Source organism: Brevibacillus nitrificans (genome assembly GCF_003710965.1).
GTDB classification, from domain to species: Bacteria; Bacillota; Bacilli; order Brevibacillales; family Brevibacillaceae; genus Brevibacillus; species Brevibacillus centrosporus.
In genome coordinates this window covers 1-227,544 of sequence record NZ_RHHU01000005.1, presented here as the reverse complement: position 1 = coordinate 227,544, position 227,544 = coordinate 1, and the positions used below count along the sequence as shown (strand labels likewise).

At 51.5% G+C, this 227,544-nt stretch carries 227 protein-coding genes and 4 riboswitches (1 of these 231 only partly in view); of the genes, 156 read left to right on the top strand and 71 right to left on the bottom strand.

Annotated elements, in window-relative coordinates:
- A protein-coding gene (locus tag EDM59_RS11115; protein ID WP_183192888.1) for a sigma 54-interacting transcriptional regulator crosses the window boundary here: on the bottom strand, nt 1-1,743 show its 5' portion. Its footprint begins 204 nt before the window's first position; only the first 1,743 of its 1,947 coding nucleotides appear in the window; it begins with the start codon at nt 1,741-1,743; its stop codon lies beyond the left edge, outside the window.
- A 297-nt stretch (nt 1,744-2,040) separates the two neighbouring features.
- On the opposite strand from EDM59_RS11115, the gene EDM59_RS11110 reads away from it, so the two are divergent.
- The 8 genes from EDM59_RS11110 to EDM59_RS11075 are packed head-to-tail and all read left to right on the top strand — an operon-like array spanning nt 2,041 to nt 9,704.
- On the top strand, nt 2,041-2,676 hold the full coding sequence (locus EDM59_RS11110; RefSeq protein ID WP_122923662.1) for an RraA family protein: 636 nt from the start codon (nt 2,041-2,043) through the stop codon (nt 2,674-2,676).
- A gap of 33 nt (nt 2,677-2,709) precedes the next feature.
- Entirely contained in the window at nt 2,710-4,257 is a 1,548-nt protein-coding gene (locus EDM59_RS11105; RefSeq protein ID WP_122923661.1) for a glutathione ABC transporter substrate-binding protein, read from the top strand.
- Nucleotides 4,258-4,274: 17 nt separating this feature from the next.
- A complete protein-coding gene (locus EDM59_RS11100; RefSeq protein WP_122923660.1) occupies nt 4,275-5,084 on the top strand; it encodes a carbon-nitrogen hydrolase family protein in 810 nt (269 codons plus the stop codon).
- Nucleotides 5,085-5,134: 50 nt separating this feature from the next.
- A complete protein-coding gene (gene nikB / locus EDM59_RS11095) occupies nt 5,135-6,055 on the top strand; it encodes a nickel ABC transporter permease (RefSeq protein WP_122923659.1) in 921 nt (306 codons plus the stop codon).
- Nucleotides 6,056-6,070: 15 nt separating this feature from the next.
- Nucleotides 6,071-6,973 (top strand): nickel transporter permease, encoded by a 903-nt coding sequence (gene nikC, locus EDM59_RS11090; RefSeq protein WP_122923658.1) that lies wholly within the window; start codon nt 6,071-6,073, stop codon nt 6,971-6,973.
- Between the two features lie 16 nt (nt 6,974-6,989).
- Nucleotides 6,990-7,988 carry an ABC transporter ATP-binding protein gene (locus EDM59_RS11085; protein ID WP_122923657.1) on the top strand — a complete coding sequence of 333 codons (999 nt, stop codon included), beginning with the start codon at nt 6,990-6,992 and terminating at the stop codon, nt 7,986-7,988.
- Nucleotides 7,969-8,934 carry an ABC transporter ATP-binding protein gene (locus EDM59_RS11080; protein ID WP_122923656.1) on the top strand — a complete coding sequence of 322 codons (966 nt, stop codon included), beginning with the start codon at nt 7,969-7,971 and terminating at the stop codon, nt 8,932-8,934. Before EDM59_RS11085 ends, EDM59_RS11080 begins: the two co-directional genes overlap by 20 nt.
- Before the next feature lie 20 nt (nt 8,935-8,954).
- The gene (locus EDM59_RS11075) at nt 8,955-9,704 is read left to right on the top strand and encodes a creatininase family protein (RefSeq protein ID WP_122923655.1); all 750 of its coding nucleotides are present in this window, start codon (nt 8,955-8,957) and stop codon (nt 9,702-9,704) included.
- A 56-nt stretch (nt 9,705-9,760) separates the two neighbouring features.
- Here EDM59_RS11075 and EDM59_RS11070 read toward each other — a convergent pair whose 3' ends face one another.
- Nucleotides 9,761-10,375 carry a TetR/AcrR family transcriptional regulator gene (locus EDM59_RS11070; protein WP_122923654.1) on the bottom strand — a complete coding sequence of 205 codons (615 nt, stop codon included), beginning with the start codon at nt 10,373-10,375 and terminating at the stop codon, nt 9,761-9,763.
- Nucleotides 10,376-10,596: 221 nt separating this feature from the next.
- Between EDM59_RS11070 and EDM59_RS11065 the strand changes: the two genes are divergently transcribed.
- Complete coding sequence (locus EDM59_RS11065) at nt 10,597-11,349, top strand: glucose 1-dehydrogenase (protein ID WP_122923653.1); 753 nt, start codon at nt 10,597-10,599, stop codon at nt 11,347-11,349.
- 84 nt (nt 11,350-11,433) lie between these two features.
- On the opposite strand, the gene EDM59_RS11060 is transcribed toward EDM59_RS11065, so the two are convergent.
- Nucleotides 11,434-11,970, bottom strand: coding sequence for a cysteine hydrolase family protein (locus EDM59_RS11060; RefSeq protein ID WP_122923652.1), 537 nt, complete (start codon nt 11,968-11,970; stop codon nt 11,434-11,436).
- 686 nt (nt 11,971-12,656) lie between these two features.
- Nucleotides 12,657-14,075 (bottom strand): type I glutamate--ammonia ligase, encoded by a 1,419-nt coding sequence (glnA, locus tag EDM59_RS11055; RefSeq protein ID WP_122923651.1) that lies wholly within the window; start codon nt 14,073-14,075, stop codon nt 12,657-12,659.
- Between the two features lie 225 nt (nt 14,076-14,300).
- Here glnA and EDM59_RS11050 point away from each other — a divergent pair, with 225 nt between their 5' ends.
- Genes EDM59_RS11050 through EDM59_RS11040 form a run of 3 tightly spaced genes read left to right on the top strand, consistent with a single transcriptional unit; the run spans nt 14,301 to nt 17,445 of the window.
- Nucleotides 14,301-15,230, top strand: a complete 930-nt coding sequence (locus tag EDM59_RS11050; RefSeq protein WP_122923650.1) for a ketopantoate reductase family protein — start codon at nt 14,301-14,303, stop codon at nt 15,228-15,230.
- A 49-nt stretch (nt 15,231-15,279) separates the two neighbouring features.
- A complete protein-coding gene (locus EDM59_RS11045; RefSeq protein WP_122923649.1) occupies nt 15,280-16,215 on the top strand; it encodes a 4-hydroxy-3-methylbut-2-enyl diphosphate reductase in 936 nt (311 codons plus the stop codon).
- Between the two features lie 9 nt (nt 16,216-16,224).
- Entirely contained in the window at nt 16,225-17,445 is a 1,221-nt protein-coding gene (locus tag EDM59_RS11040; protein WP_122923648.1) for an MFS transporter, read from the top strand.
- On the opposite strand, the gene EDM59_RS11035 is transcribed toward EDM59_RS11040, so the two are convergent.
- Nucleotides 17,435-17,824 (bottom strand): cupredoxin domain-containing protein, encoded by a 390-nt coding sequence (locus EDM59_RS11035; RefSeq protein ID WP_122923647.1) that lies wholly within the window; start codon nt 17,822-17,824, stop codon nt 17,435-17,437. The genes EDM59_RS11040 and EDM59_RS11035 overlap by 11 nt on opposite strands.
- Nucleotides 17,825-18,073: 249 nt before the next feature.
- Here EDM59_RS11035 and EDM59_RS11030 point away from each other — a divergent pair, with 249 nt between their 5' ends.
- The 8 genes from EDM59_RS11030 to EDM59_RS11000 all read left to right on the top strand — a co-directional run bounded on the left by EDM59_RS11030 (nt 18,074) and on the right by EDM59_RS11000 (nt 24,629).
- Complete coding sequence (locus tag EDM59_RS11030) at nt 18,074-19,132, top strand: LLM class flavin-dependent oxidoreductase (protein ID WP_122923646.1); 1,059 nt, start codon at nt 18,074-18,076, stop codon at nt 19,130-19,132.
- Nucleotides 19,133-19,180: 48 nt separating this feature from the next.
- Nucleotides 19,181-20,140 (top strand): ATP-grasp domain-containing protein, encoded by a 960-nt coding sequence (locus EDM59_RS11025; protein ID WP_122923645.1) that lies wholly within the window; start codon nt 19,181-19,183, stop codon nt 20,138-20,140.
- A 47-nt stretch (nt 20,141-20,187) separates the two neighbouring features.
- Nucleotides 20,188-20,349 (top strand): hypothetical protein, encoded by a 162-nt coding sequence (locus tag EDM59_RS31045; protein WP_183192887.1) that lies wholly within the window; start codon nt 20,188-20,190, stop codon nt 20,347-20,349.
- Nucleotides 20,350-20,580: 231 nt separating this feature from the next.
- Nucleotides 20,581-20,922: a PadR family transcriptional regulator gene (locus EDM59_RS11020; RefSeq protein ID WP_092273165.1), complete on the top strand. Its 342-nt coding sequence runs from the start codon at nt 20,581-20,583 to the stop codon at nt 20,920-20,922.
- A gap of 6 nt (nt 20,923-20,928) precedes the next feature.
- Nucleotides 20,929-21,612: a permease prefix domain 1-containing protein gene (locus EDM59_RS11015; protein ID WP_122923644.1), complete on the top strand. Its 684-nt coding sequence runs from the start codon at nt 20,929-20,931 to the stop codon at nt 21,610-21,612.
- Nucleotides 21,596-22,144 carry a DUF4825 domain-containing protein gene (locus EDM59_RS11010; RefSeq protein WP_122923643.1) on the top strand — a complete coding sequence of 183 codons (549 nt, stop codon included), beginning with the start codon at nt 21,596-21,598 and terminating at the stop codon, nt 22,142-22,144. The genes EDM59_RS11015 and EDM59_RS11010 overlap by 17 nt, the downstream gene beginning before the upstream one ends.
- Nucleotides 22,145-22,307: 163 nt before the next feature.
- Nucleotides 22,308-23,366 (top strand): M42 family metallopeptidase, encoded by a 1,059-nt coding sequence (locus EDM59_RS11005; RefSeq protein ID WP_122923802.1) that lies wholly within the window; start codon nt 22,308-22,310, stop codon nt 23,364-23,366.
- A gap of 6 nt (nt 23,367-23,372) precedes the next feature.
- Complete coding sequence (locus tag EDM59_RS11000) at nt 23,373-24,629, top strand: GNAT family N-acetyltransferase (RefSeq protein ID WP_122923642.1); 1,257 nt, start codon at nt 23,373-23,375, stop codon at nt 24,627-24,629.
- A 68-nt stretch (nt 24,630-24,697) separates the two neighbouring features.
- Here the strand turns inward: EDM59_RS11000 and EDM59_RS10995 are convergent, their stop codons facing one another.
- The 3 genes from EDM59_RS10995 to EDM59_RS10985 form a co-directional block, all read right to left on the bottom strand.
- Nucleotides 24,698-25,705, bottom strand: a complete 1,008-nt coding sequence (locus EDM59_RS10995) for an inorganic phosphate transporter (protein WP_122923641.1) — start codon at nt 25,703-25,705, stop codon at nt 24,698-24,700.
- A 19-nt stretch (nt 25,706-25,724) separates the two neighbouring features.
- Nucleotides 25,725-26,342, bottom strand: coding sequence for a DUF47 domain-containing protein (locus tag EDM59_RS10990; RefSeq protein ID WP_122923640.1), 618 nt, complete (start codon nt 26,340-26,342; stop codon nt 25,725-25,727).
- A 75-nt stretch (nt 26,343-26,417) separates the two neighbouring features.
- A complete protein-coding gene (locus tag EDM59_RS10985; protein ID WP_122923639.1) occupies nt 26,418-27,032 on the bottom strand; it encodes a LysE/ArgO family amino acid transporter in 615 nt (204 codons plus the stop codon).
- A gap of 129 nt (nt 27,033-27,161) precedes the next feature.
- Here EDM59_RS10985 and pdxR (EDM59_RS10980) point away from each other — a divergent pair, with 129 nt between their 5' ends.
- Complete coding sequence (gene pdxR, locus EDM59_RS10980; RefSeq protein WP_122923638.1) at nt 27,162-28,604, top strand: MocR-like pyridoxine biosynthesis transcription factor PdxR; 1,443 nt, start codon at nt 27,162-27,164, stop codon at nt 28,602-28,604.
- Nucleotides 28,605-28,655: 51 nt separating this feature from the next.
- Here pdxR (EDM59_RS10980) and EDM59_RS10975 read toward each other — a convergent pair whose 3' ends face one another.
- The 7 genes from EDM59_RS10975 to EDM59_RS10945 form a co-directional block, all read right to left on the bottom strand.
- Nucleotides 28,656-28,988 carry a spore coat protein gene (locus EDM59_RS10975; RefSeq protein ID WP_122923637.1) on the bottom strand — a complete coding sequence of 111 codons (333 nt, stop codon included), beginning with the start codon at nt 28,986-28,988 and terminating at the stop codon, nt 28,656-28,658.
- A gap of 13 nt (nt 28,989-29,001) precedes the next feature.
- Nucleotides 29,002-29,310, bottom strand: a complete 309-nt coding sequence (locus EDM59_RS10970) for a ferritin-like domain-containing protein (RefSeq protein WP_122923636.1) — start codon at nt 29,308-29,310, stop codon at nt 29,002-29,004.
- A gap of 122 nt (nt 29,311-29,432) precedes the next feature.
- The gene (locus EDM59_RS10965; protein WP_092273199.1) at nt 29,433-30,245 is read right to left on the bottom strand and encodes a hypothetical protein; all 813 of its coding nucleotides are present in this window, start codon (nt 30,243-30,245) and stop codon (nt 29,433-29,435) included.
- Nucleotides 30,246-30,311: 66 nt separating this feature from the next.
- A complete protein-coding gene (gene proC / locus EDM59_RS10960; RefSeq protein ID WP_122923635.1) occupies nt 30,312-31,154 on the bottom strand; it encodes a pyrroline-5-carboxylate reductase in 843 nt (280 codons plus the stop codon).
- Between the two features lie 21 nt (nt 31,155-31,175).
- On the bottom strand, nt 31,176-32,444 hold the full coding sequence (locus tag EDM59_RS10955) for a glutamate-5-semialdehyde dehydrogenase (protein ID WP_122923634.1): 1,269 nt from the start codon (nt 32,442-32,444) through the stop codon (nt 31,176-31,178).
- A gap of 72 nt (nt 32,445-32,516) precedes the next feature.
- Nucleotides 32,517-33,617, bottom strand: coding sequence for a glutamate 5-kinase (gene proB / locus EDM59_RS10950; RefSeq protein WP_122923633.1), 1,101 nt, complete (start codon nt 33,615-33,617; stop codon nt 32,517-32,519).
- 366 nt (nt 33,618-33,983) lie between these two features.
- Nucleotides 33,984-34,586 (bottom strand): IseA DL-endopeptidase inhibitor family protein, encoded by a 603-nt coding sequence (locus EDM59_RS10945; RefSeq protein ID WP_246011003.1) that lies wholly within the window; start codon nt 34,584-34,586, stop codon nt 33,984-33,986.
- A 209-nt stretch (nt 34,587-34,795) separates the two neighbouring features.
- Between EDM59_RS10945 and EDM59_RS10940 the strand changes: the two genes are divergently transcribed.
- From EDM59_RS10940 to EDM59_RS10910, 7 genes are all read left to right on the top strand, one after another.
- Nucleotides 34,796-35,212, top strand: a complete 417-nt coding sequence (locus tag EDM59_RS10940; RefSeq protein ID WP_122923631.1) for a hypothetical protein — start codon at nt 34,796-34,798, stop codon at nt 35,210-35,212.
- Between the two features lie 193 nt (nt 35,213-35,405).
- Nucleotides 35,406-36,131: an ABC transporter ATP-binding protein gene (locus EDM59_RS10935; protein ID WP_122923630.1), complete on the top strand. Its 726-nt coding sequence runs from the start codon at nt 35,406-35,408 to the stop codon at nt 36,129-36,131.
- Nucleotides 36,124-37,791, top strand: coding sequence for a putative ABC transporter permease subunit (locus EDM59_RS10930; protein WP_122923629.1), 1,668 nt, complete (start codon nt 36,124-36,126; stop codon nt 37,789-37,791). Before EDM59_RS10935 ends, EDM59_RS10930 begins: the two co-directional genes overlap by 8 nt.
- Before the next feature lie 317 nt (nt 37,792-38,108).
- Nucleotides 38,109-39,224, top strand: a complete 1,116-nt coding sequence (locus tag EDM59_RS10925; RefSeq protein ID WP_122923628.1) for an S-layer homology domain-containing protein — start codon at nt 38,109-38,111, stop codon at nt 39,222-39,224.
- Between the two features lie 316 nt (nt 39,225-39,540).
- Entirely contained in the window at nt 39,541-41,949 is a 2,409-nt protein-coding gene (locus tag EDM59_RS10920) for a 3-hydroxyacyl-CoA dehydrogenase/enoyl-CoA hydratase family protein (RefSeq protein ID WP_122923627.1), read from the top strand.
- Between the two features lie 48 nt (nt 41,950-41,997).
- On the top strand, nt 41,998-43,176 hold the full coding sequence (locus EDM59_RS10915; RefSeq protein WP_122923626.1) for an acetyl-CoA C-acetyltransferase: 1,179 nt from the start codon (nt 41,998-42,000) through the stop codon (nt 43,174-43,176).
- A gap of 43 nt (nt 43,177-43,219) precedes the next feature.
- Complete coding sequence (locus tag EDM59_RS10910) at nt 43,220-44,998, top strand: acyl-CoA dehydrogenase family protein (RefSeq protein ID WP_122923625.1); 1,779 nt, start codon at nt 43,220-43,222, stop codon at nt 44,996-44,998.
- A gap of 57 nt (nt 44,999-45,055) precedes the next feature.
- Here the strand turns inward: EDM59_RS10910 and EDM59_RS10905 are convergent, their stop codons facing one another.
- From EDM59_RS10905 to EDM59_RS10895, 3 genes are read right to left on the bottom strand one after another with little or no spacing between them, the layout of a single operon-like run.
- A complete protein-coding gene (locus EDM59_RS10905; RefSeq protein ID WP_122923624.1) occupies nt 45,056-46,216 on the bottom strand; it encodes a Ger(x)C family spore germination protein in 1,161 nt (386 codons plus the stop codon).
- A 2-nt stretch (nt 46,217-46,218) separates the two neighbouring features.
- The gene (locus EDM59_RS10900; protein WP_122923623.1) at nt 46,219-47,742 is read right to left on the bottom strand and encodes a spore germination protein; all 1,524 of its coding nucleotides are present in this window, start codon (nt 47,740-47,742) and stop codon (nt 46,219-46,221) included.
- Nucleotides 47,729-48,817, bottom strand: a complete 1,089-nt coding sequence (locus tag EDM59_RS10895; RefSeq protein WP_122923622.1) for a GerAB/ArcD/ProY family transporter — start codon at nt 48,815-48,817, stop codon at nt 47,729-47,731. The genes EDM59_RS10900 and EDM59_RS10895 overlap by 14 nt, the downstream gene beginning before the upstream one ends.
- 201 nt (nt 48,818-49,018) lie before the next feature.
- On the opposite strand from EDM59_RS10895, the gene EDM59_RS10890 reads away from it, so the two are divergent.
- Genes EDM59_RS10890 through EDM59_RS10880 form a run of 3 tightly spaced genes read left to right on the top strand, consistent with a single transcriptional unit; the run spans nt 49,019 to nt 52,727 of the window.
- The gene (locus EDM59_RS10890) at nt 49,019-50,518 is read left to right on the top strand and encodes a spore germination protein (RefSeq protein WP_425455955.1); all 1,500 of its coding nucleotides are present in this window, start codon (nt 49,019-49,021) and stop codon (nt 50,516-50,518) included.
- Nucleotides 50,515-51,615, top strand: a complete 1,101-nt coding sequence (locus EDM59_RS10885) for a GerAB/ArcD/ProY family transporter (RefSeq protein WP_122923621.1) — start codon at nt 50,515-50,517, stop codon at nt 51,613-51,615. The genes EDM59_RS10890 and EDM59_RS10885 overlap by 4 nt, the downstream gene beginning before the upstream one ends.
- Entirely contained in the window at nt 51,612-52,727 is a 1,116-nt protein-coding gene (locus EDM59_RS10880) for a Ger(x)C family spore germination protein (RefSeq protein WP_122923620.1), read from the top strand. The genes EDM59_RS10885 and EDM59_RS10880 overlap by 4 nt, the downstream gene beginning before the upstream one ends.
- Before the next feature lie 58 nt (nt 52,728-52,785).
- On the opposite strand, the gene EDM59_RS10875 is transcribed toward EDM59_RS10880, so the two are convergent.
- Genes EDM59_RS10875 through EDM59_RS10860 form a run of 4 tightly spaced genes read right to left on the bottom strand, consistent with a single transcriptional unit; the run spans nt 52,786 to nt 55,857 of the window.
- Nucleotides 52,786-53,298, bottom strand: a complete 513-nt coding sequence (locus EDM59_RS10875; RefSeq protein WP_122923619.1) for a 1,2-dihydroxy-3-keto-5-methylthiopentene dioxygenase — start codon at nt 53,296-53,298, stop codon at nt 52,786-52,788.
- A 13-nt stretch (nt 53,299-53,311) separates the two neighbouring features.
- Entirely contained in the window at nt 53,312-53,968 is a 657-nt protein-coding gene (locus EDM59_RS10870; protein ID WP_122923618.1) for a methylthioribulose 1-phosphate dehydratase, read from the bottom strand.
- A gap of 3 nt (nt 53,969-53,971) precedes the next feature.
- Complete coding sequence (locus EDM59_RS10865) at nt 53,972-54,646, bottom strand: 2-hydroxy-3-keto-5-methylthiopentenyl-1-phosphate phosphatase (RefSeq protein WP_122923617.1); 675 nt, start codon at nt 54,644-54,646, stop codon at nt 53,972-53,974.
- Complete coding sequence (locus EDM59_RS10860) at nt 54,643-55,857, bottom strand: 2,3-diketo-5-methylthiopentyl-1-phosphate enolase (protein ID WP_122923616.1); 1,215 nt, start codon at nt 55,855-55,857, stop codon at nt 54,643-54,645. Before EDM59_RS10860 ends, EDM59_RS10865 begins: the two co-directional genes overlap by 4 nt.
- Before the next feature lie 158 nt (nt 55,858-56,015).
- Nucleotides 56,016-56,120: riboswitch (SAM riboswitch) on the bottom strand.
- Nucleotides 56,121-56,327: 207 nt separating this feature from the next.
- Nucleotides 56,328-56,472, top strand: a riboswitch (SAM riboswitch).
- A gap of 216 nt (nt 56,473-56,688) precedes the next feature.
- Here EDM59_RS10860 and mtnK point away from each other — a divergent pair.
- The 10 genes from mtnK (at nt 56,689) to EDM59_RS10815 (ending at nt 69,361) form a co-directional block, all read left to right on the top strand.
- Nucleotides 56,689-57,918: an S-methyl-5-thioribose kinase gene (mtnK, locus tag EDM59_RS10855; RefSeq protein WP_122923615.1), complete on the top strand. Its 1,230-nt coding sequence runs from the start codon at nt 56,689-56,691 to the stop codon at nt 57,916-57,918.
- Nucleotides 57,915-58,955, top strand: coding sequence for an S-methyl-5-thioribose-1-phosphate isomerase (gene mtnA / locus EDM59_RS10850; protein ID WP_122923614.1), 1,041 nt, complete (start codon nt 57,915-57,917; stop codon nt 58,953-58,955). The genes mtnK and mtnA overlap by 4 nt, the downstream gene beginning before the upstream one ends.
- A gap of 213 nt (nt 58,956-59,168) precedes the next feature.
- Nucleotides 59,169-60,809: an ABC transporter substrate-binding protein gene (locus EDM59_RS10845; protein ID WP_122923613.1), complete on the top strand. Its 1,641-nt coding sequence runs from the start codon at nt 59,169-59,171 to the stop codon at nt 60,807-60,809.
- Nucleotides 60,810-60,832: 23 nt separating this feature from the next.
- Nucleotides 60,833-61,312, top strand: a complete 480-nt coding sequence (locus tag EDM59_RS10840; protein ID WP_246011002.1) for an OsmC family protein — start codon at nt 60,833-60,835, stop codon at nt 61,310-61,312.
- A 241-nt stretch (nt 61,313-61,553) separates the two neighbouring features.
- Nucleotides 61,554-62,117 carry a GNAT family N-acetyltransferase gene (locus EDM59_RS10835; protein WP_122923612.1) on the top strand — a complete coding sequence of 188 codons (564 nt, stop codon included), beginning with the start codon at nt 61,554-61,556 and terminating at the stop codon, nt 62,115-62,117.
- A 240-nt stretch (nt 62,118-62,357) separates the two neighbouring features.
- Nucleotides 62,358-64,100, top strand: a complete 1,743-nt coding sequence (locus EDM59_RS10830) for an ABC transporter ATP-binding protein (protein ID WP_122923799.1) — start codon at nt 62,358-62,360, stop codon at nt 64,098-64,100.
- A gap of 21 nt (nt 64,101-64,121) precedes the next feature.
- Nucleotides 64,122-66,218 (top strand): ABC transporter ATP-binding protein, encoded by a 2,097-nt coding sequence (locus EDM59_RS10825; protein WP_122923611.1) that lies wholly within the window; start codon nt 64,122-64,124, stop codon nt 66,216-66,218.
- Nucleotides 66,219-66,259: 41 nt separating this feature from the next.
- Nucleotides 66,260-67,438 carry an MFS transporter gene (locus EDM59_RS10820; protein ID WP_122923610.1) on the top strand — a complete coding sequence of 393 codons (1,179 nt, stop codon included), beginning with the start codon at nt 66,260-66,262 and terminating at the stop codon, nt 67,436-67,438.
- Between the two features lie 175 nt (nt 67,439-67,613).
- A complete protein-coding gene (locus tag EDM59_RS31040; protein WP_175530573.1) occupies nt 67,614-67,751 on the top strand; it encodes a hypothetical protein in 138 nt (45 codons plus the stop codon).
- A 122-nt stretch (nt 67,752-67,873) separates the two neighbouring features.
- On the top strand, nt 67,874-69,361 hold the full coding sequence (locus tag EDM59_RS10815; protein WP_122923609.1) for a class I adenylate-forming enzyme family protein: 1,488 nt from the start codon (nt 67,874-67,876) through the stop codon (nt 69,359-69,361).
- A 74-nt stretch (nt 69,362-69,435) separates the two neighbouring features.
- Here the strand turns inward: EDM59_RS10815 and EDM59_RS10810 are convergent, their stop codons facing one another.
- The 3 genes from EDM59_RS10810 to sppA all read right to left on the bottom strand — a co-directional run bounded on the left by EDM59_RS10810 (nt 69,436) and on the right by sppA (nt 72,078).
- Nucleotides 69,436-70,449 (bottom strand): CAP domain-containing protein, encoded by a 1,014-nt coding sequence (locus tag EDM59_RS10810; RefSeq protein WP_122923608.1) that lies wholly within the window; start codon nt 70,447-70,449, stop codon nt 69,436-69,438.
- Between the two features lie 118 nt (nt 70,450-70,567).
- Entirely contained in the window at nt 70,568-71,059 is a 492-nt protein-coding gene (locus EDM59_RS10805; RefSeq protein ID WP_122923607.1) for an RDD family protein, read from the bottom strand.
- Between the two features lie 53 nt (nt 71,060-71,112).
- On the bottom strand, nt 71,113-72,078 hold the full coding sequence (gene sppA / locus EDM59_RS10800) for a signal peptide peptidase SppA (protein WP_122923606.1): 966 nt from the start codon (nt 72,076-72,078) through the stop codon (nt 71,113-71,115).
- 294 nt (nt 72,079-72,372) lie between these two features.
- Here sppA and EDM59_RS10795 point away from each other — a divergent pair, with 294 nt between their 5' ends.
- Together EDM59_RS10795 and EDM59_RS10790 are read left to right on the top strand one after the other, a co-directional pair.
- Nucleotides 72,373-74,292, top strand: a complete 1,920-nt coding sequence (locus EDM59_RS10795) for a heavy metal translocating P-type ATPase (protein WP_122923605.1) — start codon at nt 72,373-72,375, stop codon at nt 74,290-74,292.
- A gap of 162 nt (nt 74,293-74,454) precedes the next feature.
- Nucleotides 74,455-75,186, top strand: coding sequence for an amino acid ABC transporter ATP-binding protein (locus EDM59_RS10790; RefSeq protein WP_122923604.1), 732 nt, complete (start codon nt 74,455-74,457; stop codon nt 75,184-75,186).
- Between the two features lie 85 nt (nt 75,187-75,271).
- On the opposite strand, the gene EDM59_RS10785 is transcribed toward EDM59_RS10790, so the two are convergent.
- On the bottom strand, nt 75,272-75,973 hold the full coding sequence (locus tag EDM59_RS10785) for a polysaccharide deacetylase family protein (RefSeq protein WP_122923603.1): 702 nt from the start codon (nt 75,971-75,973) through the stop codon (nt 75,272-75,274).
- A 140-nt stretch (nt 75,974-76,113) separates the two neighbouring features.
- On the opposite strand from EDM59_RS10785, the gene EDM59_RS10780 reads away from it, so the two are divergent.
- From EDM59_RS10780 to gcvH, 5 genes are all read left to right on the top strand, one after another.
- Nucleotides 76,114-76,926 (top strand): DUF2797 domain-containing protein, encoded by an 813-nt coding sequence (locus tag EDM59_RS10780; protein ID WP_122923602.1) that lies wholly within the window; start codon nt 76,114-76,116, stop codon nt 76,924-76,926.
- A 52-nt stretch (nt 76,927-76,978) separates the two neighbouring features.
- On the top strand, nt 76,979-77,140 hold the full coding sequence (locus tag EDM59_RS31035) for a hypothetical protein (RefSeq protein WP_183192886.1): 162 nt from the start codon (nt 76,979-76,981) through the stop codon (nt 77,138-77,140).
- Between the two features lie 204 nt (nt 77,141-77,344).
- Nucleotides 77,345-77,707, top strand: a complete 363-nt coding sequence (locus EDM59_RS10775; protein WP_122923601.1) for an arsenate reductase family protein — start codon at nt 77,345-77,347, stop codon at nt 77,705-77,707.
- Between the two features lie 2 nt (nt 77,708-77,709).
- Nucleotides 77,710-78,915 carry an aminotransferase class I/II-fold pyridoxal phosphate-dependent enzyme gene (locus tag EDM59_RS10770; protein ID WP_122923600.1) on the top strand — a complete coding sequence of 402 codons (1,206 nt, stop codon included), beginning with the start codon at nt 77,710-77,712 and terminating at the stop codon, nt 78,913-78,915.
- A 181-nt stretch (nt 78,916-79,096) separates the two neighbouring features.
- A complete protein-coding gene (gene gcvH, locus EDM59_RS10765; RefSeq protein ID WP_122923599.1) occupies nt 79,097-79,477 on the top strand; it encodes a glycine cleavage system protein GcvH in 381 nt (126 codons plus the stop codon).
- A gap of 55 nt (nt 79,478-79,532) precedes the next feature.
- On the opposite strand, the gene EDM59_RS30825 is transcribed toward gcvH, so the two are convergent.
- Nucleotides 79,533-79,895: a methyl-accepting chemotaxis protein gene (locus EDM59_RS30825; RefSeq protein WP_148040834.1), complete on the bottom strand. Its 363-nt coding sequence runs from the start codon at nt 79,893-79,895 to the stop codon at nt 79,533-79,535.
- A 185-nt stretch (nt 79,896-80,080) separates the two neighbouring features.
- On the opposite strand from EDM59_RS30825, the gene EDM59_RS10755 reads away from it, so the two are divergent.
- The 6 genes from EDM59_RS10755 to pckA all read left to right on the top strand — a co-directional run bounded on the left by EDM59_RS10755 (nt 80,081) and on the right by pckA (nt 86,052).
- On the top strand, nt 80,081-80,515 hold the full coding sequence (locus EDM59_RS10755; protein WP_092273310.1) for a hypothetical protein: 435 nt from the start codon (nt 80,081-80,083) through the stop codon (nt 80,513-80,515).
- A gap of 28 nt (nt 80,516-80,543) precedes the next feature.
- Nucleotides 80,544-80,936: a VOC family protein gene (locus tag EDM59_RS10750; protein WP_092273313.1), complete on the top strand. Its 393-nt coding sequence runs from the start codon at nt 80,544-80,546 to the stop codon at nt 80,934-80,936.
- Between the two features lie 172 nt (nt 80,937-81,108).
- Nucleotides 81,109-81,450: an SCP-2 sterol transfer family protein gene (locus tag EDM59_RS10745; RefSeq protein ID WP_122923597.1), complete on the top strand. Its 342-nt coding sequence runs from the start codon at nt 81,109-81,111 to the stop codon at nt 81,448-81,450.
- Between the two features lie 57 nt (nt 81,451-81,507).
- Nucleotides 81,508-82,653, top strand: coding sequence for a M20 peptidase aminoacylase family protein (locus tag EDM59_RS10740; RefSeq protein WP_122923596.1), 1,146 nt, complete (start codon nt 81,508-81,510; stop codon nt 82,651-82,653).
- Between the two features lie 240 nt (nt 82,654-82,893).
- Entirely contained in the window at nt 82,894-84,099 is a 1,206-nt protein-coding gene (locus EDM59_RS10735; protein WP_122923595.1) for an aminotransferase-like domain-containing protein, read from the top strand.
- A 375-nt stretch (nt 84,100-84,474) separates the two neighbouring features.
- Entirely contained in the window at nt 84,475-86,052 is a 1,578-nt protein-coding gene (pckA, locus tag EDM59_RS10730; protein ID WP_122923594.1) for a phosphoenolpyruvate carboxykinase (ATP), read from the top strand.
- Between the two features lie 69 nt (nt 86,053-86,121).
- Here the strand turns inward: pckA and EDM59_RS10725 are convergent, their stop codons facing one another.
- Both EDM59_RS10725 and EDM59_RS10720 read right to left on the bottom strand, forming a co-directional pair.
- Complete coding sequence (locus tag EDM59_RS10725; protein WP_122923593.1) at nt 86,122-86,880, bottom strand: exodeoxyribonuclease III; 759 nt, start codon at nt 86,878-86,880, stop codon at nt 86,122-86,124.
- A gap of 123 nt (nt 86,881-87,003) precedes the next feature.
- On the bottom strand, nt 87,004-87,465 hold the full coding sequence (locus EDM59_RS10720; RefSeq protein WP_122923592.1) for an SRPBCC family protein: 462 nt from the start codon (nt 87,463-87,465) through the stop codon (nt 87,004-87,006).
- Nucleotides 87,466-87,851: 386 nt separating this feature from the next.
- Between EDM59_RS10720 and sufC the strand changes: the two genes are divergently transcribed.
- From sufC to EDM59_RS10675, 9 genes are all read left to right on the top strand, one after another.
- On the top strand, nt 87,852-88,640 hold the full coding sequence (sufC, locus tag EDM59_RS10715; RefSeq protein ID WP_092273336.1) for a Fe-S cluster assembly ATPase SufC: 789 nt from the start codon (nt 87,852-87,854) through the stop codon (nt 88,638-88,640).
- A 21-nt stretch (nt 88,641-88,661) separates the two neighbouring features.
- A complete protein-coding gene (gene sufD / locus EDM59_RS10710) occupies nt 88,662-89,960 on the top strand; it encodes a Fe-S cluster assembly protein SufD (RefSeq protein ID WP_122923591.1) in 1,299 nt (432 codons plus the stop codon).
- Entirely contained in the window at nt 89,960-91,186 is a 1,227-nt protein-coding gene (locus EDM59_RS10705) for a cysteine desulfurase (RefSeq protein WP_122923590.1), read from the top strand. Before sufD ends, EDM59_RS10705 begins: the two co-directional genes overlap by 1 nt.
- On the top strand, nt 91,173-91,610 hold the full coding sequence (gene sufU, locus EDM59_RS10700; RefSeq protein ID WP_092273345.1) for a Fe-S cluster assembly sulfur transfer protein SufU: 438 nt from the start codon (nt 91,173-91,175) through the stop codon (nt 91,608-91,610). Before EDM59_RS10705 ends, sufU begins: the two co-directional genes overlap by 14 nt.
- Nucleotides 91,611-91,645: 35 nt before the next feature.
- Entirely contained in the window at nt 91,646-93,043 is a 1,398-nt protein-coding gene (gene sufB / locus EDM59_RS10695; protein ID WP_092273348.1) for a Fe-S cluster assembly protein SufB, read from the top strand.
- A 405-nt stretch (nt 93,044-93,448) separates the two neighbouring features.
- A complete protein-coding gene (locus EDM59_RS10690; protein WP_148040833.1) occupies nt 93,449-93,832 on the top strand; it encodes a hypothetical protein in 384 nt (127 codons plus the stop codon).
- A gap of 28 nt (nt 93,833-93,860) precedes the next feature.
- Nucleotides 93,861-94,364: a hypothetical protein gene (locus tag EDM59_RS10685; RefSeq protein ID WP_122923588.1), complete on the top strand. Its 504-nt coding sequence runs from the start codon at nt 93,861-93,863 to the stop codon at nt 94,362-94,364.
- A gap of 460 nt (nt 94,365-94,824) precedes the next feature.
- Complete coding sequence (locus tag EDM59_RS10680) at nt 94,825-95,370, top strand: sigma-70 family RNA polymerase sigma factor (RefSeq protein WP_246011001.1); 546 nt, start codon at nt 94,825-94,827, stop codon at nt 95,368-95,370.
- On the top strand, nt 95,363-96,232 hold the full coding sequence (locus tag EDM59_RS10675) for a hypothetical protein (RefSeq protein ID WP_122923587.1): 870 nt from the start codon (nt 95,363-95,365) through the stop codon (nt 96,230-96,232). The genes EDM59_RS10680 and EDM59_RS10675 overlap by 8 nt, the downstream gene beginning before the upstream one ends.
- Here the strand turns inward: EDM59_RS10675 and EDM59_RS10670 are convergent.
- Nucleotides 96,210-97,340: a hypothetical protein gene (locus tag EDM59_RS10670; RefSeq protein ID WP_148040832.1), complete on the bottom strand. Its 1,131-nt coding sequence runs from the start codon at nt 97,338-97,340 to the stop codon at nt 96,210-96,212. The genes EDM59_RS10675 and EDM59_RS10670 overlap by 23 nt on opposite strands.
- Nucleotides 97,341-97,346: 6 nt before the next feature.
- Nucleotides 97,347-98,357 (bottom strand): L-erythro-3,5-diaminohexanoate dehydrogenase, encoded by a 1,011-nt coding sequence (gene kdd, locus EDM59_RS10665; protein ID WP_122923585.1) that lies wholly within the window; start codon nt 98,355-98,357, stop codon nt 97,347-97,349.
- Between the two features lie 101 nt (nt 98,358-98,458).
- Between kdd and EDM59_RS10660 the strand changes: the two genes are divergently transcribed.
- From EDM59_RS10660 to EDM59_RS10620, 9 genes are all read left to right on the top strand, one after another.
- Nucleotides 98,459-99,829: a sigma-54 interaction domain-containing protein gene (locus EDM59_RS10660; protein WP_122923584.1), complete on the top strand. Its 1,371-nt coding sequence runs from the start codon at nt 98,459-98,461 to the stop codon at nt 99,827-99,829.
- Nucleotides 99,830-100,037: 208 nt separating this feature from the next.
- Entirely contained in the window at nt 100,038-100,445 is a 408-nt protein-coding gene (kal, locus tag EDM59_RS10655; RefSeq protein ID WP_246011000.1) for a 3-aminobutyryl-CoA ammonia lyase, read from the top strand.
- A gap of 1 nt (nt 100,446) precedes the next feature.
- A complete protein-coding gene (kce, locus tag EDM59_RS10650; protein ID WP_122923583.1) occupies nt 100,447-101,265 on the top strand; it encodes a 3-keto-5-aminohexanoate cleavage enzyme in 819 nt (272 codons plus the stop codon).
- Nucleotides 101,266-101,321: 56 nt separating this feature from the next.
- Complete coding sequence (locus EDM59_RS10645; protein WP_122923582.1) at nt 101,322-102,095, top strand: transporter substrate-binding domain-containing protein; 774 nt, start codon at nt 101,322-101,324, stop codon at nt 102,093-102,095.
- 44 nt (nt 102,096-102,139) lie between these two features.
- On the top strand, nt 102,140-102,790 hold the full coding sequence (gene ehuC, locus EDM59_RS10640; protein ID WP_221176048.1) for an ectoine/hydroxyectoine ABC transporter permease subunit EhuC: 651 nt from the start codon (nt 102,140-102,142) through the stop codon (nt 102,788-102,790).
- A gap of 31 nt (nt 102,791-102,821) precedes the next feature.
- Nucleotides 102,822-103,559, top strand: coding sequence for an amino acid ABC transporter ATP-binding protein (locus tag EDM59_RS10635; protein WP_148040831.1), 738 nt, complete (start codon nt 102,822-102,824; stop codon nt 103,557-103,559).
- Between the two features lie 241 nt (nt 103,560-103,800).
- The gene (locus tag EDM59_RS10630) at nt 103,801-104,337 is read left to right on the top strand and encodes a suppressor of fused domain protein (protein WP_122923581.1); all 537 of its coding nucleotides are present in this window, start codon (nt 103,801-103,803) and stop codon (nt 104,335-104,337) included.
- Between the two features lie 16 nt (nt 104,338-104,353).
- Complete coding sequence (locus EDM59_RS10625) at nt 104,354-104,821, top strand: NUDIX domain-containing protein (RefSeq protein WP_122923580.1); 468 nt, start codon at nt 104,354-104,356, stop codon at nt 104,819-104,821.
- A 13-nt stretch (nt 104,822-104,834) separates the two neighbouring features.
- Entirely contained in the window at nt 104,835-105,548 is a 714-nt protein-coding gene (locus EDM59_RS10620; RefSeq protein WP_122923579.1) for a nucleotidyltransferase domain-containing protein, read from the top strand.
- A 41-nt stretch (nt 105,549-105,589) separates the two neighbouring features.
- Here the strand turns inward: EDM59_RS10620 and EDM59_RS10615 are convergent, their stop codons facing one another.
- Nucleotides 105,590-106,528, bottom strand: a complete 939-nt coding sequence (locus tag EDM59_RS10615) for a DMT family transporter (protein ID WP_122923578.1) — start codon at nt 106,526-106,528, stop codon at nt 105,590-105,592.
- A gap of 153 nt (nt 106,529-106,681) precedes the next feature.
- Between EDM59_RS10615 and EDM59_RS10610 the strand changes: the two genes are divergently transcribed.
- A complete protein-coding gene (locus EDM59_RS10610; protein WP_122923577.1) occupies nt 106,682-108,115 on the top strand; it encodes an aminotransferase-like domain-containing protein in 1,434 nt (477 codons plus the stop codon).
- Nucleotides 108,116-108,194: 79 nt separating this feature from the next.
- Entirely contained in the window at nt 108,195-108,410 is a 216-nt protein-coding gene (locus tag EDM59_RS10605; RefSeq protein ID WP_122923576.1) for a CLC_0170 family protein, read from the top strand.
- On the opposite strand, the gene EDM59_RS10600 is transcribed toward EDM59_RS10605, so the two are convergent.
- The 3 genes from EDM59_RS10600 to EDM59_RS10590 are packed head-to-tail and all read right to left on the bottom strand — an operon-like array spanning nt 108,403 to nt 112,036.
- Nucleotides 108,403-109,545, bottom strand: a complete 1,143-nt coding sequence (locus EDM59_RS10600; RefSeq protein WP_183192884.1) for a Ger(x)C family spore germination protein — start codon at nt 109,543-109,545, stop codon at nt 108,403-108,405. The two genes, EDM59_RS10605 and EDM59_RS10600, sit on opposite strands and share 8 nt — an antisense overlap.
- The gene (locus tag EDM59_RS10595) at nt 109,542-110,630 is read right to left on the bottom strand and encodes a GerAB/ArcD/ProY family transporter (protein WP_122923574.1); all 1,089 of its coding nucleotides are present in this window, start codon (nt 110,628-110,630) and stop codon (nt 109,542-109,544) included. The genes EDM59_RS10600 and EDM59_RS10595 overlap by 4 nt, the downstream gene beginning before the upstream one ends.
- Nucleotides 110,631-110,632: 2 nt before the next feature.
- Nucleotides 110,633-112,036, bottom strand: a complete 1,404-nt coding sequence (locus tag EDM59_RS10590) for a spore germination protein (RefSeq protein ID WP_122923573.1) — start codon at nt 112,034-112,036, stop codon at nt 110,633-110,635.
- Nucleotides 112,037-112,285: 249 nt separating this feature from the next.
- Between EDM59_RS10590 and EDM59_RS10585 the strand changes: the two genes are divergently transcribed.
- The 4 genes from EDM59_RS10585 (at nt 112,286) to EDM59_RS10570 (ending at nt 116,802) form a co-directional block, all read left to right on the top strand.
- Nucleotides 112,286-113,638, top strand: coding sequence for an Nramp family divalent metal transporter (locus EDM59_RS10585; protein ID WP_092273382.1), 1,353 nt, complete (start codon nt 112,286-112,288; stop codon nt 113,636-113,638).
- Between the two features lie 158 nt (nt 113,639-113,796).
- Nucleotides 113,797-114,504, top strand: coding sequence for a Rossmann-fold NAD(P)-binding domain-containing protein (locus EDM59_RS10580; protein WP_122923572.1), 708 nt, complete (start codon nt 113,797-113,799; stop codon nt 114,502-114,504).
- A 168-nt stretch (nt 114,505-114,672) separates the two neighbouring features.
- Nucleotides 114,673-115,218, top strand: coding sequence for an NfeD family membrane protein (locus EDM59_RS10575; protein ID WP_122923794.1), 546 nt, complete (start codon nt 114,673-114,675; stop codon nt 115,216-115,218).
- 3 nt (nt 115,219-115,221) lie between these two features.
- Nucleotides 115,222-116,802 carry a flotillin lipid rafts scaffold protein FloT gene (locus EDM59_RS10570; protein ID WP_122923571.1) on the top strand — a complete coding sequence of 527 codons (1,581 nt, stop codon included), beginning with the start codon at nt 115,222-115,224 and terminating at the stop codon, nt 116,800-116,802.
- Between the two features lie 51 nt (nt 116,803-116,853).
- Here EDM59_RS10570 and EDM59_RS10565 read toward each other — a convergent pair whose 3' ends face one another.
- Entirely contained in the window at nt 116,854-117,618 is a 765-nt protein-coding gene (locus EDM59_RS10565) for a polysaccharide deacetylase family protein (RefSeq protein WP_122923570.1), read from the bottom strand.
- Nucleotides 117,619-117,796: 178 nt separating this feature from the next.
- Here EDM59_RS10565 and EDM59_RS10560 point away from each other — a divergent pair, with 178 nt between their 5' ends.
- Nucleotides 117,797-119,203: an aspartate kinase gene (locus EDM59_RS10560; RefSeq protein WP_122923569.1), complete on the top strand. Its 1,407-nt coding sequence runs from the start codon at nt 117,797-117,799 to the stop codon at nt 119,201-119,203.
- Here EDM59_RS10560 and EDM59_RS10555 read toward each other — a convergent pair.
- A complete protein-coding gene (locus EDM59_RS10555) occupies nt 119,179-119,574 on the bottom strand; it encodes a M67 family metallopeptidase (protein ID WP_246010999.1) in 396 nt (131 codons plus the stop codon). The genes EDM59_RS10560 and EDM59_RS10555 overlap by 25 nt on opposite strands.
- Nucleotides 119,575-119,684: 110 nt before the next feature.
- On the opposite strand from EDM59_RS10555, the gene EDM59_RS10550 reads away from it, so the two are divergent.
- From EDM59_RS10550 to EDM59_RS10525, 6 genes are all read left to right on the top strand, one after another.
- Nucleotides 119,685-120,536 carry a DUF72 domain-containing protein gene (locus EDM59_RS10550; protein WP_122923567.1) on the top strand — a complete coding sequence of 284 codons (852 nt, stop codon included), beginning with the start codon at nt 119,685-119,687 and terminating at the stop codon, nt 120,534-120,536.
- 20 nt (nt 120,537-120,556) lie between these two features.
- Nucleotides 120,557-121,381, top strand: coding sequence for a sulfite exporter TauE/SafE family protein (locus EDM59_RS10545; RefSeq protein WP_122923566.1), 825 nt, complete (start codon nt 120,557-120,559; stop codon nt 121,379-121,381).
- 25 nt (nt 121,382-121,406) lie between these two features.
- Nucleotides 121,407-122,846 (top strand): bifunctional metallophosphatase/5'-nucleotidase, encoded by a 1,440-nt coding sequence (locus tag EDM59_RS10540; RefSeq protein WP_122923793.1) that lies wholly within the window; start codon nt 121,407-121,409, stop codon nt 122,844-122,846.
- A 62-nt stretch (nt 122,847-122,908) separates the two neighbouring features.
- Complete coding sequence (locus tag EDM59_RS10535) at nt 122,909-123,148, top strand: DUF6154 family protein (protein ID WP_122923565.1); 240 nt, start codon at nt 122,909-122,911, stop codon at nt 123,146-123,148.
- A 79-nt stretch (nt 123,149-123,227) separates the two neighbouring features.
- Nucleotides 123,228-123,530: a YunC family protein gene (locus EDM59_RS10530; protein WP_092273412.1), complete on the top strand. Its 303-nt coding sequence runs from the start codon at nt 123,228-123,230 to the stop codon at nt 123,528-123,530.
- Between the two features lie 150 nt (nt 123,531-123,680).
- Nucleotides 123,681-124,775: an HD-GYP domain-containing protein gene (locus EDM59_RS10525; RefSeq protein ID WP_122923792.1), complete on the top strand. Its 1,095-nt coding sequence runs from the start codon at nt 123,681-123,683 to the stop codon at nt 124,773-124,775.
- Between the two features lie 17 nt (nt 124,776-124,792).
- Here the strand turns inward: EDM59_RS10525 and corA are convergent, their stop codons facing one another.
- Together corA and EDM59_RS10515 are read right to left on the bottom strand one after the other, a co-directional pair.
- Nucleotides 124,793-125,728, bottom strand: coding sequence for a magnesium/cobalt transporter CorA (corA, locus tag EDM59_RS10520; protein ID WP_092273508.1), 936 nt, complete (start codon nt 125,726-125,728; stop codon nt 124,793-124,795).
- Between the two features lie 196 nt (nt 125,729-125,924).
- Nucleotides 125,925-126,599, bottom strand: coding sequence for a Rossmann-fold NAD(P)-binding domain-containing protein (locus EDM59_RS10515; RefSeq protein ID WP_122923564.1), 675 nt, complete (start codon nt 126,597-126,599; stop codon nt 125,925-125,927).
- 189 nt (nt 126,600-126,788) lie between these two features.
- On the opposite strand from EDM59_RS10515, the gene EDM59_RS10510 reads away from it, so the two are divergent.
- The 6 genes from EDM59_RS10510 (at nt 126,789) to EDM59_RS10485 (ending at nt 135,131) form a co-directional block, all read left to right on the top strand.
- Entirely contained in the window at nt 126,789-128,735 is a 1,947-nt protein-coding gene (locus EDM59_RS10510) for an AMP-binding protein (RefSeq protein WP_183192883.1), read from the top strand.
- A gap of 374 nt (nt 128,736-129,109) precedes the next feature.
- A complete protein-coding gene (locus EDM59_RS10505) occupies nt 129,110-131,155 on the top strand; it encodes a molybdopterin-containing oxidoreductase family protein (RefSeq protein ID WP_122923562.1) in 2,046 nt (681 codons plus the stop codon).
- A 160-nt stretch (nt 131,156-131,315) separates the two neighbouring features.
- Complete coding sequence (locus EDM59_RS10500) at nt 131,316-132,104, top strand: hypothetical protein (RefSeq protein ID WP_122923561.1); 789 nt, start codon at nt 131,316-131,318, stop codon at nt 132,102-132,104.
- A gap of 200 nt (nt 132,105-132,304) precedes the next feature.
- Nucleotides 132,305-133,621 (top strand): globin-coupled sensor protein, encoded by a 1,317-nt coding sequence (locus EDM59_RS10495; RefSeq protein ID WP_122923560.1) that lies wholly within the window; start codon nt 132,305-132,307, stop codon nt 133,619-133,621.
- A gap of 211 nt (nt 133,622-133,832) precedes the next feature.
- Complete coding sequence (locus tag EDM59_RS10490; RefSeq protein ID WP_122923791.1) at nt 133,833-134,894, top strand: YeeE/YedE family protein; 1,062 nt, start codon at nt 133,833-133,835, stop codon at nt 134,892-134,894.
- Nucleotides 134,895-134,906: 12 nt separating this feature from the next.
- Nucleotides 134,907-135,131, top strand: a complete 225-nt coding sequence (locus EDM59_RS10485; RefSeq protein WP_092273430.1) for a sulfurtransferase TusA family protein — start codon at nt 134,907-134,909, stop codon at nt 135,129-135,131.
- Between the two features lie 139 nt (nt 135,132-135,270).
- Here EDM59_RS10485 and EDM59_RS10480 read toward each other — a convergent pair whose 3' ends face one another.
- Entirely contained in the window at nt 135,271-135,732 is a 462-nt protein-coding gene (locus EDM59_RS10480) for a cysteine dioxygenase (RefSeq protein ID WP_122923559.1), read from the bottom strand.
- 199 nt (nt 135,733-135,931) lie between these two features.
- Between EDM59_RS10480 and EDM59_RS10475 the strand changes: the two genes are divergently transcribed.
- From EDM59_RS10475 to yunB, 4 genes are all read left to right on the top strand, one after another.
- On the top strand, nt 135,932-136,954 hold the full coding sequence (locus tag EDM59_RS10475) for a S1C family serine protease (RefSeq protein WP_183192882.1): 1,023 nt from the start codon (nt 135,932-135,934) through the stop codon (nt 136,952-136,954).
- 26 nt (nt 136,955-136,980) lie between these two features.
- Complete coding sequence (locus tag EDM59_RS10470; RefSeq protein ID WP_122923789.1) at nt 136,981-138,897, top strand: copper amine oxidase N-terminal domain-containing protein; 1,917 nt, start codon at nt 136,981-136,983, stop codon at nt 138,895-138,897.
- Nucleotides 138,898-139,178: 281 nt separating this feature from the next.
- Nucleotides 139,179-140,366, top strand: coding sequence for an MFS transporter (locus EDM59_RS10465; RefSeq protein ID WP_246010998.1), 1,188 nt, complete (start codon nt 139,179-139,181; stop codon nt 140,364-140,366).
- Between the two features lie 57 nt (nt 140,367-140,423).
- Nucleotides 140,424-141,134 (top strand): sporulation protein YunB, encoded by a 711-nt coding sequence (gene yunB / locus EDM59_RS10460; protein ID WP_122923558.1) that lies wholly within the window; start codon nt 140,424-140,426, stop codon nt 141,132-141,134.
- Nucleotides 141,135-141,198: 64 nt separating this feature from the next.
- Here the strand turns inward: yunB and catA are convergent, their stop codons facing one another.
- Nucleotides 141,199-141,858 (bottom strand): type A chloramphenicol O-acetyltransferase, encoded by a 660-nt coding sequence (gene catA / locus EDM59_RS10455; RefSeq protein WP_122923557.1) that lies wholly within the window; start codon nt 141,856-141,858, stop codon nt 141,199-141,201.
- A gap of 151 nt (nt 141,859-142,009) precedes the next feature.
- Here catA and EDM59_RS10450 point away from each other — a divergent pair, with 151 nt between their 5' ends.
- The 8 genes from EDM59_RS10450 to EDM59_RS10415 all read left to right on the top strand — a co-directional run bounded on the left by EDM59_RS10450 (nt 142,010) and on the right by EDM59_RS10415 (nt 150,736).
- On the top strand, nt 142,010-142,666 hold the full coding sequence (locus tag EDM59_RS10450; RefSeq protein WP_246010996.1) for an HAD family hydrolase: 657 nt from the start codon (nt 142,010-142,012) through the stop codon (nt 142,664-142,666).
- A gap of 82 nt (nt 142,667-142,748) precedes the next feature.
- Nucleotides 142,749-142,897, top strand: a riboswitch (FMN riboswitch).
- A 145-nt stretch (nt 142,898-143,042) separates the two neighbouring features.
- A riboswitch (FMN riboswitch) is annotated at nt 143,043-143,170 on the top strand.
- 132 nt (nt 143,171-143,302) lie between these two features.
- Nucleotides 143,303-144,409 (top strand): bifunctional diaminohydroxyphosphoribosylaminopyrimidine deaminase/5-amino-6-(5-phosphoribosylamino)uracil reductase RibD, encoded by a 1,107-nt coding sequence (gene ribD, locus EDM59_RS10445; RefSeq protein WP_122923556.1) that lies wholly within the window; start codon nt 143,303-143,305, stop codon nt 144,407-144,409.
- A gap of 19 nt (nt 144,410-144,428) precedes the next feature.
- Nucleotides 144,429-145,085, top strand: coding sequence for a riboflavin synthase (locus EDM59_RS10440; RefSeq protein WP_122923555.1), 657 nt, complete (start codon nt 144,429-144,431; stop codon nt 145,083-145,085).
- Between the two features lie 16 nt (nt 145,086-145,101).
- Entirely contained in the window at nt 145,102-146,301 is a 1,200-nt protein-coding gene (locus EDM59_RS10435) for a bifunctional 3,4-dihydroxy-2-butanone-4-phosphate synthase/GTP cyclohydrolase II (protein ID WP_122923554.1), read from the top strand.
- Between the two features lie 14 nt (nt 146,302-146,315).
- On the top strand, nt 146,316-146,780 hold the full coding sequence (gene ribH, locus EDM59_RS10430; protein WP_122923553.1) for a 6,7-dimethyl-8-ribityllumazine synthase: 465 nt from the start codon (nt 146,316-146,318) through the stop codon (nt 146,778-146,780).
- Nucleotides 146,781-146,979: 199 nt separating this feature from the next.
- Nucleotides 146,980-148,485 carry a spore germination protein gene (locus EDM59_RS10425; protein ID WP_425455953.1) on the top strand — a complete coding sequence of 502 codons (1,506 nt, stop codon included), beginning with the start codon at nt 146,980-146,982 and terminating at the stop codon, nt 148,483-148,485.
- A 5-nt stretch (nt 148,486-148,490) separates the two neighbouring features.
- Nucleotides 148,491-149,579, top strand: a complete 1,089-nt coding sequence (locus EDM59_RS10420; protein ID WP_122923551.1) for a GerAB/ArcD/ProY family transporter — start codon at nt 148,491-148,493, stop codon at nt 149,577-149,579.
- Nucleotides 149,576-150,736, top strand: a complete 1,161-nt coding sequence (locus tag EDM59_RS10415) for a Ger(x)C family spore germination protein (RefSeq protein ID WP_122923550.1) — start codon at nt 149,576-149,578, stop codon at nt 150,734-150,736. The genes EDM59_RS10420 and EDM59_RS10415 overlap by 4 nt, the downstream gene beginning before the upstream one ends.
- A gap of 120 nt (nt 150,737-150,856) precedes the next feature.
- On the opposite strand, the gene EDM59_RS10410 is transcribed toward EDM59_RS10415, so the two are convergent.
- Nucleotides 150,857-151,867, bottom strand: coding sequence for a M23 family metallopeptidase (locus EDM59_RS10410; RefSeq protein WP_122923786.1), 1,011 nt, complete (start codon nt 151,865-151,867; stop codon nt 150,857-150,859).
- 136 nt (nt 151,868-152,003) lie between these two features.
- On the opposite strand from EDM59_RS10410, the gene larC2 reads away from it, so the two are divergent.
- The gene (larC2, locus tag EDM59_RS31380) at nt 152,004-152,990 is read left to right on the top strand and encodes a nickel pincer cofactor biosynthesis protein LarC2 (RefSeq protein ID WP_246010995.1); all 987 of its coding nucleotides are present in this window, start codon (nt 152,004-152,006) and stop codon (nt 152,988-152,990) included.
- 95 nt (nt 152,991-153,085) lie between these two features.
- Nucleotides 153,086-153,637, top strand: a complete 552-nt coding sequence (locus tag EDM59_RS10400; RefSeq protein WP_092273468.1) for a DJ-1/PfpI family protein — start codon at nt 153,086-153,088, stop codon at nt 153,635-153,637.
- Between the two features lie 57 nt (nt 153,638-153,694).
- Here EDM59_RS10400 and larC read toward each other — a convergent pair whose 3' ends face one another.
- On the bottom strand, nt 153,695-154,462 hold the full coding sequence (gene larC, locus EDM59_RS10395) for a nickel pincer cofactor biosynthesis protein LarC (protein WP_122923549.1): 768 nt from the start codon (nt 154,460-154,462) through the stop codon (nt 153,695-153,697).
- A gap of 137 nt (nt 154,463-154,599) precedes the next feature.
- Between larC and EDM59_RS10390 the strand changes: the two genes are divergently transcribed.
- Genes EDM59_RS10390 through lipA form a run of 3 tightly spaced genes read left to right on the top strand, consistent with a single transcriptional unit; the run spans nt 154,600 to nt 158,884 of the window.
- Entirely contained in the window at nt 154,600-155,724 is a 1,125-nt protein-coding gene (locus EDM59_RS10390; protein WP_122923548.1) for a metallophosphoesterase family protein, read from the top strand.
- Nucleotides 155,721-157,925, top strand: coding sequence for an ATP-binding protein (locus EDM59_RS10385; protein WP_122923547.1), 2,205 nt, complete (start codon nt 155,721-155,723; stop codon nt 157,923-157,925). The genes EDM59_RS10390 and EDM59_RS10385 overlap by 4 nt, the downstream gene beginning before the upstream one ends.
- 44 nt (nt 157,926-157,969) lie before the next feature.
- Nucleotides 157,970-158,884, top strand: coding sequence for a lipoyl synthase (lipA, locus tag EDM59_RS10380; protein WP_281274560.1), 915 nt, complete (start codon nt 157,970-157,972; stop codon nt 158,882-158,884).
- An 80-nt stretch (nt 158,885-158,964) separates the two neighbouring features.
- On the opposite strand, the gene EDM59_RS10375 is transcribed toward lipA, so the two are convergent.
- Nucleotides 158,965-159,945: a YhcN/YlaJ family sporulation lipoprotein gene (locus EDM59_RS10375; RefSeq protein ID WP_183192881.1), complete on the bottom strand. Its 981-nt coding sequence runs from the start codon at nt 159,943-159,945 to the stop codon at nt 158,965-158,967.
- 116 nt (nt 159,946-160,061) lie between these two features.
- Here EDM59_RS10375 and EDM59_RS10370 point away from each other — a divergent pair, with 116 nt between their 5' ends.
- Complete coding sequence (locus EDM59_RS10370) at nt 160,062-160,694, top strand: YutD family protein (RefSeq protein ID WP_246010994.1); 633 nt, start codon at nt 160,062-160,064, stop codon at nt 160,692-160,694.
- A gap of 75 nt (nt 160,695-160,769) precedes the next feature.
- Here the strand turns inward: EDM59_RS10370 and EDM59_RS31030 are convergent, their stop codons facing one another.
- The 3 genes from EDM59_RS31030 to glpX form a co-directional block, all read right to left on the bottom strand.
- A complete protein-coding gene (locus EDM59_RS31030; protein ID WP_183192880.1) occupies nt 160,770-161,084 on the bottom strand; it encodes a hypothetical protein in 315 nt (104 codons plus the stop codon).
- 241 nt (nt 161,085-161,325) lie between these two features.
- Nucleotides 161,326-161,592 carry a DUF3055 domain-containing protein gene (locus EDM59_RS10360; protein WP_122923543.1) on the bottom strand — a complete coding sequence of 89 codons (267 nt, stop codon included), beginning with the start codon at nt 161,590-161,592 and terminating at the stop codon, nt 161,326-161,328.
- Between the two features lie 10 nt (nt 161,593-161,602).
- Nucleotides 161,603-162,577 (bottom strand): class II fructose-bisphosphatase, encoded by a 975-nt coding sequence (gene glpX / locus EDM59_RS10355; protein WP_122923542.1) that lies wholly within the window; start codon nt 162,575-162,577, stop codon nt 161,603-161,605.
- A 121-nt stretch (nt 162,578-162,698) separates the two neighbouring features.
- Here glpX and EDM59_RS10350 point away from each other — a divergent pair, with 121 nt between their 5' ends.
- From EDM59_RS10350 to EDM59_RS10335, 4 genes are all read left to right on the top strand, one after another.
- Nucleotides 162,699-162,806: a hypothetical protein gene (locus EDM59_RS10350; RefSeq protein WP_049741614.1), complete on the top strand. Its 108-nt coding sequence runs from the start codon at nt 162,699-162,701 to the stop codon at nt 162,804-162,806.
- Nucleotides 162,807-162,818: 12 nt separating this feature from the next.
- The gene (locus EDM59_RS10345) at nt 162,819-163,253 is read left to right on the top strand and encodes a DUF86 domain-containing protein (RefSeq protein ID WP_122923541.1); all 435 of its coding nucleotides are present in this window, start codon (nt 162,819-162,821) and stop codon (nt 163,251-163,253) included.
- A 97-nt stretch (nt 163,254-163,350) separates the two neighbouring features.
- Nucleotides 163,351-163,980 carry a helix-turn-helix transcriptional regulator gene (locus EDM59_RS10340; protein ID WP_122923540.1) on the top strand — a complete coding sequence of 210 codons (630 nt, stop codon included), beginning with the start codon at nt 163,351-163,353 and terminating at the stop codon, nt 163,978-163,980.
- Nucleotides 163,981-164,067: 87 nt separating this feature from the next.
- Nucleotides 164,068-164,847: a TIGR01457 family HAD-type hydrolase gene (locus EDM59_RS10335; protein WP_122923539.1), complete on the top strand. Its 780-nt coding sequence runs from the start codon at nt 164,068-164,070 to the stop codon at nt 164,845-164,847.
- Here the strand turns inward: EDM59_RS10335 and EDM59_RS10330 are convergent.
- A complete protein-coding gene (locus EDM59_RS10330; protein ID WP_122923538.1) occupies nt 164,844-165,359 on the bottom strand; it encodes a phosphatidylglycerophosphatase A family protein in 516 nt (171 codons plus the stop codon). The genes EDM59_RS10335 and EDM59_RS10330 overlap by 4 nt on opposite strands.
- Before the next feature lie 127 nt (nt 165,360-165,486).
- Here EDM59_RS10330 and EDM59_RS10325 point away from each other — a divergent pair, with 127 nt between their 5' ends.
- Genes EDM59_RS10325 through EDM59_RS10315 form a run of 3 tightly spaced genes read left to right on the top strand, consistent with a single transcriptional unit; the run spans nt 165,487 to nt 168,402 of the window.
- Entirely contained in the window at nt 165,487-166,575 is a 1,089-nt protein-coding gene (locus EDM59_RS10325; protein ID WP_122923537.1) for a protein kinase family protein, read from the top strand.
- Nucleotides 166,532-167,491, top strand: a complete 960-nt coding sequence (locus EDM59_RS10320) for a 2-hydroxyacid dehydrogenase (protein WP_122923536.1) — start codon at nt 166,532-166,534, stop codon at nt 167,489-167,491. The genes EDM59_RS10325 and EDM59_RS10320 overlap by 44 nt, the downstream gene beginning before the upstream one ends.
- Complete coding sequence (locus tag EDM59_RS10315) at nt 167,488-168,402, top strand: alpha/beta hydrolase (protein WP_122923535.1); 915 nt, start codon at nt 167,488-167,490, stop codon at nt 168,400-168,402. The genes EDM59_RS10320 and EDM59_RS10315 overlap by 4 nt, the downstream gene beginning before the upstream one ends.
- Nucleotides 168,403-168,472: 70 nt before the next feature.
- Here the strand turns inward: EDM59_RS10315 and EDM59_RS10310 are convergent, their stop codons facing one another.
- Complete coding sequence (locus EDM59_RS10310) at nt 168,473-168,700, bottom strand: NifU family protein (RefSeq protein WP_092272992.1); 228 nt, start codon at nt 168,698-168,700, stop codon at nt 168,473-168,475.
- A gap of 188 nt (nt 168,701-168,888) precedes the next feature.
- Between EDM59_RS10310 and cysK the strand changes: the two genes are divergently transcribed.
- The 5 genes from cysK (at nt 168,889) to EDM59_RS10285 (ending at nt 172,915) form a co-directional block, all read left to right on the top strand.
- A complete protein-coding gene (gene cysK / locus EDM59_RS10305; protein WP_092272989.1) occupies nt 168,889-169,812 on the top strand; it encodes a cysteine synthase A in 924 nt (307 codons plus the stop codon).
- A 1-nt stretch (nt 169,813) separates the two neighbouring features.
- Nucleotides 169,814-170,947 (top strand): bifunctional cystathionine gamma-lyase/homocysteine desulfhydrase, encoded by a 1,134-nt coding sequence (locus EDM59_RS10300; protein ID WP_092272986.1) that lies wholly within the window; start codon nt 169,814-169,816, stop codon nt 170,945-170,947.
- 35 nt (nt 170,948-170,982) lie between these two features.
- The gene (locus EDM59_RS10295; RefSeq protein WP_122923534.1) at nt 170,983-171,321 is read left to right on the top strand and encodes a YuzD family protein; all 339 of its coding nucleotides are present in this window, start codon (nt 170,983-170,985) and stop codon (nt 171,319-171,321) included.
- Nucleotides 171,322-171,543: 222 nt separating this feature from the next.
- Nucleotides 171,544-172,440 (top strand): hypothetical protein, encoded by an 897-nt coding sequence (locus tag EDM59_RS10290; RefSeq protein ID WP_122923533.1) that lies wholly within the window; start codon nt 171,544-171,546, stop codon nt 172,438-172,440.
- A 133-nt stretch (nt 172,441-172,573) separates the two neighbouring features.
- Nucleotides 172,574-172,915 carry a hypothetical protein gene (locus EDM59_RS10285; protein WP_122923532.1) on the top strand — a complete coding sequence of 114 codons (342 nt, stop codon included), beginning with the start codon at nt 172,574-172,576 and terminating at the stop codon, nt 172,913-172,915.
- A gap of 135 nt (nt 172,916-173,050) precedes the next feature.
- Here the strand turns inward: EDM59_RS10285 and EDM59_RS10280 are convergent, their stop codons facing one another.
- Entirely contained in the window at nt 173,051-174,118 is a 1,068-nt protein-coding gene (locus tag EDM59_RS10280) for an NAD(P)/FAD-dependent oxidoreductase (RefSeq protein WP_092272967.1), read from the bottom strand.
- Nucleotides 174,119-174,293: 175 nt separating this feature from the next.
- On the opposite strand from EDM59_RS10280, the gene EDM59_RS10275 reads away from it, so the two are divergent.
- Nucleotides 174,294-174,548, top strand: coding sequence for a DUF1450 domain-containing protein (locus tag EDM59_RS10275; protein ID WP_183192879.1), 255 nt, complete (start codon nt 174,294-174,296; stop codon nt 174,546-174,548).
- 64 nt (nt 174,549-174,612) lie between these two features.
- Here EDM59_RS10275 and mqnE read toward each other — a convergent pair whose 3' ends face one another.
- The gene (mqnE, locus tag EDM59_RS10270; protein WP_092272961.1) at nt 174,613-175,716 is read right to left on the bottom strand and encodes an aminofutalosine synthase MqnE; all 1,104 of its coding nucleotides are present in this window, start codon (nt 175,714-175,716) and stop codon (nt 174,613-174,615) included.
- A gap of 369 nt (nt 175,717-176,085) precedes the next feature.
- On the opposite strand from mqnE, the gene EDM59_RS10265 reads away from it, so the two are divergent.
- The 4 genes from EDM59_RS10265 to EDM59_RS10250 all read left to right on the top strand — a co-directional run bounded on the left by EDM59_RS10265 (nt 176,086) and on the right by EDM59_RS10250 (nt 179,424).
- The gene (locus EDM59_RS10265) at nt 176,086-176,307 is read left to right on the top strand and encodes an aspartyl-phosphate phosphatase Spo0E family protein (protein WP_092272958.1); all 222 of its coding nucleotides are present in this window, start codon (nt 176,086-176,088) and stop codon (nt 176,305-176,307) included.
- Nucleotides 176,308-176,458: 151 nt separating this feature from the next.
- The gene (erpA, locus tag EDM59_RS10260) at nt 176,459-176,818 is read left to right on the top strand and encodes an iron-sulfur cluster insertion protein ErpA (RefSeq protein ID WP_092272955.1); all 360 of its coding nucleotides are present in this window, start codon (nt 176,459-176,461) and stop codon (nt 176,816-176,818) included.
- A 174-nt stretch (nt 176,819-176,992) separates the two neighbouring features.
- Nucleotides 176,993-178,489, top strand: a complete 1,497-nt coding sequence (locus EDM59_RS10255) for a DUF4153 domain-containing protein (protein WP_246010992.1) — start codon at nt 176,993-176,995, stop codon at nt 178,487-178,489.
- 113 nt (nt 178,490-178,602) lie between these two features.
- Nucleotides 178,603-179,424 (top strand): metallophosphoesterase, encoded by an 822-nt coding sequence (locus EDM59_RS10250; RefSeq protein ID WP_246010990.1) that lies wholly within the window; start codon nt 178,603-178,605, stop codon nt 179,422-179,424.
- Nucleotides 179,425-179,482: 58 nt separating this feature from the next.
- Here the strand turns inward: EDM59_RS10250 and pdxR (EDM59_RS10245) are convergent, their stop codons facing one another.
- Nucleotides 179,483-180,982 (bottom strand): MocR-like pyridoxine biosynthesis transcription factor PdxR, encoded by a 1,500-nt coding sequence (gene pdxR, locus EDM59_RS10245; protein ID WP_122923531.1) that lies wholly within the window; start codon nt 180,980-180,982, stop codon nt 179,483-179,485.
- Nucleotides 180,983-181,171: 189 nt separating this feature from the next.
- Here pdxR (EDM59_RS10245) and EDM59_RS10240 point away from each other — a divergent pair, with 189 nt between their 5' ends.
- Both EDM59_RS10240 and EDM59_RS10235 read left to right on the top strand, forming a co-directional pair.
- Nucleotides 181,172-182,368: an aminotransferase-like domain-containing protein gene (locus tag EDM59_RS10240; protein WP_122923530.1), complete on the top strand. Its 1,197-nt coding sequence runs from the start codon at nt 181,172-181,174 to the stop codon at nt 182,366-182,368.
- Complete coding sequence (locus tag EDM59_RS10235) at nt 182,368-182,925, top strand: NADPH-dependent F420 reductase (RefSeq protein WP_122923529.1); 558 nt, start codon at nt 182,368-182,370, stop codon at nt 182,923-182,925. Before EDM59_RS10240 ends, EDM59_RS10235 begins: the two co-directional genes overlap by 1 nt.
- A gap of 30 nt (nt 182,926-182,955) precedes the next feature.
- Here EDM59_RS10235 and EDM59_RS10230 read toward each other — a convergent pair whose 3' ends face one another.
- Complete coding sequence (locus EDM59_RS10230; RefSeq protein WP_122923528.1) at nt 182,956-184,398, bottom strand: M20 family metallopeptidase; 1,443 nt, start codon at nt 184,396-184,398, stop codon at nt 182,956-182,958.
- A 53-nt stretch (nt 184,399-184,451) separates the two neighbouring features.
- The gene (locus EDM59_RS10225; RefSeq protein WP_122923527.1) at nt 184,452-185,693 is read right to left on the bottom strand and encodes an MFS transporter; all 1,242 of its coding nucleotides are present in this window, start codon (nt 185,691-185,693) and stop codon (nt 184,452-184,454) included.
- 242 nt (nt 185,694-185,935) lie between these two features.
- On the opposite strand from EDM59_RS10225, the gene EDM59_RS10220 reads away from it, so the two are divergent.
- Entirely contained in the window at nt 185,936-187,252 is a 1,317-nt protein-coding gene (locus EDM59_RS10220) for a helix-turn-helix domain-containing protein (RefSeq protein ID WP_122923526.1), read from the top strand.
- A 135-nt stretch (nt 187,253-187,387) separates the two neighbouring features.
- Nucleotides 187,388-187,783, top strand: a complete 396-nt coding sequence (locus tag EDM59_RS10215; RefSeq protein ID WP_246010988.1) for a cupredoxin domain-containing protein — start codon at nt 187,388-187,390, stop codon at nt 187,781-187,783.
- A 289-nt stretch (nt 187,784-188,072) separates the two neighbouring features.
- Here EDM59_RS10215 and EDM59_RS10210 read toward each other — a convergent pair whose 3' ends face one another.
- The 3 genes from EDM59_RS10210 to EDM59_RS10200 form a co-directional block, all read right to left on the bottom strand.
- Nucleotides 188,073-188,498 (bottom strand): DUF6157 family protein, encoded by a 426-nt coding sequence (locus tag EDM59_RS10210; RefSeq protein WP_122923524.1) that lies wholly within the window; start codon nt 188,496-188,498, stop codon nt 188,073-188,075.
- Nucleotides 188,499-188,567: 69 nt separating this feature from the next.
- A complete protein-coding gene (locus EDM59_RS10205; protein WP_122923523.1) occupies nt 188,568-189,626 on the bottom strand; it encodes a TolC family protein in 1,059 nt (352 codons plus the stop codon).
- Nucleotides 189,627-189,832: 206 nt separating this feature from the next.
- Complete coding sequence (locus EDM59_RS10200; protein WP_122923522.1) at nt 189,833-190,900, bottom strand: TolC family protein; 1,068 nt, start codon at nt 190,898-190,900, stop codon at nt 189,833-189,835.
- Nucleotides 190,901-191,150: 250 nt separating this feature from the next.
- On the opposite strand from EDM59_RS10200, the gene EDM59_RS10195 reads away from it, so the two are divergent.
- Nucleotides 191,151-191,513, top strand: a complete 363-nt coding sequence (locus EDM59_RS10195; protein ID WP_246010986.1) for a hypothetical protein — start codon at nt 191,151-191,153, stop codon at nt 191,511-191,513.
- 156 nt (nt 191,514-191,669) lie between these two features.
- Nucleotides 191,670-192,275, top strand: coding sequence for a hypothetical protein (locus EDM59_RS10190; protein WP_183192878.1), 606 nt, complete (start codon nt 191,670-191,672; stop codon nt 192,273-192,275).
- A 21-nt stretch (nt 192,276-192,296) separates the two neighbouring features.
- Here the strand turns inward: EDM59_RS10190 and EDM59_RS10185 are convergent, their stop codons facing one another.
- The 4 genes from EDM59_RS10185 to EDM59_RS10170 all read right to left on the bottom strand — a co-directional run bounded on the left by EDM59_RS10185 (nt 192,297) and on the right by EDM59_RS10170 (nt 195,813).
- Nucleotides 192,297-192,581 (bottom strand): hypothetical protein, encoded by a 285-nt coding sequence (locus EDM59_RS10185; RefSeq protein WP_122923521.1) that lies wholly within the window; start codon nt 192,579-192,581, stop codon nt 192,297-192,299.
- A gap of 131 nt (nt 192,582-192,712) precedes the next feature.
- Nucleotides 192,713-193,723, bottom strand: coding sequence for an NAD(P)/FAD-dependent oxidoreductase (locus EDM59_RS10180; RefSeq protein ID WP_122923520.1), 1,011 nt, complete (start codon nt 193,721-193,723; stop codon nt 192,713-192,715).
- Between the two features lie 181 nt (nt 193,724-193,904).
- Complete coding sequence (locus tag EDM59_RS10175; RefSeq protein ID WP_122923519.1) at nt 193,905-194,609, bottom strand: TetR/AcrR family transcriptional regulator; 705 nt, start codon at nt 194,607-194,609, stop codon at nt 193,905-193,907.
- Between the two features lie 43 nt (nt 194,610-194,652).
- The gene (locus EDM59_RS10170; RefSeq protein ID WP_122923518.1) at nt 194,653-195,813 is read right to left on the bottom strand and encodes an FAD-dependent oxidoreductase; all 1,161 of its coding nucleotides are present in this window, start codon (nt 195,811-195,813) and stop codon (nt 194,653-194,655) included.
- A gap of 554 nt (nt 195,814-196,367) precedes the next feature.
- Here EDM59_RS10170 and EDM59_RS10165 point away from each other — a divergent pair.
- The 6 genes from EDM59_RS10165 to EDM59_RS10145 all read left to right on the top strand — a co-directional run bounded on the left by EDM59_RS10165 (nt 196,368) and on the right by EDM59_RS10145 (nt 199,918).
- Nucleotides 196,368-197,558, top strand: a complete 1,191-nt coding sequence (locus EDM59_RS10165; RefSeq protein ID WP_122923517.1) for an NAD(P)/FAD-dependent oxidoreductase — start codon at nt 196,368-196,370, stop codon at nt 197,556-197,558.
- A gap of 1 nt (nt 197,559) precedes the next feature.
- Complete coding sequence (locus EDM59_RS10160) at nt 197,560-197,814, top strand: hypothetical protein (RefSeq protein WP_122923516.1); 255 nt, start codon at nt 197,560-197,562, stop codon at nt 197,812-197,814.
- A 95-nt stretch (nt 197,815-197,909) separates the two neighbouring features.
- On the top strand, nt 197,910-198,386 hold the full coding sequence (locus EDM59_RS10155; protein WP_122923515.1) for an NUDIX domain-containing protein: 477 nt from the start codon (nt 197,910-197,912) through the stop codon (nt 198,384-198,386).
- A gap of 182 nt (nt 198,387-198,568) precedes the next feature.
- A complete protein-coding gene (locus EDM59_RS31025) occupies nt 198,569-198,712 on the top strand; it encodes a YuiA family protein (RefSeq protein ID WP_170184441.1) in 144 nt (47 codons plus the stop codon).
- Nucleotides 198,713-198,883: 171 nt separating this feature from the next.
- Nucleotides 198,884-199,144 carry a YuiB family protein gene (locus tag EDM59_RS10150; protein ID WP_092272915.1) on the top strand — a complete coding sequence of 87 codons (261 nt, stop codon included), beginning with the start codon at nt 198,884-198,886 and terminating at the stop codon, nt 199,142-199,144.
- Between the two features lie 156 nt (nt 199,145-199,300).
- Nucleotides 199,301-199,918 (top strand): 3D domain-containing protein, encoded by a 618-nt coding sequence (locus EDM59_RS10145; RefSeq protein ID WP_122923514.1) that lies wholly within the window; start codon nt 199,301-199,303, stop codon nt 199,916-199,918.
- A gap of 105 nt (nt 199,919-200,023) precedes the next feature.
- Here EDM59_RS10145 and EDM59_RS10140 read toward each other — a convergent pair whose 3' ends face one another.
- Both EDM59_RS10140 and EDM59_RS10135 read right to left on the bottom strand, forming a co-directional pair.
- Nucleotides 200,024-200,791, bottom strand: a complete 768-nt coding sequence (locus tag EDM59_RS10140; RefSeq protein WP_122923513.1) for a cobalamin-binding protein — start codon at nt 200,789-200,791, stop codon at nt 200,024-200,026.
- Nucleotides 200,792-200,816: 25 nt separating this feature from the next.
- On the bottom strand, nt 200,817-201,293 hold the full coding sequence (locus tag EDM59_RS10135) for a divergent PAP2 family protein (protein WP_092273048.1): 477 nt from the start codon (nt 201,291-201,293) through the stop codon (nt 200,817-200,819).
- A gap of 226 nt (nt 201,294-201,519) precedes the next feature.
- Between EDM59_RS10135 and EDM59_RS10130 the strand changes: the two genes are divergently transcribed.
- The 6 genes from EDM59_RS10130 to EDM59_RS10105 all read left to right on the top strand — a co-directional run bounded on the left by EDM59_RS10130 (nt 201,520) and on the right by EDM59_RS10105 (nt 207,091).
- On the top strand, nt 201,520-201,891 hold the full coding sequence (locus EDM59_RS10130) for a DUF309 domain-containing protein (RefSeq protein ID WP_122923512.1): 372 nt from the start codon (nt 201,520-201,522) through the stop codon (nt 201,889-201,891).
- A gap of 82 nt (nt 201,892-201,973) precedes the next feature.
- On the top strand, nt 201,974-203,473 hold the full coding sequence (locus tag EDM59_RS10125) for a leucyl aminopeptidase (RefSeq protein ID WP_122923511.1): 1,500 nt from the start codon (nt 201,974-201,976) through the stop codon (nt 203,471-203,473).
- 21 nt (nt 203,474-203,494) lie between these two features.
- Nucleotides 203,495-203,926: a CoA-binding protein gene (locus tag EDM59_RS10120; protein WP_122923510.1), complete on the top strand. Its 432-nt coding sequence runs from the start codon at nt 203,495-203,497 to the stop codon at nt 203,924-203,926.
- 170 nt (nt 203,927-204,096) lie between these two features.
- Nucleotides 204,097-204,693 carry a sulfite oxidase-like oxidoreductase gene (locus tag EDM59_RS10115; RefSeq protein ID WP_122923509.1) on the top strand — a complete coding sequence of 199 codons (597 nt, stop codon included), beginning with the start codon at nt 204,097-204,099 and terminating at the stop codon, nt 204,691-204,693.
- Between the two features lie 626 nt (nt 204,694-205,319).
- Nucleotides 205,320-205,931 (top strand): DUF1533 domain-containing protein, encoded by a 612-nt coding sequence (locus EDM59_RS10110; RefSeq protein WP_122923508.1) that lies wholly within the window; start codon nt 205,320-205,322, stop codon nt 205,929-205,931.
- 554 nt (nt 205,932-206,485) lie between these two features.
- The gene (locus tag EDM59_RS10105) at nt 206,486-207,091 is read left to right on the top strand and encodes an acyltransferase (RefSeq protein WP_425455950.1); all 606 of its coding nucleotides are present in this window, start codon (nt 206,486-206,488) and stop codon (nt 207,089-207,091) included.
- Between the two features lie 106 nt (nt 207,092-207,197).
- On the opposite strand, the gene EDM59_RS10100 is transcribed toward EDM59_RS10105, so the two are convergent.
- A complete protein-coding gene (locus EDM59_RS10100) occupies nt 207,198-207,923 on the bottom strand; it encodes a response regulator transcription factor (protein ID WP_183192876.1) in 726 nt (241 codons plus the stop codon).
- Nucleotides 207,898-209,718 carry a cache domain-containing sensor histidine kinase gene (locus EDM59_RS10095; RefSeq protein WP_122923505.1) on the bottom strand — a complete coding sequence of 607 codons (1,821 nt, stop codon included), beginning with the start codon at nt 209,716-209,718 and terminating at the stop codon, nt 207,898-207,900. Before EDM59_RS10095 ends, EDM59_RS10100 begins: the two co-directional genes overlap by 26 nt.
- Nucleotides 209,719-209,835: 117 nt before the next feature.
- Between EDM59_RS10095 and EDM59_RS10090 the strand changes: the two genes are divergently transcribed.
- From EDM59_RS10090 to EDM59_RS10045, 10 genes are all read left to right on the top strand, one after another.
- Entirely contained in the window at nt 209,836-211,191 is a 1,356-nt protein-coding gene (locus tag EDM59_RS10090; protein ID WP_122923504.1) for an ABC transporter substrate-binding protein, read from the top strand.
- A 63-nt stretch (nt 211,192-211,254) separates the two neighbouring features.
- Complete coding sequence (locus EDM59_RS10085; protein ID WP_122923503.1) at nt 211,255-212,199, top strand: carbohydrate ABC transporter permease; 945 nt, start codon at nt 211,255-211,257, stop codon at nt 212,197-212,199.
- A 3-nt stretch (nt 212,200-212,202) separates the two neighbouring features.
- The gene (locus EDM59_RS10080) at nt 212,203-213,039 is read left to right on the top strand and encodes a carbohydrate ABC transporter permease (protein ID WP_122923502.1); all 837 of its coding nucleotides are present in this window, start codon (nt 212,203-212,205) and stop codon (nt 213,037-213,039) included.
- Between the two features lie 33 nt (nt 213,040-213,072).
- Nucleotides 213,073-213,429: a cupin domain-containing protein gene (locus EDM59_RS10075; protein ID WP_092272863.1), complete on the top strand. Its 357-nt coding sequence runs from the start codon at nt 213,073-213,075 to the stop codon at nt 213,427-213,429.
- A gap of 50 nt (nt 213,430-213,479) precedes the next feature.
- Nucleotides 213,480-214,562, top strand: coding sequence for a Gfo/Idh/MocA family oxidoreductase (locus EDM59_RS10070; protein ID WP_122923501.1), 1,083 nt, complete (start codon nt 213,480-213,482; stop codon nt 214,560-214,562).
- A 31-nt stretch (nt 214,563-214,593) separates the two neighbouring features.
- On the top strand, nt 214,594-215,508 hold the full coding sequence (locus EDM59_RS10065; protein WP_122923500.1) for a sugar phosphate isomerase/epimerase family protein: 915 nt from the start codon (nt 214,594-214,596) through the stop codon (nt 215,506-215,508).
- Nucleotides 215,501-216,721: a Tm-1-like ATP-binding domain-containing protein gene (locus EDM59_RS10060; protein ID WP_122923499.1), complete on the top strand. Its 1,221-nt coding sequence runs from the start codon at nt 215,501-215,503 to the stop codon at nt 216,719-216,721. Before EDM59_RS10065 ends, EDM59_RS10060 begins: the two co-directional genes overlap by 8 nt.
- Before the next feature lie 13 nt (nt 216,722-216,734).
- A complete protein-coding gene (locus EDM59_RS10055; RefSeq protein WP_122923498.1) occupies nt 216,735-217,586 on the top strand; it encodes a phosphoenolpyruvate hydrolase family protein in 852 nt (283 codons plus the stop codon).
- A 15-nt stretch (nt 217,587-217,601) separates the two neighbouring features.
- Nucleotides 217,602-217,766, top strand: coding sequence for a XapX domain-containing protein (locus EDM59_RS10050; protein ID WP_122923497.1), 165 nt, complete (start codon nt 217,602-217,604; stop codon nt 217,764-217,766).
- A 115-nt stretch (nt 217,767-217,881) separates the two neighbouring features.
- Entirely contained in the window at nt 217,882-219,417 is a 1,536-nt protein-coding gene (locus tag EDM59_RS10045) for a hypothetical protein (protein ID WP_122923496.1), read from the top strand.
- A gap of 120 nt (nt 219,418-219,537) precedes the next feature.
- Here EDM59_RS10045 and EDM59_RS10040 read toward each other — a convergent pair whose 3' ends face one another.
- From EDM59_RS10040 to EDM59_RS10015, 6 genes are all read right to left on the bottom strand, one after another.
- On the bottom strand, nt 219,538-219,978 hold the full coding sequence (locus EDM59_RS10040; protein WP_246010984.1) for a hypothetical protein: 441 nt from the start codon (nt 219,976-219,978) through the stop codon (nt 219,538-219,540).
- A 322-nt stretch (nt 219,979-220,300) separates the two neighbouring features.
- Nucleotides 220,301-221,599 carry an MFS transporter gene (locus EDM59_RS10035; RefSeq protein WP_122923494.1) on the bottom strand — a complete coding sequence of 433 codons (1,299 nt, stop codon included), beginning with the start codon at nt 221,597-221,599 and terminating at the stop codon, nt 220,301-220,303.
- Nucleotides 221,600-221,645: 46 nt separating this feature from the next.
- Nucleotides 221,646-222,830 (bottom strand): acetyl-CoA C-acetyltransferase, encoded by a 1,185-nt coding sequence (locus tag EDM59_RS10030; RefSeq protein WP_122923493.1) that lies wholly within the window; start codon nt 222,828-222,830, stop codon nt 221,646-221,648.
- 22 nt (nt 222,831-222,852) lie between these two features.
- Nucleotides 222,853-223,608 (bottom strand): 3-hydroxybutyrate dehydrogenase, encoded by a 756-nt coding sequence (locus EDM59_RS10025; RefSeq protein WP_122923492.1) that lies wholly within the window; start codon nt 223,606-223,608, stop codon nt 222,853-222,855.
- 19 nt (nt 223,609-223,627) lie between these two features.
- Nucleotides 223,628-224,287: a 3-oxoacid CoA-transferase subunit B gene (locus EDM59_RS10020; RefSeq protein ID WP_122923491.1), complete on the bottom strand. Its 660-nt coding sequence runs from the start codon at nt 224,285-224,287 to the stop codon at nt 223,628-223,630.
- On the bottom strand, nt 224,274-224,960 hold the full coding sequence (locus EDM59_RS10015) for a CoA transferase subunit A (protein ID WP_122923490.1): 687 nt from the start codon (nt 224,958-224,960) through the stop codon (nt 224,274-224,276). The genes EDM59_RS10020 and EDM59_RS10015 overlap by 14 nt, the downstream gene beginning before the upstream one ends.
- 193 nt (nt 224,961-225,153) lie before the next feature.
- Between EDM59_RS10015 and EDM59_RS10010 the strand changes: the two genes are divergently transcribed.
- Both EDM59_RS10010 and EDM59_RS10005 read left to right on the top strand, forming a co-directional pair.
- Nucleotides 225,154-225,762 (top strand): TetR/AcrR family transcriptional regulator, encoded by a 609-nt coding sequence (locus EDM59_RS10010; RefSeq protein ID WP_122923489.1) that lies wholly within the window; start codon nt 225,154-225,156, stop codon nt 225,760-225,762.
- Between the two features lie 209 nt (nt 225,763-225,971).
- A complete protein-coding gene (locus tag EDM59_RS10005; RefSeq protein WP_221176049.1) occupies nt 225,972-227,282 on the top strand; it encodes a glycosyltransferase family 2 protein in 1,311 nt (436 codons plus the stop codon).
- The last annotated feature ends 262 nt before the right edge of the window (nt 227,283-227,544 follow it).

The window sequence follows — 227,544 nt, the reverse complement described above, 5'->3', positions numbered from 1 at the left end:
GCGGTCCTCCATGCACTCCCAGATGATCTCTCGACAGGTCTCATAATCCTGTACCTTCTGTGGCTCGCAAAGGATCGAGAAGCGCTCCAAAATATTGTAAAGCTCGCGAATGTTCCCCGGATAGGTATACTTCTGCAGCTCTGCACACAATTTCTCGATGCAGGGCTCGATGTGATGGTACAGCTCGATGTTTTGATAGCGCAAAAACTGCTTGGTCAAAAGCGGGATATCCTCCAATCGATCGCGCAGCGGAGGAATTTGGAGCTTTAAAACGTTCAGCCGATAGTAGAGATCCGCCCGGAATTTCCCTGCTTTTACGAGAGGGAGCAGGTCCTCATTGGTAGCAGCGACGACCCGGATGTTAATCGGGATGACCTTGTACCCACCGACACGGACCACTTCCTTTTCCTGCAGAACGCGCAGCAGCCGGGCTTGAAAATGCAGGGAAATCGAGTTGATTTCATCGAGGAATACGGTCCCGTTATGGGCGATCTCAAAAAGTCCCTTTTTCCCGTTTTTAGAAGCGCCCGTAAATGCTCCGTCCTCGTAGCCAAACAGCTGACTTTCCAAGAGGGTCTCCGGCAGGGCCGCACAATTGATGGCGACAAAGGGCTGAGGTTTTCGGTCGCTGTGGTTGTGGATGCTCTGGGCAAGCAGCTCCTTTCCCGTTCCGGTTTCTCCGATGATCAGGATCGTTGAGTCGGTCAACGAGAACCTTTTTGCGCGCTCCAGGGTTTGTCTCATGATAGGTGTGGCACTGATGATATCGGCAAAATGCGCTCTGGCTACCTGGCCCTTGGCTTCAGTCTCGAGCCGGTACTTTTGCTCGATATTTTGGATGTGTGTCATGTCTTGAAAGGTGAGGACGTTGCCGATTTTGACATCCTTTTGATAGATACCGCTTTTCGTCGTATTCAGCCGGGTTTGCTTGAACTTGATGATTTTGTCCTGAAATTCGTCCTCAGAGGCAAGCTCCTGCAGGGAAAGGGGAGAGACAGCGTCGGTCAAATCCTTGCCTGCTAGATTTTCAGCAGGGAGCTGGAGGAGCTGGCGGGCGGAGTCATTGACGATCGTGATCTCGTCGCGACTATCCGTTGCGATGATCCCGTCACGTACGGAATTGATGATGGCCAGGAAGGCTTGATTGCGTTTTTCTTCTTCCCGTTTGAAATGGATGATTTCCAAAGCGCGCTCGATGGACTCGACGATGCTGTTCTCGGTGTAGATCAGCGTTCCGTGCATGCCGTATTGCTTGGCGTACCGGACAGCAAGTCCTGTACCAATCACGGAGCCCTCTTTTTCGGAAAATTCCCTTATTTTGAGCTGCAGCTCTGGCGGGGTGTTGTAGTTGATGTATTCCAGTTTGATATTCAAAAGGTCCTGCAGGGTAGAGAAGTCATAGCGCAAGTCCGCAAGCTCTGCCATCGCGATCGCGATCCGGTGCGAATAAGGAATGGCTTGGTTGACGGCAGCCAGGATATCGGAGGGCGTCAAATGCAGGTGAATGATCGGGATGCTGGTTTTGCCTACGAGCAGGGCTTCGATAAAGCGGCCGGTGATGATGATGTCGGTGTCGATCTTCTCGATCAAGGACAGGATGGAAGGCACTAAGCCAGGAGTATCGGCCTGATTGATTTCCAACAACTGCAAATGAACATTTAGTTTGTGGGCGAGCTTCGCAGTGACACGCTTGGCGAGGTTAATAAAATCTCCTTGTCCCACTATGGCGATCTTGGTTGTCATGCTGTTCCCTCCTGGTAGGAGATATGGCATTTGCAAATGTCTAATTGTACCTATTTTAGTACGTTTGTATCAAATATGGAACGGATCTGTCGCACTTATAAGAGAGTAAATAATATTTTCCGAACGTATAGGAATTTATAAGCGATGCGCTTATGAATTTCGGAGCGCATGAAAACTTACCATTAAAACGCGGTCGCCACTCCTAGAATAGACCTCGATACATGTTTTCTTAATATTTAAACCGCTGGCATGTTAGTTGCATTCCTCGATTCTAGCAAACGAAAGGGGGAGCTTATCTTGTTTACGGTAAAACCAAGAGTACAAGGGGTAACGAAAGAGGTTCTCGATCTTTATGAAACGGTCAGCCCGTCGACGATCGGACATTTCACCGATTTTGGATTTCTGAATGGACTTACTCCATTGTTTCGCCCTATCCATCTGGTGGGCAATGCCGTGACGGTGCGAATTCCGCATATGGATGCGACTGCCATTCGACATGCGCTGGATCTGGTAGAGCCGGGAGATGTTCTCGTGATCGATATGTCCGGTGACGAGAAGCGCGCATGCTGGGGGGAGTTTATGACGTATGCCGCGATGACCAAAAAAGTAGCGGGAGCCATCATCGCAGGGTGCGTAACAGATGTCCGCCCGATTATGGAATTAGGCTTCCCAGTCTTTTCGCTCGGGGTGAGTGCGCTCACGACCCGTTCATTGGGAATCGAGGGAGAGGTCAATACGACGGTGAGTATTTGCGGGGTGGCCGTTCATCCGGGTGATTTGATCGTTGCCGATGATGATGGGGTATTTGTCGTCGGCCCCGAGAAGGCAAAAGAGTACGGCGAGCGGGCATTGGAAAAGCAGCAAAAGGAAGTGCAGATGCGAACAGAGCGAGGGTACGACAGCCTTTTTGCGTCACGAACAGCACGGACGTAAGCGCCATTCAAGATAAAAGGGGGAGATCTGGAGATGAAACAAAAGTGGTTTGGAAAATGGGCGGCACCTCTCGTATTGGCTGTCTCGCTATTGGTATCCGCCTGCGGCACGAGCGAAACATCCTCAGTTGGAGCGGAAGTAGAAGCGAAGGATTTGGTAGTAGGGCTGACGGGAGATCCGGTAAGTCTGGACCCGCATAATGCGACCGACACGATTTCCAGTCTGATTAACTATCAAATCCTGGATACGTTAGTGGCCTTCAACGACAAGATGGAGATCGTTCCCCGCCTGGCTGAGAGCTGGACGGTGTCCGAGGACGGGAAAACCTGGACGTTCAAGCTCAGACAGGGTGTTACCTTCCAAGATGGGACTCCTTTCAACGCCGAAGCGGTAAAAACGAACTTCGAACGCCTGGCGGATAAAAGCAAGAAGCTGAGCCGGCGGGTTCTCATCGGTCAATTCATCGACAAGATCACAACCAACGGCGATTACGAAGTCGTCTTTCAGCTGAATACCCCGCAAGGACCCTTCTTAAATAACCTGGCAGTGACAGCAAGCGGGATCCTCAGCCCCAAATCCATCAAAGAAAACGAGCAGGGAATCGCGAAAAACCCGGTAGGAACCGGCCCGTTCACTTTCAAGGAATGGACGCCAGGAAACCAGGTAGTGCTGGAAGCCAACCAGCAGTATTGGGGTGGAAAGCCAGGAGTGAAATCCGTCACCTTTAAGCCGGTTCCGGAAAATGCGGCACGCGTCATCATGCTGGAAACAGGCGAAGCTGACGTGATCGAGAAAGTGCCCGCTTCGGAATTCGAGCGGCTGAAATCCAATGACGAGGTACAGGTCATCTCCAGACCGACAAACCGGGTGCTGTACATCGGGATCAATACCACCGTGGCTCCTTTTGACCAGGTAAAGGTACGCCAGGCTCTGAACTACGCGATTGACCGCGAGACATTGGTCAACAAGCTCTACGAAGGCCGTGTGAAGCTGGCAACAGCGTCTGTGGCTGCCCAAACGTTTGGCTACAGTGATGTCGGTGCCTATCCGTATGACGTGGAGAAGGCCAAACAGCTGCTGCAGGAAGCGGGCGTCAAGGAAGGGACCAAGCTCCGATTAATTCTGGCTGCAAACGTGATTCAGGACCGCCCAGCTGCCGAGTTCGTTCAAAACAGCTTGCAAAAAGTAGGCTTTGACGCAGAGCTGAAGATTCTCGAGCTGGGGTCTTATCTGGAAACACTGAAGGACCCATCGACTTATGAACTGTTTGTCCGTGGTGCGGCTGCTTCGACTGGGGATGCAGATTCGGTGCTGAGCGATGGTCTGTTGTCTACGAGTGCCACCAACTACTCGCATTATGCCAATCCAAAGGTCGATGAATGGATCAAAGCGGGTTCTGCACAGACAAAGCCACAGGAACGCCAAAAATCGTACGCCGAAGCGCTCAAGCTGATCAAGGAAGAAGCGCCGTGGATTTCGCTTCACGAGGATGTGGGGTATGTCGGTATACGGAAAAACGTAGAGGGTGTCGAGGTTCAGCCTACGTACATCTGGGACTTGCGCAAAGTGGTGAAAAAATAAGAGGAGAGTGAGCTTTCATGTCCTTTCAAATCGTGATGGCCCAGTTGGGTTCAACGGATGACAAGCAGGTCAATCTGGAGAAGGCAGAAAAGGCGCTGAAAGAAGCGAAAGAGGTATACGGGGCAGATCTGGTGGTCTTCCCCGAGGCGTATATGAGCTACTTCATCGTGGGTACGCCACGCGAGGTGAAGCTAAACGACGCCGAGGCGATTGACGGACCGTTTGTAAACGCGATGTGCGAGCTGGCGCACAAGTACAGCGTGTGGATCGTCTTTGGCATGAGAGAGCGCTCAGAAGACCCGGAGGATGACAGGGTGTATAACTCTGTCGTCCTGGCTGATTCGACGGGGAAGGTGGTCAGTACGTATCGGAAAACGCATTTGTACGATGCCTTCGGAGCCAAGGAGTCGTCCTCGATCAAGCCGGGGGACGCCTTGTTCCAGCCGGTGGAGACACCTTTTGGCAAACTCGGCCTCTTGGTCTGCTACGAGCTGCGCTTTCCGGAAATTTCCCGCTATCAAGCCTTGCAGGGGGCAGATATCCTGATCGTTCCTTCGGGTTGGGTGAAGGGACCCGTCAAGGAAAGGCATTGGGAGAGTCTGGTCACTGTGCGGGCATTGGAAAATACGGCGTATGTCGTCGCGTGCAATCAGGTAAACGAGCATTATATCGGGCAAAGCCTCGTCGTGGATCCGATGGGCGTGGTGCTGGCTCGCGGAGTGGAAACGGAAGGGCTGATCCCTTGCCGCGTCGATCTGGAAAGGGTGCAGGAAGTGCGTGCGAAGCTGCCTTCCCATTTGCACCGTCAGCCGGAATTGTACGTCTGACGAACGGCTTGCTGTAAGAAGACCGAATCGAGAGAAAAGGAGGCGTCGAGTTGCTGGGATATATCGCAAAACGTCTGCTGCAAATGATTCCAACCTTGATCGGTGTATCGATCCTCTGTTTTATCATCATTCATTCGGTGCCTGGTGATCCAGCCAACTTGATTGCAGGGGTGGATGCGACAGCGGAAGAGATCCAGATCGTAAAGGAACGTCTGGGGCTCGACCGCCCTTTGTATGAACAGTACGGAAGCTATGTGATGGGGCTGCTTCAGGGGGATATGGGCAAATCGCTGCGCTCGGATCGACCTGTAGCAGAAGAACTCCTGTCTCGTTTTCCCAGCACGATCATGCTGACGATGCTTTCGGTCGTCGTCATGGTCCTCGTCGGCCTTTTCGCAGGAATCATGTCTGCGATCAGGCCGAACAGCATGCGGGATAATGCGACGATGATGGTTTCCTTGTTCGGGATATCGATGCCGGTATTCTGGTCGGGGATCATGCTGATTCTGGTGTTTTCCTATTACCTGCAATGGCTGCCCTCGGGCGGCAGCACGCAGCTCAAGCATTACATCCTTCCGGCGATCGCGCTGGGCTTGTCTTCCTCCGCCGTTTTAGCGCGCTTGACTCGCTCCAGTATTCTGGAGGTCATTCATCAGGACTTTATTCGAACGGCACGTGCCAAAGGCGTCAGGGAAAAGCTGATCATCTACAAGCACACCTTGAAAAATGCGCTGATTCCCATCATCACGATTGTGGGTCTGGAGTTCGGACACCTGTTGGGTGGAGCCGTTCTGACAGAGACGGTATTTTCGATGAACGGAATCGGCCGCTACATCATCCAATCGATTCAATTTCGGGATTATCCAGCCATTCAAGGGAGCATTTTGTTCGTCGCTGCGATCTTTGTCTTCGTGAACCTCGTAGTCGACTTATGCTATGGCGCGGTAGATCCACGGATTCGATACGATTAGAAGGGGGCAAAAGCGATGAGCGATACGGATATCAGTGTACAGGTAGCTACCCAAGCAGCAGAAGTGTCCTATCAGCGGCGTTCGCCATGGGCTTCCATGCTGCGTCGATTTCGAAAAAACAAGCGGGCGCTGGTAGGTTTTTGGATGGTCGTGGTCTTTGTCGGGATTGCCGTTTTTGCACAAGCGATTGCCCCTTACGACCCGATCGAGCAAAACATGGACGTGATCCTGCAGCCCCCTTCTGCCGACCATCTTTTCGGGACGGATGAATACGGGCGTGACATTTTGTCGCGGATTATTTATGGCTCGCAAATCTCGTTGATGATCGGGATTGTCGGCGTGCTGATTTCCGTCGTCATTGGCGTAGGGCTGGGAACGGTCTCCGGCTATTTTGGCGGTCGGACAGATATGTTCATCATGCGGATCATGGATATTTTCATGGCGTTCCCCAGCTTTCTTCTGGCGCTGGCTATCGTAAGCGTACTCGGACCGGGCATGGTGAATGTCATGATCGCCATCGGGATATTCTCGGTACCGACCTTCGCGCGGATTTCCCGCAGTGCGGTTATCTCGGTAAAGAACAAGGAGTTCATCGAAGCGGCCAAATCCATGGGAGCGAGCCATGCGAGAGTGATCTTTAAGCACGTGCTGCCAAATAGCGTGGCACCAATCATCGTCTTGTCGACTATGCGGATTGCAACCGCGATTCTTACAGCCTCGGGTCTCAGCTTTCTCGGAATGGGGGCACAGCCGCCGACACCCGAATGGGGAGCCATGCTCAGCACAGGTCGAGAGTATTTGCGAACAGCACCTCACGTGAGCACGATACCCGGCTTGGCGATCATGTTCATGGTGCTCGCTTTCAATATGCTGGGAGACGGTCTGCGCGATGCGCTGGATCCGAAGATGAAGCTGTGAGGAGGGGGGATCAGCATTGGAGCGCAAACTGCTAGAGATCAAAGGTCTGAAGACGTACTTTTATACGGATGAAGGGGTAGTGGCTGCAGTCGATGGCGTGGACATCAGCATTCGCGCGGGAGAGACGGTAGGGATCGTGGGCGAGTCTGGCTCCGGTAAAAGCGTAACCTCCTTAACAGCGATGCGATTGACGCCAGGCAAGGTTGTTGAGGGTTCGATTGCGTTTGACAGGAAAGACATCCTGGGATTGTCGGAAGAAGAGATGAGAGAGATTCGGGGAAACGAGATGGCGATGATTTTTCAAGAGCCGATGACTTCCCTAAACCCCGTATTTACGATAGGAGATCAGATCGGGGAAGCGGTCCGTATCCACCGGAACTACAGCAAAGCACAGGCGCGAGCGCGGGCTGTGGAAATGCTCAAGCTGGTAGGGATACCGAGGGCAGAGCAAATCGTCGACGAATACCCGCATCGCTTGTCAGGCGGGATGAGGCAGCGGGTGATGATTGCCATGGCGATGGCATGCGATCCCAAGCTGTTGATCGCGGATGAGCCTACAACGGCTTTGGATGTAACCATTCAGGCGCAAATCCTCGACCTGATGAGTGAGCTGAAATCCTCGAAGGGAACCGCGATTCTGCTCATTACACACGATCTGGGTGTCGTCGCGGAGATGTGCGACCGGGTGGTGGTCATGTACGACGGAAGAGTGGTGGAGGAGAGCGATGTCGTCACGCTGTTCACCCATCCGCGTCACCCGTACACGCAAGGGCTGATGAAGTCCATGCCTACGCTCGACTCAGAGGAGAAGCGGCTGTACTCCATCAAAGGCAGTGTCCCTGCCCAAGGAAGCCTGCGAATCGGGTGCAGCTTTGCTCCCCGTTGCGAGCACGCGATGGCCATATGTCGGGAGCAGTCTCCTCCTCTGCAAGAGATCGAGCTGGGCCATTTTAGCCGTTGCTTCCTGCATACATCAGCGGAGGGGAGGACAGGACATGAACCAGCCGTTCATTGAAGTGAAGAATCTGAAAAAGTACTTCCCGATTAAAAAGGGCATTTTCAGCCGTACCGCCGGGCATGTAAAGGCGGTAGACGGTGTGGATTTTTCCATTTACAAAGGGGAAACCCTCGGGTTGGTCGGAGAAAGCGGCTGCGGCAAATCGACGACGGGCAGATTGCTTCTGCAGCTTCTAGCGCCGACAGAAGGCGAGGTCAGATACGAGGGGAAAAACCTGGTAGGGATGAATGCTTCCGAGCTGCGGAAAATGCGCAGGGATATGCAGATGGTTTTTCAGGACCCGTACGCTTCCCTCGATCCTCGGCTGACCGTAGGCGATATTATTGCCGAGCCGTTGGAGATTCATCAGATGGCGAGGGGAAAGGAAAAGGATCGGCGTATCGACGAGCTGCTAAATGTCGTAGGCTTGAGCAGCTACCATGCGAAACGGTACAGCCACGAATTCAGCGGCGGCCAACGCCAAAGGATCGGGATCGCCCGTGCGCTGGCACTCAACCCCAAGCTGATCGTGGCAGATGAACCGGTCTCTGCATTGGACGTATCCATCCAGTCGCAGGTCATCAATCTGATGCAGGATCTCCAGGAGCAGTTTGACTTGACCTATTTGTTCATCGCCCACGATCTCAGCGTCGTGAAGCACATCAGCAACCGGATCGGTGTGATGTATCTGGGGAGGATTGTGGAGCTGGCAGACAAACGCGAGCTGTTTGAGTCCCCGCTGCATCCCTATACCCAGGCATTGCTATCAGCTGTGCCCACTCCCAATCCGTTAGTCAAGAAAGAGCGGATCGTTCTACGCGGAGACGTGCCAAGCCCAGCCAATCCACCTGCGGGGTGCACGTTTCATCCACGCTGTCCGGCAGTCATGGATAGATGCAAAACTGTGAAGCCAGTGTTTCAAAATCGGGACGGCCGCTTTGTCGCCTGTCACTTGTATGAATAGCAATAGGGGGGAGATCTATCATGGCAGTGGCAACGAATCGAATGAAAGAAATGAGCTGGACGACGTTTCAGGAGCGGAAAAAGCAAACGGACTTGGTCATCATCCCAACAGGAGCTTGTGAGGTGTACGGCCCGCATTTGCCGATGGGCTCGGATATGCTTGTCGCCTCGAAGCTTGCCGAGCTCGTCGCAGATCGCGTGCACGCAATCATCGGACCCGCACTGGAGGTAGGAGATTCCTCTGCGCTCGATGACTTTCCGGGGACGATTACGATTACGCCAGATAGCTTCAAAGGATATTTGAAGGATGTGGTAGACAGCCTGGTCAAATGGGGTTTTACTAACTTCCTGTTTATCAACGGCCATGCAGGGAATGTGGCGATGGTGAATCACGTCTCCCAAACGCTGAGGGAACGTCCTGAGCTGCGATGCGCGCAGATTGACTGCTGGCGATTTATCAAGGCACAGGATCAAGGGATCGTAGAGTCGGGAGAAGTCGCGCACGGCCATGCCGGGGAAGCGGGAACGTCCGTCCTGCTTTACCTGTATCCGGAGCTAGTCGATCTGGTGCAGGCGGTAGATGAAGTGCCGAAGCAGAAGGATTCGTTCCCCGATGTGATCAAATACGCCCGGTACGGTACCAAGTCAGAATGGGGGACGATTGGCTATCCCAGTCTGGCGAGTCGTGAAAAGGGGGAGGCGCTGATTCAGAGGTCAGTGGATCGCATTTCTCTTTTCTTGCATGAAACGTGGAATGTCTCTTACAAATGAAGCGCAGAAAGCAGAGAGCAGCCGTTTCTCGGGAACGAAACCGAGAGACGGCTGTTCTATTTAATAAACGGATTATCCGCATATGGTCCCAGGATGGCGACACGCAAGAGCTGCGTAGCCATGTATTTGGACGTGTACGGCATTTCTTTTTCCAGCCACCAGACGATGACGCCCAGGAAAGCGGCAGCAAAGTATCTTTCTGCGATCTCCCGCGGAATCGTAAGCCGTTGATCATCCGGCTGCATGTTGTACATGCCTTTGGAAATGAAATCGAGGAGGACCTCCTGCATACGGGAAGTGAAGTGTGGCATGTTCTTTTCAGACAGAAAGACCTTGTACAGCTTGGCGTTCTGCGAAATATGCTCAAACAGGTAGACAAAATTATCGTGCGGCTGTTCGCTGTGAATGTCAAACGTCTCTTCCCTGGAATAGGAGAGGTTCATACTCTCCACGAGATCCAGCAGGATTTCCTGCGAGCTTTGCTCCAGCAGATCGAGTTTGTCGCGATAGTGCAGATAAAAGGTGGCGCGATTCAGCGTCGCTCTTTTCGCAATGTCCTGAACGGTAATCTTTTCATAGCCTTGCTCATGAATCAATTCTACCAGCGCATCCCGGAGCATTTGCCGAGTACGCATCACGCGGGGATCCAATTTGGGTGGTTTCTTCGACATTTTTGCTCTCCTTGTCTGACTTCTCTCATTTCGTCGACACAAACCTGCGATGTGACGATAAAACGACGGAATGCAGAGACGTGTTGGTTGCCCAAAAGTAGCCGATTGCTATACTTATATTAACAACACCATGTCGATAAAACAACGTGTTGTCAATTTACAAGAAGCCTGCTTGCTTAAAAATATGTCTATTTCATACGAATAGAAAGGGATGGTTGAGAATGGGCCGTTTAAGCGGAAAAGTAGCGATCATTACCGGGGCTGCGATGGGAATGGGTGCTTCCGAAGCAAAGCTGTTTGCGAAAGAAGGAGCCAAAGTCATTGCGACAGATGTTCAGGTGGAAGCATTGAATCAAGTGGTGCAGGAGATCAAAGAACAAGGCGGCGATGCCGTCGCACTGAAACATAACGTGGTATCCGAGGACGAATGGAAATCCGTGATTGCGGAAGCGGTCAAGCGGTACGGCAAAGTAGATGTCCTCGTGAACAATGCAGGTATTTCTAGTCCGAAAACCATTGCCAACATGGAGATGGCCGAGTGGAATAAAGTCATGGATATCAATCTCAACGGCTGCGTGATCGGGATGAAGTACGTGATTCCGGAAATGCAAAAAGCGGGCGGCGGCTCTATCATCAACATTTCTTCTATTGGCGGCATTGTAGGGATGGCTGGGACCAGTCCGTATACGGCAGCCAAAGGTGCCCTGCGCGTCCTGTCCAAATCGGCTGCCGTCGAGTACGGAAAAGACCGCATTCGGGTAAATTCCTTGCACCCGGGTATTGTCGTGACACCGATGACCTTGCCGTCGATGGAGGAAGGAGGCGCGATTCCGTACTATCAAACGCACACCCAGCTCCCATATTTCGGTGAGCCGGATGATATTGCGTATGGTGCCCTCTATTTGGCGTCCGACGAATCTCGCTTTATGACGGGTGCCGAGCTGGTGATCGATGGCGGCTGGACTGCCCTGTAAAGAAAACGGATAGAATCGTTCCCGTTGAAAAAAAAGCCAATCCTTCCGATGGGGAAAGGATTGGCTTTCTGTATACGTAGAGCGTCACGCTTCACGAAAAATCTGTTCGGAGCTGACTACACGAATTTGGTTGCTTGGAGTCCCGAAGCCGCCAAGAGTCTGATTGTGGTGAGCGATGATTTGTTTGGCTTTGAGTACGGAGCTGTCAAATGTGGAGTGGCAATCGCTAGCCAAAGTGACGTCATAGCCGAGAGAAACGGCTCGTCTGCTGGTCGTGTCGATGCAATACTCCGACTGAAATCCGACAACAATGAGCTGCTCGATTCCTTTCGACTGGAGTTCCTCCTGTAAAGGCGTACCCAGGAACGAATCACAGGCAGATTTGTTAAAGACAGGATCGTTCTTTAAGGGAGCGATAGCCGGATGGATTTGCCAGGTAGGGGTGTCGATTTTAAATTCGCCTTCATCTTCCGTGTGCCGTATGTAGACGACAGGAATTTGTAATTCACGAGCTTGACCGATTAGCTTTTCGATTCGTGTAAGAAACGCATTTCCTTGATAGGCATGCTCGATCATGAAATTTTGGACATCGACGACGAGTAAAGCAGTGTTTTTCTTCATGAGAAATCACCCTTCCCTATATCTTCCAATAGGGACAGTATAGGAAGAAGGGGAATCGAAGAGCAACTAAAAATTTACAAAAGGTAGAATAAGATGCTGAGTGTTTGCGTATTTCCTAATGCTACAGGGAGAAGTTTTTGTGGATGAATTTCTTTTCATTTCTGCTTAAAGAGGCTTCCCAGAAAAGAAACCGGTACGTTTTTCTCGAGTACGTGGATGCTCCGCATATTTGATCCCATTGTTTCGTGCCGCAATTCGCACAGCGATATCTTCGGCGGTGTACCTGAACCATCAAGGCGTTGTTGTCTATGTAGTCTTGATAGGTATACACTCTCCTCTCATCCTTATGAAACTTTTGACACCCGCATGAATAGCATTGCGAGGGAGGGATAATACGTGGAACGGAATGCTCCATGAAAAGTCATCTCCTCAAAATGGTACATATGATTTGTGAAATAAGTGCAAGTGTTATATTAATATCGTTAGTATAGCGCGGTAAAGTGTTAAATGTTTGAAATGGTTGGGCACTTTTGAAATATCCCCATTTGATACAAAAAAAGAAGCCAACTCTTCCATGGGAGGAGAGATTGGCTTTTTCCAATTGGAAAATTCTATATAGATGGAGGATGGAAACTTACTTCAGAACTGCCGCCGGCTAGAAGAAACCGGATGATACTGCTTGCTTCTTACAGATCGTAGTACAGCTCGTATTCTTTCGGATTCACGGTGCGCTCTACTTGTTGGATTTCTCCGCGTTTCAGGGAGATCCAGCCTTCGATCAGTTCTTTCGTGAATACGCCGCCTTCCAAGAGGAACTCGTGGTCAGCTTCCAGAGCGAGCAATGCTTCTTCCAGAGAGCCTGGAGCGCTCTTGATTTCGTGCTTCTCAGCATCGGACAGGTCGTAGATGTTTTTATCCATAGGACCAAAGCCCATTTCGCGTGGGTCGAGCTTGCGCTTGATTCCGTCCAGACCAGCCATCAGCATGGCAGCGAATGCCAGGTAAGGGTTAGCGGTAGAGTCAGGCGTACGGAACTCGATACGGGATGCTTTTGGTGTAACAGCAGCTACCGGGATGCGGACTGCAGCAGAACGGTTACCTTTGGAGAAGACCAGATTTACTGGAGCTTCATAGCCAGGAACCAGACGTTTGAAAGAGTTGGTGCTTGGGTTGGTCAAAGCGATCAGGGCAGGTGCGTGGTGCAGAATGCCTCCGATGTAGTGCAGAGCAGTTTCGCTCAGGTTTGCGTATCCACCTTGCTCGTAGAAGAGAGGGGTGTCGCCGTTAAACAAGCTTTGGTGAACGTGCATGCCGGAACCGTTGTCGCCAACGATTGGCTTTGGCATGAAGGTAGCCGTTTTGCCATGTTTGGCAGCTACGTTGCGCACGATGTATTTGAACAGCAAGAGATTGTCAGCAGTACGAGTCAAAGTGTCGAAGCGGAAGTTGATCTCGCCTTGACCAGCAGTAGCTACTTCATGGTGATGACGCTCTACATACATACCTGCTTGGGTCATCAGGGTGCACATTTCGTTGCGGATGTCTGCTTGCGTATCTGTAGGTTGTACAGGGAAGTAACCGCCTTTGTTGCGCACTTTGTAGCCGAGGTTTTGTCCTTCTTTCCCTGTGTTCCAGAAAGCTTCCTCCGAATCGATATGGAAGAAGGAGCCGGATGGACCGGAATCATAGCGTACGGAGTCAAACAGGAAGAACTCGGACTCAGGACCAAAGTAAGCCGCTGTAGCTACACCCAGTTGTTGCAGATAAGCTTCTGCTTTCAGCGCGATGCCGCGTGGGTCGCGATCGTATGGAGTATAGTCAGGGTTTACGATGTTACATACGATGTTCAGCGTTTTCGCTTCTACGAAAGGATCGATGAAGGCAGTTGCCGGATCAGGCATTGCCACCATGTCGCTCTCTTCGATGGATTTGTAGCCAGTCAAGCTGGAACCGTCGAAAGCGACACCGTTGCGGAAAGTTCCTTCGTCAACTGCGTAGGCAGGGACGGTGACGTGGTGCTGGCGGCCGAGCATGTCGACGATGCGGAAGTCAACGTATTCGACTTTTTCAGTGTCAATGGTGGACAAGACAGTTTTCATATCCAAGAGAAAACACTCCATTCACGAATTATTTTTATTTGAAGAAAAGTAAAGTTCGTTTTTTAATGTTATTTTATATTTGGAATTATACCGACTACCGACATCGTTCGTCAAGAGGTTTTCTGACGTTTTGTGTTAGAATTTCTAACATTATATTGCGGGGTTCAGAAAAGAGTTCCGTTTTTGTAGAATATAGACGAACTGTTTGATTAATAGCGGAGGGGATAGCGAATGAAGGTACTGGTCTTGGGCGCAGGTGGAATCGGGGGCTATTTCGGAGGAAGACTGGCAGAAAAAGGAGTAGATGTAACCTTTCTCGTTCGCGAGCGTAGATACAAGCAACTTACGGAAAGAGGACTTCGCCTCCAGAGCATCCATGGGGACTACCATCTGGAGCGGCCGCAGTTGATGAAGTCTGGTGAGGAAGGTGGACCGTTTGATGTAGTCTTGTTGTCCAACAAGGCCTATCACCTCGAAGAAAGCATCAACGACATCGCTCCTTACATCGGAGAGAAAACCGTAGTGATCCCGCTCCTGAACGGAATAGCTCACATGGAACTGCTGTGGGAGCGCTTTGGCCGCGAGCGTGTACTGGGCGGCTTGTGCTTTATTGAAACGACTTTGAATGCGGATGGCGATGTCGTGCAGACGAGCGCAACCCACGAAACCGTCTTTGGGGAGTGGGAGGGTGGACTGAGCGAGCGTGTGGAGCAAATCGCGGAGGCGTTCAGTGGCATCAACGGTTCCATGCGGGCCAGTACCAACATCCAGCGCGACGCCTGGCAGAAATATTTGTTCATTACGACGATGTCCGGCATCACGACCTTGATGAATTCCGCTGTCGGTCCGATCCGCGATTCCTTATATGGAATGGAATTGACGCGCCAGCTGGCAGAGGAATGTGCCTCGGTCATTCGTGCGCTGGAAGCTCCGATCCGTCCAGACATCGTCGACAAGCAGATGGAGACGTTCCAAAAGCAGGGAGCTGCCATGAAGTCATCTATGCTCCGGGATATGGAGAAAGGCTTGGCGGTCGAAGGGGATCATTTGCAAGGCTATCTTTTGGAGCATGCAGAAAAACGGGGCTTGTCCACGCCTCTGCTGAAGGTTGTTTACAATAATTTGAAGGTATATGAACAGAAGCGGAGTGCAGGCAAATAAGGTATAATAAGTGGGCATGACGTCATTTGAAAAATTAGGAGGGGTATAGATGGAAGTCATCAAGATTTCCCCCCGCGGATATTGCTACGGTGTCGTAGATGCCATGGTCTTGGCACTTCGGACAGCGCAAAACTTTGACCTTCCACGCCCGATTCACATTTTGGGTATGATCGTACACAATGCTCATGTTGTGGAGGCGTTTGAAAAGCAAGGAATCAAGACCTTGGATGGAGAGGACCGTCTCGCCCTGCTCGATCAGGTGAACGAGGGCACGATCATTTTTACGGCACACGGAGTTTCTCCGGAGGTACGCAAAAAAGCGCGCGACAAGGGACTGACTGTCGTGGACGCGACTTGCCCGGACGTGACGAAAACACATGATCTGATCCGTGAGAAAGTGGCGGACGGCTATCATGTCCTATACATTGGGAAAAAAGGACATCCGGAGCCAGAGGGAGCGATCGGCATCGCACCGGAAAAGGTTCACTTGGTGCAAAAGCTGGAGGATCTGGACGCTTTGGAGGTACCCACTGACAAGGTGATCGTGACCAACCAGACGACGATGAGTCAATGGGACGTGAAGCATCTCATGGATGCGATCGTCAAACGTTTTCCTCGCGTAGAGGTACACAACGAGATTTGCCTGGCCACGCAGGTGCGCCAAGAGGCTGTCGCGGAGCAGGTAGGAGAAGCGGAGCTGTGCATCGTGGTCGGGGATCCACGAAGCAACAACTCGAACCGACTCGCGCAAGTGTCCGAGGAAATTGCCAGCGTGCCTTCCTATCGCATTGCGGATCTTTCGGAGCTGGATGTCGAGTGGTTGAAAGGCAAGCAGCGCGTAGCTGTTACCTCGGGAGCTTCCACGCCTACGCCATTGACCAAGGAAGTCATTGCGTATTTGGAGCAGTTTGATGAAAGCAATCCGGAAACATGGGAGAAGAAACGTACCGTTAACATGGCGAAAATATTGCCGGCGGTGAAATAGGGGAGCGAAATGTCAGAATCTCTTTCTGGAAGATTTCTGGGTGGCGCTGGAGGCAGATACGTCAGCTTCTGCGCCCTCTACCTCTTTATTTACTACGGGTTCGGGGCGTTTTCTCCGCTCATTACCCAGTATTACAAATCCATTCATCTAACGGGTACCCAGATCGGCATGATCAGTGCGGTTGCACCTGTCGTTTCTATTGTTGCCCAGCCGATGTGGGGGATGATTTGTGACCGCTTCCAAATACGGAAGGCGGTTCTTTTGGGTACGCTCCTCGCTTCTGGCTTGGTGGGGCTTTTATTCACGGCTGTGTCCACCTATGCCTTTGTCTTTCTTTTGTACATTCTGCTATCCTTTTTTCAAAGTGCCATTATTCCGGTTTCGGACAGCTTGACCTTAAACTATACGAAAAAGCATCAGCTTCAATTTGGTGACATTCGGATGTGGGGAGCGGTTGGCTTCGCTCTTGCCGCTTTTGTTACCGGCCTATTCGTGGAACGGTGGGGGCCCTCTGTTCTGTTTATCTCGTATTGCCTGGCGCTGATCACGGCGTTTTTGTTTTTGATGCGTTTGCCGGGAGAAGTGACCGAATCTTCCCGCTTTACAGTCAGCATTTTTAAAGGCATGAAACAGCTGCTGCGCATACCGCGGTTTTTGCTCTTCTTGCTGGCGTCTTTTTGCATGTTTGGTGCGGTCAACGCGAATAACATCTGGTTTTCTCTGTACTACCAGGAGATCGGCGGGACGGTGGCAGGTGTAGGTCTGGCTTTCCTGCTGTTTGCGGGGAGTGAAGCTCCGTTCATGAAGCTGGCGGGCTACTTTGTCCGAAGGTGGGGGATTGAAACGACCCTGCTGGGGGCTGCGACCTTTTCCGCCATTCGCTGGTTCTGGTACAGCTCGGCTCCCAGTACGACAGCTGTTCTGTTGATCTTTTTTATTCAAGGTGTTTCGGTGGGCTTCTACCTGGCGACAGCGGCGCAATTCGTCAGAGAAAACACGCCCGCTTCCCTACAGGTAACAGCACTCGCCGTTTTTTTCTCTGTGGGAAGCGGTTTGGGAACGATGCTCTGTAATCTCTTGGCGGGGTGGATCAAGGACGAGTTTTCCACGCTGGCCATCTACCTGTTTTTTGGAGTGGTGACCACGATTGGCATCCTTCCGCTCCTCGTGATTCGCTTTGGTCCATGGAAACGGGTAGAGCAAGACGAAGGCATGAGTGCTACTCAATGATCAGCTTGCCTTGATAGCCGGTCTCTGGATAGCCGGGGGAGTCGGACACAAAGGAGAACTCCCCTTTTTTCTCCGCAGAAAATTGAAGCATGGTAGACTGAGTGGGCTTAAGCTCGGTCGAAGTGACATTGAGATCGCGGATTGCGAGGTTATGCGGGCGTGTGTCGGTGTTGACGATCATCAAAGAGACATGCTCTCCCTCTCGCACGGCGATCTGATTGGGTAAGAAGCCGGCACTGGAGATCGTAACGGTTTGTGTACGCTGTGCCGCTGCGTAAGAAGTATGTAGTCGATATTCATGGTGTGTCCCGAGTAGCAAGAGCGTCACCGCCAAAGCGATGAGGGGGTAACGCAACTGCCGGAACCGCAGACGAGACATAGTACGTCAGCTCCTTTTGCGGGCTATATTCCTGGGTGATTTATCTATTATCCTGTCCTCGTAAGGTTTTGGATAAACAGGAAAAAAGCGCCGGCGCACTTTTGCCTTGTCAGAGGGAACGGGAAATAAAGAATAGAAAGTATAAAGAGAGTATATTGAAGTAATCCGCTTTTTATAGTAGGATTACTTTACTTTCTTAATTACACAATATTCTCTGTTTTTACCCCGACGACAAAGGAGAAGAGGGCTATGAAGTACGGCTTTTGGTTACCGATTTTTGGTGGATGGCTCCGAAATGTAGAAGATGAAAAAATGCCGCCGACGTTTGAATACGCCAAGACGGTCATCCAAGCGGCAGAGCGATGGGGATACGATACGACTCTGATTGCGGAACTATACTTGAACGATATAAAAGGACCCGAGGCGGACTCGCTGGAAGCCTGGTCGACTGCCGCGGCATTGGCTGCGGTTACGGAAAAAATCGAAATCATGACAGCGGTACGCCCTGGATTTCACAATCCGGCAGTCGCTGCAAAAATGGCAGCAAACATCGATCGCATCAGCAATGGACGCTTCACTCTGAACGTTGTATCTGCATGGTGGGAAGAGGAAGCCCGTCAATACGGTGGCATTTTTACCGAGCACGATGAGCGCTATGAACGCACCCTGGAATTCCTCGATGTGCTAAAAGGGCTGTGGACAGAGGAAACCTTCAGCTACCGCGGCAAGTTCTACGATATTCAGGATGCCAAGCTGGCGCCGAAGCCGGTTCAGCGCCCAAATCCGATCCTGTACGCAGGGGGAGAAAGCGAGCGAGGCAAGCAGGTTATTTCCGCGACATGCGACGCGTATGTGATGCATGGCGGGACCACGGAAGAAGTCGAACGCAAGATTCAAGACATGAAAGCGCGCCGCGAGCAGACGGACAAAGCGCCGTTCTCTTCTTTTGGCATGGCCGCCTACGTCATTTGCCGTCCGACCGAGGAAGAAGCGATGGAAGAGCTGGCACGCATCACGGATGTTAAAGAAAACAGCGGTTATGCAGGCTACCAGGACTTCATCAACAAGTCGCAGCTTGAGCAGCAGATTCAATTGCGTGATTATTCGGTATCGAACCGCGGCTTGCGTCCAAACCTGGTTGGTACACCACAGCAAATCGCTGAACGCATTTTGGCGTATGAAAAAGCGGGTGTAGACCTGCTGCTGCTCCAGTTCTCTCCACAGCTGGAAGAGATGGAGCGCTTCTCCAAAGAAGTCATGCCAGTAGTTGAAAGCTTGCGTGCTGAGGCAGCAGCTACTTTATCCTAGTCCATCCCGCCAGACGGGCAGTGAAACAGAAAAGAGGAGAAACGAACGATGAAAAAGATCTACGTCATCCATGAAAACAGCGAATGGACCGTTCATTTGACCAAGCGTCTGCAAGAGCTGGGATTGCCTTATGAGGAATGGCATCTGGACGAAGGCTCCGTTGATTTGACGGCAGAACCGCCAACCGGTGTGTTTTACAGCCGGATGAGCGCTTCGTCGCATACACGCGACCACCGCTATGCACCTGAGTTGACCTCTGCTGTTTTGAACTGGCTGGAAAGCCATGGCCGCAAAGTGTTCAATGGGACGAGCGCTCTTCGTCTGGAAGTGAGCAAAGTTGCCCAGTACCTCGCTTTGACAGGTCATGGAATCCGCACCCCGCGCACGATCGCGACGGTAGGCAAAGAGCAGCTGTTGAAAGCGGCAAAAGCATTTGAAGGACAATCCTTCATTACCAAGCACAACCGCGCCGGAAAAGGACTTGGCGTGCAGTTGTTCCACTCCCTGCAAGGGCTGGAGTCTTACGTGAACGGGCCAACCTTTGATGAGCCGGTGGATGGCATCACCCTCATTCAGGAGTACATTTCTGCACCGCAGCCATTTATTACTCGCTGTGAGTTTGTAGGCGGGAAGTTCGTATACGCTGTGCAAGTCGATACCTCCGAAGGCTTCGAGCTTTGCCCGGCGGACGCTTGCCAGATCGGCGACCTGTTCTGCCCGGTAGGAGAAGAAGTGCCGACCAAGCCGAAATTCCAGATCGTGAGTGATTTCCAGGATCCAATCATCGAGAAATACGAAAGCTTCCTGGCTGCAAATGGCATTCAGGTAGCAGGGATCGAGTTCATCCGCAACCAAGCGGGCGAGATCTTTACGTATGACATCAACACCAACACCAACTACAATTCGGACGCAGAGGCTGCCGCTGGAATCTACGGCATGCTGGAGGTAGCCAAATTCCTGGGCCGCGAGCTGGCGAGTGTAGAGGAAGCGGAAAAGGTCGAGGCGTAAAAACATAGAGAAACAACCAAAGTCCCCTAAAAACAGGGGGCTTTTTTGTGAATAAGGAAGTGGTCGGATGCTCTGCTGGTATCGCGATTCAGATCGTCATCCTCATTTCCTATACACTCGTCTTTGGCTTTGAGGGTTCGGTATTACCATTATCTCCAGCAGAAGAACCCCCCGTTTCGTCCGGAAACACCACCTCTACCTCCTATTGAGACGCAAGCAATTGGAATTTTTATAGTTATCTTGTATCTCTGTTTACTCATTTTTGGGAACAGGTTGTTAATCTCTGACTCCCCGTATCAATTCGAATATCGTTTTGTTGCTATGATAGGCTTCGCGACGCGGATGATTTTCCGCGTTATTTATATGCCAGTTAAATTGTCACAAACAGTACATTGTCACGCATAGTAATATGTGATAAATTTAACCCAGAGGTGAACATGATGGGGGAAAGCAGTATCAGCAGTGACATGATACGCGGACATCTCGATGCGATCATTTTGCGCGTGTTGTCCGAAGGGGATAATTACGGCTACGAAATCATCAAGGCGATTGCCAAAAACAGCGATGGTCAGTACGAGCTGAAGGAACCGTCGCTCTATACCAGCTTGAAGCGGCTGGAAGCCCAAAAGCTGATCTCCTCCTACTGGGGGGACGAGACGCAGGGGGGCAGGCGCAAATACTACAGGCTCACTGGGGAGGGCGCTGAGGCTTATGAAAAAGCACTCGCTGCCTGGAAAGTAGCCAGAGCGTTGATCGATCAACTCATGGAAAGGCAGGAGTGAGTACATATGGACAAAATACAGCAGCATGTGGACCGCCTGTTTCGTACTTATAAAGGAAGCAAGCAAGCTCAAGAGCTCAAGCAGGAGATTTTGAGCAATCTCCAGGCGCGGGTCGCTGATATGACGATGAGCGGAGTAAGCAGGGATGCTGCGATAAGCAGCGCTATTGCCAATATCCCTTCTATTGCTCATCTGCTGGATGAAAAGCCGCGTGTCTTTCTGTATCGATTTTGGCTGGAGTGGGTTCAGCGAGTGCTCCTGTTTACTCTGATTGCATGGATCGTGACCATGCCGTTTCGGTTTGTAGGCAATGGGACGGGCAGCAACACGCTGCTTATGTTCATCGCCCTTGGAATCGGGATCGTATATGGGGGACTTCTGCTGCTCAAACGATACGATAGGAAAACAGGATGGATGAACGTACAGGCGGCTTTGCGACTAAGAAAAATCGGTTGGCTGCTCTGGGTGCTTTTGATGGGGGTATCGCTGTTCTACACGACTGCTCTGCACTTTGGCAGCAATCTGTGGTTTTCTCGACCCATCCACATTTCGGGACCGTATCAATTTGCCAATGTCGCAATCGATTACTTGAAGCCTTTCGTCACCCTCCTGATTCCGCTTGCTCTTCACATGGTGCCAAAGCTGCTGATGAAATACGAAGTGGGGGAAGAGGATGGCTGCACGGAATAAAGTCATTGCGGCACTCGCGATGGTAGGCGTTCTGCTGCTTGTCTACATCCAAGGCGTGCTCCTACCAAACAAGCTGGAAAGAGAGCGACGCTACGAGCAAGAACAGCAAAGCCCGCAGACCCATGATGTCAACACCATACTGCCCTACAAGAGTCAGTACATGGGGGACGCGTCCAATCTGACGAACCTCTATGCACACCTTCCGCTCAACGGGGTAAAAAGAACGTTTCAGCTGTATCCCGATGATTTGACGCTGGAGATCAACTATTTGGAGAAGGCCGCAGATGTCGGAGAGGAGCAGGTGAACTCGGCGTTGCTCTACAACTCGATCGCTGCCTTTGCGTTGATCGACAATCTGCAGACGATTCGCTATCGTTTTCCTGATGCGATCTATCAGCTAAGCCGCGGGGATGTGCAGCAGCTCCTTCACGTAGACCTTGCAGCGGAGCTTTTGGAGCAGCAAACGTGGAAAAACGAAGTGCAGGGACGAATCGAAGAATGGACGAAGGAGAGCTCTCGCTTTTGGCAGTGAGGGCTCTTTTTGCTTGCATTCACGAGTGAGGATTATAATTTTTATCGATAAAAATATTTTGAAAAAGAATGGTCAGGCAGTGTATAATGAATTTAGAAAATTCTAACCAATCTATAGGCAGGCAAGAAAGAAAGGGAGGATTTCATTGGATCAGCAGACCGCAATGATGAAGAAGCTATCGGAGGCAGATGGGGTTGCAGGCGATGAATACGCCGTGCGCGAGGTCATGAATCAATATTTGGAGGGCATCTCGGAGGAAATCGTGACTGATCATTTGGGCAGCGTGCTCGGGGTCAAAAAAGGGGTGGAAAACGGCCCGAAAATTCTCCTTGCCGGTCACATGGACGAAGTAGGCTTTATGGTATCCAGGATTACCAAGCAAGGCTTCCTCAAATTTCAACAGCTGGGGGGCTGGTGGCCGCATACGCTGCTATCCCAACGCGTGAAGATTCGGACGAAAAATGGCGATGTCGTGGGCATTATCGGTTCAAAGCCACCTCATATTCTCACACCGGAGGAACGGGAAAAAGTAGTGCCGCTCAAGGACCTGTATATCGATATTGGCGCGAAAGACAAGGAAGAAGCGGAGGAAATGGGCGTTCTGCCGGGCGATAGCATCGTGCCTTGCTCGGAATTTTTCACCATGGGAAAAGGAGATTTGTGGGTAGGAAAAGCCATCGACAACCGCATTGGGTGCGCGCTGGCCATTGAAGTGCTAGCCGATTTGCAGGACAAAGCGCATCCGAATGTGATCTATGCCGGGGCAACCGTCCAGGAGGAAGTCGGCTTGCGGGGAGCAGCGACGATGGCGAATCTGGTGGAGCCCGACATTGCCTTTGCCTTGGATGTGGGAGTCGCTTACGATACACCGGGGCTGGAGAGCTATGAAGGCCCGAGGGTGGGAGAAGGTCCGACCGTGGTGCTGCTCGACTCTTCCATGGTATCCCATGTCGGCTTGAGACGCTTAGTCGTAGAAACTGCCAAAGAAATCGGTGTTCCGCTGCAATTTGAAATATCGATGGGCGGAGGTACGGACGCAGGAAAATTTCATGTAAACGGGAAAGGGTGCCCATCCCTAGCGATTGGGTTTGCTACCCGTTACATTCATTCGCATCAGGCTGTCGCTTCCCGTTCCGATTTTATGGCGGCGAAAAAACTGCTGCTGGCGGTTATTGAAAAGCTGGACTGGGAAACCGTACGGAAGCTGCAAACGAAGGGGTAATGTCTGATGAATCGCAAGGTTATTCCCGTACCCGAAGCCGACTTTGACTCTCTTGTCACCCTGATTGGAAATGCCTACCCTGGTCTGAAGCTAAATACGGCGGACAGCATCCGGAGCTTTAAAGAAAGAATGCTAAAAACGTTGGCAGACGACTCTGGCTCGCGCATTTACGGTGTGTATGAAGAAGAGCAATTGTTGGGCGCCATGCGTCTTTATGATTTTCAAATGAACCTGTTCGGGGTGTCGCTGCTCGCCGGAGGAGTCGGCATGGTGGCAGTAGACATGCTGCATAAAAAAGAAAAGGTAGCAAAGGACCTCGTCGATTCCTATCTCCGCCATTATGTGGACAAGGGGGCAGCGATGGCGCTCCTGTATCCGTTTCGCACCGATTTTTACAAGAAGATGGGCTTTGGCATGGGGACAAAAATGAGCAAGTATCGCATTCCCCCGGGTAATTTTCCGAAAGGCGCGGGGAAGGCCCATTTGTTCTTTGCCAAACCGGACGATAGTGGGGAGATCGCGGCTTGCTATCAGCGCTTTATGCGCACGGTAAACGGTCTGATAGAAAGGTCGCGGGAGGAGCTCTCCCGGATGGTGGAGCATCCAGACCACAGGACCGTCTGCTTTCGGAAGGACGGCAAGGTACTGGGTTACATGGTGTACACATTCAAGAACGTCAACGAAGAAAACATGATGCAAAACGATTTGATCATCAAGGAATGGGTATACGAGACACCAGAAGCGCTTCAGGAAATGTGCAGCTTTCTGCACTCGCAATCCGATCAAATCAATCGGGTCGTCTTTCACACGCAGGACGAATACTTTCACTTTTTGTTTGATGATCCCCGCAATGAGACGTATCGAGTCCTGCCTCATGTTTATTTGGAGAGCAATACGCAAGGGGTCGGGGTCATGTATCGGATCTTATCCGTCAAGCGATTCTTTCAACAGGTTGCCCATCATTCCTTTGGGGGCCAGTCGCTGACGCTTACGCTTACGGTGAGGGATACGTTTTTGCGGGAGAATCACGGCAGTCTGACGATTCGTTTTGAGGAGGGCTATCCGGTTATCGCGGATGACGCTGCAGGCGATGTCGTGATGGAGGTGGATATCGCCGAACTGTCGTCCCTGGTTATGGGAGCTGTTACGTTGAAAGGACTGCTCAAGCATGGTCTGGTGACGCTCTCGGACATGGCTTATGCGGATCAGCTGCATCAGCTGTTCCTCACCCCGGAAAAACCGATGTGCATGACGGCGTTTTAGAAGCGGGCAGGAAAAGAAATTAGCACCGGATTCTTCATGAATCTGGTGCTTTTTGATGACGCTGCGTGTTAAAGGAACAGCTGCAAAATACTGTAGATGATCGCTGAGATCACAGCAGAGATCGGGAGGGTGATGAACCAGGTAATGACAATCCGTTTGGCGATTCCCCAGTTGACTCCCTTTAACCGTTTGGCTGCACCGACTCCCATGATCGCGGATGATATGACATGGGTGGAGCTTACCGGCAGACCCAGCTGCGTAAACGTAAAGATGATGGAAGAGGAGGTCAGATCGGCTGTTGCTCCGTTAATTGGCTCGATTTTGGTGATTTTGCCGCCTACCGTCTTGATAATCCTCCAGCCGCCTACGGAGGTGCCCAGCCCCATGGAGATGGCACAGATAAGCTGAACCCAAAAGGGGATGGTATTGGCATCCGATTGAATATCGGCGGCTACCAGTGCAAAGACGATGATGCCCATCGCCTTTTGTGCGTCGTTTGTTCCGTGTGTGAAAGATTGGAGGGCAGCGGTGAGGATCTGAAAGTAACGAAATCGTCGGTTGACCTTCGATGGAGGCGTCGGGATTTTACGGAACAGGAAGTAAAAGATATTCATGAGCAAGTAGCCACCAAGTAAAGCGATGACCGGGGAAAGAATGAGTGCCTCGAAGATTTCTCGAAAACCGCTCCAATTGATCGTGCTTCCACCCGCCGATATGAAAACGGCTCCGACAACAGAACCGATGAGCGCATGAGAGGAGCTGCTGGGAATTCCGTACCACCAGGTGACGAGATTCCAAAAGATCGAGGCCAGCAAAGCGGCGATTACGATCAGCACGCCGTATTCCAGCTTGGCAGGATCGGCGATTTTTCCCCCGATCGTCTTAGCGACACCTGTGAAGGCTAGCGCACCGATGAAGTTCATGACCGCTGCCATGACGATAGCGATGCGGGGAGGCAACGCCTTGGTAGAGACAGTCGTCGCAATCGCATTCGCCGTGTCATGAAAGCCGTTGATAAAGTCAAAGGAAACGGCTAACACAACGACGGCGACGATGAAGGGAAAGCTCGTGTGCATAGGCAGTGTCTCCTTGGATTTATGTATTGCTCATGATGACTGTCTCCATCGCGTCAGCGACGTCTTCACAGTGGTCCATGACTCCTTCCAGCACCTCGTAGATCTCTTTGAGCTGGATGATGTGAATGGGATCTGTAGAGGAATGGAAAAGCTCGCGAATGCTCCGGCGTACCAGCTCGTCTCCCGTACTTTCCAGATCGTTGATGCGGATGATGTACTCCCGCATCTCCGACAGCTTCTGGTGACGCAGCAGATCCATGGCAAGCAAAATTTGCTGGGAAGAGTCTTCAATGATTTGTCCGAATCTCACCATCGTTTCGTCCGGCTCCATGATGTCGTACATGTACAGGCGGGACGAGCAGGTTTCCAATCCATCGAGTACATCATCCAGACGAACGGCCAGCTCCATGACATCTTCGCGTTCAATTGCGGTAATAAACGTTTTGTTGATTCGGATGATGATCTCGTGAATCAGCTTGTCTCCTTTGGATTCGTACTCCTTCATGGTCTCGGAAAAGGTCTTCAGCGTCTCCATGGACGAGATCTTATATTCATTGAAATAAACGGCTGATTCATGTACATTCTTGGCGATTTCATATAGGTCTTCCAGCAAGGCATCTGTCTTGGTAAAAAGCATGGCAAACCTCCGCTTATAAATCCAACTAGGAGTATTTTGTTTGGAGGAGGTGCGGATTATTCACCAGACAGACGTTTAGAAGAAAAAGATCGACCATGCCATGTAGAGGGCAACTCCCCACATGATGATGGCAGACACCTTGTTCAGGATACCCAGCAGTCTTCCGGAAGGATCCAATCGACCTGCCATACGCCCGGCAAGACACAGGCTGAAGAACCAGAGGCACGAAACCATTATGCACGCGAGGGTAAATCCCCATTTATCCGCTCCGCTGTAAGAAAGAGAGCTGGTGCCAATGACGCCGATCGTATCGAGAATCGCATGAGGATTGAGCAGGGATACGGATGCGGCGAACATCACCTGGCGTTTGGAAGAAAAGCGCTCAGCCTCCCTGGAATCCACAGCGGGGCGACTGCGCCATGTCAAATAGCCCATGTACAGCAAAAAGCATACCCCGACGACATAAAGAACCATTTTCAGCCATGCCACGCTCAGCACGACGAGCGAGACGCCAAATACGGCGAGCAAAATCAAAAGGGAATCACAGACAGCGGCAGTAACCACGACAGGCAAGGCGCGCCACAACGAGGGCTGCATCGCTCCTTGATTGAACACAAATACATTTTGAGCGCCAAGCGGCAAAATAAGTCCGAGCGAAAGGACCAGTCCATGCAAAATCGCTTCCAACACGTGATGTTCCTCCTTGATTCAATTCGCTTCGTTCATTATGACGGGGCCAAAGGAAAATGTCTTCAGCCAATTGGTTCGCTCTTGGGCCAACCAATTTTGTACAATGAGAAAAGGAAGGGGAGGAATAGCGTGCTTACAATGGATTGGAAGCCGGACAAAGCCGTAGACATCCCGGTCTATTTGCAGATTGTGGCTTTTATGAAAGGGAAAATCGCTTCAGGCGACTGGCCTGTTCACAGTAAATTGCCGACGCAAAGAGCGCTCGCTTTGGCATTTGAAGTCAATCGCAGTACCGTTGTGACCGCGCTGGAGGAGCTGAAGGCAGAGGGGTTGATTGAGTCGACAGTGGGCAGCGGGACGCGGGTGAGCAACAATACATGGTCGCTTCTAAAGCCTACGCCACCTCCTGACTGGCTAGGCTACGTCAAGGCCAGCAGCCACCCGTCCAATACTCCGACGATTCAGGACATCAATCGATACGAGCCAGATCCAAGCTACATCCGCCTGGGCACAGGGGAGCTTTCCCCTCAGCTGCTGCCAACGTCGCAAATGGAACAGATCCTGGCGAGTATGCGAGGCGAAATGGCACAGCTCGGTTATGCAGAGCCAAAAGGGCTTTTGCCGCTTCGTCAGGAAATCAGCAAGTATTTGCGAACGAGGGGGATAGAGGCATCACCGGGGTCGATCCTCGTGGTCTCTGGTGCGTTGCAGGCCCTGCAATTACTCTCACAAGGAATCCTGCAGCAAGGCTCCACGATTCTGGTGGAACAGCCATCGTATTTGTACTCGCTTCCGCTGTTCCAGTCTTCCGGCATGCGACTGGTGGGGGTGCAGATGGACCAAGAGGGGCTTCGAGGGGACGCATTGGCCAAGCAAAAGCACAACCACCAAGCGGCGCTGCTTTACACGATTCCGACTTATCACAATCCTACGGGGATACTCATGACACAGCGCAGGAGAGAAGAAGTTCTGGCTGCCTGTATTCGGGAGCGCTTGCCGATTTTGGAGGACGATGTATACGGGGAGCTGTGGTTCGATGAGCCCGGTCCGCTCCCGCTGAAATCGATGGATGCCAACGGTCAGGTGCTTTATTTGGGCAGCTTGTCCAAAACGCTCAGTCCAGGGCTTCGGATCGGCTGGATCGTCGGGCCAGAGCCCGTCATTGAGCGCTTGGCAGATGTAAAGATGCAAACGGATTACGGGGCGAGCAGCTTGTCCGCTTGGGTCGCAGCCAAATGGCTATCCTCAGGGAAATACGCAGCGCACATGACGGCTATACGTCAAGCCCTGCGAGGCAGGAGAGATCATGTTGTCGAACTTTTGAATCGGTGGTTCTCCGAGCTGGCTGACTGGCAGGTACCGACAGGGGGATTTTATATTTGGCTGCGCCTGCGCCGTCCCGGGTCGATGCGCGCGCTGTTCAACAAAGCACTCGCAGCAGGGATATTGCTCAACCCAGGCTATGTATACGATCAGTCCGACAGCCACCATTTACGCCTGTCTTACGCGTATGCAGATGAGGATCAACTGGAACAGGCTCTGTTTATACTGGCGCGTTTGCTGCAAGAGTAAAGAGGGGCATCCAGCTTCGGATGCCCCTGCTTACCATGCGTCTGCTTTTGATCAATGATACGGAAACTGCGTGGAGTAACCGCTAAACTGCTGATAAGCCTGCTGCAGCTTTTGCTGCTCGGCTGCTTCCAGCTTGTACCAGCCTTTGCGGAACATCAGCTCGTAGGTTTCCCGGGCACTCTGATGCGTTTCATTCAAGATCTGCAGGAAATCCTGATGCAGCTGCTGATGGCTCGCTTCCCACGCGGCAATATTTAGGCCGTCCGCCAAATATTTGCACGTAGCAAGACAATCGTTGAGATAGTCTCGGTCATTCATCTGCGGACCTTTTACCTGTGGCAGCTGCCCTGACTGCGGATTGGCGATCTGGTTTTGATTTGGCATCCGGATTCCTCCCTTATTGCATTTGGGGTTGCTGCTGCTGGGATTGGGTCTGTGGGATGGTCGACATGATCGTAGCGTTGTTGTTTTGCAAATGGGTCAGCAATTTTTGGTAGTGCATCTGGTGCATGCGTCCCACTTTGTCCAGGCATTGCTTGGCTTCTGGGTCCGTTGCCATCTGGGCAAAGGCATGCAGCTTTTTAAAGGCATCCAGCTCCCATGACAAGGCGTCCTTTATATAGCTCATGTCCTTTGTCGTAATGACTCGTGGCGGCTCGGGAATCGGAACTTGCTTCAAAGGCGCGGAAGACATGATGGTTTGCATCAGACTTCTCCTTTCATGTGGGGGATACACGTTTAGGATGATCAAGAGTCGCGGAAGTAATCGCTGTGGATTACAGGCAAAAAAAGACCCGGCTTTTTCAGGCCGGATCGAGAGGATTTCTTTTATACACTGGCAAATTCCAGACCCGCAATCTTCAGGTCAATGCTTGCTGGTGCGATGTTGAGGCAGTAGCTGGCTTCATTGTACAAGGCTTGCTGGATGTCTTTGGCTAAAGCGGGGATGTCTGTTCCGTAAGAGAGCTTTAGCGAAAGAGTCACTTGCAGGCGAGGCAAATCCTCAAAGGTGTACTCTGTCTTTTGAATGTGGTGGACTTCCTTAAAATACGTGCAGGTGCCTTCGACAATTTTGCGCAGAACCTGTGGGTGAATGACGATGCGACCACCTGTAAAAGGGGGATGCACCACGGTCGTTTCCCCGATGACTTCTTTTTTGGAAGAAAAAATTTGCTGGGCAGAAGCGACAAGACGCTGCAAGAAATCTTTTTCCACCTCAACGCGAGGGATGGGGATCACGTGCTTGCCCATCGTTTCCCGCACGTAACGGGCGGCCTCGATCTCTTGTGGCGGCTTGATGGACTCAATCGGAATATATTCGATGGGCGAAGTCAATTCCAGGGCTTCCACAATCCGTTCAATCATTCGGCGCGAGGTACCGAGGATGAGGATGCGATTGGGAAGGAGCTGCTGCAGCATGCGGCGAACGTCAGTAGCATGCTCCTCGTAATGGAAAATAGCCCGTTTCACTGCCTGGATTTTGGTCTTTTCGTATTTGGCGGAGGTCCCGGCCACCTTGCGACCTTGGTAAATAAGGATTCCGTCGTCAATGATGGCATCGATGTTCATTCGGTGAGCCAGCTCCAGTGCACTGGAGCTTTTCCCTGTTCCGCTAGTTCCGTACAAGGCGTAGATTTCCATGGGATACCTCCTTCGTAGATGCAGTCCTGTCCTCCTAGTATACATGACAGGCTGTTCTGCAAAAAGCTATCGGTATTCGGCCCCCATTTCCCGGGAACGTTCAGAAGCGCGGAGGATGGCGGACGTAACAGCTTCCTGGAAGCGATACGTTTCCAATACTTCCATTCCAGCTTGGGTCGTTCCGCCAGGACTGGTTACTTTTTTGCGCAGGATAGCGGGATCTTCACGGGTGTCCATCAGCATGTGAGCTGCACCAAGCACCGTTTGCAGCGTCAGCTGACGAGCCATTTCACGATCCAGACCCGCTGTCGCGCCAGCGCCCATCATCGCCTCTACGAGGTAGTAGACATAAGCAGGGCCGCTGCCGGATAGTCCTGTAACGATATCCAGCTCTTCTTCTGCGACGGAATAGACAGTACCGATCGCCTCAAAGAGACGGGTGGCGAGCTGAAGCTGCTCTTCTGTGACGGAATGGTTGGCCGCGATCCCCGTAGCAGACAAGCCGACTGCCGAGGAAGTATTGGGCATGGTTCGAATGATTGGGCAGTTGACGCCGAGCCATTCTCCGATCAGGGTGGTGGAGACGCCAGCGATGACGGAGATCACCAATTGACCTTCGTGGACGGCACCGCGCAATTCTTTGAGTGCTTCACCCGAATCTTTCGGTTTCATCGCCAGAATCAAGATGTCCGATGCGGCGATGACTTCAAATTTATCATGTGTCGTGTTCACGCCATATGTCTGTGCGAGGTGCTCCAGCCGCTCGGAGTTGCTCCGATTGGTCACATAGATGCGGTCAGAGGAGAGGAGCCCTTTTTTCAAGATACCGGAAAGCATGGCCTCCACAATAGAGCCCGCGCCGAGAAAGCCAATCCGTCCTTCAATGGAACATGCTGCTTGTGCATTCATGGTTGATTCCCTCCTGTTGGACTAGCGGATCTGTCCGGTTCCACGTACGACGTATTTATACGAGGTCAAAGCAGGTAGGCCCATAGGACCACGAGCATGCAGCTTCTGGGTGCTGATGCCGATCTCTGCCCCAAACCCAAATTCACCACCATCAGTAAAGCGAGTCGAAGCATTGTGATAGACAGTAGTCGCGTCGACAGCCGCCAAAAAGCGCGCCGCCGATTCACTGTCCTCGGTGATGATGGCCTCGGAATGTCCGGTGCTGTGGCGGGCGATGTGCTCCAGAGCGTCCGTCAAGCTGTCGACCGTACGCACGGCCATGATGAGAGAAGAGTATTCCGTATCCCAATCCTGTTCGACGGCTTCTTTCAGCTCAGAAGCCAGCTTCGCATGTGCGGCTCTCGTCTGGTCGCAGGCACGCAATTCTACGCCAGCTGCGAGCAGCTTTTGGAGCAGCGCCTTTTGCTCGGCAAGGGGCCAGCTCCGATGCAGAAGCAGGGTCTCAGCGGCATTGCATACAGCTGGACGAGTCGTTTTGGCGTTGATCACGATCGCTTCTGCCATGTCGTACACAGCGTTGTAATCGACGAAGATGTGGCAGTTGCCGATGCCCGTTTCGAGTACAGGAACGCTGGATTTCTGCAGGACACGCTGGATGAGTCCAGCTCCTCCGCGAGGGATGATGACATCAATCAGACCGGTTGCTGTACACAAGATATCGACGGAAGCATGTTCTTCGTAAGGGAGGTATTGAACCGCCTCGAGGGGCAGATCACTTGCGGCCAAGGCTGTGCGAATGCTGGCGGTCAGGGCCAGGTTGCTCTGAACAGCGCTGTAGCTGCCGCGAAGTACAATACTGTTTCCTGTTTTCAAAGCAATGGCAGCTGCATCGATCGTGACATTGGGACGAGCTTCGTAGACCATTCCGATGACGCCGAGAGGAACGCGGATTTGCTCCATGACGAGACCGTTTGGCCGAGTCCAGCGATCCATGAGCTGACCGACCGGATCGTCGAGCTTTATCAGCTGATGCAGCCCGCTGGCCAAGTCCCCAATCCGGGCAGGCGTAAGGCGTAGGCGATCGAGGTAAGACTCAGGCTGACCATCGGCCACAGCTTTGGCGATGTCTTTTTCGTTAGCGGTGAGGATAGCGGACTGATCCGCCAGAAGCTGCTCTGCGATCAGAAAGAGCGCTTTGTCTTTTTCTGCGCGGCTCAGCATGGCCATTTGTCGAGAGGCCTGCTTTGCCAGTGATATTTGTTCCAGCACTTTTGTTTTCAAGCTTTCCATGATTTCCCCAGCTCCTTTATTTTTTCTTTCTGTATTACGCCTGGATCCAGCCAGGTCGCTTGTGTGTTTTCTTCAGATTATCTCCGTCCATTGATCGCGGTGGATTACAGTACCGCTGCGTCGCGGTGAGCCAGCAGGCGATAAGGAATCGAGCAGCTCTTCTGCAGCAAAACGGCTGACCCCGCGACCGATTAAGGAACCGTCGCAGTACACCTCGATGACCTCGTTTTGTTCAAAGTCTCCAGCGACATCCCGCACACCGGCTAGAAGCAGGCTGCTTCTTTTTTTCAAAACGGCTTCCGCTGCGCCGCTGTCGATGGTGATCGAACCGCGGATCGGGGAGTGTAGAGCAATCCATTGCTTGCGCGTTGGCAAACCGCTGGCTGCCGGTGCTTCCGGGGAGTAACTGACATAGGTTCCGTTGCCCCCGCCATGGAGTACCTCGAGCAGATCGGAGGGTTGATTCAATTTTCCGATAAAGCTTGGAATCCCCAAGCCTTGTGCAGTCCTTGCGGCAATCAGCTTGGAGCGCATGCCGCCTGTTCCGAGCTGGGAGGCTCCGCCCGCGAGTGCTTCGACCTCCTCCGTCACTTCCGACAGCCAGGAGATGCGTTTGGCATCGGGATTGCACCGTGGATCCCTGTCGTACAACCCGTCCGTGTCTGTGAGAATCAGATAGAGGTCGGCGTGAACGAGTCCAGCCACCAATGCGCCTAGCATATCGTTGTCCCCAAAGGTCAGCTCGGCTACGGAAACCGTGTCATTCTCATTGATGATCGGCAGGATGTTTTTATCCAGCAGAAGCGACAGTGTTTGAAAAGCATGCTGATAACGCTCGCGATGAGAAAAGTCGCTCCGGGTCAGGAGGATTTGAGCCACGCTGAATCGGTGAGCAGCAAACATTTGGGTATAGGTTTGCATCAACAGACTTTGCCCGATGGCTGCAGCCGCTTGCTTGGCAGCGAGGGTACGGGGTCGTTGCTGATAGCCGAGACTTTGATAGCCACTGGCGACAGCGCCCGAAGAGACCAGCACCACTTGATGTCCCGCTTCCCGAAGCGCACTCACAGCCGAAACGAGCAGTGTCATCTTGTTTCGATCGACACCGCCTTCTGTAGCTGCCAGAGAGCTGCTTCCCACTTTTACGACCAACCGCATTTTGCCCTTTTTCATTTCTCGTTCCTCCTGATTCGCAGACATTCATCGATACAAAATAAAAAAGCCCTCTCGTCTCTTTGATAAGGACGAAAGGGCATAGACCTCCGCGGTACCACCTTACTTGACGTTACAGGCGTGGATACAAGCTCCAGCCATTGAACGTCCGGCTTTCTTTCTTTGATAACAGGTGAAAGAAACCTGTCCAGGTCGTCCCTGGATGCTCTGGGGTGGGTTCAAACCGATTCATGCGCGAAACCTCTCAGCCGGTGGATTTCACTCTCTGGACCTGAAGGGCGGTTTTACTGTTCCCCGTCATTGCCGATCACTATGTGCTTATTAATTTACTATTATTCGCTTGTTGCCACGGAAATGTCAAGGGGATTATTGAAATTGTTCACTGCCGTATGCACCTACTCTGGATTTGATCTCGTAACGCTTTGTTTTCTCGTCGCGAACCAGCTGGTAGCGCAGAATGCGATCGGTCGCAAAGGCTGCAGGAGCCACATCCTCGATCGTGACTCGCAGCACGCCGTTCGTTTTTTCGACCGTCGTATTGCGGACAGAGATCAGGACGGGATAATCCGTTCTCGGGATCGCTACGTAGACTTTGTCTTTGGCGAGCTTGGTGGACATGTTATCATACATCGCTTCCGCAAGCGGCTTGCTCCAGAACTTGGAGAAATAGCCGACGATCTTGTCTTTGCTGTCAAAGCGTTTCGGCAGCTCCCGGTACGTGATGCCGTCTTCGTGGACAGCTTTTCCCTTGGCGTTGTCTGCGGCTGCGTAATAGACTTCCTCGAGTGCATGCTCGGCGCGATTCAAAAAGAGAACGACATCCATTTTGTTGTCACCCAGCTTTTGAATGGCGGATGGCTTGGGGGGCTTGCTCTGTGTTTTTGCCTTTTCCTCTTTGGATGGCGAGGAGCATCCGACGAGAAGGCAAAGACACGAAAGAAGGTATATCCATTTTTTCCAGCTGTTCATAAGGTGCATCCCCTTTTGTAACTGGCTTTTCCTTTAGCGTGCGTGCGATTGCCCAGGGATAGACGTGTAAACATTTTCCGCATCTGATAAGGGAAGGTGCTGCCTGATCGGGACGGGAAAAAAGGAAACAGGATAGGGGTTGTCTCTGCGTGCGATTATGTCTATCATGAAGAGAGTTGTGCAGACCGAAATAATTGAGGTGGAAATATATGTTTGGTTTTGGAAAAAAGGCAAAAAAGCCGGATGGAATTGATATCTTGATCATCAAGGCGGATGAAGCTAAAAACCGCAATATTTACCAGGTTGCATTTCCCAGCATTGTAGCGAATGACGTGCTCTCTATGCTGCAAAAATTGGAAAAATCGAAAGTGAACAAACCGGAGCTGTTGGGAGAGATCGGCGGTTTCCGCATCATTACGCATCTGGAAGCACTGACAAGCTTTGACGTTTTAGACGATGCCGATATTGAAGCACATCCTGTGCAAATTCAAGATTTTGCCAACACGCTGCTTCGTCGGTTGGAAGCCTTGGATGAAAATGGGAGCGTCGGCGACTCCGACGATCTCGCCTTTATTATGGGGGAGCTGACGATGCTGCGTGATGGCAGCTTTGTCCCGCAAACGTAGGAGAAGAACAGATTCAAGCTGAGCCAAATGAGCTGTCGGGAGATACCGGCGGCTCTTTTTCATAACGCCCAATAGTCCTGCTGCAATCGATCCGCGCGCAACCTTTCCTAGCTTTTGACCGTATAGGTAGAGGAATGCATGGAAGCATAAGGAAAAAGTCGATAAGCAGCTAAAGCTACAAAGGAGGGACAGGATGATTCAACTGCGAGGTGTGACGAAAAGCTACAACGGAACGATCAAAGCGGTCGATCAATTGAATTTGGACGTCCCGAAAGGAGAGATTTTTGGCTTTCTGGGGCCAAATGGAGCTGGAAAAACGACGACAATCAAAATGGTGACGGGGATCATTCGGCCGGATGCCGGTGAGATCACGATCAATGGCAAAAATATCGCGACAGATACCTTGGAGGCCAAACGGCAATTTGGCTATGTGCCCGACAGTCCAGATTTGTTTTTACGGTTAAAAGGGCTGGAGTACCTCAGCTTCATGGCGGATATTTACGAAGTGCCGCAGCAGCTCCGAAAAGAACGGATTCAACAGCTGGCCAACCGCTTTGACATGTCGGATGCGCTAGGTGATACGATCCAAAGCTACTCGCATGGCATGCGGCAAAAAATCATGATCATGGGTGTGCTGGTTCATCATCCGGAGGTCTGGATTTTGGATGAACCGTTGACAGGGCTGGATCCCAAGTCGTCCTTTACGTTAAAAGAAATGATGCGTGAACATGCGGATAGTGGGAGAACGGTCTTCTTTTCTACGCACGTTTTGGAGGTAGCGGAGAAGCTGTGCGACCGGGTCGCCATTATCAACAAAGGGAAGATTTTGTTCTGTGGAACGTTTCCAGAAATGCAGCAACATTTTCAGTCCAATCATTCTTTGGAAAGCTTGTTCCTGGAGTTGACCAAACATGAATAAAGTCCTGCTTCTCACCAAAATCATGCTGAAAAACGCGGGTTCCTCTTTGGGGTCCAAAAAAGGAAGCGGGTGGAAGACCCTCCTGATCCTTCTGGCGATCGGGGTCGGCCTGATTCCGTTAATGGCGGCTTTGGTCGTCTTTGTAGCAGGTCTGTATGATGGATTGGCGCAGATCGGCCAGGAGGGGGCATTGCTCGGACTCGGCATAGCGGGCACCTCGCTTGCCATATTTCTGCTGGGCATTGTTTATGTCTTGAGCGTCTTTTACTTTTCACAGGATGTGGAGCATTTTTTACCGATGCCGATAGCTCCTGGAGAAATTCTCGGCGCGAAGTTTTTGGTCGCCCTCCTTTACGAGTATTTGACAGCGCTCACGATGATCGCACCTATCTTCATCACCTATGGAGTAAAAAGCGGCGGGGGCTTTCTCTACTATCTTTTCGCGCTGCTCGTATTCGTGGCGTTGCCAGTCATTCCGCTCACGCTTGCCATTTTGCTCGTCATGGTATTCATGCGCTATACGAATATCGGCAAATACAAGGATCGCTTTCGTTTGCTGGGCGGGCTCATCGCCATAGCGGGAGGACTCGGGTTTCAGGCTTTCGTTCAGCGTCAGACCAGTGGAACTGGCAGCAGCGTCGAGCAGTTCCAGCAAATGATCGCAGCGGGAGAGCAAGGTCTATTGGGGATCGTGACAAAGCTTTTTCCGGCTAGCAAGCTGGGGGCACTCGCCATTCTGGAGAGCAGTGCCTGGAGTGGCTTCGCTAATCTTCTCGGCTTTTTCGCCATAGCCGTCGCTGGATTGCTCTTGTTTTTATGGGTGGGAAATCGCCTGTATTTCTCGGGTGTGATGGGTATCAGCGAGTCTAGGGCAAAACGGAAGAAAATCGATGAAGCGGCGTTTCAAAAAGGGATCAGATCTAGACCGATGTGGCTGGCGTATGCGGATAAGGAATGGAAAGTACTCTGGCGGACACCCGCATTTTTCATGAACTGTGCGCTGTCCAGCATTTTCTTTCCGCTATTCGGTTTAGTCCCTTTGCTCAGCCGGCAAGACAGTGCGGAACTTCTGGCATCACTTAGTGGCTGGCTGCAAGGCGGGCATTTGGGTGGAATCAGCTTGGCCGTCGCTTTTTCGGCCTTTGTCGTAATGGCCAGCACGAATAGCACTTCGATCACGGCTATCACGCGGGAAGGGCAAGGCATCTTTTTGAGCAAAACCTTGCCGATTCCAGCCGGACAGCTGCTCGTAGCCAAACTGATTCCGGGAACGCTGCTCAGTGTGATTAGCATGGCGCTCCTGGTGGCAGAGGCGGCGTGGTTTATCCAGCTGCCTTCGCTTTTTATCATTCTGGCCGTGGTCGTAGGTATTCCCGGTATCCTGTTTGTCAACCTGCTGGGGCTGATCCTCGATATGCAAATGCCCAAGCTGGAGTGGGGCTCTGAGCAGGAAGCGGTCAAGCAAAACCTAAATCCGCTATTCTCCATGCTGATTGGGATGGTGACTGCAGCCCTGTGCATTGTCATTGCCTTTTCGCTAGAAGCGTCCTTACTTCAAATGGGCGTGGGACTTTTCGTCCTTTTCGGGCTGGCGGATCTCTTTCTGTTCCGGCTTTTGCTGAGAAAGGGTCCATCCTGGCTGGAAAAAATGGAGGGGTAAAAAAGACAGGTAGCTAGTAAGAAACCGCTCTTCGCAAAGAAGAGCGGTTTTTTGTACAGTAAGAATTTATAAGATTCTTAGCCAGTATAAGTGCAGCTATGGCTCCACCGCAAAGCTTGGAGCCAAGTTTTCTAATTTGCGAAAGGCTAAAATACCGGCTCTTTCCTCCCGATACAAAATAGGGGCGCCAGGTGAAAAAGGATCTGTGAAGAAAGAAATTAAGGATGGATTTGGAAGTTCATATTTGGCAGAATGAAGTGAATAGACTAAAAGGGAGCCAAATAAGAGGTCACTAGGGGAAGGAGTTAACCGCGGATATGAGAAAACAGATCGTCATTGGAATTCTCATGGTTGTGCTACTGGCACAGAGTATGTTTGTAGGCAATGCGTCAGCGGCAACGGTGTTCACCGACATCAACGGCCACTGGGCGAAATCGTCTATCCAGGAGTTAGCGAGCATAGGCATCGTAAAAGGGAACGCAAAGCAGCTGTTTTCCCCCAATAGCCCCATCTCGCGCGGCGAGGCTATCGCGATGATGAATCGGGTTTACGAGTATGTCTACGGCCCGATCGCAAAGCCGGTTCGCAAACCCAACATCGACTATCGGTATCAGCCGCGTTGGGAAATCGAACAGCTTTTGACCAACATGAGTGCACAGCTGCAGATTGAGAGGGGAATAACCGGCGATTACGATCCAGGAGACAGAATGCTGTACTATCTGTACCTCTCGTCTCAGGGACAGCTGATCAAAAAGCCGGAGAAGCAAAACCAGGATTGGTGGCTCTCTGCTTCCGCTCTCCAGCAGCCAATGTCTCGGGAAGAAGCGAGCGTCATTCTCTTCCACATGCTTACACCGCAAATTTACCGGTCTGCCAATATCCGTCCTCAGGATGCAGCTTCGTTCTTCACCAGCTACTATGAATGGAAGCAGGACAGCTACTACCGGGATACATACTCACCTTATGCCACAGCGATTCGAGGCTTCAACCTGTTCGCGTCACCGTCGGCGTTCCAGCCTGAGAAAGCCCTGACACGTGCAGAGTATGCGGTCGTCATGAAGCGCCTGCTCGACTATTACAAAACGCAGGCACTGCTTCAATTTGAGGCAAAAGGCAACCCGCAGCAGAAAGTGGCGACAACCTTCCTGCGGGCAGCCAATCTCGCCTTTGAAACCAAAAATCAAGCCAAACTGCTCAAGTTCTACACGCCTGCCGCACTCACTAGCATGGGTAAGCTGCAGCGAGTACCTGCGATCGAGGAGCTCGTCAATGTGTCCGTCAGATCCGATGACACGGACGCAAGAAAGCTTTGGATAACAGCAGAGTACAAATACGGCTTGAACGGAAGCTATCAGGTCGAGTATCGACTGGATCCGGATCCGACGAGTACGTACGGTAGAAAAATAGCAGCAGTTGGAGCTGTTCAAAAGTAACGAGAGAGGGCATCCGCCAAGCGGGTGTCCTTTTTTCCGCGTCCACATAATTGCAAATGACAGAATTTTCGATTACAATAAAAATGAACAGTGGTTCAGTCGTGGGTGAGCAAGCCTCTACAGGCAGTAAGGGTATGTCTAGAGAGGAATGTTCTTTTTTACTCTCCCTTACTGAATGAGCATTCATTCAACTGAATACATGAGACTCTGCTGACAGGAATATCTATGGAAAGGGAGAAGTTATAAGAATACTCTGCCTGTCTGAAAATTGGGTATATGCAGAAACGCTATTTTTTGTATGGAGGAGGATATGGAGATGGAACGCAAAATTCGCAAGGCGGCCGTTTTGGGTTCTGGCGTGATGGGAGCAGGCATTGCAGCGCACCTGGCCAACGTCGGGATTCCTACTTATTTGCTGGACATTGTACCGCGTGAATTGACGGCTGATGAGAGTAAAAAGGGGCTGGCGCTGACAGACCCGGTCGTGAAAAACCGCATCGCCCAATCTGGCAAGGATCGGCTTTTAAAGGATAAACCGACCCCGTTCTACGATAAAAAGAGTCTCGATCTGATTACAGTAGGCAACTTCGAAGACCATCTGCCGCTCTTGGCCGAGGTGGATTGGATCATTGAAGTCGTGGTAGAGAATCTGGAAGTGAAGAAAAGTGTATTTGCCCAGGTGGAAGCCCACCGCAAGCCAGGCACGATCATCACCTCCAATACGTCTGGAGTCTCCATCAATGAGATGGCAGCAGGCAGATCGGACGACTTCCGCAAGCACTTTTGCGGTACCCATTTCTTCAATCCGCCGCGCTATCTGAAGCTATTGGAAATCATCCCGGGCGATGAGACCGACCCAGCCGTTGTGGATTTCCTGATGAGCTTTGGTGAGCGCGTTCTCGGAAAAGGGACCGTACTGTGTAAAGATACCCCCAATTTCATCGCCAATCGCATCGGTACATACGGGCTGCAAGTCTCGATTCACGAGCTCGTTCGCCTGGGCTTGGGCGTTGATGAGGTGGATGCTCTCACCGGCCCTGTGATTGGACGTCCGAAGAGCGCGACCTTCCGTACCTTGGATGTCGTTGGACTCGACACATACGTGCATGTGGCAAACAATGTGAAGAACAAAAGCCATGACGAGCAAGAGAAAGCAGTATTTGAAGTGCCGCCGTTCGTCTTGCAGATGGTGGAGAAGCGCTGGATCGGTCAAAAAGCGGGCCAAGGCTTTTTCAAGCAAGTCAAGTCTGCGCAGGGCAAAGAAATTCAGGCGCTGGACATCCAAACGCTGGAGTACCGGCCCAGTGTCAAGCCGAAGTTCCCATCCCTCGATGCGGCGAAAACAGCCAAATCGCTGCCGGATAAGCTGAAGACGCTGGCGTACGGCAAGGACAAAGGCAGTGAATTCGTCTGGAACGTATTCAAAAAGGTCTTGCTGTACTCCGCAGAAAAAGCACATGAAATCGCAGATGACATCGTGGCAGTCGACCAAGCGATGAAATGGGGTTTTGGCTGGGAGTTGGGACCGTTTGAAACGTGGGATGCGATCGGGGTAGAGAAATCGGTCGCCCGCATGAGAGAGGAAGGCGAGCAGATTCCGGCACTCGTAGAAGAGCTGCTCGCGAGCGGCAAAACGTCCTTCTATCAAAAGAACGAGGGACGACTGGTAGCGTTCTCTGTTGGAGGCGTTTACAAAGATATCCCGCAGAAGAAGGAAGTCATTGACCTCGCGGCGCTGAAGGAGCAGGGCAAGCTCATTCGGAAAAATGCAGGGGCTGCGCTGGTGGATTTGGGAGATGGCGTGGCTTGCCTGGAATTCACCTCTCCGAACAATGCGCTTGGCATGGATGTTTTGCAGATGGCCCATATCGCAGCAGAAGAAGTGCAGAAAAACTTCCTCGGCCTCGTCATCGCGAACCAGGGGAAAAACTTCTGCGTCGGGATGAATCTGGCGATGGCTCTGATGGAAGCGCAGGACGAAAACTGGCTGGAGCTTGATATGCTGGTAACCAATTTCCACAAGGCAGCTCGCTCCCTGCGCTACATGCACCGTCCTGTAGTAGCGGCTCCTTATGCGATGACCTTGGGCGGCGGTGTAGAAGTGGCCTATCTGGCAGACCGAGTGCAGGCAGCTGCGGAGACCTACCTCGGTTTGGTAGAGGTAGGAGTAGGGCTCTTGCCAGGAGGCGGTGGAACAAAAGAGATGCTGTTCCGCGCCATGGAAAACGTACCAGAGGGTGGCAGCATAGCAGTCGATTCGTTCCCGTTTGTCGCTAAAGCATTTGAAACCATTGCGATGGCAAAAGTATCGACCAGCGGCCAGGATGCGATCAACCTGGGCTATTTGAGAGCAACAGATCGAATCAGCATCAATCCGGATCATCTGCTGTACGACGCCAAGCAGCTCGTGCTCGAGATGGATCGTGAAGGCTATACACCACCATCCCCACGCAAGATTCGCGTCATCGGGGAAACAGGCTATGCGACCCTGCGCCAGAACATTTACACCATGAAAAAGAGTGGATATCTGTCCGACCACGATGAGTTGATCCTGAGCAAGATCGCGTATGTCATGTCTGGAGGCAGCTTGCCTGCGGGTACAGAAGTGACGGAGGACTATATTTTGGGGCTGGAAAAGCAGGCGTTCCTGGAATTGATCAAAACGCAAAAATCCCAGCAGCGGATGCAGCACATGCTGACCAAAAACAAACCTTTGCGCAACTAATCCCGAATAGGGCAGGTAGTTTGATAAGGCTGAAGGAGGCAAAATACGATGCGAGAAGCAGTGATCGTTGCAGGTGCCCGCACTGCCATTGGCAGAGCAAAGCGGGGCAGCTTAAAGGACGTACATCCGGTAGATATGGGGGGAGCAGTCGTCAGCGACTTGCTGCGCCGCGTTCCCCAGGTGAAAGCAGAGGATATCGAGGACGTCATCATGGGAACGGCTACACCGGAAGCAGAGCTAGGCATGAACATGGCGCGTCTCGTCAGTCTGCGTGCAGGTCTGCCGACAAGTGTACCGGGTATTACCATCAACCGGTTTTGCTCATCCGGGCTGCAAAGTATTGCCTATGCCGCCCAGCAGATCATTTCCGGCGGTGCAGATATCCTGGTGGCTGGCGGGATCGAGAGCATGAGTCTGATCCCGATGGTCGGGCACAAGGTCGCCCTCAATCCTACGCTGGTGGAGACGATGCCGGAAGCGTACATGGGCATGGGCCACACGGCTGAGGAAGTAGCCAAACGGTACAACGTAACCAGAGAAGACCAGGATGCCTTTTCGGTGGTCAGCCATCAGAGAGCAGCGGCGGCGATTGCTTCTGGCAAGTTCCAGGAGGAGATCGTCCCGCTTACCGTCAAGCAGCATTCCTTTGATGCAGCAGGCAACCTGCAAGTAAAAGAAAGCGTCTTTCAAATCGACGAAGGTCCTCGCCCGGATACGTCCGTGGAAGCGCTGGCGAAGCTGAAGCCAGTGTTTCACGTCCAAGGCTCTGTGACGGCAGGAAACTCTTCGCAAACGAGTGACGGAGCTGCCGCGGTGCTGGTCATGTCTGCCGAGAAGGCTGAAGAGCTGGGAGTTCAGCCGATCGCCAAGTTCCGCTCCTTTACAGTAGGCGGAGTGGATCCTGACGTGATGGGGATCGGCCCGATCGTGGCGATCCCGAAAGCCCTGAAAATGGCTGGCCTTCGTCTCGAGGATATCGATCTCTTTGAATTGAACGAAGCGTTTGCTTCCCAGGCCGTAGCGGTCATTCGCGAACTGGGACTGGATCCGGAGAAGGTCAATGTCAATGGAGGCGCAATCGCTCTGGGTCATCCGATGGGATGCACGGGAACGAAGCTGACGATCTCCATCTTGAACGAACTGAAGCGTCGCGGTGGCAAATACGGTGTCGTCACTATGTGCGTCGGCGGCGGTATGGGTGCAGCAGGCGTTTTTGAAATGCTGTAAACGATTCAAACATTCAACATTTCATAAAGGAGCGGGGTAGCATATGGCAGATACAAAAGAATTGATCCGTGGTGGAAGCTTTCTGATTGATGCAGGTTCGGCAGATGATGTGTTTGTTCCGGAAGAGTATACCGAAGAGCAAAAGATGATCGCCAAGACGACTGAGGATTTCATCCACAACGAAGTGCGCCCGCATCTGGAAGAGCTGGAGAACCACCATTTTGATATCTCTGTACGTCTGTTGAAGGAAGCAGGAGAGCTGGGACTTTTAGCAGGCGATGTGCCTGAGAAATACGAGGGGCTCGGACTGGATAAGGTGAGCACCGCACTGGTGACGGAGAAGTTCGCGCTGGCTCGCGGATTTGCACTCAGCTATGGGGCGCACGTAGGAATTGGTTCTTTGCCGATCGTTTACTTCGGGAATGACGATCAAAAGCGGCGCTATCTGCCAGACCTCGCTTCTGGTGCCCGCATCGCTGCGTATTGCCTGACTGAGCCAGGCTCCGGCTCGGACGCTCTGGGGGCAAAAACGACGGCGACTCTGTCGGCTGACGGCACGCATTACCTTCTCAATGGTGAGAAGCAGTGGATTACGAATGCCGGGTTCGCGGACGTGTTCATCGTGTATGCGAAAGTCGATGGGGAGAAATTTACTGCCTTTATCGTAGAGCGTACATTCCCGGGTGTTTCCTTTGGTGCCGAAGAGAAGAAAATGGGAATCAAGAGCTCCTCGACCCGCACGGTTATTTTGCAGGACGTAGCTGTTCCGGTGGAAAACGTGCTGGGTGAAGTAGGCAGAGGTCATGTCATCGCCTTTAACATCTTGAACGTGGGACGTTACAAGCTGGCGGTCGGTGCAGTTGGTTCGGCGAAGCACGCTTTGAGCATCGCGACGAGCTACGCGAAAGATCGCAAGCAGTTCAAGACTCCGATCGCCAACTTTACCTTGATCAAAAACAAGCTGGCGAACATGGCGCTGAAAACCTATGCGGCGGAAAGCTCCGTATACCGCACTGTAGGGATGTTCGACACTGCTTTGAACCGGTTGGGGGAAAAGGTAGACGAAGGCCAGGAAGTAGCGAAGGCGATCGCTGATTATGCGATTGAGTGCTCTATCAACAAAGTGTTCGCTACGGAGGTACTGGACTACTGCGTGGATGAGGGCGTCCAAATCCACGGTGGATACGGCTTCATGTCCGAGTATGAAATCGAAAACATGTACCGTGATTCCCGGATCAACCGCATTTTCGAAGGAACCAATGAAATCAACCGCCTGCTGATCCCGGATACGCTGGTGAAAAAGGCGATGAAGGGCGAGCTGCCACTGCTGCAAGCGGCGGCGACGCTGCAGCAGGAGCTGATGAGCTATTATCCGCAGGAAATCGAGGATGCGCCATTGGCTGCCGAGAAGCACCTGCTCGATATGACGCGCAAGATCATCCTGATGGTGGCAGGCTCTGCGCTGATGAAGTACCAGCAGGCGATCTCCAAAGAGCAGGAGCTGCTGGCATTCGCGGCAGACATGCTGATCGAGCTGTACGCGATGGACAGCGTCGTGAAACGGACGGAAAAGGCTATTGCAGCGGGCGGGCTGGAAAACGAACAGCAAAAGCTGGATCTGACTGTCGGGTATGTACAGGAGGCGTTTGATCGGGTAGAGGCTTGGGCAAAAGAAGCACTTGCCGCTATGGAAGAAGGAGACGACCTGCGTCTGCGACTGTCCATTTTGAAAAAGCTGACACGACGCACGCCAGTCAATACCGTACAGCTGAAACGAGCGATTGCGGACCGCGTTATTGAAGCGGGCGGTTACGTTCTGTAGTCAGATGTAGGAGTTGCGCAAAAGGAGCGGGGGACTAGTCCCTCGCTCCTTCCTTGTTTATTTTTGTTTGCGCTTTTGTTTGACCTTAGCCAGACCGCCATTTTCGATCGAGACGTTGACGATTACTGATTCTAGGGACGCGGGCGTGAGTGGCAGGCGGTCTTGAACAGCGTACCGCTTCCATACCTGTGGATTCTTCCGGTAAAGGGTATGACCGAGCTGCAGCGTGTCGATGTTTTGCTTCAGCCCTTTCTCGAAAAGGCTTTTGATATCGGCAGCGATCGTTTTTTCCACTTCTCTCTCGATTTCTTCCACAGGTCCGGTTTGGCCGAGCTGGGAAATGAAGCCAGTGTAGGCGACTTGAACGGTGAACGTCGGCACACCGCCATGGAAGATCGGGGCGATGGTCACCTTAGGCTTGGTTAGGACCGTATTGGCGAGGAGCTTGTTATTCTTTTTGACGTTGATAAGGGTACGATTGGTATCCGGATTGACCCAGCGTACGGCGAGAAGCTCCTTGCGGGACCAGCAAGCGGACAGCTTTTGATTCTGTATGATACAAGCGCCATTGCCTACGAGCTTGATCGTCGAATTATTTCCCTGCGTCCAGCGCGATCTGTCCAGCGCAAGCGTAGGGAGATAGAGAGTCCGATTTTTTTCTTTGTAATAAGAAATAAAGCGATACAGCTTAATGGGCTGATTCACGGAGTTTTGCTCAAAAATGTCCCCTGGATCGGTTAATTGCGAGTAGAGGACGGAAATGTGAAAAAGCGGTTTGGCATGGAAGAGCTCATCCATCGCTTCGTGGGTAGAGTAGGCCCACAGGGTGTAGCGAAACTCGTAGTAGCGGTCCATTTCATCCAAGACTTGATCCACCAGACCATGGCGGATCGCCTCCTCCGTAAACACGAGCGCTCTCATATGACTCCAGGTCAAGCGTTGCTGGGAGGAGGGGTAAAGCTGAAAAATAGCTGTTAAAAAATTCTCTCCCTCTCCCTTTACGGTAGCCACTGTTTCCGGTGTTTGCTGCCCGCCTGCCTCCATTTTGGCGATATTGGTAAAGCTGAGGATTTGGGCGTGGACGACGACTTTATTGTTTACATAGTCCACGCCAAGCGCATTGATGTAATTCATGGTTTCGATTTCCCGCGCATTCCAGCAGCCGCCCATAAGAAACGATGATAGCAATAGGACAATGACCAGGCGCAGGGGAAGCATGCCTATTCCTGCACCTCGTTTCGAGCAGGATCATCCAGCATTTGGGGGCGGCTTTCTACCTTGCGCCAGGGAGTACGAAATAGCATTCGCAGCAGGTCGGACCAGTAGGTTGGGGTGATCGGGCTCAAATAATACAAGCCAAAGGAACGCTTGTTGACGAAGTACAGAACGGTCCCCAGAAGAGCCATCATGTAGCCAAACATGCCGAGCAGCGAACAAATAAGCAGAATGATGATCCTCAGGATGCTGATTGTACCAACGACATGCTGATTCGTCAGGGTAAAGGTAGCCATGACGGAGAGAGCGACGATCACTAGGCTTCCCGATGAAGTCAGTCCTGCAGAAATCGCTGCCTGACCGACAATGAGCCCGCCGACAACAGAGAGTGTTTGCCCGATCGCAAGCGGCAGGCGCAGCCCTGCTTCTTTAAACAGATCAAACAAGAGCACCATCAGCAGTACTTCCAGAGCAGCTGGCAGAGGAACGCCTTGGCGCGACATGATGATCGTCGCGATGAGCGTATAGGGGAGCTGGTCGTGGTGGTAGGTGACGAGCGCTACCCAGAAGCCAGGCAAGAACAAGGCCATGACTACGCTCACCATGCGAATGATGCGAACAAATACGACCGTAAATACGGAGGTATTCGTATCCTCTGCGGCGTTTAGCAGCATGGAGAAGTTGACGGGCCCGACCAGCGCACTGGGAGAGCCGTCGATTAACAAGGCAAACCGGCCCTTGAGCAAGGCCGCGCATACGTAATCCGGTCTGCCTGTGTACTGGTATTCCGGCAAAAGCGTAAAAGGGGTGCTTGACAGCTGTTCCTCCGCTTGAAGCCCGCTGATAATTCCTTTGCTGTGCAGCGAGTCGATCTTGTCTTTGATTTCCTCTAAGAGCAGTGGGTCGATTTGATCCTTGAGATATAAAAGTCCGACACAGGTATGCGTATGGGTACCGATGATATACGGAACATACTTCAGCTGATACGTCTTCAAACGCTTGCGGATCAAGGCGAGATTGGTGCTGACTTCTTCCGTAAAGCCGTCGCGCGGACCGCGTATGGATACGTCGGAATTCGGTTCCTCAGGCTCGCGTTTGGGGGCATTGCCGGTCTCAATATAGTAGACAGCTTGGAGATTCTCAAAGAACAAAAGCAAATTTCCCGAGAAGACCTGTCTGACGATCAAGTCAATATTGGTAGGAGAAGTGAGCTTGGTCATGAAAAACAGATGGTGCTCCTCGAGATCCTCGGCTGTCTGGATAGGTATCGTTGAAAATAGCTCTGTCAGTTGTGGCATGAGGTATTCGCTGATGTTATCCAGATCGCATAGACAGCTGGCATAAAGGAGGTGCAGGCGAATATCGGGTGCCGAGGGCAGAAGGACATCTTCTTCGATGACAACATCGTAGCAGTCATCAAACAAATCTTTGAATGCAAAAAGGGAGAGCTCGTCTATATCTGTGGGATCCTTTTGTCCCGAAACAGCTGGAGAGAGACCTTTCACCTTTTGAAACCTAGGATTCTTCATGATGTTTCCTCCTGTGAGCAAGGGCTGTCAGAAAAGCGAGCACGATGGAAAGAAACAAGGCGATCATGAATAGAGAGGGCAGAAAATAAGAAGAAAGCAGACGATAAAACAGGATGTCACTCAACGGAAGCACAGAAATAACGGTAGAGAGGCTGAATAGGCCGAAGAGCCACCATTTGCGTCGTGAACCTTGAGGGATCATAAGCAATTCGACAATCAGGTAGTGAAAGAGCGACACTCGGATAAACGCACCGCTGAACCACTGAAAGATGCTGAGGAAATCCAAATGCTCGATATACAGTCCGATATTGGCCAGTCTCCACTCTTCGTATGCGGGATAGCGCAGTTTCGCAGCTTCCATGGGCCCAAACTCCACAACGGCGCCAATGGTAGGACCCAGTGTTAGTCCGATCATCGTAACTCCGAGCAGAATGATCTGCAGATAAGAAATTTTGCTCTTCAAATGGTGCTGCAGAAGAAGAAATAAAATCATTTCAGCAAAGCCGCTTCCCGCGTAGAGCATGCCTTGTGACACCGGAGAGAAGCCATTTTCCATGATCGGCAAAAGGAAGCTGTAATCCTTGTGCTGGAAATTGGTGGTCATGACGAAAAAGCCCAAAAGGACCACTACCGGCAGAAGGATGCTGGACATCATGGCAATGGACCGAATGCCCAGTAAGGCGTTCACTAGACAGAGGCTCCCAAAAATAATGGAGTGGACAAAAATGGGTGTCTCCGGAGCAAATGACAGGCTAATCCACGTTACCGTATCCTCCATCGTCACGGTGGCATTCAAAAAGCAATAGAGCGAGAGCAAGAGAGCAATCGGCACGTACACGACCGATCCAAATCGGTCCTTTATCCAACGTAGAAGGTGATCCTTCTGCGTTTTTTGATAGACAAAATAGAGGATTCCGATCCAGAGCAGATAAAGCGCTCCTGACAGAAGGACAGAAATCCAAGCGTCTCTTTTGGCCGCATCTAGCATCATAGGGATGACAATGACATGATTCATAAGACCGTTAGAGAGCATGAGGATGACGACCACTTGTGCGAAAGAAAAACCGTTTTTCATAAGTCTCCTCGGTACCTGTTCATTTCCCTGACAGTATTTGCTTTGTCAAGAAAACTATGCAAGATCACCGTGAAGGAAGCACATGCGGAATGCATATTATTGGGAAAAAACACCCACGATAACGAGAGCAAATCCAAATATCGCGAGGATCGTGGATACATGAGTCTGAAAGGATGGCTGGGCAGAAAACGGGCATTGGCTATGTTGGGAAAACGTCCAATCACGGGCCCGATCCAACCGATCTCTGACCAATTGGACGAGAATATTGCCATGCTCCAAACGATTTTTACATTGACCCCCGACTTAGTCATTCGTACGTTTGATACGGATTTCGTAGAGGGACGAGTAGCGCTTGTTTACTTGTCGGGTCTCGTTGACAAGAACTCGATTAACAACAACATGCTGCGCCCCCTGCTGAGTACGCCGTCAAAAGCGGATACAAGCGTGCTGGATCTTATATCTGTAGGTGCTATATCAAATGCCTATGATTTGGAGACAGTGGAAGCTGAGATTCTACATGGGAGTAGCGTTCTGCTGATCGAAGGGCGAGCAGAGGCCTGTGTAGTTGAGTCGCATGGCTGGCCACAGCGGGCAGTGGAAGACCCGCAGTTGGAAGCGTCATTAAAAGGGGCACACCAAGGCTTTGTCGAGACGGACATACAGAATATCGCGCTGATTAGGCGCTATCTCCCCAATCGAGAGCTGAAAATCAAACAGCTACGCGTAGGAGAGCGGGGAAAAACCAAAGTATCCATCATGTACATGGAGGACATCGTCAGCCTGGATGTCCTACAAGAAATGGAGGATCGCATCAAGCTGCTCAACATCGATGCGATCATCAATACGGGGGAATTGGCTGAGCTGATCGAGGACAATCCTTTTTCTCCTTTTCCACAGCTTGTAACCACAGAAAGACCAGACTCCGCTGCGTCTCATTTGTTGCAAGGGCGAATTGTTGTTGTCGTAGACCGTTCCCCGAGTGTTTTAGTCGGCCCTGCCACATTTGCCTCTTTTTTTCAAACGGTCGACGATTACAGCACAAGATGGCCTGTGGCAACCTTTATTCGCCTGCTGCGGTATCTGGCTTTTTTGGTCGCCACTTTCTTGCCTGCCATCTATATTGCACTTGTTTCCTTCAACTACGAGGTTATACCCATCGACTTGATTTTGTCTGTGGGGGAGTCCAGAGAGCGTGTCCCTTTTCCGCCATTGCTGGAGGCGATGCTGATGGAGCTGACGCTGGAAATGCTCAGGGAAGCGGGAGTGCGGCTGCCGGCACCGATAGGCCAGACAGTCGGAATTGTCGGCGGTATTGTAATCGGTCAGGCAGTTGTACAAGCAGGGATCGTCAGCAACATTATGGTAATTGTCGTTGCGTTTACAGCGATCGCTTCGTTTATCATCCCGAACTACGATATGGCATCGGCGCTGCGGCTGCTGCGATTTGTGATGATGGGGCTGGCAGGGATGTTTGGGATCGTGGGGATCGTAATTGGCTTGATGACGATGATTGGACATTTGGTCTCTTTGGAGTCTTTGGGTGTTCCCTACGGAAGTCCGCTGGCTCCCGTACGTTTTTCTGACTGGAAGGACCTGTTTGTAAGGCTGCCGATCTGGAATATGAAAAACAGGCCGTTCAGCGCGAGAGCTCGCCAAATGAAGAGACAGGGAGATAATCGTCCCCAGGGGGATGGTAAATGAAAAAGTATGCGTATAACGAAATCACCGTTATGCAGTACATCTTTTTGATACATGGTGCCCAGGTAGGAATCGGAGTCCTTACGCTGCCGAAAGATCTTGCGCTCGTTGCTGGGACAGATGGGTGGATGTCCATCGTACTCGGCTGGATGATGGCAGTGATCGTCAGCTTGATTCTGGTCAAGGCGATGAGCCGGTACCCGGAGATGACCGTCATCGAGATTTTGGAGCTGCTGATCGGGAAATGGCTGGGGAAGGCAGCAGTCGTTTTGATCGTACTTTATTGTATGCTTGCCGCCATGACGATTTTTTCTTATGCCGTCTCGCTCATCAATGTTTGGCTGCTTCCCCAAACTCCATCGTACGTCGTGGTGCTCTTGTTCATCATTCCAGCCTGTCAAGTGATCCAAAGCGGCGTACGTGTCCTTGGGCGGTACTCCGAATTGATCTTTTATCTCACGCTATGGATGCCGATCGTCCTGTTGACCATGTGGAAAAACATGCACTGGCTTCATTTGCTGCCCTTCTTAAAGGAAGGATGGAAGCCCATTGTTCAAGGGACGCCCTCGACGATCCTGTCCTTCATCGGCTTTGAGCTTGCCTTCTTTTTATATCCGTTCCTGCAAAAAAAACAGTATGCCGCTTTGGGGATCGTGACGGCAAATACCTTGTCGATGCTGGTCTATCTGTCGGTAACTCTCTTCTGCTTTGGCTTTTATAGTCCAGATGAAATCACTCAGTTCACTTGGCCGACACTTGGGTTATGGAAAATTATTGAGTTTCGCTTTCTGGAAAGAGTCGACATTCTTTTCCTGGCTTCCTATCTGTTTATTCTTTCGACGACAGGTATGCCTTATATGCTTTTCACGGTGTTTTCCACCACGCAATTGCTAGGAAAGCAAGATCACCGCAAGCATCTGTACATTTTTTTGGCGCTGATCTTGGTAGCAGCTTTTCTCTATACACCTTCGTTCAGCGATATACAGATTCTAGTTAAGCTGTGGAACAAGGTGGGCCTGGTGGTCGCTTTTGGATTTCCGATCCTGCTGTGGGCAGCTACGACGTTCATACGAAAAACACCGAAGGAGCAAAAGGCATGAGAAAGATTCTTCGCATGGGAGTGGCCCTGCTCATGCTGCTATCCTTGCCTGGCTGTACGGACCGGATTGATCTGGAGGATGCTACTCTGGCATTGATGATTGGGTTGGATCTCAGCGAGAAAAACGATTTGTTGTTTTACGTCTCCAGCCCGGTTTTCAGCAGGGAGGCACAGGAAAAGTCAGAGGAATTCGGTGCGAAGGCCCACTCCCTGAGAGAGTCAAGACAGCGGTTTGATGAACTGGTTTCCGGTGTGACTTTATCAGGAAAGGTACAGCTGTTTGTCCTCGGCAGACGTCTTTTAGATACACCGAATTGGTTTCAGCTGATGGACGTTGTTTATCGGGATGCGCGTTTTAGCGTGAATGCCCGAATGATTGTCTACGATGGCCCATTGGAAGAGCTGTTTCACATGCAATCCAAGACGAAACCGCGAATCGCCCTGCATTTGATGAAGCTGGTAGATACGGCCAACCGCAGAAACATCACCGTGAAAACAACCGTACAAGAGCTTCATCGGCAGATGTACGAGAAAGGGCTTACTCCGACGATTACAAAGCTGGACAAGGCAACAACCGTTCAGGTAGAGGGTACAGCACTGCTGACAGAGACAGGGAAATTCGCTACCGTGATATCCGGCAGGGAGACTTCTTTCTTGCAGATGCTCCTTCAAGGGAAAAACGGCGAAATCTCGATTAGCCTGCCTTATCCGGATTCCATGGGAAAAGAGAAGATCATAAAAAAGCGTGTCAGCTTCTTCGTGAAAGGGATATCCAAAAAAATCAAAACGAGCGTTGTCGATGGCAAGTTTCAATTTGATGTGGACTTGAAGCTGAGAACGTCCATATCAGAGAGGTTGTTTCCGTTCGATATGGACAAGGACTATAAAAAGATGGAAGCGATGCTGGAAAAAGAATTTCTGCGCGAGTATCAGGAGCTGTTCCAGAAGTGTCAGCAATTGAAAATCGACCCATTTGGCTTTGGGCTGTATGCCCGCGCCTATCAATACGAAGCGTGGAAAAAAGTCGAGAATGATTGGACGGAGGCTTTTTCGCAGGCCAAAATCAACTTTACCCCTCACGTAGATATCAAAGGGAATGGAAACATCAAATAGCATGAAAAAATCACCCCGGTCGATTGACACTGGGGTGATTTTTCTTTTCCGGCTTCGATTAATAGATCGCTTCCCAGCCAGCTGGAGTCACAAACAGGCGGATGGCCTTGATTTTGCGATCGTCCATCAGGGTGAAGTAGTGACGGAAGTTTGGCGGAACGGAGATGAGATCACCTGGCGAAAGCTCAACGTCGAAGTAGCGTCCGTCATTCCCTTTGATCGCGAAGATGCCGTGACCGTCTACGCAGAAGCGGCACTCGTCGTCCGTATGATGGTGCTCGCCTTTAAATTTGACCAGAAGCTCGTCGAGGTTAGGGGTCAAATCAGACAGGACGATGATGTCAGCAGTCAGGTAGCCGCGGCGCTCGCTGATTGCGTCGATCTGCGGCTTGAAGGTATCGAGGATTTCCTGTTTCTCTTCGTCAGTCGGGCTGTAGTTGTCGCGGTGCTTCGGATCCAGATTATCCAGTGCCCATTTTTCATAGATGATTTCTTGCGTATTCAGGAAGGAGATGACTTCCTCTGGAGCGCTGATGCGATCGTTGTTGTCGTGGAAACGAATTTGTGCCATTTTTAATTCCTCCTTAATTGTTGGGGGTATGGGACACGACTGCTTGTCGCAGCTGCAGCAAGCGGGCGTGGTACTCAAACAAGAATTCAAAGGCTTCCAGATGGCGTTTGGCTTCAAAGTCATTGCCGCCCCAGGCGTATATGCCATGGTTGCGAATCAGGACGCCGGGCACATCAGGAGTGATGACCTTCTCGATGGCAGCAGCGAGGGTCGGAATATCAGCAAAGTTCTCAACAATCGGAACGGTGATGCTCGCATTTTCCTCCCAGATGCCGAGACCTTTGATCAGCTCCTGGCCCTGGATGGAGAAAGCACGCTGTCCAAAGTACAGCTCAGAAATCAGGTTGTTCCACACCGTATGAACGTGGAAGCAGGCACCTGCCTGTGGGAACTTCTTGTACACTACCGCGTGGATCAATGTCTCAGCGGAAGGCTTGAGTGAGGTCTCATCAACTGGTCGGGAATCGCTGTCCACGATCAGGTAGTCTTCCGGGGAGAGCTTGGTTTTGTCCTTGCCGCTCGCTGTTACGGCAAATTGCAGCGGTTCATTGGCAACCTTGATGGAAAGGTTGCCGCTCGTACCCGGGAACCAGTCCCGGCGAGCAAATGTCAGCTTGGCGTCGTCCAAGCGGCGAAAAGCGTCCAAGCGTTGTTCAAATGTGGCAGTCATGTTTTAGCTGACCTCCTGTTGACGTTTCAAATCTTGTAGGATGGCAATCACATCATGGAATGTGGCAAACGTGCGGTGTGGCAGATTCAGCTCCTCCGCCCTCTGGGCGAGGAACGAACGGGCAATCACAAAGTCGGCGATCTTGGCACCAGCCAAATCGGTGATCGAATCTCCGATCACCACGCGGTAGTAGTCGGCAGGATCGTAGCGGCGAATGATCGTCGTTTTGCACATGCCACATCCATTGGAGCAGTGATCGTCACAGGAGTGCGGCCAGGTGATCGTGATCTTGTCGCCGGAAAAATCACTTCCGTTGCAATAGATCGGTACATCCTTCAGATCAAACGGAGCGAGGATCGGATCGACGAAGAAGTCGATGCCGCCGCTGGTCACCAGCCATTCGATTCCCTCTTCGCGGCAGAAACGGACGAAATCCGCAAAGCCAGGGCGAATCGATGCTTCGCTGACGATAAAGTCAATAATTTCTTCGCGCAGAGAGGAGGGGAGCAGCTGGAACAGCTTTCCGACCCCTTCCTGCACGCTGATTTTTTGCGAAAGGATTTGTTCGGTCAAAGCTTCCCACTCGGGTGGAGCAAACCTGCGGACAATCGCCACAATGTTGTCTTTTTCCGTGATGGTACCGTCAAAATCGCAGAAGAGAACGAGCTTTTTGCTCATCGTCCGCCACCCCACTTCGTAAGGGCCACAGCCAGCTCAGAGGAACCCTCGGCCGCTTCCTGCAGCGTTTTACCAGCGGTCACTGCCAGGGTAGCAGCAACAAAAGCTTTTGCCCCTGCAGTCGCACCGCCTGGGTGACCGTGGATTCCGCCACCTGCATTGACGATCTGGTCGAGTCCAAAGTCAGCGAACAGCTGCGGCACGAGTCCCGGATGAATACCGGCAGATGGGACTGGGAACGAACGGCGGATGCCTTCGAGAGGTGCCGTCAAGTTTTCAGCCAGCTGCAGCGCCTCGGTCTTGTTCAGCGCAACGTTTCCATATGGAGATGGGAAGAGCACCAGGTCTGCTCCAGCAATCCGCATCAGCTTCCCGAGCAGGAGCGGAGTCGCAATCCCGTAATCCGGCGATGGATAGTAAGCACCAGCCAAAGCTGGATGCGCCATGATCGGAACGTGTACATCTGGATCAGCTGCCAGGCGGTGCAAGGCGTCGAAGCCAAAAGCCAGGACATTGAACAGGAGGCAGTCGGCTCCAGCGTCAATGGCGCGCTTAGCTTTTTCATTCAGCTCGTTTACCGGACCTGTCAGGTTGGCCGCGTAGAGCACAGGCTTGCCGATTTCTTCTTCCGTTTCGATCGCGATCTGTTTAAACGCCTTGATTCTCTCGAGGAACGGAGCGCGTTCATCCGCAAAGAAAATTTCGTCATCTTTGACCAGATCTACGCCGCCCAATGCTTGTGCGCGAAACTGGGTTTTCAGATCATCAAAAGGCAATCCCAGGCAGGACTTGAAAATGCTCATCAATAGTGGACGGTTGTGGGCGTCCAGGCGATTGCGCAGCCCGTCAATGCCGTATTTTGGACCAGGGAACGTTCCCAAAAACGACTCAGGAAAGCTGACATCGACCAGCTTAATCTTGCCATCCATGGAGAGCTTCCCAAAAATGCCTGTCAACAAGGAGGGAATATCGTTGGTAAAGTTGCGAGTCGGATAGCTGACGGTAATCAGGCCGCGCGTTTCTCCGTTCTCCAAGGTTTCCAGCGGAGTTGCGCTTACTGCTTCGCCCAGATATGGCTTTAGCTCGGCTTGTTTGGCCGCAGGCAATTCCGTCCAGGAACCTACAGTCATACCGACTGCGATCGATTCTGCTTTTTGGTTCAAATCTTTGGCTTGTGTCAAATAGGTGACGAGGATACGGTGCTCACTCATTGCTAGGACTAATCCTCCTTAAAAACGGTGATGTGAGAAAATAAAAAGAGCCTCCCCAGCGATCAGGGAGGCGGTTGTCGACTATCAGAACGTCTTCGTCTCCTCTCATCTCTCGGGTTCGTAGTCGAGGCAAAGGAAAACAATATCCTAAATCTCGACTCTTATCCGTTGGAATTAGCACCGTTTCGCTTTCTAATAAACATAGAATAGCGCCGGTTGCCGGGCATCATAGGGCCAGTCCCTCAGCCAGCTCGCGATAAGAGTTATGAGGTTCACGCTAGAACAGCGTGTGCGATAGCTTTATGATAAGGCGATCAGATGCGGTAGTCAAATTATTTTTTGCCGAGTTTACACATAGGATTACAGGACAAACAAATGAGGGAAAGCATATTGCGGGGAAAAAGGGTGTTGACAGCATCAGGTAGAGGAATGTATGATTCAAACTAAATTCAAAACTGCATACGTTGGATACCTTATCCAGAGAAGGTGGAGGGACTGGCCCGATGATACCCGGCAACCGACACGACGCTTTTCAGACGTTCGAGACGACTGATGCATAGGCGACGTGCACGGTGCTAATTCCTGCAGAAACAAAAGTAGTCTGGAAGATAAGGGGGACAAGGGCACGTTTCTCTATACGTGACGATCGCGACCTCTTTTCTTCGGGAAAAGAGGTCTTTTTGTACAGTAAGAATTTATAAGATTCTTAGCCAGTATAAGTGCAACTATGGCTCCACCGCAAAGCTTGGCGAAGCCAAGTTTTCTAATATGACATCGCTTGGACCAGCCTACTGGAAATAGACAAAAATCGGCAAAGGGGAGAAAGGAATCATGGCATATCGTGCATTGACAGAACAGGAAGCAGTGGAGTACGTGAAAGCATTGCCAGGGCTTTTTACCGAGGGAGCTACGCTAGTCAGCAGTGAGATTGGCGACGGCAACCTCAATCTGGTGTTTGACATTCGAGAGGAAGCGACAGGAAAAAGCGTGATCGTGAAGCAAGCTCTTCCTTACGCTCGCGTGGTAGGGGAGTCCTGGCCACTGACGGTAGACCGTGCGCGCATCGAGAGCGAGGCACTTCGTCTCCAGCACAAATACGTACCGGATCTCGTACCGGAAGTGTATCACTTTGACCAAGAGCTGGCGTTGACCGTTATGGAAAACGTGGGTGACCATATCATCATGCGCAAAGGCTTGATCGAGGGCAATCGCTATCCGCTGTTCGCCAAGCAGATTGGGAAATTCCTCGCGCACACGCTATTCTACACATCTGATTTGGGGGCAAACCCGTACGATAAAAAAGCGCTCGTCGGAACATTCTTGAATCCGGAATTGTGCAAAATTACGGAAGATCTGGTGTTTACTGATCCTTATGAAAATGCGCCAACGAACGACTTCAATCCTTTGATTCAAAAGGAAGTCGAAGCAATCTGGGAAAACAAGCCGCTCAAGCTGGAAATCGCAAAGCTGAAATTTGACTTCCTCACCCGAGCAGAAGCGCTGCTGCACGGTGACCTGCATACAGGCAGCATCTTCATCACACCGACCAGCATGAAAGCGATCGACCCTGAGTTTGCTTACTACGGACCGATTGGCTTTGACATCGGTGCAGTCATTGCCAACCTGCTGCTCAACTACGCAGGCCAGCACGGATTGCAAAAAGACCAAGGAGAACGCGAATCGTATCGCGAATACTTGCTTGCAACGGTGGAGGATGTCTGGAATGAATTCGTCTCCCAGTTTGTGCAGCTCTGGCACAAGCAGGCAAAAGAGCGCAGCGCACATGTGGAGGGCCTGTGGCAAAGCTATGTGAACCGTCTGATCCAGGATACCGCTGGCTTTGCAGGCTGCAAAATTTTGCGCCGCGTGATCGGATTGGCTGGTGTCGCTGACTTGAACAGCATCGAGGACGTTCAAGTTCGCGCCGAAGCAGAGCGCTTGGCACTCGCTATCGGGGAAGCACTGATCCTCGGACGCAGCAATCTGGAGGAGTCTACCGACATTACGGACCTCGTCCGCACCGTGACAGCAAGATTTTATCAGGAGGCAACGACCGTATGACAACAAGTACACAACTCGCGCCAGTCAAATGGGAGGATGATGCTCTCGTCCTGCTCGACCAGACGCGCTTGCCTGTAGAAACCGTTTATTTGACACTGACTACTGCAGAAGAAGTATGGGCGTCTATTCGCCACCTGCAGGTACGCGGAGCGCCTGCGATCGGCATGGCTGCAGCCTATGGCCTGTACCTTGGTGTTCGGGGCAGCGAAGCGACTACGAGCGAAGCGTTTGCCAAGGATTTGTTGGCAACGGCAGAATATTTGGGAACGTCTCGCCCGACTGCGGTCAACCTGTTTTGGGCACTTGACCGCATCAAGGCGCGGATCCAGCAAGAAGGCGACAAGGCGATCAGCGAGCTGAAGGCGGCGGTTCTCGACGAGGCACTGGCGATCCAGCGCGAAGATGCGGAGGTATGCCGGACCATCGGGGAGCATTTGCTGACTTTGCTGCATGATGGCATGGGCATTCTCACACACTGCAATCCTGGTGCACTGGCAACAGCTGCATACGGGACGGCGACTGCGCCGTTCTATTTGGCAAAAGAGCGCGGGTGGGATCTGAAAGTATACGCGGATGAGACTCGCCCGGTTCTGCAAGGTGCTCGTCTCACAGCATTCGAGCTGCAGCAGGCAGGAATCGATGTCACGCTGATCTGTGACAACATGGCGGCGATGGTCATGGCACAAGGAAAAGTCGAAGCAGTTATCGTCGGAACAGACCGCGTGGCGGCAAACGGGGACGTGGCAAACAAGATCGGGACCTACGGCGTCGCTGTTTTGGCGAAAGCGCATGGCATTCCGTTTTACGTGGCAGCCCCACTTTCCTCGGTAGATCTGGAAACCGCAACAGGTGCGGATATTCCGATCGAGGAGCGTCCAGCCGAAGAAATTACTCACGGCTTGGGCAAACAGGTAGCTCCGGACAACATCAAAGTGTACAATCCGGCATTTGATGTGACGCCGGCCGAATACATTACGGCAATCGTGACCGAAACCGGTATTTTCAAGCCGCAGGAAATCGGCAACAGCAAAAAATAGCTTCAATAGAGAGACACCTACTTCCATGCGTGGAGGTAGGTGTTTTTGTTGCAAAGGAGTGGCGAAGCTCGGTTTGCGAATAGATAAGGAAGTGATTGACATTGCGGATATCTGTATTATAGTAGTATCAAAGGTTAAATCCGATTAATTACATATGATTAATTTGATTAAAGATAAAGATACAAATAGCAAACATACAGGGGGAAGACAGAGATGAAAAAGTTGCTACAGCCAGTAGTTGCGGTACTTGTTTCGGTAGCAGTAATGGTGAGCGGATGCTCCTCTTCCGGGGAAACAGCCAAGCCAGCTTCAACCGATCAAAAGCCAGCGGAGGAAAAAGCCAGCACCAAAATGGTCAGCATCGGTGTTTTTAATCCGCCCATCTCTTTTAATCCCTTGATCAGCTCCCGGGACTTGTCTTCGGCAGAGCTGGGTACTTTGCTGTTTGAACCCTTGATCAACCGGATCGAGCCGCTGCAATTTTTGCCGCAGCTTGCCGAGTCCTTTGATACGACAGATAAGCAAACCTATACGGTCAAGCTGAATCCGAACGCCAAGTGGACCGATGGCACTGCTGTTACAACGGAGGACGTAGCTTATACACTTGCGCTGATCGCCAACCCGAAGGTCGAATCTACGCTTGGCTCATCGATCGCTTTTCTAGAGGGAGTCGGACCAGACGGGAAGCTGCCAGAGGGACAGACGGAAATATCGGGCTTGAAGATCATCGATGCGCAAACCTTTGAGCTGCGCGCCAAAAACCCGACGGATCCGAACATGATCAAGGAGCAGTTTGGAATGAAGTTCAAGGCACTGCCCAAGCACGTTCTCAAGGGTGTGAAGCCTGAGGAGCTGGTGAAGCATCCCTTTATGCAAAACCCGAACGTAACCAACGGAGCCTTCACACTCGTGAAATATGAAAAGGATCAGTACGTCGAATTCGCAGCGAACAAAGCGTATTACCGCGGCGCTCCTAAGCTGGACAAAATTTTCGTGAAGATCATGCCGGGAACAAACCTGGTGGCCCAGCTGCAAAGCGGAGAGATCGATATGAATTACGGACTCGGCATCGGTAATGTGCCGGATCAGGACTATGAGCTGCTGGGGAAAAATGAGAATCTTCGTACAAAGCTGGAGCCGCAGGTAGGGATCCAGGCGATGATGTTGAATACAAAAACCATTGAAAATGTGAAGGTACGCCAGGCCATCGCCCATGCTATCAACCGTCAGCTGATCGTGGATAACCTGATGAAGGGCAACGCGGAGATCTTCGATGGTCTGTACCCGTCCCTGAGCGCCTACCAAAATAAAAGCCTGCAGCCGATCCCGTTCGACACGGAAAAGGCAAAGAGCTTGCTGCAAGAGGCAGGCTGGGATAGCAATAGAGAGCTTACCTTTGTCGTCCCGACAGGCAATCAGATCCGGGAGCAGTCCGCTCAGATCATCGCCGAAAATTTGAAGGCGGTAGGGATCAAAGCGAAAATTACGAAGTACGATTTCGCGACCGTCAGCCAGAAGCTGCGCAAGCATGAGTTTGACCTGGCATTATCGGGCTTGTACATGAATATTGATCCGGATTCGTCTGCTTATTACCACAGCGAGGGCCTGAGCAACTCTTCTGCCTACGCCAACCCGGAAGTAGACAAACTGCTGGAGCAAGGAAAAGCAGAGGCGGATGAGAAACGCAGAAAAGAAATCTACGATCAAGTTCAGACAATCGTGCAGCAGGATGTTCCGCTTCTGACGCTCTATTACAACCCGGCGTTGGTCGCGATCAATAAACGCGTTATCAAAGGAGAACCACGTCTTTTCGGAACCACCTATGATGTGCAGGAGTGGGACGTGAAAGAATAGGAGAAGAGGGGGAGCGGATCAACATGGCAGCAACGGCGAAAAAACAGATGAGTGTACGTACGCAGTGGAAAGGAAAGCTTCAGTTTGAGGCGACAGGACCGAGCGGGCATCCCCTGCTGATGGATTCCAGTGTGGCGCTGGGAGGAGAGGGGGCGGGCAACAGCCCGTTGGAGCTGATCCTCGTTGGCTTGACCGGATGCATGGGAATCGGTGTGACCAAGCTGCTGGAAAAAATGAGACAGTCACCCGAGTCGATCGAAATCGTGGCGGATGGCATCCGGGGAGAGGAAGTTCCGCACGCCATTACGGAAATTCACCTCACCTTTCACGTAACGGGAGAGGTAGCGCCTTCCCGGATCTGGCAGGCGGTGAAGCTGGAAGCCGAGCAGTACTGCCCGGTGGCTGCTTCCTTGAAAGCAGCGATCATCCCGCATGTCTTTATTAATGGAAGTGAAATTCCGGAGCCGCAAAGCACGGAGCAAGAGGAACTGCCAAAGGCATAAGAGACAAATGAAGAAGAAGCGGCTATCGTAGACTTGTCGATAAAGTCTGAGATAGCCGCTTTTTATTGCGACCACTTCTTTTCAAAGCGGGGAAAAGGAATGTCAGGTTTTTGTTGTTATAGGAGTCTTTATCATATGCACACGCAGAATCTTGCCAAACGAATGGCCCTGTCTCATAATCGAGCGTAAGAACAAAAGGCAGAATCGACCGAATAAAGAGACAGACTAGGAGGGGAAGCGTATGAGACGAATTCGTATGACAGAGGATGCGGTGCTCAGACAACTGGAATTGGCAGATGCTGAGGAGATGTTTTGGCTGACAGATACCAATCGTCCCTACTTACGGGAATGGCTGCCATGGCTGGATTATACCAAGCGCGTCGATGATACGGCGCAGTTTATCCAGATGACGATCAACCAGCACAACAACAATCAAGGAACACACTATGGCATCTGGTACAAAGGACGCTTGGCGGGGACGTTGGGTGTTCATAATATCGACTGGATCAATAAAAAGACAACGCTTGGCTACTGGCTGGGTGCACAATACCAAGGAAACGGCTTAATGACGACGGCAGTTGCCGCTTATACGGATCAGCTCGTTTTCACCTCGTGGGGTCTGGAAAAAATCACGATCATGGCCGCTACCGAAAACTACAAAAGCAGATCCATTCCAGAAAGGCTGGGGTTTCAGCTGGAGGGCGTTCTGCGTAGAAACGAGTATTTGTACGATCATTTCGTCGATCATGCGGTCTACAGCTTGCTGCGCTCTGAATGGAAGAATCTTGCCCAGAAAAAAAGCTAGATTGACAAGGAAAATTCAGTAAATTAGGATGGAGAAAGGAAGAGGGGTTGCCGTAAAAGCAGCCCCCTTTTTTCTACGTGTAGGAATTTATAAGCGCAATGCTTATGAATTCTGGAGCGCATGGAAACTTTCCGCTAAAACGCGGTCGCTCCTCCTTGAACAGGCCTCGATAGAGGTTTTCTTACGTAGCGGAAGTAGAGGCAATCGATGCAGAGGTTGCATGCGAAAGAGGTGAAAGACGTGCGGACACTGCGGCAATTATCTTGGTTTTTCAAGACTCATTGGAAGCGATATGCATTCGGTATCGCCTTTTTGTTTCTGATTGACATTCTTGTTCTCCTGCCGCCGCGATTGATCGGAAATACGGTGGACTCCATCCGGAACAGTACGTTGACCAGCGCTGAACTGACGAAAACAGTCTTCATCTTACTGGGACTTGGCGTCTTGCTGTACGGGATGCGCTACATGTGGCGGTATCTTTTGAATGGCGGGGCGTTAATTTTGGAAAAGACATTGCGGGAGAGGCTCTTCTCGCATCTGACCCGAATGACACCTTCTTTTTACAACCGAAAGCGGAGCGGTGACCTGATGGCGGTAGCCACCAACGACATACCCAATATTGAGCAGACTGCGAGTACGGGCGTGCTGACGCTGGTAGATTCGCTGTTTATGACGCTTTTGACACTCGTTGTGATGCTGACCGCCATCGACTGGAAGCTCACGCTGGCAGCCTTGATTCCGATGCCTTTTTTGGCTTGGTCGACTGCTTATTACGGCAGGCTTTTGCATGAGCGCTTTTACCTGGCGCAGGAAGCATTTGGTGAAATGAATGACCACGTCCAGCAGGCAGTTTCCGGAGTACGGGTACTGCGTGCTTTTGTTCAGGAGAAAGCGGACGTGGAAGCCTATCGCCGTGTGAGCGAAAAAACGCTGGAACGAAACGTGAGCGTCTCGCGGATCGACGCCTTGTTCGAGCCGACCATCGCCATCATAATTGGCTTCAGCTTTTTGATCGGGTTGGGCTATGGAACGTATCTCGTCATTACCAGTGCCATTTCCCTCGGGGACTTGGTGGCGTTTAATTTGTACCTGGGGCTTTTGATCTGGCCGATGTTTGCCTTTGGCTGGCTGATCAATGTGCTGCAGCGTGGGGGAGCATCCATGAAGCGTCTGTCGGAGCTGTTCGTGGAGGAGCCCGACGTCGCGGAGCAGGAGCACCCGGTTACCTCGGTAGTGTCCAATACCGTCGAGGCACGCCATTTTTCCTTTTCCTACCCAGGGACGGATAAACCAGCACTGCGTGACGTGACTTTCACGCTCTGGGAAGGTGAGACACTCGGCATTGTCGGACGCACAGGCAGTGGGAAGTCGACGCTTTGCCGCTCGCTCCTGCATCAATATCAGATGCAAGCAGGCTCGCTGTTCATCGGCGGAGTACCGATAGAGTCCATGTCTTTGTCTGCCCTGCGGGAGAAGATCGGCTATGTACCCCAGGAGCATTTGCTCTTTTCGCGCAGTATTGCGGCAAACGTGGCGTTTGGCAAACCAGGGGCTACGCAAGAGGAGCTGCTGAATGCGCTGAAGCTAGCGGAAATGGGAAGCGACCTGTTGCAGTTCAGAGACGGCGTGGAAACGATGGTCGGGGAAAAGGGAGTGACGCTATCTGGCGGGCAAAAACAGCGAATCTCCATTGCCAGAGCTTTGCTATTGAATGCAGATATTTTGATTTTGGATGATTCCCTGTCGGCAGTCGATGCGCGAACAGAAGAAAGCATCCTGCGCCACTTGCGTCAGGAGAGAGCCGGTAAAACAACCATCATCACGGCGCACAGACTCTCTGCGGTTCAGCATGCTCAGCTCATTCTCGTGCTGGACGAGGGGCGAATCATCGAAAGAGGTACCCACGAAGAGCTGATGCAAATAAACGGCTGGTATGCAGAGCAGTTCAGACGTCAGCAGATGGAGCAGGATGTCGCCGGTTAGGGACAGGGAGGAGAGCCGTTCATGAGCGGGCAAAAGGTAGGGAAACGGCTGGTTGATTTTGCGAAACCGTTTCGAAAACAGATTTTCGGTGCGCTGCTTTTGCTCTTGCTTGGCACCAGTGCAGAGCTGGCGGGCCCATTTTTGGCGAAGGTGCTGATCGACAATCACATTCTCGCGATACAAAAGCCTTGGTATGAATACGGAGAGCCTCCAAAGGCCGCTGCGAATGTAGCGGTTTCGGTGGACGGCAAGTACTACGTACGGCAGGATTTGCTCCAAGAGGCAGGTGTGAGCCCGCAAGCTACACAGGCGAAACCGGTGAGCATTCTGGCGGAAGGAACCACCTATTATCTCGTGCATGGGGCAGTGAACCCCAATGCGGAGAAGCAGATTGCCTCTTTCCCTGCAGATAATGGGCGTGAACGAGTAGAAGTCGTCACAAACGATGGAACAGAAGGTACGGGCACGACTCTGACAGGGGTTCGTCTGACAGCAGAGGAAGTAAAGGCGATGTATCAAAGCGAGCTTTCGCCGATTATTTGGCTGTCTGTAAGCTACGGCGTGCTCATTTTGCTCTCGGCCGGGTTTAACTACGTTCAGATTTTAGCGCTGCAAACGATCGCGCAGCGCATCATTCAGCAGATGCGGATGAAGCTGTTCATCCATTTGCAAAAGCTGCCGGTTTCCTTTTTTGACAAGACGCCGGTAGGTTCGCTCGTCTCCCGTGTCAGCAATGATACCGAGGCGATTCGCGAGCTGTACGTCAGCGTGCTGGCTACCTTTGTACAAAACGGCATCTACTTGGTCGGGATTCTCGTGGCGCTTTACATTTTGCAGCCCGAGCTTGCCTTTATCAGCTTTTTGACCGTGCCTGTGCTGGTGGTGCTTGTCATGGTCTACCACAAATACAGCTCCCGCTATTACGCGATTATCCGTGCAAGGCTCAGTGACATGAATGCGACGATTAACGAGATGATCCAGAATATGGCGATTGTTCAAGCGTTCCGACGGGAAAAAGGCGTCCAGCAGGAGTTTGCTGAAGTGAACGAAGAGTATTTCAAGGTGAAGCTGAAGGAAAACAATATCGAGTCGCTGCTGCTCAGACCTGCCGTCGATCTGATTTGGAAGGTAACACTGACACTAATCGTCTGGTATTACGGCTCGACCTCGTTTCACAGCGCCATTTCCTTTGGTGCCTTGTTCGCTTTCGTCGATTACATGGGACGATTCTTCGAGCCTATCAATATGATCATGAACCGACTCTCGCAGCTACAGCAAGCTACGATCTCGGCAAAACGTGTATTCGACATCCTCGATACGGAGCAGGAGACACAAAAAGGAACGCCCAATCAGCCCATTGAACGACCAAAAGGAGAGGTCGTCTTTGATCAAGTATCGTTTGCCTACACCGGGGGCGAATACGTGCTGAAGAATGTCTCGTTCACGGCGAAGCCTGGACAGACGATTGCTTTGGTTGGCCATACGGGCTCGGGGAAAAGCTCGTTGATGAACCTGCTGCTCGGTTTTTATGCCGTCACGAAAGGCAAGATTTTGATCGATGGCAAGGATATGAGCGAGATTGATACGCAGGCCTTGCGACAGCATGTGGGACTGGTGCTGCAGGACCCGTTTTTATTTACGGGCAGCATCGGCTTTAATATTCGCATGTACAACGAGGCCATCACAGACGAGGTCGTTCGAAATGCAGCGGAGGCTGTGCGTGCCGACGAGTTTATCCGTCAGCTTCCGGGCGGGTATGACGAGCCAGTGGTAGAACGAGGCATGACCCTCTCGGCAGGTCAGCGTCAGCTCATCTCCTTTGCCCGGGCATTGGCAGCCGATCCAGCTATTTTGATCCTGGATGAGGCGACGGCGAGCATCGACAGCGAGACCGAGTCAGCGATTCAGGAGGCCTTGCATGTCCTGTCGCGCGGACGTACGACTTTTATCATCGCGCACCGCCTGTCGACGATCCAGCATGCGGATCAGATCCTGGTGCTGTCTCGAGGAGAGGTCGTCGAACGGGGAACGCATGAAGAGCTGATGGCACAGGATGGCTTGTATCAAAAAATGTACCAGCTACAGCTGGGCCATGCTTCCGTTACAATGAAGGGATAAGGAATGGAGAGCGAATATAGATAGAGAGGAGATCAACACCGATGTCAGCCTCGCGATACACCTTTTGGGTGTTGATTTTAGTGGTAGCGATCGCTGGATTGAGCCAGGGATTATCGATTCCACTACTGGCAGTATTGCTAGAACAACAGGGCATCTCTTCCCTGGTAAACGGGCTCAATGCAGCTGCCCTGTATATCGGGATGGTTTTGATTTCGCCATTCATGGAGATTCCGCTACGAAAGCTTGGCTATCGTACAACGATTATTTGTGGTCTGGTCTTGGTGACCATAGCGACTGCGCTGATCCCGCTTTTTTCTCACTTGGCGGTTTGGTTTGTGCTTCGCCTTCTGATGGGGGTAGGCGACTCTGCCTTGCATTATTCCAGCCAAATGTGGGTTACGAAAATATCTTCCCCGGAAACGCGTGGACGCGATCTCTCGGCTTATGGATTGGCGTACGGGGTAGGCTTCAGTGCAGGACCTCTGGGCTTGAATCTGCTGCCGCTTGGACTGTGGGTGCCGTTTGGCATGCTGCTCATCTTGTACGCGGTCGGTTTTTTCCTGCTCGCTCGGATGAAGAACGATTATCCGGAAGTGATTGTCCAGACGGAAAAGAAGGAAAACAAATACGCAACCGTATTGCGGATCGGCTGGCTGGCCTTGATTCCATCCTTTTTATACGGGTTTATGGAGACATCCCTGAACGGCAGCTTTCCGGTTTACGCATTGCGCACGGGTATTTCCCTCGAGTGGGTATCGATTATCCTTCCATCCTTTGTCGTGGGAAGTATCTTGCTGCAAATGCCGCTTGGGACGCTGAGCGATCGACTGGGTCGCAAACGAGTCATGACCGCCTGTGCCATCATCGGGGGAATTGCCTTTTTCCTGTTCCCGTTGTCGGGCGAAAACGTATGGCTCATGATGCTGCTGCTCGCCATCGCAGGAGCGGCTGTGGGGTCCTTTTATTCGCTGGGTCTGGCTTTTGCCGCTGACATTTTGCCGGCTTCCATGGTACCGACCGCAGGGATCATCGCAGCGATCAACTTTGGCACAGCAAGCATCCTCGCTCCCAATGTGAATGGTGTCTTGATGGAATGGTGGGAGCCGTGGACGATATTCTGGCTGATGGGAGCCTCTTTGCTGGTGTTTGCTGCTGCTTGTCTGGCGGCCCGCCGAGGCACATCACAGAAGCAGCAGGTTCCATTGCCACTGGAAAAGTAAAGGAACACGGTAAGACGGCGTCTTTCTCACGGAGGAAGGCGCCTTTTTTGTAGCAGAAGCTCGTACTATTGAAAAAAATAGCAGAAAAAAGGAGAAGAAAGAATAAACGGGCACAGGGGTGGGAAGCGTAAGAATAGGAATAGTAAGATCGCAAAGTTTGGAAGGGGTTGACCCGATGCTTACTCCGTCTGTTTTTAAGCGGGGTCTCGTTTGGATCTTGTTTTTCGTGATCAGTCTGGTGCTTATTCCGTTCTTTTCCGATGACAGCCCGACGCCGCCCGCTCCTGCTGCCACCAAAGTAACGGTGCAATAGACAAGGCAAAAAAACTCTCCCGATGCTTGGGAGAGTTTTTTTGTTGGGGCCAAGTTTTCTAGGCATGAAATCGGCACATAGTAAAGGAGAACATATCCGGATGGACGGTGGGAGGTAATGCAATGGGAACCCTGCACCAGTATTTAGAGGAGAGCGCCAAAAAATCGCCAGAGGTCGAAGCCATTGTAGCGGCTTCCTGCACGTTTACGTATAAGGAACTGGATGAACGCACCAATCAGCTTGCTGCCTTTATGGTAGCCGCAGGTGTAAAAAAAGGAGATTTGGTCGGGATTTTGTGCAAGAACGATCATCCGTATCCGACGATCTTGCTTGCGAGCATGAAAATCGGTGCGGTAGCGATCCCGTTGAACTGGCGGTTGACCGGCTTTGAGCTGGCGGGTATTTTGCAAATCGCGAAGCCCAAGCTCATGTTTTACGATCAAGATTTTGAAGAAGCCGTCGCACTGAGTCGTGAGCAAGGGTTAGTCGAAAGGCTGGTCATAGCGGGAAATGGACTGGAAATGGCCGATGAATATGCAGAAATCTTCACGAAAGAGTCAAGGGAGCCTTTGCCGAAGGGATCTCTGACAGAGGATGATCTCGCCGTCATTTTGTTCACATCGGGGACAACAGGGACGCCAAAAGGATGCATGATCTCTCACGGCTGCTACGATACGTATTTGAGCAGGAGTCGTGCGCGAACAGAGCATGCCCGTTTTTTGGCGGTGCATCCACTGTTTCATATGAGCAGCACGTCACTGATTTTTTACAATGTCTATAACGGAAACACGATGGTCATGCTCGCAGATGGGGATCCCCCATCGATTCTAAAGACGATCGAAGCGGAAAAGATCCAGTCGATGTTTGCCTTCCCGTCTGTCTACTCCTATTTGCTGGAGGAGCTGGATCGAAAGGAGTGGGACATCAGCTCCCTGAAATTCGTTTCCACAGGAGGAACAAAAGCATCTCCGGCGCTGATTCGGAGGTACCTGGAGCTGGGGATTCCCATGACCCAGGGATACGGCAGTACAGAAGCAGCGTTTGTGAGCGGCTGGCATCCGATCATGGGCATGGAGTACGTCGATTCTGTAGGGAGGCCGTTCCTCGATGTGCAGGTGAAGATTCTGGATCCCGAGACGGGGGAGGAAGTGCCGGCAGGACAGGTAGGGGAAGTGGCGATTAAAAGTCCCTATCTTTTCAAAGGCTATTTGCACAACCCGGAAGCGACAGCCAAAGTGCTGATCGATGGCTGGTATCACATGGGCGATGCAGGAAGACTGGATGAGGAAGGCTTTTTGTACATTTCCGGGCGCTATAAGGAAATGATCCTGGTCGGTGGGGACAACGTATATCCGATCGAAGTGGAGGATTTGATCGATCATATTCCGGATGTCATGGAAGTGGCTGTAGTAGGAGTCGCTCATGAAACGTTGGGAGAGGTCCCGCGCGCCTACGTGGTCAAAAAGCAGGGAAGCCCTTTGACGGAAGAGGAGATCGTGGAGGCGTGCCGCCAGAAGCTGGCAGCTTATAAAATCCCCGAGGTCGTTTTTGTGAGCAGTTTGCCGGTCAACGGTCTCGGGAAGGTCATGAAGCACCTGCTAAAACAGTAGCGAAAAAAGAAGAGCCTGTCCGAACTGGCAATGCGTCCAATCGGAACAGGCTGTTTTTCTTTTGGTAGGACCTTTTATCTGGATACAAAGTTTTGGGTGTAGAAGGGCTGTGTCCCCTTGTAGGAGACGCCGACTCCCAGCTGCTTGAAATGAGGATTCAGCAAATTTTGACGATGGCCGGCAGAGTTCATCCAGCCCATATGGACTTCGATGCCGTCCAGCTGTCCGTAAGCGATGTTTTCCCCAGCGTAGCCAAACGAAATGCCTGCACGCTTCAGTCGATCAAATGGACTACCAGTCTTGGGGGACACATGATTGAAATAGTTGTTCTGTACCATATCCAGGCTGTGAGCACGAGCGACTGCTGCCACGCTTTCGTCCCAAGTAAGCAGTGGGAGATTGGCTCTGGATCTGGCGATGTTGAGTAAGTCGAAATTTTCCTTTTCAACGGCATGTGCTGCTTGCTTGCGCTGCTCGTCCGTCAATACAGGCTGAGCAGGGAGAGCCTTGTACGCAATCGGATACATCAACTCCATGGCGATGGTGGAGAAATGCTCCGGGGTAGAGATTCGCACACCTGCGACCTTATTGCCTCCCAGTTGATCGATCGAAAAGGTCACGATTTGATTGTTTTGCGCATAGGAAGGATGACTGATTGTGTTGTTGGTGATTTTTAGAGTAGGGGTAATATCCAACGAGCTTTTGGGGGCACCCCATGCCTTTTGCAAAGCATCTGTGCCAGCTCCGATGCCGATCCCTTTGAGATTGACCTGAAGGCCGTTGGAGAACAATGTCACGACCTTGTCTTTTTGCATTCCTACTTGGATGTAGTGACGAAGATCTTTATTGTAGATCCACCATTCGACTCCGGTCGTACTTGGATCTTTGCGGACGGGATTCCCCAGGATCTTCGCTACCTGAGCGCTGCTCATCCCCAGCTGGATACCGTAGACGCTCATCATACTGGCAACAGCCGCTTGGCTAGTTGCGACGGGCGTTGCTGTCACAGCATGGACTGGCAGCAGAGGGCCGAATAGAGCGATAGAAAGGCTCACGGCGAGGATACTGGACGTACGTAATTTGCGCATCATGCTCCCTCCTCGAGTTGGCATTGCCATGGAGGTAATTGTAGGCGGTCAAGGTACCGTCCGACAATAGGGAGAAAGATTGGGTTTGTCCAGCCGTTAAATAAGACCCTGGCCCCTCTCACATACGGCGTTCCCGGATTACGAAGGTTTTGGCCAGCAGGTCGTGCCAGCCTTGTTTCCGCTGGTTCCAGCCCACCCACATATACCCGAGTGAAAAGGGAAGAGACGAAAGAAATTTGCCGATGACCTCACGCAGGAAAACCTGCCCAAGTCCCAGATTCCCTCTTGTCTGGCGAGCGTTGATCACCCGAATGCCCAGGATGACTTTGCCCAGCGTCTGGCCTGTCCACCAGGTCAACAGAATCATATAGAGGAGATCGATGATGATTTCGGTCAGGTCGATTATGGAAAAAAAGGCGTCGGATACACCAAAGGCCCTGCGGAGCGGGTTGAAGATCAGCATGTTGAGTCCCACAAGGAAAAGGGAGTCCAGCAGGGTAGCCGCCACCCGAATCCAAAAACCCGCATAGTCATGGACGATAGGAGATTCTGTCTGATGATCGGTCTGTGAGATCACAACGGGTTGATAGTCAAAGGTTGTTTCCTTCATGACAGAGCACCTCCCTTTACTTGTGTGTATACAGTCTGTGCACGCTTGAAAGCTTAAGGCATGAATTGATACAGCAGCTTGGGAGAGCCGTTTCGCTCCAGTACGCGTGTTAATCCCAGCGGATCTGGATTGGACCAGTACTGCTTCATGCTCAGTAGCAGCTTGCTGATCGACAGCTGGTCAGTATAACGAACCACCATAGCCTCGGGCGAGCCTGAGAGCGATAGCGCATAGCGCGTAGCTTCTTCCAGATCACCAAATTGGTCAATGAGACCCAGCCTTTTTGCCTGTTCGCCGGAATAGACGCGGCCATCTGCGATTTCCAGGACGCGTTGACGGGAGAGGTTGCGTCCCTTGACAATCACGTCCACGAACTTGTTGTAGCTTTCGTTGACCAGTGTCTGAAAGATTTGCCGCTCGGGGTCCGTGAGCGGTCGGGAAGGACTTCCGATGTCCTTGAAACGACCGCTTTTGATGGCAAACTGATGCACCCCGAGCTTATTGGCTGCGTCACTGTAGTTGAAGAGGTTGAAAATAACACCGAGACTCCCGGTCAAGGTATTGGGATTGGCAAAAATGCTGTCACCGGTTGTAGCCAAATAATAGCCCCCAGAGGCTGCAGTTGATCCCATGCTTACTACGACAGGAATATGGCGCAATTGCTTGAGATGCAAGATGCGAGTATGCAGCTCATCGGTCGCGACGACTTCTCCGCCGGGACTATCGATTCGCAGCACCAGGGCTTTGACGTTTTCGTCTTCTTCTACACGCCGCAGCTGCTCGGAAAGAAGCTCGCTCATGGATGGCATCCCGGTCGCGTTTTGTTCGCCTGAGATGACACCGTTCACAAACATCTGGACGATTTTGTCCGTTCCCGACCCGGATACGATATTTTCATCCCAGGAAAAACCCGGACTTTCCGCCAATTCATCGTACGCTCCCGACACGAATTCCACACAGAGTCCTGCTGCAAAAACAACCAGGACAATCAGTAGGGCGACCCATTTTTTTCGTTGCATGAAAACCACCTCGTTCTTTAGCATGAGCAGCAAACGGACGAGTTACGCATCAGAAGGCAATTGGAAAAAATGGGATTGACGAAGAGGAGATGCTAAATTAGAATAATTATAAATTTATTTCCTTTGCGCAAAAAATTCGCCTAGGTAAAGATAGGAATAATCATGATCAATTAGGATGCTGTTGCCTTCGGGCAGCAGCTTCCACTGTTTTTACGGGGGAAATAAGTCTGATTCTCTTTCTCAACAACGAATGCCCGAAATGGAAAAGACGATAGAAAAAGGGAGATGAGCCGCATGCTGCAAAAGAAGGCAATGATCGTGTCAGGTGCAGGACTGTTAGTCAGCTGGCTGTATGGAGAGATGGGAGGGCTGGACACCTCCTGGTTGGCCGTATTCCTGTGCGGGCTTCCGATTGCCTGGGCAGCGCTAAAAGAGCTGTTTATCGAAAAGACGATCAATAGCGATGTGCTGGTGACCATTGCGATCGTCGCTGCTGTAGCCATCGGTGAAATTTTTGCTGCTGGAGAAGTGGCACTGATCATGATGCTGGGGATGTGGCTGGAAAATCGGACGGTGGCAAAGGCAGCCTCTGCTTTGGAAGAGATGGTGCAGATGGCTCCGCAAACAGCGAGAATCAAACGGCAGGATGAATGGGTGGAGGTCGTGCTGGAAAAGGTTGCTCGCGGTGATTTGATCCTAGTGAAGCCAGGGGAGAAGGTCCCCGTAGATGGGATTGTGGCGAGCGGTCAGGCTGCTGTCAATCAGGCGGCACTTACGGGAGAATCGCTGCCGGTCGAAAAGCGAGTGGGCGACGAAGTATTCATGGGTACGATCAATACAAATGGTTCGATCGAAGTAGTGGCGCAGCGTGTCGGAGAGGAAACCACGTTTGCTAAAGTGACGCGACTGGTAGCAGAAGCGATGGAGCGAAAAGCGCCTGTACAGCGTTTGCTGGACAAATGGGCAGCGTGGATCGTGCCAAGCAGTCTCGCTCTTGCTGCTTTGATGTTCTGCCTTACCGGAGATTTGGTTCGGGCTGTGACGATTCTGATCGTCTTTTGCCCGTGTGCACTCGTGCTCGCTACCCCTACGGCGATCATGGCTGGGATCGGTAGCGCCGCCAAGCACGGCATTTTGATCAAAAGTGGGGTTGCACTGGAACAGGTCGGTTTGGTCAATGCCATACTGTTTGACAAGACCGGGACTCTCACGGAAGGCAAGCTCCAAGTCACAGGTGTCGCTCGGCTGCGCAGCGTAAGACAAGAGGACGTCCTGCGCGTAGCTGCTGCGCTGGAGCGTCATTCCGAGCATCCTCTGGCACAAGCCATCGTTGCTGCAGGCGAGGCACAGCGTTTGGAGCTGCCTGAGGTAGAATCGTTTCTGGTGCATCCGGGAAATGGCGTTTCCGGACGTATCGAAGGCAAGGAAGTGCTCGTAGGGAACCGGCGCTTCTTTGCGGAAATGGGTGTTTCTACCGATGAGCTGCGACAGCTGCAGGAAGAGCAGGAAAAAACGGGCCAAACCGCCGTTTTCGTAGCGAGCGAAGGCAAGCTGGTCGGGATGGTGTCACTGGCAGACCGAGTTCGCCTGGAGTCGCGTGATACGGTGGGGCTGCTTCGCCTGCACGGAGTTGGGGAAATCGCCATGCTGACTGGAGATAACCAGGGAGCAGCCACGCATATTGCCCGCCAAGCCGGGGTAACCACTGTTTTCGCCGAGCAATTCCCCGAAGCCAAGTATCAGCGCGTGGAGGAATATCGGAAGCGGGGGCTGATCGTCGGGATGGTCGGGGACGGCATTAACGATGCACCGGCATTGACATCTGCCCACGTCGGCATCGCCATGGGGGCAGGGGGTACACAGATCGCAGCCGAAGCGGCGGATATCGTCATCATGACCGACGATATTTCCAAAGTGGCGGATGCCGTAAAGCTGGGGCGCAAAACGCTGCAGGTCATTCGGGAAAACCTGATTGTTTCCAGCACGATCAATCTGGCGGCGGTCGGACTCGCGATGCTCGGAATAGTGGGACCGGTCGGAGGGGCATTCGTGCATAATGCAACCTCTGTGCTGGTCGTACTCAACTCAGCTCGCCTGCTGCATTATCTGTCGACTCAGAACAAACAAAAACGGACAACACCGCCAGCGCACAGCTCCTGTGAATCGTGCACATGTGCAAAAGGGTTCTGCGATCTAGGGACGTCCAAAGGCTGATCCAAGCTGCTTTTGCCAAAAGGAAGAGGACCGGACACCGCTTATGAGGCTGTCCGGTCTTTTTCGCACGAGGGCATGTTCGAAATTCATGCAATTTTTCTACTATTAAGGTAAACTATAAGAACGAGCGATAGTGAATAGAGGGATATAGGGGGTCCAGACGTGATCATTCAAGTAACGGATCTGAAAAAAAACTACGGGGACTTACAGGTCCTAAAGGGCATTACGACGCAGGTGGCTGAGCGGGAAGTAGTCTGTGTCATCGGGCCTTCCGGATCGGGGAAGAGCACGTTTTTGCGCTGTCTCAACCAGCTGGAGGCATCGACAAGTGGCCGTATCATCATCAATGGCCACGATTTGAATGACCCCAAGGTAGATATCAATAAAGTGCGGGAAGATGTGGGAATGGTTTTTCAGCGCTTCAATCTGTTCCCTCATAAGACCGTTCTGGAAAACGTCATGCTCGCACCAGTCAAGGTAAGGAAAATCCCGCAGGAGCAGGCACGTGAGCGCGGACTTGCGCTGCTGAATAAAGTAGGGCTAAAAGACAAAGCTGACGTCTACCCGGACAAACTGTCAGGCGGGCAAATGCAGCGCGTGGCGATCGCAAGGGCCTTGGCGATGAATCCGAAAGTCATGCTGTTCGACGAGCCGACCTCTGCCCTCGATCCGGAATTGGTCGGAGAGGTACTGGCGGTCATGAAGGATCTTGCCAAGGAAGGAATGACCATGATCGTCGTGACGCATGAAATGGGCTTCGCACGCGAGGTGGGCGACCGCGTCATCTTTATGGATCAGGGAATTATTATGGCAGAAGGCAAGCCAAAGGAAATTTTCGATGATACGCAAAACGAGCGCCTGCGTTCGTTCTTAGGAAAGGTCCTGGTGAAATGAACGGCAGCTGTTAGAAAAACAGAAGGCACCAGACGCCTCGGTATCGAGCGAGCGCTGGTGCTTTTCTACTGACTAGGCGTCGTGCTCATTTGGCTGCATCCAGCAGCTGGCTGACGGTAACAAACCGATATCCCTGTGAGCGCAAATCGGTGATGAGCTCTTGCAGGGCAGCTACAGTCTGCCGCTGGTTCAGGCCGCCGTCGTGAAAGAGGATGATATCGCCAGGGGAGACGTTGCTCTTTACACTTTTCGCGATGACGGAAGCGGTTCGGGCAAGGGACCAATCCCGCGGGTCAACGGACCAGTGAATGATATCGTAGCCGCTGGACTGGACAGCGTTCATCACGTCATGCGTCATGACACCTCCAGGAGGACGGTAATACTGCGCAAGAATGCCTGTCGTCCTCAAGATCGAGCGCTCACCGTGCCTGATGTCCTCGTAGACCTCATGCTCGGTCAGCTTGTTCAGATCCAAATGATGGTAGCCGTGATTTCCGATCTCGTGTCCAGCTTTGTAAATCCATTGCATGACCCGAGGATGCTTATCCACCTGAGAGCCTAGCACAAAAAAGGTAGCACGTATGTTGTTCTGATGGAGCACTTCCAGGATTTTTGGCGTGTATTTCGCATCAGGTCCGTCATCAAACGTAAGCGCAACGACCTTTTTCTGCGTGTGTATCCGGTGGATCGGTTCGTAAAACGGAGTAGAAGCGCCCGCCCAGACAGGCATGATGCCCCAGCCAAGAAGGCAGGCGATGAGACAAACGTAGATCGCGCGATGGCGCATGACGATCGCCTCCTTCGTTCAGATATGGCTATAGGTTCACCCCCTGCAGGGAAAACATGCTGCCAAAAGAAAACAGCGTCCAGCAGGGGGAGGGGATATGGTAGAATGAGTTGACCGTACATAGGAGAGGAGAGAATTCGGTGGAACTCCGCGGTATTTTACATGGACTCACCCACGAGTATCACGGGAAGGACAAGCCTGTTGACTACTATTTGCAAATCGGCGAGGAGCGCATGCCATTGAACGAATGGCTGGGCAGCGAGCTGTCGATTACGTTTTTAGGCGAAAAGAACTGCATCGCCTGTGGCCGAAAAACCAACAAGACCTTTAACAGCGGGTATTGCTACCCCTGTTTCACCAAACTGCCGGAAAATGACCTGTGCATCGTCAAACCGCACGAATGTCATTTTGACTTGGGGACCTGCCGGGATGAAAGCTTCGGCGAAACGTACTGCATGATCCCCCATTTTGTCTATCTGGCGGTTTCCAGCGATATGAAGGTGGGCTTGACCCGCAAGCACAACCAGCTGAAGCGCTGGGTGGATCAGGGGGCGATCCGGGCAATTCCGATTGCGGAAGTACCTACACGCCGTATGGCAGGGCAGCTGGAGTTTCATCTCAGCCAATACTTGCCGGACAAGACCAACTGGCGAAAAATGCTCAAGGGCGACGTCAAGGAGATCGACCTGCTCGCGATGCGCGACGAGGTATACAGCCATTTCCCTGACGAGTTCAAACCTTTCCAATATCGCGAGGATGAATGGGTGGATATCACCTATCCGATTTTGGAATCGTTGGACAAAATCAATTCCAAAACACTGGACAAGGAAGAGAAGCTCGGTGGCCGCCTGATTGGCGTCAAAGCGCAGTACCTGATTTTTGACAACGGTGTGTTTCAGACGCGCAAGCATGCCGGCTATCAGGTAGAGATTACAGCAACTCCCTCTGCATAAAGTCACGCAAACTCCTCACACTGAAAAGCAACAGCAGGGAGGAGAGAAAGCCATGAGGGATGAACATATCGAATATACAGAGCCGTTGACCGGAACACTCGCCGAGGCAGTCGAAAGAGAGGATGCCACCCAGCTCGGAGTCCCTTTTTCGCCCCTCGCCCAGACGTGGCAGGTCAACCCAGCGGACGAGGATATGGGTCAGGCTCAGCAGTAGGAAAGCGGCAAGACGACAGGTATAGCAACTAGAGGGAAACGGCAGCCAGAGAGTAAGGGATGGCTGTCGTTTTTTGTGTGAATAAAAAGGGATGAGTGGCTTACGTTTTCGAATGGGTGGCTGCACAGGTGGCAGGCGCAATGGTATGCTAGCGATAAGGAGCATCATACAAGCAATCCACACAAATGACCGAGGTGAATTTTCATGGCGATAAAAGCCTATCTGTACAACAAATGCGACACCTGCCGCAAAGCGAAGAAATGGCTGCAGGATGAAGGCGTAGGGTTTGAGGAAATTCCGATCGTGGATGCGCCGCCGTCGAAAGAAGAGCTGCGCCGTATCTGGAAAGCGAGCGGACTGGATTTGCGGAAATTTTTCAACGTGAGCGGAGTGCAATACCGTGAGCTTGGGCTAAAAGACAAGCTGCCAAACATGTCAGATGAAGAAATGCTCGAGCTGCTGGCGTCCAACGGCAAGCTGATCAAGCGCCCGCTGATTACAAACGATGAGACGGTGACACTTGGCTTCAAGGCAGAAGAACTGGAAAAAGCGTGGGGAGGCAAATAACGATGCGTAAGCCCTCCAAACGCCTTGCTTATCTATCTGCGGCTATATTCTCAGAAATGGCTGCACGCAAACGGGAAGTGGCCCACAAGAGAAAGGTCTACGATTTGAGCATCGGAAGTCCCGATCAGCAGCCGGATTCCCGCTTGCTGGAAACACTGGTGGAAGCTGTTCAGCAGCCAGGCGCGTTTGGCTACGCACTGAGTGAGGGAACGGCTGCGTTTCGCGAGGAGGTGGCTCGCTGGTACCAATTCCGTTTTGAGGTGGAGCTGGATCCGCAAACAGAGGTACACTCTCTCATGGGCTCCCAGGACGGCTTGGCACACTTTGCTCTGGCTTGGACAGACCCGGGAGATCTGGTGCTGGTACCCGATCCAGGCTACCCCATTTATGAGGGCAGCGTTCATTTAGCAGGGGCTGTTCCGTACCCCATGCCCCTGCGAGGGGAAAACGGGTTTCTTCCCGACCTGAATGCCATTCCGGCCGATGTGGCGAAGCAAGCGAAGTTCATGATCCTGAACTATCCGAACAATCCTGTATCCGCTGTAGCGACACTCTCGTTCTTTGATGAGGTTGTAGCCTTTGCGAAGCGTCATGACATCATCGTCGTACACGATCTGGCGTATTCCGAGATGGCGTTTGACGGGTACAAGCCGCCGAGCTTTTTGCAGGCATCGGGTGCCAAAGAGGTAGGAATCGAGTTTAACTCCTTTTCCAAAAGCTTTAATATGGCAGGCTGCCGGATTGCGTACGTCGTAGGAAATGCGGATATCATCAAGCCGCTCGCAGTCGTGAAGTCCAATGTCGATTACGGTGTCTTTTTACCCGTTCAGCAAATGGCGGTAGAAGCATTGCGCGCGGACCGGGAATCGGGTGGTGCGAATGCAGTGGGACCGATCTATCAGGAGCGCCGGGATGTGCTGCTGTCTGCTTTAGCCGAAGCAGGCTGGCAGATTGAGCCGCCGAAAGCGACCATGTTCGTCTGGGCAAAAGTACCTGAGGGCTGGACTTCGAGGGAATTTGCATTCGCCCTGCTGGAAGAGACGGGAGTCGTCGTGATCCCCGGGAGTGCATTCGGTGTGGAAGGTGAAGGCTATGTTCGTATTGCACTGGTACAGACACCGGACGTATTGAAGCAAGCCGCCGAGTCCATTCGCCAGTCAGGAATATTAACGAGCAGGCAGAACCGGAAATCGCCTGTGCACGAATAAATTCCTGATTTTATGGGAAATAACAAATGAGTACACGACCGATATTTTCAAGGGGAGAAATGGGCCTTATACCTTGTGAAAAAACGTCTGTTCAGAATTTTGAGGAATGAAGAGGAATCCTCGAATGTTCGTCAAATATGTATGTGGTATGGACAGTACCTGATAGGAGGATACGTAAACGATGGAATTCCCGAAAGATCTACGTTACAGTGAAGAGCATGAGTGGGTACGTGTAGAAGGAAACAAAGCTTATATTGGCATTTCTGCTTTTGCTCAGGCAGAGCTGGGTGACATCGTATTCGTCGAGCTGCCAGAAGTAGGCGCGACGATTCAACAAGATGAGCCATTTGGCAGTGTGGAATCCGTCAAAACGGTTTCCGAGCTGTACGCTCCAGTGAGCGGTAAAGTTGTAGAAGTAAACGGTGAACTGGAAGATGCGCCAGAGCTGGTCAACTCCTCGCCTTATGAAAAAGCCTGGATGATCGTCGTAGAGCTGTCTGATGCGGCTGAGCTGGAAAAACTGCTGACTGCTGACAAATACGAAGCAATGGTAAAAGAATAAGCAAATAGGAAAAAAGCCGGGCGATGCATGATCGCTCGGCTTTTTCTATGTGACATTACGACAGCTTGAACACGCGAACAGCATTGTTCATTTCTTCTGCCATCGTGGCTAGCATGGTTGCCGCTGCGGATATTTCCTGCATGGAGGCATTTTGCTCCTCTGCAGCCGCAGCGACATTTTGAGAATTGGCGGCAGAACGTTCGGAAATAGCAGAGATGTGATCGATGGCTGCAATAATCGTTTCCATCTGCTCGCTGATTTGCTTCATTTCCGTACCGAGGCCATCTGTACGGGCAAACAATTGTTTCGTCGAGCTGGTGATTTGGTCGAAGGCAGATCCGGTTGATTGGACATTTCCCCGCTCCCGATTCGATCTAACCTGAATATAAGCTTTAGGCAGAGCAGGGAATAATTTCAAACTAGTCAGAAAACGTTGGTCAATAAGACGCGAATCAGGTACAATAGGGGAACCATTACATTTGCCATCAATCGATTGGTATCTTTTGCGGGTAGAGAGATCTGCCGTGAGTAAGCTACAATTGCTGATACAGACAGAGTGTCGTCCAAACGAAGCATAGTTTGGCGAAGAAGGAGGGAGACTATATGAGTTATTGTTGTGGTGCCGGAATGGTAGGATCGGTTGGGTCTGTCCGTCATTATAAAACGTTGGTGCATAACGTCCCCATCATGTTTTGTCCTGTATGTGACAGAATTGAAGTTCATCCCGCTATTGAGGGCGAGTATGAAATTCTAGTAGAATATGCTCAGGGAGATCAGGCTCCTGAGGTGGACTTTGCTGATTTCGTAAGTGTTGACAATACTACTGAGTTGTTTGAGAATTGTACAATGACGGATGAAGCAGCGAGCTTCGCTGATGTACTCAAACAACAAATCGATATTTCGCTGGATCTTTTGGGCGTCGCCAAAGAATTGAAGGATGAGGAATGGCGTGAAGCCCTGATGATCCGTCTGAGAAGGTTAAGCGAGCGGCTGAAGCAGTACAATAAGAGAAAGCAAATGTCGCAGAAAAGCGCGTGACCGTAAGTTGACTTGGGAGGCAGTGTGAATGTTTCATTTGAAAGGCGTTCATCACATCGCATTGAATTGCAGCGATGTCGTGAAGGTAGCTCATTTTTTTAAAGACATTTTGGAAGTTCCGATCCCAGAAGAGAATATCGTGGAAGGAGCACCTGTCTACTTTCAAATTGGCACATACACACGGATTGGTCTCCATCCATATAGCGGTGGGGAAGGCAAAGGCGGAGTGGGGCAAGTCGACCACATCGCTTTTTCCGTAACGAGCCGCGCCGAATTGGACTATCTGGTTGACAAACTGGAAGCGGAGAATATTTGCTATCGGGGTCCCATCACTCGACCGACGAGCTTTAATCTCTATTTTGAGACACCGGATGGACATCATCTGGAAGTCCGACTGGATAAGGACGAATTTGACGAATAGCACGCGATTACAAGAGCTTCCACCCAAATGGGTGGGGGCTTTTCTAACGATTCGACGGCATGTCGAGAAAAAGAGGTTCTCGCTGACAGGACACGACAGGCGTTCCCATCCCTCGTCAAAGGATTCGACCAAGCCATCCGCGAACCCATTGGAGGGAGAGGAGTGGGCGAGCATGGTCGGAATCAGTGGGGTGCTGATGGAAGTGGCAGAACGTTTGCAAAAGAAGGCTCATGTACGGCTGTTGACAGCAGGATGGGACAAACGGATCGGCATTGTGGCAGTGGATACCCGGCTCCGGTGGCAGATGACTTTTGTCAAAGGAAGCGCTTCTTGCGGGGAGTGGAAAGAGGACGTGCCCGCCGACTTGATCTTGCATGGAAATGAGAAGGAAATCCATATGCTTCTGGCAGGAGATGCTCTGCAATACGCCAGTGTCAGGCAGCGCGTAAGATTTGTAGGAACGCTGCGTGATCAATTAAAGCTGGATGCGATCTTGCGGCTTACCAGCAAATGATCGCAGGCTGTTGTGTTATAATAGAAAAAATATAGAGAATTCGAGGAGGAACGACGTATGTCCACGACGATTTCTTTGAAGCAGGCAGTGACGGCACGTGTGTCATCTATTGACGAAACATTCCGCCATTTGCACAGCAATCCTGAGATTAGCTGGAAAGAAGTGCAGACCACGCAGTATCTGGCAGAGCGGATGCGCAGACTCGGACTGCGTGTAACGACGTTTGAGGATTGTACGGGCTTGGTTGCGGAATGGGGGGAAGGAAGTCCAGTTGTGGGCTTGCGGACCGATATTGACGCGCTCTGGCAGGAAGTGGACGGGGAGTGGAGAGCCAACCATTCCTGTGGACATGACGCGCATATGACGCTGATCGTGGAAGCAGTCGAGTCGTTGATCGCTTCGGGATATAATCCCCCGGGGACGTTGAAAATTTTGTTCCAGCCTGCGGAGGAGAAAGGGACTGGCGCCCTCAAGCTGGTGGAAAAGGGTGTCGTTGATGATGTGGACTATTTGTACGGCGTGCATCTTCGCCCGATCCAGGAGATGAAGGGCGGCTATGCGGGTCCTGCGATCTACAATGGCGCCGCAACGTTTTTATACGGAGAAATTACAGGGGTTTCCGCTCACGGTGCGAGACCGCATTTGGGTATCAATGCGATCGAGGTAGCAAGCGCGATCATAACAGGAGTCAGTCAGGTACATACAGATCCACGAGTGCCGGCGACCGTGAAAATGACAATGCTTCAGGCAGGCGGAGAGAGCTACAACATCATCCCGGACAAAGCGCGTTTTGCTCTCGATTTGCGCGCTCAAACCAATCAGGTCATGGACGATCTGCTTACCCGTGTGCGCCGAGTGATTGATGGTGCCGCCGCTTCTTTTGGAGCGACGATCGAGGTGCAGCAAGGCTCTCGCATGGTGGCAGCCGAAGTAAACGATGAGGCGAAGAAGCTGATGGAGGAAGCGATCATCGATGTGCTTGGCGAGGATAAGCTGGAAGAAGCGCCTGTCAGCCCGGGGGCAGAAGACTTCCATTTCTACACCGTAGAACGCCCTCATATCAAGGCGACGATGCTCGCATTCGGCTGCGACTTGAAGCCGGGCCTGCATCATCCCCATATGGAATTTGACCAGACGGCATTGGTAAAAGGGGTCGAGATCCTCTCGAATGTCGTGATCAGGACTTTTGCTAAAGGGAAGTAAAGAGAGAAAAAGAGGAGCCCCGTACCGATTCTGGTACTGGGCTTTTTCAATAAAACGGGAAACCTTTAATTTTATAATTCAAAATATTAAAACAAAGAGAAATAACGAGAAAACGGCCTGGAAAACGCTGCCATTGGCTTGTTCTTTGGAAAATCGCGCGCATTTCGGTTTTCTTTCGCCGCTTTCATTTGTGGTATGTTTGCGTTAGGGAATTGGACAAAAACAAGGTGGTGGAAGGGAATGAACAGAGTAACGCAGCAGTTCGCTTTCTCGAAACGAAATCCTGATTTGCCGATCATGGGGGCAGCCTATGCCAAGACTGATCCTGATATTATGCCATTCGCGTATGGATTTCCCGCACCACAGGCTTTTCCGATCGCTGCTTTTCAGGAAGCATCTCAATCCGCCTTATTATTAGAAGGAACAAGAGCCCTGCAATATACCGGAGGACCAGGGCAAAAGCGGGTACAAGCCTGGATCGCCCAGCGCTCCCCGCTGCGCGGCATCAAGCCAGAAGAGGATCAGCTCATCGTGACAACCGGCTCCATGCAGGCGATCGATATGGTGACTCGCGTACTGACGGACGAGGGAGATGAGGTGTGGGTAGAGTCGCCCTCTTTCTTCGGGACGATCCGCTCCTTTATCACGAATGGATTGAATATTCGGTCTTTTCCGATTGATGAGGATGGCCTGTGTGTGGATGAGCTGGAGGCAGCCTTGCAAAAAGCAGAACAGACAGGCGGCAAAATGCCCAAGCTGCTCTACATCATGCCCAATTATCAAAATCCATCAGGAGCTACCTTGTCTGCAGCTCGACGTGAAAAACTGGCGAGACTGGCGCTGCGCTACAACTTCTACATACTGGAGGATGACGCGTATGTCGATCTGAGCTTTTCGGGCGAATACCTTCCTTCCGTCTACAGCTTCGCGCCGGAGAGGGTTGTCTACATTAGCACGTTCTCGAAAATTATTGCTCCTGGCGTGCGCATGGGCTGGGCAATCGCCGACAGCCAAGTGATCGAAAGGATGAAGCTGTTTAAGTCGGATGGGTATACAAGCGTGTTTGTCCAGGAGGTAGTGGGGCAAATGCTGCAAAAGATGGATTACACCGCTCACATGAATCGGATCAACGAGATGTACCGAAGCCGCAGAGATGTCATGGTTACCGAGCTGCGTCGCGTTTTTGGGGATCAGATTGACTTTCAGGTTCCAGAAGGCGGCTTTTTCTTGTGGGTGCGTTTTCCGGAAGGGGTCAATACGACGGAGATGCTGACGCACGCATTGGAGAGTGGAGTCAGCTTCTTGGATGGACAAAACTTTTACCTCGAAGGAGTGGACGGTACCCGTTTTGCTCGGCTGTGCTATACGTACTGTGATGAGGAGTCCATTAAAAAGGGGGTGGCAGCCCTGTATGAGGCATGGAGAAGAAGCCACTCTCTCCGATAATTTGGAGCAGAGAAGTCTGAAACAGGTAAAGCAAAAAATGGGCAAGTAAATGAAGCTTATGTGAACAAGAACCCGATGCCTTGCTGGTATCGGGTTTTTTGTGTACCATTAATTCACTGCCGAGCTAGTGTGGAAAACTGGGGGGACAAGGGAAAACTAGCGTGAGAAGTGGTATTCACACATTCTCCATAAGAGATTATAAAATTATGTAGCTTATTTGATTAAATGTGATATACTAATTACAAATTGAGCGACAATAATTAAACTTATTTCGAGTCACTCTCGAGGTGAGCGACCGTATTAACGGATAGTATTACCGAAGTCGAAGGTTAGTCATCATAATGGATATACATTTGGGAAGGAGATCGTTCACACATGGAAACCAACACCGTTCATAAGCTTACTGACATTTTGGGAGCTGCAAAGGTCTATAATAACCTGCCAGTTGCGAAGCTCGTAGAAATGGCGGTTAAGCGTGGCGAAGGGATTTTGACCGACAAGGGGGCGCTTAATGCGCTAACAGGCAAGTTTACAGGCCGTTCGCCAAAGGACAAATTTGTGGTGGACGAAGCTTCCGTACACGATAAAATCAACTGGGGTCCGGTTAACCAACCAATCTCCTCCGAGAAATTCCTCCGTCTGCAGCAAGATGTGCTTGAGTACCTGCAAGGAAAAGAGCTGTTTGTGTTTGACGGTTTTGCCGGTGCGGATACGACTTACCGCCTGCCGATCCGTGTCGTGAACGAATACGCGTGGCACAATCTGTTTGCTCGTCAGCTGTTCATCCGTCCGTCCGATGAAGAACTGGCGAACCATGAAGCAGAGTTCACCGTAGTGTATGCACCAAACTTCAAAGCGAACCCGGCTGTTCACGGAACAAACTCCGAAACGTTCATCGTGCTGAGCTTCGAGCACAAAACCGTTTTGATCGGTGGCACCGAGTACGCAGGGGAAATGAAGAAGTCGATTTTCAGCGTAATGAACTACATGCTGCCTGAGCGCAATGTACTGTCCATGCACTGCTCGGCAAACGTAGGCAAAGATGGCGACGTTGCCCTGTTCTTCGGTCTGTCCGGTACTGGGAAAACGACTCTGTCCGCTGACCCGAACCGCTTCCTGATCGGTGACGACGAGCACGGCTGGTCTGACAACGGCGTTTTCAACATCGAAGGCGGTTGCTACGCAAAATGCATCAACCTCTCTGCAGAGGGTGAGCCGCAAATCTGGAACGCGATTCAATTCGGTACCGTTCTGGAAAACGTAGATATCGACAACGAGACACACAAAGCGAATTACGACAGTGCAAAATATACGGAGAACACCCGTGCAGCTTACCCTGTTGAAATGATTAACGGAGCGGTGATCCCTGGTGTGGGAGCACAGCCAAACGTAATCGTGTTCCTGACAGCGGACTCTTTCGGGGTATTGCCTCCGATCTCCAAGCTGACCAAAGAGCAAGCGATGTACCACTTCCTGTCTGGCTACACCAGCAAAATGGCAGGTACAGAGCGCGGCGTAACAGCTCCACAAACCGAGTTCTCGACTTGCTTCGGATCTCCATTCCTGCCGCTGCACCCAGTGGTATACGCGGAAATGCTCGGCAAGAAGATCGATGAGCGCGACGTACAAGTATACCTGGTGAACACAGGCTGGACAGGTGGACCAGTGGGCGTAGGAAGCCGTATGAAGCTGTCCTATACTCGCGCAATGGTTACAGCAGCACTGAACGGCGAGCTGGAAAAAGTGGAGTACGTAGCAGACGCTACCTTTGGTGTTCAAGTACCTACCACTTGCCCGAACGTACCAGCAGAAGTACTGCAGCCACGCAATACGTGGGCGAGCAAAGAAGACTACGATAAGCAGGCAGCTGATCTGGCTTCCCGTTTCATTGAGAACTTCCAAAAGAAATTCCCGAATGCAACGGATATCGCACAAGCAGGTCCTAAAGCGTAATCAAATAACGTAACAAGCAAAAACGGTTAGACGCGAGGTCTAGCCGTTTTTGTGTTGGAGAGTATGGAGCTATTGGTCTTTCATCTCCAAAATGACAGGGCAGTGATCGCTGCCCAGGATCGCGGTGTCAATTCTGGCGTCGATGAGAGAAGGCGCCAGTCTTTCCGAGGCGAGGAAATAGTCGATGCGCCAACCGATATTTCGCTCCCGGACATTCGCCATATAGGACCACCAGGAATAGGCGTCTGTCTGCTCCGGGTAGAAGTAGCGGAAGGTGTCGAGAAAACCGGATTCGAGCAGCTGCGTCATCTTGCCGCGCTCCTCAGGAGTGAAGCCAGAGTTGTTGCGATTGGATTTCGCATTCTTCAGGTCGATTTCCTGGTGCGCGACATTGAGATCGCCGCAGACGATCACGGGCTTTTGGGTGTCGAGCTGCATCAGATAGTGACGGAAACGATCTTCCCACTCCAATCGGTAATCCAGGCGGGAAAGGTCGCGCTTGGCATTGGGCGTGTATACATTGACGAGGAAGAACGAAGCAAACTCCAGAGTAATGACACGTCCCTCAGGCTCGTGATTTTCTTCCAGACCATAACGGACGGACAATGGCTTGACCTTTGTAAAGACAGCCGTACCGGAGTAGCCTTTTTTGATAGCGTAATTCCAGTACTGCTCGTACTCTTCGCCGCATTCAGCTGTAAATTGTCCTTCTTGCAGCTTTGTTTCCTGGATGCAGAAAATATCCGCATTTATTTGGGAGAAATACGCTTGGAAGCCTTTGTTTACGCAAGCGCGTAATCCGTTTACATTCCACGATACCAGTCTCATAGTCGCTTTGTTCTCCTTACTACGGTTTGGGCAGATGCCGTTTCTCCTATCCTAACACAGGGAGGAGCGGTTATGAGAAAGGAAAAACCCTCTGGGGAATAGAGGGTTCATGGCAATGTGCCGTCACGTATGGGGAGGAATCGAGGCCAGTTCCTTCATGCGATTGGCAACGGCTTCTGTCAATTCTTGTGTCAGCTCGGGGATCGAGGTTTTCAGGAAGGCGTTCACCATCGGGGCCTTCACACCTTTTGCGGTAATGTCGAGGAAACCCGTCATTTTCGTACGATTCGGACTCAGCGCCTGTGCCTGGAAGTAGCCATCACCGGCAAAATTTTCGTTCAAGCCGGTGAGGGTAAACCTGACTAGAGTGGGCTGGATCCAATCTGTAATATCGACCTGCAGCTGAATTTTTTTCTTCATGATGCCGATATCTCCCGAAAAGGTCCAGGTGGATTGACGGGCATGGATGATCTCATGGCTGATGTAGCCAGGGACGAGCGGAATCCAGTTGTCCATGACACTAACAAACTCCCAGATCGTGGAGATGGAAAGGTCCAGCTCGATCTCATGCAATCCTTGAGGCAAGGTTCCTCACTCCTTTCTCGTGTGGTGGTTCATCCTGTTATATGTATTGTGGCAAGCCGCCAGATATATCGGGAATTTTTAAAATGCCGCTTGGATACGGCTCCGTCATGGGAATAAAAGCAGAGGGACCCGTTCCTTTTCCAAACGATAAAATGAGGATGATCAAGCTGTCCGGGTATTACATGCGAGCGGTGAGGGAAAGATGTTCCAGTAGCAGGTGGAGGGGCGGAGCATTGTCGCCAATTTCCGACTTTTTAAATATAATGATTTAAAAATTACAGATATGTTTCATTCCTTGATTTATAATTATTCTTATTATAAGATGAGTATTGAGAATGGATTGAGAATCAACCAACTCACTTCTGACGTTTATGGAGGGAATTCAGATGACAGCAGTACCGCATTTGCAAATAAAAAACCTTCGCGCCAAGATCGAGGATAAAGAAATCCTCAAAGGCATGAATTTGGAAATTAAGGGCGGCGAAGTCCATGCGATCATGGGCCCGAACGGAACCGGTAAATCTACTTTGGCATCTACGCTGATGGGTCACCCTAAATACGAGGTAACCGAAGGCGAAGTCATTATCAACGGCGAAGACTTGCTGGAAATGGCAGTTGACGAGCGTGCACGCGCGGGTCTGTTTTTGGCGATGCAATACCCATCCGAAATCAGCGGCGTTACCAACTCCGACTTCCTGCGTTCCGCAATCAACGCACGTCGCGGTGAAGGCAACGAAATCTCCCTGATGAAGTTCATCCGTGAGATGGACAAGAAAATGAGCACGCTGGAAATGGACGATTCCTTCTCTCATCGTTACCTGAACGAAGGATTCTCCGGCGGGGAGAAAAAACGCAACGAAATTCTGCAAATGATGCTCCTCGAACCAACCTTCTGTATCCTTGATGAGATCGACTCTGGTCTCGACATCGATGCATTGAAGATTGTAGCGAACGGCGTAAACGAAATGCGCTCCGCTGATCGCGGATTTTTGATCATCACGCACTATCAGCGTTTGCTGAACTATGTGAAGCCTGACTTCGTACACGTCATGATGCAGGGTCGTATCGTGAAGTCCGGTGGTCCTGAGCTGGCTGAACGCCTGGAGGCAGAAGGCTACGACTGGATCAAGGAAGAGCTCGGCATCGAGGATGAAACCGTAAACGCCAACGTGTAGGAAGAAGGAGGCAGCAGTGAAATGAGTGTGGATGTACAGCTCCGCTTCGACTCTGAAGCGATCACCGAGTACTCCAAAGCCAATCAGGAGCCTGCCTGGTTCCTGGAAAAGCGTCTCGCCGGCTTACAAGCGGCGGGAGAGCTTCAACTGCCCGCTTTGGAGAAAACGAAAATTGATAAATGGAATACCACTGAGTTTGACCCGTTTCAAACGGCTGCCAAAGCAGCAGCAGCAAGCGAGCTCAGTGAATTGGTTAAAGCCCAAATCGATGTAGACAGCGTAAAAAACCTGCTGGTGCAAAAAAATGCATCCTCTGTTTTTGAAGCCGTCTCTGAGGAGCTGAAGAGCAAAGGGGTCATCTTTACCTCTTTTGCCAAAGCTTTGGTCGAGCACAGCGATTTGGTACAAAAATACGTAGGAACAGTCGTTGCTTTCGACGAGCACAAGCTGACAGCTCTGCACACAGCAGTAGTGAACGGCGGCGTGTTTATCTACGTTCCCAAAAATGTGGAAGTAGAAGTGCCGCTGCAAGCAGTGTTTGAAGTGGCTGGCGACCATGCGCTTTTGTCCCCGCACGTATTGATCGTAGCGGAAGCGAACAGCAAAGTGATCTACGTGGATACATTCGTATCTGGCGAAGGCACGAGCATGGTAGCGAACAGCATCGTAGAAGTATACGTAGGCGCAGGGGCATCCGTGCAGGTAGCTTCTGTACGTTCCCTGTCCACAGACGTGCACGACTACAGCTTCCGTCGTGCGACTGTTGATCGCGACGGTAAAATGGAGTGGATTCTGGGCGAGATGAACGACGGCAACACCGTTGCGAACAACACCACTATCCTCAAAGGTACCGGCTCTTCGGCCGAAACCAAATCCATCTCTGTCGGAACAGGCTCCCAACGACAAAACCTGACTTCCCAAGTACAGCATATCGGTACACATTCCGAGTCTGATATGGTCAGCAAGGCTGTTATGACAGGTGAAGCAGTCAGCATTTTGAACGGTATCACCAAAATCGAAAAAGGCGCTGAAAAAGCAAACGGTGTACAGGCAGAGAACATCCTGATGCTGAGCGAAAAATCTCGTGGAGACGCCAACCCGATTCTTTTGATCGATGAGGATGACGTAAAAGCGGGTCACGCAGCTTCAGTAGGACGCTTCAGCGAAGAATCTCTTTACTACCTGATGTCTCGCGGGATTACCCGTCAAAATGCAGAACGTCTGATCATTCTCGGCTTCCTCGATCCGGTTGTGGCTGAAATCCCGGTAGAAGAAGTGAGAAACAGACTTCGCCAAGCGCTCGAAAGGAAGTTAGGCTAATGAACGCCAAGGAGCTTCGGAAATATTTTCCTATCCTTCATCAAGAGGTAAACGGGCATCCGCTCGTGTATCTCGACAATGGAGCGACTTCCCAAAAGCCGATTCCGGTAATGGAAGCGATGGATAAATACTACAAGGCATACAACTCCAACGTTCACCGTGGCGTACACACTCTGGGCAACATGGCGACAGATGCGTATGAAGGAGCGCGCGAGAAGGTTCGCGCGTTCATAAACGCTCGGGAAGCAGCCGAGGTGGTATTCACCCGCGGAACGACGTCGGCGATTAATACCGTAGCGTACGGCTATGCTCGCGCGGTTCTGAAGCCAGGCGATGAGATTGTGACCACGATCGTGGAGCACCATGCCAATTTCATTCCATGGCAACAAGCAGCCAAGGCGACCGGAGCTACCTTTAAGTTCATTCCGCTGCAGGAAGACGGAACCGTGACCCTGGAAGCAGTGAGAGAAACGGTTACGGACAACACCAAACTCGTCGCGATTCACCATATTTCCAACGTACTCGGGGATACTACACCGATCAAGGAAATTGCGAAAATCGCGCATGAGCACGGCGCACTTTTGCTGGTGGATGGGGCGCAGGGAGCTCCTCACAAAAAAATCGACGTCCAAGACCTGGATTGCGATTTTTATGCGTTTTCCGCTCACAAAATGGCAGGTCCGACTGGTATCGGCGTGCTGTACGGGAAACGTGAAGTGCTGGAGCGAGTCGAGCCGATGGAATTTGGCGGCGAGATGATCGACTTCGTGGAGCTGTATGATTCCACGTGGAAGGAGCTGCCATGGAAGTTTGAAGGCGGTACTCCCATCATCGCGGGCGCTATCGGACTTGGTGCAGCGATCGACTTTTTGAACGAAATCGGTATGGACAACATCGAACGCCATGAAAAGCAACTCGTGAAATATGCGATGGAGCAAATGCGTGAGATCGAAGGCTTAACGATTTACGGCCCGCAGCAGGACCGCAGCAGTTTAATAACATTCAATCTGGATACGGTACATCCGCATGACCTGGCGACGGTACTCGACAGCTATGGAATCGCAGTCCGTGCCGGACATCACTGCGCGCAGCCGCTGATGCGCTGGTTGAATTGCACAGCTACCGCACGGGCAAGCTTCTACGTGTACAATACAGAGGAAGAAGTAGATGTACTGGTAGAAGGATTGAAGAAGACGAAGGAGTATTTCGGCAATGTCTTCTCTTGATGATTTATACCGCCGCGTGATTATGGATCACTACCAGAAGCCCCGCAACCGCGGGAAGCTGGAGGAATCCGACGGACTCATTGTCAATTTGAATAACCCGACCTGTGGCGACAGCATCTCGCTCTCCTTGAAAGTGGCGGAGGGCAAGGTGGTGGACGCGAAATTCATGGGCGAGGGCTGCTCGATCAGCATGTCCTCCGCATCCATGATGACGGATGCCGTAAAAGGAAAGCCTGTAGAAGAAGCGCTTGAGCTGGCTCACAAGTTTTCCGATTTGATGCAAGGCAAGGAGATCGACGATTCGATCGATCTCGGGGACATCGAGGCACTGTCTGGTGTCGCGAAGTTCCCTGCCCGCATCAAATGCGCGACGCTTGCTTGGAAGGCGCTGGAGCAAGGCATCAAACAGGCCGAGCAGGAATAGCTTTTCAGCATATGAAAATAAAGGAGTGAGCAACGATGGCTAAAAAAGCCCCTGAAATACAGGATTACCAGTACGGTTTTCACGATAAGGACGTTTCCGTATTCCGTACGAAAAAGGGTCTGACACGCGAAATCGTCGAAGAAATTTCGCGTATCAAAGACGAGCCAGCATGGATGCTGGAATTCCGTTTGAAGGCTCTGGATATTTTCAACAGCCTCCCAATGCCAAAATGGGGCGGCGATCTGGATTCCCTCGACTTTGACAGCATCACCTACTATGTGAAGCCGTCCGAAAAGCAAGGTCGCAGCTGGGATGAAGTACCAGAAGAAATCAAAGCGACTTTTGACAAGCTGGGTATCCCTGAGGCGGAGCAAAAGTTCCTCGCGGGTGTATCCGCTCAGTACGAGTCTGAGGTTGTTTACCACAACATGCAGGAAGACCTCGAGAAACTGGGCGTTCTTTTCTGTGATATGGACTCAGCAGTGAAGCTGTATCCAGACATCGTGAAGGAATACTTCGCGACCGTTATCCCAACAGCAGACAACAAGTTTGCTGCCCTGAACTCGGCTGTATGGTCCGGTGGCTCCTTCATTTACGTGCCAAAAGGCGTAAAAGTAGAAACTCCGCTGCAAGCTTACTTCCGTATCAACTCCGAGAACATGGGTCAGTTCGAGCGTACCCTGATCATCGCGGATGAAGATTCCTTCGTTCACTATGTAGAAGGCTGTACAGCTCCGATCTACAGCACGGACTCCTTGCACTCCGCGGTTGTAGAAATCATCGTAAAAGAGCGCGCACGCTGCCGTTACACCACGATCCAAAACTGGTCCAACAACGTATACAACCTCGTTACCAAACGTGCGGTTGCTTACGCGGATGCGAACATGGAATGGATCGACGGTAACATCGGTTCCAAGCTGACGATGAAATATCCAGCGGTTATCATGAAAGGACCTCGCGCAAAAGGTACTGTTCTTTCCATCGCGGTAGCAGGAAAAGGACAACACCAGGACGCAGGTGCGAAAATGATTCACCTGGCTCCGGATTGCACATCGACCATCATTTCCAAATCCATCTCCCGTGATGGCGGTAAAGTAACCTATCGCGGCCTGTCGCAGTTTGGACGCAAGTCGGAAGGCTCCAAGTCCAACATCAAATGCGACACGCTGATTCTCGATAAGCTGTCCACGTCCGACACGATCCCGTACAACGAGATCATGAACGACAACATCACGCTCGAGCACGAAGCGACCGTTTCCAAAGTATCCGAGGATCAACTGTTCTACCTGATGAGCCGCGGCCTCTCCGAAGCAGAAGCAACCGAGATGATCGTCATGGGCTTCATCGAGCCGTTCACCAAAGAACTGCCGATGGAGTACGCGGTTGAGATGAATCGTTTGATCAAGTTCGAGATGGAAGGCTCTATCGGGTAAGTATGAAAATGAAAGGGATGGCGTGCTGCTCTTTGAGCTTGTGCGCCACCCTTTTTTATGTAACAGGCTGAACGAAAGCAGTGATCGACGAATCTGCGGATTGTGCTTCAGAAGAAGAGCGAAAAGAACGGCAATGCGAAGCAAAGTGAATTATGGAAATTAGGTAAGAGCGGCAAACCTCATCATGGGAATGATGAGGTTTTTTGCATTTTTTGAAGTATGAACGTGAAATGGTGGCTCCTGTCAGAAACCGTTAAGTACAGCGGCTTTTTCACCTATATACCTTTGTCCGTTTCAAAATGTTCACGATCAGCATCTTATGTAGAGAGGTGACAAGAAATGCCGAAAAAGCGAAGTCTAATCAAGAGCAAAGTAAGATAGAAAACCAAATGGCAGATCAATCAAGTGACGCGTCTGGAAAGATTTACGTTGAGCGGGGATGTAGGGGGAGCGAAATCCTTTTCGATCGGCGGAAGACAACGGAGGAATGTCCAGATCATAACCGTGGGCATCATTTCGTCGGCGTTTTTGGTGATTCGAGGCGCGCGATTGAATTTCCAAAACAACAATATTCGTTTAAGAGTGCAAGTGAGAGGTTCAAAACGTTTTTGGCAGTCTACATCCAATAAAGAAGATTCACCAAATCTCAACACCGTGCTTTTTATCGAGTCAGCTGAAGCCAAGGGAGTAGAGCTTGTCATATCAGCTGTGAATACGAGCGGTAATCCAGCTACGCTCCATCCACAAGACGGCTGGTGGCTTGATTTTGTGATCAACAAGCAATCGTAGGAAGCGAGAAAGGGGGGAAGACAGTCATATGCCAGTGATTCCAGCTATCAATAAAGGTGCTTGTGTAGGGGTATTGTATAAAAATAAAAATGGCCAATTACGTGTGCATAACGGAAAACTGGCCCAAAAAGAGGCAAGCACCTCGGCTCAGGTGGTTATTCGCCATGTGGGTAACGCAGTAACGATGAAAACGGAAAATCTCACGTTATCACGAGCGAATGTATTGGCAATTTTGAAGACGCCAAACTTTACACCACCATGCAGTCCGAAGAAGGGATTTATCGAAGCAGGTGCATGCATCGCGGTTCAATTCAAAGTCGGAACGAAGACGGACGTCAAGAATGGCAAATTATTGTATGGGATCAACAAAAATGGAACGGTGACTTGCCGAATCAACCCAAACAACCCGCCGCCTACTATTGTGTATGCCCATTATAATTTGGTTAGCCAGGGCAATGGCCACCAAGAATTTGTCGCACAAATCGTCACCCGCAAAAATGTAACAAAGGTGAAGAGAGTCACTCTGGAGTAACCCAATAACCGATGGGGAATTGTCTGAAAGCGTACCGTTTGACACGCTGGTCGGCGGAAATCTTTGTGATCGATGACATTCTCGCTGTTGCCCATAAGCTGTGAAAAGTACTTTCTTCCAGACCGCTATCGGTTGATCCAACTTCGTCTATACGAAACGTGTATAAATACGTGTCCGAGTGGCTATCACCATTGGGTGGTCAGTCGCTCGGACGCGTATTTTGCTATTCGAAGGCACTTCATCCTTAAACGTGGCCCTTGTATTTACGTCCAAGGGTTATTGGCTTTGTTTCTGGAGAAATTTCCGGTGAAGGAAAAATGCCTTCAGCACATTTGTTAATGCTTTTCGGATAACCACGTATTAACATATGTAAATTTCCTTGAACAGTCGTAACAGACAGCAAAGGTGGAAAGGAGGAGAGATGTTGGAGAGTGCTCAACTAAACAAGGAGATTTACCAGATGCGAAAAGACGAGCTCCGTGGAGGCGTTATCTCCACCGAACAGTTTACACAGATATATGAAGAGTATTTTGACAGGGTGTACAAGTATATCTACTACCGGGTTCAAAATCAGTATGAGGCAGAGGATATTTGCAGCCAAGTATTTGAGGCGGTCATTTCCAAGTACGATCATTTCTCAGAGGAAAAAGCCAAATTCGATGTGTGGCTCTTTGCGATTGTACGAAATGCCGTAACGGATTACTTTCGCAGAAAGAAAAAGAGATTCCATTTTTCGCTGGATTCCATTACCGAATTGATTCTCCCGAAGCCGTCCCCCGAAGAGCTGGCCATCCGGGATGATGCTCATCAGGCATTGTTCCATGCCTTGGCAAAGCTGCGGGACAAAGAACGCAATATCCTCGCATTGAAATTTGCCGCCAGCCTGAAAAATGCAGAAATCGCTGAACTGATGGGGGTTAGCGAATCCAACATTGGTGTCGTCGTCTACAGGAGTTTAAAAAAGCTACAGAAAATCTTGGAGACAGGTAGGTTCAAGGATGAGTAAAAAACACAATTGGGAAGATTGCCGAGATGCCGTTGATCTGCTGGAGAAGAGTGAGATCGAGCGCACTTTAGCAAAGGAGCGCATTTACAAACGTCTGCTGCAAAAAATGGAGGCGGGAGAAGTTCAGCCTCAAGACTCGAAAAAGGATGGGATGACGATGATGAAAAGAAAATGGAAAACGGCTACAGCCGCTGCTGTTGCTCTCATGCTCATTGGCGGAGCGCTTTCAACGACCTCTTACGCGCAAGGAATGATTCAATCCATTTTGGCCCGTTTTCAAGTAGGGAATATGGAAATCGTGCAAGTGGACAAGGAACGGCCAGCAGTGGAAAGCCATGAGTCTGTCGATCAGGAAAAAGTAGCTGAATCCCGTGAAGTGGAGCTGCCCGCCCAGCCAAAGCTGTCGTTGGAAGAAGCACGTACCACCATCGGCATCAATTTCCCGGCGCCAACCTGGATGGCTGATTTTGCATACGTCAACACCGTGATCCACGGAAAAAGCATGGTCGAGGTTCAGTACGCACAAGGCGAGAAAACCGTGAACTTCCTGATTTCGCAGGGAGGAGAAAACGGCATCGAAACCACCGGCCAAGTAAAAACAGAAGTACTCGCAGGGAAGAAAGTCTACTATGCGAACGGGATTGTGATTTGGGAGGATGAGGACTTCACCGTCGAGATGTACGCCCGAGAGGATTTTGACACGGCAACACTCGAGAAAATCATCAAAAGCTTTGCAATCGGCAAGCCTTTGACGCAGGAACAAATCAATCATGCCAAAACCAATCTGGACAGCGTGATCCAAACGGAAAGAAGGGCGCAAGCGGCTCCGGCAGCCCCAGCTAGTGAAGAACGCAAACAGTAAAGCCCCCAAACAGGAGTGCCCCAAAAAAGAAGATTTTCCCTTCCGCATTCTCTAAAAGCACGCAAGGAAGCCAGCAGCTCGCAGGAGAAGACTGTTTCCAGGCGGAGCGACTGTGGAGTCCCACCCAGCGGAGCCGTGATTCCGAGGCAAAAGAATCGCCACCTTTGATTCCCTGCGAAGCGGAGCGACTTTGGCGATTCCCTCGGAAGCATGGCGCAGCGGCCAGCAACCACCCCCAGTAGGACGCAGCCCGGAGCGCAGAATGGAAATCAAAGGTTGCCAACTCGTTGGCAACCTTAACTTGTTCCCCCATTCTGTAAAAGCACGCAAGGAAGCCAGCAGCTCGCAGGAGAAGACTGTTTCCAGGCGAAGCGACTGTGGAGTCCCACCCAGCGGAGCCGTGATTCCGAGGCAAAAGGATCGCCACCCATGATTCCCTGCGAAGCGGAGCGACTTTGGCGATTCCCTCGGAAGCATGGCGCAGCGGCCAGCAACCACCCCCAGTAGGACGCAGCCCGGAGCGCAGAATGGACAACAAAGGTTGCCAACTCGCTGGCAACCTTATGTTGTTCCCCCATTCTGTAAAAGCACGCAAGGAAGCCAGCAGCTCGCGGGAGAAGACTGTTTCCAGGCGGAGCGACTGTGGAGTCCCACCCAGCGGAGCCGTGATTCCGAGGCAAAAGGATCGCCACCCATGATTCCCTGCGAAGCGGAGCGACTTTGGCGATTCCCTCGGAAGCATGGCGCAGCGGCCAGCAACTGCCCCCAGTAGGACGCAGCCCGGAGCGCAGAATGGACAACATAAGGTTGCCAACTCGTTGGCAACCTTATGTTGTTCCCCCACTCTGTAAAAACACGCAAGGAAGCCAGCAGCTCGCAGGAGAAGACTGTTTCCAGGCGGAGCGACTGTGGAGTCCCACCCAGCGGAGCCGTGATTCCGAGGCAAAAGAATCGCCACCCATGATGCCCTGCGAAGCGGAGCGACTTTGGCGATTCCCTCGGAAGCATGGCGCAGCGGCCAGCAACCACCCCCAGTAGGACGCAGCCTGGAGCGCAGAATGGAAACAGGCTTCTCCACTCCCGCAGCCCCGCAGCCCTGCCCAGCCAAGTGCTTTTACAAAACCCCCATCTGCCGCATACGCCTTCCCGCCGCAAGCGCCATTTCCGCATGCCCTTTGGTATAGCCGTTGCCAATCAGCATACGCACGTCCTTGCCCGCGCCTTCTGCTCCCAGGGCAGCTGCCGTGAAGCTGGTTGCCATGCTGAAAAAGTAGACCGTGCCATTGTCTTTCGTGCACAGGATCGAGCTCATTTCGGTTCCGGGTGCATCCACGCAGTTAATCGTCAGGTCAGCGAGAGCTCCAGCTGTCACTGCCTGTACCTTGTGCAAAACAGCGAGCGAATCGCGAGCATCGCCCATGAGGATGGAATCGGCGAGCTGGGAGCGTTGGACGCGTTCATAATCTCTTTCATCGTAAGCCAGGGCGATTACTTGGCCCGTTACGCCCACGCGGTGTTTCGCTTCATAGAGGCAGAGCATGCCGGATTTTCCCCCGGCACCGATGATCAGCACGGTATCGCCTGCTTGAACGAGCTTGGCTGTTTGAGCAGGTGCACCAGCCACATCGAGAATTCCGAGTGCGAACTCTTGCGGCAGATCCTCAGGAAGGACGGCAAACAGTCCGCTTTCAAAAACAATCGCCTGTCCGCTAACCGCCACCTGGCAGCTATTCATCTCGATCGAGTGAATCTTCTCCAGCTGCAGGGGCGTCAAAGAAAGAGAAACGAGCGTTGCTATTTTACTGCCTACCTGTACAGCGCCTGTAAATCCGGGGCCAATCTCTCGGACCGTACCGATCAGCATTCCACCTGAGCCTGTCACTGGATTGTGCTGCTTTCCTCGTTCCTGAACGGTTTGCAGGATGATTTCTGCGATACCCTCATCAGAGCCTGCCTGCTCGCGCATTTGCCGAAAGCTGGCGGCATCGATATTTAACGTCTCCACATCGATTCGCAATTCGTTATGGTAGAGCTGCATCGATGAATCCAATTTCCATGCGGCCTGAGGAAGGACGCCTGCCGGTTCTAGTACGCGATGACTCCCATATGGACACCCTGTTTTCAAATGAATCGCCTCCTCATGTTTCTTTTAGTAGGAAAATTGCAATTTGTGTGCCATATTAATAATTAATCATAGTGTACATTATTTAGAGGGAAGTGAAAGTCATGTACAGCTGGGATTGGGAAAAAATCATGGACACGCTCCATAACGATATAACGATCGTGGACAAGAACGGCGTCATCGTCTATATCAACGGCGCTTTGGAGGAGGTTTACTCGGTCTCCAAGCACTATTTGCTCGGAAAAACGGTAGACGATATGGAGAAGGGACGCATCTTTTTCCCGTCCGCAGCCAAGGCCGTCTTTCGATCCGGGAAAAAAGAGACGCTGATTCAGGAGTCAGGTACAGGAAACAAGGTGTTTGTAACTGCCACGCCTTTTTATGACGAAGCGGGCGAGCTGATGTACGTTGTCTGCTGCGCCAATGACATAACGGAGCTTCTCCAGCTCCGGGAGCATTTGCAAACCGTAGAAAAAGAAATGGAAACAGTCAAGGAAGAACTGGACAAGCTGCGCAACACACAGTCGCTGACGGATATCCCGTGGAGCAGCCAGTGCATGGTCAAGGTGGAAAACACGATTCGCAAAGTGGCGGAAATCGATGTGTCCGTACTCTTGACGGGGGAATCTGGCGTGGGAAAGACCACCTTTGCCCGTCAGCTGCATCACCAGAGCTCTCGCAAAGGAAAGCCCTTTGTCGAGATCAATTGTGGCAGCATCCCGGAAAGCCTGCTGGAATCCGAGCTGTTTGGCTTTGAGCCAGGTGCGTTCAGCGGTGCCAGCCAAAAAGGAAAGAAAGGCTTGGTCGAACAGGCAGAGAAGGGAACGCTGTTTTTGGACGAAATCGGCGAGCTGCCGATGAAGCTGCAGGTCAAGCTCCTGACGCTGATCCAGGAAAAAACCTTCTATCGGGTAGGAGGAACAACACCGAAAAAGGTAGATTTTCGCTTGGTGGCAGCAACCAATGTGGACCTGCTGGAAAAGGTAGAAAGAGGAGAGTTCCGGCAAGATTTATATTTCCGGTTAATCGTGTTCCCCATCAACATTCCGCCGCTGCGCGAGCGCTCGGCAGACATTTTGAGGATGCTGCTGAGCTTTTTGGATCGTTTCAATCAGCTGTATGATCGAAGGCTTGTCCTCCATCAACGAGCCATTGACAAGCTGCTTGCCTACCGGTGGCCCGGCAATGTCAGGGAGCTCGAGCATATGGTGCAGCGGCTGGTACTGACCGTTGATGACAGCGTCATTACTGTCGATGATTTGCCAGAGAGTATTGTGGGAAAAGTGCAGACTCCGCTGCCAGAGCAGGCCAATCGGACGCTGCCCGAGACTTTGCGGGAGGTAGAGCGGATGCTGCTCCAGCAAGCCTACCAGGATTGCAAAAGTACGACAGAGATGGCGAAGGTACTGGGCATCAGCCAGCCTAGCGTAGTAAGAAAGCTGAAGCAGTACAAAAGCCTATTTGAAAGTGAATAATCCTTATCCGAATGTAAATAAGTACGAAACTGCCTGAAAACACAGGGAAAAACCATCCTTTTTAGCCAATTTCCTATCCAAAAGTGAATAAGCAATCCACTGTGACTCGCACTTTTTCCCGCGCAGATGGTTGGCATGCTTTGTGCCTGTATAAGGGAGTATCTCATTGATCATTTCCATTCTAGGAAGTAAAAAAGGGGAACTGCCTGTGGACACTGCACTTATACGCGTACGAATCAGCGCACATGACAGCCATTATGGAGGCAATCTCGTAGATGGAGCCAAAATGCTGCAACTGTTTGGCGATGTAGCTACCGAGCTTTTGATCCGCACGGATGGGGACGAAGGGCTGTTCGTCGCCTATGACCAAGTAGAATTTCTTCATGCCGTGTACGCAGGAGATTACATCGAAGCAGTTGGACAGATCGAAAAGATGGGGAACACTTCCCGCAAAATGTCCTTTACCGCCCATAAAGTCATCCGCAGCCGACCCGATTTGAGCGACTCGGCAGCGGAAGTACTGTCCGAGCGGCTGCTTGTTTGTCGAGCATCCGGGACTTGTGTGGTACCTAAGGATAAACAACGCCTGACGCAGGATACGCTGGGAGGAGAGTAATGTGGAGAAGCTGATCATCACGGCAGCCTTAACAGGCGCAGAAACGACCCGGGAACAGCAGCCCAATCTCCCCGTAACGCCAGACGAAATTGCCCAAGCTGCCTACGAGTGCTATTTAGCAGGTGCTTCGATCGTACACATCCATGCGCGGGATGAGCGGGGTGAAGCAACTCAGGACATCGAGGTCTATCGCGAGATTTTTTCCAAAATTGCAAAAAAATGTGATGTGATCATCCAGCCATCGACAGGGGGAGGAACGTGGCATACGCTCGAGGAACGCTTGCAGCCCGTTTATCTCCAGCCGGAAATGGCGACGCTGACCACCGGAACCTGCAATTTTGGCGGCGATGTTTTCATGAATACACGGGAATACATCGAAAAGTACGCAGAGGAAATGCTGCGGCTTTCCGTCAAGCCGGAATTTGAAATATTCGAGCGCGGAATGATCGCGAATGCACTGGATTTGCTGAAAAAGGGTCTGGTTCGTGAGCCCCTCCATTTTGATTTCGTAATGGGAGTCTCAGGAGCGATTACAGCTGAGCCACGCGATCTGGTCTATCTGGTAGAGAGCATCCCGAAGACAGCGACATGGACGGTTGCGGGAATCGGCCGTAATCAGCTCCCGCTGGCACTGATCGCGATTACGATGGGAGGACATGTCCGAGTCGGGTTCGAGGACAACGTTTACTACTCCAAAGGTGTTTTGGCACAAAGCAACGCCCAGCTGGTCGAAAGAATCGTCCGTGTTGCCAAAGAGTGCGGGCGCGAAATCGCGACTCCGGCAGAAGCCAGAAAAATCCTCGGACTTCCTGTCAAATAAAGAAACAAGGCTGTATCCATAGCACAGGAAAAAACAAATATCAGGGGGTATCATTCATGAAGAAAAGCAAATGGACTGTTCTGCCACTGGTGCTTGCCTCGGCCATGATGCTGTTTGTCGCAGGGTGTGGCAAGGATAGCGCCGGTGCGGGCGCAGGGGGAGGCGAGGAGACGCTGAAGATCGCGGTTACCGAAGCGAGCCCTCCGTTCAGCTTCGTGGACAAGGAAGGAAAGCTGGTTGGCTTTGACGTCGATTACGCCAATGAGATCGGGAAGCGTTTGAACAGAAAGGTAGAGGTGATCAGCACCGCTTGGGACGGGATGATCCCGGGACTGCTGGCCAAAAAATACGAATTGATTATCGGAAGTATGGCGATCACGGAGAAACGCAAGGAATCGGTTAATTTCAGCTCGCCTTACTATGTATCCGGTGCAGCGATTGTCGTACACCAGGACAATCAGGACATCCACTCACCGGCAGATCTGAAAGGGAAGAGCGTAGGTGTCACGCTGGGGACGACGTATGAGGAAGAGGCGAAAAAACTGGGGGCAAACGTCAAGACCTACGACTCCGAGGTAGCGCAGCTGACCGATCTGGAAAACAAGCGAATCGATGCCATGGTCACAGACAAATTTATTGGAGCTTTTACGATCAACGAAACGAAGCGCCCGCTGAAGCTGCTGGATGGTCTTCTGTATGAGGAACAAATCGGAGTAGCCATGAGCAAGGACGACGCTGATCTTTTAGCAAAAGTAAACAAAGCTGTCGAAGAGATTACCAAGGACGGAACCTACGAAAAAATGGCGATTCAACACTTTGGTGTCAAGTAAGACAGGGTGCCGTCCATGTGCAACATGAGGGGGAGTGATCAGACGTGGACTTTCAATTAATGATCGATTCGATTCCCGTTTTGTTACAAGGGGCCTGGATTACGGTCACAGTGACGGTCATTTCCATGGCGTTGGGGCTGGTGCTGGGGATGGTGGCAGCGCTAGCCAAGCTTTCCAAGGTGAAGATCGTTCGGTGGATCGCGACGCAGTACATCGATATTGTTCGCGGGACTCCACTGCTTGTGCAATTATTTCTCATCTACTACGGGCTGCCGCAGCTGGGGCTCACGATCGATCCTTTCCCTTCGGCTGTGCTGGGACTTGGCATCAACACAGGCGCGTACGTCGCAGAGGTTATTCGAAGCGGTATTTTGGCCGTGGAAAAAGGACAGCACGAAGCTGCTCATGCACTTGGGCTGACACCATCCCAGACGATGCGTCTGATCATTCTGCCACAGGCTTTTAAGATCATCGTACCTCCACTGGGCAATCAATTGATCCTGCTCATCAAGGATTCTTCGCTGGTGTCCACGATTACACTGGTTGAATTGACGAGATCGGCGCAGCGTATTATCAGTACCACGTACAAGCCGATCGAGCTGTATATCGCAGCGGCAGCCTTGTACTATATTGCTTCCTTGCTTGCGACCAAGCTGATTAACAAACTGGAGAAAAAAGTGCGGGCGAGTGAATAAGCAAGGCATGAAGGCAAGGAGGAATCACGCGATGGCCGATCATCCAATCGTAGCGCTCAAAGAGGTACATAAAAGCTTTGGGGAAATCGAGGTTTTAAAAGGCGTCAATCTTTCCATTTCCAAAGGAGAGGTTGTCGTCATTATTGGAAGCAGCGGATCGGGCAAAAGTACACTGCTTAGGTGCATCAACCGTCTGGAGACGTTCAATGCGGGTTCGATCCAGTACAATCAACAGAACATCTTGCACAGCGAAGCTGCAAGGCGCGAGATCGGGATGGTTTTTCAACAGTTTCACTTGTTCCCGCACAAAACCGTTTTGGACAATATTATGCTGGCGCCCATCCAAGTCCTGAAAAAGTCAAAGGAAGAGGCGCAGGTTGAAGCGAAGGCATTGCTCGAAAAGGTCGGTCTGGCTGAGAAAGCCAATGTCTTCCCTTCCAAGCTCTCTGGAGGACAGAAGCAGCGGGTTGCCATTGCCCGAGCACTGGCGATGAAGCCCCAGGTGATGCTCTTTGATGAACCTACGTCTGCACTGGACCCCGAGCTGGTAGGAGAAGTATTGCGCGTCATGAAGCGATTGGCGGAGGAAGGAATGACCATGCTGATCGTGACACATGAGATGGGCTTTGCCCGTGAGGTGGCGGATCGAGTGGTTTTTGTCGATAAAGGGGTCATCGTCGAAGAGGGTCCACCCGAGGAATTCTTTAAATATCCCAAAACGAAGCGCTTGAAGCTGTTCCTCAGACGGATGGTTGAGAACGAAGAGTGACCAAAGCGGAGAAAAATAGAACAGCCAGCCCTTCACGCTTGAAAAAGCCAGAAGGGTTTTTTTTGTCATGCGAAGCGACATCCACAAAAGGCGGATATGGCTGCAGAAGAAAAAAGAGATCGCCAGCGCAATCTGAAAAATGGAGACAAAGCTGGGGACAAAGATAGGCAATGCCCGGCTCTTTCTTTGCAGATTTTCGCTTATACTGTAGATAAAGCTGATGCAGGGCAGGGAGTCACATATGATAGTAGTGAAGCAGTTGTTGGACCACGGCGAGCGGGCTTTTGGCAGCCGGGGGAATCTGTATCAATCAGAGGAAGCGGACGTTTTGATCGCCGTTTATCCGCCCACCAAAAAACGTGGATGGTGGACGTACGCCACTCTTGAGCTGCACCGGACAGGTGCCTGCGAGTGTCTCATGTACTCTTACCGTTTTGAGCGCGAGATGATCACCATGCTGGCCCGCGTAGCCAATCAGGTCATCGGAAAATGGGAGCAAGAGCGCAGGCGTCTTACGCCGGGAGATGCCTTTTTTCTGGGAAGCTCGATTCAGGAGTCTTCCCATTTGGACTTTGTGATCACGACACCCGCTGATTTTGAAGAGGATGGCTTTGACTATTATACGAACGGCGTAGAAGTCATCACTTTCCTGATGCTGCATGCCATCGCATCATCGGAGGCGTCGTTTGCTATGCAGCATGGATTGGATGCATTGGAGGACTTGTTTATACGTACCGGTGTCGATTCCCTGGACTTCAAGCGTAACCCAGCCATATGAGAAGGGAGCGAGCGGGATGAAAACAGTTCGAATGAGAGTGACCGTAGTTGTTGAGCATCAAGGACAAATCCTGTTGATTCGGGAAAAATCAGGTGGTGCAGTCGGGTATAGTCTCCCCGGTGGGAATATTGAGTTTCTGGAAGCGCTGCCAGATGCGACCCGAAGAGAAGTATGGGAAGAGACGGGCTTGAAGGTGGAGATGGATCGCCTGCTCTGGGTGGACGAACGCATCGATCGGGCAGGAGATGGAAAACACACGATCGGGATCGCTGTCTTGGCAAAAGTAGTAGGAAAGGAGACGGCTCCGATACCAGGGGGGGTTGAAGGCGAACAGATCGAGTGGGCGGGCTGGGTATCGCTTACGGATTGGAAAACGCTTCCCCAGTATCGCATTACCAGACAGGAGGATGTTCTAAAAGCGCTCGAAGGTGAACATTACAAGCCGGCATACATCGGAAACATGCTCGACAAAGAACAGTCGTGATGAGGGAGCAGCCATGAGCCAGGACTTCATGCAATCCGTATGGGAGCAGGCGCCAGAGCTTGCAGATCATCTATGCTATTTAGCTTTTGCCGGAAGCCGCAGCTACGGTACAAGTACAGCCAGCAGCGATATCGACCTGCGAGGAATTGCTTTTGCTCCGGTGGAAGCGGTCTTTGGGCTGCAGACGTATGAGCAGACCATTTTGGCAGAACCCGATCTGGTCGTCTACGCACTGAACAAATATATACGCCTGGCAGTAAAGGGAAACCCGAATATCGTGGAGATGCTCTATGTGGAGCCAAAGAATATGGTGTACGTAACCGAGGCGGGAGAGGAGCTGCGGGCCCATCGGGAGCTGTTTCTCTCCAAGCGTTTGTACCACTCGTACGGCGGCTATGCTATCCGGAATCTGCGCAAGCTGGCGAGCGAAAAAGAAGCGTACGACGCGAAAAACGCTCATCACCTGATCCGTCTGCTGCAGATGGGACGAGAGCTGCTGGAGACGGGAGAGCTGCGCGTATCGCGGCCAAACGCGCAGGAGCTTTTAGCAATCAAACAAGGGGAATGGCCAGCAGGCGATTTGCTCGCCTATGCAGAGGAGCTGTTCGCTCAGATGACGATTGCGTATGAGTGCTCCAGCCTGCCGGAAGAGGTAGATGCAGAAGCCGTTCAACAGCTGGCGATTCGTCTCAATCAGGCATTTTACTTGAAAACACGGCAGGAATAAAAAGCAACACCGACCGCAAAAAAAGTGGTCGGTGTTTTTCGTTACGCCTTTTGCCGCACGGATGCCGTCCGTCCCTTGGCTACAGATGCGACTACGATCACGCAGGCTAGCACGGCACCGAGCGTAACAGACTCAGCGAGCAGGAAGTACGAGGCGAAGATGGTGAGAAACGGCTGGAGATACTGAGTCTGGCCGACTCTTGCCACCCCACCGATTGCCAGCCCGTGGTACCAGGCGAAGAAGCCGAGAAATTGGCTGATGACACTGACGTAGCTAAAACCGATCCACGCTGTCCACGAGGCGTTTTGGAGCTGGGAGAGGAGCGGACCTGCGATAGGGATGACGAGAAAAGGGAAGGAGAAGACCAGGGACCAGCTAATGACCTGCCAGCCGCCCATCGTACGTGCGAGCTGTCCTCCTACTGCATAACCGATTGCTGCGGCAATAACAGCGGCAAGCAGCGACAAATCTGCCCATTGCAGCGCCCCGAATCCAGAGCTTGCCGCGTACACAAGAATGGCGAGACAGGCGACACCGCTAGAGAACCAGTACATGCGAGCGGGGCGCTCCCCGGAGAAAAACGCCGCAGCACCAGCAGTCGCGAGCGGCAGGAGCGCGATGATGATGGCACCGTGAGTGGCAGGAATCCGCTGCATCGCCCAAGCAGAGAAATAGGGAAAGCCGATCACCACACCGCCTGCGACGAGAAGCAGCTGCCTTGTTTCCTTCCAGGTAGGAGTGGGAACGCGTCTGATGAGCAAAACAATGGCAGCCAGGATCGCAGCGACCAAAGCGCGTCCCAGTCCGGCCGTCATGGGTGTCAGAGCGGTTAGCGCCACTTTTGTTGCAGGCAGGGTCAGGCTAAAGCTGCAAACCCCCAATAGTCCGTAGAGCATCCCTGCTTTTTCATTGGATATCCCCAGCGCTACCTCGGCAGGAGGTGTGATCTGTTTTTCTTTCATGGATACGTCCACTTTCATTGAAATCGCCTTCCTTTGTTTGGCTAAAGCTGGTTTTCCCCATCGTAAGGCGAGTGGCGAAGATTGAGTAGAGCCAATTGGCAGGAGGTTTGGTAGGCCAATTTGTCGAACGTCAAAGTACGGGGATTTATCTTGGAAGGGAGGATGACGACAATGGAGTGGCAGCCAGACAAGCAAGCAGATACTCCTGTCTACCAGCAGATTGCCAAGTGGCTGGAGCAGCAAATCATTCTAGGTGATTTGCCGCCTGGCACTTCCTTGCCGGCAGAAAGGTCGCTGGCTCAGCGTTTGGGTGTAAACAGAGGGACGGTATCTGCGGCATACGAAGAGCTGCGCTCAGCCGGATTACTGCAATCCTGGCAAGGAAGCGGGACGTGGGTCAGCCGGCATTTGTGGGGGGTGCAGCGAGTGCCGAACTGGCACAAATATACGAACGGGGGCGCATTTTTACCTGCGTATCCTCTCGTCAAAAGAATCCAAGAGGCATGCTACGATTCGTCGATCGTCAATCTGGCAAGGGCCGAGCTCGCGACGTCGCAGATACCCTCACTTGACACGCAGGAGCTGCTGCGACTCTCCCAATCCCATTTTGAACTGGGGTACTCGCATCCAAAAGGGGATCCGGGCTTGCGTGAAGTCCTGTCCGAGCACCTCAGATCACAGTATGGGATCGCAGCGTCTCCGGAAGAGATCCTCGTCACATCGGGAGCCCAGCAAGCCCTGCATCTCATCTCGCTTTGCCTGCTCAGCCCAGGTGATGCGGTGGCGATGGAAGGACCGTCCTATTCGTATTCCTTGGCTTTGTTTACGTCGGCAGGTCTGAGGCTGTACCGGATCGCGATGGATGAGGAAGGAATCATCGTGGACGACATCCGCCACCTTCATCGCGAGCACAAGCTGCGTATGGTTTTTGTCAATCCGACCTACCACAATCCGACGGGAACGGTGCTCAGTGACCAGCGGAGGAGGCAGCTTCTCGACATTTGCATGGAGCTGCGCATTCCACTCGTCGAGGATGACGCTTACGGAGCTCTAACGCTGAAAGACAGCAAAAGACCGCCACTCCCGATCAAAGCGATCGATCCCAGTGGAACGGTCTTGTACGTCAACAGTGTTTCCAAAACAGTCGCACCTGGATTGCGGATTGGCTGGCTGGTCGGGCCCAGGTCTGTGGTAGAAAGACTGGCGGATGCCAAGCAGCAGATGGATTTTGGCACGAGCAGCATATCCCAGCAGCTGGCGAGGATCTTTTTGGAAAGCGGCAAATGGCGCGAGCAGATGGAACGGCTCCCAGCCTATCTCTACCAACAGCGCCAAGCGATGCTGGATGCTTTGAACGCTTATCTGGCTGACGATGCCGAGTGGCGCGTCCCGGAAGGCAGCTATCATGTATGGTGTCGTCTGCGCGAGCCTCGAGACGAGCGTGTATTGCTGGATGCTGCTATCCGCGAGGGAATCGTCTTTACGCCCGGTACAGTGTATGGCGCAGAAGTGGGATGGATGCGCTTGACCTATTCATGGGAAGAGCCGGATGCGATTCGGGAAGGAATGGTTCGACTGCAGAGGGCTATTCACATGACTCGCTAGGAGAGCCAAGACTATAACAAGCTGTGTTTGACCGATACTAGATAGAGAGAATCGAGATTGGGCGAGATGAGGTGAACACATGGGCTTCTCCTTGGTGATTGGTTATTTAGAGTCGCTGACATCCTACTATTTGGGTCTGCTCCTTTTTGTGACGGGACTGATCTTGCGTTTTCGCTATTATGTGGCGTACCAGAACAGACAGCTGACGCGCGATGCAAAATATGCAAAATTCGGCAGCTACACGCTGTTTATTTTGTGTGTAATCGTTCTGATTACCCATTATATTATTATTTGAACTGACCGATCCGCCTGATAAAGACTTCAACGCTGACATGGACTTCCGCGTCCTTGAAGATTTGTTCCCAATTGTTTTCATGGGTCTTCCAAAACGCGTACTGGTGTCTGCGGAGCTCCTCGCCGAAGCCAAAAATATCTGTCTGGTAAGTATTCTGCATCTTTTTGATGAGACTTTCCGCCTTGTTTTGGACGATCTGGTTCATCTGGATTTCCTTTTTTCGCAGCTTTTCGATCGTCGGCTTGTTTTTTAATCCATCCTCAGCCAAATTGCCTTCTCCTCTGACCCGTACCGTAAATACGGGTTTTCCGTTTCTGATTTCCGTATGGATTTGGGACCGGACTGCCTTTACCTCCATCGTCGTAAATCCAGGGGTGCCACCTTCGGGATTTTGTAAAATGATCTCGTCGCCTGCTGAAAAGGTGCCGTTGATCCAGCGAAGGGATTTGACCTCTTGATCCGAAAGCCACCCGATTAATTTATCTCCCTTCATGATAGCACCGCCAGCCATTTTCACTTCGTGCGGCTCGATGGTGATCCTCGGCAAAACGCTGTTGCTGCCGCCATGAAAATTGGTAGAAAACTGGCCGATAGAGGTCGTGTCGGGAAGGCGTGCTGTTTTGGACTCGCCTTCCTCAGTCAGCCTGCTGATGTACTGCCCGGAAATAGGCATTAATCTCGGTTTTACAGCCAAAGCGCTCTTTCCCGTCCCTTTTGCGATGACCAGCTTTATTTTTCTTCGGGATTCATGGTCGCGAAAGAACAGATCGAGCGCATGACTGATCCCTTCCTTCGCCATTTCTTCGCCGATGATAATAATCTGCAGATGCTCGTAGTACGGCTGCCTGGCGACACGTGTGGCCATAAGCCGAATGCATTCAAAAATAGAGGGTCCCGTAGATGTCGCATTCCAGATGGGAGAAATATTGGTGTTATTTAGACGGCCAGACAGGGCACGCGCCTCTGTGAACTGTGCCGAAAACTCATAAAATGAGCGCTTCCCCTTCTCGGGAAGGTTTTTATCGATGGCAATCGCCATGACAAACAGACGCTCTTGGATCTCGACGCGATCCCAGCAGCCGCCCAAGAGCAAGGGAAGTACAGCACTAAGAAGCAGGAGGGCACGGCGTTTCATGCTGACTGTCTCCTTCTTTTCCATTTGTACACGAGCACGAGCCAAATCGGCACGACGGCAATCAGGGAAACGCCCAGCCAGCTTGCCCAATTACTCCATTTATCCACCTCCAAAATATTGCGGGGCAGGACCGCGATCAAATAGACGAGCGGAATCATGAACAAGGCGATGACGCGATGCTCCTGAAGCCCCAGCATTTGTGAAGCAATGAGACTGGCGCAGTAGTGGAACATCACGATGGTCGTGACCGCAAAGGGAATCCAGACCATCATCATGATCGAGTCCAAGCGCTCGATAAATGCGCCGGGGACTTCGATGTTTTTAATGATCGCAAGCGTCGGGTATTCGACCAAGGTCACCTCTGATTTTCCCAGGACGGCTATACACAAAATCGTGACGATGACGTACAGGATCATCGTAGCACCGATGGAGATCAATGCGGCTCGCTGTGCGCCTCTTGGCTGCTCCATGAAAGGCTGGATGAACAGCAGGATCTCAAATCCCATAAAGGAAAAAAAGGTCGAAGGCAACGCGTGCATGAGTGGTTGAATCCCATCTCCGAGAACAGGCAGGATTCTCCCAAAATCCGTATCGCGGATCGTCTGGGTCAAGACGAGCAGAAGCAACAGAAGGGCGAGGGGCTGGATGAACTCGTTAAAGCGGGCGATCGCATTGACGCCGTGCAAGACCAGATAAGAACTGATGGTAAGCATGCCAATAATGATGACCTCAACAGGAGTCAGGTCCAGCAGGAACAGCTTGGTCACATCGGCAGAGATGCGTACTACTGTCCCGACAAACATCAGAAAATAGAGCAGAAAAGCAAGCAGGACGATCGTTCCTAACATTTTCCCGATCAGCGTCGGGGCATAGTGAATGATGCTTTTGCCAGGGAAGCGATTTCCGAGATAGGCCATGATCGACACAGCTACCATGGCCAGAAAGCCTGCTGCAAAGATGACGATCCAGCTGTCGACGCCAGCTTTGGCGCCAACCGTTTCTGGCAAGGTCAATATTCCTACGCCCACCATAGCGGCAAACAGCTGGACAACGATTTGTGAGGTCGTTAATCGATCCTTTATCACGCTTACCACCCTTTCTTGCGTTTTTGGGTGTTCATTCGTTTTTGATCCAAGGGATGGAGGATTTCAGGACGATTTTTCATATAGATCAGCGGCGCACGAACGAGCAGGTCCTTCCAGTCGCTGAACCGGTACGGTGTAATGGGCGCAAAATAGTTGATCCCGAAAGATTTGAGCGAGACCAAATGAGCCAGTATCGCCATCAAGCCGAGCAGCAGCCCAAACATACCCAGGCTGCCGGACAAGATCATCAACGGAAAACGCAGCAAGCGCAAGGCGATGGCCCCATTGTACGCAGGGACCAAAAAGGAAGAAATAGCCGTGATGGCAACGACAATGACGAGCACGGGACTGACGATTCCCGCCTCTACAGCCGATTGACCGATGACGAGACCGCCGACGATCCCAATCGTTTGTCCCATGACCTTGGGGAGTCGCAGCCCGGCCTCGCGCAGCATCTCGAGCGTCGCCTCCATGAAGAGTGCCTCCAGAAAGGCAGGAAAAGGCACCTCCGACCTGCCGGCAGAAATACTCAAGGCTAATTGCGTGGGAATCATTCCGGGATGATAAGAGATGAGAGCAATGTACAGGGAGGGGAGAGTCAAAGCGATCACTGCACCTGCTACCCGGATAATACGAATGGCAGTGCCGATCATCCACCGCTCGTAATAGTCGTCTGGAGACTGAAACAGCATGGAAAACGTAACGGGAACGATCAGCACCGCAGAGCTGCCATCCACCATGATGGCAATGCGGCCCTCCAGCATGGCAAACAGAACATTGGACGGCCGCTCCGTATACTGCGCTTGCGGAAAGGGAGAGTACCAGCTGTCCTCGATCCATTGTTCAATCGTCCCACAGTCCAGCACCTCGTCCAAATCTACGGTAGACAACCGCGTCCGTACCTCGTCGAGGATGTTTGGATTCACGATGCCCTCCACATAGAGCATCGCCACCTTCGTATTTGTCCGCCTGCCTAACTCCTGAATCGTGACCTTTACTTCGGGATCCGGGTACCTGCGTCTGATTAACGATATATTCGTGCGCAAGGATTCCACAAAGCTGTCGCGCGGTCCACGCAGAGCGCTTTCGTTTTCCGTTTCCTGAATGCTTCTTTCCTCCAGACCGCTGCCGATCGCCAAAAAAGCTTGCTGGTCACAGTCGCGTACGATCAGGAGATTGCCGTTTAAAATTTCGCTTAGGGCTTCCTCTACGGTAGAGATCGGGGAGAACGGTACCTCCACGCAGTCTTGGCGCAGTCTTTCCAGGATGTGGTCCTGAATGTAATGGGAATCAACTAAGCTATCCAAAAAGCAGAGGGTAAAGGTTTCGCCTGCGATATGGACCATGCTGTTCTGAAAGTCGGAGCTATCGCTGAAGCGGGAAGTCACTTCCGATACCCAATCCATGGGAATACCTCCTGAAGAAGGAATATACGTATTGTTAGACAAACCGTTCACATTATGCAGAAAACCGGAATGTCGCGAGCAAAAAAAACAGCTGTCCCGGGCAGTTGCAAAACAGAGCGAAAGGAGTATAATGAGAATATGTTTCGCTAGGTAAACATTTTTGGATAGAGCAAATCTCTATATTTTTTTCCTTAAAAGTTGCCCTTGTGCAAAAAAAATGGACTAAGCCATAAAAGGTAGGTGGAAATCATGTTAACTGGATCAAATGCAACAAAAGCAGCGAAAGAAAGCAGTTGGAGAAGAGAGGCGTCGCAGCCGTCTCTGCCTGAGGTACATCGATCGATGAAGGTACCGCAAAAAGGTTCTTGGATTCGCAAATTCCTCGCGTTTGCAGGACCTGGCTACCTCGTAGCGGTCGGCTATATGGATCCAGGTAACTGGGCCACTGACATCGCTGGGGGGTCCCTGTTTGGTTACTCCTTGCTGTCAGTGATCATGCTGTCCAATCTCATGGCGATTCTGCTGCAGGCGCTGGCTGGAAAGCTGGGGATTGTGACAGGAAGAGACTTGGCGCAGGCTTGCCGGGATCATTACAGCAAACCTGTCGCGATGGGCTTGTGGGTATTGTGTGAGCTTGCGATCGCAGCCTGCGATTTGGCAGAGGTCATCGGTGCAGCCATCGCTTTGAATTTACTATTTGGCATCCCTCTCCTCTACGGGGTCTTGATTACAGCGTTGGACGTTCTGGTCGTTCTTTTCTTGCAGAACAAAGGGTTCCGCTATATCGAGTCGATCGTCATCGCGTTGATCGTGACGATCGGGGCATGCTTCGCTTTTGAGATGTTCTGGTCACAGCCTGAGGTAAAAGAGATTTTGGGCGGCTTTATTCCTACCGCCGAAATTGTGAAAAATCCGGAAATGCTCTACATTGCCATCGGGATTTTGGGCGCGACGGTCATGCCGCATAACCTGTACCTGCACTCTTCCATCGTACAGACGCGGCAGTACGAGCAGACGACCTTGGGTAAACGGGAAGCGATCAAATACGCGACCGCAGACTCCACGATTGCTCTCATTTTCGCCCTCGGCATTAACGCAGCGATCCTGATCCTGTCTGCGGCGACGTTCCACCGGGCAGGAATGACAGAAGTAGCGGAGATCGGCGATGCTTATCATCTGTTGGCACCTTTGCTGGGGACCACTTTAGGCAGTATTCTTTTTGGTGTCGCTTTGCTGGCGGCGGGAATGAATTCGACGCTGACAGGAACGCTGGCAGGCCAAATCGTCATGGAAGGCTTCCTGAACCTGCGCATCACGCCTTGGCTCAGAAGGCTGATTACGCGGATGATCGCCATTATCCCCGCTGTGATCGTGACAGCTCTGTACGGCGAAAGCGGCACCACGCAGCTGCTGATCCTCAGCCAGGTCATCCTGTCGCTCCAGCTGTCCTTTGCCGTCGTTCCACTGGTGAAATTTACGAACGACAAAAAGAAAATGGGCGAATTCGTGAATGCCCCTTGGCTGAAAGTCCTGTCCTGGATTGTCGCGATCATCATCATGGTGCTGAATGCTTATCTTCTGTACCAGACGTTGTTTGGCTAATGAGTATGAAGAGTTGTTCCCATTGGGGAATGACTCTTTTTCTTTTCGGCAGGAAACGATGGCTTTACGGAAGGGGTTCAAAGGGATACGATCAAAGGAGCGTTTTTTATTTGGAAAATTGGGAAAAAAGATGTGACAAAGACAGGAGGCTGAGATACATGGAACAGGAAAAATGGGGAATTGTCGGAATCGGAACATTAGGGGGTGCGATTTTAAAGCAGCTGAGTAATGGGAAGTCATTGATCGGCTTCTATCATCCGAATGCCGAGAAGGCTGCAGGGATCGCACAGGCCAATCCCGGGCACCAGAGCCTCACAGTAGAAGAGCTGGACAGTCTCGACTTCCTGATTCTGGCGCTGCCTGCTGATCGGCTGGTGCCATTCGTACAGAGCCTGCTCGACTCCGGTCTGTCGCTGGCGAGAGTGACCTTGCTCAACATGGCAACGGTGGTAAAAACAGCTGAACTGAATCGTCAGTTCCCACAGCTTCGTTTTCTGGGGATGAAATTCATGGGGCATGCGGTGGATTTACGCGAGCGTGGTAACGGTCTGTTTATTACGGAGGCGAATGAGCGGTTCGCGTCTGCGCAGGAGCGCGCCATCCGCTTTTTTGAGCAAATCGGTCAAGTCATCGTCGATAAGGAAGACGTGGTAGAGGAAGTGAATTCACTCGCTACGCGTATCGCAGTCAAAGCGGCATTTGAGCTGGAGCAGGCGATCCGTGAAGGCGGATACCGCCAGGAGTACGCTTCCCGTGCGCTCGTTTCCGTCGCACCTGAGGTCATGCGTGCCTACGCTAGCGGGACCATGGGGCATTTTGCTCGCAAGATCGTTGAGCAGCTGCTGCAGGAACAGCAGGAGAGCTGATCGAAAAACAGCTTTGCCGGAGGTCTCAGCAACGAACGGCCGCTGGGGGCTTCGGTTATTTTTTTGTTAGAAGAAAGGCTGATTTTTCCAAATTATACTTACATGCGCAACCTTTTTCCTTTTGGTTCGTATGAGAAATAGATGCATTTATGGAAAGGGGTGGCAAATGTGGGGGTGCTTGAAACCATCTACATCGTCTGCCTGATCTGTGGGGTTCTTTACGCACTTTTCGCCTTGATTTTTGGTCATACGGGAGCGGATGGGATGGGACATGGTCATGCTCACTTGCCCGTGCTCCAGCCAATCTTGCTTGTCAGCGGCGCTACAGCATTTGGCGCAGCCGGGTACCTGCTCACACGCTTTACGTCCCTATCTACGCTGATGGTGCTCGGAGCAGCGGTTATCCTCGGTGCTGGACTGGCAGTGGCCGCCTATTTTCTGTGGGTTGAGCCGATGAGCCGGGCAGAAAGCTCCACCGGTTATGCAATGAGCCAGCTGGGAGGGAAAATAGGCGAGGTCAGTACGACGATTCCCGTCAACGGATTGGGTGAGGTACTGGTGACAATGGTCAGTGGAACGACCTTTCACATGGCAGCCAGTCTGGACGGCATCCCGATTAAGCAAGGCGCGCGGGTCGTTGTGGTAGAAGTGCGCGACCATGTTCTATACGTCACTCCTTTCCCGCATGAAGCTTCAGAAAAAGAGGAGGAATAATCGATGTCACTACTAGGGCTAGAACCGGGGATTTTGACGACCGTATTGATCGTCATCGCGGTATTCGTCGTACTGGGTATCGCTTTCTGGGCGAGATACAAGACAGTAGGTGCCGATGAAGCCATGATCGTAACGGGGAGCTATCTCGGCTCGAAAAATGTGCTAAGCGACGATTCCGGCCGCAAAATGAAGATCGTTCGGGGCGGTGGCGCCTTTATCTTGCCGATTTTTCAGCAAGCAAACTTCTTAAGTCTCTTGTCGCACAAGCTGGATGTATCGACGCCAGAAGTGTATACCGAGCAGGGAGTTCCCGTCATGGCGGACGGTGTAGCCATTATTAAGGTGGGCGGGTCGATCGACGACATCGCTACTGCGGCGGAGCAGTTCATGGGGAAAACGGATGAAGCGCTGAAATCCGAAGCCCAGGAGGTGCTGGAAGGCTATCTGCGGGCGATTCTCGGCAGTATGACCGTAGAAGAGATCTACAAGAACAGAGAGCGCTTCGCCCAAGAGGTGCAGTCGGTAGCGACCAAAGACCTGAAGAAAATGGGTCTGTCCGTGGTGAGCTTCACGATCAAGGATGTCCGGGACAAAAACGGTTACCTCGCTGCTCTCGGGATCCCGCAGATCGCAGCCGTCAAGCGAGATGCGACGATCTCCCAGGCCGATGCGGATAAAGAGGCGCGGATCAAGCAGGCGCAGGCGGAGGAAGAAGCACGCAAAGCGGAGCTGTTGAAGGAAACGAACATCGCGGAAGCCGAGAAGGAAAAAGAGCTGAAGGTAGCTTCCTTCAAGCAGGAGCAGGACAAGGCAAAAGCGAGCGCGGACCAAGCCTACAAGCTGCAGGAGGCGGTTGCCAAGCAGCAAGTAACGGAAGAGGAAATGAAGGTCGATCTGGTTCGCAAGCAGAAAGAGATCGAGCTGGAAGAGAAAGAAATCCTGCGCCGCGAGCGGCAATACGACGCGGAAGTGAAAAAGAAAGCGGATGCGGATCGTTACTCTGTGGAGCAAGCGGCGGAAGCAGAAAAGGCGAAGAAGCTGCGTGAAGCTGATGCCCTCAAATACCGGATCGAAGCAGAGGCCAAAGCGATGGCCGAGCAAAAGAGACTGGAAGGTCTGGCGATCGCGGAGGCGGAAAAGGCAAAAGGTACCGCAGAAGCAGAGGTCACTCGCCTAAAGCTGGAAGCAGAAGCGGAAGGGAAAGAAAAGCTGGCCGAAGCATTCGAAAAATTCGGTCACGCAGCGGTGCTCGATATTATTTCCAAGATGCTGCCTGAGCTGGCCGAGAAGATCGCCGAGCCGATGAAAGCCATCGACAAGGTGACCATCGTCGACGCAGGCGGAGGACAGGGAGATGGCGTCAACCGTCTGAGTGGAAACGTAACCAAGCTGATGGCCCAACTGCCAGAGATGCTGAAGGACGTCTCCGGACTCGATATGAACAAGATGATTGCGGGCTTTATGCAAAAAGGAGGAACGGTGCCGGTACCTGCAGCAAGTGAGGCTGCAGCCACGGCTGTGCCCAAAGTGGAAGAACAGGCTGCCGTGCGGACGACTCCTGCTGCAGCGGATGCCCCAAAATAATGGAAGACACCAAAGCCCCTTCGAGTTGGAAGGGGCTTTTTCTTTTGACGTCTAGTCGTCCCCATGTTCGCCTTGTCCTACCTTTTTTGTCTTTCCGTATAGGCGCATCATTTCTGACACGGTGACGAACTGGTACCCTCGCTTGTGCAGCTCAGGCAAAATTTCTCGGAGAGCCTGAACGGTTTGCTTGCGATCTCCGCCATAATCGTGGAAAAGGACGATATCTCCATTGTGGGCGTTGTTCAAGACCTTGTTGACAATTTTTTGTACACCTGGGTCACTCCAGTCCCGCGTGTCCTGGTGCCATGACCACATGACGACGAGAAAACCGGCTTTTTTTGCGATGTTGACGACGGCATCGCTGTAGTAGCCACCGGGGGGGCGAAACAGCTGAGGACGGATACCGGTACTCTGAAAGATCGCCTCCTGTGTTTTCTCCATCTCTGTTTGTAGACGCTCCGAAGAGATTCGGCGTACATCTGGATGGCTGTAGGTGTGATTTGCCAATTCATGCTGTTCCGAAGCCAGCTTGCGTACGACCTCAGGAAAAGCCTGTGCCCGGGAGCCAACGACAAAGAAAGTCCCCTTCGCGTTGTATTGCTTGAGCAGCTCCGCGATCTGCAGCGTATATTCAGGATCTGGCCCGTCATCAAAGGTCAGCGCCATCACCTTCGTATTGGTGGGAACTTCCCATACAATTTCGCCCCGGGTTTCGTAGTATTCGCGATCATGCTGGTTGCGAGCGAGGGCAGAGCCGTTCATGGAAGGGACAAGCAGAGCAAGCCCTACGAACAGTGCGACAGCCTGTTTTTTCATCGGATCACCTCTTGGCAGGAAAAGTATCTTTACTATGCGCCAAGCATGAATGATTATGTGAGAGAGTGAGTGTCCTCCACAAAAAGACACTTGTACTTTTTAGATGGATACTTTAATCTAATATCAGATTTGCCATACAGAGGATTGGGCGAAGAGATAGGCAGATGGAGGAGAAAACATGAAGGTTGCAAAGTTCGGCGGTACTTCACTTGCGAATGCAGAGCAAATAAAAAAAGTGTGCAAAATCATAAGAGCAGATCAAGAGCGGCGTGTGGTGGTGGTCTCTGCTCCGGGCAAGCGATTCAGGGAAGATACAAAAGTTACAGATTTATTGATACAGTACGCGGAGCGCTTTTTGGAAGCAGGGGAAGCACCAAAGGAGAAACAGGCCATCTTTGCGCGTTACCAGGAGATCGTGAAGGAGCTGCAGCTATCTGCTGAAGTAGGAGGGCAGATCGAAGCGGAGCTGGATACAGTCCTCTCCAATCAGAAAAACCTGTCGGCGGAGCGGTTTATGGATGCTGTCAAGGCCGCAGGCGAGGACACATGCGCGAAGGTTGTTGCTCACTATTTGCGCAGCCTGGGCGAGGATGCTCACTATGTAAACCCACTGGATGCAGGGCTACTCGTGACAGATGAGGTGGGAAACGCACATGTACTGCCGGAGGCGTACGAGAAGCTGGCTTCTCTTGGGGCGGACAGAGGAATCACCATCTTCCCAGGATTCTTCGGCTTTACAAAATCGGGGGATCTGGTGACTTTCTCACGAGGGGGCTCGGACATTACCGGCTCGATCCTGGCCGCAGCGGTCAAAGCGGATGTGTATGAGAACTTCACGGATGTCGATTCGGTCTATGTAGTGAACCCGAATCTGGTCGCTCATCCCGTGGAAGTGAAGGAAATTACATACCGCGAGATGAGGGAGCTGTCTTACTCGGGCTTCGGTGTGTTCCATGAGGAGGCGCTGATTCCTGCTTATCAGGCCAACATCCCGGTATGCATCAAAAATACGAACAATCCGGCTGCACCAGGAACGATGATCGTCAATGAGCCACCGGTATCCACCAAACGGGTGTCCGGGATTGCGAGCGATAGCGGATTTTGCAGCATCTATGTCAGCAAGTATTTGATGAACAGGGAAATTGGCTTTGGACGCAAGCTTTTGCAGATTTTAGAGGAAGAGGGCCTCTCCTATGAGCATAGCCCGTCTGGAATTGATAACATTTCGGTCATTCTGCGCGAGCGTGATTTGACTGTCGAGAAAGAAGCGCGCATCGTCGAGCGGATTTCGCGTGAGCTGCGGGTAGACGATGTGTCCGTCACACATGGTCTTGCTCTGGTGATGATCGTGGGAGAAGGCATGAGGCAGTCGGTAGGTACGACTGCACGAGCTGCCGCCGCGCTGGCACAAGCGAAGATCAACCTGGAGATGATCAACCAGGGTTCTTCCGAGGTCAGCATGATGTTCGGGGTCAAGGCTGTGGATGCAGATCGGGCTGTCATCGCTTTGTATCAGGAGTTTTTCTGCAACGAGGAAGAAAACCAGCCTGTACTCGCGAGTCACGTATCCTCAGTAAGCGTGTAGTCGCGCGGCTCAAAGGTCTGGTCCCCCCATTGGTAAACGCTCCACTCGGGCTCGCTTGAAGCGAGACTGACGATCCAGTAGCTAAGCGACGGATAATGCCAGCCGGTGCGATCGCGCTGGGAAGGGATCGGCGGCGAGTGAGGATGGGTATGGATGACCCCCAGCCATTGGACATTTGCCTTGCGGATGGCGGAGATGGCGCCGAGGAAGGCAGCCCCATCCCACGAGAAGGTGTGCATGCTCGATGTGGAAGGAGGCATGGGGATGTGACCGGTAATGATGGAATCACGACCTGTCAGCAAAGCCGAATATTCGAACGGGAACGCCTCTTGTGCTTCGCTCAGGAGGCGTTTGTGTACTTTTCGGGTCATGGATAATTTGTTATCCTTAAACGCAAAGGGCTCGCCTAACCAATCAGGGGACATAAGGCGCCTCCGTTTCATTCGGATTTGAAATATTTGGACCTGGAGGTTTCAGGGGAATGAGCACCATACATATTGGCGTTTGTGGCTGGGGCGATCATTACGACTTGTATACCCAAGGAGTGAGGAACCGCGACAAACTCTCTGTCTATGCGGGCCACTTTCCTATCGTGGAGGTGGACAGCTCCTTTTACGCCATTTTACCACAACGAAATTATGAGACGTGGGTCCGGGAAACGCCGGATCGTTTTGGCTTTATCGTCAAACCGTTTCAAGCCATGACAGGCCATCAGCGAGGGAGCGCGCCTGTAGACAGGCGAGAGGTTTTTCGGCAATTTGAGGAAAGCATCCAGCCGTTGGTAGAGGCAGGAAAGCTCAAGGTGCTGCTGTTTCAATTTCCCCCGTGGTTTGATTGCACGCGGGAAAATGTCCAGTACGTACAGGCATGCAGGCAGGCGCTGTCCGCGTATCCATTTGCCGTGGAATTTCGTCATCGCAGCTGGTTTCAGGAGAAATTCCGCGAGCGTACACTGGATTTTCTGAGGAAGATCGAGGCGACACATGTGCTGTGTGACGAACCGCAGGCAGGCGACGGCTCTGTGCCGATTGTCGTGGGAGTTGCTCATCCAAAGCTTGCGCTGGTTCGCTTTCATGGCCGTAACCATGCCGGGTGGCGCGATCCGGGAGAAGGGCAAAAATGGCGAGATGTCCGCTATCTGTATCGATACTCGGAGGAGGAGCTGGCTGAGTGGGTTCCCCGCATTCGGCAGATTGAGGCCGAAGCGGATGAAGTATGTATTTTGTTTAACAATAACTCTGGAGGGGATGCCGTCCACAATGCCAAGCAGTTTGCGGACATGCTGGGGGTACAAGCCAGCGGGCTGAACCCTCGCCAAATGGAGTTGTTCTAGAAGAGAAAGAAGGGTATTACATGCTTGTTGCGATAGCAATCTTGTTCCTATTCATCGGCGTGGCGGCAGGCGTCGTCGGCAGTATTGCGGGCTTGGGCGGAGGAATCTTTTTCGTTCCGGCCCTTCTGTTCTTTGCCAATGCGTACATGCCAGGCTCCATGACACCTCAGGTCGCAGCGGCGACATCGCTCATCGTCATTGCTGTCACGGCATTATCTTCGTCGATTTCTTATCTGAAGCAGAAAAAGGTCGACGTCCAAAGTGCACTTCTCTTCTTTATTGGGAGTGCGCCGGGTGCTATTGTAGGTGTCTACCTTAATAAATTACTACCATTAGAAGGATTTACGCTCCTCTTCGGTTTGTTTCAATTGCTGATGTTCGTGCTGATGATGGTGAAAGACAAACTCAAGCCGCGCAGCATCAACTGGGAAATCAAACGCCATTTCATCGATCACGAGGGAAATGAATACGAATACGGATACAGCCGTTGGATGGCGATCCTGATTGCCTTTTTCGTCGGGATTACTTCCTCTTTGTTCGGCGTCGGTGGAGGCGTTCTGATGGTGCCAGCGATGATGATTCTGTTTCGCTTTCCACCGCACATCGCGACGGCGACCTCTATGCTGGTTATTTTCTTTTCGGCTGTGATCGGCACCATCACCAATGTGCTGCATCACAATATCGACTGGCTGTACGCCGCTATGCTGGCTCCAGGTGCCTGGGCAGGAGGAAAGCTCGGGGCTTATGTCGCCAGCAAGATGAAAGGGCGGACCATCGTGCTCGTCTTGCGCGTATTGATTCTGGGCATAGCCATACAAATGATTGGGGAATCCATTCTCAGCTAAGCTCGTAGAGAGGGAGGGGATGGCCTTGGCAGACACCTGTACCTTGCACATGCTGCACACCAACGATCTTCACAGTCATTTTGCGCCAATGCCGCGAATTGCGACCTGCTTACGTACCTATCGACAGCAATGGGAGCAGGGGGGAGAGCGTGTGCTGGCTGTGGACATCGGTGACCATATGGACCGCATGGATATCAAGTCAGAAGCGAGCTACGGAAAAGTAAATGTCGACGTCATGAATCAAACCGGCTATTCGTACGCAACGATTGGCAACAACGAAGGAATCACTCTACCCAAAGAGAAGCTCGATGAGATGTATAAACAAGCCGCTTTTCAGGTAATTGTTGGGAATCTTCTGGATCCGGCAAATCACAGGACTCCGCAGTGGGCTGTCCCCTACGCGATTCATGAATGGCAGGATCTGCGGGTAGCCTTGCTCGGCGTGACGATTCCCTTTTCTTCCTCCTATAACAGTATGGGCTGGGAGATCCAAGAGCCAGTCGGTCTCTTGCAGCAGCAGCTAGAGGACTTAAGAGACCAGGCAGATGTCTTTGTACTCCTGTCTCATTTGGGGTATCCGACCGATTGCCGTTTGGCAGCAGAGCTTGACGGACTGGATGTGATTTTGGGGGCACACACTCATCATATGCTGCCCCGCGGAGAGCGAGTTGGCCGTACTCTGATCGCACAGACAGGCAAATTCGGACAGCACATCGGTCATGTGCGTCTGGTGTGGGACAAAGCCTCCAAAAAGGTGACAGAGATGGAAGCTGAGCTGTTCGCATCAGATGACTTTTTGCCGGATGAAGCCCTTGTCGCATTTTTGCAGGAGCAGGATAGAGAGGCAGAAAAGCTTCTTCTGCGCCCCGTAGTGCAATTACAGCACGATTTGCGGGCAGAGTGGATGGAGGAGACACCGTTTGGCTCTTTTCTGGCTGCCAGTGTGCGTTCGTGGACGGGAGCAGAAATCGGCTTGGCGAATGGCGGCTTGCTGCTCAGCGATTTGCACCGCGGCAGCGTGTCCTTTGCTGATTTGCTGCACACCTTGCCGCATCCGATCAACGCTTGTGCGGTCACGCTGACAGGTGCCCAGCTATTGCGGGTTTTGGAGCAGGCGATACAGCCGGAGACGATTCATCGAGAGCTGCGTGGCTGTGGCTTTCGCGGGAAAGTGGAGGGCTGGATGGGTGTCGATGGGCTGCGCATACGGTACATAGGTGGCGAGGTCCCGCAGATTCTGGAAATACAGGTCAATGACAAGCCGTTGCTGCTGGATCAAGAATACCGCGTAGGGACGGTCGATATGTTCATGTACAACCGGCTGTTTCCTGACCTTCTCCAGGGAAGTCACATCGAGTTTTTCCTACCGCAAATGCTGCGGGAGGTCGTCGCTCAAACGGTGCTCGATCCCGTCCTGATTCAGCAATCGTTTTCTCCTCGCTGGGAACGCGTCGCGATTTCCTGATTTTTGGGAACAGCCCTCCTGACAAACTTGGGGCATGCTACACGAGTAGGGGGGAGAGAACGATGCGGTTTATCGACGAGGTATACGAGCTCTACAAAGGGCATTTTAATGGAGCAGAAGAGGACATTACCGCCATTGTCGTCGGAATCCTGGATGAACAGTCTCGTGAGGACTTGCTCGACCTCATCGATGAGATGGATGGAGAGGAGCTTTTTCACATGCTTGCGACCTACATGATCGAGGTCATGAAGCGCAAAGTAGCGATGGAGGAAGAACACTCTCCTTCGACGATGACGCACTGACTTGTGCAAACACACATTTCTTTTTCCTGTCATAGGATGGTAACGCTACGAGGCAGGAAAGATGAAGGAGGGTTGCGCGATGGTCGAGGTAGTGCCAATTCATTTTCCGGAAGGGACAGCAATTGCTGTCACAGTCCGTTTGCCAAAGACGACATTGTTGGCTGTCACGACAGACAATGGATATATCATGTGCGGGGCTCTTGATGTAGGGCTTTTAAATGAACGGCTTGCCAGCCGAGAGATTTTAGCCGGGCGGGCTGTCGGGGTCAAGACGATTCAGGAGCTGTTGGATGCGCCTCTGGAATCCGTGACGACCACAGCCGAAAAGCAGGGAATTACCGCTGGGATGATCGGGCGAGAAGCTGTCGCTCGCATGTTCTAGGCAACCGCCTGATGAAATCAAAAAGCAGGAAGCGCCTTTGTCGGGATGACGAGGGTGCTTCTTTGTTTTGGGGTAATAAAAAATTAGCATGTAGAATCTAGTCGAATCACGCTATAATAGGGTTACCCTGAGGAAAGGCGAATGTTGGAAATGAGACTGAAATCCATTCAAAAATGCCAGCCCGGTGATACGCTGGCTCGTTCCATCTACGCGGAAAACGGAACGGTTCTCGTTGGGACGGGTGTTGAACTAACCCAGCGAATGCTGGATCGGCTTAAGGCCAAGAACATCTCTAGTCTCTACATTCAGGATAAGCGCACAGACGATATCATTGTGGAGACCGTCATTTCCGAGCCCACTCGTAGAGCGGCGATGTCGATCATTCACGACACGTTTCGAGCCGTTCATGAATTTCCCCAAAAATGGCATCAGATTTTTTCAGACAAAGCTTTTGGCCGTGAATTGCGCCAGGTAATGGCGGCAGTCGCTGATGAACTGAATGCATCTCGCTCAGCCATGAACCTTTTGGCCGATGCGTGCGCTTTCGACAATTATATTTTTACTCACTCCTTCAACGTCGCCTTGTACAGTACCGCACTTGCCCTGAAGACGGAATGCACCGAAAAGGAAGTGCTGGAAGTCAGTATTGGCGGCATGCTCCATGATATAGGTAAGATCCTTGTCCCGGATGAAATCTTGAAAAAGCCTGGCCATTTGACGTCGGAAGAATTTGAATTGATGAAGAAGCACACCGAGTACGGCTTTGAAATGTTGCGACGCCAGGATGACATTCCTCTGCTGGTTGCTCACTGTGCGTTTCAGCATCATGAACGCTGGGATGGCTCCGGTTATCCGCGCAAGCTGAAAAAGGACGAGATCCATCCGTTCGGGCGCTTGATGGCAGTGACAGATGTCTTTGATGCCCTGACCTCCCACCGGGTATACCGTCCGGGGATGCTTCCGCATGAGGCGATGGAGATCCTCTTCTCAGGCTCTGGCCGACTGTTTGATCAGAAGTATGTAGAGGCATTGCGGGATACGATTGCTCTGTATCCATTGGGTCTCAGTGTCACATTGAATACCGGTGAAACGGGTGTGATTGTCGATTCCAACAAAGGAATGCCAAGCCGGCCTGTGATTCGGATTCTGGTTGACGAAAACGGCGAGGAACTGACGCAGCCGTATGAGTGCGATCTGTCCAAAAAGCTGTCGCTGATGATTGTGGCGTGTGATGAGCTTGTCTAGTTCCTGTGCAGGACAAGCTACAGCCATTCCTTTCTTTTAAAAATCAGAAACATGGTCAGTCCGATTACAGCCATGATGCCCAGCACGACAAAGTAGCCGTAATGGGAGTGCAGCTCGGGCATATTGTCGAAGTTCATGCCGTAGATCCCAGTCACGATGGTCAAGGGCATGAAAATGGTCGTCAGCGCTGTAAACACGCGCATGATGTCGTTTGCACGTCCGGCGAGTGCCGACTGATACGCTTCTCGCAAGTTCCCGATCAGCTCGCGAAAGGTCTCAAAGCTTTCTACGATTTTGGCAGCATCCTCTAGAATATCTCCAAAGTACTTCCGCATGGTTGGTCGAATCAGCGGAAGTTCTTTTTTGTGCAGCGCATCGATCAAATCACGCTGCGGCACCAGCATTTTGCGCGCATACAATATTTCGCTGCGCAGCCCGATGATCTGATCGAGGTGCGACTTCCGCGTGTTCATCAGGATTTGTTCTTCCAGGTTTTCGATCAAGTCTTCGATCTTTTCGATCACGTCAAAGTAACGGTCGACGATCTGATCCACCAAATAATAGAGAAACGTATCCGGACGGTTGATTTCTTTCTCACGCAGCAGGGTCATCATGGTTGAAAATTCAGGAGCTTCCTGCTTCGTGACGGTAATAATGGCATGGGTGCCGAGAAAGACGTTGATTTCACGCAGGAAAATGTCTTGGTTGTGAAACGCGATCCCGTTGATGACCAGAAAGTAGTGGTCATCGTAGAGCTGCAGCTTGGGGCGCTGCTCTTCTTCGTCTATACAGTCTTCTACGGCGAGATGATGCAGGCCGAACAATGGCTGCAGCACATCCAGATCAAACGGGGTAGCATCGATCCAGTAAAACCCGTTGACTGGAGGTGCTGCGGCTTCTTCTACATCGTCAATTTCCGTGATCAATCCGTTTTGTATGAGTCGAACTTTCATCATCGTCTTCGATTCTCCTGCAGGTAGAATGGGTAGAAATCATCCGTGGCCAAATGTGGGTGAGAATCAGCGAATAAGCGCTCTTGAGTGCTTGCCGACTGGGAGGCTTTGGTGCTAGTGGCTTTTCTTTTGGCGTATCCATCTAGAGATCGCCCCTTTCCATCGCTCTCCCCACAAAGGTATGACTATGAACTTGTCAGTTTTCCACTTTGCTTGCAGCCGCCAAAAGGGCGATTTTGTCCGATGGGTACACGTGCTGCCCTCCAGTGGCTTTGTGTGCGGCATCGAGCATCGCTTTTGCCACATCTGCTGCCTGCACGGGACGATACGTGCGAAATGGTCCGATCAAAAGCGGCGTGAGCAGTGGTGCCAACCGCGCTGCGAACGATTCTGCCAGGCGGTGCTCACGCCGGTCTCCGAGCAACAGAGAAGGGCGGAAAATATGCAGAGCAGGCAGAGAAAGCTGCTTCAGATCATGCTCTAGCTCCCCTTTGACCCGGTTATAGAAAAAAGCGGAGCTGCTATCCGCACCCATGGCGGTGATGACGAGGAACTGACGAGCGCCAGCTGCTAGGGAGAGTCGGGCGATTTCCAAGGGGTAGGTGTGATCAACCAACCGGAAGGCTTCCCGGCTGCCTGCGGTTTTTATCGTGGTTCCCAGACAGCAAAAAACATCGGACTTGGGCAGCCACTCCTGGCATTCCCCCAAGTTCGAAAAGGAGATCGTCTTGGATGTCAGTCGAGGATGCTCAGCATCGAGAGCACGTCTGCCAAAGGAGACGATTTCCGTATAGCTGTCATCCTGGAGCAAAAGCTGCAGCAGGGAACTGCCGACCAGGCCGCTTGCGCCGAACAGTACGGCTCGTTTCATGGGATAGTGTTCCTCACTTTCCGATTTTCATCTAGTTGATTTTACCATATCTCCCCGCGCTCGTGGTCTGAGTCAGAAGCATCGTCCTTGTCCGCACCCTATTGACAGAGTGAGCGAGAGCAGAAGAAAATAGAGGAAGTAAGCGCTTTCAAATAATTCCGAATCGCAAGTCAGATGGAGGGGAATTGGATGATGCGTACACGCAAGGTAGTGTGGGAACCCACATTGGAACAGTGTGAGAAGAGCAATCTCTGGCGCTTTATGGAGCAGGAGCAGATCCCGGATTACGAGACACTGCTGCGACGCTCCGAGGAGGACGTCAGCTGGTTTTGGGATGCCTTTATTCGTTTTGCAGGGATTGAATTTGCGAGACCGTACCGCAGGATCGTGGATGGATCGAAAGGGTTGCCGTGGCCAGAGTGGTTCGTCGATGGAAAGATCAATCTGGTGCATAATTTCTTGGATAAATGGGCGGAAGACGATCGTACCGCAAAACGGCCTGCCTTGCTCTGGGAGGGAGAGGCAAAGGAAGAGCGGCGGTTTACATTTGCGGAGCTGCAGAGAGAAGTAAACCGTTTCGCCAACACGCTGAACAGCTTGGGTGTTACGAGAGGGGATCGAGTCGCCATTTACATGCCGATGATCCCGGAGACGGTCATTGCCCTCTATGGAATCTACAAGGCAGGAGCAGTCGCGGTCCCGCTGTTCTCCGGATTTGGTCCAGAGGCTGTGGCTGTGCGGCTGCGGGACGTAGAAGCCAAAGCCGTTGTGACAGCCGATGGCTTTTACCGGGGCGGACAGCAGGTGCTGCTCAAGCACGTACTGGACAAGGCACTGGACTCATCGCCTAGTGTAAAGAGCGTTCTCGTAGCCGAGCGGCTGGGGGAAAAGGCGCTGCTCGTGCCTGGCCGCGATTGGCTATGGAGTGATCGGATGGCCCAGGCGTCCGATCAGTATGAGACGATAGAAACGGACGCGGAGGAGCCTTGCATGGTGAGCTATTCCTCGGGGACGACGGGAAGCCCGAAAGGAATCGTCCATGTGCACGGGGGAATCGCTGTCAAAACGGCAGAGGTCGGCATGTTCATCTACGACACACAGGCTGATGATATTTTTACGATGGTGACGGATTTTGGCTGGATGATGGGCCAGCTCCCCCTGTTCTCCGCCCACAGTGTGGCAGCTCCGTTTTTGATTTACGAGGGAAGTCCGATGCATCCTCATCCGGGCCGTCTGTACGAGATCATCGATAAGTACAAGGTAAGTGTATTCGGTGCTCCGGCAACGGCGCTTCGTCTGTTGAAAACCTACGCGGAAGCTTTTCGGGAAAAGGCAGACCTCTCTTCCTTGCGCATTTTAGGGCATACAGGAGAGCCGATCGACGAGGAGACGTGGTCGTGGTATTTGTCCTGGACTAATGGGAGGGCACCGATCATCAACGGCAGTGGCGGAACAGAGGTATTTGCGGAAATATTGTCGTCCGTTTGCGTTGCGCCGCAGAAGGCGACCTGCCTGGGAGCGACTCCAGCTGTAGGGGCCAAAGTCGTCGACGAGCTGGGCAATCCCGTACCAGCAGGCAAATCGGGCTATCTCGTTTTCACCGTGCCGCAGCCGGCGCAGACACGAGGCTTCTGGAAAAATCGCCAGCGCTACCTCGATACGTATTTTCCGCTGGGAGAGCAGATGTGGTGGCAGGGAGACATGGTCACGGTCGATGAAGACGGCTTTTGGTTCCATCTGGGACGGGCGGACGACGTCATCAAGGTATCGGGGAGAAGAACGGGACCGGGAGAGCTGGAGGACGTCGTGAATCAGCACCCGGGAGTGCTGGAAGCAGCAGCGATTGGGGTTCCTCATTCGGTTAAAGGAGAGGCGATCGTGCTGTTTGTGGTCATGAAGCCGGGAGCTTCTCTCGATGCGAGCGCGCTGAAGGGACATGTAGCCAGCACACTTGGCAAGCCGTATGAACCGGTAGAGCTTTACGCAGTTTCCGATCTCCCAAAAACCCGCACGCAAAAAATAATGCGCAGGCTCATCAAGCAGCGTTTCCTGGGGGAGAAGCTCGGGGATACATCGAGCTTGATGAATCCGGCGGCGCTTGAGAGCCTGCCTGTGCGAACGAAAATCGATTCCTGAATCATCAGTTTGATGGACAAAAATAGCAGCTCTGCCGCCGTTGCTTGAAAGCATCGCGGGCAGGGCTTTTTTTCAAGGTATAAGAATTTATAAGCGTAATGCTTATGCATTCTGGAGCGCATGACGAAGTGCCTCAGCGTCAGCTACCGGCATCACTTCGGTAAAATTATCCCCTAAAACGCGGTCGCTCCTCCTTGAATAGGCCACGATAGAGGTTTTCTTATACAGATAAATGAATGAGATGGAACCCTGTAATAGTGCAAGGAAGTCTTTTGGAAGCCAAGTTTTCTAATGTCATTTTTATATCCCAGTGATATAGTGGGGATATAAGCGATCCGATGCGAAAAAGAAATGGGGTAGGAGAGGGAATGACCATGAAAACATATGTGGATGAGCCAAACGGAGTGTTTCCCTCCGTCTGCTCACTGGATTGTCCCGATCAGTGCGGACTTTTGGTGCACAAGCAGGACGGCAAAATTGTAAAAGTAGAGGGTGACCCGAATCATCCCGTGACACAGGGGAACATTTGCAACAAAGTACGCAACATGGCGGAGCGAATCTACGACACGAAACGGCTCACGCAGCCACTGAAGCGGGTGGGGGCAAAAGGAGAAGGCAAATTCGAGCCAATCACCTGGGAAGAAGCCATCCAGACGATCACCTCTCACTGGAAGCAGCTGATCCGTGAGCATGGACCAGAAAGCATTTTGCCATACAGCTTCTACGGCAACATGGGCAGGCTGAATGCGGAAACGATGGATTATCGACTCTTTCATCGCATGGGTGCCAGTCTATTGGATCGAGCGATTTGCAACGCGGCAGGCGGTGTCGGCTACAACTACACGATGGGGGCCAACTACGGCACCGATCCAGAAGAAACGGTGCACACCAAGCTGTTTCTGATGTGGGGGATCAATGCGGTCAGCACGAATATGCACCAGGTGATGCTGGCAGAAAAAGCACGGAAGAACGGTGCGAAGATCGTCGTCATCGATGTCCACAAAAATCAGACGGGGCGCTGGGCTGACTGGTTCATTCCGATTTTGCCCGGAACAGACACCGCGTTGGCTCTCGGACTCATGCACATCCTCTTTGCCGAAAATATGGTCGATGAGGCGTTCATGGAGAAGTATACGGTGGGGCACGAGGAGCTTCGGGAGCACGTCAAGCAGTACGATCCGCAGACAGTTTCGAGCATGACAGGAGTTCCAGCAGACGATATTTACCGTCTGGCGCGCATGTACGGGCAGACCTCCCCGTCCTTGGTGAGAATCGGAAACGGTCTTCAGCACCATGACAACGGGGGCATGTGCGTGAGAACGATCGCCTGTTTGCCTGCTCTGACCGGACAGTGGCTCGTGCAGGGCGGCGGAGCGATGAAAGGCAACAAAGGCTTTTTGGAGCACAACAAGCAGGCGCTTCAACGACCGGATCTGTTAGCAAACAAAAAGACGCGCAGAGTCAACATGAATGTGATCGGCAGTGCTCTCCTGGAGCTGGACCCGCCGATCCGCTCGATGTTCGTCTACGGTTGCAATCCTGCATTGGTGGCCCCGGAAGGAAACAAGGTCAAAAAGGGGCTACTGCGGGAAGACTTGTTTACCGTCGTCCACGATCTGTTTTTGACGGAGACAGCTGCCTATGCCGACATCGTCCTGCCTGCTACCTCCGCTTTTGAGAACACGGACTTTTACACGTCCTATTGGCATCACTACATGCAGCTGCAAAAACCGGTGATTGCCCCTTATGGAGAAAGTAAATCGAACGTGGAAGTTTTCCGCCTGCTGGCAAAAGGAATGGGCTACGAGGACGAGATATTCGATGACTCCGAGGAGGCACTGATCCGACAGGCGCTGGACTATCCGGCGAATCCGTTTCTGAGCTCGATCACGTACGAGGATCTGGTCGAAAAAAACTACAGAAAAGCAGCTGTCACTCCTGGCTTTATCGAAAAGCTTCCGACACCAAGCGGCAAGATCGAGCTGTACTCCAAGCAGCTAGAGAAGCTAGGGTATCCTGCGCTGCCTACGTATACGCCGATTCCTGTGGAAAGTGACCTGCCGTTTTTGTACGTGCCGGGACCCAATCACAATTTCCTCAATTCGACGTTCTCCAATAATGCCAAGCACGTCAAGCTGGAGAAATTTCCGCGACTGTTCATGAATACGGCAGATGCCGAGGCTTCTGGCATCGCCGATGGAGATGTGGTGCGGGTATGGAATGACCGCGGTGAGTGCGAGCTGACTGTATCGGTTGGGGAAACGGTTCTGACGGGTGTGGCCGTGAGTCAGGGACTGTGGGCGGATCAGCCAGGTGCCAAACACCATGTGAATGCGCTGACCCCGGATCGCATCGCAGACATGGGGGGCGGAGCCACTTTCTTCTCCGGGCGCGTAAACGTGGAGAAGCTTGCTAGATAAAGAGGGAATACCTGCGTGTTGCAAACGAAAAGCTTCGTGGGCCTGCTGGCTGCGCGAAGCTTTTTTGCGTCCAAACAGACCTTCTAGCAAATTCGTCACGAGTCTTTTTTGAAATCGCGCATACTAGAATTTAGAAGCGAAAAGGAAAGGTGGTCTTCACATGTGGACAAGCAATCTGCTAGGTATTGTGACAAGTATGATCGTAGGTTTGGGGGTAACCGGGGCAGGAGCAGATGTTCCACCGCCGGCGGCCAGTCAGATCACACCTGCGCCTGCTGTTTATGAGGAACTGAAAATAGCGAGACAGGATGTCACAGGGGATGGACGGCCGGATCTGGTGACGCTCTTGGGAAAACGCTTTGCTGCCGACAGCCCGTATTACGACAAACTCAAGGTCATGGTGCAGGATCCTGTCGCGAGGAAGGTTTCCTTTTTTCATACGACGTATGGCGGTTACCAGCCCGAGATGTCCTTCTGCGATTTCACCGGTAACAAGACCAAGCAAATCTGGATTCAGGCGCCTACAGGAGGCAGCGGTGGCACTTCGGACTTTTATTTGTTCAGTGACAAGGACAACACCCCGGCTGTCCTGCCAGTTCCCCCGTCCTTGACGATCACAGGGGCCTATCAGGATGGCTATAAAGTTCCGATAACCATAAAAGAGACGAATCAAACGACTGTCCTCGACTTGAGCGACCGCAAAGATATTTATGAAGAGAACGGGGTATACAAGAACGGCAAGCTCGTCCAGCCAACTGAGGTGATGCCGAATACGTTCAGTGTGCTAAGGCCCGTGGAGGTGCGTGACGGAACCTGCGAGCTTCTGGGGGAACAGCGTGTGAGCGGAGTAGCCAATGCAGATACGATCGCCTATGTGCAGTCCAGATGGAAATGGGAGAACAATGGCTGGAAGCTGCTGAGTGCACAGGTGAAAAAGGCAGAGCGATAATTCGGGAGCGGGGCTGTGCCTGTTCGACAGGAGCAGGGCAGCCCTGATTGGTACAAGCCTGATGGAAAATTTTAGATCGTTTACGAAATTGTCAAATAGGGTATATAGATATAAGCCAAACGATATACCCAGATGGTAAAATTTATAGTATATTACAATGAGCGTAAGCTGAGAACTCAGCCAGAAAAGGAGTCCACCGAATGAGTACATGCCCGATTTCCAGTTTGTTTGGACTAAAAGGAAAATCGAAAAAAGCTTCTTTTTTTCAGGATATCAAGGAACATGGAGAAGTGCATATCGATGCGGGGTCTCAATTGGCGAAGCAGTTGTCCCTCATCCATTTGACAGAGCATGACTTGGCTGTTGCGAAGGCACTTCAGCCTCTGATCATTCGAAATATTGATAAAATAGTCGGCTATTTTTATGAAAATATAGAGCAAGAGCGGCTTCTCATGACGATCGTAGAAAAGTACAGCAGTATTGATCGCCTCAAGCAGACGTTGAACCGCCATATCCAGGAGATGTTTAGCGGCAAGATCGATAAAGAATATTACGAGCAGCGCAGTCGGATTGCCATCATGCACATGCGCATCGGTCTCGAGCCCAAATGGTACATGTGTGCCTTTCAAAACCTGCTGATCTCCATCCTCGACCTCTTGAACGAAAGCATAGTGGACAAAGCGGAGTGTGTGCAAGCGGTTAAAGTCGTTACCAAAATACTCAGCATCGAGCAACAGATCGTTCTGGAAGAATACGAGAACGAGCATGCCCGGGCGCGGAGCCTGGAGCAGGAGAAAAAGGATGAGCTGCGAGCGATCCTGGCCAATTCTGCCCATGAGCTGGCAGCTGTTTCCGAAGAGAATAGTGCGTCTGTCCAGCAGCTGACCGAGCAATCCCGCGAGGTTCTTCGTTTTGCAGAAAACGGGACCAGCTTCTCGAATAAAGCGCATCAGCTTTCTCAGGAGGGCAAGGAGAAGCTGGAGAAGCAGAAGGAACAAATGGAGCTGATACAGGGCAGTGCCAAACAGATCGCGGAAGAAATGAGCACCCTGGAAGAAAACTCGGAAAAAATTCGCGGTATCGTCAACGTGGTGACGGCCATTGCCGAGCAGACGAATCTGCTGGCGTTGAATGCGGCGATCGAAGCGGCACGTGCAGGCGAACAGGGCAGAGGCTTTGCCGTTGTAGCGGATGAAGTGCGCAAGCTGGCGGAGCAGACGAAGCAATCCGTGTTTGGCGTGCGCGAGCTGATTGAAAAGACAAATCAGCAGACTGGCGTGCTCGCGATGGTCTTTAGCGAAATACAGACTCTCGTTCAATCCAGTACGACCATGACCAGCGAGACCTATGCATTCTTCGAAGGGATCATGAGCGCTGTCATGGAAGGCAAGCAGCAGAGTACGCAAATCCAGAAAGAGCTGGAAAACTTCTTCCGCGTCATGGAGGACATGAACCAGGCGGTAGCGCAGGTTGCCAGCTCGGCAGATGAGCTGTCGGAAATTACGGAAAGTCTGTAAGATTAATAGGAATATCGCGTTTTCACAGAAGCACATCCCGAAGCAAGGAGGGATGTGCTTTTTATTTAGCGGGTTTGTAAAGGATATAAATGCCTGGTCATGCTGTCGGAATTGATTGTTGACTCCCCTGAATTTTGTGCTAAAATGAAAAACATTAATCTTCATAAGTTTACTCGGAATTATAAAGTGGGGGTCGAAAATGGTAGGACAAATGATATTCACGGGGCTTTTATGCGGAGCGTTGCTTGGTTTTGTGATGCAGCGAGGTCGCTTCTGCCTGACTGGTGGTTTTCGCGATATGTTTTTGGCAAAGGACTACCGGATGTTTTACGCGCTGCTGATAGCGATCGCGATCCAAAGCATTGGTGTATTTGCTCTGATTCAAATGGGCCTTATTCAGTTTAAATCAGGCTCGTTTGCCTGGCTGGGCACGATAATCGGGTCCTTCGTTTTCGGGATCGGAATTGTGCTTGCCGGTGGTTGTGCTACAGGGACTTGGTATCGTGCAGGGGAGGGCTTGATCGGCAGCTGGATCGCGCTTTTCGCCTACATGCTGATGAGTGCCGTCATGAAGAGCGGCGTGCTGGTTCCCGTAAACGAAGCCTTCAAAGGGTACACGGTGCCTACGAACTCCATCCCGGCTACTTTCGGCACGTCGGTGTGGCCGTTTATCCTGATCCTGACGGCGATCACGCTCTATCTGGTCGTCAAGCATCTGCGCAAACCAAAGGTAGCGATTCCTGCCTTGCGTGCAAAACGCACGGGTCTTGCTCATCTGTTGTTTGAAAAACGTTGGCATCCTTTTGTGACGGCTATTTTGGTAGGCTTGATCGCCATGCTGGCATGGCCACTCAGTGAGGCAACAGGCCGCATGTCCGGTCTGGGGATTACGACGCCATCGGCCAATATCCTGCAGTACATCGTAACAGGAGACAGCGAGAAGTACATCAACTGGGGCGTATTCCTGGTGCTGGGCATCCTGATCGGGTCCTTCATTGCCGCGAAAGCAAGCCGGGAGTTCCGCTTCCGTGCACCTGATGCGAAGACGACCATCTCCAGCTTCTCCGGCGGGATCCTGATGGGCTTTGGGGCTAGTCTCGCTGGCGGCTGCTCGATCGGTAACGGTCTCGTCATGACGGCGATGATGACCTGGCAAGGCTGGGTTTCCTTGTCCTTTATCATTTTGGGTACGTGGACGGCTTCGTATTTTGTCTATGTACGTCCTCGGCTTCAAGCTAAAAAACAGCACAGCGCAAGTGTCACTGTCGCTTAGGAGGAATAGAACATGCAGCACAAACTCGAAGTTCTTGGCATGGTTTGCCCTTTCCCGTTGATTGAGGCAAAAGAAAAGCTGGAGACGCTTCCTAGCGGTGATGAGCTCGTCATCGATTTCGATTGCACACAGGCGACGGAAAGCATTCCGCGCTGGGCAGCGGAAGCGGGCCACACGATTACGAATTACGAGCAGCTCGACGATGCTTCCTGGACAATCACGGTGAAAAAGAAATAGCTGCAAGCATACGAAACTCCCCTTTCTCTGGGTACCACGGAACGGTTCACGCGTTCTGTTGGTCATACCCAGCGAGAGGGGAGTTTTTTAGTCATAGCAGGAAAAAAAGGATCATATGTTAAATTATACTAATACTTGATTATTTGTACTGTTGGCAATCGCACAAAGGTGGCGTATAGGCGTTAATCGAAACGACCGGAGTCTCCCCTTGATTTCGGATGGCGTGTATCTCTCCTGGGGCTACATAACAGAAGTCACCAGCATGAACGGTAACGGATTTCTCCGGACGGACAACGCGTCCTTCCTCGTCCAGTGAATAGATGACATTGGTGAGGTCGCCAGCGAGAATCCATTCCCACCCAAAGGAATGACCGTGATTATGGGCTGCTGACTCCTTGTCTGGAGGCAGTACGATGAGAACGATTTCGACGTGTTCCGTGGCGAACAGGACCTTCCGTCCATAGGGCAGATCTTCCGGCTCGGGAACATAGGGAGAGATTGTTTCGAGACTAATCGGCAAGGATTCCAAGGCAGCTCTGAGCTCGGCTGGAGTTGGACAAGTCAGAGAACCGAAAGCTTTTTCTAATAGGGCGTGAATCATGGGGCAACCTCCCAGAAGCATTGATCTTGTTCATCACCAGAATATGAAAAGTAGAGGGGAACGGTGAGGACGTCTGCAGGTGGACGAACGTGTTTTTTGTTTGAGCAGCTTGGTCGCTTCAAGTGGAAGAGCGGCCCTTTTTGCATGAAAACCTAGCCCTATATGTTCTCTAGCAAATGAAGCCATGGAGGATTTTGAGATGAAGGTAAGAACAAGTCTGCTCATTAACAGCCTGCTTGTATGGACGATCATGAGCGCAACGGTCCCTTGGGCATCGGCGGCAGGAGCGCCAGTGCCCGCACCTGCACCTTCTGCCGTGACGGATATTCCGGGTGTCATCGCGCGTGTATCGGCTAGTGTGGTGGCCATAGTCGGCAAGCCGGAAGTGAAGGGGAACAACCGAGACAACCGGTTCAACCTGGCGCATGGGACGGGGATCGTCGTCAAAGCAGACGGCTGGATTTTGACCAATGCCCATGTCGTCAAAGAAATGGACAACCTGACCGTCATTACCGTTGACGGCAAGCAATACGCCGGAACCGTGACAAATATGGACGAGGAGAGCGATCTGGCGCTAGTAAAAATCGCAGCAACGGGCCTTTCACCTGCCAAGTTTGCTGCGAACTATTCGATAAAAGTCGGAGAGACGGTCGTGGCAATCGGCACCCCGATCTCTGTCTCGCTGCGCAATTCGGCGTCAGCAGGAATCATCAGCGGCGTCGATCGCTCTGTCAGCTCCACGTACCGCTTAATTCAGACGGATGCTTCTATCAATCCGGGGAACAGTGGCGGACCACTGGTCAATCTCAAAGGAGAGGTAGTAGGAATCAACTCGCTGAAGTTCGTTTCCATCGGGATCGATAATTTGAGCTTTGCGATACCGGCTGACACCGCTCAGTACGTCATGCAACACTTTTTTACGTACGGAAAGGTAAACCGGCCCTATTGGGGGGCGGAGCTGGAGGAGAGCTGGGCAGCGGTTGTCGGACTGCCAACGAAGGAACCGCTTCGGATCATTCGGGTAGAGCCCGGTTCCCCTGCTGAAAAAGCAGGGTTTCAATCAGGAGATGTCATTTATTCCGTGAATCAGGCGTCGTTTACGACTCTCGTGGAGTTCAACGAGCTCTTGAAGCGCTATTTGCCGGGACAAACCGTGGAAATCATGGTGCAATCGGGCGGCGATCTGATTAAACGCAAAGTGACGTTTGGGAAACAACCTTAGAGAGTAAAGGGATGGGGGAAAATCGGATGATCCAGAGGAAGTGGCAAGTGCTTTGTGTGACAGCGATCCTATCGGCAGCACTGATGACCAACCAGTCCGTGCTGGCAGCAGAGTCGTCTGCCCAGCGCGTGGAAGTAAAGCTGAAATGGAATACAGCCCAGGCAACAGTAAACGGTCAGGATATGGCGATTGAGCAGCCTTATTTGTCCCAGGATACGACAATGATTCCGTTGAGTCTTTTGACGTCCGCATTCGGGGCAGGCTTGCAATACGACAGTCAGAATCAAATGATCGAGCTTTCGTACAACGGCAAGGTCATCAAGCTTTCCGCAGGCAGCAAGCAGGCCTGGGTCAACAGCTCGCCTGTTACCCTGACAGCGTCTCCCGAGGTGAAAAATGGGAAGACCATGGTGCCGCTGACACTGCTGACGCAGGTTATGGGCCTGCAAGCCATCGTGGATGCAAAGACGAAGGATGTTAGCATCGTCGGGAGCAAGCAAGAGGAGATTGCAGCAGCAGGCGTCTCTCTGGACAGCGATCTTGGCAAGACGATGATCGGTGACAGCTATTACGGCTGGAGCATGAAATATCCAACCGGCTTGGTCAAGGATTCGCAAAGCTTTCAAGGAGACTATGTCAGCTTCTCGGATGCCAAGAGCACATACGAAATGTACATCCATATCGTAGACGAGCAGCCAGAAAATCTATCAGGTACGGGGCTGCTGAGCCGATTGGTGGATTCGTCTGACTACACGGTGTTGTCGAAAGGCTTTGTCAATGATCCCAAACAGCCGTATGCCCGGTTAATTTCCAAAGATTCGGGTGGCTGGGTCTATGAGGAACGTGCCTATCAAAGCGGGGACCGCATTTTCTATGTGACTCTGGTCATCTACGACGAGGCGGACTTCCGCAATCCTGCCAAATACAGCGGCTACAAGGACTTGCTGGACAGCTTTTCTTTGTCTTATCCAAAGGGAAGCCCGACGGTGAAGGATCTATCCACGGTAGAAGGCAACTTCCGCTGGTACACACAAGAGGACATGGGGCTGAAGCTCAAGGTTCCGGCAAATTGGCAGAATTCCTACAACCAGGCATTTACGCAATTTTCCAGTGCAGACGGCAGGCAATGGATAAAGGTCAAGGTCACCTCCAAGGAGGAAGGCTTGACGTTAGAGGATTGGGCAAAAAGGCATGAGCAGATGTATCGGGACCAAATCCATGAAAGCTATTTAAAAGTGGATTCTGCACCAGCAAGCACGATGGTTGCCGGCGTACCCGCCATCGAGCAGAAGTTCAGCTCATCGGATGGCGCTTTCTGGTATGCCGAGCATGACTTCTTTTTCTTCAAAGGCAATTACAAGGTATATGTCGAGATCGCCTATGATCCAGAGGCAAGTGAACAGGAGAAAAAAGAGCTGGTCCAAACGATCAAGCAATCGCTGACAGTCAATCAGAGTGCGATGAATCCGGCAATGGGAGAAATAGCGGATGATGATCTGGTTGACCAGGATCAGATGGCGACGATCAAGTTTGCCGAGCAGAAGTTCTCCATTAGCATTCCGGAGCACTGGAAGGAAATTCGTGGGGAGGGTATCACGAAGACCTACGAGTTCCTCGGAGGAAATGCGATGATTCTCGCTGGATCGGGCAAGGCTGCGACGGTGCGCAAGGAAGTCGAGCAGTCGATCAAAGAAAACTCCTCCAGCTATGCGTATCTCATCAAGGAAAACAAGCCGATCACCGTGGCAGGGGCGAATGGATACAAGTTATATGTAGTAGGAAATAATGACGGAGCGCGTTTTGAGAAAACGATCTATCTTCTGGAAAAAGGAAAAAATATGTATATGATTGCTTTTACGTTTTCAGAATGGGTCAAAACCAAAGCGCTCGAGCAGCGGCTGCAAAAGATCATCGACTCGATCCAGTTTACAGATGGGAAGTAGAAGCATAGGGCATGAAAGCGCGGGGGCTGCCAAGCTCTCCCGCGTTTTTTGCTTTCAGAAGACGATGAGTCGCTGCTATGATAAGCATACGGTACCAGGTGCCGGGCAGGACGATTTGGGGAAGCGCCCCCGTTCGTATGCGAAAAGCTAAAGGAAGTTCGAGTTTGGACTTTGGAAGTCGAGGAGGCATGTGCATGTCAACGGCCATAATCAGTGTACGCACCCGCTAGGGCGGGGGCGTGTGAGCTAAACCGCCTGGAGGGAGCAGGAGGTTTGGACAAATGAATATTTCCATGAAAACGTATTTGTATGTCAATGCGCTATCCTCGCTTGGGTCACGTATGGACCTGATCGCATGCAGTGCGTTGATCTTTACTTTTGATAATGGGGCATTTTGGCTGGCTGCCTTCTTTGTGGCGCGTCAGATTGGAGGGATCCTGTTTAGCCCGCTGGCAGGCGTACTGGCTGACCGAGTGGATCGGAGACGGGCGATGATCATAAGCGACCTCGGAGCAGGCTTGTCGGTCATCCTGATGGTCGTGTTCCCTGTTCCTCTCGTAGTCATCGCCGCCGCCTTTTTGAAAGGCATGCTGTATACCTTGTTTCACATCAGCTTTCAGGCATCTCTGCCGCAGATGTTTGAAAAGGAAGACCTCGTCCGGGTCAATGGATGGACAGTCCGCTTGGAATCGGTGGTAGGAATTGTCGGGTTTGCACTCGGTGGATTCTTGACAGATCACTTAGGTTACGCGTTTGTCATCGCGTGCGATGCAGCGACGTTTCTGTTCTCCGCAGCGATCCTGACCCGGATGCGGTGGGACAGTCGGTCGGGAGCAGAAGAGTCAGCGAAAACAACAAATGCAACGGACGCGACCGGGCATACACAGGAACCAAGAAGCCTGCGCGCCACGCTAGTGTACCTGGCGAAGCAGCCGCTCTTTCTGGTCATCAGTCTGCTTGCTTTATTCGAATCGATCAGCACGGCGTCACATAATTTCGGCCTGCCCGCTCTTGCCAATCAGTTTGCCTCGGGTCATGCAGTCTTGCACGGCTTGATGTGGTCAGCGATGAGCGTGGGAGCTGCCGCAGGTGCGTTTGGGGCAGCCCGCTGGAGAGGGAATTTGCTCCGAGGGCTGCTGGCGAGCTCTTCTCTGCTGTCGCTTGTCATCACGGCGGCCTTTGCAGGGAAGAGTATGTGGCTGGTGCTGGCGCTGCTGGTTTTGGCAGGGCTGTTGGCAGGAGCATCGCAGGTGTACGAGAGCACGCTGCTTCAACAGGCAGATAATCGTATTCGTGGCAGGGTGATGGGCGTCCAGGGTCTTTTGAGCCGGGTAGGGTTTTTTATCGGGTTTATGGGGGCACCGGCTCTGGCATCCTCGCTGGGATTATTGGGTATGGTAATGGCCGCACAGCTGGTGTATCTTGCGGGAGTGGTCGGGCTTGGCTGGTTTTGCTTGCGGAAAGGATAGTCTTTTTTCCTGTCACAGACCATAGGATGTACCAATTGGGAGGTGACGGGCGTGAGGATGTTTCGACCCCGTCGGCGTTGGAAGAACCCGCTTTCCAAAACGAAGGCGTTTTTTATCGCACTGGTCATTTTCTTGGTGATGACGATACAAACGCTGGTCTTCCTGGAAAAACGGCTGGAGCCGACGCTCTTGATTCTGGCATCGCAAAAGACAGAGCAGTTGGCCAAAGAAGCAATAACAGACGCAGTAACCAAGCGGATATCCCAACAAGGCGTCGACTTTAACCAAATTGTCCAGATCGAAAAAGACAACGAGGGACAGATTCAGGCGTATCAATTCAACTTTAAGGAATATGCGCGGATCGTCGGAGAAACGACCTCGCGGATTCAGAACAAGCTCCAGGAGTTTGAAGCGGAGAAGGTAGACCGTTCGATCCCGCTCGGCTTGGCAACTGGCAACAGCTTTCTCGCGAACATGGGTCCAGACCTGCCTGTGACCTTTATGCCGATTGGGTCGGTCAAAACCAAGCTGGAGACAGAGCTGAAGGAAGCGGGCATCAATATGGTGCTGGCCACCGTATACATTTTCGTAGAGGTAGATTTGCGAATCGTCGTTCCATTTGCCACCGACGAGCAAACGGTCACGACGAAAATCCCGATCACCCACTCGCTGATCGTCGGCGATGTGCCGCAGTATTTGTACAACAGCCCAGAAGGAAAGCCGGACGTGCCGAGAGCGCAAACTCCGGATGAGCCGGACCAGCCATAAGGGAGCAGAACAAAAACAGCGACAACCCGGCAGAATCTGTCCGGTGCTGTCGCTGTTTTCTTTTTTACTTTATGGGAATCCACGTGGAGCAATCATCCGCTAATTCCTGCATCTGCTGTACAAGCATGCTAGCATGATACCCGTCACATACGGCGTGATGCATTTGGATGGCAAGCGGCAGCGAGATGCTGTCGGCCTGCCTGAAGTATTTTCCGATCGTAAAGATAGGAGAAAGGTAGGCAGCCTCGTTGTAGATGTTCAGGTTAAAGCCAGTGAAGCTGACCCACGGTATGCAGGAGATGGGAAACGTGTTGGCAGGCTCGTTTGGCTTGGGAGTAAATTTCTTGATCCCGCCGTATTCCTCCAGATCTGCGAGAACGTGCTGGTAGAACTGGGAAAAGTCTTTGTGATAATCTGTCCAGATGCTGCTAAACGATTTGTCCTCTTCGTGGAAAATGGTATAGCTGGGAGACATGCTCTCCCAATACCCTACCTTTCCATCCAAACCATAGCTCATGCGAAACTCGACATGGCGGTTTACGACCGTCGTGAGCATGTGAATGAGCGCTGGGTAAAGCTTGAATCCATTGTGCCTGAGCACGGGAAGCAGCTTTGTGATGTCCAGGTTGGCCGTCATGCTGTAGGTGCATCTGACATGGTTCATGTAGTGCTCGAAATACGGCTTTCTGTCCCAGCTGTTCAGGTCTATTTGTTTGAAATGCATGCGTGAGCCCTCCTAAACCATATCCTCATCACAGTCCTTGTGAGATTTCGAGTAGGAATACTCTACATGAAGTATATCGCATAAGGGTGTTCCAAAAACACATTTCCCGTTACTATGAGAGAAAGCTAGTGAAACGGACGAGGAGGAACCGATGAGCATGACCCACCTATTTGAAAAAGGCATTATTTTTGATATGGATAACACCTTGCTGAAGTCGAACATTAACTTTGCAGAGATGAAGCGGGCAATTTATCAGCTGCTGCTCATGCACGGCTGCTGCGGGCCAGATCTGGACCTGCAGAATCATACGGCTTCGCAGCTGATCGAGATCGGCAGGCAGTCTTCCCTCATGACGCAAGAGCTGGAGGACGAGATGTGGGCAGCAGTCACAGCGGTGGAAAAGGATGGGATGCATGGGGCTGTACTGGAGGAGCAGGCGCGAGAAGTGCTGGATGAGCTCCGTGATCGGTACCAGCTCTACATTCTGACGAACAACGCTTATGCCGCCGCACAAGAAGCGCTGGAGGAAACAGGGATTTCTGATTATTTCACAGAGATTGTGGCCCGGGAGCAGATGACACAGCTAAAGCCATCTCCGTCCGGCGTTCACTATATTTTGCGCCAGCAGCCGCAATGGCCGCTCGAGGCATGGGTGATGATCGGCGATTCCTGGATCGATGGAAAAGCTGCGCAGGATGCGGGGATCCGTTTTTTATCCTACCAGGGAAAGCCGGGTGAAATGGAGCAGCGGGGGGTAAACCCGGTGGCGACGGTCAAAAGCCTGCGAGAGCTGTTAAACCATTTCTAGTTATTCCTAGCGGAAAATACACTTTTTACACAGAAAGGCTTCGGTCTTGTCCGAAAGTGTGTTATACTTGACGCAACTGAATACCAGCCTTCAGGGTAGGGTGCAATTCCCGACCGGCGGTAATGACGAACGCACGTCTGAGCCCGCGACTCGCTGTCTGCTTTTTGGGGCAGCGACTGACTTGGTGCAAATCCAAGGCCGACGGTAAAGTCCGGATGGGAGAAGGTATTTGGAATAGCCTCGCAGCTGTTTTTTCGCAAAAAAACGGTTCCGATGAGGCTTTTTTCTCGATGCCCTGAGACGAAAACTCACGGGCATTTTTATTTGTACAAAAGGAGGGAAGAAGGGTCCTGCAGCACAACCTAATGGAATACGAAGCAATCTTCAGGGTAGGGTGTAATTCCCGACCGGCGGTAAAGCCCGCGACTCGCTGACGTGTATGAAAGCGACTGATCTGGTGAAAATCCAGAGCCGACGGTACAGTCCGGATGGGAGAAGATGCGAAGTGCTCTCCTTCGTTTGTTTTTTGAAAAACGAATGCAGGAAGGCTTCTTTCCCTATGCCCTGAAACGAATGTTTCGAGGGCTTTTTGTTTTGTGAAGAATGGCTGGAATCTACAAAAAAGAGGAGAGAGAAATGGGACAAGACGAACGCTTCATGGCAATGGCGCTGGAGCTGGCGCGATCGGCAAAAGGGCAGACAAGTCCCAATCCCCTGGTCGGAGCGGTCATCGTCCAGAATGGGCAAGTCGTTGGTATGGGCGCTCATCTGAAGGCAGGGGAGCCTCATGCGGAGGTGCATGCCCTGCGAATGGCGGGGGAGAAGGCAAAAGGGGCGACCTTGTATGTGACGCTGGAGCCTTGCAGTCATCACGGAAAAACACCGCCTTGCGCAGAAGCAGTCGTGGCAGCAGGGATATCGCGGGCAGTCGTAGCCGTGCTCGATCCGAACCCGCTGGTTGCGGGAAAAGGAATTCGTCTGCTGCAGGACGCCGGTGTGGAAGTCATCGTTGGGGTTTGCGAGATAGAAGCGACTGTGCTAAATGAAGTCTTTTTTCATTACATCCGAACCAGGCAGCCATTTGTAACCGTCAAGACAGCGAGTACACTGGATGGAAAAATGGCGACGGCGACGGGACACAGCCGTTGGATAACGGGGGAAGCGGCCCGCAGTGAGGTGCATGAGCTGCGCAGAACTCATGACGCTATTTTGGTCGGGGTGGGAACGCTATTGGCGGATGACCCGGAGCTGACGGCACGCGTTGGCGGTGAGAGGTACGGACGGCAGCCTGTGCGCATCATTCTCGACAGTGAGCTGCGTACACCTTTGACGGCACGCGTCGTAGCTGACCATTTGGCACCGACATGGATCTTTACCACGCCAGCGGCACCCGTGGAAAAACGGATGGAGCTCGAGGCGAAAGGAGTAACGGTGATCGTACTGGATGCTCCGCTCCGGGTGACAGATGTCCTAAGAGAGCTGGGAGAGAGGGGGATCACCTCGCTTTTGGTCGAAGGCGGCGCAGAAGTAAATGGCTCGTTTTTGCAAGCGATGGCGATTCAAAAGATCATCAGCTACATTTCCTTGAAGCTGGTGGGAGGCTCGCTTTCCCCTACATCGTACGGAGGGGTAGGCTTTGCGACGATGGATAAAGCCGTTACGCTGACGAACACCTCCATCGAGCAAGTGAGCGAGCAGGATATTCGGATCGTCGGCTACCCTCAGTGGGAGCCGCACGAATAACGCAAAAGGGAGGGAGCCCATGTTTACGGGATTGGTAGAAGAAGTGGGCGTGCTGGAAGCTATGACTGGCAGCGCCGAGGCGAGCCAGCTCGTCATTTCTGCAGAGCGCGTGCTCGAAGGCGTACAAATAGGGGACAGCATCGCCGTCAACGGTATTTGTCTCACCGTCACCTCCTATACGGCTCGTCATTTCACCGTGGATGTCATGCCTGAGACGTTGAACAAGACGAGCCTGCGCAAGCTGAGACAGGGACATCGAGTCAATCTGGAGAGAGCGATGCGGCTGGGAGATCGCTTTGGCGGACACATTGTTTCGGGGCACGTCGATGGGACGGGAACGATTCTGTCTCGCCAGCCTCATGCCAATGCTGTTTTGTTTCGGATTGAAGCGGGTCCGAGCCTTTTAAAATACATCATTCCGCGTGGTTCCATCTGTGTCGATGGCATCAGCCTGACGGTGGTAGCTGTGGAAGAGAACAGCTTTTCCGTCTCGATCATTCCCCACACGCTGGCAGAGACGAGCCTGCAGGATCGCCGCGCAGGAGATCAGGTAAATCTGGAGACAGATGTCATCGGCAAGTACGTAGAACGCCTCTTGGGAGGACACGTGCAGCAGGACAAAAAGGAGCCATCGCGTCTGAGTCTGGCCTTTTTGCAGGAAAATGGATTTGCCTAAACGAGGAGGGAAAACGATGTTTGACACGATAGAAGCAGCACTCAAAGACTTGCGCCAAGGCAAAGCCGTGATTGTGGTTGACGACGAGGACCGTGAAAACGAGGGCGATTTTGTCTGCCTGGCAGAGAAAGCGACACCGGAAATGATCAACTTCATGGTTACGCACGGACGTGGTCTGGTCTGCGTCCCGGTGACCGAGGAGCGGGCCGCCCAACTGGACCTAAAGCCGATGGTCGAGTCCAATACCGACAAGCAGGGTACCGCATTTACGGTGTCCATCGATGAACGAAGCACCCATACAGGCATTTCGGCACATGAGCGTTCGCAGACAGTGCTGGCCATGCTGGAGGAGCACCGGACAGCGGAGGATTTCCGACGCCCTGGACATATTTTTCCGTTGATCGCCAAGCCGGGCGGTGTGCTGCGCAGAGCGGGACACACCGAAGCGGCTGTAGATCTGGCGCATTTGGCTGGAGCGGCACCAGCAGGTGTGATCTGCGAAATCATGAACGAAGATGGGTCCATGGCGCGTCTGCCTCAGCTGGAGGAGATTGCACGTCGTTTCGACCTCAAGCTGATTACGATTGCCGAGCTGATTCGCTACCGGATGGGCAAGGAAAAACGGGTGAAGAAAGAGATCGAGGTCAAGCTGCCTACTGCCTATGGCGATTTCCGCATCGCGGCCTATACGAATGAGCTGGATGGAAAGGAACACGTAGCACTGATCAAGGGTGAGATCGACCCAAATGAGGTGACGCTGGTTCGCGTTCATTCGGAATGCCTGACGGGGGATGTGTTTGGCTCACAGCGCTGCGATTGCGGACCACAGCTGCATGCGGCACTCGAACAGATCGAAGCGGAAGGCCGTGGCGTGCTTTTGTACATGCGCCAGGAGGGACGCGGAATCGGTCTGATCAACAAGCTGCGAGCGTACAAGCTGCAGGAGGAAGGCCTGGATACTGTGGAAGCCAATGAAAAGCTCGGCTTTGCCGCCGATCTGCGCGATTACGGGATCGGAGCGCAAATTTTGCGCGATCTGGGCGTGCATCGCATGCGCCTGTTGACGAATAATCCGCGGAAAATTCGCGGTCTGGATGGCTACGGCCTGCAGGTGGAGGAACGGGTTCCGATCCAGATGCCAGAGCATCCGCACAATCAGAAGTACCTTGCTACCAAACAAGAGAAGCTGGGCCACCTGCTTCAACTACATCGATAGGGAGTGGAAGAGACATGAAAACATTTGAAGGACATCTAGTAGGAACCGGATTGCGCGTAGGGGTAGTAGCTGGACGCTTTAACGAATTGATCGTCAGCAAGCTCGTGGGTGGAGCCTTGGACGCATTGAAGCGCCACGGAGTTGCGGAAGACAGCGTGGATGTCGCTTGGGTACCTGGAGCGTTTGAAATCCCGCTCATCGCTAAAAAAATGGCAGAGTCTGGACGCTATGATGCGGTAATCACGCTGGGTGCTGTGATCCGCGGAGCAACGCCGCACTTTGACTACGTGTGCAACGAGACCGCCAAAGGGGTGGCTTCCCTCTCGCTTTCTACAGGCATTCCGGTTATCTTCGGCATCCTCACGGTAGATTCGATCGAGCAGGCGATCGAACGCGCTGGAACAAAAGCAGGCAACAAAGGCTGGGAGGCTGCAGCAGCGGCAATCGAGATGGCGAATCTGGGCAAGCAGTTTGCCTAAACACTAGTTGGGACAGAGACGGGGGCGCCATGCGCGCCTCTTTTTTTTGTGCAGGAAGAATGGAGCAGATTCTTATCCAGCATAAGAGCAACCAAGGCTCCACGAGAAGGCTTGGCAGAGCCAAGTTTTCTAACAGGATAAAATCGCCAGGAGAGGGTACAGTAAGAAGGATTTTCCTGTAAAGGCTGGGGATCCCATGGTGAAGCCAACAGATTGGTGGAGGAAACACGCAGACAAGGTGCTCTCTTCACACGATGGAGACCGCCTTTCCCATAGTGATCATGGCGGCAGGATCACTCCCGCTATGATTAAAGAGCGTCTGGAGCAGGTAGATGATCTCAGCAGCTTTTCCTTGACGATAAATGGCGAGCATGTTCACGCTTTTTTCCTGGACACGATGGTAGATACGGCTGAGCTGTACGAAACGATTTTTTTGCCCCTTCAAAGAGCGGACGGCAGAAATCCACTCGATGTCCTCCCTTTCGCGCAGCCACATGAATCCGATGACGTTTCTGCCCTGTTGAACAATTTGCTTCGGGGGCATACGGTTCTGTTCTTTCAGGACCGCCCGCTTATCCTGCAAATCAATACCTTCCACGTCGAGCACCGATCTATCTCCAAGTCCGAAAATGAATCTACGGTGCTTGGTCCGCAAGATTCGTTTGTGGAAATGCTGGAAATCAATATTTCCTTGCTGCGGCGCAGGATCGCCTCTCCGAAGCTGAAGGTCGTAGCGTACACGAAAGGAACGGAGACACATAATAGGATCGCTGTGATTTATATGGAGGACATCGCCAATGCGGAAAATGTGGAGCGGGTGAAGAGGCGCATCGACAATGTGGAGTACCAAGGCTTTGTCGGTATGCCCGTCTTGAAGCAGATGCTGGAGGACAAGCCGTATTCGCCGTTTCCGCAGTTTGGGTTGTCGAATCGGCCGGACAATGCGACAGCAGCTTTATTAGACGGACGCATTCTTATTCTCCTGAACGGGAGCCCGGACGCAGCGATCTGTCCCACTTCCTTTTTGGAGATGTTCAGCAGCCCGGAAGACTTTTACAACCGCTGGTCTACCGCCAGCTTACTGCGAATCATTCGTTTTTTTGGTTTGTTCATCACGATTTTGCTCACCTCGAGCTACGTATCTGTCCTGACCTACCACCCCGAAATGCTGCCGCCCGCCCTGCTCACGATCCTTTCTGAGTCCCGAAGCCGGGTGCCGTTTCCTCCGGTAGTCGAGGTCATGATCATTGAATTGATTATCGAAATCCTGCGTGAAGCCGGAATCCGAATGCCGACGAAAATCGGACAGACCATCGGTATCGTAGGCGGTATCGTGATCGGGACAGCGTCGGTTCAGGCAGGCCTTGCCAGCAATATTTTGATCGTGCTTGTCTCCGTCTCTGCCCTGCTCTCCTTCGTTCCGCCCAACTTCCTCATGAGCAACGCGATTCGGCTCGTGCGATACGCTTTTATCCTCATTGCAGGTGTGCTCGGCATGTACGGCCAAATGCTGATGCTTGCGTTTCTGTTTGCTCATTTGCTGGAGCTGACTTCACTCGGGACGCCTTACATGACGGCAGGAGTACCGCGAAAATGGACGGACCTGATGAACGGTCTTGTCCGGATGCCGATGAAATACATCGTTTATCGAAACAGCTTGTCCCGTCCGAAGCGCAAGAAGGTGAGGCCGATTAGCGAGGAGTAGGTTAGATGGATAAAGGACAGATTCATAACCTAGGCCCGTACCATGTGATTGGCCTGGTCTTGAATACGTGCATTGGGGTCAACTTGCTTTCCCTGACCAATTCAGTCAGCAAAATGGGCTACAACCAATGGTGGATGCCTCTCGTTTTGGGGATCATCGTCTCTCTGACGCTATTTCCGATGGTGGCCCTGTGCAAGCGATACCCGGACGATACACTTTATCGCATCAACCAAAAGCTATTGGGCAAGTGGCTGGGAGGCTGCGTCAATATTTTGGTGATCATCTATGCCATCCTGAATGTGACGGCGATTCATTCCGGCTATATCCGGCTGATCCAGACGTCGATGCTGACCGGGCAGACGGTAACTTTGCCGTTGCTCGGGCTGACTCTGGTGATGCTCTACATCACAAACGGAGGGATCAAGCTGGTAGCTCGCTTCTGCATGCTTACCTTCTTTTTTACCGCCTGGACCATTTACTACCTGCAATGGGGGTTCCAAAAGGGTGGATACATGCACATCTTCCCTTTGTTCAACACAAATCTTCCCGACTTTCTCGATGCGCTGGTGCGTTCCTTCCCCAGCATGTTTGGCTATGAGCTCTTGCTCTTCTACTACCCGCATGTAGCAAACAAGCAGAAGGTTTTGCGCCATGCGCTCATTGGCGTATGGCTCGTCGTTCTCATTTATACGTTGATTCTGTTTACCAGCGTGGCGTACTTCTCGACTTGGGAAATGGAGCATTTAATCTATCCGATTTTGAATCTTTTTAAGGCAGTGGAGCTATCCTTCTTGGAGCGGATCGAAAATTTGGGGATCGGTCTGTGGGTTTTTCTCATTCTAAGCACGAGTACGGCCTACTTATGGGCAGCGCGAAAAGGGTTTGAGGATTTTGCCGGATACAAGAAGGCATGGCATCTGTTGCTGCCCGCGATCCTGTCCTACTTCATTATCCGCGGTCCGCTCACGATGGAAACCCAGAAATTTCTGTACGACAAAATCACCCTGTACATGGGAGTCGTGGTCATTTTATGGCCGCTCCTCTTGCTGGCGATCCATTCGCTCCGCGGCCAAAATGGAGGGAAGGAGGCATGAGGAGACGTTTCCTTTTCTTGATGCTGATTTTGGCGGCAGCGATCGCTCTTTTTGGATGTGCACCGCAGTTTGAGCGTCCTTCTCTGGAGGATATGGCCATGATCGGGGTCATCGGCTTTGATTTTACGGGCAATACGGAAGAGGTCAAGGTGAGTGTCTCGATTCCGATACCGTCCAGTAAGGAAAGGGAAGTGACGCAAAGCTACACGGCTGTATCCGAGGTGGCGAGCGAAGCGTTGGTGGGCTTGTCCACGATGGCAGAGCGGTCCATGTCTTTGTCACAGCTGCGGGTAATATTGATCAGTGAGGAATATGCCCGAAAAGTTGGCATTAGCAAAGTCATTCTGGATTTGTACCGGAATCCTATTGTGGGGGAAAACGTTTTTGTAGCGATTGTCAAAGGACGGGCAGAGGACGTCATTAAGGCAAACTACCAGCACAAGCCCGAGCTGAATACGTATTTGAACTATTTGCTGCGGCCCCGCGTCGAAACGGCTTTTTCCTCGTTCACCACGATCAAGGACTTCGTCTTTATGCTGACCTGTGACTGCGGGGATCCAAACATGCCTTATTTGATGAAGAAAGCGGATGATGTGATTGTTTCAAAAGTAGCCCTCTTTCACAGGGACAAAATGATCGGCTTTCTTTCGCAGCGGGAAGGCAAGCTCGTGCAGGCGATGCTAGGGAAGAGAAGGCTTCCGAGAATGAGCTTTCACTTTCCGACCAGGACAGGCTCGAGTACGCATTCGGTCAATCGGATCGAGTCCACTGCAGAACAAAAAAGCGAGCAAGTCATATTGGATTTTGTCTGGGCAAAGGGCAGGGTGAAAAGCAACGGGAGTCAGACGAACCCGATGGTCCACATCAAGCTGGAGATGCGGGCAACGATTGTGGGTTATACGGGAAATGATTCCTTGGACAATAAGGCTCAGTTTGAGGCGTTGAGAAGGGAAATTGAAGGGCAGATCAAGAAGGAAACAGTCGCGATGCTGCTTCGGTTTCAAAAGGCAGGCGTCGATCCGGCTCAGCTGGAGGAGAGCTTTCGCCAAAAATACCGTGGAAAGTGGGATCGTACGGTTGGTTTGAGACTCTACGAGAAGACCGGATTTGACGTCGATGTGAGCATGGAGATTATCGCGTTCGGAACGATGAATTGAGCTTGTGGCAGGCGAAAACAGCACTATCTGGCGAAGGAGCGGCGCGAAGGGGCTTTTTGTCCAATAAAAAGAAGCGGTCGAAAACCGCTTCATACATGCCTTGTTCCGCAGCTTTTTCGTTTATCGCTTCCTGCTTTGGCGTTCCCAGCGCCGCAGGTAAGGGTACGGATCAAATGCCCAATCCGGTCCTCCTGTCTCGCGGTACATGCCATAGTGCAGATGAGGGGGAAACTTGCCGGCAGTCCCCGGCTTCCCGTAGCCAGAGCTTCCGACGTAGCCCAGCACCTGTCCAGGCTCTACGATGTCTCCAGGCTTCAGTCCCTTTTTAAAGGAAGAGAGGTGAGCGAAATAGTGGTAGACGTTACCCATGTCGCGCATGCCAATCCGCCATCCGCCATAACGGTTCCAGCCGATCACCTCGATGACGCCGTAAGCCGTGCTCAGTACGGGAGTTCCGTAGGAGGCAAAAATATCCGTGCCTTCATGAATTCGTCGGCCGCCCCATCCACGTGCGTCGCCCCAGGTGTCGCGATAGCTGTAGGAATAGCGTGGAGGAATCGGAAAACGCCGATCGTCCAGATGAAGATGCTGGTACTTCGCATAGACCTGGGCAAATTGCTTGATTGTTTTCACGGAGCGGTCTCGCTGGTAGTAGTTCCAGAGGGCGATCGGCCAGTCTTCGGCAGAGATGCCATACCCCGACAAGTAGTGAACGACGGAAGTCAGCACGTCCAGATCGTTGCTGCGATCTGCGATTCCATCTCCATCGCCGTCCATTCCCAAACCGCTAAAGTAGCGGATGGAGATGGGGTTGGTGTCCTCCAGATCCGGATTCCACAGCCCGCACCAGCGTTCAGAGGGAATATCAAAAGCAGTCATGCGTGTGGAAGGCTCTTCGTTCTTCTGCTTCTTTTTCCGTATCTGCATCGCCCGCTCGTATTGATCCATGGCAGCCAAATAAGTCCAGGGAACGCCGTATAACGTTTCCATCCGCTGAAATAGCTGCAGACGCTCCTTTAAAATCGGCTCGTCATTAGAGGCGGATGGAGCTGCGCCAGCGACTGATTCCAGTGGGAGAATAATAGCTGCCATGCACAAGCTGATCTGAATGATTAGGCGGAAAACTCTCATCATGCCGTCTCCCTCCAGCCCAGGTAGTCTCCGTTGTAGTTTTTGCCTGTAGAGATGGTTTATCCAAGATACTTTCTGGAAGATTTGCGGTATGATGCTAGAAAAGGCCAAGCTGCGAAAATCAGGAGGCAAAAACATGAAGCTTGTCATTCGGGCCGACGCGCCGCTGATGCTGCAGGGGCTGATCGAGCCTCTGAAGCGTCTCGGGTTATGGTCGGACCAAAAGCACCCAGAAGGCATAGCTGTCGGGAAAAGGCTGCAGGAACAGGCGCAAAAGCGGAGAGCCGAATGCCCGGATGCAGTGTGGGATGAGGCGCAGTGGGCTGCAGAGGAAGCTGCCCTTCTAAAGATCGTGGCACATGGTCCGTCCGATCGGCATATGGCCAGCTGGTTTCTCCAACGGCTGCTGGTGCCTGCGGACACGCCGCTTTCTGTTCTGGAGCTGTTGACGGGCTGGGTGATCCGGGAAAAAGAGCAGTGGCGCAGCGAGTCGATATCCTTGCACGCTATTCTGTGGCTCAAGGAAATAGGAGCAAAGCCAATGCCCCAGCTGCATGGAACGCTGCTGCGCATAGAGCGCGGGGATGATTTGGCGGTGCTGGTGATGGACGAAGAGACTGCTGGGGAAAAGGAAATCCCCACTCTTTGGGAGCAGCGAGATCACTCGGTGGAGCATGTGGATGAAGGCATGCTGATCATGCAAGTCAATCTGGATGACAGCAGTCCGGAATGGTTGGCTTACGTGCTGGAGCAGTGCATGCGAGCTGGCGCAAATGACGTGCATTTTTTACCGGTGACGATGAAAAAAAGCCGGCCGGGAACCTTGCTGCAGGTGATGTGCTACCAGAGTGCAGCAGAGGCTATAAAGACGATCCTTTTTTCAGAAACGACGACCTTTGGGATTCGCACGTTTCCCGTTGCCTGTCACCGTTTGGCACGCCGTTTTGCCACGGCCCAGACGCAGTGGGGGGAAGTGCAGGTCAAGCTTGGCTATCATCGCGGAAAACGGGTCCAGGTAGCGCCGGAGTACGCGGTATGCGCCCAGCTCGCCGAAGCCGCCCAGGTGCCTCTCAAGCAGGTGTACCAGGAAGCGATCAGGCTTGCTGTCGAAAAAGTGTTGTGAATTTCCTGTAAAGGAGCAGGAGCGAGCGGACCGTCTAAAGAATTGAAAGTGGAGGGATTTTTTTCCTTTATTTTGATTCTCAAGGAGGCTGTGAGATGAGCAAAAAAGTGTTGATTGTCACAGGAGATGCAGTAGAGGCGTTGGAGGTTTTTTATCCGTATTACCGTTGTCTGGAAGAAGGCTTTGAAACCGTCATTGCTGCTCCTAACGTAAAAACGCTGCATACGGTCCTGCACGATTTTGAAGCTCACAGCGAGACCTATACGGAAAAGCCGGCGTACCAGCTAGCGGCCCATGCTTCTTTTGCCGAGATCAACCCGGAAGCTTTCGATGCCTTGATCATCCCGGGGGGACGCGCGCCTGAGCATATTCGCCTCAACGAGCATCTGAAGCCGATTGTGGCGCACTTCTTTGAAGCCAACAAGCCGGTTGCCGCTATCTGCCACGGCGCTCAGGTCCTGACGATTGTTCGCGAGTACATCGCGGGCAAAGAAATGACAGCTTATCAGGCGTGCAGACCGGATGTAGAAGCATGCGGAGCCATTTATCAAACCGAGACGCTGCACGTGGACGGCAACCTGGTTTCTGGACATGCGTGGCCGGATTTGCCTGGCTTCATGCGCGAGTTTTTGAAGCTGCTTCGTTAATCGGAAAAGGAAGAACCTCCCGAGCGATTGTCTTCGGGAGGTTTTTGTTTTGAGCCGCTACAAATGTCCGACGAGGAGACGCAGGACGTTGGGCTGGTCAGGGAGATCGCGGGTGCCTGCGCCGTACCCGATGGATTCAACTGTCATGGACGGAAGATCGCCAAACTCGTGCACAAGGGCAGCGGCAACACCTGCGCCGGTAGGAGTCGTCAGCTCTTTTTGGATGGCGGTGCTGCGCAAGGGAATGCCGACGAGCATCTCCATGGTGGCAGGGGCTGGTACAGGATAAAGCCCGTGATCGCAGCGGACATAGCCATTTCCTGTCGGTACATGCCCCGAGTAAATCAGATCAATGCCGAGCTCCTCCAAGCCGAGAGCGATTCCCACTACGTCCACGATCGAGTCCAGTGCGCCAACCTCGTGAAAATGAACCGTTTCTACGGGGACACTATGAATTTTGGCCTCCGCCACGGCGATTTTTTCAAAGATAGCCAGTGCGCGTGCTGTCACGCGGGGAGCCAGATCGGCGGCCTCGATCATTTCCACGATCTCTTTGTAGCCGCGGTGATGATGGTGGTCGTGCTGACCTAAGACCTTTAAGGTTTTCAACGGCTGAACGGCAGGGACATTTTCATCGATGACATCCAGCTTGAGCGCACTCACGCCCGTTTTCACTACCTTTTTCCACTCGAGTCGAAAGTCTCCGAGAGAAAGCTTCCGCAGCTCACCTTCGATTCGGTCGCGATCCGCTCCGGCATCGACCAGTGCGGCGAGGAGCATGTCCCCGCTAATTCCCGAGAAGCAGTCCAAATACGCGATACGCAACAACAATCACTCCTTTTCAAGCATCCGTTTCATCTTGTATCATAAAGGGAAAGTATGTTCGTCTTGCATCTATCTTTCGACCAAATTGTATCATTGGATGCCAAGGATTTCCATGAAAGGAGTGAAGGAGGGCGCCTATGCTGTCTTTTATACATACAGCGGACGTCCATTTGGATGCACCGCTTCACACGTTAACCGATTTGTTTGAGCAAAGACAGGACGATTTTCGCAAGACGATGCGGGGGATTCGCGACCTCGTGCTGGACAGACAGGTGGACTTCTGGCTGATTGCGGGGGATTTGTTGGAATACCACGGTGGACGCAGGTCGACAGCGCTGTTTTTACGCGATTTGTTCGCCAGTATTTCCCCGGTTCCCGTGTGCATTGCCCCAGGAAATCACGATCCGTGGCGGGCAGACTCGTTTTACCAGACGCTGGAGTGGCCGGGGAATGTGCATTGGTTTACGCCGGAGTGGGGCGCGTATGAATTTCCGGAAAAGTCCTGTGTCGTATACGGATGGGGCTTTCCTCAACCTCACTTTTTCGAGTCGCCGCTCGCGACTTTTCCAGGAAAGCTGGGCGGCTATCAGCACCACCTGATGGTTCTGCACGCAAGCATTTTAAGCAAGGAAACAGAGGAGCATCATCCCTACGCTCCCGTCGTGTTGCAGGAGCTGGCGGATACCGGTATGGACTATGCAGCACTTGGTCATATCCACAAGGCTGCGCAGTTTTTGCATCCGACGAAAAAGTCTGTCTTTGCCGCCTATCCGGGCTCCCCGGAAGCGCTGAATACCAAGGAGCAGGGGGAACGCTGCGTTCTGTACGGGCAGATCGATGCTACTGGGAAAGTCGTACTCGAGTCGGTTCCTGTGGGGCAGCGCCAAATGCGGCGACGGGAAATCAGCCTCGAAGGTACAGAAACGATGGAGCAGCTGATCGAACTTCTGGAGCAGAAGCTTGCTTCTGAGCGATCCGAGGATATGCTGTACGTGACACTGACAGGGGAGCGCGCCGCTCACTTCGTCCCTTCTACAGCGGTCCTCTCGCAGAGGTTCTCCCGTTTTTTCCAAATCGATGTCACCGATCAAACGTGGCCGGATGTCGATGCGGACAAGCTGATGGCGGAGGCAGGCATCTGGGGAAAATGGTTAGCCAAGCTGGCCCTTCGCGAGCAGCAGGCAACGGATGAGGAAGAGAGGGAGATCATCCGTCTGGCGCGCCGAGAGGCCCTGACGCGGATCGGAGGGAGCATGCGATGAGGATCGAGGAAATTCAGCTGAAAGGCTTCGGCAAATGGCAGGACGAGGTTTTTCGCTTTGCGCCTGGCATCAATGTTTTCGCTGCACCCAATGAAGCAGGCAAATCCACCCTTTTGCAAGGCATCTTTGCTGCTTTGTACGGACTGAAGCGCGACTATGTAAAAAGTGCACGGTATTTGCCGGAGTACGAAAAATATTTGCCGTGGCATCAGGGCGAGTACGAGACAATCATTACGTATGAGCTGGCAGGTAAGTCCTATCGCCTTCATCGCATTTTGCGCAAGGAACGGGAGCAGGCGCGCATTTTTCTCGATCCGGAATGGACGGAACTGACGGATATTTACATGGAGGATCGGCGCCGTGAGCGTGATTTCGTGGAAAAGCACACAGGACTGACGCGCAGCCTTTTCACCGATATTACGTGGATCAGGCGGGAGCCTTTGACTGCGTCTGAACATCTGGTGCCTGCGTTGTCGAGCAGCGAAGAGTCCAATCCAGAGGTGCACCTCATGCTGGCAGGGCTAGAGCGAGATTTGAGTGCGATCGGAAAAAAGGAGCGTGCTGAAAATACGCTGCTTGGGAAAGCCGGGGCGCTCGTAGCCCAAAAGGAAGCGGAGCTGGCTCATGCGGAGTCTGCATGGGGGATTATTCGACAATTGACCCATCAGATTGCTGAATGGGAAGCGGAGAGGATGGAGCTCGAGCAGCAGCGCACCCGAGTCTTGCAGCGGCAGCAGCGTATAAAAACGCAGGAAGAGGCATGGAATGAGAGGTGGCAGAAAAGCTACTCCACACCTGTATCGGCTAGTGACTGGCAATGGTGGGAGCGCACAGGTGCTTCTCAGGAAGAAAGGCAGATTCATGAGGAGGCGCAGGCAGCTTTGGCTGGTTTGAGCCACTTGCAAGTGAGCGAGTTCACAGAGGTCACGGAGATGGACCAGACATTGGATCAGGGACGGCTGCTGGCTGATTACGAAAAAGGGATCAGTCTGCGCAAGCGCTGGGAAGAGGGGAATTTACAGCTGGCGAGGCTGGCTGCTACTACCATTACAGCGGGCTCCCGGCGTCAAGCCAGAGGCGACCTTCCATCGAAAGCTGCTCGACAGTCAGCTTGGCTATGGGGAGGAAGCGGTCTGCTTGCCGTTTTAGGCATAGCTGCGGCGGCAGCGGATCAAACGGGACTTTGCATCGCGCTCTTCCTCCTGATGGCAGCAGTGGCAGGGGTGGCATGGAGGAAGGGCCGCTCGAGGGGAATCGAACAGAAACAAAGCCAGGAGATCTTTGCACAGGCAGAGGAGCTGCAAAGCTTGCAGGAGGAGCTAGGAAGGCTGGAAAATGAGCTTCGCGAGCTGGTTCTTGCCTGGGATGCTCCGGATTGGGAATCCTTTGCGGCAAAAAGAGAGGAGCTTTTGATCAGGCAAAGATCGTTCGAGTCCAATCAGTTGAAAGCTCAGCTATCGCGCAAGGATGCAGAAGCGCAAATTGTGAATCGCTGGGGAGAACAATTGCGAGCGCTTCTCGAGCAGGAGCAGCGTGTGCGATTACGGGAACGCGAGCATTTTCGCGCAGAGGAACAGCGGATCGAGGAGCGCATGCAGCATGTGCGAGAGCAGATGGCGCGGGCAAATGGAGAAATGGCAGCTCATGACACCGTGCCTGTTGCGAAAGCGAGAGGGGAATACGAGGAAGCCGTAGCGGGATTGCGGCAGCTGCAGCGAAAGCGCGAGGCTCTGCAGACAGCGCGCGATGCTTTGCAAGAGGCGCTGGCAGAATGGAATCGAGATATCTCGCCTGGCATCAACCAGCAGGCGTCAAATGTGCTGACTCAAATTACAGGTGGCGCGTATCGAGATGTCCGAATGGATCCTCACGAAGGCTTTGCCATCCGAGTGCTGGAGCCATCCCGGCAGATGGTGCTTGAGCAGGAGCAATGCTCGACAGGCACACAGGATCAGCTCTACCTCGCCCAAAGATTATCGCTGGCCCATCAGGTGAGTCAACAGACGGAGCCGCTGCCCCTCTTTTTTGACGATCACTTCGTTCATTACGATGACGAGAGACTGCGCAAGGCTTTGGCGTATATTCACGAGCTGTCTGCCGAGCGCCAGATCTTCCTGTTTACGTGTCAAGAAAGGGAGCTGCACATTTTGGAGCCGCTGCTACGATTTTCTGATCGACATTTCGTGCATACTCTCGAATAGGAAAATAGGTTGCAATCCCTGAAAACCTAGTTCTATAATGAAGGTTGACCAAGTCACAGAGGAGTGAGCCTATGACGCAACGAAAACCGGATTGGCTCAAGATTAACCTAGTATCTGGATCCGAACTAGCCAGTTTTAAGGAACTCAAGCAAACGATGCGCAGCAAGACGCTGCACACGGTTTGTGAAGAAGCGAAATGCCCCAACATTCATGAGTGCTGGGCAAGTGGAACAGCTACTTTCATGATTTTGGGTGATATATGCACCCGAGCCTGTCGTTTCTGTGCCGTAAAAACGGGACTGCCGACCGAGCTGGATCTGGCTGAGCCAGAACGCGTGGCGGAAGCAGCTGAGCAAATGCGGCTGCGACACGTCGTCGTCACCTCGGTTGCACGTGACGATTTGGCGGATGGAGGCGCGCAGATATTTGCAGAGACGATCAAAGCGATTCGTCGTCGGCTGCCTTTTGCTTCGGTAGAAGTCTTGATCCCTGACTTTATGGGCAACTGGGACGCATTGAAAGTCGTCATGGATGCTCGCCCGGATGTATTGAACCACAATATCGAATCCGTTCGCCGCTTGTCTGACCGGGTTCGTGCCCGTGCCAAATACGACCGGACACTGGCTTTGCTGAAAAAGGCTAAGGAACTGCAGCCAACCATTCCGACGAAGTCCAGCCTGATGATCGGGGTGGGTGAGACCATCGAGGAAGTTTTGGAAACGATGGATGATTTGCGCGCGGTCGACGTGAACATCATGACGATCGGCCAATATCTGCAGCCGACCAAAAAGCATCTGGCTGTACAAAATTATTACCATCCAGACGAGTTCGCTCGCCTGAAAGAAGAGGGAATGGTGCGTGGCTTTAGCCATGTGGAGTCCGGACCATTGGTTCGCAGCTCGTACCATGCTCACGAACAAGCGAACTCAGCGAAAGAAACCATCGCTCAGGCACTATAACGAAACGATTGAAAACACCCTCCTGCGATCATCATGATTACAGGAGGGTGTTGTTATTGAAACGACCAGATCAGCGCAAGTTACCGACTGGTTGTCCCCATCTTGTTTGTGTGAGTACCGTTCATATGACCTTTGGTCCCCGTGCTCTTCGCACGTACTTGCTCAGAGTCGGTTGTTCCACCCATACGCTTGATCAAGGTATCGATGCTGGTGGTGTCCTCTGTGCGTGCGTTGTGGAGATTGCTGGAGCGTGCGGCTACACGAGCAATTTCCTGAATGTCATTCTGGTTGTCTGTCACGTACACCTTGTAGTAACGCGGAGATACGGACAAAGCGTTCATACGGGCTTGGTTTTTGGCTGTTTTCGCGTCGTTGCCATTGGTGTGCAGGCCGACGAAGATTTCCTCATCGGTGACGAGAACAGTAGAGCGTTGAACGCCAGGGCAGCTCGTCGTGACATTACCGACTGCCTGAGCCAAGGCATCACGGTCGACATAGACGTTGTGGTTTACGCCTGCCGTACGCATGTGCTGTCGATCCGTCTGAACGTAGCCCATTCGAGGCATGCCTGTCTGCATGACGCCAGCTCCAGCACGATTCCAGGCATGCTTTTGGTAAATGGAATGATTCATTCCATTCGTCGTGCCTGTCATGGTGCCGTTGTTGACACCTCTCACCCCTGCCGTACCTGTGGCGCCGTTTAAGCCAACATTCCCATCAGGAAAGGCGGTGTAGGCATTGTAATTGTGCGTGCCAGCGGTGTTTCCGGGATACATGCCGGTTCCTGTTCCGTTGTTGCTGCGGGTGTGGATACCGTCAAAGCTGCGCGTGGTCACGCCGTCGAAATTGCGGACGTGATAACCATCGATGTCACGTGCGCGCATGCCGTCATAGCTGCGCGTATGCAAACCGTCAAAATTGGTCACGTGAGGTGCTGCTTGGTTCGTGGTCGTACGGTTTGGTGTCGTGTAGTTAGGCGCGGCGTTGTTTGCACATGCAGTGGCCAACAGAGCGATACTTGCGATAGCTGGATACAACCATGTCTTTTTCAATGGAAACACCCCCTACACGATAGAATGTCCAGCACGCAGTCGCTGTTTTCGTGGGAATATTATCTCTTGCTGCATGAAATATGGTAAGATGGACAAAAGTATACGTGTGTAAGGAGGAAGCGGACTTGATTCGCACGCAAGCCGGTACTTATGAAGTCATGGAAGAAAATCGCGATGGCTGGAATCCGGAAGCCTTCAAGGAGCGCTATAGCGACATCCTAGACAAATACGACTACATCGTAGGGGACTGGGGCTACGGGCAGCTTCGTCTACGGGGATTTTATACAGACCTCAACCGTAAAGTGCCGTTCGAGCAGCGAATCGCCGCTTTAGATGAGTATCTGCATGAATTCTGCAACTTTGGTTGCCCTTATTTTGTTTTGCGCAAAGTCAAATCGTTCCTCGGAACGGAGGACAGCGGGGCCAGCCAAGACGATACCGCATACGATTTAATCATCGACATTCGCCAGGATAGCAATCGGGATGACAACGGGAATTCCTTTGTAGAACGAAAGGAACGCCGCCGATTCCACCCGCGTCAAAACAAGCCAGAGCGGCCGGAGCGCAATAGCTCTGCTCCATCGGAACGCAATGGCAACGGACGCAGCGATCGTGCTGAGAAGCCCAAGTATTCAAAAGAGAAGTCCGACAAAAACGGCAGGGAGCAAGGCAAAGACCGCCGCCCCAACCAAACGCGCCCAAACCGTGAACGTGATAAAGTGCCGACAGGATCCAATCCGCCAAAGCGGGAATCCTGATTGTCATTTGCGCCGGATAAGCCATAAAAAAACGAGCCTAGCAAAGGCTCGTTTTATTTTTGGAAAAAGGATACCTTACCAGCCGCCCCAGCCGCCGCCGCCTTGACCTCCCCAGCCACCGCCTTGACCGCCCCAACCGCCTGCGCCACCCCAAGGGTTCCAAGGATTCCAGGGATTCCATGGGTTCCAAGAATTCCACGGATTGCAGGAGGGGCAATTATTCCATCCCCAGGGCTGGATGGGAACGACGATTGGGAAATAAACATCAGGGCTGCGTCTTCCGCGGAAGAGAACGGGGTTTGCCTGATCCTCCGGGATGTTTTGGTATCCTTGCTCTGCCGGATAATAGGGTTGTTGTTGTTGCGGATCATATTGTTGATATGGTTGCATCGCAAATTACGCTCCTCTCATTGTCTGTATGTGCAGTAGCAGTATACGAGACATTCGCCTGTGTGGAGCATTGTCCGTCTGGAAATGGGCATACGTCCATAAGGGGAGAATGAAAAAAGGAAAGGCACAGTTGGCCCTTCCTTTCAACGTATAGGAATTTAAAAGCGTCTACGTTTATGAATTCCGGAGCGCATGACGAAGTGCCTCAGCGTCCGCTTCTGGTTTTCTTACGATCCGTCAATTAAATGACGGTTTCCAAAAAAAGTTTTAATTCTTCGGCTTCCTGCTCATTCAGATTGAAAGCAAACTCGAGATAGCCTTCTTCCTCCAGGTCGTCCTTGCCGATAATGGCAGAGCGGCCATTTTGAATGTTGATCACGAGCTTTTTGCCGTAAAAACGGTCTGTGGTGGTAATCGCCAAGTCAAAGCGAGTGGCTTCCGCCGTAAAGCTGACAAAGCGAGTCTTGGTATCTTCGGACTCGTCATACAGGTAAAACAAATCAGCCATGTGTTTCCCTCTACTTCCATAAGAGATTAGGTTTGTGTTCTACATTGTGCAAGGCACGGACGAAACGGATCGTTTTGGTTTGGGCGCGCATGACGAGAGAGTGAGTCTCGACCATGTCATCACCCAGATAGCGAACGCCTTGCAGCAGTTCCCCATCCGATACACCGGTTGCTGCAAAAATGGCATCCTCGCCTTTTACCATATCATTCAAAGCAAGCAGCTGCTCTGGATCGGCCAGCCCCATTTTGATGCAGCGTTCCCGTTCTGCATCGTTTTGCGGCTTGAGCTGTGCCTGCATGTCGCCGCCCAGACATTTGATGGCCGCAGCGCTGATGACACCCTCGGGTGCACCGCCGATGCCAAGAAACAGATCGATCCCGGTATGCGGCAAGCAAGCGGCGATGGCAGCCCCGACGTCTCCATCTCCAAAGAGCTTGACGCGGGCACCTTTGTCCCGGACAGCATCGATGATGTGCTGATGGCGCTCACGTTCCTGAACGATCACGGTCACATCCGAAATCCGCTTGTTGTTTGCTTCAGCTACGACCTCAATCATTTTATCCACCGGATCAAAAAGGTTGATCTTGCCAGCCGCACGTTTTCCGGCAGCCATTTTCATCATGTACATGTCTGGAGCGTGCAGCAGGGTGCCCCGATCGCCGACAGCAATAACGGACATAGCATTGTTATGGCCTTTGGCAACGATGGTGGTTCCCTCCAATGGATCGACAGCGATGTCTACTTCTGGCCCGCCTGCGTCCGGATTTCCCAGCTTTTCTCCGATGTAGAGCATAGGGGCTTCGTCCAGCTCGCCTTCACCGATGACGACAGTTCCCCGCATGTTGATCGTGTCAAACATGGCGCGCATGGCGCTTGTTGCCGCTCCATCTGCCTCGTTCTTCTTTCCTCTTCCCATCCAGTGAGAGGAGGCGAGGGCAGCCATCTCCGTTACACGCACGATTTCCAGTGCCAGTTCGCGTTCCATTGTGTTGTGTTCCTCCCTTATGCCGGTAAAAAATTCACCCCACCATTGTAACATAAAGTACAAGCTGTCGCGTTCGCCCGTACAAATTTGGTATACTGTTGAAGGAAAAGAGGTGAAACCCGTGAACAATTCCTATTTGCAGGAAGGGGAATTGGTGCTTCTCGTCCTGGTGCTGACTTTTGTGTTTACGATATACTACGCAAAGCGCAAAGCAAAAAAGCGAAAGTAAGGAGAATTACTCATGTACGATGTGAATACGAACCGAATTGACCAAGTTTTAGCATATATGTCTTCGATGCTTGATTTGCTGGACAAGCTAAAGGAACGAGGAGCAGAAGCGGTTTTGGCGGACGAAGTGGCAGTAGCAGCGATGGAGCGGGCCCTGCACTTGTCCATCGAGGGAGTCGTTGACGTGGGAAATGCGTTGATTGACGGCTTTATCATGCGTGATCCAGGAAGCTATAGCGATATCGTAGAAATCTTGCGTGACGAGCAGGTCATTTCAGGAGAGCAGGCTCAGGTACTGACGCAAGTGACCGAGTTCCGCAAGTATTTGGTCAATGAATATACAAACGTGCCTGCAGCAGAGATGTTTGCATTGGTTGCAGAGGCAAGTCCTGCCCTGCGTCAGTTTGATCCGGCTGTTCGTGCGTTTTTGGATAAAGAACTTTTTTAGAAAAATGGCATCAGCGGATTTTTTATACAAAACACTTTCATTAGTTTACTAAAGCGACCTGATCCGCTACAATAGGGAGAAAGGGCGGTGAATACGTATGACAAATGAAGGAACGTCCACCCGTGACCAAATTCTTCACATGCTCAAGGTAAAAGGCTCTTTGTCGGTAAGCGACATGGCGGTTGAGCTGGGAATTACGGAAATGGCAGTAAGACGCCATCTGAATACCCTCGAGAGGGACAACTTGATCAAGTCAACGCTTGTCCGTCAAGCAATGGGGCGTCCAACGAATGTATATTCCTTGTCGCAGGAAGCAGACGAACTGTTTCCGCGCAATTATTCTCATTTGACGTTAGACTTTTTGCAGGATCTGAAAGATATGGACGGTATCGGGAAAGTGGAAATGCTGTTTCGACGCCGGGAAAACCGTCTGGAGGAAAACTACCGCACGCATATGCAGGGAGACCTGGAGGAGCGTGTAGCGAAGCTTGCAGAGCTGCAGAACGACAAGGGCTACATGGTAGAGTGGGAAAAGGATGAGCAAGGACAGGGCTACCGGATTCAGGAGTTTAACTGTCCGATTTCGCAGGTCGCGCGTGAGTTCAATCAGGCCTGCAACTGTGAGCTTTCCTTGTTCCGGCGCGTGCTGAATGCCAACGTGGAGCAGACCTCCTGTATGGCAAAAGGCGGAGAAAAATGCGTGTTTGAAATCAAGGAAGGCCGCTGACGGTAAAACGGCCGAAAGAAAATCCACTCCACGGCGAGTGGTTTTTTGTTTGAAAGAGAGGATGTAGAAAAAGGAGGCCGGGAAGTCATGACAGCTTACAAAGGCTACTTGCTGGATCTGGACGGTACGATATTTCGAGGGGGAGAAGCCATCCCCGGTGCGGCAGCGTTTATATCCTATCTGAAAGAACAGGGCATTCCGTACCTGTATCTGACCAACAATTCTTCAGCGTCACCGGTCCATGTGGCGGAGCGGCTTTGCGGGATGGGGATTGAGGCAAAGCCGGAGGATGTTTATACCTCCAGCATGGCAGCCGCAACCTATTTACGGGAGCAGGCGCCTGCAGGTGCGAAGGTGTACATGATCGGGGAAGACGGTCTGGAAGAGCAGCTGACAGAGGCGGGATTTATCCTGTCCGAAGAGGCACCGCAATATGTCGTGGTAGGGATTGATCAAGCCTTTACCTATGAAAAGCTGGCAATCGCGACTCATGCGGTGCGCGCCGGTGCCGTTTTGCTTGCGACCAATGCGGATGCTGCTTTGCCAACGGACAAAGGGCTATTCCCGGGAAACGGCTCACTCGTAGCGGCCGTATCGGTAGCATCCGCTACTGCACCGATCGTGATCGGAAAACCGCAGCCGATTATCGTGAAATACGCGATGGAACGACTGGGCACTCGTGCCGAAGAAACATTGATCGTGGGGGACAACCTGTACACGGATATTGAAGCGGGAGCAAACAGTGGGCTGGATAGCCTGCTGGTACTCACGGGGTATTCGACGCGAGAAGAAGCAGACCGTCATCCCGCACGTCCCACCTATATCGCAAAAGACCTCGGCGAATGGCAAAGAACGCTGATTCGCTAATCCTCTAAGCATTCCTCCTGTTGCTTTTGGCGATGGGCGATCCGGCTGGAAGCAGCGGCAGCGATCGCCCCGACCAAATCATCCAAAAAAGTATGTACCCCATTATTCTTATCGTTGAGATACGCCAGCTTACCGTGTTTCAGCTTGTCTACATAGCCAAAATTGGTAAAGCCGATGCTCCCGTACAGATTGACGATGGCAAGCGCCAGCACTTCATCCACACCATACAGAGGCTCGTCCGTTTCGATAATCGATTGCAGCGGTGGAAGCAGCTTTTTTTGTTCGGCGAGCATATCCAGCTGAATTCCGGTTAGGAGGGCATTTTGCACCTCTCGCTTTTTCAAAACGGCTTTTACACTCTCGAGGCACATCTCCTGTGTCAGATTCGGGACGTAGTTGATCTGCAAAAAATGGACAATCTCGGCGATGTCATCCAGACTGACACCGCGTTTGGCCAGCAAATCGATGACGACCTCCAGGCACGAGTTGCTATTCAGCGGATGCTCACTCATACGTTTTCTCCTCCTCCTCCGTTAACCACGCGAATAGTATCTGCAAGGAAATAGGCACCTATCCCGATACACCTACATACTATGCGCCATAAGGTTTTGCCGAAGTGATGCAAGGAGGGTGAAATCGATGGAAGAAAAAGAGCTGCTGGAAGAAGAATACGGCTTTTCCCTGCAGGAAGCTCACGCCAAAGGCGCAAATACGGTGCTGAAAACGGATAGAGGTGTGTTTTACCTGTTTGAAGCACCTGCAGGCTACAAATACAAAAGCAAATTTATCGAGCGCGTCCGCAAGCATTTGAGCGAGCAGCAGCAAGACTTTGGCATGCTCAAGCTGGTCAAGACAAAGGGCGGTCAAGGCCATATTGTCGCAGAAGATCAACTGTACTACCTGTATCGGGGCGTGCGGGAGCGGGCTCCAGAGGACATTTATTTTGCAAGCGGCGAATCCCTGGCAAAATTTCATCTGGCTACCAGTACCTTTAAAGGTGACAAACTTTTTATTCCGTACAGCTCGTTAGGCAACTGGCCCAGCATGTGGAGAAGAAAGCTGCGTCATTACAATGAATATCGCGATGAGCTGGATGAAGTGGAGGGCGAGCTGACCTCCATGGATGAGCTCTTGTTGACGAGTTACACGTATGTGCACCAGCTCGGGGAAATCGCTGTTCAGTATTTACTCGCATCGGGCTACGATAAAGTGGTAAAAGAAACGGCCGCCTTTGGCAAAGTTGCCTACCAAAATTTTGATCAAGGGTATATGCTATGGAATGAGAAGGATGCGCGTCTGGTTGCCGGAGAGTGGAACTGGGTGCTCGACATGCGTGCTCGCGACATCGGTCAATGGATCAAAGCTGAAACGAAACGCAATGGATGGCAGGAAGACAAAATGACCAGCTTCCTCGCAGGCTACAATCACGTTTCGCCCTTGCTGCCCGAAGAGTATGCGGTGATTTACGGACTCATGCTGTACCCGGGGAGATTTCTCAGACTGGTGGAGTCCTATCAGGAGCTTCCCTTTGAAGAGAAGGAGCAAGTAAACGGCGAGCAGTGGCGAGCGCAGCTGGAAGACGAGCTGGCGAGCATGGAAGAGGCACTCCGTCGGTATCCACATCTGGTCGCACAGCAGTACGGCGCGTCCATTCCACAAATTAATTGGTTGTGGAGGCCGGAAGATGAAGAAGCCCAAGGTGTTAGTGACGAGACAAGTAGCGAATGAAGCTGTTTCTTTGCTGGAAACCGCAGCGGATGTAGAGGTATGGAAGCAGGATGAGCCGATCCCGCGTGAGCTTTTGCTGGAAAAGATCGAGAGCTCAGACGGGATTCTGGCCATGCTGACGGAGCGAATCGACGAGGAGCTGCTGGATCGGGCACAGCGTCTGCGCGTGGTGGCCAACATGGCAGTCGGCTATGACAACATCGACCTGGCTGCCTGCAAAAAGCGGGACATATGGGTGACAAACACACCGGATGTATTGACCGAAGCGACAGCGGATTTGGCGTTTGCTCTGATGATGGCGACCGGACGGAGGCTGATGGAAGCGAACCGTTTTCTTCTGAATGGAGAATGGAAGTCGTGGAGTCCGTCTCTTTTGGCTGGTCAAAATGTATATGGGGCGACTTTAGGGATCATTGGGATGGGCAGGATCGGGGAAGCCGTAGCTCGTCGGGCAAAAGGCTTTGGCATGCGCATTCTCTATCACAACCGGAGCCAAAAGCAGCACGCAGAAGCAGAAACGGGTGCCGAGCTCGTCAGTCTGGAGGCGCTATTGCGCGAATCCGATTACGTCGTCCTATTGACTCCTTTGACAGCGGAAACCCGTCTTCTGATGGGAGAAAAGCAATTTTCCTGGATGAAGCCCACTTCTGTCTTTATTAATGTATCGCGCGGCGGAACGGTGGATGAGTCCGCCCTTTATCAGGCGTTGGTGACCAAGCAAATCTGGGCGGCAGGGCTGGATGTCTTTCAGCAGGAACCGGTCCCGGTCGACCATCCGCTGCTCACCCTGCCCAACGTCGTCGCATTGCCGCATATTGGGAGCGCAACCGAACAAACTCGCGCAGAAATGGCTAGGCTGGCAGCAGCAAATATTGTGGCAGTGCTGGAAGGCAAAAGGCCGTTGACGCCACTATGAGCACCATCCTCTCTGTAGTAGCGGGACTTGTGCTGTTGGGAATCATCGGGATGGTAGCTGTGGCTTTCTATGTGACCTGGAGGCTGACACATCCCGCACGAAAGCCGCTCGATATGCTGCCGGAGGACTTTGGCATTCAGGAAACGCAAGCGTTTACCTTTCCCAGCAGGGAATCCGCCATCAATCTGGCAGGATGGTATTTTTCCGCTGAACGCAATGGGTACCAGTCGCGAAACCGTACGCTGATTTTTGCCCACGGGTACAGTCAAAACCGTCAGGAACCGCATCTGCCCGCGCTGTCTCTGGCAGCTAAGCTTCTGGCGGAGGGCTATGATGTCCTGATGTTTGATTTTCGCAATGCGGGCGAATCCAGTCCGTCTCTGACAACGATTGGGCTGCGGGAGCAAAAGGACTTGCTTGGAGCGATCGATTACGCGCGTGCGCGGTGCCCAGGTCATACACTCGGAATCATCGGGTTTTCCATGGGGGCAGCGACTGCGCTTTTAGCCGGGGGAGCTGACGAGCGTATTTCGGTGATCGTTGCAGACTCGCCATTTTACTCGCTGCGAGAGTATTTGCAGGAAAATTTGCCGCAATGGACGGGCCTGCCTCGCTATCCCTTCAACTGGCTGATTTTGACCATTTGCCCGATCCTGTTGGGGGCAAACCCGCGGGAAGTCAAACCGTACAGGGCAGTGAAACAGGCGAAGAAGCCGATCTTTTTTATTCATGGGACGGGAGATTCCACTGTGCCCGCCGTCAATAGTGAAAAGCTTCGTGAGCTTGCGATCCACCCCAAGTCTTCCCTTTGGCTCGTACCGCGTGCAGGGCATGTGCGCAGCTACGCGATGGCCTCGGAGGAATACGCCAGTCGGGTGATCGGGTTTCTGGAGGATGCCATGAAGCCATGAAGACGAGAAAGCCATGAAAAAAAGCAGCTACGCCATTTCTTCCGTAGCTGCTTTCATGTCGGTACTCTGATTAGAATACTTGTTGTACTTCCTTGATGCCTGGGATTTCTTCTACCAGAGCACGCTCGATACCTGCTTTCAGGGTGATCGTAGACGAAGGGCAGCTACCGCATGCACCCATCAGACGCAGCTTCACAATACCATCTTCTACATCAACGAGCTGTACGTCGCCACCGTCGCGTTGCAGGTAAGGACGCAGTTTATCGAGAACTTCTTGCACTTGATCTAACAATTCCATCGTGTATCACTCCTTTCCAACCTTCTTCTTTATTATAAACGCCAGGCGATGAGAAATCCATGGCTTACGTGCCCTGTTGACACTTTCCATCAGAAGGTGCAAGCGATGTGTAGCTTGCATGGACTTTTTGTATAAGCTGCATGTTATAATGAAACCGCAAGTACTTCAACATAAGGAGTAAGATTTACGTGAATGTATTTGGCAACATTAAGGAACTGATTGGGAATACGCCCATCGTAGAAATTACACAGTTTGATCTTCCAGAGAAAGTCCGCTTGTTTGCCAAGCTGGAATACTTTAATCCAGGTGGCAGCGTCAAAGACCGATTGGGCATGGAGCTGATCCGCGCCGCAGAGGAAAACGGTCAGTTGAAGCCAGGTGGCACGATTATTGAACCAACGGCAGGGAATACAGGGATCGGTGTCGCATTGGCCGCTGTAGGAACAGGTTATAAAGTTATTTTTTGCGTACCTGCCAAGTTTTCCGAGGAAAAGCAGGAGTTGATGCGTGCGCTCGGAGCGGAAGTCGTGAACACACCGACAGAGCAAGGAATCAAAGGGGCGATTGCCAAAGCACAAGAGCTTGCGGCATCCATCCCAGGTGCGTTTGTCCCGCAGCAGTTTGCCAACCCGGCAAACCCGGAAGCCCATTACAAAACGACAGGTCCGGAAATTTGGAAACAAATGGACGGTAATGTGAATATCTTCGTAGCGGGTGCTGGCTCTGGTGGTACATTCATGGGAGTTGCTCGCTATCTGAAGGAACAAGATTCCTCCATCAAAACGGTCATTGTCGAGCCAGAAGGTTCCATTCTGAATGGCGGAGAATCAGGACCGCATAAAACAGAAGGAATTGGCATGGAGTTCTTGCCACCATTCATGGACACAAGCTATTTCGACGCCATCCATACCATCCTGGATGTCGAAGCTTTCGATCTGGTAAAGGAATTGGCAGCCAAAGAAGGAATGCTTGTAGGAAGCTCGGCTGGAGCAGCCATGGCAGCAGCATTGCGTGAAGCCAAGGAAGCGGCGCCAGGAACAAACATCGTCGTTCTGTTTGCAGACAGCAGTGAGCGTTATCTCAGCAAACAAATTTATCAGGGGGGTATCTAAGATGCGTATCAAAACAAGACTGATCCACGGTGGTATTGAGGGAGATCCGGCAACAGGGGCCGTATCCGTTCCGATTTATCAAGTCAGTACCTATAAGCAGGAAGCCATCGGCAAACACAAAGGATACGAATACTCCCGTACAGGCAACCCAACTCGTCACGCGCTGGAAACGTACATCGCTGAGCTCGAGGGCGGCGCACGCGGTTTTGCATTTGGCTCGGGTATGGCAGCGTTGTCTACGATTCTTTCCTTGTTCAATAAAGGAGATCATTTGGTTGTAGGTGACGATGTATACGGCGGAACGTATCGCGTCATTACCCGTGTATTTTCCCGTCTCGGACTAGAAGCCACGTATGTCGATACAAACGACCTGCAGGCTGTGGAGGCTGCCGTACGCCCCGAAACGAAGGCTATTATTATGGAAACTCCGACTAATCCGCTCTTAAAAGTCAATGATATAAGCGCGCTGTCCAGCATTGCCAAAGCAAAAGGATTGCTGCTGGTTGTCGATAATACCTTCATGACGCCATACTGGCAAAACCCGCTCGATCTGGGCGCAGACATCGTGTTCCACAGTGCAACGAAATACCTCGGCGGACATAGTGACGTGGTGGCAGGACTCGTGGTTGCGAAAGATGCGCAGCTTGGCGAAGATCTGCATTTCGTACAAAACGCTATCGGTGGCGTACTGGGTCCACAAGACTCGTGGCTGCTTCTGCGCGGGATGAAAACACTGGGTGTTCGTATGGAGGAGCATGAGCAAAATGCGCGCACGCTCGCCAAATGGCTGGCAGAACGCAGCGACATCGAACGTGTACTCTACCCTGGGCTTTCCAGCCATCCAGGTCATGAGCTCATTCAAAAACAGGCTCGTGGCTTCGGCGGTATGATTTCGTTTGACGTAGGCAGTGCTGAACGTGCTGATCAAGTCCTTTCCAAGGTGAAGCTCTACACACTGGCAGAATCCTTGGGTGCAGTCGAGAGTCTGATCAGCGTTCCTGCAAGAATGACCCATGCTTCCATTCCAGTAGAGCGTCGTGCTGAGCTGGGCATTACCGAGGGCTTGATCCGTATTTCTGTCGGTATTGAGGATGTAGAAGACCTGATCGAGGATCTGGAACAAGCACTCTCCTAATTGCTGGAGAGCGTGCGTTGAGGGAGGCCGTGAGCATGAGTGTAGAAATCAAAGTGTTTGGGACGGAGCAATTATGCGCGAGCTGCGTGAACCTTCCGTCCGCCAAAGAAACAGCTGACTGGTTGCAAGCAGCGCTCTCCCGTAAATATGGAGGCGAAAGCATTCGCATCACCTATAGCGACTTTCAACAGCCTCAGACAGAGGATGACAAAATCTGGGCCGAGCGGATTATAGAGGAAGATTTGTGGTATCCGCTTGTCGTAATTTCCGGGGAAATTGTCGGGGAAGGCAATCCGAAGCTGAAGGACATTCATGCCAAGCTGGAAAGCATGGGCCTCAAGCCTTTGGCAACGGCCACGGAAAGCGAAGTCTAGGAAAAAATGGAAGAGACGGTCTAGGGGGATACCTTGGACCGTCTTTTTGTTTTACTGTCGGAACGTGTACACGAGTCCGGTCCCTTTGGCTGCAAGGCTTAGGAAGTTCCACGAAGGGTTCCTTACCAGTTTGTCATTTCTTCGTTTCTGTTTTGTAACGCTAAGTGGCCCGTTTCGTCCTATAGTTGTGAATGTAGCCACGATATAGAGGAGGAAGTTGAAATGAACAAAAAATGGATGAAGCCCGTTACATTCTTGCTGCTTGCTGGAGTGATTGGAGGCTCTGGATTGGCAGCTTCTCATACAAAAATCGCGCATGCGGAAGCGAAAATAGGGGAGCCTTTTGCGGCAGCAGCAGAATTGCAGCTGGGTAAGAACGTATATGTTCTCGACCAAAAGACAGCAGACGTAACAGGCGACCAGGCAGCAGATACCGTGTTACTGGTAGGAACAAAAGAACAACAGGACGATATCTACGCTTCCGCGATGAAGCTGGTGGTCCAGGATGGGAAAACCAAAGCTTACAGCAAGACCGATTTGGGCGATCTGGGAGGATACGAAGGGGAGCTGACACTCGTTGATTTCACAGGAGATCATGTAGCGGATGCTTTTGTTAAAACAGCGACAGGCGGAAGCGGAGGCATCTACAATCACGTTGTCGCCACGTTTGCGGGCAAGACCTCGCAGGTGCTCTTTGGAGAGGCGGAAAACGAAGGCATCCGTTATGAAGGGAAGTTCGTAGACGGCTTCAAGATCGAAGGTACCGGGACGCACCTGGACAAACCTCTTGCATTTGATGTCAGCGCCAATAAAGCGCTGTACACAGCAGCCAAGCTGTATGATCAAGCAGGCAAGCTCGCTGTGAAAGCAGACGCGGATCTATCCGTCTATTCCTATCCGTTCAGCTCGCTTGCTCCTGTCGACATGGATGGGAATGGGACGTATGAGCTGGTAGGCGAGCAGCGTGTTGTCGGGATGAACAATGCAGATACGGTATCAAACATCCATTCCGTCTGGGGCCTCGGTAGCGATGGCAAATGGAATCCTTGGGAAGTAGAGTATTCTACCTTCCTGATCAAGCATCCTGGTGAAGCGATTCAGACGCAAGTCGGGAAATAAGAAAACGAATCAGCCCTCGCTCAAAGGAATCGGAGCGGGGGCTTCCTTTTGGTTTCGCAAGCACCGTTCTATCGTGGATCACAGACACATATACTGCATGGTGGTGCAAGCAATCCAAAAGGAGGACGAGCGGATGGAAGAGCATCTGGCCCGTTATTACGAGCTGAAAGAGATGCAGAAGCAGGTGGAGGAAGAACTAGGCAACTTGCGCAGCAAGCTGATGGAAAGCTGCAAAAACACGGATTCGTTGGAGGAAGGCGCCTATAAATTGACTATATCATACCAAGATCGTCGGGATTATAGCGATGAGCGGTTGTTCCATTCTTTGCCTGACCCGTCCCTTTGGCGCTTAATGTCGAGAGCCGATAGCGGGAAAATCAACAGCTTGCTGAAGCTGGGCGTCATTCACGAAGGGGTGCTTTCGGGTACGTATGAGCTGAAAAAGGTGCCGGTGCTGCGGGTGCAAAAGCGCTGATTGCATGCCACAAAAGGAAATAGACAAAAAAGAAAACCTGTTGGACTTTGGGTCAACAGGTTTTTTGGCGTTATCGCAGCTGCATGGAGGAGTGCTTTGGGCAGCTTCCGTATGCGGCGGATGAAAACGCGTTTTTTATCCCATATGCTTTTTGTACATCCACAGTTGACCGCTTTTGATGACGCGAGCCATTTGTCCCACGAGCGAAACCTTCCCCATGCTTGCAAAGCCTTCCTTTTTCCCGAGGGAACCGAGGAAGCCCTTGTGTTTGAGCGCAGGGAGAGAAGCCGGATACTCTTCACCCTTGATGTCTTTTTTCAGCATCAGGGCGATTTGTTCGCCTTGCAATTCAGCTGTCTGAGCGCTCGGTGCGATGATGGTGCTCGCACAGTCGCCCACTACATACACATTTGGATGGGATGGAATTTGATGATACTGATTCAATTTGGCGCGTCCAATGTTGTCTGTTTCGATCGGGAGTGAGCGCACGATTCGGTTTGCTTGGATACCAGCGGTCCATACGATGACGTCGCTCTCGACTGGTTGGTTGTGGTTGTAAACAACGCCAGGCTCGACGCCAGTCACGCTGGCCATGGAGACGAGCTGTACCTCATGCTCGATAAACCATTGGGAAGCATATTCCTGCAGCTTTTTCGGGAATGGACTGAGAATGCTTTGTCCGCGGTCGATGATACGTACATTCAGGTCAGGACGGCTTTCGCGCAGCTCTGCCGCCATTTCAACACCGCTCAATCCTCCACCTACGACAGTAACCGTACCATATGGATTGACGTTATTAATCGCGGAATAAGTGCTACGTGTTGCTCCCATGGATTGAATGGAGCACGTATACTGTTCTGCACCAGGGATATCGTGGTAACGGTCCTCACAGCCCAAACCAATTACGAGCCAGTCGTAGGAAATGGTGTCCCCGTTGGTAAAATTCACTACCTGCTCGTCCATATCCAAGTCGGATATTTCCCCGTATTTGATCGTCAGGCGAGGATCATTGGGAAAAGTGACGCGCAAGTGAGATTCCGGTGTTGTCCCTGCAGCCAGAGCGTAGTACTCTGTCTTTAGACCGTGGAAAGGCATACGGTCCACGAGGGTAATAAACACGTCATCTGGTAAATCAGGGGACAGGACTCGCTCGATAATACGAAGACCCCCGTATCCTCCACCAAGGATCACAAGTCGTTTCATAGAAGGTCTAGTCCTTTCTTCTGTCCGTTTTAATACAGCACCCATTCTATTTTTAGTCTCTTTCACTAAAAATGCAAGCAGAATCTTTTTCCCGTTTTCTCCGCTGGATTTTTACAGCAGACGCGGTACAATAAAGGACGTGACGATGTCGATTGATTGTATCGGTAGGTGAAGTATGATGAAGCCTTTAGTAGAATTTTGCGCCAGCAACGTTTCTTCCTATACCCAATCCGTTCTGGATGCACTCGAGAACGATCCTGATCTGGACGTAGATGTTTTGGAATACGGCTGTCTGGGTTATTGCGGAGAGTGCTATATGCTGCCCTTTGCCCTAGTCAATGGAAAACTTGTGCAAGCCGAAACAGCAGATGAACTTTTGACCAAGATAAAGAACAAGATACGCGAGGATGAAGAAGACTTTCCTTATTAAGATGTCTTAATAGAAAGAAGCTGATGCCGCAGAATCGAGCATCAGCTTCTTTATTTTCATCCGATTAGTGTTCTTTGACGACGTTGTAGAAGGTATCGCGTTCCAGTGCGCGTTTGCCAGCACCTTTTACCAGCCAGACCAGCTCATCAACAGTCAGGGCTTGTTGTGTCAGTGCACCTGCAGCATGGCTGATGCGCTCTTCAACGAGGGTACCGTGAACGTCGGACATTCCCATGGTGAGAGACAGCTGGGTCAGCTGCGTACCGATGTTGATGAAGTACGCTTTGATGTGCGGGAAGTTATCCAGCATCAAACGGCTGATCGCCATCGTTTTCAGGTCGTCAATCGCAGAGTTGCGGCGTTTGATGCCCGCGCTTGCTTTGATCGGCTGTACAGCGAGTGGGATAAATACCATGAATCCGTTGGTTTCGTCCTGCAGCTCGCGCAGACGCAGCATGTGAATGACGCGCTCCTCCAAAGTCTCGATGGAGCCGTAGAGCATGGTAGAGTGTGTTTTCAGTCCAAGCTGGTGAGCCGTCCGGTGAACCTGCAGGTACATGTCGGTGCTCGCTTTTTCTGGACTCATTTTCATGCGATAGCGTTCAGTCAGGATCTCAGCACCGCCGCCAGTCAAGCTTTCCAGGCCAGCGTTCATCAGCTCTTTCAAAACGCCTTCGATGGACAGGCCGGAGATGCGGGAGAAGAACTCGATTTCAGCGCCAGTATACGATTTGAGCGTAACATTCGGGTACGCTTTTTTCAGCGTGCGCAGCGTGTCGATGTAGTATTCGAAAGGCATGTGCTGGTTGTGCCCACCTACGATGTGGAACTCACGAATGCCTGGGTGGAAGCGTGTTTCGACGTAGTGCAGAAGCTCTTCCGTATTCATGGTGTACGCGCCGTCTTGATCCTTGTCGCGGCGGAAACCACAGAACTTGCAGTGCGCCTCACAGACGTTGGTCGGATTGATGTACATATTTTGTACAAAATACACATTGTCGCCATTCTTGCGTTGATTCACCAGATTGGCAAGCTGTCCAATCGTCAGCAAATCGTGGGAATTGAAGAGGGTAACACCGTCTTCCAAGGTAAGGCGTTCGCCATGCTGTACTTTTTCAGCGATGCCTGCGAGCGATTTGTCTTGGATGGCAATGGTTTCAAGCGCCATTCCAAACACGTCCTTTCATGATTCATAATATGGGAATTTTAAAGAGGTTCGTCCAGCTTCTCCCAATCCGGTACGTTCATGGGGAAGAGAGAAATCTCTGATGTAGGAGGATGTCTAACCCTTTGTTGCAGTAGGCGAGCCATCCGCTTCGAGTAATGCATATCGGACAACAAGGCATCTATATTATAAACCTCTTGAAGAGAGGGAACAATAACATAAGTTCACCAACTGTCAGCTGTAAAAATATAACAATTATCGGCAAAATATTGCCTCGAAATAGGAGATGGTGGGAAATTTTGTTTGCGAATTCTTAGGTAATCTTGTAAAATATAGGTAGTTAGCCTGATCTACTATTAGGAGGAGCTTCAAATGCGGGACGTTTTGCTCGAAAAAATCGAACTCCTTCGACAGCGTATGGTAAGTATGGGGTTAGAGTTTGGGTTGGATCATCCAGAAGTCCTAGAATACAGTATACAAATTGATCAACTACACAACGAACTGAACCAAATAGATCATAGTCTGTCTAAGGTAGGCACAAGTAAGAAACCGTATCGATTTTATCTTCTGGAAAACAAAGCATTTTTCGCATAAGAAGGGGAAACCCTTCTTTTCTTCATTAATAAGCGGGTTTCTCTTCAATGGGCTCTCGAAGTGCAGGGGAACCTTGTAGAGGGAGCTCCTTTTTATGTATACTATAGATACGCAAGAATATTGCCATTGCCTGTAGAAGGAGGAAAGAGGCATGATTACATTGACAGAGCAAGCCAGCCTGAAGGTAAAAGAAATGCTGGCAGCAGAAAATAACCCGGATCTGTTCCTACGCGTGGGAGTCAGACCAGGTGGTTGCAGTGGCTTCACCTACGGCATGGGCTGGGATCAGGAAATGAAAGAAGGCGACGAGACCTTCGAGCAGCACGGCGTAAAAATTGTTGTCGATAAAGACAGCTATCTATACATTAAAGGCACCGAAATTGACTACAAGGAATCCATGATGGGCGGCGGTTTTTCCATTGTGAATCCGAATGCGGTGGCTTCCTGTGGCTGCGGGTCGTCGTTCAAGACGGCACTGGCCGAAGGGAAAGCGGAGAAGTGCGACGACTAAGGAAATAACGAAGTAGAATCAAACCTTTGTGGCTTACATCAGCTGCAAAGGTTTTTTCTTTTGGAGGTTATTTTCCATCTCTTGTATCTGTCTGCCGTGTTTCCACGTATTTACATCTGGCTGGATCTGGGACGGCCGCCCGGATGGCGAATACGCATCAAGGAGTGAAAGACTGTGGAAGCACAGCAGTTACAAATACATAGAGGGCTGCGTTGGCTGTGGCTTGGTTCCGTGGCGATCGGTGTCCTTAGTGATTACCTGTTCTACGGAAAGGCGTTTGGCATCTCCTATCCATTGTTTGTATCTGGGTTGTACGCCTTGTTTTTTTGGCAAGCCAAACAGCAAAGCCAATTGACCTTTTCGCGAGATCAGCTGTTTGCATGGCTGCTCACAGTACCCATCGTTCTTCTCGCGCTGACTTTTTTTCTATTCGACAATACGCTACTCCGACTATTGAATATCCTGGCTGTCCCGTTTTTGTTCGTGGCGCAAACGATGCTGCTCACCAAACGGCACAGACAGAGCTGGTACTCACTGGGCTTTGCAGGTGAGATGATGGAAACCGTGCTGCTGTATACCCTCAAGTACACCATGATTCCCTTTGCCTTTCTCCGCCACTGGCTAAAAAGCCGGATGGACCGAAAGAAATACGGAGTAGCGGTGAAGATACTGGCTGGAATCGGCATCTCGCTTCCCATTCTACTCGTCGTTCTCACACTGCTCTCACAGGCAGACGGTGTTTTCGGACACCTTCTAGCCAAAATACCGAGCCTCTTGTTTGACTTCGATTCTGCAGAGGCGCTATACCGCCTGTTGAGGATTGGTCTGGTCGCCCTTCTGATTTTTGGTTATTTCTACGCCGTCATTGGTCCAAAGCCGCAAGAAGTGGCCGATAAGCTGCTGGAGCGATCGGAAGAGAAAAGGATTGCGTGGGACGGGGTTATCCTCGTCACGATCCTGACGATCATCAATGTGGTCTATGTCTCTTTTACGATCATTCAGATTTCCTATTTGTTTGGGGGAGCACAGGCGGTCTTGCCAGCTGATATGACGTATGCTGAATACGCGAAAAAAGGATTTCAAGAGCTGGTGATGGTGACGATCATCAACTTCATTCTGCTGGTCAGCTTCATGCACCTCGTATCGAGAGCGCAGCCCGTTATCTATAAATTCGTGCAGGCTATGCTTAGCCTGTTGACCATCTGTACGAGCTTTATGCTGTTTTCGGCTTACTTCCGGTTGTCGCTTTATGAAGAGGCCTACGGTTACACACAGACGCGATTTTTGGCGCATGCCTTCATGATCTTTTTGTTTGTGCTGTTCGTGATCGCTTTCCTGAAAATCTGGCGAAACGATTTTTCGTTGCTCAAATATTGCGGGATCGCAGGAATTGCTGCGTATGTCGTACTGAATTACATCCAGGTAGATGCGGTGATAGCCCAAAACAACATCCATCGCTACTACGAGACAGGGAGAATCGATGTCGCGTATTTGATAGAGCTGTCCGATGACGCGATTCCGATCATCGCCACACTGCGAGAGGATAAAGGGATAGGAGGTAGAATCGAGTACTACCTTCAGGAAAAGAGGGACCGTTTGCAGAAAGAGCGCAGCTGGCAGTCCTTTACGATCGCCAGATATGTCGCGAAAACGCATTTGCAGCAGGAATAGAGAGGACATTCCAGGAGCGTACGCGAATAGGACGAGGATGGCGAGCATAAAAGGAAAGAGCAGCATGATCTCTCCCCAACCATCAAGCAATAGAAGGGAGCAGGACTACCGATATGACTGGAGCTGCCATCGTGCTTCTTCTCAGTATTGCAGCAGGGGGGATGGTGTTTGTTTGCCATACCCTGTATGTCCAGACGACGCCTGTCCATCTCTCTCATCCACGGATGCCACCTTCCATTTTTGTCCACATCACTGACCTGCACGGGCGTACCCGCTTTCTGAATGGTACCTTACATCGCTTGGTCAATCGCTGGCGGCCCGACATGATTTTCGTCACCGGAGACTTGACGCAAAAACGCGATCAGCTCGCGAACGTGATAGGGGAAATCGCAAAGCTTGTGGCGAAGCATGGAATTTTCTTCGTGCCAGGCAATTACGAGCGTGAAGAGATGCGCGGGTTTCAAAAGAGGAATTACACCGGAGCGGATTACGAGGCCAGCAAAAAGCAGTGGCAGACGTGCATGAAGGTCTTGGAAAATGAGGATAGCATCGTGAGAATCGGAGACACGCGGATGCGGGTATATGGCTTCGATAACTCAACCTACGGCTTTGAGCAATACCATACAGAAGTCTCGGATGAGCAGGCGGATTGCACGGTGCTGCTCGCTCATTCTCCCAGCATTATTTCATTTATTCGGGCGAATGGCGTCCATGCGGATTTGTTGCTCACAGGGCATACGCATGGGGGGCAAATCAGACTGCTCGGGAAAACGATGGGGCCGTACAGGCACTTTCATGTTGGGATCAAGAAGGATGATCGGGTCGGTTTGTTTGCGATTAGCCGAGGGCTGGGGACCTCGCGAATTCCTTTGCGCTTCTGCTGCTTTCCCGAAATCACGGTGTATTTGATCAATCAACAAAAATCAAGAGCATAGGCAAGCGGGAATACCTGAAAGCGCAGAGAAGCACCTCTGCGCTTTTGATTTGATGAAATTACATAGGCATCATCCGCTGGGAATGCTGGTCAGACGAAGTAAAGTCCTGCAGCAAACGACAGAGCGTGATCAGCGAACGTTCGAGCGAATGCATATCCAGGTAAGAAAAAGAGAGGCGAAGATGGTGGTATTGCTGCTGTGTCGGAAAACAGACATGGCCTGGCAAAAAGGAGATTCCTTCTTTTAGGGCAAAGGTATGCAAGTCATCCGCATTCATCGTAGGAGGTAGAGAGAGCCAAATATTCAACCCGCCATCTGGCTTGGTCCATTGCACGCTTTTGGGAGCCATTCGATTCAAAATCTGAAGAACCAAGTCTCTACGTTCTTTCAGTTTTTCTCGCAAAACAGGCAAATGCTTTTGCAGCTGATTGGACGTAAAGAAAGGGAGAATGGCTTTCTGCGTGATCAGCGGCGATCCGAGGTCGCTAATCCCTTTGGAACTGACCAGACGCGTGATAAACGTCCCATCTGCTATCAAGAAACCGATGCGGCAGCCGGGGGAAATAAATTTGCTGATGCCTTTCAGATAGATGACATGCCCGTGCCGATCCATACTTTTGATGGGCGGCGGAGGGGGCTTTGTGCCAAAGTAAAGATCACTGGTCGCATCATCCTCGAGAATAATGGCGTTGTAGCTTTGGGCAAGCTCGAGCAATTGCGCCCGACGCCTGGCGCTCATCACTGTGCCTGTAGGATTTTGATAGGTGGGATTGGTGTAGATCAGTTTGGGAGGGCGAGTATCGCATAAGGCAGCCAAACGATCCACCTGCATGCCTTCTTCGTCGATCGGGATGGTATAAACGGTGGCACCCCGCTTTCTCAAAACGTCAATCGTACAGGGATAGGCAGGCTCCTCCAGCACAACGCAATCACCGGGTCCCACAAAGGTAGATGCGACTAGGTCAATACCTTGCTGGGAGCCGTTGAGAATCATGATTTCATTCGGGCTCACGGCAATGCTCTTTTCACGAAAGTAAGGAAGAACGGCCCCGCGAAGCTTGCTGTCTCCCTGGACAGGGCCATATTCGGTCAGGAGCGTGCTGTCGAGTTGAGCGTACTGAAAAAACTGCTTGGAAATCCATTCGGTAGGAATCAGCGATGAATGGAGAGCAGCCATGGATAGTTTCGCGACATCCAAAAGCGGCGTTTGCATCATTCGCCAATATTGGGCACGAGGCAAATAATCGACAACGGCGTTCTGCCAGTCCAAGGACGGTTTTCCCGAGTCATTCTGGCTCGGCCTATGCTTAGATCCTTTTGATTTTCCCAGAGTAAATGTGCCTTTTCCCTGAATCCGGTCGATGAGTCCCTCCTGTTCCAGCAGCTCATACGCGTGAAAGACGGTCATCAAGCTCACGTCCAAAAGTTTGGAAAGCTTTCGTACAGAGGGGAGCTTTTCCCCCTCCTGCAGCAAGCCGGATTGGATGCGATCCGCAATCGATGTTCTAATCTGTTCTGAAAGTGTTATGCCGGAGTGTCTGTCTAAATCGATATGCATGCCAAACCTCCTTGTCCGTCGGAGATGCTTTGCTCCTAGAAAAACATTACAAGTAGTGTAGCGCATAGAACCGCAAAAGTGTACGATTACTTTTAATCTTTGGAAAAGTGTTATAAATGTGTGTTTACTGTTATAGTGTCTGCTCCGTATGCTTACTCTACAAAAACAAGTAGGGTAAGGAGTGGTTAAATGAAATATCCATTTGCAACGCGCGTTCAGGGCATCACCTCTTCCGCAGTCCGAGATTTGCTCAAAATCATTCAATCGGGAAATGTCATATCCTTTGCCGGTGGCTTGCCTGATGAAGCCTTGTTTCCCGTACAGGAATTGGAGCTGGCTTATCAGAAGGTTTTCCGGTCTGGAGGGAAATATTTTCAATACGGTCCGACAGAGGGGGACAGCGAGCTGCGGATGCTCATTCAGGAAAGGCTGAGAGAGAAAGGCATTATTGCTTCGCTTGAAAATATTTTGGTAACGACAGGATCGCAGCAAGCGATTGATTTGCTGGCAAAGGTGTTTCTCAGTGCTGGCGATACGATCCTGGTAGAAAACCCATCTTATTTGGCGGCGCTGCAAGCATTTCAGTTGTACGAAGCCAATATCATCGCAGTCAAGAGTGATCGGGACGGCATGATTCCTGAGGATCTGGAGGAAAAGATCATCGCCCATTCTCCCAAGTTCATCTACGTGGTTCCTACCTTTTCTAACCCAGAGGGCAAGGTATGGAGCAAGAAAAGGCGGGAAGCGCTGCTACAGCTGGCGGCAAAGCACAAAGTAGTCATCGTTGAGGACGACCCGTACTCCGAGCTTCGTTTTACGGAGGAGGAGCCGGTACCGTTGGCAAGTATGGATGCAGATGGTAACCATGTGATCTACACCAGCACCTTCTCCAAAACAGTCGCTCCCGGAGTTCGCATCGGCTGGATGACAGGGCCAGAGGAGGTCATCCGCATGGGCGCATTGTCGAAGCAATCAACGGATCTCCATACCAGCTCCATCGATCAGCGCGCCATGTACTATTTCCTGCAGGATTTCCCCACCCGGCCGCATCTGGACAGACTCAGGGAGGAATACAGGCATCGTTCACTGGTGATGCAGGAGTATTTGTCCAAGAGCGGTCAGAATCTATTTCATTGGGTAGAGCCGCAGGGCGGAATGTTCCTCTGGCTGTCGATCAACAGAGCGATTGATACAGCTGAGCTACTGGAGGTTGCCCTGCAAGAGGGGGTAGCCTTTGTGCCTGGAGCTTCGTTCTTCGCGGGTCAGCCCGAGAGAAATACATTGCGGCTTAATTACACACACGCCACGCCTGATGTGATCGAGACGGGAATGGGGCGCTTGATGACAGCGATCGACAAGGTGCTGGCCAGCAGGGTGAATGATTGATGATCGCAATCATCGCGGATGGCAGATGGGGAAAAAGAGTCGTCCATTTTTTGCGAGGGTTGGCTCCTGATGAGTCGGTAACGTGGGGGGCTCGTTCGCCCTCTTATGCCAAGGAGCTGCAGATGGAGGAGAGGGGCATAAGCATCTCCAGCTACTTGGACGCTATCAAAGCCCATCAGCTGATCGTAGTTGCATTGCCTTACCAGGACCTCTTGCCATGGGCGGACGTATACGCGCCTTGGCTAAATGGGAAAATCGTGATTGACTTGTCCATACCGCAAACAAGCGAAGACCGGTTGCTATGTGGTTGGCGTACATCTGTAACGGAAGAGCTTCAAAAAAGACTCCCTGAAAGCAGGATTGTCGGGGCGAAAAGCACGGCGTTTCAAGGAAATACGAGAGGTCGGTCAGCCGTTTACGTGACGAGCGATGATGAAGGGGCAAAGCGACGAGTAATCGAGCTTTTTCGGAGGGCTTCCTATTCGGCTGTTGATGCAGGGGGACTGGAAGAAAACCGAGCAATCGACAGGATAATGAAAATAGAAGGGCTGCCGTAGGGCCAGTCCTTCTATTGGATGATGCAGAGTTTATCGACGTGCGGCCGGCTTGATCTCAGCAGGAATCGGGCAGACGTAGGATTGTCCTTCCAAGCGCTCTTGCAGCTCAGCTTTGGCTTTTGCCACCACTTCCGGACGCAGCAGAACATCGATTGCCGTAGCTGCCATGACCTTTCCGGCGTGGAGCATCCCTTTATGGCCAATAGACATTCCGCCTTGGGCAACGGCTTGCCAGGAGTGAAGCTGAGTCCCCATGGCAAAGCAGGTAGTCGAGCATTGGACCGTTGGGGTGATCCAGCTGACATCGCCGACATCTGTAGAGCCGGACATCAGGCGTGGCGTTTGCATGTGGGGAAGGAGGAACTCAGACAGCTCCAGCTCCTTCAGCTGCTTCAGAAGCTCGCTGGCGCCCGGGCCTTTCAGCTTGGCCAGCATTTGCAGCTCGCTGTTTTTGTCCATTATTGGAATAGTCGTGCGAATTTGACGGGCGAAATCCTTTTCTGCTTCATCAAACTGCGGGACGCCGAGCTGACGGAAGTTTTCATACATGACGCGCTCCAAGGTCTGGTTCGGGATGAGGTTGGAGCAGGCTTTGTCAAAAATGATCTCGACCTGCGTTTCCGTCATCATGGCAGCGCCTTGTGCGATTTTGCAGACACGCTGGTAAATTTCTTCGACCTGCTGGGTATGGGGCGCGCGGATCAAGTACAGCACGTCCGCTTCTGCCTGTACGACATTCGGAGAAAAGCCGCCTGTGTTGGTGATCGCATAGTGCATGCGCGCTTCCGGAATGACGTGCTCGCGCAGGTAGTTAACCCCGATATTCATCAGCTCAACCGCATCCAGGGCGCTTCGTCCGAGGTGGGGAGCAGCGGCAGCATGGGCAGCTTTCCCTTTGAATTTGAAGTACACCTGATAGTTTGCCAGACTGCTGATCGACATGAGGGCATTAAAGTTTTGCGGATGCCAGCAGATGGCGAAGTCGACATCGTCGAAGAGTCCTTCGCGAGCCATGTAAGCCTTACCCGAACCGCCTTCTTCTGCCGGGCAGCCGTAGTAGCGGACGGTTCCTTGGATCTGGTTTTCTTCCATATAATGGCGAATAGCTACAGCAGCTGCCAATGAGCCGGTTCCCAAAAGATTGTGACCGCAGCCGTGTCCGTTTCCACCGGCTTGGATCGGGGTATGAGCCGCATTGCCGCGTTCCTGGCTCAGACCAGAGAGAGCATCGTATTCGCCGAGGATGGCAACGACTGGACCGCCGCTTCCATAGGTGCCGACAAAAGCCGTTTCAATACCTGCTAGACCTTTTTCTACGACGAAGCCTTCTTGCTCGAGTGTTTGGCAGAGCAGCTCTGCCGAGCGAAACTCTTCAAAGCGGGTTTCGGCAAACTCCCAGATAGAATCGCTTACTTGGGTAAAGCGCTCTCGTTTTTGTTCGATGATTTCGGAAATTCGGTCGTGATTGACCATGTAGAACACCTCGCTGGATCAAATTTGGTGAGGAAGCCACTCTAGCGGCAGAATCAGTTGCTAGAAGGGACTGCCTGTGGTGGGTCTTGTCTGGTTGGGGATCCTGTACGCAGTGTCAAGCCGACAACGAAAGGAATAGCAGTCGCGATGATCAACAACCAGAAGGCTGCATCATAGGAGCCGTTAAACTGTTGGATCATAAAGCCCATAGCTGTTGGAGCAATGACCCCGGCGATTTGACCGCCGAGATAAATCAGTCCGGAAGCCGCACCCACGGAGGATGGTGTTATGTACTTGAGCGGCATAGTCAGCGTCGTGGTGACAGCAGCCCCGAGACCGATGCTGGCGATGGCTTGATACGTGACAACCAAGGCTACAGATGGTGCTTTCGACAACAGATAAAGCGCTATGATGCCAATGAAGGAGCCGACCGCGATCAAGTGCTTCTCGCGTCCAACCATTTTTTTATCCAGCATCCATCCGGTACCCAGTACGGTAAAGAAAGAGAGAATCGCGGGGATCGAAGCCAGTGCCCCCATGGAAACCATATCGAGATGACGAACCTTTACCATATACGATGGCATCCAGGACATCATGCCCCAGTTGACCATCGAGATACCGAAGTAGATGGCCATCAGCTTCCACAGCATGGAGATTTTCAGCAGCTCTTTTAAAGGGAGTTTGTTTGTTGCGGCCTTGGCTGCAGCTGCTTTTGTGCCGCTTGGATAGAGGAACTTGGCGTACAAGGCAGCAAGGAGGAAGCCCACTACCCCGAGGATGATAAACATAACCTGCCAGCCGAAATGCTTGGAAAGACCTGCGGCAACGAGTGTAGCGAGAACAGCACCGATCGTGGTGGCAGAAGTCAAAATGGATTTGGCACGGGCCCGCTCATGCTGGGGAAAGCTCTCGGCGACAGCAACTGAGCTGGCAGAAGGATAGCTTCCTTCCCCGATACCAAACAGGAAACGGATCGCGATCAAAGAGAGGAAGGACCAAGCGAATCCGGTAAGAATCGTAAAAAGTGACCAGCACACGACAGAAATGAGGATGACTTTGCGTGAACCGAATTTATCGGCCAGACTTCCTCCGATCGGCTGCATGATCGCATAGCTGAGGAAAAAGCTGCTGAGAATAAGACCGACCTGTGTTTCGGATAGGCCAAATTCTTGGGAAATGGGAATGACGGCCACGTTGATCGCGACTTTGTCGAAGTAGTTGATGATCCATCCCAAGCAGAGTAGAGCCAAGACCAAGTATTTGTGTTTGCCGTTTGCAGCAGGTGTAACGTTCATCGAGATCCCCCTTGGTAGCGTTTTCAATGTTTGTTGCCAAAAGCGAGAAGACGAGAGCACGAAGTACGGGAAAGAGCAGAGCCCCCTTTCGCGTGATAATTGGAACGTATTTTTGGACATATTTAAGACGTTTTCTAAAAATACTTTAAAGCATTGTTTTCTGTATTTCAAGTCTTTTAAAAATATTTTCAAAGAGTAGCGAATCTCCTATAATAGGCTAGTGAGTGAAAGGAGGGATTCGGATGATCCGTTTGGGTGCGATCATTGCCCAGCACTCCCTGAAAGAACTGACTACCGTGCCCGCACGTGTCGCAGATCATTGTGAGGTCGTGATGCTTCCCTATCATCGACTTCATGAAACTCCCGAGCTGTATCGGCATAACGAGCAGCTGGTAGATGGCTTTGTTTTGACCGAGCTTGCGTACTTCTACCTAATGAATCAATGGGATAGCTTCCCCGTGCCGACGTATACCTTTCAAATCAGCGAGCAGGAGTTTTACAAAAAGCTGTTCCAGCTCAGCATGAGTCGTCGGGACCTCGACCTTACCCGTGTCTATATTGATTTTCTCTCTGAATACAATAACTTCTTGGGCATCAAGGATGTCGTTGAAGCTGGCGCCATGCCCATTACACGTACACCGCAGCGAATTACGGACAAAATCCACGAGGAAGTGTTGAACGAGCACATCGCGCTGTGGCAGGCAGGCGAGATCGATCTATCCCTGACGCGGATGAGTAACATCGTGCAGGATTTGGCAGAGCAAGGAATTCCTCATATCTATCTGTTTCCTTCGCCCGATTCGATCGTCCAGCAGTTTGAGCACATCATCAGCGAGCTGGCGGTGATCAAGCTCGCGGAGAGTCGGATTGCCATCGGATACGTCACGATGGAAAGCGTGGATACGGCAAAGGAGGGCTTGAACGAGTGGGAGCTGCGTCAAATGCTGCTGCATAAATCGCTGCTGGAATTTAGCACGGAGCAGAAGATTCCGTTTATCATCCAGAAGTCGAGTAACAGCTTTGAAATCATCAGCTCGTTCAAGGACTTGAAGACACTGACCGACAATCTCACGCAGTGCCTGCTATTGACCTATTTGGAAAAGACGCTTCCTTTTCCCGTCCACATCGGCTGGGGGATAGGCAACAGCATGTACAAGGCGCGAATCAACGCCCAGTCCGCGAACAGCATGTCGGCTGCCAGCAAGTCGATGGGCACATACGTCGTAACCGACAGCGATCAGATCATCGGGCCATTGGGCGAAGAAAGCTGTCTGACTTATCGAAACCAGGTCAATGAATTCGTAAAGCGCAAAAGCGAGGAGACGGACCTGTCTACGCTGCAGCTGCAGAAGATCATGGCGGTGCTTGCCAAAACCGAGCGAAATGAGCTGACGGCAGAGGAGCTTGGCTTTCATCTGGGCATTACGGTGCGCAGTGCCAATCGCATGCTCAATCAGCTCGAGGAAAAAGGGGTAGCCCGAATTCTGTACAAGAAGCAGGAAAAATTACGAGGCAGACCGAAAAAAATCTATCAGATTCAGCTGGGTAGCGAGGGGTAAAACGAGGAGAAGGAAGCAGGCAGCGAAGTTAGCCAATTCGTCACGATTCAGTCACGATTCGGTCACAGACTCCCAGATTTTGGACGACTTTCTTTCAGTAAAATGGAAGTGTAGAACAAGAAGAAAGAAGGGGTCATGATGACGAAGAAGTGGGGATTGCTAGTTTCTGCTGTTGCCTTTTCAGCGATGCTGCTGACAGCTTGTGGCGGCGAGAGCAAGGATCAGGCGGCGAGCGGTACACCAAGCGCTGCGGCTCCAGTTGCGACGACAGGTACGGCGATCAATATTGAAGCGAGCAACTGGAAATTCAATCAGGATACATTTGAAGTGAAAGCGGGAGAGGAATTCACCGTGAACTTCAAGTCTGCTGAAGGCTTCCACGGGATCGGCATCGAAGGCACAGATTTTGAGCTTCAAAAAGAAGGCAGCAAGACACTGAAAATCGATAAAGCTGGCGAGTACACCATTTTCTGCAACGTGATTTGCGGTCCTGACCATGGCAAAATGGTAGCCAAACTTGTCGTAAAATAAATCAGCCTACCAAACACTTTGGCCTGCTTCGCGGGTCAGAGTGTTTTCTCATTTGCCACAGGGGCATACTATCCTGCGTACCATTCAAACATCAGGAGGTGTCGCAAGAGAGATGGCAAAGCACAACAACAAGCGACCGACAGAGGCATCAGCAGGCTCCCGCAGCACGCCGCCGAAAACGGGAGAAAATACGGGCCACAACCTGCGCAAGGAAAACAAGTAGCAGGGGGAAAAAAAGAAAAGCGCGGAACCAAGATCATCTCTTGATTCTGCGCTTTTTGCATGGAAGTCAAGCCCGTTTGTTGCGCATGGCGTAAACCAGCTTGCGTGTACCTGATGTACCTTCCACGAACTTGCGGTACTGCTCGGTTTCCATACCGTAGATCGCGAGCTTTCCATCGGGATCGTAGTGAACGCCCCAGCCGTACTTTTTGGGAAGCATGGAAGCGCGCATGCAAGGATGGCTTTTCGAAAACAGTTCGGCCCGGATTCGGTCTGCGTCCTTGGCGATCGTCTCCTCGGGGTATTCCTTATGGCGGATATGCACCTCATAGATCAGATCGTTTATGGTGTAGCGATAGGGATCAGCAGACAAAAGCTCGTACTGCAGGACATGGATGGACGGCTTTGCATTCGGCTTTGTGGTCGGTACGACTCCAGTCGTTACGGGACAATCCTGTGCCACTTGCACGAAAGTATCTATAATCAATCGCATCTTCATCACCTATTTACAAGCATAGCGAGAGGTGAAGGGATATGCAAGATTTGGAAAATGGATAATGAATTAATAGCCGGTGGATTGCAGGAACGCTGCCACAGCGACGTTGTACGCATAGGCGGACTCGATGGTTTTCGTTGTGCTTTTCAGCCATTCTTCTTCCTCGTCAGCGAACTCGGCCAACGTTTTTTGACCACCGAGGTAGGAGCGGTAAGCTTCGCGATATTGCTCCTCAGCGGATTGATGGCTTGCTTTGATTTTCTCCCATGCTTCTTTGGCCTCGTTTACTTTTTCATACGAGGCTTTGACCTCTTGCTCCGCTTTCTTTTGAGCCAGTGTGTAGAGAAGCTCGGCTTTTCTCAGATCGTTCTGAGCGATGCGCCCCGGGAACGTGCTCAGAGAGGCGTAATTGTTGATGTAGTTCACTTTTGCCTGGGCAAAGGTTTTCTCAGCTGCGACAGTCACCATGTCAGGGCGTTTGGCAAAAGCCTTTTGTTGAATCTCTTCCAATGGGCTCAAGGAAACGGACGTCAAATCCGCAGGCACCAGCTTCCACTCTTTGTTTGCTGCTTCGCCTAGCAGCCCGTTTAGCTTGGCCAAAGCCTCTTGATAAGCACTCTCGAGCTCATCCAGAGTATCCTTCGCGTCGCGGCTGGATTTTTGGGTGGAATCCAGCACCTTGATGTATTTCTTCTGCAGCTCTACCTTTTCCTGAGCGGCTTGTACTTCAAAATAGGCTTTTTGGACATCGAGGCGCAGGGCATCCTCTTGTGCTTTCCAGGTTGCATTGGCGACAAGGTAGTCTCTTCTGGCTCCCGCTTCATCCTCGTATTTGGACTCCGCATCGTCCAGGGAATAAATGGAGTCTTCCCGAATCGCTCTCGTATCGATCAGAGTCAGTCGAGAGTTGTAGTAAGTGTTGCTCAGATCCAGCTTTAGCAGCTCGAGCTCTACGCTGCTTTTCAGCGCTTTTTCGACGGCCGAATCGAGTGTGAGCTCGTCTACTTGCACAGGTGCTGCGGCGGCAACTACATCAGCGGATGCAGCAAAGGCTGGGCTGGCACTCAGCAGAAGTGAGGCAATCAGAGTCGTACTGAAAAGCGGTTTGAAAAGAGTGGGTTTCATAAAAGCCTCCTAACAGGGATAAAGGGAATAATAAATGAATTCATGATAACGATTATCATTATCAATAATGAAGCTAGTATATGATGCAAGGAAATAATCGTCAAGGCAAAATGTGCCACATTTATAAAAAAACTTTGCATAACGAAATATAGGATTTCCCTTTGGATAAAAATGCTCCCAGCAGGGCCGAGCGCGAGTGGACATCCCTAAAAGCCAGTCGAGTATTGCAGGCTTGCTACTGCTAGGTTGTATTCCCGTGTAGTTTCGATTCGCTTGGAGGTTGTCTCCAGCCATTTTTCCTTTAGCTCGGCTAGCTGTTCCTTGGACACTTGCCCGCTCAAAAACGAAAGGTAGGCGTTGCGATAGGCTTCCCCTGCTGCGTTTTCCTCGGCCATGATTGAATCGACTGCTTGTTTGCTCCGAGTGACTTTCGCGTAATTGTCTTCAATTTCTTTGTCGGATTTCTTTTGAGATTTTTGCCACAGCAGCTCGTTTTTCTCCAGATCGTTTTTGGCGATTCGGCCAGGGTAGGTGCTTAAAGAAGCGTAGGAGTTGATATAGTCAACCTTGGCTTGGGCAAAAGCCTTTTCAGCGGCAGCCTTGATCATGTCGGGGCGGCGTTCGTAGGCGGTGTTCTTGCATTCCTCGATGGAAATCTGAGAGGCGGCGGCATAATCTGTTGCCATCAACCTCCATTCTTTGCTGCCATTCTCGTTCATCAGAAGATTCAGTTTCGTTAGAGCTTCCCGATAGGCTGCTTCCAGCTCTTCTTGCCCTTTTTCCGCTTCTTTTTCTTGGCTCGAGGCTCTAGACCACTCTTGCATCTTGCGGGCTTTCATTTGCAGATCAAGTTTCTCTTGAGCGGCCCATGCATCAAAAAAGGCTTTATGTACGTCCAAACGCAACGTATTTTCCTGCGTTTTCCAGGAGGATACTGCGACTAAATGATCCCGGATGGCGTCTGCGGCAGTCTCATATTTTGACTTTGCACCATTCAGTGAGGAGATCGAATCGGGATTCATGGCATTCGTATTGAAAAGAGTCAGACGCGTCGTATAGTAAGCGGAGTCGGAGTCCAGCTTGAGCATTCTCACATCGATGTTGCTGGAAATTGCTTTCTCGACCGCTTCTTCCAGCGTCAGATCCGTCACTGTGACTGGGGCGGACAGGGCAGCGACCGGTTCTGGAGACTGGGCATAAGCTGGTGCTGCGACAGACAGGAAAGCTGCAACGATCGTGGTACCGTAAACGGGGGAGAGCAAAGATAATTTCATGAATAAACCTCCTGTTAAAAATGGGAAAGAAATTTATGATAACGATTATCATTATCGATAACGTTGAAAGTATATTATGACTAAACATTATCGTCAAGACAAAATGTACCACTTTTATAAAAAAACTTTGCATAACGAAATACATATTTTCCCTTTGGAGGGGAATGGTAAAGGAGTAAGGCAGGAATGCTCAGACGCAGCTTCCACAGGCTCCGCTCCCAACAGCAGGGCCGAGTTCGATGGATAGGAGATGGTGGCCCTGGATAAAAATCGATATTACATCACCTTGCAAAGCGGAACGACGGTTGCAGAAATTCGGAGTGAAAAAGGCTCCTCGACGTATGACTTTGAGATTGAGGCAACTGATGTGGAAGTCGGGATGCTGCGCGATCTGATGAATAACTGTGTGCATGGGGACTTCATGATGTGGATGCATGGGCATACACTCTGGTCTGATATGCCGGACCGCGACAACGATGAATACGACGACAACCTGCGGGCGATTTACCAAATCATTTATCAGCATGGGACGTCGAAAACAAAGCAGGATCTGGAGCAGATGGGGTTGGTCAAGCTTTTGGGCCTGGATCGAAACGAATTGCGCCCATTTTAACGGCAACCACGGAAAAATTCCTAGATTTTTCCACATTTCTTCAACAATCGTGCCACAATCGATGGACAAACTTTCGGAGGAAAGCGGAGATGTAGCAGAACCGTTTTCCTCTCAGGTCGAGTGACGATTGTACAGACTGGAAAAGGAGTGAACAGCATGAAGCAATGGAAAACAGGATGGTTGGCAACGGCTCTGGTCGTGGGCTTGGCAATGCCGGGAAGTGTCCTGGCGGCGGAGAAGCCGCTTGTCCAGGCAAACAATGTGACTTTGGCGCATGGTGATCATGGAACAGGCCAGGTCAAAATGCGATACGGCATGCATATGGGAGCGCATCAACGGATGTACATGACTCTTCTGGCGGAGAAGTACACGCCAAACAGCGTAGGGGAATGGCAGTCCGTGATGAAAGAGCGGGAGCGGCTGCTAGAGCAGCTCCGGTCAGCGCGTGAGACCGCAAGCGAAGAAAAAAGCAAGATGAGAGCCCAGCTGAGGGAGAAGGTCAAAAGCGGAGAAATTAGCAGCGAACAGATGGAGCAGCAGTACAAGGAGTGGAAGGAAAAAAATCGCGGTACCGTGCCGTCTGGTGAAAAGGAAAACAGAGAGGCGCAGCGCGAGAAATTCAAGCAGGTCCACGAGGAATTCGATGCTGCCATTGCTTCGGGTGATGCGGCAAAAATCAAAGTGGCTTTGCCCAAGCTGCTAGAGCAAATGAAGGCGAAAAACGACCGTCTCGCAAAACGGTTGGCAGAAAAACAAAAATAACGCAGCAAAAACAAGGACGTGTCACTGGTGCGCGTCCTTTTGTGCGTTTAGCCGATCTGGTGTCCACTCTTCTACAATCACCATCTCACTCGCATGGCATTGTGGACACCAGCCGGTATGCAGGCATTGATTTCTTTGGCGGTCGGGGTAGCCATTATCCATCTTCACATCATCGATTTCCCGATAAGGACTGTAGTCACCATAAAAGTCGTATAGCCGTCCCGCGTCATCCAAGCGATTTCCACACCGGGAGCACGCTTGCTCCAAGGCAGCCAAACCATTGCAAACCGGGCAGAGATGGTCCATGAGATCCTCCTCGAAAAGAAGATTGGGCTCTTCCTACTGTGCGCGGGAAGCTGGGGGAGTATGCAAGCGTTCCAATCCCATGCAGCAAAAAAGCGCGGAGAACTTACTCCCGCGCTCGTTCTAGGCCAGACCTAGGATTTAAAATTGTCCATGCTGGAGGAGTGACCCGGCTGCAGCTTTGCATCGGGGAAAATGTAGCCGACAGCGTTGTTGACAGCAGTGGGCGCTTCGCCAAAACCAACAGCGATCAGCTTTACCTTGCCTGGGTAGGTAGCGATATCTCCTGCGGCATAAATGCCGGGAATGTTCGATTCCATGCGGCTGTTGACCACAATGGACCCTTTTTCCAGTGCCAAGCCCCAGTTTTTGATCGGGCCGAGTGAAGAGATAAAACCAAAGTTGACAATGACCGCATCAACCTCGAGGTCCAGCTCCTGCTTGGTCGTGCAGTTGGTCAGGGTGAGACGCTCGATGGCTTCTTCGCCGTGCAGCGCGGTCACCTCGTAGGGGGTTGTTACGTTGACACTCGAGGACATCAAGATATCAACGCTATGCTCGTGTGCGCGAAACTTGTCTCTACGATGAATGAGGTGTACCTCTTTTGCGATGGGTTCGAGCATCAAAGACCAATCCAGGGCGGAATCGCCCCCGCCGATGACGGCAACGCGCTGGCCTTTGAAGGAGTTCAGGTCGGTAACAAAATAGTGCAGGTTTGATTTCTCGTATTTGCCGGCATCCGGATGCTCCAGCTTGCGAGGCTCGAAGGCTCCTACACCGGCTGTGATGATTACGGCCCGGGAGTAGTGCAAGCCTTTATCCGTAGTAATTTCAAAGATTTCGTCTGCATTTTTCGCAACGTTCTCGACCTTTTCTTCCAAACAAATTTTTTGCTGGAAACGGGAGATCTGAACCTTCAGATTATGGATCAGATCCTGTGCCAAAACCTTGGGCAGACCGGCTACATCGTATATGTGTTTTTCGGGATAAAGAGCAGCTAATTGACCGCCAAGCTGCGGCATGCTCTCAATGAGCTTGACGCTTACCTGGCGCATACCACCGTAAAAAGCTGTGAACAATCCGGCCGGGCCGCCTCCAATGATCGTGATGTCGTAGATATGCTCATCCCTTTGCAGAAAATTCAATCCCAAGCACCTCCGGAATTAATCAAAATCCAGCGCATCCATCATTATAGAAATACTTCTTTTATGCGAAAATAATGTTCCTGGAGGGAAAAATAAAAAGCGGCACGCGCATAAGATCTAGTCCAAAGAGCCGCGGCAACAAAGAAAAAACAGCCTTGCGTTTGCAAGACTGTCCGGGTACCTATGTGTCCTGTATGCTCCGAGGCAAATCCTTGGATAGCAGAATGCCGTTTAGAATCACTTCCATTCCCCAATAAAACCTCTCTTTTATCACGATGTCTCCGGAGAACAGCTCCTGCTTCAAACCGTGAATCAGTGGAAAGCGGATGGGGTCTACTGTCTGATAGGACTGTTTGATGACCGCCATTTGTTCGTCTCCGTACCTGCTTCTCGCAGCTTGCTCAAAGGCGACGGACGATGCATACAGCAGCAGCATATCCATTCCCCATGCCGCCGAAGTGGAGGTTATGCCCCCTTTTTGCAGGACGGCAAGAAGAAATTCGTTCAATCGAAAGGCATGGGTCCCGATCGGAATCGCTTGGAGAGCCAGTTCAGCCAGACCAGGCTGCTCAATCAGCAGCTCCAAGTAAGCGTTCAACGCCTGAAACAATTGCTCCTTCCAGTCGTGATCCGAGAGCTCTGACAGTTCAAGCTGGCCGAGTCCGTGATCGAGTACATAGGAGCTCAGATCCTGCAAATTTTTCACGTATACATAGAGCGAGGAGGGGCCAGTATCGAGCGCTTTGGCCACTTTGCGCATGCTCATGCCGGCGGTGCCTTCTTCTTTTAGCAGTTCATAGGCGGTTTTGACGATCAATTCATGACTGAGCGGTTCTTTAGCCGGACGAGACCGGCGACTCATAATGGCACGGTTAGGTTTCCTCATACTTTTCTTATATCACGCCAGATGCAAATAGTAAATCTGCCGCCTACTCGTGATAGGAGCTCATCAGCTCAGCAAGTTTGGGAGCGGCCTCCTGGGAAAAGCAGAGGACGAGGTTGTCGTAGGACACGCGTGCTTTCTCCGAGGAGTAGACGTACATCTTGTCCTCGTACTCCTGGATCGCCACGGATACATCATCGTTCCGCACGATGGCAAGCGCTAGCTCCATCGCATCCTGCATGGCGAGATTGACGCCTTCACCCGCGAAAGGGGACATGACGTGAGCGGCATCGCCGATCAAGGTAACAGATGGATTCCGCTTCCATCGAAACCCTACAGGCAGCATGTAAATTCGTCTTGGCAGCACCGTATCATCTGCATAGTGGATGTATTTGTGCAGCTGCTCACCCCAGTCAGTAAGCAGTTCTAGCATGCTTGATTTTGCCGCTTTGGGATCATCGCAGCTGATTCCGCTTGTTTCCAGCCAGTCTCGATCTACCTTTAGGCTGACATACACCTTGATTCGTCCGTCTCCGTTCAGCTGAGCCAGAATGCCTTTGTGATCGTCCAGAGCAAATACTTTTCCGCGACGGTTGAACGCGGACAGATCCGGGTAGCGACGAGCCGCATCCAGGACATTCAGCTCGAACATCGTCAGGCCCGCATACTCGACGTCGACGTCCGAAAGCAGCGGACGCACTCGGGAAAAAGCTCCATCCGCTCCGATTACCAGATCAGCCGTCTCTACAAAACCATTCTTGAAATGCAGCTCGGTCAAGCCATTTTCTAGCGTGACTGCGTGATCGAGCGTGTAGTCGTATTTGATCTGGGCAGGATCAAGTTTGCTGAGCAATAAATCGCAGAGCTCCCCACGGTCAATTTCCGGCCGTTCGCCCATGCTATCCTGCTCGACGATCTCGTCCATATAAATCTTCCCGGTTTTATCGAACAGCCGGAAGTCTTCCCCTTCGTATCGGGCCAGCCTCTGAAAGGCTTCAAAAAGACCTGCCTCCTTGATTGCGAGCTGTCCAGAATCCTCATGAATGTCCAAGGAACCGCCGCGCTCATGACTTTTGTCATGCTGCTCCCGTTCGTAGATCACGGATGAAATGCCGTGACGCTGAAGAATAAGCGCGAGTGTCAGCCCACCTGGACCGGCTCCGATAATGGCAATTCGCTTATGTTGTTTTGTCTTCGTGGATGTCATTTTCATTATCCTCCAATCATTTCGTAGCTTGCTTCGATTGCTGCTTCACAAAATACGAGCAGCACCGGCCAAATTTATCTCACAGAAAAGGGAACTTGTTCTTTCTTGTCCTCATAGGATGCAAATCACACATTTTTTGCATCAAGCGAGGGGAGGCTTGGAGAGCTCTCGCAAGGGCAATTCATTTATAACACAACGAACACTGTTCGTAAAGAATGGTGTTCGTTAAGTGTATTTCCTATTTATTCCATAATCGATTGAAGCTAGAAAAGCATAGCGGGGGAGCGGCTTTAGCGGAATTGGGAAAGATGGGTAAAAAAACCTTGCCAAACCAAGCATCACTGGATATGATGAGGGTAACTGTAAAGAAATTGACACATTTTTTTCTAGCTTTGTGCAATTTTTCACAGGTTGGAATTGAAGGCTACCCAGAGCAACCATTCCGATCCGACCACGCATCCGAGTTTGGGGCATCCTATTTCGTAACAGACCACGTGAAATTTGGCACAAACCTCCTTTAGTTACCATTATCCTGATGAATGGAAGGGATATTCATGAGTACACCTAAAATCCTCATTCTCGGCGCCGGATACGGTGGCCTGCTCACCACGCTGCAGCTGCAGAAAAAGCTGAACTATAACGAAGCGGAAGTCACCCTGGTCAACAAGCACAGCTACCATTACATCACGACCTGGCTCCATGAGCCTGCGGCTGGTACTGCCTCTGCTGATCATGCTCGCGTCGATTTGGATAAGATCATCAACAAAGAGAAAGTGAATTTTGTCAAAGGAACCGTAAAGTCGATTCAGTCTGAGGAGCAGACGGTCACACTGGAGAGCGGCGAGATCCTCGATTATGACTACCTCGTCATCGGGCTTGGCAGTGAGCCGGAAACGTTCGGTATCGAGGGGCTGAAGGAGTACGCTTTCAGCATTCGCAGCATCAACGCGGTTCGCAACATTCGGGAGCATATTCAGTACATGTTCTCAAAATTCAAGCAGGAGCCTGACCGCACGGATTACGTCACGTTCGTAGTAGGCGGCGCTGGCTTTACCGGAATCGAGTTCTGCGGAGAGCTGGGCGATCGTCTGCCTGAGCTGTGCGAGGAATTCGACGTTGACCCAAGTAAAGTGAAGGTGTATTGCATCGAAGCAGCACCGACCGCTCTGCCTGGCTTTGACCCTGAGCTGGTCAACTACGCGATGGATGTTTTGGGCAAAAAAGGAATCGAATTCAAGATCGCCACGCCGATCAAGCAATGTACGCCAGATGGTGTTCTGCTGGCAACGGGAGAAGAGATCAAAGCGAAAACGGTCGTCTGGGCCGCAGGCGTGAGAGGGAACAGCATCGTCGAACAGGCTGGCTTTGAAGTGATGCGTGGACGCGTAAAAGTAGATGAATACTTGCGTGCGCCTGGCCATGAAAACGTATTTGTCGTAGGCGACTGCGCGCTGATCTTTAACGAGGAAGGACGCCCGTATCCGCCGACAGCCCAAATCGCGGTTCAAGAAGGCGAAACGCTCGGAGAGAACCTCGTCGCGATCATTCGAGGAGAAGTAACACACAAGTTTACCCCGCACCTGCAAGGAACGCTGGCTTCTCTTGGCAAAGGGGAAGGCATTGGTCAGGTCGGATCCAAAAAATTATTCGGCAGCACGGCAGCCATGATGAAAAAGGCAAGCGATTTGCGCTACCTGTACAAAATCGGTGGCGTCGGTCTCGCCCTGAAAAAGGTGAAGCTGTAGCATGCGTCATGCAAGTATTCAGGTCAGAGGGTTGATGACCAAAGAAGAGATGGACCGTTACAATGCCATGATGGAGGTGGGAGCTTACCTGGAGGAACAGGGGCGCCATGATCTCGCTTGGCATGTACAGCACGAGGTAGACATACTGATCCTGCCCGCCATTGAACGCCTCAAGGAAAAAGGACGAGAGCGGGATCGGGAAAACCTTCGCTATATGATCGACAACGGACTGCTGGACGACGACGATGACGAGTAAGAGAGAGTGCCCTCCGGTATGCGCCGGGGGGCTTTTCCTTTGCCGAAAATGGTATACTCAAAGCACAGCATCGGACGAGAAGGGAAGCGATACACGTGCGTGAAGGAAAAGTGTGGCTGGGGGCCTGCGGGATCGTCATTCGCGGGGAAGAAGCCCTCGTTGTCAAAAAGACCTACAGCGGTTTGAAGGGGCAATGGTCCTTTCCAGCAGGATTTGTACAAGAAGGAGAGACGGTAGACGAGGCAGCCGTTCGCGAGGTTTTGGAGGAGACAGGTGTAGAAGCCGTCGTGCGACAGGTGGCAGGGATTCGCTCTGGTGTCATTAAAGGCTCGATCAGTGATAATATGGTCGTCTTCTGGATGGACTATATAAGCGGCGAGCCGCGTCCACAGGAGGGGGAAATCGCGGAGACCTGCTTCAAGCCCATCCGTGAACTCCTGACGGATCCGCTGTCATCTACCTACTTAAAAATCATTCTACCTGGCTATGCAAAAAGAGAGAGCGGGATGCCAGGGCAGACATACGATATCGATCCAGTCTTCCAGTACACATCCTATAAAATATTCAAGTAATGGTGCGATTGAAGAAGCTAGACCGTGATGTTTCCGCTTACATCACGGTTTTTTCTGTTTTTTCACACAATAACTGAATTGTGCAAACGGCGTTTTTTCTGTTAAAGTTAGATACATCAAAATTATCAGAAAATACATGCAATTATTTCCAACGCATGTAAGATAGGAAAGGGGAGCTCACCATGAGACATAAACAAGAACAATGCCCGTACTGCAATGGACAAGGGTATTTCCAACTGCTCCTGGGCGGATCGGAAAATTGTCCGAACTGTGAAGGGTCTGGAACCCATCATCAAGAGGAACCTGTTTCTGCAGCGAATAAGTAAACGAGCATACGTACAAAAGCCGGGCGCGAAAGCGTGCCGGCTTTTTTTGCGAGTCCGCCTTGTTGTCAAATATTGACCAGTCCAACTGGTTTAGGCTACACTAAAATACGATAATAGCCATCTTTGCACCCCATTGGTGGATGTGCGGGAGAGGCAGGAGGCGTAAGATCGATGAGTTTGCTTCAGTTTGTAGTATCCATTGTTCTTTTTACCGTGCTGGGCTTTGGCATCGGATTTATTTTAAACATGATTTTGAAAACGACGTGGTTCCCCGTAGTCATTGCATTGGGTGTGCTTGTAGGCGCCCTGGTTTACCAAAAAGTAGTTCCAGGCATCTGGGATGCGGTCATTTTAGGATGTGGCATGGCAGGGACGGTAGCGTCGGGATGGACGATTCACACCCTGCGTAAAAAAGGATACCGGATGTTTTAATAACAGGCTGAGGGTGCTCCCATTTGGGCGGGCATCCTCTTTTTATGTGGGGATGACCGGACACAATATACTGAATTTTTCATAAACCATCCAAAATTTGTGTATAGTTTCCTTCTCTTCGGGACATGACTAGAACCGAGAGGAGGTTTACCAGAAATGAATGGGAAGCTGTCAATCAGTTTCATCGCTCTGTTCATCATGGTTCTGACGGGATTTGCGAGCGATGGGTATGGTTATAACGCAGTTGGAGATCGCAGCATCCAAACTGCATTTGGAATTAGAGAAACGAAAGATGGGCAGCGGGTCGTCAAAAAACGCACGGTCTCCGCTAGCTCCCTCACGCAAGTCATTGATAAATCGGACGCACTCCTGGATCAGTATCCGAAAGTACGCGTCGTAGCGACTGGCTATTACGCCGGATTCGAGTCGACAGGCAAGAATCCGTCTCATCCTTCTTACGGCATCACTTATTCAGGCGTGAAAGTACGAAGAGACGATTACTCAACAATTGCTGCTGACCTTCGTATCTTTCCGATTGGGACGGTGCTGTACATTCCGGGCTACGGCTATGGTGTAGTAGCGGACAAAGGTGGAGCGATCCGCGGACATAAGATTGACCTGTATTTTGAAACCAAGCAGGACGTGTTCAAGCAATGGGGCAAAAAATCAGTGGATGTCTATATCGTCAGACGAGGTGATGGCAAGCTGACAGAAGCCTTTCTCAACAGCCTGAACCAAAAAGGAATCGCGGCAATGGCGGAAGTCGTAAATTAACACAAAAAAGTGAATAGCATAAGCAAAACAAAGATGCTGCGTAGGCAGCATGAAAGAAAAAATGAAAAAACGTTCAGCCCAAAATCTGGTCTGAACGTTTTTGTGTTAGGGGTGAATCAGGCTTACGAGCTTATCCAGGCCGTCGAGAATGCGGGGAGAGGGACGGCAGTACAGTCCTTCTTCAAGCAAATGGACCTGGTGCTTGCGGATCGCCGTCATTTCCTGCCATTCGGGACGTTCGGTGATCATCGCGGGTTTGATGCGTTTGAGCTCAATCCCGCACCAGACGACACAGATATGATCTGGATCGCGCTCGGCCACCATCTCGCGTGTCGCTTTGACATTCGCTACCGGATAGTCGCGGAAGACATTTATGGCGCCGGCGATTTCACTCACATCCGTAAGCCAGTTTTCCTCGCCCGGCGTGTAGATTGGATTGGGCCACCACTCCCAGTAGAGCTTGGGACGGTGAGAATATTGAGACGCTCGATGTCGGATGGTTTCCACTCTTTCGTCAAAAAGCGTGGCGAGCTGATCCGCCTGCTTATGCATGTCTGTCGCTTCTCCGACCAGTCGGATGTCTGCCGCTATCTCGTTGATGCGCGATGGGTTCAGGACGATGTGGGGAATGCCGCGCGACTGCAGGGCCTCCACGTTCGCTTCCATGCCGGGTACGCTCAGAGAAGCGACGACCAGATCAGGCTTCAGCGCCGCTACCCGATCCATGTCGATGGTCAGGTCCGGCCCCACCTTGGGCAAATGCTGCCACTCCAGGGGCCAGTCCGAATGATCGTCCAGCCCCACGACCTGTTCACCAAGACCCAGATAATAGAGGATTTCCGTATTGCTCGGACAGATGGAAACAATTCGCATGCATAGTCCCCCCTTTGGGTATGCCTTAGAAGAACGGGTGCACCAAAAGCGCAATCATGATGCCCAGCCAACCGCCGATGAGCACTTCGATCGGTTGATGACCGAGGAGCTCCTTCAGCTTTTTGGCCTTTTCCTGATTCGGGCGCACCTTGAGTGATTTCATGCCTTCCAGGAGATGATTAAACTCATCCACGAGCTTGTTCAGCACCACAGCCTGCATCCCGGCATGACGGCGGACACCGGCCGCATCGAACATGACGATCACACCAAGAATGGCGGAGATAGCAAACATGTTGCTGGAAAAGCCTTCACGCAGACCCACTGCCGTGGAGAGAGCGGTTACAGCTGAAGAATGGGAACTAGGCATGCCGCCTGTGCTCAACATCAGCGACCATTGCCATGTTTTGGTAGCGAAATAATTGAGGGGAATTTTGATGAATTGGGCGATTCCTATGGCAAGCAGCGCAGCCCATAAGGGGAAGTTTTCTAAAATATCCGCCACGGAAAATCCATTCCTTTCTACGTACGCTTCTTTCGTATATTGTAACAGAAGGGCGAGGTCTCCATCCGTGAAGTTTTCATATGGATGTAACGGAATGCCAATCTGTGATACCATTAGTAAAGCAGCTGATGAAAGAAATTTTGTCAGACAGCTCTACATACAGTGTTTTGGAAGCGTTTCACGAGGTTTTCTTTTTGCAACGGTGAAACGGAAGGTGTGAACATCCATGCGGTATCCCGGACAGTATCTGCAGTTCATTGAGAAATTCAATGAAGGTGAGTACTACGAATGCCATGATCTCCTAGAAGAGATCTGGATGGAAAACAAATCCGACAAGTTCCTGCAAGGGCTCTTGCAAATGGCAGTCGGCCTGTATCATCGGGAATACGGCAATATCAAAGGCGCTCGCTGGATGTTTGGCAACGCTCGAAAGTACCTGAACCGCTTTGGCCCTGTTCATTGGGGACTGGATGTGGCAGGTGTGATCGGGTACATAGAGGCCTGCGAGAGTGCCTTGCCTGAAGTTGACGTGATTCCTCCTGGAGAAGCCAAAGCCATGGTTTTTCCGTCTTTGCGTTTGCGTATCGACACATCGTAATTGGGCCTTCGAATATGGAGGCGTTGAAAACTACAAATGTGCACATAATTGTATCCTATCACAGGGAAAGAGGGAAGAGTATATGGAAGTGACCGTAGAAAAACGGATTGCGCTAGTTCATGTAGAGTGTGACGAACTGATTGTTCCACTGTGGAAAGGGGAAGAGCTGGCGCAGGTGTACCCTGAGCTGGAGCAAGCTTTTTCGGGAAGCTTGAGCGCTTTGCAAAAGGAAAAGGAAATCAGCGGCGATGCAAAAGCCATCGCAGTTATTCATAGCATGGGGAAGCTGGCAGCGAAAAAGCTGATCGTCGTGGGCATGGGCGCACCAGAGAAGTTTGATTTTGTAGCGGCTCGCAGTGCATGGGGACGTGCTGCCAAAACCGTTTTGGGAAAAGGCAAAGAAAAGACCGTCGCCATCGATTTGCCTACGACCGACAAGCTCGCTGCAGATCGTTTGGCTCAGGCGGTGACAGAAGCGTTTGGGCTGGCTGAATATCACTATGAGGGCTATCGCCAAAAAGCCAAGCGAGAGACTGATCCTGTCGCTGCTGTGCGGGTGATGACAGCGGAAGACGCCGAACCGCTGGTAGCAGCAGGCGTTCATTTGGGTCGAGCGCTGGTGTCGGGTACGAATCTGGCCCGCACTCTCGTAAACGAGCCTGCCAACTATTTGACGCCGCGAGCATTAAAGGACGCAGCCGTAGAAGTGGCAAACCGTTACGGCATGACAGTCGAAGTCCTGGAGCAGTCCAAGCTGGAGGAGCTCGGCATGGGCGGTGTCTTGTCCGTTGCAAAAGGCAGCGAGCTCGAGCCGTACGTTATCGCAGTAAAATACCAGGGGAGAGAGACCTGGGATGATGTCATCGGTCTGATCGGAAAAGGAGTCACCTTTGATACAGGTGGGATTTCCATCAAGCCGGTAGCTGGTATGGAAGACATGAAATCCGACATGGGTGGAGCCGCAGCGATGATCGGTACCCTCGAAGCGCTGGGCCAAATCAAGCCGAAAGTAAACGTGCTGGCTGTCATCGGTACGGTAGAAAACATGCCATCGGGTACGGCTTTCCGTCCTGGGGATGTCATCACGACCATGAGCGGAAAAACCGTGGAAATCATTACGACGGATGCAGAAGGACGCCTCGTACTGGCGGATTGCATCACCTACGCGAAGCAGCAAGGGGTGACCTGCCTGATCGATGCTGCTACTCTGACAGGCGGTATCGTGGTGGCACTGGGTCACTACTGCTCCGGGGCGATGACAAATGACAAAGCCCTCATGGCAGAGCTGCTGGAAGCGGCAGATGTAGCAGGCGAGCGCTTGTGGCAGCTGCCGACATTTGAAGAGTACCGGGAGCTGAACAAGAGCCGTTTTGCCGACCTGAAAAACTCGGGCGGACGCTATGGACACGGCATCATCGGCGGCGTGTTCCTGCAGGAGTTTGTAGAAGATACGCCATGGGTGCATCTGGATATCGCAGGAACGGCTTACAATGCCAATACCGGCGACATGCAGCCCCATGGAGGTACCGGTGTCATGACTCGGACCATCGTTCAGTTTGTATCGAATCGCAGCCAATCCTAATTCCTAAAGGAGTGTTGAAATATGGTACAAAATCCTAGTAACGAAGTTCGCAAACAGCTGCTGGAAGAAGCCAAAACGATTGCCGTCGTCGGGCTTTCCAACAAGCCAGATCGCACCAGCTACATGATCGCAGATGCGATGCAGCACGCAGGCTACAAAATCATCCCGGTCAACCCTGTAATCGCAGGTGAAACGGTGTTGGGTGAGCGGGTCTTGGCGAGCCTGGCAGAAATTGAGGAGCCAGTCGATATCGTCAACGTCTTCCGTAAAAGCGAGGATGTTCTGCCAGTAGCAGAAGATGCGAAAAAAATGAAGAGCAAACCAAAAGTATTCTGGATGCAGCAAGGGATCTCCAATGACGAGGCAGCTGCCCTGATGAGCGCGGATGGAATTGCTGTCGTCAACGACATGTGCATCAAAGTCGATCACGCACTGCTGCGTGTAGGGAAATAAGCAAGCGGCAAAAGGAACGAGAGAACCCTCGCAGGATCGCGGGGGTTTTTGTGCAGGCAAGCCGATGGGTCTTTGCCAGCAGGAAGTGTGCAAACCATCTTGCAGACTTGTGCAGGATATGGTAAGAAGGGAAGCAGAGAACGATACTGACAGTGAGGAGTTGGGCCAACATGTTTTTCAATCAAGCGACGAATACGCAGCGAGACCGCATCCCGCCCAATCAAAAACAAACGACCGGATTCCCTGTTCTTCACTATGGAGAAGTGCCGGAGTACACGGATCTTTCCACACAGTGGAGCTTCCGTATTTTTGGATTGGTCGAAGAGGAAGTGACGCTTTCCTACGAGCAGATGATGGCTCTTCCAAAAGGCGGTGCGACGAACGATATTCACTGCGTAACGGGCTGGAGCAAGCTCGACAACGAGTGGGAAGGGATTCCGGTAGAAGAAGTGCTGAAGCTGGTAAAAGTAAAGCCGGAAGCGAAGTACGTCATGCTGCACGCAGAGGAAGGCTGGACAGCCAACGTGCCGCTCAAGGACTTCATGACTCCTGGAAACCTGTTTGCCAACAAACATAACGGACAAGAGCTGACCCCAGACCACGGCTGGCCGCTGCGGTTTGTCATTCCCCACCTGTACTTCTGGAAGAGCGCCAAATGGGTGCGCGGAATCGAGTTTTTGGAGAAAGACAAGCAGGGCTTCTGGGAGAAGAACGGGTATAACATGTATGGAGATCCCTGGAAAGAGCAGCGTTTCGCTTGGGATTAAGGGCTGGAGAAAGAGGCGGGAAACCGCCTTTTTTTTGTTGGTAGTGGTTTTCTCTCGAGGAATTTGAGTCTAGGTCCGCCTACGGCTTCGCCAAATGAAGCTATAACAATCTCTGAGCACAAAGTCTGCATGATTAACTTTTGTGTTCGAGCTCAAAATGCCCCCCGTTTTCTTGAATAGCATGTGCCACTTCAATGACTTCCTGATTTGTACGTTTAACAGTAGGTTTAACAAGGAATGGCTGAGCAGTTAGTTGATTTTGAAGTACCTGAAACAATGCCAGTTGAGCAATGACGATCGAGAGTTTTGTCCGGAATGGGAACGCCGCCTGTCATTACAACTACGGAGAAGACTTGTCTACTTGCAGAATTCACACGAACCCAAAGGGCGGAGCCGCAGAAGTGGCTGCGCTATTACGAATTATTAGGTACATGGAAATAATAACCACTAGTAAAAAATACCTACATGATGTTAAAATCTGTATGCCCATTGTAAAAAAAGTTCTAGGAAAGGAGTCCTTCTTAACGTTGATGGAACGCCGTGTGCGATGAAAGTCGCCTGCACGGTGTAGGCTCGTTATAAAACCGGTAATAGATAGGTTATAAGACGAGAATAGCGGACCAGTACTGACACCAGATACAACTGACAACAATGTAGACAATGATTTGACTATTTCTTTTGATGAAGATGCTGTTTGGAATTCCAAGGTGACGGCTATTAGAGTAGGGGATACCGTTCTAGATGATGGTCAATACACCATCACAAATGGACAACTAACGATCAAGGAAGGCGTTATTCAAACGCCAGGAAACTATACGATTACAGTTGAAGCGACGGGTTATCAGGATGCTAGTGTTGTCCAAACCGTCAACGTCGGGGAGTTTTCTACTGTCCAATCTACTGCTGTATTGAGCCCAGACCCCGAAGATTGGGTTTATCTTCCGGACACCAATGAACTTAAATTGACGGCTAAAGATCAATACGGAAATACCATTCAAGGTTATTTATTCAAAGCAAAAGTTAAAATTGTTAATCAAGAAAATAGTGACGTTATAATGGACGTTGATGGAACATCGTATACTTGTCCTGCTAATCAAACAATGGTTTTCCCAGTGGTAAATCTGGCTTCTGCTACTGATGAAGATGGGGATGTAACAGTCCATTTTGCAGTTCAGCCTGGACAATACTCATACCGGCTTGATATTTTCCTCAATGATGGAGAAACGATGTTTTGGTAAATGAAGGAAATTGAGTGAAGTAACACAATTATTCAATAGCTGGAGGAGCCGCATTTGCAGCTCCTCTTTCTTTTTACACCATGACCATGAGCAGCCTTTTTCCTAGAGGGGCTATTTTTATTGCCCGACGAGGGAGATGGAAGTGAGCACAACCAATGATTTTCGAAGGACTGGTCGCAATTTTTCAGTAGCATCTTTTTTATCAGGAATAGCTTTAGGGTGGATGGGGAGGGCTAGAACAGTACATCAGAACATCCGTCAACAGCAACCATAGACACAAATTTGAAAGTACCTCTGATTAAACCTCACCTCTGGGTGGGGTTTCTTTTTTTGAGGAGGAAGCAAGTCCGCTTGTCTAGCTACGGCAGGCTGTACCTCCAACCGTTTTACATAGCAGTACGGAGAGGCGAGCAGGAAAGGAGGAATAGAGGGGATGGATCGCTAATAAGCATTATAAGTGTTCTTTAAAACGAACAAGGGACTGATTAGGAGTGAAGAAGATGCGAAGGAAGCTACTAACGGTTTGCACGATGTTCTGGGAAGATTTCTTAGGAATGGTCCCAGATTTGGTCTTAAATACGATTGCAGCATCTTCATTCACACCGAGGATCATCAGGTGGCTGATTTACAATGCTTATGGAATAAAAGCCGAGGCAATCAGCATTTATCCAGGCTGCTACATCAAAACGAAAAAATTAAGAGTGGGCGGCGGGGCATTTATCAACAGGGGATGTTTTTTTGACAACGTATCCGAAGTTGTACTGGAGGAAAATTGTTCGGTAGGCATGGAGGTCATGTTCTGTACTTCTACGCATCATGTCGGTAGTGAAGAAAAGCGAGCTTCTCCCCAAACGATCGGTTTGCCAATAAAAGTGGGGAAAGGCACATGGATCGGTACTCGAGCGGTTATTTTGCCTGGTGTAACGATTGGAAGTGGATGCATCATTGCTGCGGGCTCGGTGGTAACCAAGGACTGTAAAGAAAATGGACTTTATGCAGGGGCTCCTGCAAAGCGGGTTAAGGATTTGCCTATAACCAATGGAGCAGATGCCAGATCAAAAGAATTGAGCAGTGTGCATCTAAAAAGAGGCAGCCTTTCGATTGCTGAAAATAACGTGGGTAACTCTGCTATCTCTCTCAGTAATTCTTCAGAGTCTTGAACTTTATAAGCTTCATTCTCGAATTTTTGAATGGAAGATAGAATAAAAAAGCGAAGCCCGTCAGATTCTTGACGGGTTTCGCTTTGCATCCGGCTAGCGGGGAGCTCTAGACCTTTCTTACATACCCCTGCCTGTATTCTCGCGGCGACATCCCAAAGCTTTTGGCGAACACCTTTGCAAAGTACTTGGTGTCCGCGTACCCGATCCGCTCACATATTTCGTACTGCTTGAGCTCAGGGTTTTTCAACAGCTCGCAAGCCTTTTTCATGCGGAGCTGGGTGAGATAATTGACAAACGTTTCTCCGGTCACTGTCTTAAACACATTTCCAAAGTAATGAGGGGTAAGGTGAATTTCTTCTGCTGTTTCCTTGAGCGAGAGGGGCTTTCCCAAATGCGTTTTCATGTAGGAAATTGCCCGCTCTACAATCGCTTCGTGATAGGTTTTGGGGCCGTCCGAAGCTGGCTCATTGACGAGCAAGCTGTCCACGATTGAGAAAAGCTCGTCGGTGTCAATCGGCTTAGTTACGTATCCCTTGGCTTGGTATCGCAAGGCGGTTCGCGCGTAGGTAAACTCCTCATATGCACTGATGAGGATGACGTTGATTGCTGGATTGCTTTCATATAGACGCTGCAAAAGCTCCAGACCGTCCATATCCGGCATGCGAATATCCGTCAGGACGATATCGAGATGGGTCCTTTCCAGCCACTGCAGAGCTTCTGTACCACTGCCGGCCGTTCCGACTACTTCGATGTTGCGCTCTTTCCACTCATCCATAGAACGTAAACTGTCAGAGACCATCCATTCGTCATCCACGATCAGTAGTTTGGTCATCGCTGGTCCTCCTCGGCAGTTTGATGGTGACACGCATGCCTTGCTCGGGAACGCTGTGCACAGAAAGTCCATATGCGGCTCCAAAATGAAGGCGGATGCGCGACTGAACATTGTAGAGCCCCACTTTTTGCTTGAATTGGGTGAGCTCCTGCGCGTTATGCTCGAGGTTGTGGCGCATTTCTTCCAGCTTGCTTTTTTCAAGGCCCACACCGTTATCCTTTATTTGCAGGTAAACGGCATCGTGTTCGAGCCACCCTTTAATTTCGATGCGTCCACTGACGTCCTGATTGGGGATAGGGTCCAAACCGTGCAGAATCGCGTTTTCCACGACTGGCTGGAGAACCCATTTTACGGTGTAGAGGCTCTGAATCTCTTCGTCCATTTCCATCTCGTATTCTATCGGTCTTCGCGAACGAAATTGGTGCAGCTCCAAATAGCATCTGACGTACTCTAATTCCTTCCAGATCGGGATCATCTCATCGAATGTGCTGATGGATAATCGCATCAGCTTCCCCAGAAGAACGATCATTTTGCTGATCTGCGGCTCCTTGTGCTTGCGGGCCAGACTGTTGATAGACTCTAGCGTGTTATAGAGAAAATGAGGTTTGATCTGGGACTGCAGGGCAGTCAGCTCGGCTCGCCGTTTCTGGCTCTGCTCCTCATGGACGAGCTGGATCAGCTCCTTGATTTTCCCCACCATTTGATTAAAGCCTTGCCCGAGCTGGCCGATTTCATCTTTTCGTCGTAACGTAAACAGATGATGAAAGTCGCCTTGACCCACTTTTTTCATCAAGCTCTGCAGATGGCGGATCGGGTCGGACATCCGGTGGGACAAATAGAACGAGGCCAACAGGCAAAAGACGATACTGGGAAGTAGAATCCAATAGGTGAAATTGCGAATGCGGTAGATGGGCCCGTACAGATTGGATTCCCGAAAGTAACCGATCAGCGTCCAGTCCGTTTCCTCGTTCAAAAGCGCGACAGATCGGTAAAGGTTGCCGGAACGATCGGCGATACGTTTGACTTGATCTAAGCTTTGCATGTCTTGAGTAGGAAAAAGATCGGTATCTTGCGGGTACAATACGTCACCACTTTTGCTGGTGATCAGCATGCCGGATTCGATTCCGCCGTGGGCATTCTTGGAAAAGTAGCTGCTTTCAAACAGGCTGTCTAAAATACTTCGCTTAAAGTCGATGATCAGAACCCCTTTTGCTTTCAAGTCCTTGCTGTATAAGCGCTGGACATAGGAAAAGACGGGCTCTTCCTCTTGGCTGGTGCTGTAAGGGCGATCATGCAAGCGGGTAATGGTAGGCTCACTAGAGAGCTGGGAGAGCTTGGGCATCCAATCAAATTGGTAGAAGCTACTCTGGTCGCGATTGAGGGAATAGCCGTAGGAGTAGACAAACCCGCGGTCGCTGACAAGGGTGATTCCTACGTTTTCAGGTCGGATCAAGTGAATGCTGGAGAAAGCCTCATCGAGCGGGAGAAAGGAGAGCAGGTACGCATCGTAATCCTTGTTCTTTAAGAAATCAGAGACAGCGGAGCTCAGGAAGGAGATTTCTCCCATCCGCTTTAAGTCGTTGAAATAAAAGGCAAGGGTTCTCGAATTTTGTTCCAAGACGGAGGAAGCATCCTGATCCAATTTGGTGACCAGCAGCTCGGAGACATTTTTATAGGTCAGGAGCCCGGATAACGTCAAAGGAACGATAGACAACAGCAGAAAATAAACAAACAGCTTGAAAAAAATCGAGTGTACAAATGGTACGACGGACGACCTTCCTTCCTGCAAATCCACTTTTTGTCCCCCTTTTTCCCCCTGTTTGTTCCGTTGTTTAAATATTACAAATCATATAAATTTTAAGTCAAGACGGGCCGTCGAAAATAACACCGAAGAAAAAGGGGGGCTGATTCCATGATCAAAGGCAGACTCAAGAAATTTTTGGCCTTCGCGACACTCGCATCCATGGTCATAGCCGGATGTTCTTCTCCAACCGGATCAGGAGACTCCAATGCCGCGAGTGCGCAAAAAGAACCGGCAGCAGCTAGCAAAGCAGACGGAAATTCATTAAGTCTTTTTATCCCGAACTATTACAACAATACGGAAAAACTGCAATGGGAAAGCGTAATCAAAAAGTTTGAAGAAATGAATCCCGACGTCAAAGTTACGCTGACAAACGGGGACGTAAACACAGAGTCAGGAAAGCTAACCACGATGCTGCAATCCGGCGTGACCCCGCCTGATGCGATCTTGATGAATGCTGGCCCAGGCCGTGTGCGAATCCTATCAGAGGTGGGATTGATCAAGCAGCTCGATGATTGGTATACACAGAACAACTGGAAGGAAAAGCTCCAGCCATTTGCCTACCAGATGGCCACGGTAACCGACGGCATTTATGAATTGCCTCACACCGTAGACGCGATCCAGGTTTACTACAACAAAGACATTTTCGTAAAGTATGGCATCCAAGTCCCGCAGACGGGAGAGGAATTTGTGGCAGCGATGAACACGCTGAAGGCCAACGGAGTTACGCCACTGAATACGGGTGCTCGGACCGCGTTTACGGTAGGGGGCTTGTACTCGAATCTTTTGCAGGCGGCTGCAGGCAGAGATGCCGTAGAAGCTCTGCTGTACGGTGAAAAGAAATGGACCGATCCCGAGTTTGTCAAATCGGGCGAACTGCTGGCTGACTGGGCGAAGCAGGAGTATATCGGAAAAGAATCCATGTCTCTGAATTCCTCCGATCTCCAGCTAAGCTTTTTGAACAAGAAGATGGCGATGTTTGTCTCGCCCACACACATCATTTCCACCATCGCGGAAAACAAGGCAGAAGGCAACATCGGCTCGTTCAACATGCCTTCCTTTATTGGCGGGCAGAAAACGAATCCGACAGGTGGGCTCGGCTACACATGGGTAGTGCCGTCCAAGGCTGCTCATCCCGAACTGGCAGAGAAGTGGATGAACTTTGTTCTCTCAGAGGATTATGCAAACGTAGTATTGGGTGACCCTTCCTACAACCTGATCCCGGCTTCCAAAGCGGCATTGACGGTCAAACCTGCGGGTGAACTGTTAGCCAATGCGATGAAGGAGATCGAAGTAGGGGTAGGCTACAATCCGAGTGTCTTTATCGGCAGCGAAGCCAAGGAAGCCTACTATCAAAATCTGATTGGATTAATCGGCGGACTGGTGAAACCGCAGGAAGCGATGGAAGCGATCGCTGCGGGCACCAAAAAAGATCAAGCAGCCGGTTATCAACTAACCAGGAAGTAGGGAAAGGAGCAGGGGATCCTGCTCTCTCCGACTCTACTTCATGGGAATGAAGGAGGGGAAGCGATGAACTCCGTAAATCCGTCACCAGCACAAAGTATGTACGACGTGAAACCCAGAATGCAGCTTCGCCTCTGGAGACGAAAAGCGAAACGTTTGCTGGTTGTTCTCTCCTTTCTGGCACCCGCGCTGCTTTTATACGGGATCTTTATGCTCTATCCGATGATCGACGCGATTCGTCTGAGCTTGTTCGATTGGGACGGAGCCTCGCCGACTATGAATTTCGTTGGCGTTGACAACTATATAAACCTGTTAAAAGACGGAATATTCTTACAATCATTATTGCACAACCTGGTTTGGGTCGTCATCAGTCTCATTCTGGTGGTCATTCCCACACTTGTGCTGGCGGTGATGATTAGCAAGGTCAGAGTTGGCAAGCTGTTCTTTCGCGCAGGATTTTATCTGCCGTCTGTCATTTCTTTGGCGGTAGTTGGCGTGCTGTGGGCCAAAATCTACGATCCGCTCATGGGTCCGGTCAATGTGTTTTTGCAGCAAATCGGTCTTGAGTCCCTCGCACGCAACTGGCTAGGGGAGGAGTGGACTGTGCTGCCTGCCTTGGTAATAGCGGGAACCTGGGCGTTTTATGGATTTTACCTGATCCTGTATCTCGCCGGGTTACAGAACATCGACCATTCGGTGTATGAGGCAGCAGAGATCGATGGAGCCGGGCCAATTCGCAAGTTTTTCAGCATTACGATCCCAAGCCTGCGCAATACCTTGAACGTCGTCATCAGCATGGTGGTCATTTACTCCTTTAAAGGATTTGCTTTGATCTGGGTGATGACCCAAGGCGGGCCGTTTTACAAGAGTGAAGTGGTGTCCACCTACGTCTACAAATCCGCCTTTAGCATGAATAAAGTGAGCTATGCCACAGCTGGCGGTGTTCTGCTGGGAATCATCGTCATTACGCTGACCATACTGTTTAACTACTTGCGGGAAAGGCGGGACTAGCGTATGCGCGGGCAACTGAGTGCGGGACGAAATTCGCAGGTTTTCCTATGGCTGCTTTTGGTCGTCCTCCTGGGCATCATCGTCATGCCGATCTTTTGGGTGATCCTCGGGAGCTTCAAGACTGCTTTTGAAATTGCCAACTATCCGTTTTCCCTGCCAGCTTCTTGGAACTTCGACAATCTGATCGGCGCGTGGCAGCTGGGTAATTTCAAAACCTACTTTTTCAACAGTGCGTTCATCACCATCGTAGGAATGATCATCGTGTTTCTGGTCGCATGCCCGGCTGGATATGTGTTTGCGCAGATGACATTTCCGGGGAACCAAATCTTGTTTTATCTGTTTATCTTGGGACTGTCGCTGCCGGTGCAGGCCATCATCATCCCGGTATTCTTCCAGCTGAAAACGATGGGGTTGGTCGATTCGCTGACTGGAATCACCCTGGTCTCGGTGGGGATGGCTCTTCCGTTCTCCGTCTTCTTGATGCGCAATACCTTCAAAGACGTTCCGAAAGAGCTGCGTGAATCCGCGTACGTGGACGGAGCGGGGGAGTGGAGGACGTACCTGAAAATTATGCTGCCGCTGGCGAAGCCGGGAATCGTGGCACTGATGGTTTTCACGTTTATGAATATTTGGAATGACTTCATGCTGCCGCTTGTTTTGCTGATCTCCGAGGATAAGTACACCATCCCGTTAGGACTGCTTTCTTTCCAGGGGAACAACGCTTCCAATTACGGGCTCATTTTTGGCGGTACGCTGATCAGCATGGTCCCGAGCGTCATTGTCTACCTGATCTTCCAACGACAGTTTGTTGAAGGCATGTCCGCGGGATCAGATAAATAACAACCACAAGATGGGTGAAGGAGAGATTTCAATATGGCTACGATAACTGACTTGAACAAAGAACAATACTTGCTGCCGCAGGAGTGGGGAGGCATTCAATGGCTCTGCGGACACGAGATCGACCCAGAGGCTGAAATGACGTTTGGCATGGTGTATATCAATGCTGGTACATCCAACCCAAGGCATGTTCATCCGAACTGCGAGGAAGTGATTTTTGTCCTTTCAGGTGAATGCGACCACACGCTAGGAGATGAAGTTTTCCATCTGAAGCCGGGCATGATGCTGCGTATTCCGCGGAATGTACCGCATAATGCGACCGTGACCAGCTGGGAGCCGTGCCGGATGATCATTGCCTATTCGGCGGGGGATCGCCAGACCATCGGGGAGTAGTCGCGCCACTTTGCAAGCAAAGACGAAAGGTACAGGAGGTCTGAAGCGAAATGAACCCAATCAAATTTAACTATGAATATGACTCCAAAATAAAGGTGGGCTTCATCGGGTGCGGGGCTCACGCGTTTCGCAACGTATATCCTACATTCGATTACGCTCCCGTAGATCTGGTAGCGGTCTGCGACTTGAGTGCCGAGAGGGCCGAGATCTACCGCAAACGGTTTGGGGCAGAGAAAATGTACACCGACTACAAAGAAATGATCAAGCAGGAGAAGCTGGATGCGGTTTTCGTCGTGCTGAATTTCGATAGAGAAGGAAAGCCGCTCTATCCCAAAATCGTTCCTGATCTGCTGGAAGCGGGACTGCCGGTCTGGATGGAGAAGCCGGCTGCTTACACGGCGGAAGAGGTAGAGCGCATGCTGGAGGTAGAGGAGCGGACTGGGCAGTTCGTGCTCGTCGCCAACAAACGCTACTTCTACCCAACCTTTGAAAAGGCCAAGCAAATCATTGAGCGGGCAGATTTTGGTCAACCCGTTTCCGTAAATGGCCGCTATCCACTGACGCTCACTCCGTATCAGGAAGAGATCGCGACGCGCACTGGCTTGCATTGGTTTCTGGACATTTGCCACCCGATGTCGGGGATTCACTACCTCATGGGTGAAGTAAAAGAGATGTGCTTTATCGAGCATCAGCCAAGTGGGAACGTGCAGGCTCTGCTGCAGTTCAAATCCGGAGCGATCGGCAATCTGCAGCTCTCGTCTACGCAGGCGCCTACCAGTCCGTTGGAGCGATTTGAAATCATCGGCAACCATCAAAACGTGGTCATCGACAACGGCATGCGCCTGATCTACTACAAAGGCTCAAAAGGCAGCGGCGAATACGGCAAAGCACCTGTATACATCGGGGATGACCCGGTGGAGGGACCTGTCCACTGGGAGCCGGAATTCTCCCTTGGCCAGGTGTATAACAAAAATCTTTTCCTGCAAGGAATGGTGCAAAGCGTCAGCTACTTTGCCAACGCCGTATTGAGCGGGCAGCGGATCGAGCGTTCCACACTGAGAGATTCGCTTCATCTCACCAAGATGTTTGACGCATTCAAACAGCGATCCGGCAAATGGATCAGCATCGACTAAAACAAGGATAAGGAAGAGAGGGGAGACTCGTATGAAATTTAGCGTGTTTACCGATATGTTGGGGACGGAAACGTTTGAGCAAGCTTTGCAGGTAGCATCAGAGTTAGGCTTTGCATCCATAGATTTGCGAGCGAGTCTGGATGGCGACACGATCGATACGATCTCACTGGAAAAAGCGAGAGAGCTGAAGACGCAGATCGACCAATCTGGCCTCCAGGTGAACAGTGTAAGCTCCTGGGCGGTGAATACGTGCTCCTTCTTTGGCCCGCCAAAGTACGACAGCCACGATGAAGGTCATCACGAGCAGATGAACCAGGTGCTGGAGAGACTGTTTGACCTAGCGGACATCTTCGAGGCTCCTCTCGTGCGCGTCTATTCTCTCCATCGTCCAGAAGGGTTTGATGAATGGACAGAAGAGAAAAAAGAAGCCGAATATCGCTACAATGCAGCCGTCATGCGCCGCCATGCCGAACATGCGCAGCGCCGCAATAAAATCATCGTGGTAGAAAACGAGCCGCCTACGCTGTCTAGCACGGCAACGGAGCTAGGGATCCTCGCTCGCTACGCAGATCACCCTCATTTGAAAATCAACTGGGATATTCTCAATGGCTGGCGAGCTGGCGAGTATCCGACTGTAGAAGCGTACGAGCATGTAAAAGGGTACGTCTGGCAAACCCATCTAAAAGGGGCGTACCGTCAGCCAAACTCGGTACATGCAAAACATCCGTTTGGGCAATTTGGAAATTTCGCGATTGCGGGACAAGACGATTACGATCACGGGCCGGTCATGCAGGCCATCGCTTTGCACGATCCGCAAGCCGTGATGACGATCGACACCCATTATCCGTCGCTGGATGTGCGAGACAAGGTAGGGGAAATCGAGGTGATGCGCCGAAGCAAGCAGTTTTTTGAAGGGACGGTTGCCGGGGTGATGTCGCATGAGTAAAAAAGCGGTATTGGTCGGGGCACTCGATACAAAAGGGGTAGAGTTCCGCTATGTGAAGGAACTGCTGGAATCACTCGGCGTGAGTACGATCGTGGTGAATACAGGCGTGCTGGATCAACCCGCGTTTTCCCCGGACATCTCCAGTGACGAGGTGGCTCTAGCAGGTGGGATGAGCTTGTCCGAGCTGCAGGCCGAGCAGGATCGCGGAACTGCCGTTGCTGTCATGGCACGCGGCGTGGCGGCTGTAGTAGAACGCTTGAGTGGAGAAGGCGTTGTCGGCGGGGTATTCGGGATGGGAGGGACAGCTGGTACGACGGTCGGAGCGGCAGCGATGAAAGCCGTGCCAATCGGTGTTCCCAAATTGCTGGTTTCCACTGTCGCTTCGGGCAACACCCGCCCGTATGTAGGGGAAAAAGACGTGACCATGATGTATTCCGTCGTAGACATCGCCGGACTGAATTCGTTGTCACGCCGGATTTTGCGCAATGCAGCGTACGCGCTGGCTGGCATGATGGCAGAGACAGCCGATGAAACGAATGAAACGGAAGATAAGCCCATGATTGGCGCTACCATGTTTGGAGTTACCACGCCTTGCGTGACAAGAGTACGGGAGAAGCTGGAACAAAGCGGGTATGACGTGCTGGTTTTCCACGCGACGGGTTCAGGAGGATTGGCGATGGAGGAGCTGGTGAAAGCCGGATTTATCAAAGGAGTGGCCGATGTCACCACAACAGAATTAGCTGACGAGCTCGTGGGAGGCATCTTCAGTGCCGGCCCGAAACGATTGGAAGCAGCAGGTGAGGCAGGTATTCCTCAGGTCGTATCGGTCGGTGCCCTGGATATGGTCAACTTCGGTCCGCCTGAGACCGTTCCTGCTCAGTTTGCGAAGCGGAAATTTTATCAGCACAATCCTACTACGACGCTCATGCGTACGACCGTAGAAGAAAATCGGGAGCTGGGCCGCATGATCGCAGAAAAGCTGAACCAAAGCCATTCCCCAACCGTATTCGTTTTCCCAAAAGGCGGCGTCTCCCTGCTGGATCGAGACGCGCAAGCTTTTGATGGGGTGGAGGAGCGACAAGCATTGTACAACGCACTGAAAGAAAATTTGCGTGCAGACATCTCGTTTGTGGAAATGGAACAGGACATCAATGACCCGGCTGTCGCAGAAGTGATTGCGGCTCACCTTTTGACTATGCTGAAACCATCTTGAGGAGGAAATGAACATGGCTATCGCTAGAAGGGAAATTATCGGCAGGCTACGTCAGCAAGCCGCTGAGAATCGTGCGATTGTCGGCGCTGGAGCGGGTACGGGCCTGTCGGCAAAATGCGCGGAAGAAGGTGGAGCCGATCTCATTATCATCTACAACTCCGGACGTTATCGCATGGCAGGGCGTGGCTCCCTCGCCGGACTGATGCCATATGGCGACGCCAATCAGATAGTAGTGGAAATGGGTGGAGAGGTTCTCCCGATCGTGAAAAACACGCCGGTGCTCGCTGGTGTCTGCGGTACCGACCCTTTCCGCCTGATGGATATCTATCTCAAGCAGCTCAAAGACATGGGATTCTCAGGAGTACAAAACTTCCCGACCGTTGGCCTGTGCGATGGTGTCTTCCGTCAAAACCTGGAGGAGACCGGAATGGGCTACGATCTGGAAGTGGAGATGATTCGCAAGGCACATGATCTGGGGCTGCTCACCACCCCCTATGTGTTCAACGAGGAGCAGGCGATCAAAATGGCCGAGGCAGGTGCAGATGTCCTGGTTGCCCACGTCGGTTTGACCACCAAAGGGACCATCGGCGCTCATACAGCACTCACCCTCGACGAGTCGGTTGACCTGGTGCAGCGCATTCACGACGCAGGCAAATCGGTAAATCCCGACATCCTGGTGATTTGCCACGGCGGTCCCATCTCCGAGCCGGAGGATGCTGCGTACGTTTTGAGCAGAACCAAGGGTGTCGTAGGCTTCTTCGGTGCATCCAGCATCGAGCGGCTGCCGACGGAAATCGCGATCACCCAGCAAGTGAGCAGATTCAAGCGTCTTGACGCCAAATTAACGGATTCCGCGAGAGTCTAAAGGCAGGGAGAGGGATTGAAGGAGCTATTGCTTGCCACATGCTGCGGGGCGATCGTAGGAATGGTTTTCTCTATCGTTAAATTTCCGATGCCTGCCCCAAGTTCCTTGCCTGGTGTTTTGAGTATCTTTGGGATTTATCTTGGTTTTAGGCTTGTCGAGTGGATTCGGGAATTCATGTAAAAGGAGGCGGGAAACCGCTTCTTTTTCTTTTTGACGATTTCACCTGCGTCCTCTGATCATTCTCTGACATTGGGCTGTTACTCTGTTGGAAACGATCAGAGGGAGGACGATTCAAATGGATCTTGACCGACTTGCGAGGATTCAGGAAGAAGAGGCATGGAAGGCTGCTTATGACGAAGAAATCGGCAAACTGGAGATGACATTCCAAGAATTAACCCTGCTGCAATACGAATTGACAACCGAAAAAATCGAGTCTCCCAGACTGAATGAAATTCAGCAGGCGCATTTTCAGATATTTACGGACCCTCGGTTTACAGAGATGCTGGATTTCTGGGAGCAAAGGATCAGTGACCCGAAATGGAAGAGAAGGCTCTCTGTACTGAAAAACAAAGCGCTGCAGGAAGAGATCGAAAGTCATCCTGCTATCGCATCGATCAAGAATTCACTCATGTCTACGATCTTACAGAAGACCTTTACGCTGCATGGGGAAACCTATTCGCTCTCAAATGTGCAAGCGTATCTGATGATGAATCCGGATCGTCCATTACGCGAGGATCTATTCATGGAAACGGTACGGTATGGTAAGGAGACGGCGAGTCAGTTTCGTGAGCTGGTTCTGGCGAGGAATCGTTACGCTCAGGAAAAAGGGTATTCGACTTATTTCCATTTTGTGTTCGAGCACATTTATGGACTGGATTGGGAAATGTACCGGGAACAAGGAATGCAGATGCTGCAACAAACGGATGCCATTTCCAGGGTGTGGGAGTCGCGATTCAAAGAGAAGTTTGGCTGGGAGGATGTTCGATACCATGACTTACTATTCGGAGCCTTAAACTACTACGATCTTCCTGCCGAGGCTTTTCCAAGTGAGAAAATAAACGAAGTCTTAGCGCTTACCTGCGCCTCTTTTGGTGTAGAGCTTTCTTCCACCCCCATTCAAGTGACCCTATGTGATCTGCCCTACGGAGGCATGATGAACGCCATTTCTCCCACGGACATTCGGATTGCTGTACGGAAGCGGGATGGCTATGGTGCGTATAAAATTGCGCTTCATGAGATGGGACATGCGCTGTATGAACATTTTTCCTCTCAGCAGCCACCAGAGCTTTTCCGGTTTAAAGATTTGATCGGACATGAAGCCATGGCGGAGATCTTCATGACCATTTCTGCACAGCCCAAGTGGTTACAAGATGTGTTCCACGTAGAGGATTCCGTGATCAAACAGACGCAGGAGTACGATCACCTCTTTTTTCTGATGGTCACCAAATACTATTTCTATCAAAGTCTGTTGGAGCATGCGATCTATGAAAATCCCGAAGCTGATTTCCAGGAGCTCTCTGATAAATGGGCAGAGGAAGCATTCGGAGTAAAGGGAAGAGCCATGAGTCCATCGGTAGACGTACTCTATTTGGCTTATCCGGTTTACACGCACAGCTATATTTTTGCGGATGGCATACGGGATATGCTGCGAAAGGCGTTTCGCGTGGATGGACTTTACGGAAACCAGCACGTATTTGACGCCATACGCCAATCCTTTATGGAGCCCTCTGAAAGCGAGCCATGGCAGGAGAAACTTCAAGCGCTTTGCAAAGAACCGTTTACGTTTCAATATTTTGCGGATTATCTAGTGGGAAAGAGCCATTTCCAGTGAAAAGCCTATCTAGTCATTAATAGGACAAATTCTCGAAGTGTCGGGAGAGCAAGGTTTTCAAATAAATAGCAAATGGAAAAGAGGCCTTCTTTGGAAAGCCTCTTTTTTCTAAAAGATTAATTAAGGAGTAGTGACAGAAATCGTTCCAGTAGTTTCTCCTAACTGTTTGCTATAGAAACGGATGTAGTATTGTCCAACTGGTAATTCTTGATTACTTGAAAAGCTTAAAGAGCCGTTTCCTTCCAACTGGGCATATCCGAAAACGGAAGCAGTGCCATCGCCGTTACTTCTCAAAATTCGATAGTACATGATTGGAGAGTAGGAGCTATTGTTCTGGGTCACGTTCACGGTGACGTAGCCTGCAGTATTCACGTAGAAATATTTAGAATCTTGATAGTCTGTGCTTTTCTTAAGATTGGTAAAAGTTGCCACCTGTGTAGTGGTAGAGGCAATCGAAACATTCGAAGATTGCTGGTTGGTATTGGCGGCGAATGCAACAGATGGGATAACAGAAGAGGCTGTAAGTAAAGCAAGCACAAGAACTTTAGCGAACTTTTTCATTTCTACCATCTCCTGAATTTTGGATTCATTGAATTATAGCAACATAATCCATTTTTTTACAATATTTTTAGTTGCGAAATATCCATTTTTTTGAAATTTTATTATTTGGTGTGATCATTGATTTTATCAAGATTTTAAGATCACGCTTCCCTTTGCTAGTATTTTCGTCGTTTACCGACCCTGGATTGCGTATTTGCTGACCCTTTAAGAAGGTCATATTATGGGGGAGTCACTCCTTGTAAAAGAACCGCTCACCTGCCAAGTGCAAGGAGCGGTCGTTGTTATGTCTATATAAAAGAACCCGGTACGGAGTAAGCAAAAGCTACGCGACTTTGGCACCGTGCTTCTTCTGGTCTTTGGCCAATTTCAAAGTCAGCAAGGTAATAGCACCGATAGCCAGAATTCCCGAAATGATGAACAGACCTTGGGTAAAGGCGACCGATCCGAGAATCATGGGGCCGACAAATCCACCTAATGCCGCAAAGGAGTTGACCAATGCGATGCCAACAGGAGCGGTAGAAGCGGTAAAGAAGAAGGTTTTGTAGGCAAAGAAGCTGCCCAGAAATCCATACAATCCGACAGAGGTCAGCGTAAGCATGAGGACCATCCAAAATAGCGTACTCGAGTACCCGCAGCCGATGAACCCGATAATCGAAATCAAGAAGCAGACGAATAAATGCTGTTTATGCGCATTCGTACGATCGGAGTTCCAACCGACAAAGAGAAGAGACGGGACCGCGACTACGGACGGAATCATGGCTAGCCAGCCGATTTGCAGGTTGTTCGTTGCGTTTGCCGATAACGATTTAATAATCGTAGGCATCCAAAACGACAAGCCATATACTGCTGTGTACACACCGAAGTACAGAAGGGACAGCTTCCAGACCTTTGAATCCTTGAGCATTTCGCGGGTAGAAGCTTTGTTCACTTGCGCGCTTGCCTTTTGTTCGGCATCCAGCTCCGCTTCCAGCCAATCCTTTTCCTGTTGCGTTAACCATTTGGCTTGAGAGGGCTTGTTGGTCAAGTAAAAAATGACGACGATCCCCAAAAGAATAGCCGGGATGCCTTCGAGAACGAACATCCATCTCCAGCCGGACATTTGCAGCCAAGTGATATTGTCCATGATCCAGGTAGAGAGAGGGGCGCCGATCAATCCGCCAATCGGCAGCGCGAGAACCAGGACAGCCGTTGCGCGGCCTCTCTCGCTAGCGCGGAACCAATACGTCAAATACAGAATAATGCCAGGGAAGAAGCCAGCTTCAGCGATGCCCAAAAGAAAGCGCAGGATGTTCAAATGAGTGGTCGTCTGGGCAAAGCCTGTTAAGATGACGATAATCCCCCAGGAGAGCATGATGCGGGCGATCCACATCTTGGCGCCGACTTTATGCATGATCATGTTGCTGGGGATTTCAAAGAAGAAATAACCGATGAAGAAAATGCCGGAGAGAAGACCAAAAACTTCAGACGTCAGCGCCAGCTCCGCATTCATCTGCAGAGCGGCATAACCGAGGTTGACCCGATCCAGATACGCGACCACATACAGAATCAAGATCATTGGAAGAATGCGCATCATCGTTTTGCGGATGGTACTCTTTTCTATAGAAAGAACAGATTGATCCATGATAGCTTCCCTCGTTTCAAACTAGTATTTTCCGATCAAACGAGAACTAGATTTGCTCATTTTGCAAAATGATAGCGATCCCTTGCCCGCCGCCGATGCAGAGCGAAGCTAATCCGTATTTCACTTGTCGTTTCTTCATTTCAAGAGCCAGCGAGTACGTAATTCGCGAACCGCTCGCACCGACAGGGTGGCCTAAGGCGATAGCTCCTCCGTTGACATTGACTTTTTCCTGATCGATTCCCAGCTCTTTCACGACAGAGAGAGCTTGGGATGCAAAGGCTTCGTTGAATTCAAACAAGCCGATATCCCCTAAAGTGAGTCCTGCCTTTTCCAATGCTTTCTTGCTGGCAGGTACGGGACCGATGCCCATGATGCTCGGGTCCACTCCGGCTACGCCCCACGATACGATCTTGGCGAGCGGCTGCAGCTGATGCTCTTTGACATACTCCGTGGAGGCGAGGAGTACAGCGGCTGCCCCATCGTTAATCCCACTGGCGTTACCCGGAGTGACAGTCCCATCCTTTTGAAAAGCGGGCTTCAATTTGGCGAAGCCTTCGAGTGTGGCACCTTCGCGGATGTGCTCATCCTGAGCGAACAGGATTTCCTCGCCCCTGCGTCCTTTCAGCTTGATGGGAACGATCTCCTCTGCAAAGCGACCGCTCGCTCGGGCAGCGAACGCTTTTTCATGCGACTTCAGGGAGAACTGGTCCTGTTCTTCGCGGGAGATCGAATATTTGACCGCCAGATTCTCTGCAGTGATCCCCATGCCACAGCCAATGTAGCTGTCTGTCAAAGTACCCCAGAGCATGTCATCAACGATAGGGGCTTTATTGGGGGAGCCGAAGCGAGTACCCCGCAATACATGGGGGGACTGACTCATATTCTCGGTCCCGCCTGCGACAATCACCTGGGCATCGCCGAGCGCGATCGTCTGGGCTGCGGATACGATCGACTGCATGCTGGAACCGCACAAGCGATTGAGCGTGAGAGCGGCAGAGGATTCCGTCATACCGCTCCTAAGACCGATATGTCTGGCCAAATAGGCTGAGCAGGTGCTCGTGTGAATGATGTTGCCGAAGATGATTTCATCGACCTCACTTGCAGGGACACCGCTTCGCTTGAGAGCTTCCTGCGTCACGGCCACTCCGAGATCGATGTCGCTCACCTCTTTCAGGGAACCGCCAAAAGAGCCAAAGGCCGTTCTAGCCCCTTCAATCAAGTACGTTGCCATCTGAATTCCTCCTTTGATTTATTTACATGCCGCCTGCGACACTCAGATGTTCACCTGTTATGCCGCTTGCAGCATCTGATGCCAGATAGAGAACCCCGGATGCGACTTCTTCCGGTTCGATAAAGCGGTTCATCGCTTGTCGCGGGTACAAAATGGCTTCGAGTGCTTCCTTTTCAGTCAATCCTTTTACGGTTAAACTATCGAGCTGTTTTTGAACCAAGTCGGTGCGGACGGGTCCGGGTAAGATCGAGTTGGCGGTAATGTTGTAAGCAGCGCCTTCTAAAGCGGTAACGCCTGTCACTCCGATAACGCCATGCTTGGCAGCGACATAGGCCACTTTCTCCGGCGTCGCCAGCTTTCCGTGAACGGAGGAAATATTGACAATCCTGCCGTAGCCTGCTTCCTTCATGTGGGGAAATACATGCTTGGTCATCAGGAAGACTCCGGTCAGCATGACATTTATCAAAAGGTTCCATTTCTCCAAAGGAAACGACTCAATAGGGGAGCGGTACTGAAGTCCGGCGTTGTTCACCAAGACCTCGATGGAGCCCCTTTCCAGGAGGATCTGTGCGATTGCGGATTGAATGCTGGCCTCATCCGTTACATCCAAGTGAATGCCTTTTGCATGCGAGCCGAGGGATGCAGCCGTTTCCTCTGCGGCTTCCCGGTTGAGGTCTGCGATGTAAACAAAGTCATGTTGCTGCGTAAACGCCTGAGCGATTGCTTTTCCGATGCCACCTGCCGCACCTGTCACAATCACGGTTCTTTGCTTTGACACGCTCTCCGTCTCCTTTCTTCTAGCGGCTGCTAGTCTGCAAATGAGGGTTCAGATACTCCAAGGGGAAGCCAACTTTTTCGCTCAGCTCCTCAATCGTCACGTTTTCGAGCATTTCGACGACTTTTACACCGTCCGGGGTAAAGGTAAACACGGCGTAGTCAGAGACGAACAGGTCCACTCGCTTGATTCCGCTCGTTTTGTAGGTGAGCCGGGGAACGAGCTTGGACTCGCCGTCCTTGGTAAAGAGAGTAGCGGCGACGATCACCTTTTTCGCCCCGGCAACCAGATCCATCGCTCCGCCGACACCGAGAATCGGCTGGTTGGGAACCGCCCAGTTTGCGATTTCTCCGTAAAAATCGACTTGCAGGGTACCGAGTACGGCTACATCCACATGGCCGCCGCGAATGAGAGCGAACGAATCGGCGCTGTTGAAAAAGGATGCCCCGCGCAAATAGGTGACAGGCTCTTTTCCGGCATTGATCAGATCGATATCCAGCTCATCCTCGGAAGGAGAAGGACCCATTCCTAGCAAGCCATTTTCCGTTTGCAGGTAAACCTCTTTTTCATCCAAATAGGAGGCTACCAAAGTGGGGATGCCTACTCCTAGATTCACGACCTGCCCGTTTTCCAGCTCCTGCGCAATTCTCTTTGCAATGACGTGTCTCTTATCTTGACTCAACGTACTCCCTCCCGCTCTTTACATATTTGCTCTGGATGACGTAATCGACGTAGGCGTGCGGCGTCACGATATACTCTGGGTCAAGAGCACCGACTTCTACGATTTCGTCTACCTCGGCGATGACGATTTTGCCGGCAGTAGCCATCATTGGATTAAAGTTTCTGGCGGTTGTGTGATAGACAAGATTTCCGAGTCGATCTGCCTTTGCCGCCCTTACGATGGCGACATCGCCTTTAATGGCTTTTTCAAAGATGTACCGCTCGCCGTCAATGATCCGCTCTTCCTTCCCTTGGGCTAGCTCCGTTCCGACAGCTGTTTTGGTATAAAAGCCGCCGATTCCGGCCCCGCCACAGCGAATGGCCTCCGCCAAGGTTCCTTGGGGCAGCAGCTCGATTTCCAGCTCGCCCTTTGTCCAGGCGATCACAGCTTCCCGATTGATCGAAAAGAAGGAGCCTATCGCTTTTTTGATTTTTCCTTGCATGAACAGCTTGTGCAGACCTTGGCCGTTGTCGCCGAGATTATTGCTGACAATGGTCAAATCCCAGATGTCGGTTTCGAGTAGCTCGTCGATGATGGTCAGAGGTGTTCCGGATAACCCAAAACCGCCCGCCAGGATTTGATCACCGCTTTTGAAGTACTGCCGAATGTCGCACGCCTCTACGATCTTGCTCATGTTTTCCCCTCCAGCAAAAGTTCCACCCCAAAATGTAAACGCTCTCTTTTTGAGTGAAAAAAATTTGACACCGTTGTGATTCATTGCCATTTCAGTTAGATTTAAATGGTCTGAAAAGGACCCAAACCAGACTGTAGTCTGATTTTATTAAAATAAATTCTATTCTGTCAATAATCGAATTTGGAGGTTTTTCATGCTTGAACCAAGGCAAAAACAGCGCAGAGGAGAAAAAACACGGGAAAAAATCTTAAAAATGGCGTTAAAACTTTTTAGTGAAAAAGGCTACGATAAAGTAACGGTCGACGAGATCGTTAGCCAAACGGGAACTTCAAAAGGGTCCTTTTATCAGCATTTTTCAGCGAAGTCGGATATCTTCCTAGTGAGATTTGCCGAGGTAGACGAATACTACTCGGAAGTCTATCAATCCTTTCCGAAAGAGATGGATGCCACTGAGAAGATCATGATCTTTATACGTAAACTAATGAGCTTCCTAGAAATGGAAATGGGCAAGGATCTGATGAAAGTGATTTACAGCTCTGCCCTAAACTCCAAAGAGCATACGTACTTCTCCGATTCCAACCGCTCGCTTTTCCGGATTATCCAGCTTTTGCTCGAGGACGCGAAGGAGCAGGGCGTCATTACGACCGAACATACCGTGGAAGAGATGTCGACCATGCTGACACAGAGCATGATGGGCATTATTTATTACTGGGGCTTGCACGACACAAAGCAAAGTCTCGAGGAACTGGCAATGCCGTTGATTACGACAGTGATGCGGGGAATGAAAGTGGAAAAGAGATAGGTCATGAAGCAGCAAAAAGCCCGTTTTGGCAGGTAGCCGAAGCGGGTTTCTTGCTGGAAAGGAAGCGGAATTGGCAGAATTTGATCCCATCCGGCAGAAAAGCTTGTTAGGTATAATGTCCTATAAGAGAAGCGCCCTACATACGAATGATTGGGGAGATGAGAGTGGATGGTTTGCCAAACAAGAATCGGAAATCAACTAAGCCGTTCATGCTTCCCAAAGATAAGTATATCCCTATCCGAAAAAAGTTTTATTACAGCCATGCTTTTGCCTTGGGCTGGATGCTATTTTCGATCTGGTTCTCGATCCCGTGGGTGATAGATTTGGGAGGGCTAGTGAGCGTGCCAGTCGCGCTGTTTGTCATTGTCGGCCTCTCCTATATTCCCGGCTATATGAATGCTTTTATGGTTTCGAGTCTTTTGCTGGACCGTCAGCCCGCGCTGAAGGTTACTCATCCTGCGGAAGAAATCACGATACTCATCGCCTGCCGAAATGAAGAGAATGGCATCGGTGAAACGATACGCTATATTTCGCTGCAAGATTACCAGGGGCCAATCAGCATCATCGTAATTGATAACCATTCAACGGATCGTACAGCGGAAAAAGCGCTGGAGGCCGGGAGCGATTACAACGTCAACGTAAAAGTCATCGAGGAAGCGAAGCCCGGCAAAAACTTTGCATTAAATGCTGCGATTCCACATGTTGAAACGAAATGGATGATTACGCTGGATGCCGATACCTTGCTGCACAAATCCGCGGTTCGCTATATCGTGGCCCGTATGCTGTCCGCTCCGCACGATGTCTGTGCGGTTGCTGGTGCCGTTCTTGTACGGAACAGCAGAGGAAGGCTATTGGCGAGGACCCAGGAATGGGACTACTTTTTGGGAATAGCCAGTATCAAAAGGCTGCAGGGCTTGTTTCAAGGGACGTTGGTTGCGCAAGGGGCCTTTTCCATTTATAAAAAGGAAGCCGTCGCCCAAGTAGGGGGCTGGCCGGATGCGATCGGGGAAGATATTGTCTTGACGTGGAGGTTTCTGGGCAATGGCTGGAAGGTATATTTTGAGCCCTTGGCCGTCGCATTCACGGAGGTGCCCGAAACGTTCACGCATTTTTTCAGACAGCGCAGCCGCTGGGCGAGAGGGATGATTGAGGCGCTCAAAGTGATTAAGCCATGGCAGCAGCCCCTCGCCTATACCAAGTATTTGACAGGCTGCAATTTCGTCATGCCGTACATCGATATCGTCTACACGTTTGTGTGGCTGCCCGGGCTCGTGTTGGCGTTTTTCGGATATTACTGGATTGTGGGAATGACCACTCTTTTGGTTCTGCCGTTGACCTTGCTGCAGAATTCCGTTCTGTATCGCTACCAGAGAAATGTCTTCCGCGTTCTTGAGCTTCGCATTCGCAAAAATGTGCTTGGTTTTTTTGCCTATGTTCTTTTCTATCAATTTTTGATGAGTCCGGTCTCTGTCTGGGGCTATTTTCAAGAGGTGTTTCGGGCCAAGAGGATTTGGAAGTAGAGCTTCATGCATGCTCGGGGTTTAACGGCTTCGCTGTCCGGGTATCATCTTGAGTAGGAAAATTCTGACTCGGGTGGGGGAGCGAAATTGTTTGCGAATCAACTTTATCGGTGTGCATTTCTATTTCTTACGATCACGCTTTGCCGTTTTTTCTTTTCTCCTTTCCCGATCGGCTATGCGCTTGATGAGAATCTAATCCTCAATCCAGGGTTTGAAGCCAAACAGGGGTGGGACAACTGGGGCGGGTTCTACCTGACCCCGG

Bases quoted from the DNA above. Each gene is read 5' to 3' on its own strand.
- sufD (WP_122923591.1), top strand. From the start codon at position 88,662: ATGAGTGTGGATGTACAGCTCCGCTTCGACTCTGAAGCGATCACCGAG.
- EDM59_RS10900 (WP_122923623.1), bottom strand. From the start codon at position 47,742: ATGAAGAATCCTAGGTTTCAAAAGGTGAAAGGTCTCTCTCCAGCTGTT.
- EDM59_RS10905 (WP_122923624.1), bottom strand. From the start codon at position 46,216: ATGCTTCCCCTGCGCCTGGTCATTGTCCTATTGCTATCATCGTTTCTT.
- EDM59_RS10230 (WP_122923528.1), bottom strand. From the start codon at position 184,398: ATGGTCAATCACGACCGAATTTCCGAAATCATCGAACAAAAACGAGAG.
- EDM59_RS10310 (WP_092272992.1), bottom strand. From the start codon at position 168,700: ATGGAATTGTTAGATCAAGTGCAAGAAGTTCTCGATAAACTGCGTCCT.
- EDM59_RS10875 (WP_122923619.1), bottom strand. From the start codon at position 53,298: ATGGCACAAATTCGTTTCCACGACAACAACGATCGCATCAGCGCTCCA.
- EDM59_RS10360 (WP_122923543.1), bottom strand. From the start codon at position 161,592: ATGGCTGATTTGTTTTACCTGTATGACGAGTCCGAAGATACCAAGACT.
- EDM59_RS10785 (WP_122923603.1), bottom strand. From the start codon at position 75,973: ATGCGCCATCGCGCGATCTACGTTTGTCTCATCGCCTGCCTTCTTGGC.
- EDM59_RS10955 (WP_122923634.1), bottom strand. From the start codon at position 32,444: ATGGAAAGCTTGAAAACAAAAGTGCTGGAACAAATATCACTGGCAAAG.
- EDM59_RS10550 (WP_122923567.1), top strand. From the start codon at position 119,685: ATGAGCACCATACATATTGGCGTTTGTGGCTGGGGCGATCATTACGAC.
- EDM59_RS10140 (WP_122923513.1), bottom strand. From the start codon at position 200,791: ATGCGAATTGTTTCCATCTGTCCGAGCAATACGGAAATCCTCTATTAT.
- EDM59_RS10420 (WP_122923551.1), top strand. From the start codon at position 148,491: ATGGATAAAGGACAGATTCATAACCTAGGCCCGTACCATGTGATTGGC.
- EDM59_RS10315 (WP_122923535.1), top strand. From the start codon at position 167,488: ATGAGCACCATCCTCTCTGTAGTAGCGGGACTTGTGCTGTTGGGAATC.
- EDM59_RS10865 (WP_122923617.1), bottom strand. From the start codon at position 54,646: ATGAGCAAAAAGCTCGTTCTCTTCTGCGATTTTGACGGTACCATCACG.
- EDM59_RS10010 (WP_122923489.1), top strand. From the start codon at position 225,154: ATGCTTGAACCAAGGCAAAAACAGCGCAGAGGAGAAAAAACACGGGAA.
- EDM59_RS10515 (WP_122923564.1), bottom strand. From the start codon at position 126,599: ATGAAACGAGCCGTACTGTTCGGCGCAAGCGGCCTGGTCGGCAGTTCC.
- EDM59_RS10815 (WP_122923609.1), top strand. From the start codon at position 67,874: ATGGGAACCCTGCACCAGTATTTAGAGGAGAGCGCCAAAAAATCGCCA.
- EDM59_RS11045 (WP_122923649.1), top strand. From the start codon at position 15,280: ATGGAAGTCATCAAGATTTCCCCCCGCGGATATTGCTACGGTGTCGTA.
- EDM59_RS10415 (WP_122923550.1), top strand. From the start codon at position 149,576: ATGAGGAGACGTTTCCTTTTCTTGATGCTGATTTTGGCGGCAGCGATC.
- EDM59_RS11105 (WP_122923661.1), top strand. From the start codon at position 2,710: ATGAAACAAAAGTGGTTTGGAAAATGGGCGGCACCTCTCGTATTGGCT.
- EDM59_RS10530 (WP_092273412.1), top strand. From the start codon at position 123,228: ATGGTCGAGGTAGTGCCAATTCATTTTCCGGAAGGGACAGCAATTGCT.
- corA (WP_092273508.1), bottom strand. From the start codon at position 125,728: ATGAAAGTTCGACTCATACAAAACGGATTGATCACGGAAATTGACGAT.
- EDM59_RS10860 (WP_122923616.1), bottom strand. From the start codon at position 55,857: ATGAGTGAGCACCGTATCCTCGTCACCTATTTGACACAAGCCAAAGAT.
- EDM59_RS10580 (WP_122923572.1), top strand. From the start codon at position 113,797: ATGGAACAGGAAAAATGGGGAATTGTCGGAATCGGAACATTAGGGGGT.
- EDM59_RS10585 (WP_092273382.1), top strand. From the start codon at position 112,286: ATGTTAACTGGATCAAATGCAACAAAAGCAGCGAAAGAAAGCAGTTGG.
- EDM59_RS10150 (WP_092272915.1), top strand. From the start codon at position 198,884: ATGAGTTTGCTTCAGTTTGTAGTATCCATTGTTCTTTTTACCGTGCTG.
- EDM59_RS10560 (WP_122923569.1), top strand. From the start codon at position 117,797: ATGAAGGTTGCAAAGTTCGGCGGTACTTCACTTGCGAATGCAGAGCAA.
- EDM59_RS10400 (WP_092273468.1), top strand. From the start codon at position 153,086: ATGAGCAAAAAAGTGTTGATTGTCACAGGAGATGCAGTAGAGGCGTTG.
- EDM59_RS10065 (WP_122923500.1), top strand. From the start codon at position 214,594: ATGAAATTTAGCGTGTTTACCGATATGTTGGGGACGGAAACGTTTGAG.
- EDM59_RS10740 (WP_122923596.1), top strand. From the start codon at position 81,508: ATGTCCACGACGATTTCTTTGAAGCAGGCAGTGACGGCACGTGTGTCA.
- EDM59_RS10450 (WP_246010996.1), top strand. From the start codon at position 142,010: ATGAGCATGACCCACCTATTTGAAAAAGGCATTATTTTTGATATGGAT.
- EDM59_RS10195 (WP_246010986.1), top strand. From the start codon at position 191,151: ATGGTGGCCCTGGATAAAAATCGATATTACATCACCTTGCAAAGCGGA.
- EDM59_RS10625 (WP_122923580.1), top strand. From the start codon at position 104,354: ATGAAAACAGTTCGAATGAGAGTGACCGTAGTTGTTGAGCATCAAGGA.
- EDM59_RS11060 (WP_122923652.1), bottom strand. From the start codon at position 11,970: ATGAAGAAAAACACTGCTTTACTCGTCGTCGATGTCCAAAATTTCATG.
- EDM59_RS10590 (WP_122923573.1), bottom strand. From the start codon at position 112,036: ATGGATTGGGTATCGGAAGTGACTTCCCGCTTCAGCGATAGCTCCGAC.
- EDM59_RS10645 (WP_122923582.1), top strand. From the start codon at position 101,322: ATGAAGAAAAGCAAATGGACTGTTCTGCCACTGGTGCTTGCCTCGGCC.
- EDM59_RS10275 (WP_183192879.1), top strand. From the start codon at position 174,294: ATGATGAAGCCTTTAGTAGAATTTTGCGCCAGCAACGTTTCTTCCTAT.
- EDM59_RS10335 (WP_122923539.1), top strand. From the start codon at position 164,068: ATGACAGCTTACAAAGGCTACTTGCTGGATCTGGACGGTACGATATTT.
- mtnK (WP_122923615.1), top strand. From the start codon at position 56,689: ATGGCATATCGTGCATTGACAGAACAGGAAGCAGTGGAGTACGTGAAA.
- EDM59_RS10085 (WP_122923503.1), top strand. From the start codon at position 211,255: ATGAACTCCGTAAATCCGTCACCAGCACAAAGTATGTACGACGTGAAA.
- EDM59_RS10965 (WP_092273199.1), bottom strand. From the start codon at position 30,245: ATGGAAATCTACGCCTTGTACGGAACTAGCGGAACAGGGAAAAGCTCC.
- EDM59_RS10545 (WP_122923566.1), top strand. From the start codon at position 120,557: ATGCTTGTTGCGATAGCAATCTTGTTCCTATTCATCGGCGTGGCGGCA.
- EDM59_RS10120 (WP_122923510.1), top strand. From the start codon at position 203,495: ATGGTACAAAATCCTAGTAACGAAGTTCGCAAACAGCTGCTGGAAGAA.
- sppA (WP_122923606.1), bottom strand. From the start codon at position 72,078: ATGCAACGAAAAAAATGGGTCGCCCTACTGATTGTCCTGGTTGTTTTT.
- EDM59_RS10930 (WP_122923629.1), top strand. From the start codon at position 36,124: ATGAATAAAGTCCTGCTTCTCACCAAAATCATGCTGAAAAACGCGGGT.
- EDM59_RS10510 (WP_183192883.1), top strand. From the start codon at position 126,789: ATGATGCGTACACGCAAGGTAGTGTGGGAACCCACATTGGAACAGTGT.
- EDM59_RS11010 (WP_122923643.1), top strand. From the start codon at position 21,596: ATGGCTGCACGGAATAAAGTCATTGCGGCACTCGCGATGGTAGGCGTT.
- EDM59_RS10565 (WP_122923570.1), bottom strand. From the start codon at position 117,618: ATGAAAAAACAGGCTGTCGCACTGTTCGTAGGGCTTGCTCTGCTTGTC.
- EDM59_RS10525 (WP_122923792.1), top strand. From the start codon at position 123,681: ATGAGACTGAAATCCATTCAAAAATGCCAGCCCGGTGATACGCTGGCT.
- EDM59_RS10630 (WP_122923581.1), top strand. From the start codon at position 103,801: ATGATAGTAGTGAAGCAGTTGTTGGACCACGGCGAGCGGGCTTTTGGC.
- erpA (WP_092272955.1), top strand. From the start codon at position 176,459: ATGATTACATTGACAGAGCAAGCCAGCCTGAAGGTAAAAGAAATGCTG.
- EDM59_RS10165 (WP_122923517.1), top strand. From the start codon at position 196,368: ATGAGTACACCTAAAATCCTCATTCTCGGCGCCGGATACGGTGGCCTG.
- ribH (WP_122923553.1), top strand. From the start codon at position 146,316: ATGAAAACATTTGAAGGACATCTAGTAGGAACCGGATTGCGCGTAGGG.
- EDM59_RS10330 (WP_122923538.1), bottom strand. From the start codon at position 165,359: ATGAGTGAGCATCCGCTGAATAGCAACTCGTGCCTGGAGGTCGTCATC.
- EDM59_RS11100 (WP_122923660.1), top strand. From the start codon at position 4,275: ATGTCCTTTCAAATCGTGATGGCCCAGTTGGGTTCAACGGATGACAAG.
- EDM59_RS10210 (WP_122923524.1), bottom strand. From the start codon at position 188,498: ATGCGATTGATTATAGATACTTTCGTGCAAGTGGCACAGGATTGTCCC.
- EDM59_RS11025 (WP_122923645.1), top strand. From the start codon at position 19,181: ATGAAAAAGATCTACGTCATCCATGAAAACAGCGAATGGACCGTTCAT.
- EDM59_RS10895 (WP_122923622.1), bottom strand. From the start codon at position 48,817: ATGAAAAACGGTTTTTCTTTCGCACAAGTGGTCGTCATCCTCATGCTC.
- EDM59_RS10615 (WP_122923578.1), bottom strand. From the start codon at position 106,528: ATGAAAGTGGACGTATCCATGAAAGAAAAACAGATCACACCTCCTGCC.
- EDM59_RS10970 (WP_122923636.1), bottom strand. From the start codon at position 29,310: ATGCAAACCATCATGTCTTCCGCGCCTTTGAAGCAAGTTCCGATTCCC.
- EDM59_RS10385 (WP_122923547.1), top strand. From the start codon at position 155,721: ATGAGGATCGAGGAAATTCAGCTGAAAGGCTTCGGCAAATGGCAGGAC.
- EDM59_RS31025 (WP_170184441.1), top strand. From the start codon at position 198,569: ATGAGACATAAACAAGAACAATGCCCGTACTGCAATGGACAAGGGTAT.
- EDM59_RS10190 (WP_183192878.1), top strand. From the start codon at position 191,670: ATGAAGCAATGGAAAACAGGATGGTTGGCAACGGCTCTGGTCGTGGGC.
- EDM59_RS10675 (WP_122923587.1), top strand. From the start codon at position 95,363: ATGAGTAAAAAACACAATTGGGAAGATTGCCGAGATGCCGTTGATCTG.
- EDM59_RS11000 (WP_122923642.1), top strand. From the start codon at position 23,373: ATGAATCGCAAGGTTATTCCCGTACCCGAAGCCGACTTTGACTCTCTT.
- EDM59_RS11070 (WP_122923654.1), bottom strand. From the start codon at position 10,375: ATGTCGAAGAAACCACCCAAATTGGATCCCCGCGTGATGCGTACTCGG.
- EDM59_RS10735 (WP_122923595.1), top strand. From the start codon at position 82,894: ATGAACAGAGTAACGCAGCAGTTCGCTTTCTCGAAACGAAATCCTGAT.
- EDM59_RS10605 (WP_122923576.1), top strand. From the start codon at position 108,195: ATGGGCTTCTCCTTGGTGATTGGTTATTTAGAGTCGCTGACATCCTAC.
- EDM59_RS10810 (WP_122923608.1), bottom strand. From the start codon at position 70,449: ATGCGCAAATTACGTACGTCCAGTATCCTCGCCGTGAGCCTTTCTATC.
- pckA (WP_122923594.1), top strand. From the start codon at position 84,475: ATGGAAACCAACACCGTTCATAAGCTTACTGACATTTTGGGAGCTGCA.
- catA (WP_122923557.1), bottom strand. From the start codon at position 141,858: ATGCATTTCAAACAAATAGACCTGAACAGCTGGGACAGAAAGCCGTAT.
- EDM59_RS10055 (WP_122923498.1), top strand. From the start codon at position 216,735: ATGGCTATCGCTAGAAGGGAAATTATCGGCAGGCTACGTCAGCAAGCC.
- yunB (WP_122923558.1), top strand. From the start codon at position 140,424: ATGTTTCGACCCCGTCGGCGTTGGAAGAACCCGCTTTCCAAAACGAAG.
- EDM59_RS10075 (WP_092272863.1), top strand. From the start codon at position 213,073: ATGGCTACGATAACTGACTTGAACAAAGAACAATACTTGCTGCCGCAG.
- EDM59_RS10170 (WP_122923518.1), bottom strand. From the start codon at position 195,813: ATGACATCCACGAAGACAAAACAACATAAGCGAATTGCCATTATCGGA.
- EDM59_RS10805 (WP_122923607.1), bottom strand. From the start codon at position 71,059: ATGAAGGAAACAACCTTTGACTATCAACCCGTTGTGATCTCACAGACC.
- EDM59_RS10935 (WP_122923630.1), top strand. From the start codon at position 35,406: ATGATTCAACTGCGAGGTGTGACGAAAAGCTACAACGGAACGATCAAA.
- EDM59_RS10945 (WP_246011003.1), bottom strand. From the start codon at position 34,586: ATGAACAGCTGGAAAAAATGGATATACCTTCTTTCGTGTCTTTGCCTT.
- EDM59_RS10035 (WP_122923494.1), bottom strand. From the start codon at position 221,599: ATGGATCAATCTGTTCTTTCTATAGAAAAGAGTACCATCCGCAAAACG.
- EDM59_RS10750 (WP_092273313.1), top strand. From the start codon at position 80,544: ATGTTTCATTTGAAAGGCGTTCATCACATCGCATTGAATTGCAGCGAT.
- EDM59_RS10870 (WP_122923618.1), bottom strand. From the start codon at position 53,968: ATGACTGCCACATTTGAACAACGCTTGGACGCTTTTCGCCGCTTGGAC.
- EDM59_RS11050 (WP_122923650.1), top strand. From the start codon at position 14,301: ATGAAGGTACTGGTCTTGGGCGCAGGTGGAATCGGGGGCTATTTCGGA.
- EDM59_RS10280 (WP_092272967.1), bottom strand. From the start codon at position 174,118: ATGAAACGACTTGTGATCCTTGGTGGAGGATACGGGGGTCTTCGTATT.
- EDM59_RS10505 (WP_122923562.1), top strand. From the start codon at position 129,110: ATGAAAACATATGTGGATGAGCCAAACGGAGTGTTTCCCTCCGTCTGC.
- EDM59_RS10995 (WP_122923641.1), bottom strand. From the start codon at position 25,705: ATGCACACGAGCTTTCCCTTCATCGTCGCCGTCGTTGTGTTAGCCGTT.
- EDM59_RS10915 (WP_122923626.1), top strand. From the start codon at position 41,998: ATGCGAGAAGCAGTGATCGTTGCAGGTGCCCGCACTGCCATTGGCAGA.
- sufB (WP_092273348.1), top strand. From the start codon at position 91,646: ATGGCTAAAAAAGCCCCTGAAATACAGGATTACCAGTACGGTTTTCAC.
- EDM59_RS10920 (WP_122923627.1), top strand. From the start codon at position 39,541: ATGGAACGCAAAATTCGCAAGGCGGCCGTTTTGGGTTCTGGCGTGATG.
- EDM59_RS10090 (WP_122923504.1), top strand. From the start codon at position 209,836: ATGATCAAAGGCAGACTCAAGAAATTTTTGGCCTTCGCGACACTCGCA.
- EDM59_RS10485 (WP_092273430.1), top strand. From the start codon at position 134,907: ATGCAGCACAAACTCGAAGTTCTTGGCATGGTTTGCCCTTTCCCGTTG.
- EDM59_RS10185 (WP_122923521.1), bottom strand. From the start codon at position 192,581: ATGGACCATCTCTGCCCGGTTTGCAATGGTTTGGCTGCCTTGGAGCAA.
- EDM59_RS10205 (WP_122923523.1), bottom strand. From the start codon at position 189,626: ATGAAACCCACTCTTTTCAAACCGCTTTTCAGTACGACTCTGATTGCC.
- EDM59_RS10215 (WP_246010988.1), top strand. From the start codon at position 187,388: ATGATGACGAAGAAGTGGGGATTGCTAGTTTCTGCTGTTGCCTTTTCA.
- EDM59_RS10030 (WP_122923493.1), bottom strand. From the start codon at position 222,830: ATGGCAACGTACTTGATTGAAGGGGCTAGAACGGCCTTTGGCTCTTTT.
- EDM59_RS10200 (WP_122923522.1), bottom strand. From the start codon at position 190,900: ATGAAATTATCTTTGCTCTCCCCCGTTTACGGTACCACGATCGTTGCA.
- EDM59_RS10070 (WP_122923501.1), top strand. From the start codon at position 213,480: ATGAACCCAATCAAATTTAACTATGAATATGACTCCAAAATAAAGGTG.
- EDM59_RS10880 (WP_122923620.1), top strand. From the start codon at position 51,612: ATGAGAAAGATTCTTCGCATGGGAGTGGCCCTGCTCATGCTGCTATCC.
- EDM59_RS10705 (WP_122923590.1), top strand. From the start codon at position 89,960: ATGAACGCCAAGGAGCTTCGGAAATATTTTCCTATCCTTCATCAAGAG.
- glpX (WP_122923542.1), bottom strand. From the start codon at position 162,577: ATGGAACGCGAACTGGCACTGGAAATCGTGCGTGTAACGGAGATGGCT.
- EDM59_RS10045 (WP_122923496.1), top strand. From the start codon at position 217,882: ATGGATCTTGACCGACTTGCGAGGATTCAGGAAGAAGAGGCATGGAAG.
- sufC (WP_092273336.1), top strand. From the start codon at position 87,852: ATGACAGCAGTACCGCATTTGCAAATAAAAAACCTTCGCGCCAAGATC.
- EDM59_RS10680 (WP_246011001.1), top strand. From the start codon at position 94,825: ATGCGAAAAGACGAGCTCCGTGGAGGCGTTATCTCCACCGAACAGTTT.
- EDM59_RS11040 (WP_122923648.1), top strand. From the start codon at position 16,225: ATGTCAGAATCTCTTTCTGGAAGATTTCTGGGTGGCGCTGGAGGCAGA.
- larC2 (WP_246010995.1), top strand. From the start codon at position 152,004: ATGAAGCTTGTCATTCGGGCCGACGCGCCGCTGATGCTGCAGGGGCTG.
- EDM59_RS10410 (WP_122923786.1), bottom strand. From the start codon at position 151,867: ATGAGAGTTTTCCGCCTAATCATTCAGATCAGCTTGTGCATGGCAGCT.
- EDM59_RS10435 (WP_122923554.1), top strand. From the start codon at position 145,102: ATGTTTGACACGATAGAAGCAGCACTCAAAGACTTGCGCCAAGGCAAA.
- EDM59_RS10725 (WP_122923593.1), bottom strand. From the start codon at position 86,880: ATGAGACTGGTATCGTGGAATGTAAACGGATTACGCGCTTGCGTAAAC.
- EDM59_RS10060 (WP_122923499.1), top strand. From the start codon at position 215,501: ATGAGTAAAAAAGCGGTATTGGTCGGGGCACTCGATACAAAAGGGGTA.
- EDM59_RS10490 (WP_122923791.1), top strand. From the start codon at position 133,833: ATGATATTCACGGGGCTTTTATGCGGAGCGTTGCTTGGTTTTGTGATG.
- EDM59_RS10250 (WP_246010990.1), top strand. From the start codon at position 178,603: ATGACTGGAGCTGCCATCGTGCTTCTTCTCAGTATTGCAGCAGGGGGG.
- EDM59_RS11075 (WP_122923655.1), top strand. From the start codon at position 8,955: ATGGCAGTGGCAACGAATCGAATGAAAGAAATGAGCTGGACGACGTTT.
- EDM59_RS10570 (WP_122923571.1), top strand. From the start codon at position 115,222: ATGTCACTACTAGGGCTAGAACCGGGGATTTTGACGACCGTATTGATC.
- EDM59_RS10345 (WP_122923541.1), top strand. From the start codon at position 162,819: ATGTACGATGTGAATACGAACCGAATTGACCAAGTTTTAGCATATATG.
- EDM59_RS10240 (WP_122923530.1), top strand. From the start codon at position 181,172: ATGAAATATCCATTTGCAACGCGCGTTCAGGGCATCACCTCTTCCGCA.
- EDM59_RS31030 (WP_183192880.1), bottom strand. From the start codon at position 161,084: ATGCAACCATATCAACAATATGATCCGCAACAACAACAACCCTATTAT.
- EDM59_RS10145 (WP_122923514.1), top strand. From the start codon at position 199,301: ATGAATGGGAAGCTGTCAATCAGTTTCATCGCTCTGTTCATCATGGTT.
- EDM59_RS10115 (WP_122923509.1), top strand. From the start codon at position 204,097: ATGTTTTTCAATCAAGCGACGAATACGCAGCGAGACCGCATCCCGCCC.
- EDM59_RS10975 (WP_122923637.1), bottom strand. From the start codon at position 28,988: ATGCCAAATCAAAACCAGATCGCCAATCCGCAGTCAGGGCAGCTGCCA.
- EDM59_RS10495 (WP_122923560.1), top strand. From the start codon at position 132,305: ATGAGTACATGCCCGATTTCCAGTTTGTTTGGACTAAAAGGAAAATCG.
- EDM59_RS10755 (WP_092273310.1), top strand. From the start codon at position 80,081: ATGAGTTATTGTTGTGGTGCCGGAATGGTAGGATCGGTTGGGTCTGTC.
- EDM59_RS31035 (WP_183192886.1), top strand. From the start codon at position 76,979: ATGAGGGATGAACATATCGAATATACAGAGCCGTTGACCGGAACACTC.
- EDM59_RS10825 (WP_122923611.1), top strand. From the start codon at position 64,122: ATGAGCGGGCAAAAGGTAGGGAAACGGCTGGTTGATTTTGCGAAACCG.
- proC (WP_122923635.1), bottom strand. From the start codon at position 31,154: ATGAATGCACAAGCAGCATGTTCCATTGAAGGACGGATTGGCTTTCTC.
- EDM59_RS31040 (WP_175530573.1), top strand. From the start codon at position 67,614: ATGCTTACTCCGTCTGTTTTTAAGCGGGGTCTCGTTTGGATCTTGTTT.
- EDM59_RS10635 (WP_148040831.1), top strand. From the start codon at position 102,822: ATGGCCGATCATCCAATCGTAGCGCTCAAAGAGGTACATAAAAGCTTT.
- pdxR (WP_122923531.1), bottom strand. From the start codon at position 180,982: ATGCATATCGATTTAGACAGACACTCCGGCATAACACTTTCAGAACAG.
- EDM59_RS10555 (WP_246010999.1), bottom strand. From the start codon at position 119,574: ATGACCCGAAAAGTACACAAACGCCTCCTGAGCGAAGCACAAGAGGCG.
- EDM59_RS10125 (WP_122923511.1), top strand. From the start codon at position 201,974: ATGGAAGTGACCGTAGAAAAACGGATTGCGCTAGTTCATGTAGAGTGT.
- EDM59_RS11080 (WP_122923656.1), top strand. From the start codon at position 7,969: ATGAACCAGCCGTTCATTGAAGTGAAGAATCTGAAAAAGTACTTCCCG.
- EDM59_RS10840 (WP_246011002.1), top strand. From the start codon at position 60,833: ATGGCAGCAACGGCGAAAAAACAGATGAGTGTACGTACGCAGTGGAAA.
- EDM59_RS10325 (WP_122923537.1), top strand. From the start codon at position 165,487: ATGGAAGAAAAAGAGCTGCTGGAAGAAGAATACGGCTTTTCCCTGCAG.
- EDM59_RS10885 (WP_122923621.1), top strand. From the start codon at position 50,515: ATGAAAAAGTATGCGTATAACGAAATCACCGTTATGCAGTACATCTTT.
- EDM59_RS10500 (WP_122923561.1), top strand. From the start codon at position 131,316: ATGTGGACAAGCAATCTGCTAGGTATTGTGACAAGTATGATCGTAGGT.
- EDM59_RS11020 (WP_092273165.1), top strand. From the start codon at position 20,581: ATGGGGGAAAGCAGTATCAGCAGTGACATGATACGCGGACATCTCGAT.
- proB (WP_122923633.1), bottom strand. From the start codon at position 33,617: ATGAAAAAGGGCAAAATGCGGTTGGTCGTAAAAGTGGGAAGCAGCTCT.
- EDM59_RS10925 (WP_122923628.1), top strand. From the start codon at position 38,109: ATGAGAAAACAGATCGTCATTGGAATTCTCATGGTTGTGCTACTGGCA.
- EDM59_RS10105 (WP_425455950.1), top strand. From the start codon at position 206,486: ATGGTCCCAGATTTGGTCTTAAATACGATTGCAGCATCTTCATTCACA.
- nikC (WP_122923658.1), top strand. From the start codon at position 6,071: ATGAGCGATACGGATATCAGTGTACAGGTAGCTACCCAAGCAGCAGAA.
- EDM59_RS10835 (WP_122923612.1), top strand. From the start codon at position 61,554: ATGAGACGAATTCGTATGACAGAGGATGCGGTGCTCAGACAACTGGAA.
- EDM59_RS10535 (WP_122923565.1), top strand. From the start codon at position 122,909: ATGCGGTTTATCGACGAGGTATACGAGCTCTACAAAGGGCATTTTAAT.
- EDM59_RS10620 (WP_122923579.1), top strand. From the start codon at position 104,835: ATGAGCCAGGACTTCATGCAATCCGTATGGGAGCAGGCGCCAGAGCTT.
- mqnE (WP_092272961.1), bottom strand. From the start codon at position 175,716: ATGGCGCTTGAAACCATTGCCATCCAAGACAAATCGCTCGCAGGCATC.
- EDM59_RS10220 (WP_122923526.1), top strand. From the start codon at position 185,936: ATGATCCGTTTGGGTGCGATCATTGCCCAGCACTCCCTGAAAGAACTG.
- EDM59_RS10300 (WP_092272986.1), top strand. From the start codon at position 169,814: ATGCGTATCAAAACAAGACTGATCCACGGTGGTATTGAGGGAGATCCG.
- EDM59_RS10465 (WP_246010998.1), top strand. From the start codon at position 139,179: ATGAATATTTCCATGAAAACGTATTTGTATGTCAATGCGCTATCCTCG.
- EDM59_RS10390 (WP_122923548.1), top strand. From the start codon at position 154,600: ATGCTGTCTTTTATACATACAGCGGACGTCCATTTGGATGCACCGCTT.
- EDM59_RS10845 (WP_122923613.1), top strand. From the start codon at position 59,169: ATGAAAAAGTTGCTACAGCCAGTAGTTGCGGTACTTGTTTCGGTAGCA.
- EDM59_RS11030 (WP_122923646.1), top strand. From the start codon at position 18,074: ATGAAGTACGGCTTTTGGTTACCGATTTTTGGTGGATGGCTCCGAAAT.
- EDM59_RS10600 (WP_183192884.1), bottom strand. From the start codon at position 109,545: ATGAAACGCCGTGCCCTCCTGCTTCTTAGTGCTGTACTTCCCTTGCTC.
- gcvH (WP_122923599.1), top strand. From the start codon at position 79,097: ATGGAATTCCCGAAAGATCTACGTTACAGTGAAGAGCATGAGTGGGTA.
- EDM59_RS10295 (WP_122923534.1), top strand. From the start codon at position 170,983: ATGAGTGTAGAAATCAAAGTGTTTGGGACGGAGCAATTATGCGCGAGC.
- EDM59_RS11035 (WP_122923647.1), bottom strand. From the start codon at position 17,824: ATGTCTCGTCTGCGGTTCCGGCAGTTGCGTTACCCCCTCATCGCTTTG.
- EDM59_RS10795 (WP_122923605.1), top strand. From the start codon at position 72,373: ATGCTGCAAAAGAAGGCAATGATCGTGTCAGGTGCAGGACTGTTAGTC.
- EDM59_RS10235 (WP_122923529.1), top strand. From the start codon at position 182,368: ATGATCGCAATCATCGCGGATGGCAGATGGGGAAAAAGAGTCGTCCAT.
- ribD (WP_122923556.1), top strand. From the start codon at position 143,303: ATGGGACAAGACGAACGCTTCATGGCAATGGCGCTGGAGCTGGCGCGA.
- EDM59_RS11015 (WP_122923644.1), top strand. From the start codon at position 20,929: ATGGACAAAATACAGCAGCATGTGGACCGCCTGTTTCGTACTTATAAA.
- EDM59_RS10005 (WP_221176049.1), top strand. From the start codon at position 225,972: ATGCTTCCCAAAGATAAGTATATCCCTATCCGAAAAAAGTTTTATTAC.
- EDM59_RS10770 (WP_122923600.1), top strand. From the start codon at position 77,710: ATGCGTAAGCCCTCCAAACGCCTTGCTTATCTATCTGCGGCTATATTC.
- EDM59_RS10480 (WP_122923559.1), bottom strand. From the start codon at position 135,732: ATGATTCACGCCCTATTAGAAAAAGCTTTCGGTTCTCTGACTTGTCCA.
- EDM59_RS10820 (WP_122923610.1), top strand. From the start codon at position 66,260: ATGTCAGCCTCGCGATACACCTTTTGGGTGTTGATTTTAGTGGTAGCG.
- EDM59_RS10910 (WP_122923625.1), top strand. From the start codon at position 43,220: ATGGCAGATACAAAAGAATTGATCCGTGGTGGAAGCTTTCTGATTGAT.
- EDM59_RS10745 (WP_122923597.1), top strand. From the start codon at position 81,109: ATGGTCGGAATCAGTGGGGTGCTGATGGAAGTGGCAGAACGTTTGCAA.
- EDM59_RS10100 (WP_183192876.1), bottom strand. From the start codon at position 207,923: ATGACCAAACTACTGATCGTGGATGACGAATGGATGGTCTCTGACAGT.
- EDM59_RS10015 (WP_122923490.1), bottom strand. From the start codon at position 224,960: ATGAGCAAGATCGTAGAGGCGTGCGACATTCGGCAGTACTTCAAAAGC.
- EDM59_RS10940 (WP_122923631.1), top strand. From the start codon at position 34,796: ATGTTTGGTTTTGGAAAAAAGGCAAAAAAGCCGGATGGAATTGATATC.
- EDM59_RS11065 (WP_122923653.1), top strand. From the start codon at position 10,597: ATGGGCCGTTTAAGCGGAAAAGTAGCGATCATTACCGGGGCTGCGATG.
- EDM59_RS11005 (WP_122923802.1), top strand. From the start codon at position 22,308: ATGATGAAGAAGCTATCGGAGGCAGATGGGGTTGCAGGCGATGAATAC.
- EDM59_RS10660 (WP_122923584.1), top strand. From the start codon at position 98,459: ATGTACAGCTGGGATTGGGAAAAAATCATGGACACGCTCCATAACGAT.
- EDM59_RS10475 (WP_183192882.1), top strand. From the start codon at position 135,932: ATGAAGGTAAGAACAAGTCTGCTCATTAACAGCCTGCTTGTATGGACG.
- EDM59_RS10040 (WP_246010984.1), bottom strand. From the start codon at position 219,978: ATGAAAAAGTTCGCTAAAGTTCTTGTGCTTGCTTTACTTACAGCCTCT.
- EDM59_RS10610 (WP_122923577.1), top strand. From the start codon at position 106,682: ATGGAGTGGCAGCCAGACAAGCAAGCAGATACTCCTGTCTACCAGCAG.
- EDM59_RS10285 (WP_122923532.1), top strand. From the start codon at position 172,574: ATGGAAGAGCATCTGGCCCGTTATTACGAGCTGAAAGAGATGCAGAAG.
- mtnA (WP_122923614.1), top strand. From the start codon at position 57,915: ATGACAACAAGTACACAACTCGCGCCAGTCAAATGGGAGGATGATGCT.
- EDM59_RS10890 (WP_425455955.1), top strand. From the start codon at position 49,019: ATGTTGGGAAAACGTCCAATCACGGGCCCGATCCAACCGATCTCTGAC.
- EDM59_RS10175 (WP_122923519.1), bottom strand. From the start codon at position 194,609: ATGAGGAAACCTAACCGTGCCATTATGAGTCGCCGGTCTCGTCCGGCT.
- EDM59_RS10160 (WP_122923516.1), top strand. From the start codon at position 197,560: ATGCGTCATGCAAGTATTCAGGTCAGAGGGTTGATGACCAAAGAAGAG.
- EDM59_RS10990 (WP_122923640.1), bottom strand. From the start codon at position 26,342: ATGCTTTTTACCAAGACAGATGCCTTGCTGGAAGACCTATATGAAATC.
- EDM59_RS10340 (WP_122923540.1), top strand. From the start codon at position 163,351: ATGACAAATGAAGGAACGTCCACCCGTGACCAAATTCTTCACATGCTC.
- EDM59_RS10265 (WP_092272958.1), top strand. From the start codon at position 176,086: ATGCGGGACGTTTTGCTCGAAAAAATCGAACTCCTTCGACAGCGTATG.
- EDM59_RS10290 (WP_122923533.1), top strand. From the start codon at position 171,544: ATGAACAAAAAATGGATGAAGCCCGTTACATTCTTGCTGCTTGCTGGA.
- EDM59_RS10685 (WP_122923588.1), top strand. From the start codon at position 93,861: ATGCCAGTGATTCCAGCTATCAATAAAGGTGCTTGTGTAGGGGTATTG.
- EDM59_RS10320 (WP_122923536.1), top strand. From the start codon at position 166,532: ATGAAGAAGCCCAAGGTGTTAGTGACGAGACAAGTAGCGAATGAAGCT.
- EDM59_RS10130 (WP_122923512.1), top strand. From the start codon at position 201,520: ATGCGGTATCCCGGACAGTATCTGCAGTTCATTGAGAAATTCAATGAA.
- EDM59_RS10775 (WP_122923601.1), top strand. From the start codon at position 77,345: ATGGCGATAAAAGCCTATCTGTACAACAAATGCGACACCTGCCGCAAA.
- sufU (WP_092273345.1), top strand. From the start codon at position 91,173: ATGTCTTCTCTTGATGATTTATACCGCCGCGTGATTATGGATCACTAC.
- EDM59_RS10470 (WP_122923789.1), top strand. From the start codon at position 136,981: ATGATCCAGAGGAAGTGGCAAGTGCTTTGTGTGACAGCGATCCTATCG.
- EDM59_RS10225 (WP_122923527.1), bottom strand. From the start codon at position 185,693: ATGAACGTTACACCTGCTGCAAACGGCAAACACAAATACTTGGTCTTG.
- EDM59_RS10440 (WP_122923555.1), top strand. From the start codon at position 144,429: ATGTTTACGGGATTGGTAGAAGAAGTGGGCGTGCTGGAAGCTATGACT.
- EDM59_RS10080 (WP_122923502.1), top strand. From the start codon at position 212,203: ATGCGCGGGCAACTGAGTGCGGGACGAAATTCGCAGGTTTTCCTATGG.